Origin of the sequence: Nocardia sp. BMG111209 (genome assembly GCF_000381925.1) — a bacterium.
GTDB lineage: Bacteria > Actinomycetota > Actinomycetes > Mycobacteriales > Mycobacteriaceae > Nocardia.
In genome coordinates this window covers 1,254,176-1,484,861 of the sequence record NZ_KB907308.1, presented here as the reverse complement: position 1 = coordinate 1,484,861, position 230,686 = coordinate 1,254,176, and the positions used below count along the sequence as shown (strand labels likewise).

194 protein-coding genes, 1 tRNA gene and 2 pseudogenes (2 of these 197 cut by a window edge) are annotated in these 230,686 nt (G+C 69.2%); 102 read left to right on the top strand and 95 right to left on the bottom strand.

Annotated features, from left to right (window positions below):
• Nucleotides 1-15,707, top strand: partial view of a GntR family transcriptional regulator gene (locus G361_RS45455; protein ID WP_019930921.1) — the 3' portion only. Its footprint begins 43,912 nt before the window's first position; the window shows 15,707 of its 59,619 coding nt (coding positions 43,913-59,619); the start codon falls outside the window, past its left edge; the stop codon is at nt 15,705-15,707.
• Nucleotides 15,708-15,793: 86 nt separating this feature from the next.
• The gene (locus tag G361_RS0130410) at nt 15,794-17,443 is read left to right on the top strand and encodes a hypothetical protein (protein ID WP_026343692.1); all 1,650 of its coding nucleotides are present in this window, start codon (nt 15,794-15,796) and stop codon (nt 17,441-17,443) included.
• Between the two features lie 7 nt (nt 17,444-17,450).
• Here the strand turns inward: G361_RS0130410 and rsgA are convergent, their stop codons facing one another.
• The 3 genes from rsgA to G361_RS0130395 are packed head-to-tail and all read right to left on the bottom strand — an operon-like array spanning nt 17,451 to nt 21,451.
• A complete protein-coding gene (gene rsgA / locus G361_RS0130405; protein ID WP_026343691.1) occupies nt 17,451-18,614 on the bottom strand; it encodes a ribosome small subunit-dependent GTPase A in 1,164 nt (387 codons plus the stop codon).
• Nucleotides 18,611-19,903: a 3-phosphoshikimate 1-carboxyvinyltransferase gene (aroA, locus tag G361_RS0130400; RefSeq protein ID WP_036495606.1), complete on the bottom strand. Its 1,293-nt coding sequence runs from the start codon at nt 19,901-19,903 to the stop codon at nt 18,611-18,613. The genes rsgA and aroA overlap by 4 nt, the downstream gene beginning before the upstream one ends.
• 39 nt (nt 19,904-19,942) lie before the next feature.
• On the bottom strand, nt 19,943-21,451 hold the full coding sequence (locus G361_RS0130395) for an aldehyde dehydrogenase family protein (RefSeq protein WP_019930918.1): 1,509 nt from the start codon (nt 21,449-21,451) through the stop codon (nt 19,943-19,945).
• A gap of 179 nt (nt 21,452-21,630) precedes the next feature.
• Here G361_RS0130395 and G361_RS0130390 point away from each other — a divergent pair, with 179 nt between their 5' ends.
• Nucleotides 21,631-22,422: an SOS response-associated peptidase gene (locus tag G361_RS0130390; RefSeq protein WP_036496070.1), complete on the top strand. Its 792-nt coding sequence runs from the start codon at nt 21,631-21,633 to the stop codon at nt 22,420-22,422.
• A gap of 88 nt (nt 22,423-22,510) precedes the next feature.
• Here the strand turns inward: G361_RS0130390 and G361_RS0130385 are convergent, their stop codons facing one another.
• The 4 genes from G361_RS0130385 to G361_RS0130370 all read right to left on the bottom strand — a co-directional run bounded on the left by G361_RS0130385 (nt 22,511) and on the right by G361_RS0130370 (nt 25,809).
• The gene (locus G361_RS0130385) at nt 22,511-22,804 is read right to left on the bottom strand and encodes a hypothetical protein (protein WP_019930916.1); all 294 of its coding nucleotides are present in this window, start codon (nt 22,802-22,804) and stop codon (nt 22,511-22,513) included.
• A 159-nt stretch (nt 22,805-22,963) separates the two neighbouring features.
• Complete coding sequence (locus G361_RS0130380) at nt 22,964-24,583, bottom strand: MDR family MFS transporter (RefSeq protein WP_081635696.1); 1,620 nt, start codon at nt 24,581-24,583, stop codon at nt 22,964-22,966.
• Between the two features lie 65 nt (nt 24,584-24,648).
• On the bottom strand, nt 24,649-25,176 hold the full coding sequence (locus G361_RS0130375; protein ID WP_019930914.1) for a MarR family winged helix-turn-helix transcriptional regulator: 528 nt from the start codon (nt 25,174-25,176) through the stop codon (nt 24,649-24,651).
• Between the two features lie 123 nt (nt 25,177-25,299).
• Entirely contained in the window at nt 25,300-25,809 is a 510-nt protein-coding gene (locus G361_RS0130370; protein WP_026343690.1) for an aminoacyl-tRNA deacylase, read from the bottom strand.
• A 285-nt stretch (nt 25,810-26,094) separates the two neighbouring features.
• On the opposite strand from G361_RS0130370, the gene G361_RS45450 reads away from it, so the two are divergent.
• Together G361_RS45450 and rsrA are read left to right on the top strand one after the other, a co-directional pair.
• Complete coding sequence (locus tag G361_RS45450; RefSeq protein ID WP_019930912.1) at nt 26,095-26,805, top strand: sigma-70 family RNA polymerase sigma factor; 711 nt, start codon at nt 26,095-26,097, stop codon at nt 26,803-26,805.
• A 101-nt stretch (nt 26,806-26,906) separates the two neighbouring features.
• Nucleotides 26,907-27,164 (top strand): mycothiol system anti-sigma-R factor, encoded by a 258-nt coding sequence (rsrA, locus tag G361_RS0130360; protein WP_026343689.1) that lies wholly within the window; start codon nt 26,907-26,909, stop codon nt 27,162-27,164.
• Between the two features lie 63 nt (nt 27,165-27,227).
• Here rsrA and G361_RS51950 read toward each other — a convergent pair whose 3' ends face one another.
• A complete protein-coding gene (locus G361_RS51950; RefSeq protein WP_115061593.1) occupies nt 27,228-27,302 on the bottom strand; it encodes a 50S ribosomal protein bL37 in 75 nt (24 codons plus the stop codon).
• A 245-nt stretch (nt 27,303-27,547) separates the two neighbouring features.
• Here G361_RS51950 and G361_RS0130355 point away from each other — a divergent pair, with 245 nt between their 5' ends.
• Together G361_RS0130355 and G361_RS0130350 are read left to right on the top strand one after the other, a co-directional pair.
• Complete coding sequence (locus G361_RS0130355) at nt 27,548-27,763, top strand: biotin/lipoyl-binding carrier protein (protein ID WP_019930910.1); 216 nt, start codon at nt 27,548-27,550, stop codon at nt 27,761-27,763.
• A 74-nt stretch (nt 27,764-27,837) separates the two neighbouring features.
• On the top strand, nt 27,838-29,352 hold the full coding sequence (locus G361_RS0130350) for a sensor histidine kinase (protein ID WP_019930909.1): 1,515 nt from the start codon (nt 27,838-27,840) through the stop codon (nt 29,350-29,352).
• Nucleotides 29,353-29,475: 123 nt separating this feature from the next.
• Here the strand turns inward: G361_RS0130350 and G361_RS48700 are convergent, their stop codons facing one another.
• Nucleotides 29,476-29,730 carry a WhiB family transcriptional regulator gene (locus tag G361_RS48700; RefSeq protein ID WP_019930908.1) on the bottom strand — a complete coding sequence of 85 codons (255 nt, stop codon included), beginning with the start codon at nt 29,728-29,730 and terminating at the stop codon, nt 29,476-29,478.
• A gap of 236 nt (nt 29,731-29,966) precedes the next feature.
• Nucleotides 29,967-30,977, bottom strand: coding sequence for a diacylglycerol kinase family protein (locus G361_RS0130345; protein WP_019930907.1), 1,011 nt, complete (start codon nt 30,975-30,977; stop codon nt 29,967-29,969).
• Between the two features lie 96 nt (nt 30,978-31,073).
• Here G361_RS0130345 and G361_RS0130340 point away from each other — a divergent pair, with 96 nt between their 5' ends.
• Nucleotides 31,074-31,493 (top strand): hypothetical protein, encoded by a 420-nt coding sequence (locus G361_RS0130340; protein ID WP_019930906.1) that lies wholly within the window; start codon nt 31,074-31,076, stop codon nt 31,491-31,493.
• Nucleotides 31,494-31,692: 199 nt separating this feature from the next.
• On the opposite strand, the gene G361_RS0130335 is transcribed toward G361_RS0130340, so the two are convergent.
• From G361_RS0130335 to G361_RS0130320, 4 genes are all read right to left on the bottom strand, one after another.
• On the bottom strand, nt 31,693-33,258 hold the full coding sequence (locus G361_RS0130335) for a glycosyltransferase family 39 protein (protein WP_019930905.1): 1,566 nt from the start codon (nt 33,256-33,258) through the stop codon (nt 31,693-31,695).
• Between the two features lie 160 nt (nt 33,259-33,418).
• On the bottom strand, nt 33,419-33,895 hold the full coding sequence (locus G361_RS0130330) for a GNAT family N-acetyltransferase (protein ID WP_019930904.1): 477 nt from the start codon (nt 33,893-33,895) through the stop codon (nt 33,419-33,421).
• Nucleotides 33,892-34,497 carry an acid phosphatase gene (locus G361_RS0130325; protein ID WP_026343687.1) on the bottom strand — a complete coding sequence of 202 codons (606 nt, stop codon included), beginning with the start codon at nt 34,495-34,497 and terminating at the stop codon, nt 33,892-33,894. Before G361_RS0130325 ends, G361_RS0130330 begins: the two co-directional genes overlap by 4 nt.
• A 39-nt stretch (nt 34,498-34,536) precedes the next feature.
• A complete protein-coding gene (locus tag G361_RS0130320; protein ID WP_019930902.1) occupies nt 34,537-35,070 on the bottom strand; it encodes a helix-turn-helix domain-containing protein in 534 nt (177 codons plus the stop codon).
• A gap of 54 nt (nt 35,071-35,124) precedes the next feature.
• Between G361_RS0130320 and G361_RS0130315 the strand changes: the two genes are divergently transcribed.
• From G361_RS0130315 to G361_RS0130305, 3 genes are read left to right on the top strand one after another with little or no spacing between them, the layout of a single operon-like run.
• The gene (locus G361_RS0130315; protein WP_019930901.1) at nt 35,125-36,426 is read left to right on the top strand and encodes a hypothetical protein; all 1,302 of its coding nucleotides are present in this window, start codon (nt 35,125-35,127) and stop codon (nt 36,424-36,426) included.
• Nucleotides 36,427-36,456: 30 nt separating this feature from the next.
• Complete coding sequence (locus tag G361_RS0130310) at nt 36,457-37,566, top strand: LLM class flavin-dependent oxidoreductase (RefSeq protein ID WP_231387127.1); 1,110 nt, start codon at nt 36,457-36,459, stop codon at nt 37,564-37,566.
• On the top strand, nt 37,563-38,942 hold the full coding sequence (locus G361_RS0130305; RefSeq protein WP_019930899.1) for an NtaA/DmoA family FMN-dependent monooxygenase: 1,380 nt from the start codon (nt 37,563-37,565) through the stop codon (nt 38,940-38,942). Before G361_RS0130310 ends, G361_RS0130305 begins: the two co-directional genes overlap by 4 nt.
• A gap of 5 nt (nt 38,943-38,947) precedes the next feature.
• On the opposite strand, the gene G361_RS0130300 is transcribed toward G361_RS0130305, so the two are convergent.
• Both G361_RS0130300 and G361_RS0130295 read right to left on the bottom strand, forming a co-directional pair.
• Nucleotides 38,948-40,171, bottom strand: coding sequence for a PQQ-binding-like beta-propeller repeat protein (locus G361_RS0130300; protein ID WP_019930898.1), 1,224 nt, complete (start codon nt 40,169-40,171; stop codon nt 38,948-38,950).
• A gap of 176 nt (nt 40,172-40,347) precedes the next feature.
• On the bottom strand, nt 40,348-42,015 hold the full coding sequence (locus G361_RS0130295; protein ID WP_019930897.1) for a DEAD/DEAH box helicase: 1,668 nt from the start codon (nt 42,013-42,015) through the stop codon (nt 40,348-40,350).
• Nucleotides 42,016-42,618: 603 nt separating this feature from the next.
• Here G361_RS0130295 and G361_RS0130290 point away from each other — a divergent pair.
• Both G361_RS0130290 and G361_RS0130285 read left to right on the top strand, forming a co-directional pair.
• A complete protein-coding gene (locus G361_RS0130290; RefSeq protein WP_019930896.1) occupies nt 42,619-43,317 on the top strand; it encodes a ferritin-like fold-containing protein in 699 nt (232 codons plus the stop codon).
• A gap of 121 nt (nt 43,318-43,438) precedes the next feature.
• Nucleotides 43,439-43,666 carry a DUF3107 domain-containing protein gene (locus tag G361_RS0130285; RefSeq protein WP_019930895.1) on the top strand — a complete coding sequence of 76 codons (228 nt, stop codon included), beginning with the start codon at nt 43,439-43,441 and terminating at the stop codon, nt 43,664-43,666.
• Here G361_RS0130285 and G361_RS0130280 read toward each other — a convergent pair.
• Nucleotides 43,663-44,337: a TetR/AcrR family transcriptional regulator gene (locus G361_RS0130280; protein ID WP_019930894.1), complete on the bottom strand. Its 675-nt coding sequence runs from the start codon at nt 44,335-44,337 to the stop codon at nt 43,663-43,665. The genes G361_RS0130285 and G361_RS0130280 overlap by 4 nt on opposite strands.
• 299 nt (nt 44,338-44,636) lie before the next feature.
• Between G361_RS0130280 and G361_RS0130275 the strand changes: the two genes are divergently transcribed.
• From G361_RS0130275 to G361_RS0130265, 3 genes are all read left to right on the top strand, one after another.
• On the top strand, nt 44,637-45,608 hold the full coding sequence (locus G361_RS0130275) for a DUF3152 domain-containing protein (RefSeq protein WP_019930893.1): 972 nt from the start codon (nt 44,637-44,639) through the stop codon (nt 45,606-45,608).
• 160 nt (nt 45,609-45,768) lie between these two features.
• The gene (gene moeZ / locus G361_RS0130270) at nt 45,769-46,950 is read left to right on the top strand and encodes an adenylyltransferase/sulfurtransferase MoeZ (protein ID WP_026343684.1); all 1,182 of its coding nucleotides are present in this window, start codon (nt 45,769-45,771) and stop codon (nt 46,948-46,950) included.
• 54 nt (nt 46,951-47,004) lie between these two features.
• A complete protein-coding gene (locus G361_RS0130265; protein ID WP_026343683.1) occupies nt 47,005-47,856 on the top strand; it encodes a TIGR02569 family protein in 852 nt (283 codons plus the stop codon).
• A 7-nt stretch (nt 47,857-47,863) separates the two neighbouring features.
• Here G361_RS0130265 and G361_RS0130260 read toward each other — a convergent pair whose 3' ends face one another.
• Nucleotides 47,864-48,532 (bottom strand): FadR/GntR family transcriptional regulator, encoded by a 669-nt coding sequence (locus tag G361_RS0130260; RefSeq protein ID WP_019930890.1) that lies wholly within the window; start codon nt 48,530-48,532, stop codon nt 47,864-47,866.
• 65 nt (nt 48,533-48,597) lie between these two features.
• On the opposite strand from G361_RS0130260, the gene G361_RS0130255 reads away from it, so the two are divergent.
• From G361_RS0130255 to G361_RS0130230, 6 genes are all read left to right on the top strand, one after another.
• Nucleotides 48,598-49,932 carry an MFS transporter gene (locus G361_RS0130255; protein ID WP_231387125.1) on the top strand — a complete coding sequence of 445 codons (1,335 nt, stop codon included), beginning with the start codon at nt 48,598-48,600 and terminating at the stop codon, nt 49,930-49,932.
• 253 nt (nt 49,933-50,185) lie between these two features.
• On the top strand, nt 50,186-51,676 hold the full coding sequence (locus G361_RS0130250; protein WP_019930888.1) for a NarK/NasA family nitrate transporter: 1,491 nt from the start codon (nt 50,186-50,188) through the stop codon (nt 51,674-51,676).
• Nucleotides 51,677-51,711: 35 nt separating this feature from the next.
• On the top strand, nt 51,712-54,252 hold the full coding sequence (gene nirB, locus G361_RS0130245; protein WP_019930887.1) for a nitrite reductase large subunit NirB: 2,541 nt from the start codon (nt 51,712-51,714) through the stop codon (nt 54,250-54,252).
• Between the two features lie 112 nt (nt 54,253-54,364).
• Complete coding sequence (nirD, locus tag G361_RS0130240) at nt 54,365-54,766, top strand: nitrite reductase small subunit NirD (RefSeq protein ID WP_019930886.1); 402 nt, start codon at nt 54,365-54,367, stop codon at nt 54,764-54,766.
• Nucleotides 54,763-55,968, top strand: a complete 1,206-nt coding sequence (locus tag G361_RS0130235; RefSeq protein WP_019930885.1) for a uroporphyrinogen-III synthase — start codon at nt 54,763-54,765, stop codon at nt 55,966-55,968. Before nirD ends, G361_RS0130235 begins: the two co-directional genes overlap by 4 nt.
• Nucleotides 55,965-56,690: a sirohydrochlorin chelatase gene (locus G361_RS0130230; RefSeq protein WP_019930884.1), complete on the top strand. Its 726-nt coding sequence runs from the start codon at nt 55,965-55,967 to the stop codon at nt 56,688-56,690. The genes G361_RS0130235 and G361_RS0130230 overlap by 4 nt, the downstream gene beginning before the upstream one ends.
• Before the next feature lie 52 nt (nt 56,691-56,742).
• Here the strand turns inward: G361_RS0130230 and G361_RS0130225 are convergent, their stop codons facing one another.
• Complete coding sequence (locus G361_RS0130225) at nt 56,743-57,807, bottom strand: aldo/keto reductase (protein WP_019930883.1); 1,065 nt, start codon at nt 57,805-57,807, stop codon at nt 56,743-56,745.
• Nucleotides 57,808-57,925: 118 nt separating this feature from the next.
• On the opposite strand from G361_RS0130225, the gene G361_RS0130220 reads away from it, so the two are divergent.
• From G361_RS0130220 to G361_RS0130205, 4 genes are all read left to right on the top strand, one after another.
• On the top strand, nt 57,926-58,768 hold the full coding sequence (locus G361_RS0130220) for a helix-turn-helix transcriptional regulator (protein ID WP_019930882.1): 843 nt from the start codon (nt 57,926-57,928) through the stop codon (nt 58,766-58,768).
• Between the two features lie 62 nt (nt 58,769-58,830).
• Nucleotides 58,831-59,280 (top strand): VOC family protein, encoded by a 450-nt coding sequence (locus tag G361_RS0130215; RefSeq protein WP_019930881.1) that lies wholly within the window; start codon nt 58,831-58,833, stop codon nt 59,278-59,280.
• A gap of 486 nt (nt 59,281-59,766) precedes the next feature.
• Nucleotides 59,767-63,888: a non-ribosomal peptide synthetase gene (locus tag G361_RS0130210; RefSeq protein WP_231387124.1), complete on the top strand. Its 4,122-nt coding sequence runs from the start codon at nt 59,767-59,769 to the stop codon at nt 63,886-63,888.
• Nucleotides 63,889-63,957: 69 nt separating this feature from the next.
• A complete protein-coding gene (locus G361_RS0130205; protein ID WP_026343682.1) occupies nt 63,958-65,010 on the top strand; it encodes an alpha/beta hydrolase family protein in 1,053 nt (350 codons plus the stop codon).
• A gap of 79 nt (nt 65,011-65,089) precedes the next feature.
• Here G361_RS0130205 and G361_RS0130200 read toward each other — a convergent pair whose 3' ends face one another.
• A complete protein-coding gene (locus G361_RS0130200; protein WP_026343681.1) occupies nt 65,090-66,790 on the bottom strand; it encodes a metallophosphoesterase in 1,701 nt (566 codons plus the stop codon).
• A gap of 134 nt (nt 66,791-66,924) precedes the next feature.
• Between G361_RS0130200 and G361_RS0130195 the strand changes: the two genes are divergently transcribed.
• The 3 genes from G361_RS0130195 to G361_RS0130185 all read left to right on the top strand — a co-directional run bounded on the left by G361_RS0130195 (nt 66,925) and on the right by G361_RS0130185 (nt 70,854).
• A complete protein-coding gene (locus G361_RS0130195; protein ID WP_019930877.1) occupies nt 66,925-67,260 on the top strand; it encodes a TfoX/Sxy family protein in 336 nt (111 codons plus the stop codon).
• A 162-nt stretch (nt 67,261-67,422) separates the two neighbouring features.
• Entirely contained in the window at nt 67,423-69,072 is a 1,650-nt protein-coding gene (locus G361_RS0130190) for a class I adenylate-forming enzyme family protein (protein WP_019930876.1), read from the top strand.
• Nucleotides 69,073-69,117: 45 nt separating this feature from the next.
• Nucleotides 69,118-70,854 (top strand): amidohydrolase family protein, encoded by a 1,737-nt coding sequence (locus G361_RS0130185; protein WP_019930875.1) that lies wholly within the window; start codon nt 69,118-69,120, stop codon nt 70,852-70,854.
• A gap of 16 nt (nt 70,855-70,870) precedes the next feature.
• On the opposite strand, the gene narI is transcribed toward G361_RS0130185, so the two are convergent.
• From narI to G361_RS45440, 5 genes and pseudogenes are all read right to left on the bottom strand, one after another.
• Complete coding sequence (gene narI / locus G361_RS0130180; protein ID WP_019930874.1) at nt 70,871-71,611, bottom strand: respiratory nitrate reductase subunit gamma; 741 nt, start codon at nt 71,609-71,611, stop codon at nt 70,871-70,873.
• Nucleotides 71,608-72,288 carry a nitrate reductase molybdenum cofactor assembly chaperone gene (gene narJ, locus G361_RS0130175; protein ID WP_019930873.1) on the bottom strand — a complete coding sequence of 227 codons (681 nt, stop codon included), beginning with the start codon at nt 72,286-72,288 and terminating at the stop codon, nt 71,608-71,610. The genes narI and narJ overlap by 4 nt, the downstream gene beginning before the upstream one ends.
• Nucleotides 72,289-72,439: 151 nt before the next feature.
• Nucleotides 72,440-74,227: a nitrate reductase subunit beta gene (gene narH, locus G361_RS0130170; protein ID WP_081635695.1), complete on the bottom strand. Its 1,788-nt coding sequence runs from the start codon at nt 74,225-74,227 to the stop codon at nt 72,440-72,442.
• A 10-nt stretch (nt 74,228-74,237) separates the two neighbouring features.
• Nucleotides 74,238-77,993, bottom strand: coding sequence for a nitrate reductase subunit alpha (locus tag G361_RS0130165; protein WP_036495602.1), 3,756 nt, complete (start codon nt 77,991-77,993; stop codon nt 74,238-74,240).
• Nucleotides 77,994-78,400: 407 nt separating this feature from the next.
• A pseudogene (locus G361_RS45440) lies at nt 78,401-80,697 on the bottom strand (arylsulfatase).
• A gap of 342 nt (nt 80,698-81,039) precedes the next feature.
• Between G361_RS45440 and G361_RS0130155 the strand changes: the two are divergent.
• Genes G361_RS0130155 through G361_RS0130140 form a run of 4 tightly spaced genes read left to right on the top strand, consistent with a single transcriptional unit; the run spans nt 81,040 to nt 86,145 of the window.
• Nucleotides 81,040-82,629: an ABC transporter substrate-binding protein gene (locus G361_RS0130155; protein ID WP_019930870.1), complete on the top strand. Its 1,590-nt coding sequence runs from the start codon at nt 81,040-81,042 to the stop codon at nt 82,627-82,629.
• Nucleotides 82,626-83,585: an ABC transporter permease gene (locus tag G361_RS0130150; RefSeq protein WP_019930869.1), complete on the top strand. Its 960-nt coding sequence runs from the start codon at nt 82,626-82,628 to the stop codon at nt 83,583-83,585. The genes G361_RS0130155 and G361_RS0130150 overlap by 4 nt, the downstream gene beginning before the upstream one ends.
• Entirely contained in the window at nt 83,582-84,439 is an 858-nt protein-coding gene (locus G361_RS0130145) for an ABC transporter permease (RefSeq protein WP_019930868.1), read from the top strand. Before G361_RS0130150 ends, G361_RS0130145 begins: the two co-directional genes overlap by 4 nt.
• 53 nt (nt 84,440-84,492) lie before the next feature.
• Nucleotides 84,493-86,145: an ABC transporter ATP-binding protein gene (locus G361_RS0130140; protein ID WP_231387123.1), complete on the top strand. Its 1,653-nt coding sequence runs from the start codon at nt 84,493-84,495 to the stop codon at nt 86,143-86,145.
• On the opposite strand, the gene G361_RS0130135 is transcribed toward G361_RS0130140, so the two are convergent.
• The 5 genes from G361_RS0130135 to G361_RS0130115 form a co-directional block, all read right to left on the bottom strand.
• Nucleotides 86,142-86,513 (bottom strand): limonene-1,2-epoxide hydrolase family protein, encoded by a 372-nt coding sequence (locus tag G361_RS0130135; RefSeq protein ID WP_019930866.1) that lies wholly within the window; start codon nt 86,511-86,513, stop codon nt 86,142-86,144. The two genes, G361_RS0130140 and G361_RS0130135, sit on opposite strands and share 4 nt — an antisense overlap.
• Nucleotides 86,514-86,580: 67 nt before the next feature.
• Nucleotides 86,581-88,302, bottom strand: coding sequence for an NTP transferase domain-containing protein (locus G361_RS0130130; protein WP_019930865.1), 1,722 nt, complete (start codon nt 88,300-88,302; stop codon nt 86,581-86,583).
• Nucleotides 88,303-88,377: 75 nt separating this feature from the next.
• Complete coding sequence (locus G361_RS0130125) at nt 88,378-89,094, bottom strand: VOC family protein (RefSeq protein WP_019930864.1); 717 nt, start codon at nt 89,092-89,094, stop codon at nt 88,378-88,380.
• Nucleotides 89,095-89,159: 65 nt separating this feature from the next.
• Nucleotides 89,160-89,474, bottom strand: coding sequence for an MGMT family protein (locus G361_RS0130120; protein ID WP_019930863.1), 315 nt, complete (start codon nt 89,472-89,474; stop codon nt 89,160-89,162).
• Nucleotides 89,475-89,476: 2 nt separating this feature from the next.
• On the bottom strand, nt 89,477-90,238 hold the full coding sequence (locus G361_RS0130115; RefSeq protein WP_019930862.1) for an alpha/beta fold hydrolase: 762 nt from the start codon (nt 90,236-90,238) through the stop codon (nt 89,477-89,479).
• A gap of 417 nt (nt 90,239-90,655) precedes the next feature.
• Here G361_RS0130115 and G361_RS0130110 point away from each other — a divergent pair, with 417 nt between their 5' ends.
• Both G361_RS0130110 and G361_RS0130105 read left to right on the top strand, forming a co-directional pair.
• The gene (locus tag G361_RS0130110) at nt 90,656-94,429 is read left to right on the top strand and encodes an ATP-dependent DNA helicase (protein WP_155981910.1); all 3,774 of its coding nucleotides are present in this window, start codon (nt 90,656-90,658) and stop codon (nt 94,427-94,429) included.
• The gene (locus G361_RS0130105; protein ID WP_019930860.1) at nt 94,426-98,259 is read left to right on the top strand and encodes an ATP-dependent DNA helicase; all 3,834 of its coding nucleotides are present in this window, start codon (nt 94,426-94,428) and stop codon (nt 98,257-98,259) included. Before G361_RS0130110 ends, G361_RS0130105 begins: the two co-directional genes overlap by 4 nt.
• A 25-nt stretch (nt 98,260-98,284) precedes the next feature.
• Here G361_RS0130105 and G361_RS45435 read toward each other — a convergent pair whose 3' ends face one another.
• On the bottom strand, nt 98,285-98,698 hold the full coding sequence (locus tag G361_RS45435) for a DUF6924 domain-containing protein (RefSeq protein ID WP_019930859.1): 414 nt from the start codon (nt 98,696-98,698) through the stop codon (nt 98,285-98,287).
• A 71-nt stretch (nt 98,699-98,769) separates the two neighbouring features.
• Nucleotides 98,770-99,141, bottom strand: coding sequence for a membrane protein (locus G361_RS0130095; RefSeq protein WP_026343679.1), 372 nt, complete (start codon nt 99,139-99,141; stop codon nt 98,770-98,772).
• Nucleotides 99,142-99,317: 176 nt separating this feature from the next.
• Here G361_RS0130095 and G361_RS0130090 point away from each other — a divergent pair, with 176 nt between their 5' ends.
• Nucleotides 99,318-100,292, top strand: coding sequence for a TrkA family potassium uptake protein (locus G361_RS0130090; RefSeq protein WP_081635694.1), 975 nt, complete (start codon nt 99,318-99,320; stop codon nt 100,290-100,292).
• Nucleotides 100,293-100,368: 76 nt separating this feature from the next.
• Nucleotides 100,369-101,295, top strand: a complete 927-nt coding sequence (gene nudC, locus G361_RS0130085; RefSeq protein ID WP_026343677.1) for an NAD(+) diphosphatase — start codon at nt 100,369-100,371, stop codon at nt 101,293-101,295.
• Between the two features lie 66 nt (nt 101,296-101,361).
• Here the strand turns inward: nudC and G361_RS0130080 are convergent, their stop codons facing one another.
• Nucleotides 101,362-101,613, bottom strand: coding sequence for a mycoredoxin (locus tag G361_RS0130080; RefSeq protein ID WP_026343676.1), 252 nt, complete (start codon nt 101,611-101,613; stop codon nt 101,362-101,364).
• A 49-nt stretch (nt 101,614-101,662) separates the two neighbouring features.
• Complete coding sequence (locus G361_RS45430) at nt 101,663-102,121, bottom strand: YbjN domain-containing protein (protein WP_196814660.1); 459 nt, start codon at nt 102,119-102,121, stop codon at nt 101,663-101,665.
• Nucleotides 102,122-102,256: 135 nt separating this feature from the next.
• Between G361_RS45430 and G361_RS0130070 the strand changes: the two genes are divergently transcribed.
• The 3 genes from G361_RS0130070 (at nt 102,257) to G361_RS45425 (ending at nt 105,327) form a co-directional block, all read left to right on the top strand.
• Nucleotides 102,257-104,455, top strand: a complete 2,199-nt coding sequence (locus G361_RS0130070; protein WP_019930853.1) for an ATP-dependent DNA helicase UvrD2 — start codon at nt 102,257-102,259, stop codon at nt 104,453-104,455.
• 105 nt (nt 104,456-104,560) lie between these two features.
• Complete coding sequence (locus G361_RS49825; RefSeq protein ID WP_155981854.1) at nt 104,561-104,881, top strand: hypothetical protein; 321 nt, start codon at nt 104,561-104,563, stop codon at nt 104,879-104,881.
• 179 nt (nt 104,882-105,060) lie between these two features.
• Nucleotides 105,061-105,327, top strand: a complete 267-nt coding sequence (locus G361_RS45425; protein ID WP_019930852.1) for a WhiB family transcriptional regulator — start codon at nt 105,061-105,063, stop codon at nt 105,325-105,327.
• Nucleotides 105,328-105,458: 131 nt separating this feature from the next.
• Here the strand turns inward: G361_RS45425 and G361_RS0130060 are convergent, their stop codons facing one another.
• The 5 genes from G361_RS0130060 to G361_RS0130040 form a co-directional block, all read right to left on the bottom strand.
• The gene (locus G361_RS0130060; protein ID WP_019930851.1) at nt 105,459-106,199 is read right to left on the bottom strand and encodes a cupin domain-containing protein; all 741 of its coding nucleotides are present in this window, start codon (nt 106,197-106,199) and stop codon (nt 105,459-105,461) included.
• Between the two features lie 33 nt (nt 106,200-106,232).
• Entirely contained in the window at nt 106,233-106,823 is a 591-nt protein-coding gene (locus G361_RS0130055; protein WP_026343674.1) for a TetR/AcrR family transcriptional regulator, read from the bottom strand.
• Between the two features lie 146 nt (nt 106,824-106,969).
• Complete coding sequence (locus G361_RS0130050) at nt 106,970-108,313, bottom strand: AarF/ABC1/UbiB kinase family protein (RefSeq protein WP_019930849.1); 1,344 nt, start codon at nt 108,311-108,313, stop codon at nt 106,970-106,972.
• A gap of 73 nt (nt 108,314-108,386) precedes the next feature.
• The gene (locus G361_RS0130045) at nt 108,387-109,244 is read right to left on the bottom strand and encodes a hypothetical protein (RefSeq protein WP_019930848.1); all 858 of its coding nucleotides are present in this window, start codon (nt 109,242-109,244) and stop codon (nt 108,387-108,389) included.
• A 101-nt stretch (nt 109,245-109,345) separates the two neighbouring features.
• Nucleotides 109,346-110,761: a zinc-dependent metalloprotease gene (locus G361_RS0130040; protein WP_019930847.1), complete on the bottom strand. Its 1,416-nt coding sequence runs from the start codon at nt 110,759-110,761 to the stop codon at nt 109,346-109,348.
• A 50-nt stretch (nt 110,762-110,811) separates the two neighbouring features.
• Between G361_RS0130040 and G361_RS0130035 the strand changes: the two genes are divergently transcribed.
• The gene (locus G361_RS0130035; RefSeq protein WP_155981851.1) at nt 110,812-111,837 is read left to right on the top strand and encodes a PDZ domain-containing protein; all 1,026 of its coding nucleotides are present in this window, start codon (nt 110,812-110,814) and stop codon (nt 111,835-111,837) included.
• Between the two features lie 2 nt (nt 111,838-111,839).
• Here the strand turns inward: G361_RS0130035 and G361_RS0130030 are convergent, their stop codons facing one another.
• Nucleotides 111,840-112,433: a PPA1309 family protein gene (locus tag G361_RS0130030; RefSeq protein ID WP_231387122.1), complete on the bottom strand. Its 594-nt coding sequence runs from the start codon at nt 112,431-112,433 to the stop codon at nt 111,840-111,842.
• A 181-nt stretch (nt 112,434-112,614) separates the two neighbouring features.
• Here G361_RS0130030 and G361_RS0130025 point away from each other — a divergent pair, with 181 nt between their 5' ends.
• Nucleotides 112,615-115,620, top strand: coding sequence for a UPF0182 family protein (locus G361_RS0130025; protein ID WP_026343672.1), 3,006 nt, complete (start codon nt 112,615-112,617; stop codon nt 115,618-115,620).
• A gap of 79 nt (nt 115,621-115,699) precedes the next feature.
• On the opposite strand, the gene G361_RS0130020 is transcribed toward G361_RS0130025, so the two are convergent.
• The 4 genes from G361_RS0130020 to G361_RS0130005 all read right to left on the bottom strand — a co-directional run bounded on the left by G361_RS0130020 (nt 115,700) and on the right by G361_RS0130005 (nt 119,522).
• Nucleotides 115,700-116,599, bottom strand: coding sequence for a hypothetical protein (locus G361_RS0130020; protein ID WP_019930843.1), 900 nt, complete (start codon nt 116,597-116,599; stop codon nt 115,700-115,702).
• Nucleotides 116,600-116,796: 197 nt separating this feature from the next.
• Nucleotides 116,797-117,336, bottom strand: a complete 540-nt coding sequence (locus tag G361_RS0130015) for a transglycosylase family protein (protein ID WP_019930842.1) — start codon at nt 117,334-117,336, stop codon at nt 116,797-116,799.
• Nucleotides 117,337-117,951: 615 nt separating this feature from the next.
• Entirely contained in the window at nt 117,952-119,094 is a 1,143-nt protein-coding gene (locus G361_RS0130010; RefSeq protein WP_019930841.1) for a thiolase family protein, read from the bottom strand.
• Between the two features lie 11 nt (nt 119,095-119,105).
• The gene (locus G361_RS0130005; RefSeq protein WP_026343671.1) at nt 119,106-119,522 is read right to left on the bottom strand and encodes a Zn-ribbon domain-containing OB-fold protein; all 417 of its coding nucleotides are present in this window, start codon (nt 119,520-119,522) and stop codon (nt 119,106-119,108) included.
• A 232-nt stretch (nt 119,523-119,754) separates the two neighbouring features.
• On the opposite strand from G361_RS0130005, the gene G361_RS0130000 reads away from it, so the two are divergent.
• The 8 genes from G361_RS0130000 to G361_RS47405 all read left to right on the top strand — a co-directional run bounded on the left by G361_RS0130000 (nt 119,755) and on the right by G361_RS47405 (nt 124,797).
• Nucleotides 119,755-119,828 (top strand) — tRNA-Met (locus G361_RS0130000).
• 128 nt (nt 119,829-119,956) lie between these two features.
• Entirely contained in the window at nt 119,957-120,613 is a 657-nt protein-coding gene (locus G361_RS0129995) for an SRPBCC family protein (protein WP_026343670.1), read from the top strand.
• On the top strand, nt 120,613-120,996 hold the full coding sequence (locus G361_RS0129990) for a helix-turn-helix transcriptional regulator (protein WP_019930838.1): 384 nt from the start codon (nt 120,613-120,615) through the stop codon (nt 120,994-120,996). The genes G361_RS0129995 and G361_RS0129990 overlap by 1 nt, the downstream gene beginning before the upstream one ends.
• A gap of 186 nt (nt 120,997-121,182) precedes the next feature.
• Nucleotides 121,183-121,995 (top strand): SigB/SigF/SigG family RNA polymerase sigma factor, encoded by an 813-nt coding sequence (locus G361_RS0129985; protein WP_026343669.1) that lies wholly within the window; start codon nt 121,183-121,185, stop codon nt 121,993-121,995.
• Between the two features lie 97 nt (nt 121,996-122,092).
• Entirely contained in the window at nt 122,093-122,503 is a 411-nt protein-coding gene (locus G361_RS0129980; protein ID WP_019930836.1) for a VOC family protein, read from the top strand.
• Between the two features lie 57 nt (nt 122,504-122,560).
• On the top strand, nt 122,561-123,115 hold the full coding sequence (locus G361_RS0129975; RefSeq protein ID WP_026343668.1) for a hypothetical protein: 555 nt from the start codon (nt 122,561-122,563) through the stop codon (nt 123,113-123,115).
• Nucleotides 123,112-124,023: a hypothetical protein gene (locus G361_RS47410; RefSeq protein ID WP_019930834.1), complete on the top strand. Its 912-nt coding sequence runs from the start codon at nt 123,112-123,114 to the stop codon at nt 124,021-124,023. The genes G361_RS0129975 and G361_RS47410 overlap by 4 nt, the downstream gene beginning before the upstream one ends.
• A gap of 132 nt (nt 124,024-124,155) precedes the next feature.
• Nucleotides 124,156-124,797 carry a hypothetical protein gene (locus G361_RS47405; protein WP_019930833.1) on the top strand — a complete coding sequence of 214 codons (642 nt, stop codon included), beginning with the start codon at nt 124,156-124,158 and terminating at the stop codon, nt 124,795-124,797.
• Nucleotides 124,798-124,985: 188 nt separating this feature from the next.
• Here the strand turns inward: G361_RS47405 and G361_RS0129960 are convergent, their stop codons facing one another.
• The 4 genes from G361_RS0129960 to G361_RS0129945 all read right to left on the bottom strand — a co-directional run bounded on the left by G361_RS0129960 (nt 124,986) and on the right by G361_RS0129945 (nt 129,972).
• A complete protein-coding gene (locus G361_RS0129960) occupies nt 124,986-125,198 on the bottom strand; it encodes a helix-turn-helix transcriptional regulator (protein WP_019930832.1) in 213 nt (70 codons plus the stop codon).
• Complete coding sequence (locus G361_RS0129955) at nt 125,198-125,698, bottom strand: DUF2975 domain-containing protein (protein ID WP_019930831.1); 501 nt, start codon at nt 125,696-125,698, stop codon at nt 125,198-125,200. Before G361_RS0129955 ends, G361_RS0129960 begins: the two co-directional genes overlap by 1 nt.
• Nucleotides 125,699-125,761: 63 nt before the next feature.
• Nucleotides 125,762-129,067, bottom strand: a complete 3,306-nt coding sequence (locus tag G361_RS0129950; protein ID WP_019930830.1) for a serine/threonine-protein kinase — start codon at nt 129,065-129,067, stop codon at nt 125,762-125,764.
• 134 nt (nt 129,068-129,201) lie between these two features.
• Nucleotides 129,202-129,972 carry an SDR family NAD(P)-dependent oxidoreductase gene (locus G361_RS0129945; protein ID WP_019930829.1) on the bottom strand — a complete coding sequence of 257 codons (771 nt, stop codon included), beginning with the start codon at nt 129,970-129,972 and terminating at the stop codon, nt 129,202-129,204.
• Nucleotides 129,973-130,274: 302 nt separating this feature from the next.
• On the opposite strand from G361_RS0129945, the gene G361_RS0129940 reads away from it, so the two are divergent.
• Nucleotides 130,275-130,928: an NERD domain-containing protein gene (locus G361_RS0129940; RefSeq protein WP_196814659.1), complete on the top strand. Its 654-nt coding sequence runs from the start codon at nt 130,275-130,277 to the stop codon at nt 130,926-130,928.
• Nucleotides 130,929-131,072: 144 nt separating this feature from the next.
• A complete protein-coding gene (locus G361_RS0129935; protein WP_019930827.1) occupies nt 131,073-131,303 on the top strand; it encodes a hypothetical protein in 231 nt (76 codons plus the stop codon).
• A 50-nt stretch (nt 131,304-131,353) separates the two neighbouring features.
• Here G361_RS0129935 and G361_RS47400 read toward each other — a convergent pair whose 3' ends face one another.
• Nucleotides 131,354-132,187 (bottom strand): hypothetical protein, encoded by an 834-nt coding sequence (locus G361_RS47400; protein WP_155981848.1) that lies wholly within the window; start codon nt 132,185-132,187, stop codon nt 131,354-131,356.
• A 207-nt stretch (nt 132,188-132,394) separates the two neighbouring features.
• Between G361_RS47400 and G361_RS0129925 the strand changes: the two genes are divergently transcribed.
• From G361_RS0129925 to G361_RS0129910, 4 genes are all read left to right on the top strand, one after another.
• The gene (locus G361_RS0129925; RefSeq protein WP_019930825.1) at nt 132,395-133,234 is read left to right on the top strand and encodes an AraC family transcriptional regulator; all 840 of its coding nucleotides are present in this window, start codon (nt 132,395-132,397) and stop codon (nt 133,232-133,234) included.
• Between the two features lie 51 nt (nt 133,235-133,285).
• The gene (locus G361_RS0129920) at nt 133,286-134,119 is read left to right on the top strand and encodes a dienelactone hydrolase family protein (protein ID WP_019930824.1); all 834 of its coding nucleotides are present in this window, start codon (nt 133,286-133,288) and stop codon (nt 134,117-134,119) included.
• A gap of 49 nt (nt 134,120-134,168) precedes the next feature.
• On the top strand, nt 134,169-134,813 hold the full coding sequence (locus G361_RS0129915) for a LysE family translocator (RefSeq protein WP_019930823.1): 645 nt from the start codon (nt 134,169-134,171) through the stop codon (nt 134,811-134,813).
• A gap of 166 nt (nt 134,814-134,979) precedes the next feature.
• Entirely contained in the window at nt 134,980-136,566 is a 1,587-nt protein-coding gene (locus G361_RS0129910) for an ABC-F family ATP-binding cassette domain-containing protein (RefSeq protein WP_026343666.1), read from the top strand.
• A gap of 9 nt (nt 136,567-136,575) precedes the next feature.
• Here the strand turns inward: G361_RS0129910 and G361_RS0129905 are convergent, their stop codons facing one another.
• The 5 genes from G361_RS0129905 to G361_RS51945 all read right to left on the bottom strand — a co-directional run bounded on the left by G361_RS0129905 (nt 136,576) and on the right by G361_RS51945 (nt 140,799).
• Nucleotides 136,576-137,745 carry a S9 family peptidase gene (locus tag G361_RS0129905; RefSeq protein WP_019930821.1) on the bottom strand — a complete coding sequence of 390 codons (1,170 nt, stop codon included), beginning with the start codon at nt 137,743-137,745 and terminating at the stop codon, nt 136,576-136,578.
• Nucleotides 137,746-137,794: 49 nt separating this feature from the next.
• A complete protein-coding gene (locus tag G361_RS0129900; RefSeq protein WP_019930820.1) occupies nt 137,795-138,577 on the bottom strand; it encodes an SDR family NAD(P)-dependent oxidoreductase in 783 nt (260 codons plus the stop codon).
• Nucleotides 138,574-139,371 carry an SDR family NAD(P)-dependent oxidoreductase gene (locus G361_RS51235; RefSeq protein ID WP_019930819.1) on the bottom strand — a complete coding sequence of 266 codons (798 nt, stop codon included), beginning with the start codon at nt 139,369-139,371 and terminating at the stop codon, nt 138,574-138,576. The genes G361_RS0129900 and G361_RS51235 overlap by 4 nt, the downstream gene beginning before the upstream one ends.
• 62 nt (nt 139,372-139,433) lie before the next feature.
• Nucleotides 139,434-140,372: a VOC family protein gene (locus G361_RS0129890; protein WP_019930818.1), complete on the bottom strand. Its 939-nt coding sequence runs from the start codon at nt 140,370-140,372 to the stop codon at nt 139,434-139,436.
• A 19-nt stretch (nt 140,373-140,391) separates the two neighbouring features.
• Nucleotides 140,392-140,799: an FAD-dependent monooxygenase gene (locus G361_RS51945; RefSeq protein ID WP_019930817.1), complete on the bottom strand. Its 408-nt coding sequence runs from the start codon at nt 140,797-140,799 to the stop codon at nt 140,392-140,394.
• Between the two features lie 131 nt (nt 140,800-140,930).
• Between G361_RS51945 and G361_RS51940 the strand changes: the two genes are divergently transcribed.
• On the top strand, nt 140,931-141,065 hold the full coding sequence (locus tag G361_RS51940) for a hypothetical protein (protein WP_019930815.1): 135 nt from the start codon (nt 140,931-140,933) through the stop codon (nt 141,063-141,065).
• On the opposite strand, the pseudogene G361_RS51935 reads toward G361_RS51940, so the two are convergent.
• Nucleotides 141,014-141,616, bottom strand: a pseudogene (locus tag G361_RS51935) (FAD-dependent monooxygenase); the annotation flags it as partial. The gene G361_RS51940 and the pseudogene G361_RS51935 sit on opposite strands and share 52 nt — an antisense overlap.
• Nucleotides 141,617-141,641: 25 nt before the next feature.
• Here G361_RS51935 and G361_RS0129880 point away from each other — a divergent pair.
• On the top strand, nt 141,642-142,568 hold the full coding sequence (locus G361_RS0129880) for a LysR family transcriptional regulator (protein WP_026343664.1): 927 nt from the start codon (nt 141,642-141,644) through the stop codon (nt 142,566-142,568).
• A gap of 18 nt (nt 142,569-142,586) precedes the next feature.
• Here G361_RS0129880 and G361_RS0129875 read toward each other — a convergent pair whose 3' ends face one another.
• Complete coding sequence (locus G361_RS0129875; RefSeq protein WP_019930812.1) at nt 142,587-143,555, bottom strand: cyclase family protein; 969 nt, start codon at nt 143,553-143,555, stop codon at nt 142,587-142,589.
• 34 nt (nt 143,556-143,589) lie between these two features.
• Nucleotides 143,590-144,534, bottom strand: a complete 945-nt coding sequence (locus tag G361_RS45400) for a fumarylacetoacetate hydrolase family protein (protein ID WP_036495598.1) — start codon at nt 144,532-144,534, stop codon at nt 143,590-143,592.
• 163 nt (nt 144,535-144,697) lie between these two features.
• Here G361_RS45400 and G361_RS0129865 point away from each other — a divergent pair, with 163 nt between their 5' ends.
• From G361_RS0129865 to G361_RS45390, 9 genes are all read left to right on the top strand, one after another.
• Nucleotides 144,698-145,132 (top strand): ester cyclase, encoded by a 435-nt coding sequence (locus G361_RS0129865; RefSeq protein WP_019930810.1) that lies wholly within the window; start codon nt 144,698-144,700, stop codon nt 145,130-145,132.
• Nucleotides 145,133-145,203: 71 nt separating this feature from the next.
• Nucleotides 145,204-145,644 (top strand): SRPBCC family protein, encoded by a 441-nt coding sequence (locus tag G361_RS0129860; protein WP_019930809.1) that lies wholly within the window; start codon nt 145,204-145,206, stop codon nt 145,642-145,644.
• A gap of 31 nt (nt 145,645-145,675) precedes the next feature.
• Nucleotides 145,676-146,098, top strand: coding sequence for an EVE domain-containing protein (locus tag G361_RS0129855; protein ID WP_019930808.1), 423 nt, complete (start codon nt 145,676-145,678; stop codon nt 146,096-146,098).
• Nucleotides 146,095-146,589 (top strand): MarR family winged helix-turn-helix transcriptional regulator, encoded by a 495-nt coding sequence (locus G361_RS0129850; protein WP_019930807.1) that lies wholly within the window; start codon nt 146,095-146,097, stop codon nt 146,587-146,589. The genes G361_RS0129855 and G361_RS0129850 overlap by 4 nt, the downstream gene beginning before the upstream one ends.
• Nucleotides 146,590-146,784: 195 nt before the next feature.
• Nucleotides 146,785-147,798, top strand: coding sequence for an ABC transporter ATP-binding protein (locus tag G361_RS0129845; RefSeq protein WP_155981847.1), 1,014 nt, complete (start codon nt 146,785-146,787; stop codon nt 147,796-147,798).
• 35 nt (nt 147,799-147,833) lie between these two features.
• Nucleotides 147,834-148,886 carry an extracellular solute-binding protein gene (locus G361_RS0129840; RefSeq protein WP_019930805.1) on the top strand — a complete coding sequence of 351 codons (1,053 nt, stop codon included), beginning with the start codon at nt 147,834-147,836 and terminating at the stop codon, nt 148,884-148,886.
• Entirely contained in the window at nt 148,883-150,583 is a 1,701-nt protein-coding gene (locus G361_RS0129835) for an iron ABC transporter permease (RefSeq protein ID WP_019930804.1), read from the top strand. Before G361_RS0129840 ends, G361_RS0129835 begins: the two co-directional genes overlap by 4 nt.
• On the top strand, nt 150,580-151,518 hold the full coding sequence (locus tag G361_RS45395) for a DNA repair exonuclease (protein WP_019930803.1): 939 nt from the start codon (nt 150,580-150,582) through the stop codon (nt 151,516-151,518). Before G361_RS0129835 ends, G361_RS45395 begins: the two co-directional genes overlap by 4 nt.
• Before the next feature lie 150 nt (nt 151,519-151,668).
• On the top strand, nt 151,669-153,228 hold the full coding sequence (locus G361_RS45390) for an L-lactate permease (RefSeq protein WP_019930802.1): 1,560 nt from the start codon (nt 151,669-151,671) through the stop codon (nt 153,226-153,228).
• 188 nt (nt 153,229-153,416) lie between these two features.
• Here the strand turns inward: G361_RS45390 and G361_RS0129820 are convergent, their stop codons facing one another.
• The 4 genes from G361_RS0129820 to G361_RS0129805 are packed head-to-tail and all read right to left on the bottom strand — an operon-like array spanning nt 153,417 to nt 158,552.
• The gene (locus G361_RS0129820) at nt 153,417-155,069 is read right to left on the bottom strand and encodes an ABC transporter substrate-binding protein (protein WP_231387121.1); all 1,653 of its coding nucleotides are present in this window, start codon (nt 155,067-155,069) and stop codon (nt 153,417-153,419) included.
• A complete protein-coding gene (locus G361_RS0129815) occupies nt 155,053-155,448 on the bottom strand; it encodes a DUF742 domain-containing protein (RefSeq protein ID WP_019930800.1) in 396 nt (131 codons plus the stop codon). The genes G361_RS0129820 and G361_RS0129815 overlap by 17 nt, the downstream gene beginning before the upstream one ends.
• A 19-nt stretch (nt 155,449-155,467) precedes the next feature.
• Nucleotides 155,468-157,951, bottom strand: coding sequence for a nitrate- and nitrite sensing domain-containing protein (locus G361_RS0129810; protein ID WP_019930799.1), 2,484 nt, complete (start codon nt 157,949-157,951; stop codon nt 155,468-155,470).
• A gap of 52 nt (nt 157,952-158,003) precedes the next feature.
• A complete protein-coding gene (locus G361_RS0129805) occupies nt 158,004-158,552 on the bottom strand; it encodes a peroxiredoxin-like family protein (protein WP_019930798.1) in 549 nt (182 codons plus the stop codon).
• Nucleotides 158,553-158,629: 77 nt separating this feature from the next.
• Between G361_RS0129805 and G361_RS0129800 the strand changes: the two genes are divergently transcribed.
• A complete protein-coding gene (locus tag G361_RS0129800; protein WP_019930797.1) occupies nt 158,630-159,250 on the top strand; it encodes a TetR/AcrR family transcriptional regulator C-terminal domain-containing protein in 621 nt (206 codons plus the stop codon).
• Nucleotides 159,251-159,265: 15 nt separating this feature from the next.
• Here the strand turns inward: G361_RS0129800 and G361_RS0129795 are convergent, their stop codons facing one another.
• From G361_RS0129795 to G361_RS45380, 4 genes are all read right to left on the bottom strand, one after another.
• Entirely contained in the window at nt 159,266-159,652 is a 387-nt protein-coding gene (locus tag G361_RS0129795) for a nuclear transport factor 2 family protein (protein WP_019930796.1), read from the bottom strand.
• Nucleotides 159,653-159,895: 243 nt separating this feature from the next.
• Nucleotides 159,896-160,870: an ARPP-1 family domain-containing protein gene (locus tag G361_RS0129790; RefSeq protein WP_019930795.1), complete on the bottom strand. Its 975-nt coding sequence runs from the start codon at nt 160,868-160,870 to the stop codon at nt 159,896-159,898.
• Nucleotides 160,867-162,159, bottom strand: coding sequence for a vWA domain-containing protein (locus tag G361_RS45385; RefSeq protein WP_019930794.1), 1,293 nt, complete (start codon nt 162,157-162,159; stop codon nt 160,867-160,869). Before G361_RS45385 ends, G361_RS0129790 begins: the two co-directional genes overlap by 4 nt.
• Before the next feature lie 128 nt (nt 162,160-162,287).
• Nucleotides 162,288-162,908, bottom strand: a complete 621-nt coding sequence (locus tag G361_RS45380) for an alpha/beta fold hydrolase (RefSeq protein ID WP_019930793.1) — start codon at nt 162,906-162,908, stop codon at nt 162,288-162,290.
• 132 nt (nt 162,909-163,040) lie between these two features.
• Here G361_RS45380 and G361_RS0129775 point away from each other — a divergent pair, with 132 nt between their 5' ends.
• The gene (locus G361_RS0129775) at nt 163,041-163,820 is read left to right on the top strand and encodes a helix-turn-helix transcriptional regulator (protein ID WP_019930792.1); all 780 of its coding nucleotides are present in this window, start codon (nt 163,041-163,043) and stop codon (nt 163,818-163,820) included.
• Nucleotides 163,821-163,933: 113 nt separating this feature from the next.
• On the top strand, nt 163,934-164,698 hold the full coding sequence (locus G361_RS0129770; RefSeq protein WP_019930791.1) for a glucose 1-dehydrogenase: 765 nt from the start codon (nt 163,934-163,936) through the stop codon (nt 164,696-164,698).
• A 39-nt stretch (nt 164,699-164,737) separates the two neighbouring features.
• Here G361_RS0129770 and G361_RS0129765 read toward each other — a convergent pair whose 3' ends face one another.
• Entirely contained in the window at nt 164,738-165,523 is a 786-nt protein-coding gene (locus tag G361_RS0129765; RefSeq protein WP_155981846.1) for a hypothetical protein, read from the bottom strand.
• An 84-nt stretch (nt 165,524-165,607) separates the two neighbouring features.
• On the opposite strand from G361_RS0129765, the gene G361_RS51930 reads away from it, so the two are divergent.
• From G361_RS51930 to G361_RS0129730, 7 genes are all read left to right on the top strand, one after another.
• Nucleotides 165,608-166,474 (top strand): helix-turn-helix domain-containing protein, encoded by an 867-nt coding sequence (locus tag G361_RS51930; protein WP_036495597.1) that lies wholly within the window; start codon nt 165,608-165,610, stop codon nt 166,472-166,474.
• A 110-nt stretch (nt 166,475-166,584) separates the two neighbouring features.
• A complete protein-coding gene (locus G361_RS47850; protein WP_063711891.1) occupies nt 166,585-167,286 on the top strand; it encodes a DUF3558 domain-containing protein in 702 nt (233 codons plus the stop codon).
• 47 nt (nt 167,287-167,333) lie between these two features.
• Nucleotides 167,334-167,846: a hypothetical protein gene (locus tag G361_RS0129750; protein WP_019930787.1), complete on the top strand. Its 513-nt coding sequence runs from the start codon at nt 167,334-167,336 to the stop codon at nt 167,844-167,846.
• A 70-nt stretch (nt 167,847-167,916) separates the two neighbouring features.
• Complete coding sequence (locus G361_RS0129745; RefSeq protein ID WP_155981845.1) at nt 167,917-169,011, top strand: DUF3089 domain-containing protein; 1,095 nt, start codon at nt 167,917-167,919, stop codon at nt 169,009-169,011.
• A gap of 183 nt (nt 169,012-169,194) precedes the next feature.
• Complete coding sequence (locus G361_RS0129740; protein ID WP_081635639.1) at nt 169,195-170,118, top strand: oxygenase MpaB family protein; 924 nt, start codon at nt 169,195-169,197, stop codon at nt 170,116-170,118.
• 28 nt (nt 170,119-170,146) lie between these two features.
• Entirely contained in the window at nt 170,147-171,142 is a 996-nt protein-coding gene (locus tag G361_RS0129735; RefSeq protein ID WP_019930784.1) for an oxygenase MpaB family protein, read from the top strand.
• An 89-nt stretch (nt 171,143-171,231) separates the two neighbouring features.
• On the top strand, nt 171,232-171,879 hold the full coding sequence (locus tag G361_RS0129730; RefSeq protein WP_019930783.1) for a TetR/AcrR family transcriptional regulator: 648 nt from the start codon (nt 171,232-171,234) through the stop codon (nt 171,877-171,879).
• Nucleotides 171,880-171,900: 21 nt separating this feature from the next.
• On the opposite strand, the gene G361_RS0129725 is transcribed toward G361_RS0129730, so the two are convergent.
• The 6 genes from G361_RS0129725 to G361_RS0129700 form a co-directional block, all read right to left on the bottom strand.
• Nucleotides 171,901-172,707 (bottom strand): FadR/GntR family transcriptional regulator, encoded by an 807-nt coding sequence (locus G361_RS0129725; RefSeq protein ID WP_019930782.1) that lies wholly within the window; start codon nt 172,705-172,707, stop codon nt 171,901-171,903.
• A gap of 133 nt (nt 172,708-172,840) precedes the next feature.
• Entirely contained in the window at nt 172,841-174,379 is a 1,539-nt protein-coding gene (locus G361_RS0129720) for a hypothetical protein (RefSeq protein WP_155981844.1), read from the bottom strand.
• A gap of 320 nt (nt 174,380-174,699) precedes the next feature.
• Nucleotides 174,700-175,449 (bottom strand): haloacid dehalogenase-like hydrolase, encoded by a 750-nt coding sequence (locus tag G361_RS0129715; protein ID WP_019930780.1) that lies wholly within the window; start codon nt 175,447-175,449, stop codon nt 174,700-174,702.
• Between the two features lie 21 nt (nt 175,450-175,470).
• The gene (locus G361_RS0129710; protein WP_019930779.1) at nt 175,471-176,169 is read right to left on the bottom strand and encodes a hypothetical protein; all 699 of its coding nucleotides are present in this window, start codon (nt 176,167-176,169) and stop codon (nt 175,471-175,473) included.
• Between the two features lie 80 nt (nt 176,170-176,249).
• Complete coding sequence (locus G361_RS0129705; protein WP_155981843.1) at nt 176,250-177,488, bottom strand: ARMT1-like domain-containing protein; 1,239 nt, start codon at nt 177,486-177,488, stop codon at nt 176,250-176,252.
• A gap of 430 nt (nt 177,489-177,918) precedes the next feature.
• Nucleotides 177,919-178,254, bottom strand: a complete 336-nt coding sequence (locus tag G361_RS0129700; protein ID WP_019930777.1) for a hypothetical protein — start codon at nt 178,252-178,254, stop codon at nt 177,919-177,921.
• Nucleotides 178,255-178,446: 192 nt separating this feature from the next.
• On the opposite strand from G361_RS0129700, the gene G361_RS0129695 reads away from it, so the two are divergent.
• Nucleotides 178,447-180,225, top strand: a complete 1,779-nt coding sequence (locus G361_RS0129695; RefSeq protein WP_019930776.1) for an MOSC and FAD-binding oxidoreductase domain-containing protein — start codon at nt 178,447-178,449, stop codon at nt 180,223-180,225.
• Between the two features lie 46 nt (nt 180,226-180,271).
• Here the strand turns inward: G361_RS0129695 and G361_RS0129690 are convergent, their stop codons facing one another.
• The 12 genes from G361_RS0129690 to G361_RS0129635 form a co-directional block, all read right to left on the bottom strand.
• Nucleotides 180,272-180,457 (bottom strand): hypothetical protein, encoded by a 186-nt coding sequence (locus G361_RS0129690; protein WP_019930775.1) that lies wholly within the window; start codon nt 180,455-180,457, stop codon nt 180,272-180,274.
• 11 nt (nt 180,458-180,468) lie between these two features.
• Nucleotides 180,469-181,845 (bottom strand): amidase, encoded by a 1,377-nt coding sequence (locus G361_RS0129685; RefSeq protein WP_019930774.1) that lies wholly within the window; start codon nt 181,843-181,845, stop codon nt 180,469-180,471.
• Between the two features lie 11 nt (nt 181,846-181,856).
• A complete protein-coding gene (locus G361_RS0129680) occupies nt 181,857-183,266 on the bottom strand; it encodes an amidase (RefSeq protein WP_019930773.1) in 1,410 nt (469 codons plus the stop codon).
• On the bottom strand, nt 183,263-184,711 hold the full coding sequence (locus tag G361_RS0129675; protein WP_019930772.1) for an MFS transporter: 1,449 nt from the start codon (nt 184,709-184,711) through the stop codon (nt 183,263-183,265). Before G361_RS0129675 ends, G361_RS0129680 begins: the two co-directional genes overlap by 4 nt.
• On the bottom strand, nt 184,708-186,291 hold the full coding sequence (locus G361_RS0129670; protein WP_019930771.1) for an amidase family protein: 1,584 nt from the start codon (nt 186,289-186,291) through the stop codon (nt 184,708-184,710). The genes G361_RS0129675 and G361_RS0129670 overlap by 4 nt, the downstream gene beginning before the upstream one ends.
• Nucleotides 186,292-186,328: 37 nt before the next feature.
• The gene (locus tag G361_RS0129665) at nt 186,329-187,942 is read right to left on the bottom strand and encodes an ABC transporter substrate-binding protein (RefSeq protein WP_036495594.1); all 1,614 of its coding nucleotides are present in this window, start codon (nt 187,940-187,942) and stop codon (nt 186,329-186,331) included.
• A gap of 119 nt (nt 187,943-188,061) precedes the next feature.
• Entirely contained in the window at nt 188,062-189,003 is a 942-nt protein-coding gene (locus tag G361_RS0129660; RefSeq protein WP_019930769.1) for an ABC transporter ATP-binding protein, read from the bottom strand.
• A complete protein-coding gene (locus G361_RS45370; protein WP_036495592.1) occupies nt 189,000-189,992 on the bottom strand; it encodes an ABC transporter ATP-binding protein in 993 nt (330 codons plus the stop codon). The genes G361_RS0129660 and G361_RS45370 overlap by 4 nt, the downstream gene beginning before the upstream one ends.
• Before the next feature lie 71 nt (nt 189,993-190,063).
• On the bottom strand, nt 190,064-190,942 hold the full coding sequence (locus G361_RS0129650) for an ABC transporter permease (protein WP_019930767.1): 879 nt from the start codon (nt 190,940-190,942) through the stop codon (nt 190,064-190,066).
• Nucleotides 190,943-191,017: 75 nt separating this feature from the next.
• Entirely contained in the window at nt 191,018-191,962 is a 945-nt protein-coding gene (locus tag G361_RS0129645; protein WP_019930766.1) for an ABC transporter permease, read from the bottom strand.
• A complete protein-coding gene (locus G361_RS0129640) occupies nt 191,962-192,726 on the bottom strand; it encodes a GntR family transcriptional regulator (protein ID WP_019930765.1) in 765 nt (254 codons plus the stop codon). Before G361_RS0129640 ends, G361_RS0129645 begins: the two co-directional genes overlap by 1 nt.
• A 268-nt stretch (nt 192,727-192,994) precedes the next feature.
• A complete protein-coding gene (locus G361_RS0129635) occupies nt 192,995-194,485 on the bottom strand; it encodes an aldehyde dehydrogenase family protein (RefSeq protein WP_019930764.1) in 1,491 nt (496 codons plus the stop codon).
• A gap of 401 nt (nt 194,486-194,886) precedes the next feature.
• Here G361_RS0129635 and G361_RS0129630 point away from each other — a divergent pair, with 401 nt between their 5' ends.
• Together G361_RS0129630 and G361_RS0129625 are read left to right on the top strand one after the other, a co-directional pair.
• A complete protein-coding gene (locus G361_RS0129630) occupies nt 194,887-195,714 on the top strand; it encodes a thioesterase family protein (protein ID WP_019930763.1) in 828 nt (275 codons plus the stop codon).
• Between the two features lie 166 nt (nt 195,715-195,880).
• The gene (locus G361_RS0129625) at nt 195,881-197,371 is read left to right on the top strand and encodes an amidase (protein WP_036496042.1); all 1,491 of its coding nucleotides are present in this window, start codon (nt 195,881-195,883) and stop codon (nt 197,369-197,371) included.
• A 9-nt stretch (nt 197,372-197,380) separates the two neighbouring features.
• Here G361_RS0129625 and G361_RS50545 read toward each other — a convergent pair whose 3' ends face one another.
• Complete coding sequence (locus tag G361_RS50545; RefSeq protein ID WP_081635638.1) at nt 197,381-197,962, bottom strand: TetR family transcriptional regulator; 582 nt, start codon at nt 197,960-197,962, stop codon at nt 197,381-197,383.
• An 82-nt stretch (nt 197,963-198,044) separates the two neighbouring features.
• On the opposite strand from G361_RS50545, the gene G361_RS0129615 reads away from it, so the two are divergent.
• A complete protein-coding gene (locus G361_RS0129615) occupies nt 198,045-199,205 on the top strand; it encodes an NAD(P)/FAD-dependent oxidoreductase (RefSeq protein ID WP_155981841.1) in 1,161 nt (386 codons plus the stop codon).
• A gap of 37 nt (nt 199,206-199,242) precedes the next feature.
• Here the strand turns inward: G361_RS0129615 and G361_RS45360 are convergent, their stop codons facing one another.
• A complete protein-coding gene (locus G361_RS45360; RefSeq protein WP_019930759.1) occupies nt 199,243-199,710 on the bottom strand; it encodes a Fur family transcriptional regulator in 468 nt (155 codons plus the stop codon).
• Between the two features lie 120 nt (nt 199,711-199,830).
• On the opposite strand from G361_RS45360, the gene G361_RS0129605 reads away from it, so the two are divergent.
• The gene (locus G361_RS0129605; protein ID WP_019930758.1) at nt 199,831-200,967 is read left to right on the top strand and encodes a HoxN/HupN/NixA family nickel/cobalt transporter; all 1,137 of its coding nucleotides are present in this window, start codon (nt 199,831-199,833) and stop codon (nt 200,965-200,967) included.
• On the opposite strand, the gene G361_RS0129600 is transcribed toward G361_RS0129605, so the two are convergent.
• Entirely contained in the window at nt 200,952-202,115 is a 1,164-nt protein-coding gene (locus G361_RS0129600; protein WP_019930757.1) for a hypothetical protein, read from the bottom strand. The genes G361_RS0129605 and G361_RS0129600 overlap by 16 nt on opposite strands.
• Entirely contained in the window at nt 202,112-207,508 is a 5,397-nt protein-coding gene (locus tag G361_RS0129595; protein WP_026343659.1) for a hypothetical protein, read from the bottom strand. Before G361_RS0129595 ends, G361_RS0129600 begins: the two co-directional genes overlap by 4 nt.
• Before the next feature lie 307 nt (nt 207,509-207,815).
• Here G361_RS0129595 and G361_RS0129590 point away from each other — a divergent pair, with 307 nt between their 5' ends.
• On the top strand, nt 207,816-208,508 hold the full coding sequence (locus G361_RS0129590) for a type 1 glutamine amidotransferase domain-containing protein (protein WP_019930756.1): 693 nt from the start codon (nt 207,816-207,818) through the stop codon (nt 208,506-208,508).
• A 101-nt stretch (nt 208,509-208,609) separates the two neighbouring features.
• On the opposite strand, the gene G361_RS0129585 is transcribed toward G361_RS0129590, so the two are convergent.
• Entirely contained in the window at nt 208,610-212,116 is a 3,507-nt protein-coding gene (locus G361_RS0129585) for a tetratricopeptide repeat protein (protein ID WP_019930755.1), read from the bottom strand.
• A 127-nt stretch (nt 212,117-212,243) separates the two neighbouring features.
• The gene (locus G361_RS0129580) at nt 212,244-212,819 is read right to left on the bottom strand and encodes a TetR/AcrR family transcriptional regulator (RefSeq protein WP_019930754.1); all 576 of its coding nucleotides are present in this window, start codon (nt 212,817-212,819) and stop codon (nt 212,244-212,246) included.
• A 112-nt stretch (nt 212,820-212,931) separates the two neighbouring features.
• On the opposite strand from G361_RS0129580, the gene G361_RS0129575 reads away from it, so the two are divergent.
• A complete protein-coding gene (locus G361_RS0129575) occupies nt 212,932-213,825 on the top strand; it encodes a ketopantoate reductase family protein (protein WP_019930753.1) in 894 nt (297 codons plus the stop codon).
• A gap of 145 nt (nt 213,826-213,970) precedes the next feature.
• Complete coding sequence (locus tag G361_RS0129570) at nt 213,971-214,468, top strand: GAF domain-containing protein (protein ID WP_155981840.1); 498 nt, start codon at nt 213,971-213,973, stop codon at nt 214,466-214,468.
• Between the two features lie 52 nt (nt 214,469-214,520).
• Here G361_RS0129570 and G361_RS0129565 read toward each other — a convergent pair whose 3' ends face one another.
• Nucleotides 214,521-215,396 (bottom strand): acyl-CoA thioesterase II, encoded by an 876-nt coding sequence (locus tag G361_RS0129565; RefSeq protein WP_019930751.1) that lies wholly within the window; start codon nt 215,394-215,396, stop codon nt 214,521-214,523.
• A gap of 179 nt (nt 215,397-215,575) precedes the next feature.
• Between G361_RS0129565 and G361_RS0129560 the strand changes: the two genes are divergently transcribed.
• Nucleotides 215,576-216,652: an alpha/beta hydrolase family protein gene (locus tag G361_RS0129560; RefSeq protein ID WP_019930750.1), complete on the top strand. Its 1,077-nt coding sequence runs from the start codon at nt 215,576-215,578 to the stop codon at nt 216,650-216,652.
• Between the two features lie 7 nt (nt 216,653-216,659).
• Here the strand turns inward: G361_RS0129560 and G361_RS0129555 are convergent, their stop codons facing one another.
• A complete protein-coding gene (locus G361_RS0129555; protein ID WP_019930749.1) occupies nt 216,660-217,109 on the bottom strand; it encodes a peroxiredoxin in 450 nt (149 codons plus the stop codon).
• A gap of 218 nt (nt 217,110-217,327) precedes the next feature.
• Between G361_RS0129555 and G361_RS0129550 the strand changes: the two genes are divergently transcribed.
• Both G361_RS0129550 and G361_RS0129545 read left to right on the top strand, forming a co-directional pair.
• Complete coding sequence (locus tag G361_RS0129550) at nt 217,328-217,924, top strand: TetR/AcrR family transcriptional regulator (RefSeq protein WP_036495590.1); 597 nt, start codon at nt 217,328-217,330, stop codon at nt 217,922-217,924.
• A gap of 34 nt (nt 217,925-217,958) precedes the next feature.
• Entirely contained in the window at nt 217,959-218,714 is a 756-nt protein-coding gene (locus G361_RS0129545) for an HD domain-containing protein (RefSeq protein WP_026343657.1), read from the top strand.
• Nucleotides 218,715-218,954: 240 nt separating this feature from the next.
• Here G361_RS0129545 and G361_RS0129540 read toward each other — a convergent pair whose 3' ends face one another.
• Together G361_RS0129540 and G361_RS0129535 are read right to left on the bottom strand one after the other, a co-directional pair.
• Nucleotides 218,955-219,791, bottom strand: a complete 837-nt coding sequence (locus tag G361_RS0129540) for an SDR family oxidoreductase (protein ID WP_026343656.1) — start codon at nt 219,789-219,791, stop codon at nt 218,955-218,957.
• Between the two features lie 236 nt (nt 219,792-220,027).
• Nucleotides 220,028-220,513 (bottom strand): DUF3592 domain-containing protein, encoded by a 486-nt coding sequence (locus G361_RS0129535; protein WP_019930745.1) that lies wholly within the window; start codon nt 220,511-220,513, stop codon nt 220,028-220,030.
• Nucleotides 220,514-220,716: 203 nt separating this feature from the next.
• Here G361_RS0129535 and G361_RS0129530 point away from each other — a divergent pair, with 203 nt between their 5' ends.
• The 9 genes from G361_RS0129530 (at nt 220,717) to G361_RS0129490 (ending at nt 226,893) form a co-directional block, all read left to right on the top strand.
• Nucleotides 220,717-221,877: a molybdopterin-dependent oxidoreductase gene (locus G361_RS0129530; RefSeq protein WP_019930744.1), complete on the top strand. Its 1,161-nt coding sequence runs from the start codon at nt 220,717-220,719 to the stop codon at nt 221,875-221,877.
• Complete coding sequence (locus tag G361_RS0129525) at nt 221,874-222,326, top strand: hypothetical protein (RefSeq protein WP_019930743.1); 453 nt, start codon at nt 221,874-221,876, stop codon at nt 222,324-222,326. The genes G361_RS0129530 and G361_RS0129525 overlap by 4 nt, the downstream gene beginning before the upstream one ends.
• Nucleotides 222,327-222,335: 9 nt before the next feature.
• Complete coding sequence (locus G361_RS0129520) at nt 222,336-222,689, top strand: VOC family protein (RefSeq protein ID WP_019930742.1); 354 nt, start codon at nt 222,336-222,338, stop codon at nt 222,687-222,689.
• A gap of 79 nt (nt 222,690-222,768) precedes the next feature.
• Nucleotides 222,769-223,323: a TetR/AcrR family transcriptional regulator gene (locus G361_RS0129515; RefSeq protein ID WP_019930741.1), complete on the top strand. Its 555-nt coding sequence runs from the start codon at nt 222,769-222,771 to the stop codon at nt 223,321-223,323.
• A gap of 74 nt (nt 223,324-223,397) precedes the next feature.
• Nucleotides 223,398-224,264 carry an MBL fold metallo-hydrolase gene (locus tag G361_RS0129510; protein WP_036495587.1) on the top strand — a complete coding sequence of 289 codons (867 nt, stop codon included), beginning with the start codon at nt 223,398-223,400 and terminating at the stop codon, nt 224,262-224,264.
• Nucleotides 224,265-224,287: 23 nt separating this feature from the next.
• Nucleotides 224,288-224,692 (top strand): tautomerase family protein, encoded by a 405-nt coding sequence (locus G361_RS0129505; RefSeq protein ID WP_026343655.1) that lies wholly within the window; start codon nt 224,288-224,290, stop codon nt 224,690-224,692.
• A complete protein-coding gene (locus G361_RS0129500; RefSeq protein WP_019930738.1) occupies nt 224,689-225,573 on the top strand; it encodes a fumarylacetoacetate hydrolase family protein in 885 nt (294 codons plus the stop codon). The genes G361_RS0129505 and G361_RS0129500 overlap by 4 nt, the downstream gene beginning before the upstream one ends.
• Nucleotides 225,566-226,045, top strand: a complete 480-nt coding sequence (locus G361_RS0129495) for a RidA family protein (RefSeq protein WP_019930737.1) — start codon at nt 225,566-225,568, stop codon at nt 226,043-226,045. The genes G361_RS0129500 and G361_RS0129495 overlap by 8 nt, the downstream gene beginning before the upstream one ends.
• The gene (locus G361_RS0129490; protein ID WP_019930736.1) at nt 226,042-226,893 is read left to right on the top strand and encodes an alpha/beta hydrolase; all 852 of its coding nucleotides are present in this window, start codon (nt 226,042-226,044) and stop codon (nt 226,891-226,893) included. The genes G361_RS0129495 and G361_RS0129490 overlap by 4 nt, the downstream gene beginning before the upstream one ends.
• Before the next feature lie 17 nt (nt 226,894-226,910).
• Here the strand turns inward: G361_RS0129490 and G361_RS0129485 are convergent, their stop codons facing one another.
• Nucleotides 226,911-227,789 carry a sugar phosphate isomerase/epimerase gene (locus G361_RS0129485; protein ID WP_019930735.1) on the bottom strand — a complete coding sequence of 293 codons (879 nt, stop codon included), beginning with the start codon at nt 227,787-227,789 and terminating at the stop codon, nt 226,911-226,913.
• 554 nt (nt 227,790-228,343) lie between these two features.
• On the opposite strand from G361_RS0129485, the gene G361_RS0129480 reads away from it, so the two are divergent.
• The 5 genes in view from G361_RS0129480 to G361_RS0129460 are tightly spaced (at most 21 nt apart) and all read left to right on the top strand, a layout consistent with a single transcriptional unit that may run on beyond the window.
• Complete coding sequence (locus G361_RS0129480) at nt 228,344-228,892, top strand: PadR family transcriptional regulator (protein WP_026343653.1); 549 nt, start codon at nt 228,344-228,346, stop codon at nt 228,890-228,892.
• A 1-nt stretch (nt 228,893) separates the two neighbouring features.
• A complete protein-coding gene (locus G361_RS0129475; RefSeq protein ID WP_019930733.1) occupies nt 228,894-229,760 on the top strand; it encodes an NAD(P)H-binding protein in 867 nt (288 codons plus the stop codon).
• Between the two features lie 21 nt (nt 229,761-229,781).
• Entirely contained in the window at nt 229,782-230,186 is a 405-nt protein-coding gene (locus G361_RS0129470; RefSeq protein ID WP_019930732.1) for an SgcJ/EcaC family oxidoreductase, read from the top strand.
• Nucleotides 230,176-230,676 carry an SgcJ/EcaC family oxidoreductase gene (locus G361_RS47390; RefSeq protein WP_155981839.1) on the top strand — a complete coding sequence of 167 codons (501 nt, stop codon included), beginning with the start codon at nt 230,176-230,178 and terminating at the stop codon, nt 230,674-230,676. Before G361_RS0129470 ends, G361_RS47390 begins: the two co-directional genes overlap by 11 nt.
• A 2-nt stretch (nt 230,677-230,678) precedes the next feature.
• Nucleotides 230,679-230,686, top strand: the 5' portion of a protein-coding gene (locus tag G361_RS0129460; RefSeq protein ID WP_026343651.1) for an SDR family oxidoreductase. 856 nt of this gene lie beyond the right edge of the window; 8 of the gene's 864 nt are visible here — the first part of the coding sequence; it begins with the start codon at nt 230,679-230,681; its stop codon lies off the right edge, out of view.

The following is a 230,686-nucleotide window of genomic DNA, read 5'->3' as shown; positions in this document are numbered from 1 at the left end:
ACGAGATCGACGGCCACGTCCTCACCGTCACGACCGGCGACGACGGCGGGCTGCACCTGCACGAAACCATCGCGGGTGCGGATGGCGAGCTGGAACACCACAACCACACCGGAGTTCGGGCCCGCCGCCGGCTGGCGCAACTCGCCGCCGTCGAATCCGCCGGGGGCTCCGCCTCGGCGATCATCTTCCACCGCAACGGAATTCCCGAGATCCCGCTGGGTCCCGATCAGGTCGTCGACTGGACCCGGACCGCCGGCCCCACCACCAGGATCGGCCGGGAGCAGGGCAGTGGCGGTTCGGCGACGACCTACCCCGCACATCCGGCCTACACCGCGGCGCCGCCGAAGCCCGTGGTCTCCGGCAATCCGTATCGCACACAGGAGGATTCGAGCACCGGCCCGGCGGGCCGGCCGAGCTCGACAACGGTCCGGCTGGCCGAACTCCGAGCTGCCCGGCGTGGCCGAGCCCAGCGGATCTCCGCGGAACGCCTGCGAGGTCTGACCGAGTTCGCCGCGACCGTCGACGAAATATCCTCGGCTACCGCGGAACTCGCGCGTCACGCGGCCGACGCCGTGCGGGCGGCCGACATCCAGGCCGCGCTTCTCACGGTCGGTCGCCTCGCCGCGATACTGGCCGCTGCCCACCGAGATCCCGGCGCACGACCCGCGGCAGTCGGTGCGCTGGCCGAACTGAGCAGCGCGGACATCGCGCAGGTGGACCTCGTCAACGACCTGATTTTCACCGACACGACCGTCGCCGCGCAGCGCGTCGACGACGACGACCCGCTCGACGGGAGCGCGTCGGATCCTTCGGTGGCGGATTACCATGCGCTGCAGGGCCTCACCAGTTGGCTCGAGACCGTCTCGATGCTGCCGCACACCACATCGGACAACATCGCGCAGCAATACGACAGGGCGATCCGGCGACTCGGCCCCCTGCGGGAACGACTCGACGCATGGCTGATGGGCGCCATGGTGCGCAGCATCGAGGAGGCCGACACCTCGGAACGAGCGAGAGAGGATGCCGCGCAGCGGCTGCGCGCCGCCACGGCTCGCGCTCACGAACTCGATGAACGCCTGGGTTCGGGCCTTTCCCCGCGCGAGTACGTCGAAGCCGAGCTCAGCCAGGAGGACCTGGGTTCGGTTGCGGCAGCGAGTGTTCGAAGTCCGGACCACCCGGACAACGAGGATGCCTTCCTGCTGCTGACGGCGACCGTCGGCGGCGAGGAGGTCACGGCGATGCTCGTCTTCGACGGGCTGTCCAGGCCGCGCGGCGGTCACCGCGCCTCCGCCGCCGGCCAGGAGGCCGCGCGCGAATACGTTGCCGCGGCGCTGGATCGGGCCGCCCGCACCGGCCGGATCGACCCCGTCGCCACGGTCCGGGGTGCGGTGGCGGCCGCCCAGGAGGCAGTGCTCGCCCTGGACCCCGAAGCCGGCGCCGACAGTTCCCCCGCCACCACGATCGCCGTCGCGTTGCTGGAATCCGGCCGGCTCACCGTCGACTGGGTCGGCGACAGCCGGGTGTACTGGATACCGCTGGACGGGCAACCCGCGCAGCAGCTGACCGTCGACGACTCGAACGTCCAGAGGGTCATGGACGGATTGGGTTTCTCCCGCGAGCAGGCCGAGCATTCGCCGTTCGGCGGCGGCCTCACCCATTGCCTCGGCCGTTCCCTGGACGGGCTGCAATCGCATGCGACGACGGTCGAGGGCGTCTCCGGCCCCGGCATCGTCGTGGTGACCTCGGACGGAATGTGGGAGCCGATCAGCCCGGACGACCCCACGCCCCTCGCGGACATTCTCCGTGAGGCGCTCGCGGAGTCCGACGGCGATATCAGCGCCGTCCCCCGCGCTCTCGTGCGAGCCGCCATCGAGGCGGGCGGCCGCGACGATGTCACCGTCGCGGCGGCGGCGCTGGCCGGACCCGCAGACACGACCGAAAAGACCACTGCCGCAACGAATTCCGCCGAGCCACCGGCCGCCGCGGGAACCCCGTGGAGCGCCGCGGCAGGCCGTGTTCCCACACGCGCCGAGACTCGTGCCCCGAGCACCGGCTCCGGATCCGCACGCCCGCTGCGGGGTTCGATGAGGGTGCCCGACGCCGACGACCCCCTCGGCCTCGACGGCAATCCGCTCGATCACGGCCGCCGGTTCGAGCGAGGGAAGAGTCGCCCGGAGCAACTCGCCGTGACCTACGCGACCGGCGGTGGCTTCGCCCCCGGCAACCGGCGGGACCCGGACGGCGCCTCGAATACGGTCGCGCAATACCTGGCCGGACGGCGGGCCGAATTGCAGCGCCTCAGAGCCGAATTGATCGAACTCGGCGGCGACAGCTGGGCCCGCCACGACGCCGGGAAGCCGTTCCGGCAACGGGTGCAGGAACTCGCCGTCGGATTGCGGGCACGCGAGCGCACCGGAACCCTCACCTCGAAACAGCGACGTGGCCTGGAATCGGCCGAGAAATATCTCGAGGTCGAGCGCGACTTCACCGAGGCCGGAGGGGTTTCCGGCAGTCGGCCGACGTCGGAGGTGCGGTCCGCGGTGGACGACCCCGCAGCCGGTGCAGCCCCCGCACCGTCGCCGTGGGTGCGGAAGCCCGACGCCACGGAGCCGGTCGATCAGTTCGCATTCCGGCGTTGGGGCGAATTGTCGGTGCGCAATTCCCCGGATGCGGTCACCGAGGACGATCCGCTCGACACGTGGCTCCACGACCTGCGGGACGCGGGAGTCGACACCGCCCGATTCATGGCCGCGCTCGAACAGGTCTACGACTATCTACGTTTCGACTCCGCCTGGGTGCTGACCCCCGAACGCATTCCGGAGCTCGAACAGGACGGAAAGATCTTCCTGCTGTCCTACGGTAATCCCGAGGACGGCAGCGCGGTATTCCTCGCCCTCGACGCGTATCTGCGTTTCGGACATCGCTCGGCCCTGGATCCGGTGCGGTCCCCGTTCGACATCTCCGTCGCCATCCTGTCGGAATTGAAGGGCCTGCTGGAGTATTCGCTCGCCGGCAAACTGTCCCCGGAAGACGTACCGCTGCACATTCTCGAGGCCTACCGCGACGCGGTCGCAGCGCTGGACGGAGTCGCCCCCGCAGCGAATCTGGACCAGGTGATCGCCGACCGGACGGCCCGGGACCTCGCCGCTCCGAACGCCCTCCTGCCGGCTCCGGCGGAACATATCGTTCCGGGGCCGATGCGACTGGCGGTCAACATGATTCAACGCCATCTGTCGGTGATGCCGGAGCGGGCCTTGCGGGAGGTGCGGCTCGAGGACCTCACCGGGTGGATGAGTCGGTGGCTCGCCCATCACCACCGGATCGAGCTCGTCACCCGGGCGGCCGCGGGCGAGGACGCGGCCACGGTCGGGCAGCAGGCGAAGCTCGAAGCGCACCGCAAGCGGTCGGCCGAGCACAACGAAGTGTTGATGCGGGAACTGGACGGGATACTCGGACGGTCCGATCAGGCACCGCACCGGCACCCCCCGGCCGCCGACCGGCTCGCGGAATTCCGGCGACTGGCCCACAGCGCACCGTCCTGCGCGCCCCTGCTCGAGGCGCTCGAAAAGTACTTCGCGGCAGTAGCTTTCGAACACGCGGCGGGTGGCGCACCGGAATCCCTGCCCGATGCCGCCATGTCCGTCGCCGGGTTCCCGCTGCTGCGCATGCGCTATCTCGATTTCCTGGCCACCGGATTCACCGGCAGACCGACACAGCGTCACATCGCACACCTCGCGGGAGTGCCGCAGTCGACGGTCAGCGTGGCGCTCCGCCGGGCGGCGCCCGACCACTCCGATGCCGAGCAACTCATCCTGCTGGCCGCCGAGTGGCTCGGTTACCCGATTCCGGCCGCCCTGCGATCCGCCCTCGATCCCGTTCTGGCCGGGCTCCGGCCGGATCGCCCCGCCGGGGACCGGCCCGCACCGACGCAGGACACATCGCCGAAGCCTTCGCCGTGGGCACCGGGTGCCGCCCGGACAAGCCGGATCGCCGACGCGTCCCCGGCCCCCGTCGCGAATACCGCGACGGCCGAGCAGCCGGTCGACGAGGATCCCCGACTGCGAGCGCCGGACCGCGAAGAGGTACGCCGCCTCGGCGAAACTCGTGCCGACGGCGGTGGCTGGGTCCGTGGCCGTCCCGGCAACCAGGACGGATCCGGAGACTCGATCCGGCAGCGGTTCGACGAACTCCTCGCGCGGGGGCACGCGGAGGAAGCCGTCGCCCTGCTCCGGCAACACTTCGCGCACAACGTGTTTCCGTGGGTCCGGGCCAATGTGCGGTCACCGGGGACGGCCCGGGAGATCTACGATGCGGCGTGCGCGAACGCGGTGCGGCGGATCGATCAGATCGGTACCCGGGATCTCGAGGGCTGGGTCGTCCTCAACGTCCGGAACCTCGTGGCCGAGGCTCGCACTCGGACCGGAATCGCGACCCGGGAGCCGGGCACGGCCGAATCTGCCGTACCCACGGAATCGCACCCCGAGGTGCCGACCGCGGAATTGGTGGCAGCGCTGCGCCGCAGCAGTATCGTGGCGCGGCTACCCCGGGTGGTGCGGGACGCGATGGACAACGATGCGGACGCTGTGATCGAGTGCCTCGAGCAACTCGCGCCGGAGCCGCAACGACTGCTGGGACTTCGGTTCGCGCACGAGCTGCCGGTCCAGCGAACCGCAGAGCTGTTGGGTCGCTCGGCGGGTGCGGTGCGGACGGCACAGCGCACCGCTTTTCTGCGACTCGCCCGCCTGCTGGAGGAGCGGGCAGGCAAAGAACCGTTGGCGGTGGTTCAGGATGCTCGCGACAACGATGTCGAGGCATTCGACCGCTGCCTCGCCCAACTGGGGGACAATCAGCGCGCCGCCATCGAGGGAAGACTGCTGCGGAATCTGCCGGCCGGGGAACTGACCGCAACGCTCGGACCGAACCACGGACGAACCTATTATCGTGCGGTCGCGCGGCTTTCGGCGCTGCTGCTCGACGATGCCCAGGCCCGGCCCGGAGGAGACGCGGACCGGGAACTGGTCCGGTCGACTCCGGCTCGGGTTCTGGCACGCGCCGTCGCGGAGCATCTGCGTGACCGCGACGGACTCGACGACACCGAGCCGGATACCGCGAACCACGCTGTGGTGCAGGCACTCTGTGGAGTGGCGGAACTGGGCTTCGCCCGCGAGCGCTACGGCGAAACCTGCCCGATCACGCTCCCGGATCCGGCCGCCGGTGCGATCATGCGGCAGATCGGGATTCACCCACGCGAACTCGCCCAGTACGCCCACGGTCGATGGACGAGCGGATCGATCGGCGCATTCGTCCGCCGTATCGCGGACGTCGGCGACCCGGCCGACTTGGCACTACTGACCATCCAATACCGGGACGACCGACCCGACGACATCGACGCCCACACCCTCAGCCTCACAACCGATGCCACCGGCGCGTTGCATGTGCATCACGTGACCCCGCGGACGGACGGCGAGCCGGAACACCACAACTTCACCGGATTACCGGCCTACCGCTACCTCGACCGACTGGCGGAACTCGAGGCCGCCGGAGCGGCCGTCTCGGCGATCGTCTTCCACCGCAACGGAACTCCCGAATCTCCGATCGGTCCGGACAGTGCCGTCGACTGGACACGATCCCCGGGTCCCCGGACCCGGATCGGCCGCGAATCGACCGAGCGCACCGAGCCTGCCCGCGAACCGATCTCGGGGCCGAATCGGGTTGCGACACCGGACGAACCTGAATATCCGTTCCGGATCGTCGACGACCCCGGAATGTCCGGCGACCGTGAAGTCGAGCCCGGGTACTGGGGTCATTACGGTGCGGCGGGTGTTCTGGTGCGGCACGTGGACCGGTTCGGCGCGGAGCGGTTCTTGGTCTGCCGGTCGAACTCCGGTTATTCCCAGCACAATTGGCAACTCCCCGGTGGCGCACTGTGTTCGGCGGAGACCCCGGCCCAGGGGGCGGCCCGGGAGATGAGCGAGGAGCTCGGCGCGAACGCCGAGTACCTCGCCGGTTTGGCGCATACGGGGACGCACGTGATCCACGGACCCCGCGGTTGGAAATACCATGTCCTCGTCGCCGAGACGAGGGAACGGTTCGATCCGATCGTGGACGACACGGAAGTCGCGGAGGCCCGGTGGGTGAGCCGCGACGAGCTGATCGCGATGGCCGGCCGCGGTGAGGTGCATTCGGCACTGGCCAGGAACCTGCCCGCAGTGCTGGACCTGTTCGAGCCGGGTGCCGCCGACGCGGACGAATCGGCGGTACCGCAGGTCCCCGATGCGGCACCCGTCGCGGTGGGGCCCGAGCGAGCCCGGCCGCGGCCGATCATCCGCGCCCTGGACCGCGCGATGCTCGACGACTACATCCGGCTGTACGAATTCGGACAGGCGGCTTTCGGTGATCCGGACCGCACACCCGAGGTCGCGCGGCGCAACGAGGATTTCTTCGCCCGCTACCCACAAGCACGCGATCCCGCCGTACGAGGCCAACTCGTGCAGCGGCACGCCGTGATGCAGCAGGCCGGACGTCTGGCCGCTGACCTCGGTCTGAGTGTCGCCGAGGTCGAGGCGCGGATGACGCGCGAACTCAGCGATCTGGTCGAGGGCAAGCCGCTGGCGGTCCGGATCAGACCCGAGGCGTTGTTCGGTCTGCTCGCCGCCGGTCGCTTCACCACGCAGTTCGAGGGGACGCTGGGAGGTGGTTTCCGCGCGGACGTGGCGCGGCTGGAGGACCGGTGGTTCGGCAACCCCGAGGACATGGATCCGCGTTCTCGGCCGGTCTACGGGTATGTGCTCATCGCCGGTGAACACCCGGCCGGGCTGTCGGACGCCGGCATCTCAGCCGGTTCGCCCGGCGGCCGGGTCGGATTGCAGACGGAAAGTCTGGCGATGTACGGCCGGATCGAGCTGGTGCTGAAGCAGGATGTCCGCGAGCGCGCCACTTTCTGTGTCGGCGATTCACTCGTCTACTCCGGTTCCAGGATCGGCGGTAAACCGGCCCGGACCATACCCTCGCCGCTGCTCGACCCGCAGCCGGAATCGTTCTGTGTCGGAACATTGTCCGCGAATACCCCGGAGGAGGATCGCCCGCTGGCCGGAATGAACCGGGACTACCTCGGTGGAGCCTTCCGGCAGCATCAGTTCGTCGAAAGCCAGATCCACGGTGGGATCACGCTCGCCGATATCGACCACATCAACCTTCCCGAAGCACCCGATCCGGAACTGCGCGCCGCACTCGATCGCGCGGGGGTACCCTGGCGTGTCCTCGACAGTCATGCCCTCGTGCGCGGTAACGACGCCGAAGCCGTTGCACGAGAACGGCTACGACTCGAGGAAGACCTCGCGATGGTCGAAGCCCGGCTCACGGACGGCCGCCGTACGCTCGAGCACTTCGAAGGAAGTACCGCCCCGGGCGATCGGAAGTTGTTCGAACACACCCGTGTCCAGCTGCGCAATATCGAAGCGATGCGGGACCGGATCGTCGAAATGCTCGAGCCCCTCACGACCGTGCCCCCGGATGCGCGTGGTGCGGCCGGCCCTGCGAACAGCTCTGTGGTGCAGGCACTGTGCGGTGTCGGCGAACTGGAGTTCGCCCGCGGACGCTACGGCGAGACCTGTCCGATCACGCTCCCCGACACGGACTCTCGCGCGATCATGCGGCAGATCGGTATCCATGCACGTGAACTCGCCCAATATGCGCACGGTCGATGGACCGGCGGGTCGATCGCCGAATTCGTGGCCCGGATCGAGGATTCCGGCGACCTCGCCGATCTGGCGATACTGACGATCCAGTACCGGGACGATCGGCCCGACTATGTCGACGCTCACGCTTTCAGCATCACCACCGACGACACGGGTGGGTTACAGCTGCACGAGACGATCCCGAGACCGGACGGCGAACCGGCACAGCACAACTTCACCGGACCGCAGGCACGCGACCGCCTCGCGCAACTGGCGGAGCTCGAGGTGGGCGGCGCGACCGTCTCGGCGATCATCTTCCACCGCAACGGAACTCCCGAGTCCCCGATCGGTCCGGACACCGTCGTCGACTGGACGCGATCCGCGGGACCCACGACTCGGATCGGCCGCGAGCGGAAGGTGCCCCAGCTCCGCGCCCCCGCCGGCCCGGCCGCCGACCCGGTTCCCGCCCCGGCCGGGGACGCGGTGACGGCCGATGAATTGCGGGACTGGACAGCCGGTCTCACCACCGCGGCGGCGTGGCGAGCCATGGTGGATCTGCGCGATCGGGTCGCCGAACGATCGGCGGCGGTCGAGCGCGGCGAGACGCCGCCGATGACGTACCTGACCGATCCGGGACGGGCGTTGAACGCCGTGCTGGCCGAGCTGCGAGCCAGATCCGGTGCCGCGATGGCCGCACTCGTCGCATCGGGAGATCCGGATTGGACGGATGAACAGGATCTGGTCGACACGGCGCGTGCCGTCACCGGCTGGGCGGACCTCGAGTTCGACATGCACCGCAGTGCGGAGGCGGTCACGAATGTCCTCGGAACGGTCCGGGCCCTGCAATACGCGCCCAATCCGCTGCACGACTTGCCGATCGGTTTCGCCGAGATCTACGACCACCTGACCGATCTCGCCACGGCGCTGCGGGGGCCATCCGTCGAAAAGGTACGGGCACAACTCATTGCGACCGCGATGGCGATCCGGTCCGACGGCAACGGCCGCGAGACGCTGTTTCGGGTGGATCTCGCCGACAGCTACCTGGACACGCGATCCCGTCGGCAACCCGATCCGGTGCTCGCCACCGCCTTCGCTCGATTGCCCGATCGCGCAACAGCTTTCGCGCAAGCGCAGGATGCCGGAGGAGATCGCCGCGCCGAGACCGGCGCCGATTACGTGCGCGATCTGCTGACGATCGCGATGCATCAACTGGTCGACACCACCGATCATGTGTCCGGACTTCGTAACCTGCGGCGCGCCATCGATGTCCTGACCGAGCTGAACCAACTCGGTGACCACCCGTCCCTGCGTGCCGTAGCCGCGGCGCTCGACCGCCTGCACACGCGAATGCAGAACGCCGCCTGGACACAGCGTCATGTGCACATCAGCACACCGCGGATCGCGGAGATCGCGCACGAATATTTCGTCGTCGGTAGCCGGCTGCGGGACGAACTGGCACAGGGGCTGGCAGAACTACAGGCGACCCCCGGGGATGCCCGATCGGATCGGCCCACCCTGCCCTGGAGTGTGGAACCGGTGTTCTCGGCGATCCCGGTGCCGGGCGAACCGGTCGCGAGGGCACCCGGACGACCGCTGACCCCGGATGCGCTGTTCGAGGAGATTCTGCGCGTCGTGGGCAGCGAAATCGTCACCCAGAACATCATCGCGGAGGCCACCGCTGCGGTCGGCGACGACAGCGCCGCGCTCGCCTCGACAGCCCACACCCTCGCGGTCCGGCAATTGCGCTTCGCGCTGCACCGGCAGCAGGTACTCATCCGATTGACGAAGAGTATGGAAGCCGATTCGTCGAACCCGTTGATTCGAGCGATCGCCCTGGCGACTCGGCAACAATGGGACCGGCACCTCGCCGAATTCGACAGCGACCAGCTCGCCGCCTTTCTGGAAGTGTTCTGGCACGGCCGCTCGGATCGAGCGGCCGCGGATATCGCGGACCGTGTCGCGTATCGCCTCGCGACCCGGCTCGCGGCGGAGAGCCCGCAACACCCGGACCCGGCGCGGCACGACGCGGGCCCGGCCGAGCCGGATCGGATCCCGGGGTTGCTGACGATCGCCGAATACCTTCCCCGCGGTGCGTCTCCCGGCCCGGCGGACCACCGTGTGCCCATGCCCGAGGACGTCGCGCGGCGATTGGTCGAAGCCGCACTCCGAAAACTGCCGCAGGCCATGGCCGGAAACTACAATCTCAACATCCCCGTCGGTGATCCGGAAACCGGTCGATTCCTGGTACGTATCCGGCTGTCGGGTGGCGACGGACTGGACGCCAGGCCCGAACTCGAATGGCGAATCTACGAGATACTCGCCAAATACCGCGTCCGCCGGGGTCTCCGGCTGTTCGGGCTGCTCGACCGCGTCGTACTGCCGGACGGCCGGCGGGTGCACGGCGTCCAGATCCTCGGATTCGTCGAGGACGCCCAGCGTGTCGCCGATATGGACTCGCCGCCGGTGGAGCTCTTGGTGAGCGAACTCGACGAGCTCTATCGGGAGCTCGCCGCCGTGCCGGTGCCACACATCGATACGGGCGAATTCATCCGGCAGGTGGCGGCCGAACAGACGGAGCGGTATCGAGCTGCGTACGACGAATTCGGCGCGTATTTCGCGGCCCTCCGTATCCCTCGGCACGACCCCTTCGCGCCGGTGGTGAGGTGGTCTTGGCTGATGGATCCGGTGCGCAGCCAGATCGTCCACGGTGACCCGCATTTCGGCAATCTGCTCCTCGTCGCTGTGGACGGCCGGATCGAGGTGGTGGTGCTGGACTGGGAGCTGTGGCGGGTAGCGCCGCGCGACTACGACGCGGGACGCCTGCACCTGCTGACCGGTATCGGCCGGGCAAAGCCGCCCTACGGCATCCTGGGGGCGATCGAGCGGCTCATCCACGACACCATCCGGCTGACTCGGGCCGCGTCGTACGGGCTGCTGACACCGGAACAGATCGGATTCGTGCACAACGAGTACGTCGTCGCCTGGACGACGGCCAGCCTGGAGTGGGCTTCGGCGCGGGATACCGGTGCGAGTGTGGTCTCGGCACTGGACAACGGTCTCATGCCGAATCTTCTGAGCGCGATCGGTGCCCGGATACCCCCCGCAGCGGCAGGGATCCCGCCGGTGCTCCCCATGCTGCCGCGCTATGCGCGGTCGTTCCCCGTCGACACCCGCTATTCGATGACTTCGGGGCGGCCGTGGAACCCGAGTGTGGCCGACGGACCCCAGGAGTCCGCGCCGCTGTCGGCAATGGCTCCGGACGCGAGCGTGCCGCCGCCGGAATTGAACATGTCCGATCTCCCGAATGCCACTTTCGAAGAACTCTCCGATCGGATGGCGGAGTTGACCGACAGTGACGCCCATACCGCGCTCAGGCATCTGCACTGGGCCCTGGCCGGTCATCTCGACATGCTGCGTCGCGGTGAGACACCTCCCGCCGCGGAATTCGTCGGCGCCGCACGCGCACTCAACATCCTGTTGCTCGAACTGCGATATCGAATCGGCGAAGACACTCCGCCTGCCGACGACGTCCCGGACTACGAAACCCTGTTCGGCGCGGTGGGCCACCTGCAAGGCTGGATCCCGGTCGTCCGCGATATGCGAGCGGCGGCCGAAACGCTGTTCGACAGCGTGGCGGCGTGTATCGACACGGCCGCGGTGCTGCGACAGACCGGTTTCATCGCCGAGGGCCTGGGTCGCCTGGAATTTCAGCTGGAACACAATCTGCGTCTGATCCCCTCGGCGAGTCGGCGTCTGCTGTCACCCGGGGACGAGCCGGAGGAGCAGTACCGCAGCATTTTCGGCGCCATCGCCATGGTGATCGCGGCTCCGTTCGCGCACGGCGAGGTTCCGGCCCCGGTCACCGAGATAGACCGAATGTTGCTGTCCCGCAGAGAATCCGGCGTCGATCGTGCCGTCGTCGAGCTGTTCGCCACCCCACCCGGCGCCGCCGCGGTAACGAGCACCGCCGACCCGCCGTTGCGGGCGGCCGAGCTCACGCGCCTGCTCGATACCGCCGTGTACCACCTCACCCGCACCCGCGACACCGCCACCGGACTCGGCCTGCTGAAGCGCGCCGCCGACCTCCTGGCCGCCGCCACGACCCGCTACCCGCAGGAGCGGACCTTCCGCGACGCCCACCGCGAAATCGCCCGGCTGCTGGTCGAATTGACCGACCTGCGCGACACCGTGGCCGACTTCATGAGCCCCGCCGCAATGGCCACGATCGTCCGCGCACTGTCCGCGAAATCCGATGTGATCGTGGCGACGAGGCAAGCGGCAGCAGCACTCGAGCGGCCGGCCGTCCCGGCCCTGACCGCCCCGGCCCCGGCATCCACTCCGGACATCGATCTGGATCTGCCTCCGGCGAAGGCGCGCGAATCGAGAGATCCGGCAGTGGCCCGGCCGTCGCGGGACGTACCGCCGTGGGCACTGGGGCACGCCGCGAGCGAAGGACGCTCGGACTCCGGAACTTTCGGCGGTGCGGGTGCGGCGGCGGCCGATGTCCCGATGATGGCGCGGCTGCTGCCGGAACTGCACACGGCCGAGATCGTCGGGCGCGAGGCGGCCGGTGAATTGCTGCCGGAAGAGGCGGAAGCCCTGGTCACCGGCCGCGAGGCGAACAAGCGACTGGTGGAGTTGATCAACGGCCGCGCGGCCGCGCGGCGCGCGCTGGCCGGACTAGGTCACGGAGCTTTCGCGGTGTTGCGCGGGCACAAGGGGGTTCCGCTGTGGCCGGACGGTGTCGTGGGCAGTATCACGCACAAAGATGGCTATTATGCTGCGGCGGTTGCGGATTCGCGGTCGGTGCGGTCGGTCGGTATCGATGCCGAGGACCACGCACCGCTGCCGGACGGAGTGCTCGACACGGTGGCGGTCGCCGAGGAGCGCCGGTGGCTCACCGAGTTCGGCCGGCACGGCGGTGTTCATTGGGATCGCGTGCTGTTCTCCGCGAAAGAGGCTGTCTACAAGGCATGGTTCACGCAGACCGCGCACCGGATCGTCTGGTCGGACATCCGGCTGGTCTTCGCGCCGGAGGAGTGGACGTTCCGCGCGTACATCGATGTCGACGACGACGCGAATATCGATCCGGCGTTGCTCGAGATGTCCGGCCGGGTCGCCGTGACCGCGGATCGGATCCTCACCGCGGTCGTCGTGCCGCAGATCGACGACGATCGCGATCTCGTAGCCGTTACCGACAACGAGCACACGGCGTACCCGACCGGCGGGCAGTCGGGTGACCGGAACGGCGTACCCGATCCGGCACGGTACGACTCGATGAATCTGTGGCTGGAGGCGGTACGCCACCATTACGGATCCCAGCCCGGCGAGTTTGCGAAGCGGATCGGAGTGCGGGTATCCACGGTCCGCTCGGCCGAACGGCATCTGCGTCCGCGCCTCGAGTACCTGCGAAAATTCCGGGATGCGTTGAATGTGCCGAACGAGGTCTTGGTTGCGGCGCTGCGCCGCTTCTACTCGCGATCGGACATCCGCGTGCGAGACCACGACGAGGAGGAGTTGTTCTGGAAATTGATCGCGACGAGCCCCGGGTCGTCGGAGGAGAAGCGGATCCGTAACATCGTCTACGATCGCTACGCGTGGATGCCGGAAATCTCGACGAGAGGCTGGAGAATTCGTGGTCTGGAGGATGACGATCTCGCCTCGATCGTTGCGCTGAAAATATTCGCTGCCACCAAGCATTTCGTCCCGCCGGGGCATTTCGGGCCGATGGCATGGTCGCATGCCCGCTGGGCTGTCAGCCGTGCGTACTACCAGAGTAGATATCCGCTGGCGAAGCCGCAGGAGCTGAATCATATTATTCGTATCCGCGGGTTGCAGCGGAGAGCGACGGAGAACGGCGAAAAGCTGCCGGGCGACGACGAGATCGCTGCCGCACTGAGAATCGATGTATCGACGGTACAGTACATTCTGGGTTTGATGGAGTCTCGCGAAATCGAGTTTTCGAAGCTGGTCGAGAATCGGGTCGAGTCTCCGCAGATGTCGCCCGAGGAATCGGATCTGACCGATCCTGCCGTGGTGGATGCGCTGCGGACGGCGTTGGCGGATTTTCCGTCCCCGCGCCTGGCCGTACGAGTAATGGCGCTGCACTTCATCGAGGGGTACACACCCGAAGAGGTGAGCGAGGAGCTGAGGATCACCCTCGATATGTCCACGGACCTCATCGAACGGATTCGGGAGATACTGCGACGCGTGTCGCCGAATCCGGTTGTTCGACGACTGGTCAGCGAAGGCCTCGTCGAGGATGCCGCGCGCATCGGCTGGTTCGCGGCGGTGACGGACGCGATACGCCGAGCGATTCGTTCCGGCCTCCTCGCTTCCGGCACCGAACTGCCGTCGGCGCGGGAATTCGCGGAGGCCATGAATCTCTCGGAGGAGTCGCAGATCGGGCGCGCCTACCGTCAGTTGGCGACGGAAGGGTACGTCGTCGGCAAGCGGGGAGTCGGCACGACCGTGACCGACCGAGAGCAATGGGACCGAACGGATGTCTCGAACGTCGGCCGACCGATCACGGCGGAACAGTTGCTGGAAGTTCTCGCAAGCGCGTCGTCGCGCGATGCGTTGGCGCTGCGAGCTACCCGACACGGCTGGCGAGAGACGGTGTACACCGAATTGTGCCGGGCGATCGAAACCGGCGGTGTGACCGAGAGCCGACTGTTGCCTCCGGCGCAGGAACTTGCGAAGTTGCTGGGGATGTCCTCGGGCACCTCGATCGGCCGCGTCTACCGGCAGCTCGCCGACGAAGGGTATGTGGAGATCCGGCACGGCAAGGGCGCGATGGTGGCGAATCGCCACCGGCCCGCGCCGCCCGCCGGTGGGGCACAACCGCCGGCCGGCCCGAAACCGGCCCCGGCGGGGTCGGCCCCGGCCGAGCACGATGGGCCGAACCCGCCCGGATCTCCGGATCCGTCTGCGGTGCGAGATCCGGCGGTGGCCCGGCCGTCGCGGGATGTGCCGCCGTGGGCGCTGGGACATGCTGCGGGCGAAGGGCGTTCGGATTCCGGAACGTTCGGCACTCGTGGTGGATCGGGTCGTCCGGCGGGCGAGGCCCGCGATTTCGGGGACATGCCGGATCACGACGGCAGGCCGCCGGAGGAATGGACCGTCGCGGAGTTGAAGGCGGCGCTGGTGCGATATCCCGGCTTCGAATACTTCGCGGATCTGCCGGAGCCCGTTCCCGGCGAATTGCAGGGCGAGGAATGGCTGGAGACCCGGCGGCACGAAGCCGGGGAGCAGCATGTCCGCGGGCTGATCCGGATGGCCCGGCGTGGCGAGCTGACCGAACGGGATGTCTTCGAACTCGGCCGGTTGGTGCGGCGTGCCCCGCTGCACGCGACCGTTGCCCTGATGACGGTCGCGGCCCTGAAGGCCGACATGCTGATCCACCCCGAGAACCGCGGACCGCTGATGTTCGAACAGGAACGAAGCAAAGGTCCCGGCGGGGATTCCTTCATGATGCGGAAGTTCCGGACGTATCGAGTCGGAGCGGTGGCGACGACAGGTCCGCGCGATACGAGTGAACTGACTCTCGTGCAACGGCTCGTTCGCGCGTTTTCCCTCGACGAACTTCCGCAATTGCCGGCCATCTGGCACGGCGAAATGTCGCACAACGGTGGCCGGCCACTGCCCGATCAGCATTTCACATACATGGCGACAGTGTTGTCGGACGACGAGATGGTGTATCTGGCCGAACACGTCTTCGACGGGCTGTGGTCGGCGGGACATTATCCGGGATGTCGTTCACTCCCCGATCAGTCGCCCGAATACCTCTACACGCGTTACCTGGCGAACATACTGATGAAGAAAGTGGCCTGCAGGCGCTCGGAGCAGTATCTGCTCAGGGTCGTCTTCCGCTATCTGCGACATGCCGCCGGTGCGGAGATGCAGATATTGCTGAACGAACTCCGCGCCACATTCACGCGGCAGTTCGGACACCGGCTCCCGAGTGCCGATGCACCCGGGGCAGCGCCTGCGGGAACGGAATCCGACCGCGTCACCGTCGGTGAACCGTAGGCCTCCCATCGGCGGGAATGCCGGACAATCGTTCCCATCGGCACAGGTGACCGCACGGTAGCGAGCCGATCGAGGAGAGTGCGACGTTGGCGGACCTGCTGTGGATGGACGAGGGCGAGATGCAGGCGGCGATCGCTCGCCTGCGGCAGGTGGCCGAAGACGGCTCCCGGACGGTCTCGGCGCTGCAGCAGCAGCTGGATACCGAGGGTGCCCCCTGGGGTGACGACGAAACCGGGAAGAAGTTCGCGGAAACCTATGTGCCGGATGCCGAAAAGGGCATCGAGAACATGCAGAATCTGATGTCCGGTCTACGGTCGCTGAGCTCCCAGGCGGAGCAGGCCATGGAAGCTCTTGCCCGGCAGGATGTCTCGTCGGCGCCGACGATCGCCGGCGTGAATTATCCGGGAGCCGTGCCGATTTCGCCGGGAACGAGCCCGGCTCGAGCCGCGGGGTCCACGGTTCCGGGAGCGGTCGGCGGCTCGAACTCCGCCGGCACGACCGCGCCGCCGGCGACCGCGCCGGGATACGGATCCACGACGCCGGCACCGGGAACGGCCTCGGCGTCACCGTCGGCGGCGGCCGGGGGACAGCCGGCGGCCGCGCAGTCGCCGGACACCCGGCAGCCGAATGCCGAACAACCGGGAGCGCGGCAACCCGGATCCGGGCAACCGGGATCCGGGCAACCGTCCGACGGCGGCCCGGGAGCATCGCCGGGCGCCGAACCCGGGACGCCCGGATCCTCTTCCGCGCCTTGGACTCCCAGTGCCGCCAAGGCCGCGCCGACGGCCTCCTCGACGCCGACCGCCGGGGCCGGTTCCACCCCGGGAAAAGACTCGGCGGCGCAGCCCGGCGCGCAGTCGTCCGGCGGGCCGGCCGGCCGGAATTCCACCGGCACTCCGTGGTCGAAAGCGGGTGGCGGTCCGATCGAAGGCGAGCAGCCGCCACGGGTGTCGCCACCGAACCGGAAGGATCGCCCGCCCCGGCCCGGGAAATCCGACACCCCGGAGCGGGACACCCGGCGGAAACGGCCGGTCGACGCCGGGCCCGCGAAGCAGAAAGCACCCGATCCCGAAGTGCTGGAACTGATCCGGGAGATGGCCGCCCGGCATCGACTGCTGATCGAAGGCTTCGAGTCGTGGTGGATCGGGATCGACGCGGCCGAAAACCTGGTGGCCGTGATCGATCACATGGTGCCCCGGTTCCCGGACATCCTGCGGGGCATCGCGATCGCGCAACGGCCGGGTGCGCGGTCGAGGATCGACTCGGCCGACCGGCCCGGGAACCGTCCCGCGCTGTGGCTGGTTCTGGATCCCGACGGCATGGCCGACCCGCGGCGGTTGCTGCACGGTGCCCCCGTGGTGGCCGAATTGAGCGACAAGCACGAGGCCGATCCGATCCGGGTGACGGTGGTCCGGGAATTCGGCCGTGCGCTCGACCTGATCGCCGGACCACCGGCGCGGCGCGCGGCACAGCGAACCCTGTTGCTCGAATTCCTGCGGATCAGCGGAGCGCGGCGGGATTCGGTGCAGCGCATGATCACCGAATACCGTGGCTGGCGAAGCGAACTCGGCGATCATTGCTTCGCCGACGGCGTACTCGATCCCGCGGCCGCCCTGGTGAATGCCTTCGCGGAGGTCGAACTCGGCGAGCCGCGGCAGGCCCATCCGGCGGCCCGCGCGCTGCACCGCCTGCTCACCTCCGTGGCGGAGCAGCGCGCTGCCACCGCGTCCGACTGAGGGTTGCTCAGCCCCCGGTCATCCAGGGGTCGTTGGACTTCAACGCGGCCAGCAGCAGCCGGACTGCCGCGACTCGCCGTTGTTTCCCGGGCAATTCGTCCAGCGCGCATTCCGGATCGGCCGGCGGGCCCAGATGGGTACAGCCGCGCGGGCAGTCCTCGATGGCGTCGGACAGATCCGCGAAGGCGTGGATGACATCGTCGGCGGTGATGTGCGCCAGGCCGAAGGACCGGATCCCCGGCGTGTCGATCACCCAGCCGCCCCCGGGCAGCGGCAGCGCCACCGACTGCGTCGAGGTGTGCCGCCCCTTGCCCACCCCGGACACCTCGCCGACCGCTCGTTCCGCGTCCGGCACCAGGCGATTCACCAGCGTCGACTTACCCACCCCGGAATGGCCGAGCAGCGCGGTGAGCTTGTCGTGCAACAACTCCCGGATCGGCTGCAGCGGATCCTCGCGTCCGCCGTGCACGATGGTGAGGTCGAGATCGGTGAATTCCGCGGCGAATTCGGATTCGCCCGCCAGATCGTGTTTGGTCAGGCACAGAATCGGTTGCAGCCCACCGGCATACGCGGCCGCCATGGCGCGCTCCACGAATCCGGTGCGTGGCGGCGGATCCGCCAGCGCCACCACGATGAACAGCTGCTCGGCATTGCCGACCACCACCCGCTCGAACGGATCGGTGTCATCGGCGGTGCGGCGCAACACCGTTCGCCGCTCGGCCACCCGCACGATCCGGGCCAGGGCATCCGGCTTGCCCGACAGGTCGCCCACCAGATCCACCTGGTCACCGACCACGATCGGCGTGCGCCCCAACTCCCGTGCGCGCATCGCCACCACCCGCCGATAGCCGTCGGGTACGCCCGGAATCGAGACGGTCGCCGAATCCGCATCGTCGGCCGCGAGCGTGTGAGCCGACGTCTCGGCGCCGGGCGCATCTGCCGGGTCGGTGTCGCCCGCGTGTGCCGAGTCGGCCTCGGCCACAGGCTCATCGGCGATGTCCGAGGTGCCGCCGAGCGAGTCCGTGAGCACACAGCTCCACCGCCCCCGGTCGACGGCGACGACCATGCCCGGCACCGCGTCCCGGTGTTCGGGCCGGGTCTTGGTGCGGGGCCGCGAGCCTCGGCCCGGGCGGACCCGGGCGTCGGACTCGTCGTACTCGCGCCGCTTCAGGAGGTGGATCCCGTCAGCATGCCCTCCCAGAGCTCCACGAAATTCGGCAGCGTCTTGCCCGTGGTACCGATGTCCTCGATCCGCACGTTCGGCACCACCAGCCCGAGAATCGCTCCGGCGGTGGCCATCCGGTGATCGGCGTAGGAGTGCCAGTCACCGCCGGACAGCGCCTTCGGCTCGATGTAGAGCCCGTCGTCGGTCTCGTCGACCTTGCCGCCGAGCCGGTTGATCTCGGTGGCCAGCGCGGCCAGCCGATCGGTCTCGTGCCCGCGCAGGTGCGCGATACCGCGCAGCCGCGACGGCGAATCCGCCAGGGCCGCAAGGGCCGCCACCGTCGGCGTCAGCTCGCCCACGTCGTGCAGGTCGATGTCGATGCCCGCCAGCCGTTCCGGGCCGCGCACCACCAGCTTGCCGTCGCCGCGGCGCGCCTCCGCACCCATCCGCACCAGGATCTCCCGGATCACGTCGCCGGGCTGGGTGGTCAGCTGCGGCCAGTGCGGCACGGTGACCTCGCCGCCGGTCACCGCGGCCGCCGCCAGGAACGGCGTCGCATTCGACAGATCCGGCTCGACCTCCCAGTCGACGCCGTGGATCGGGCCCGGCGTCACCGTCCAGATCTGCGATTCGCGCGGGTCGGTCGGCGCCTCGACCCGCACATCGGCCTGGCGCAGCATCTGCACGGTCATCTCGATATGCGGCATCGAGGGCAGCGGCGCGCCCTGGTGATGGATGGTCAGGCCCTGCTCGAACCGCGCCGCCGACAGCAGCAGGCCCGAGACGAACTGCGACGATCCGGACGCGTCGATCTGCACCTGCCCGCCGGTCACCGCGCCCGTCCCGTGCACCACGAACGGCAGCGAATCCCCGTCGATGTCGACCCCGAGCCCGCGCAGCGCCTGCAGGATGGTGCCGAGCGGGCGCAGCTTGGCCTGTTCGTCGCCGAAGAACGCCACATCCCCGTGCGCCAGCGCCGCCACCGGCGGCACGAAGCGCATCACGGTACCCGCCAGCCCGCAGTCGACGGTGGCGCTGCCGAGCGTCGCCGGGGTCACGGTGAGTTCGTCACCCTCGCCCTCGATCCCGGCTCCCATGGATCGCAGCGCGGCGAGCATGAGGTTGGTGTCGCGACTGCGCAGGGCGCCGCGGATGGTCGAGGGGCGATCGGCAAGTGCGGCCAGGATCAGCGCCCGATTGGTGATCGACTTCGACCCGGGCAGGGTGACGGTCGCACGAACGGGACTGCCGGCATGGGGGGCGGGCCAGAAACTCACCCCACCATCTTTACCCATCAACCGGTCATCCAACCCATACGGTCCCGAACCAGCGCGTCACTTGTGCCGTCCGTGGATCAGCGGGATCACCCGGCGCAGCAGCTTCATGGTCGACGCGGTCCGGGTGTAGCTCATCAGGGCCATACCCGGAATCGTGAACCGCTGCACCGCGATCGAGTGCGCGCGGCTGAATTCCAGCAGGCCCGGCGCGCCGTGGATGCGGCCGATGCCCGAGTCGCCGACCCCACCGAAGGGCAGCGCGGAGATGGCGGCGAAGCCGAGCACCGAATTCACCGAGGTCGCGCCGACCCGCAGGCGGCGGGCGATCTCCAACCCGTGCTTACGGGACCAGACCGCCGAGCCCAGGCCGTAATTCGAGCTGTTGGCCAGTTGTACGGCCTCGTCGACGCCGCTGACCGTGCGGATGGTCACGGTCGGGCCGAAGGTCTCCTCGGCGACCGCGGCGGAATTCTCGTCGACGTCGACCAGTACGACCGGGTCGATATAGGGGGGATGTACCGATTCGGGGCCGCCGAGGACGGCCTTGCCGCCGTCCTTCAGCGCGTCCTCGATGTGCTTGCGGACGATGTCGATCTGGCTGGGCATCGTCATCGGGCCGTACGAGGCCCCCGCGTCCGAACCGGGCCGCACATTCGACAGGATGCGCGTGACCTCCGCGACGAATGTGTCGCTGATCGACCGGTCGACGTAGACGCGCTCGACACCGGCGCAGGTCTGGCCGCTGTTCATGGTGGCGCCGTACGCGACCGAATCGGCGGCCGCGGTGATGTCGGCGTCGGCCGCGACGATGACCGCGTCCTTCCCGCCGCATTCGAGCAGTACCGGGGTCAGATCGGCGGCCGCGGCGGCCATGATCTTCTTACCGGTGGCGGTGGAACCGGTGAAGGCGATCTTGTCGACCCCGGCGTGCACCAGCGCGGCGCCGGTCGCGCCGTACCCGTTGATCGTGACGAAGACGCCGTCGGGCAGTTCCGGATTGGCCTCGGCGAACAGCGCGGCCAGAAAGTTTCCGATGGTGGTGGAATATTCGCTCGGCTTGAACACCACGGTATTGCCCGCGGCGAGCGCGTACGCGATCGAACCGTTCGGGGTGTAGACCGGATAGTTCCACGGGCCGATGATTCCGACGACACCCAGCGGGCGATAGTCCAGATGGGCCGCGAAATTGGACATCAGCGGGCCGGTCGGGACCCGCTTCGACTTCAGCACCTGTTCGGCGTTCTTGGCCGCCCACGAGATGTGCTCGAGCGCCAGCATCAACTCCAGGAAGGCGTCGTCGCGCGGCTTGCCGTTCTCCCGGTGGATCAGATCGGAGAATTCCTCGGCCCGCGCCGTGATCCGGCTCGCCCAGCGCAGCAGATATTTCTTGCGCTGGTCGAAGCTCAGTTCGCCCCAGGTGGCCGCGGCGGCGCGGGCCTTGGCCACGGCCGCGTGGACCGCCTGTTCGTCGGCGACGGGATGGGTGGCGACGGTGTCACCGGTGGCCGGATCCACCGACGTCAGAATCGAGGTATCCGGCGCGGTGACAGATTCGGTGGTGGACATGCGGCATCCCCTTTTTGCGACGACGTCGGCTACGACGATGTTGGCTCGAAACTCCCACACCATAGAAGTGATGTCAACCGCCCGCAGATGCATTTCCGGCCATTCTCGCGGACCGCTTTCCGGCACCGCGCGGATGCGGTCGGCCGACTCGTCCGGCATCCGGTGGCAGCATGGAACTCATGTGCGGCAGATACGCGACCACCACCAACCCGGCCCGGCTGGCCGCCGAACTCGACGCCCTGGACGAGACCGGCGACCGGCCCGACTCGAAATACGCGGGTCCCAATTACAACGTGGCGCCCACCAATCAGGTGCTCACCGTGGTCGAACGCCACGATCGTGACCACGCCGACGACGATCCGCGGCTGCGCGTCCGGCGGATGCGCTGGGGCCTGATCCCGGTCTGGGCCAAGGCGGGGGAGCCGGGCGTGCCCGCCAAGGGGAAGCCGTTGTTCAACGCGCGCGCCGATACCGCCGCGACGACCGCGTCCTTCCGGGACGCGGTGAAGAAGCGGCGCTGTCTCGTGCCGATGGACGGCTGGTACGAATGGGTGGTCGAGGGCGATTCCGACGCCAAGGGCAAGGCCGTCAAGCAGCCTTACTACATGGCCCACGCCGACGGCTCCCCGCTGTTCATGGCCGGTCTGTGGTCGGTCTGGCGCGATCGCGACCATCCGGATCTCGCGCCGATCATGTCCTGCACGATCCTGACCACCGACGCGGTCGGCGAGCTGACCCACATCCACGACCGCATGCCGCTGCCGATGCCGCGCGAGCACTGGTCGGCCTGGCTGGACCCGGATCACCCGGCCCCGCACGAACTGCTGGAAACCCCTGCGCCACAAGCGGTTTCGGATATCCTCGCCCGTCCGGTATCGCCGTTGGTGAACAGCGTCCGCAACAACGGCCCGGAACTGCTGACCCCGCCGGCCGGCGGTGGTCCGGCGAGCGAGCAGCTCAGTATCCTCTAGATCCGCCGGCGCCACGAACACGGATGCCCGGCGCGATACGCGCCGGGCATCGCCGGATCGGGTGTGCGGCCGATCGTGGTTCAGCCGTTCACAATTCGCATTTCATACTCGGCGTCACGATGTTGAGGGCGCACTTGAACAGGCTCGCGCCCAGATCCATCGTCTTGCTGAGCGCGTTGTTGCCGAGCTTCTCGGCCTTCTCCGGCGCCTTCTCGAGCCGCTTGTCCTGCGGCGGCTGCTGTTGTTGCGGCTGGCCGGGCGGGGCCTGGCCGTCGCCGAGCGGGAACTGATTGTCGGCCAGGGCGGCGCCGGATCCCAGCGCGAGGATCACACCGCCGGCAACGGCGACGACCATGGTGCGGAAACGCGGTCGGCCGGACATTCTCGCATCACATCCTCACATTCGAGACGAATCTGGCCCGCCAAGTAACGCACCCCGGCTGTGCGTTCGCGGTGATTTGCCTGTGTACCCGGCGTGTCCGAGGTACGCACGGCAGCGCCCCGCCGTTGCGGGAACGGCGGGGCGCGGCGGTACGAGGGCTCAGGCCGTGGCGACCGGCTCGGGCTTCGTCTCCGCGCTGGCCTGGATCCCGCCCGAGGTCCGCAGCGGGACCTCCTTCCAGAACAGCACCAGGACCAGGGCGATCAGCCCCATCCCCGACACCGACAGGAACACCGGCGACAGCGATTCCGCGAAGCCCACCTTGAACGGCCGGGCCAGCGTCGGATTCAGTTGCTGGATCACCGAACTGTCGCTGAGCACGCCGGCCGCGGCCGAGGTGTCGTGCGAGGCCAGGCCCTTCGACAGCGCGGCATCCGCCGGATTGTCCGAGTGCAGCCCCGCGGCGATGGCCTGCTGATAGGCGGGCTGGGCCGCCGAGGCGCGCAGCTCGTCACCGATGTTCGGCGACAGCTGGGCGAACAGGATGGACAGGAACACCGCGACGCCCAGGGTGCCGCCGATCTGCCGGAAGAAGGTGGCCGAGGCGGTCGACACACCCATATCCTTCGGCGGCAGCGCGTTCTGCAGCGCCATCACCAGCGGCTGCATCAGGTTGCCGAGGCCGAAGCCGGTGATCGCCATGAAGATCATCACCAGCCACAGGTGGCTGTCGGCGTCGATGTAGTGCATGAGGAACAGGCCGACGGTGATCAGCACCGCGCCGATACGCGGGAAGATCATGTACCGGCCGGTCCGGGCGATGGTCTGACCGGCGACGATCGAGGCCGACATCATGCCGAGCACCATCGGCAGCATCTCCAGGCCCGCCATGGTCGGGCTGGCCCCGCGCACCACCTGCAGGTACTGCGGCAGCAGGCTGATGCCGCCGAACATGCCCGCGCCGACGACGAAGGAGATGACCACGCCGAGCGCGAAGGTCTTGTTCTGGAACATCCGCAGCGGGATCAGCGCGGCGTCACCGAGCCGCGACTCCACCCACACGAAGGCCGCCACACCGATCACGCCGATCACGTAGCAGGCGATGGAACTCGCACTGCCCCAACCCCATTCGCGGCCCTGTTCGGCCACGACGAGCAGCGGGACGATGCCGACGATCAGGATCAGCGTGCCCCACCAGTCGATGCGCACGCCCGGCTTCGACCGCTTCGGCAGGTGCAGCACCCGGGTGACCACGGCGAACGCGATCAGGCCCAGCGGCACGTTGACCAGGAACACCCAGCGCCAGCCGGAGATCCCGAGGATCTCGGCCTGTCCGGAGAACAGGCCGCCGAGCACCGGCCCGATGACGCTCGAGGTACCGAACACGGCGAGGAAGTAGCCCTGGTAGCGGGCGCGTTCCCGCGCGCTCACGATATCGCCCATGATGGTCAGCGCCAACGAGAACAGGCCACCGGCGCCGAGGCCCTGGAACGCGCGGAACGCGGCCAGCTCGTACATCGAGGTGGAGACCGTGCACAACACCGATCCGGCCACGAAGATCGTGATCGCCGCGAGGAAGAACGGTTTGCGCCCGAACATGTCCGACAACTTGCCGTACAGCGGGGTGCTCAGCGTCGAGGTGATGAGGTAGGCGGTGGTGACCCACGCCTGCGCCGAATACCCGTGCAGGTCGTCGGCGATGGTGCGGATCGAGGTGGACACGATGGTCTGGTCGAGGGCGGCCAGCAGCATGCCGAGGATCAGGCCGCTCATGATCATGAGCACCTGTCTGTGGGTGAAACCGGCGCTGTTGACGCCGGGTTCGTTGACGGTGGTTGCCGTAGTCACGAAACCTTCTCCGGTGCGGTCGTTTTCGAGTCGGGATTCTGCGGAGCGAATTTGAGAGCGAGCAGGTCGGTCCGGGCGGCCTCGAAGTCGTCGACGAAACGACGCAGCAGGCGGGCGAGCTGTTCGCGGTCGTCCCCGGTCCAGGTGCCGAGGATCCGGTCGATCGCCTCGTTGCGCAGGGCGCGGATCCGGCCGGCCTTCTCCCGACCGGCGGCGGTCACGGCCAGGACGCTGACCCGGCCGTCGGCGGGATCGGCCCGCCGTTCGATCAGGCCCTTCTTGACCAGGCCGGCGACCTGGCGGCTGATCGTGGAGGCATCCGAGTGCAGTGCGTCGGCCAGTGCGCCGGAGCGCATCGGACCCTCGTGCAGCAGCCGGAACAGGATGCCGTAGGCCGAGGTCTCGATCTCACCGTGCGAGGCCGCGGCGATCTGTGAGCTGGTGTGGTCGCGGATGCGGCCCAGCCGGATGAGCTGCTGGGCGATGACGTCGATCGCGTCGCTGCCGTCCATGGGGACCGTCACCTCCTTGCATTGATCAACTTGTTAGCGTCGGTCAATCAATTGTGTACACCAACTAGTTGTATTGAGCACATATGTGCGCGCTGTTATTCCCGACACATCCGGCCTGGTCGGGGCCGTCCGGGCTCAGTCGGTGGCGACCGGCGCGGTCACCGCGGCGGCCAGCCGGACCAGATCCGCGGGTGCGAGCTCGATCTCCAGCCCGCGCCGGCCGGCGCTGCACAGCACCCGATCCCATTGCAGCGCCGAGACATCCACGACCGTCGGCAGCGCGCGTTTCTGTCCCAGCGGGGAGATGCCGCCGAGGACGTATCCGGTGCTGCGCTCGGCCGCCGCCCGGTCCGCCATCGCGGCCTTCGCCGCGCCGAGGGCCGCCGCGGCCGCCTTCAGCGACAGCGAACACGGCACCGGCACCACCGCCACGGCCAGCTGCCCGGCCCGTCTCGTACCGCCGGACAGCTCGATCACCAGCGTCTTGAAGATCTGCCCCGCCGCCAGCCGCAACTGTTCGGCGAGCGCGGCCACCGCCTCGGCCCCGAACGAGTCGCTGCGCGGATCGTGTGCGTAGGAATGGACGCGATGCGCCACCCCCGCCTGGGTCAGCGCGCGGATCGCCGGGGTCGGAGCACCTGCCATGCCGGACACCCTAGAGGGCCGGGCAGTCGGCGGGCCAACCGATTACGGCCGCGGCCCGCGCGTTCGGATACCCCGCGGCATCCCGGGAACACACCGGCCGCCCGCCCTGTTGCACGCGGTACGCCTCCCACCCAGTAGCACCGAAGGAGATAGCCGGTGACCGTTCTCGTCCAGGATCGTCCGGCCCGAGCCGGACGGCCGAGGCCCGGCCCGGGGACGGTGGTCACCGGGTTCCCGTCACTTCACATGCTCACGGTAGATTCGGTAGCTACGGCGACCGAAGGGATGGGCGTGACGAGCGACGAGGAACCAGCGGCCGACCGCCGGTACGGCGACGAGGGAGACCTCGGTGATCCGGCCGGCCTCGCGGACGGCGACGCGGCCGTGGCGCCCGCCGACGATCTGGATCTGGGGCAGCGATTCGAGCGCGACGCGCTCCCGCTGCTGGATCAGCTGTACGGCGCCGCCCTGCGGATGACCCGCAACCCGGCCGACGCCGAGGATCTGGTGCAGGAGACCTACGCCAAGGCGTTCCAGGGCTTCCGGTCGTTCCGGGAGGGCACCAACCTGCGGGCCTGGCTCTACCGGATCCTGACCAACACCTACATCAACTCCTATCGGAAGAAGCAGCGGCAGCCCGCCCAGTACCCGACCGACGAGATCACCGACTGGCAGCTGGCCTCCACGGCCGAGCACACCTCGACGGGTCTGCGTTCGGCGGAGATGGAGGCGCTGGAGGCGCTGCCGGACGACGACATCAAGGCCGCGCTGCAATCGTTGCCCGAGGAATTCCGCATGGCGGTCTACTACGCCGACGTGGAGGGGTTCCCGTACAAGGAAATCGCCGACATCATGGGTACTCCGATCGGTACCGTGATGTCCCGGCTGCACCGCGGCCGCAAGCAGTTGAAGGGGCTGCTGGCCGACGTGGCACACGAGCGGGGGTTCGACCGGAACCGCACGGGCAACGGCGCGCGTCAGGAGGTAACCCAGTGACCGAGCACGAGTACGCGACCGGCGCGCCGGAGCGCGGCGATGCGGGCGAGTCGCAGCAGCCCGCCGACACCGGCGCCGCCCCGGAGGGCAACGAGCTGGATCTGCAACTGGACTGTTCGGCCGTGCTCGCCGACGTCTGGATGATGCTCGACGGCGAATGCGACGAATCGACCCGGGCCCGGTTGCAGCATCACATCGAGAACTGCTCGCCGTGTATCGAGGCGTACGGCCTGGAGGAGAAGCTGAAGCGGCTGCTCAGCCGCAAGTGCGGCGGCGAGCGCGCCCCCGAATCCCTGCGGCAACGCCTGAAGCTGGAGTACCGCCGGGTCACGATCATCGAGACCCGCAGCGAGTCCTGAGGCCCGCAACGCCGAACGGCACGTCATCGAAACGATGACGTGCCGTTCGCGTTCCGACCCGGCTCAGGCGTTGGGACGCTTGCCGTGGTTGGCGCCGTTCTTCCGGCGACTGCGCTTCTTCCGGCCACGCTTACCCATAGATCTCTCCCTTCTGACCGCAAACCTGTGGTGAACCCGCCGCTGGAGCGGGTTCATAGCGATACACGCTACAACCAGCGTGCCGGGGCCCGATCGAGGGGCCACTCCGGTCGCGGTGGGGAGGTGGGTCATGCGGCCGTGGGGGTTACGGGCCGGTATCCTACTGCCGATCCGACATCGTTGTTTCTGGTGTGATTACCTCTGTACCGTCAGCGGAGAGTGGCTGTTCGACCGGGAAGGGTGTCATGGCTGAGGAAGTGCACGCGGAGATGGTTTCGACGGTGTTCCAGATCGTCGCCACCGAGGGCGCCGCGATCGCCGAGGGCGACACGCTCGTGCTGCTGGAATCGATGAAGATGGAGATCCCGGTCGTCGCCGAGATCGCCGGCACCGTGGCCTCGATCAATGTCAAGCCCGGTGACGTGCTGAAGAAGGGCGATCTGATCGCAGTAATCTCCTGACGCCGGGATGCTCAGGGGTGACGAACTCGGGGCGCGGCCCCGGCACCCCGGGCCGCCGGGCGGAAGGAACGTAGATGTCGACACTCAGTGACCTGCTGGCCGAGCACACCGATCTGCCGGGTGCCGCGGTCGACCACCTGCAACGGGTGGTCGGCGACTGGCAGTTGCTGTCGGACCTGTCGTTCGCCGACCTGCAGTTGTGGGTGGGTGCGGGCCCGGTGACCGACGGCGCGGACGTGGTCTGCGTGGCGCAGTGCCGGCCGACCACCGCCACCACCGTGCACTCGGAGGATCTGGTCGGCTCGACCGCCTCCCAGGCCGACCACCCGCAGGTGTTCGAGGCGCTGACCACCGGTGTGGTCGTGCGCGTCGACACCGAGGCCGAGTCGACCGGCGTGTACCACCCGCGTCCGGTTCATGCGGTGCGAGAAGCGATTCCGGTCCGGGTCGGCACGGATGTGATCGCGGTTCTCGGCCGCGACACCGACATCCAGCGCTCCAAGATCCGCAGCGATCTGGAGCAGGCGTACATGTCCTGCGCGGACGATCTGTGTCAGATGATCGCCGACGGCACCTTCCCCGTCCTGGAGGACCGCACCGGTTCGCATTCCAGCCCGCGCGCCGGCGACGGATTCATCCGGCTCGACACCGGCGGCAGCGTCGTCTACGCCAGTCCGAACGCGGTCTCGGCCTATCACCGGATGGGATTGCAGAGCGAACTGGCCGGTCAGGATCTGGCGCTGACGACCCGCTCGCTGATCACCGATCCCTTCGACGCTCAGGAAGTGGTCAGCGACATCCAGGCCGCGCTGGCCGGTAAATCGGGCCGCCGGATGGAGGTCGAGGCCCGCGGCGCGACCGTCCTGCTGCGTACCCTGGTACTGCGCCCGCACGGCGAACTGGCCGGTGCGGCGGTGCTGGTGCGCGATGTCACGGAAGTGAAACGCCGTGATCGCGCGCTGCTGTCCAAGGACGCCACCATCCGCGAGATCCACCACCGGGTGAAGAACAATCTGCAGACCGTCGCCGCGCTGCTGCGACTACAGGCGCGCCGCACCGAGAATCCGGAAGCGTTGACCGCCTTGACCGAATCGGTGCGCCGGGTCACCTCGATCGCCTCGGTGCACGAGATGTTGTCGATGTCGGTGGACGAGGAGGTCGATCTCGACGAGGTGGTGGATCGGCTGCTGCCGATCATGGCCGACGTCGCGACCGTGCACACCGCGCGGATCAAGGTACGCCGCGCCGGATCGCTCGGCGTGTTCTCCGCGGAGCGGGCCACGCCGCTGGTCATGGTCTTGACCGAATTGGTACAGAACGCGATCGAGCACGCCTTCGACGCGGGTGAGAACGGTACGGTCACAATCCGTTCGGAGCGGTCGGCGCGCTGGCTCGATGTCATCATCAGTGACGACGGCCGCGGCCTGCCCGAGGGATTCAGCCTGGACGGCTCGGATCGGTTGGGGCTGCAGATCGTTCGCACACTGGTCACCGCCGAGCTCGGCGGTTCGATCGGCCTGCACCCCGGTACCGATGTCGGTACCGATGCGGTGCTGCGGGTTCCGCTGGGCCGCCGAGCCGGTCGGTGAAACCGGATAAAGCGGAACGATTTCCACGAAAACAATGAAGCCCGGCACCTGAGGTGCCGGGCCGAAAAACGTTCCGCCGGATCGTGCAGTTGTAGCGGTGGCGGTAACGCGTGGGTGCCGTGGCTACACGGCACTGCGGGTTCGGGTGCGCGCGTTGCGACGCTTCAGCGCCCGACGCTCGTCCTCGCTCATTCCGCCCCACACGCCGGCATCCTGCCCGGACTTCAGGGCCCAGGAGAGGCATTCGGCGGTGACGGGGCAGCGAGCGCAGACCAGCTTGGCATCGGCAATCTGCGCGAGTGCGGGACCGCTGTTACCCACAGGGAAGAACAGTTCAGGGTCCTCGTCGCGACAGATGGCCTTGTGGCGCCAGTCCATTGTTCCTCTGCTCCTTTGCTGGGCGCCGCAAGGCGCCACCGGTTTGTGGTCCGTTCACTTGTGCGACTCGAATGTTTCCGCACGGTTGCTTGTGAATGCTTTCACGAACACCGTAGATGTCAATAGCTTTGCGGTGCACCGTGGGGAAGCTCACGCTGTAAGACCCCTACATGGGGGTCTACCGCTGTCCTTTGTACCCCCTGCCGATGGTTTTTGCAGCGCAACGACGATGTTTCTCATCTGTGTCGGGGTACCCGAGGCTGCGGCGCGATCACGGAGAGCCGCTTCGGCACGGAAGTGAAATCCACCACGTTGCGACGCCCGATGAAGTCACCGTCAATTTGCAGCCCGATCGGCTCACTTGCCTCGATTCGGACGGACGGTACATCGTCCAGGCGAAACAGATTGCGAGACTTCGGATCCGCGCTGGTCGAGAGCAGTTGCCGAGTCACGACCAGCGTCGACACCACCGACATGCTGCGCATGGCGAACACGCCGAGATCGGTTTCGAACGTGGTGCCGGGGTTGGTGCGTACGGGCCTTCCGTCCAGATATGTCCAGGGGTTGGTGTTCGTCACGAATGCGTAATGCACATCCGTGACCGGTTCGCGATCGGGAATGTGCAACGTCACAGTCGGCGGTGTGCGTTTCGCCCGGAAGAACTGCCGCACCGTGGTTCGCACATAACGGGCGGGCGTGGCGGTGTGACCTTTGGCACGACTGCGATCGATCGCCGCGCACACGTCCGCGTCGAGTCCGACGCCGGCGGCGAAGAGGCACCAGCGATCGTCCGTGAGGGCCAGTCCGATGCGGCGGTCGCGCGTGTCGGTCGCCGGGTCGCCGCTGTCCGAGGTGTCCGAGTCGCCGCGCGTGTCCAGTGACAGCAGGTCGATCAGCTGGTTGGTGGCGGCCACCGGATCGGCCTGGATGCCCAGGCCACGGGCGAACACGTTCGCCGACCCGCCCGGAATCACGCCCAGCCGCGGCGTCCACGCCTGTCCGTCGTCGACCTGTGGCAGTGGCAGGAAACCGTTGATCGTCTCGTTGACCGTGCCGTCGCCGCCGTGCACCACGATGAGATCCATCTCCTGGGTGGCCGCCCACTGTGCCAGTTCCGCGGCGTGGCCGCGGTGTTGCGTGTGCGCGACCGTCAACTGGGTGCGGCTCTCCAGCGCGTGGGCGAGTAGATCGCGGGTCGCCGGCGTGGTCGAGGTGGCATTCGGGTTGACGATCAGGAGCGTCCGCACGCCGGACAGCGTAATGGGAGACCCGGATTCCGGTTTCGCGCGTACACCCGCGCACACCGTCGACCGGGCGGACATCCCGACCCGTAGGCTGACGGGGTGGGCGAGCAGAAGGCGGACGAGCAGGTTCCGGAGCAGACGCCGGGCACCGTGCGGGCGGCCGGGGCACTGGCCGCGCTGGAGGGCCTGATCGGTGTGATCATCGCGATCGTGCTGGTGGTCCAGGGTTCCGGCGGGGGTCACTCGCCCGGACAGGTCTACGGCACCGCCGCCTGGTTCGTGATCCTGGCCGGTGCGGTACTCGCGGCCGGCATCGGCCTGTACCGCGGTCGCCGCTGGGGCCGGGCCATCGCGGTCATCGCGCAGATTCTGCTGCTGCCCGTCGCCTGGTACATGCTCAGTTCGCACCGCTACGACCTGGGCGTCCCGGTCGGCCTCGGCGCACTGATCACCCTCGGCCTGCTGTTCGCCCCGGCCTCCACGCAGTGGATGGCCCGCGGGTACGACGCCACCGCCTGAGGGTCCCCGCGGCCGCCGAAGGCCGTGTAAAGCGCTCTGTACGCCCTGTGCGCGCGATTTCGGTCAGCTGCCCAGCAAAGTATCGGCAGCGTCCGGTCGAGCGCGCTGCGCGGCTGTCACGGGCCGTATCGCCGATATCGGCACGACCGCCGGTCCTGACCACCGGCGGCCGCGAATCCGCAGCGATCCGCAGCGACGATCAGATTCCGGTGGGGAAGGTGAGCGTCATCAGGTCCGGCCAGGTCCGGTCCCAGGGCTGCAACGGGTTACGGCAGACCCACACGGTCACCAGCCGCTCCAGGCCGGGGAGACCCAGCGGGGCGTCCAGCCGGGCCACCGGCGTGCTGGTGGCGAAACGGTCCAGGAAGGCCCGGTCGCCGACCCCGTCCACGGCCACGTAGACGATCGTCCGCGCCGAATCCGGCGGCGGCCCGAAATAGCCGTAGCCGCGGTCGGGGCTGTACACCGCGGGCAGGCCGTAGGCGCGGCCGTACTCCTCCAGCGCGCTCGCCTCCACATAGGAACCCGCCGCCACCACCGCGTCGCGGCGCTCCGCCGGCGACAGCGCCGCCAGCGCGTCGCGGACCGCGACGGTACTGCGCTCGAATCCGGCGCCCTGCCCGTACAGCGACACCCGCTGCCCGTACTCCCACTGATTCGTGACCGGTGTCGCGATCCGGCTCTGCGGCAACGGAAGTACGATCACCGCCACCGCCGGCGCCGCCGCGGACACCACCGCGAATCCGGCGAAAAGCCCACGCACCCAACGGCGTGCGTCGATCCGGCCGAGTACGTACGCACCGGCGCCCAGCAGCGCCGGGACGAAACCCGCGATGTAGTAGGACCGTCCGTTCTCGACGAGCACCGTCACGAGCAGCAGCAATCCGGCGACGAGTGCGAAACGGTACGGGCGCAACGCTTCCGACCGCACCAGGCCCCAGAGCCCGAGCAGGCTCAGCACGCCGCCGAGCAGCCCGCCCTGCAGGGCGATCTCCAGTGCGCACTGCGCCGGACCGGTATGCGCGGCATATTGTTCCGCGGCGATCACCGCGGTCATCCGCGATTCCACCCAGCCGTGCCGCGACTGCCACAGCAGGCCGGGCGCCATGGCGGCCGGCAGGATCAGCGAGGCCACCCACAGCGCCGGGCGGCGCAGCATCGCGCGTGGCCCGAGCGCCAGCACCCCGATACCCAGGAACGCCCATACCGCCGGAATCATCCATTTCACCTGAAAGTCCAGTGCCGCAGCCACTCCCGCGCACAGCAGCAGCGGATCCTGCCGGGTGCGCACCCAGCGGATCAGCAGCCAGACGATCGCCGCCTGCAACGGGATGTCGAAGGTGAGCGTCGCCAGCTGGCCGTGGTTGAAGGCCAGCGGCGAGGTGGAATAGGCTGCGGCGGCGAGGATCTGGCCCCACGGCCGGACCCCGAACTCCCGTGCGGTGGCGGCGGCCAGGACCGCGGCGGCCGCCATCATGAGCAGTGACGGGATCCGGATCGCCAGGGGCGATCCGGGATCCAGCACATCGCACAGATGCGCGATCAGCGGGGCCAGCGGCCCCTGATCGGGATAGGCGAGCGCGGGCCGCCGCCCGGCCGCCAGGAAATACAGCTCGTCCCCGAAGAATTCGTACTTCGCCGCGGCCACACCCAGCAACACCGCGAATCCGGCCGCGACGGCGAGTACGCCCCGCCAGGCGAACGGCGGCGGATCCGTGCGCGGCTCGACCGGGCCGAGCCGGGACAAGGTATGGGCGATCGACATCGATTTCCTCCCCGAAATCACCGAAACGCCCGGCCCACCGCCGAATGTCGGCGGGACCGGGCGTCGCTCGAGAAGTACGATACCGCCGCGATGGCCCCGGAGTTTGCCCAGCCTTCCTCGGGCTTGCCATGCGGCGGCACACCCGCGCGTGCGCGCCTGATCAGGCCCCGGCGAGCCGGCTCAGCGCAGTGCCGGACAACCGGTAGCCGAGCCATTCCTCCTGCGGCTGCGCCCCGATCGCCCGGTAGAAGTCGATCGAGGGGGCGTTCCAGTCCAGCACCGACCAGGCGACCCGGCTGTAGCCGCGCTCGACCGCCACCCGGGCCAGTTCGGCCAGCAGCGCCTTGCCCAGCCCGCGCCCGCGCGCCTCCGGCATGACGTACAGGTCCTCCAGATAGATGCCGTGCACCCCGTCCCAGGTGGAGAAGTTCAGGAACCAGATGGCGCAGCCGAGCACCGTACCGCTCGAATCATCCACGGCCACATGGGCGAACAGCGCCGGGGCGGGACCGAACAGCGCGGTGTGCAACCGCTCCTCGGTCAGCGTGCACTGGTCGCGGGCCTTCTCGTAGTCGGCGAGGTCGTACACCAGTCGCACCATCGCGGGGACGTCGGCGGCGGTGGCCGGGCGGATCATCGAACTTCCTCCAGGGTCGGAACGAGGTTGTGCGCCAGCGTGCTCCGGGCATGGTGATCGTGCCCCAGCACCGAAACGCCCGCGGTGGACAGGAAGAACCGGCGACCCTCCCGTGCGTCGAACTCGTTCCAGCGGGCGATCAGCACCCGGGAGAAGTGCCCGTGCCCCACCAGGATCACATCGCGCTCGGCCAGCGCGGGTATCACCGAATCCAGTACCCGATCGGCGCGGGCCGACACCTCGGCGAGCGTCTCGCCGCCGGGTACCTCGCCGGTGAAGACGGTCCACCCGGGCGCCGTGCGCTGGATCTCCGGCGTGGTCAGGCCCTCGTACTCGCCGTAATCCCATTCGACCAGGTCGTCGTCCGGCCGCGCCCCGGCCAGGCCGGCCAGTTCGGCGGTCCGGAGCGCCCGGTGCCGCGGGCTGGTCAGGGTGAGCGGGTCGCGCAGGCGCAGCCCGTCCAGCAGCGGCCGGGCCGCGCGCGCCTGCCGCTCCCCGAGTTCGGTGAGCGGCACATCCGTGCGGCCGGTGTGTTTGTGCGCTGCCGACCACGCCGTTTCCCCGTGCCGCAGCAACACCAGTCGGTACTCGGTCTCGGCCATGACTCCGATCATGCCGCACGGGCGGGCCGCCGCGGCCGATCACGCCTCCGGTAGCTCGACGGGGAACAGGATGGGGCTGAGCAGATATCGGCCCCGCCCGGCCGGCGGATGCGACAGATGGGGGACGATCGCCGCTCGCATTCCGGTGATCAGCTGTGCCAGCTCGGCCCGGTCGAGCCAGATCGCGTGCTGCCGATAGCCGACGAGATCGGTTGCGGGATCGGCATTCTCGTGGTCCAGATAGGCGTTGAACTCCGCGAGCAGCACACCCAGCGCGGTGGCGAAAACCTGGCGATGGTCGTCGCGGGAAAGGGCCGCGGCGGTTTCGGCGTCGACGGCGGCCCGCTCGCGCCGCAGCCGATAGTGGCGTTCCACCGCCCCGCGCACCCGGCGCTCCTCGGCGACCTCGAGTACGCCGGCGCCGGCGAGCAGATCGACGTGCCGGTACACCGTCGCCTTCGAGATGTCCGGCAGCCGGGCGCACAGCTCGGACGTGGTCAGCGTCCGGTCACCGCCGAGTGCGTGCACGATGCGCAGCCGCGCCGGATGCGCCAGCAGTTCGAAGACGTCCACTGTTGAACGTTCTCATATCGTGCTACCTTTCTCAAAAATGAGAAAGGTAGCGTGATGGCGACAGATCCGGTGGCGGCGGCCGAATCCGCGATGGCGTTGCTGCGAGCGCAGCGATTCGACGAGCTCGAGGCGATGTTCGCACCCCGCCTGCGAGCGGCGGTCTCCGCGCAGACCGTCGCCGTCGCCTGGACCACCGAGCTCGCCAGGGTCGGCGCGGTCGGCGAGACGGGGGCCGGCCTCGGCGAGCCGGGACCGGAAGGTCTTGTGCGCGTGCGGATCCCGGTGATCTGTGCCCGCGGCGGCCTGACGGTCGTATTCGCCGTCGATGCCGCGGGCGCGCTCCACGGCTTCCGCCTGGCCGCCGCCGGCGGCGACTGGACACCCCCGCCGTACGCCCGGGGCCGGCACACCGAGCACGAGGTGACCGTGGGTGAGGCCCCGCGCGCGGTCCCCGGCACCCTCACCCTGCCCGGCGGTCGCGGCCCGCACCCGGCCGTGGTGCTGCTCGCCTCCGGCCCCACCGACCGCGACGCGACCACCGGCCCCAACAAACCGTTCAAGGATCTCGCCCACGGCCTGGCCACCCGCGGCATCGCCGTCCTGCGCTTCGACAAGCTCACCCTGGTGCACGGCGAGGCGGCCGCCGATTCCGGCTTCACGATGGCCGAAGAGTATCTGCCACACGCCATTTCGGCGGTTCGGCAGCTGCAGCGGCACCCCCGCGTCGACCCGGCGCGGGTATTCGTCGCCGGGCACAGCGGCGGCGGCAAGGCGGCCCCGCGCGTCGCGGCGGCGGAACCCTCGATCGCCGGCGTGGCGATCCTGTCCGGCGATACGATCCCGTTGCCCCGCGCGGTGATCCGGGTGGCCCGCTACCTGGCGGACCTCGATCCCGGCGAAAATGCCACGGCCACAGTCGAATCGCTGTCGGCGCAGGCCGCCGCGACCGAAAGTCCGGACCTCGCACCGGATACCCCCGCCACCGGCCTGCTGTTCGGCTGGCCCGCCTCCTACTGGCTGGACCTGCGCGGCTACGACCAGGTGGCCACCGCCGCCGCGCTGGACCGGCCGATCCTGATCGTCCAGGGCGGTCGCGACTACCAGGTGACGGCCGCCGAGGACCTGCCGCGATGGCAGGCCGGACTGGAACACCACCCGCACACCACGTTCCGCCTCCACGCATCGATCGACCACATGCTCTTCCCCGGAACCGGTCCCTCCACCCCTGCCGACTATCAGCGTCCCCAGCACGTGGACGAATCCGTGATCACCGATATCGCCGACTGGATCGGCCCCACCCCGCGCACCCGGGGCGGGAAATGGTCCGGGTGGGGTAAGGGTTTCGGATCACGGTGAGGGAAAGCGTGGTGCCGGGGGAGTGGTTCGATGACAATCGAACCCATGGCGAGCGACAGCGGTGCGCGGACATATCCGTTCGTGGTCGGTATCGAGCTTGACGGGGAGGGGTATCACCCTGCCGCGTGGCGGCGGGCCGCGCACGAGCCGGACGGACTGCTCACCGGGCGGACGTTGCGGGATCGGGTGACGGCCGCCGAGAACGCCGGATTCACGTTCGCGACCTTCGAGGATTCGATCCTGCCGCCGAGCACCGGACCGGCCGGGCGGATCGACGCGCTCACCCGGGCGACCTTCGTCGCGGCCACCACCAGCACCCTCGGCCTGGTGCCGGTGGCCGCGGCCACCTACGCCGAACCGTTCCACCTGTCCTCGCAACTGGCCACGCTGGACTACGCGTCGCGCGGCCGGGCGGGCTGGCTGGTCGCCGACGAGCCCGTCGCGGCGGCGGTCGCCTGGGGTGCCGCACCGCGGCCGGCCGAGGCCGAGATCCGCCGCGAGCGAACGGATTCCGTCGAGGTCGCCCGGCGGCTGTGGGATTCGTGGGACGACGACGCGGTGGTCCGCGACTACGCCACCAGCCGGTTCCTGGACCGGGATCGGTTGCACTACATCGACTTCGAGGGCGAATCCTTCGCGGTGAAGGGGCCCGCCATCGTGCCGCGGCCGCCGCAGGGACAGGTCGTGGTGTTCGGATACGAGCCCGGCGGCGTGGACGTCGTGGTCGTGCGCGGCGCGACCACCGCGGCCACCGTCGCGGCCGCCGACGAGGCCCGGAATGCCGGCGCCACACTGATTTTCGCCGATCTCGAGGTGGCACTCGACACGCCGTCGGCCACCGCCGCGGATCGGCTCGCGGACCTCGATCGGCACGAGAACACCACGGCGACCGGACGTTCGGCGTTCGCCGGCACCGGCGCGGAACTGGTCACGTTGCTCACCGAGCTGTCCGGCCGGGTCGACGGGGTGCGGCTGCATCCGGCGGTCGTCGACGAGGATCTGCCCGAGCTGTTCCGGCTGGTCCTGCCCCCTCTGCTGCGCTCGGGGCTGATCCGGCGGCCCGTCCCGGGGTCGACGCTGCGCGCGAATCTCGGCCTGTCCCGGCCCGCCAACCGTTACGCGAAGGAGCTCAGCCGATGACCGACGACCGCGCCGCGGCCGGCGAGGTGCCGTTCCCGGATGCCCACGTGCATTTCGGGGTCTTCTTCCAGGGCGTCAACCACACCACGATCTGGTCGGACCTCACCAGCGGCTCGCAGATCGACTTCGAGACCTTCCGCCGCGTCGCCACCACCGCCGAGCGCGGACTGTTCGACGCGTTCTTCCTCGGTGAGGGCCTGCGGCTGCGCGAGCAGGACGGCAAACTGCTCGACACCGATATCGCCGGTCGCCCCGACGCCGTCACCGAACTGGCGGCGCTGGCCGGGATCACCGAGCGGATCGGCCTGGTCGCCACCCAGAACACCACCTACAACGAGCCCGCGGATCTGGCCCGCCGCCTGGCCGGGCTCGACGTGCTCTCCGGCGGTCGCGCCGGCTGGAACGCCGTCACCACCGACAACGCCTGGACCGGCGCCAATTTCCGCCGCGGCGGCTATCTCGATCATGCCCAGCGCTACGAGCGCGCCGCCGAATTCCTGCGGGTGGCCCGCGAGATCTGGGATTCCTGGCCGGACGACGCGATCGCGCCCTCCCGGCACAGCGCCACCTGGCTGCGCGGCGACGTGCGCCGGGTCGAGCGCGACAACGAGCACTTCCGGGTATCGATCACCCCGACGCTGCCGCGCAGCCCGCAGGGGCATCCGGTGATCTTCCAGGCCGGGGTCTCCCCGGCGGGCCGCGATTTCGCCGCCGCGCACGCCGAGGTCATCTTCTCGCCGCACGGTACGCATTTCGACGACGCCCTCGCCTTCGCCCGCGACATCCGCCGCCGCCTGGTCGCCGCCGGCCGGCCCGCCGACGACATCCGGATCCTGCCCGGCACCCAGATCGTGCTGGCGGAGAAGCAGTCCGAGGTGGAGGAGAAGGCCCGCTGGGTGCGGGAGAACCAGATCACCGGCGCCACCGCGCTGTCGCTGGTCGGTCAGGTCTGGGGCCGCGATCTGTCCGGCTACGACCCCGACGGCCCACTGCCGCAGGAGGATCCGGACGATTCCGCGATCGGCGTGACCCGCGGCGCGCAACGCGACGGGCAGAACCGGCTCGAGATCGCGCAACGGTGGCGCGCGCTCGCCGCGGAGCAGAAGCTCAGCCTCCGGCAGGTGGCCGTCGCCACCTCCTTCCGCTCGGGTTTCCAGGGCACGCCCGGTCAGGTCGCCGACGAACTGACCCGCTGGGTCCGCCACGGCGCCACCGACGGTTTCAACATCTCCCCGTATCTGGTGCCCACCGGGCTCGACGAGATCGTCGACTGGCTGATTCCCGAACTACAGGAACGGGGTTCGTACCGCACCGCCTACGCCGGGACCACCCTGCGCGAACATCTGGGCCTGCGCCCGCCGCTGACCCGCCGCTGACCGGATCAGGACTGCCCGACGCCGTACAGCTCGGTGCCCCGGCGCTCCAGAACGGTCGACCCGGTACCCGCCAGCGTGATCAGCTCGCCGTGATAGTCCGTGCGCTGCAACGGGATTCGTGAGGTAGCGGCGCCGGTGGCCGGATCGAGCACCGCGATGCCGTCGGGCACCGGCAGCAACAGTTGCCCCGCCAGCTGGGCGGGGGTGCCGAGCGCGTCGGCCGCCGTCCACATCGGATCGAAAGTCGTGGTGTTCAAGGCGATCACACTGTTGCCGGTGAATACTGCGAAGGCGGAGCCGACCCGGGCCACGGTGGTGCGATCCGACAGCGGGGCGGTCAGCCGATGGGTGACGACCAGATTGGCGGATGCGTCGTAGACCGCGAATTCCGGTGCGGTACTGCCGATTCCGGGCAGGTAGAGCGCGACCCGGTTGTCGGACACCGCGATCACCCGCGCGCCCTCCGCGGCGGCCCCCGCCTCGGTCAGCACGTGCGAGCCGTACTCCTCGGGGACCGTGCTGTCCTTGGGGGCCGGATTCTGCACGGTCAGCCGGTCGGTCGGATCGTCGGGACACCGCTCGAGCACCGCCAGCCGGGTGGAACTCGAAGCGGCGGAGAGCAACCGGCAACCCTTGCGCGGCTGGGTCCGCGGGTTCACCGGCGCGTCGACCTTCCCGTACTCCAGGGTGCGCACCAGATCCGAGCGCCACACCTCCAGCCGGTCGGGCCCCTGCGCGACGGTGTAGGTGCCGTCCATCCCGAAGGTCACCTGCTGGTCCATGTAGCTGCTGCGCGCGGTGCGCCGGGCTCCCGTATCGGCGCCCAGCAGCGTGGTCTGGCTGCAGCCGCGGCGGTCCCGGTAGGTGGCGATGACCGCGCCGTACTGACTCTCCGCGCCGCACAACGGCATGTTCCGCTGGTACTTCCACAGCTGCTTTCCGGTCACCGGATCGTGGCCGGTGACCGTGCCGTCGTCGGCCGTGATCGCGACCCCACTGACCGCCAGTGCCCGGTCGGTCGCGCCGTCGGGAGCGTGCCACAGCTCGTGCAACGACTGCGGCAACCGCTCGATCGGTGCGGCCGGCGCGGCGGCATGTCCCGCCGGCTCGGAGATCGTCCCGCGCGCATCGCTCTTCGCCCACACGACGACCACCAGGATCACCACCACGACGGCGATCACGGCTGCGGCAACGAGGTCGGCGCGCGTCCGCCGTTCGGGTACGAGCACGTCGGCGAGCCTATCCGATCCCGGTCCGGTCTTCGAACGGCGACATTTCCACCCCCACCCCCGCGACCGCGGCACCGACCCGAGCCGCGATGCCCGCTTCCGGCGTATCGGGACCGAACCGAGCGATCGGACGACACTGCCCCGGACGTGAAGGTCCGGGGCAGTATGCGCGTGGATCAGGCGGACGCGGCCACCTCGGCCTCGGTGTCGGCCGCGGCGTCGTGCGCACCGGCCGGCTTGCGGCGGCGGCGCCGGCGACGTGCGGGCCGGTCTCCGCCCTCACCGTCGGCGGACTCCTCGGCGACCGCGGCGCTCTCGCCCTCCTCGGTGTCCTCCGCGGTCGTCACGGCCGTGGTGTCGTCGGCCCCGTCCGCACCCGCCCGGCGGCGGCGACGGGGCTTGTCGGCCCCCTCCGCGTCGGCGGCGGAGTCCGGCTCGGCCGCGGTGACCTCGTCGGTGGTCTCCAGGGCGCCCTCGGCCTGGTCGATCGGCTGGCCACCGCGGGTGCGCCGGCGCGAGCGGGTCCGGGTGGCGCGAGGCTCACGCTCCACCACCACGGCGTCCTCGTCGCGCTCCGGCTTGTGCCGCAGCACACCGGTCACGCCCTCGGGGATGCCGAGTTCGGCGAACAGGTGCGGTGAGCGCGAGTAGGTCTCCACCGGTTCGGGGATGCCGAGGCTCAGCGCGGCGTCGATCGCCGCCCAGCGGTTCAGCTCGTCCCAGTCGACCAGGGTGACCGCGACACCAGTGCGCCCGGCCCGGCCGGTGCGGCCGATGCGGTGCACATAGGTCTTCTCGTCCTCGGGGCACTGGTAGTTCAGGACGTGCGTGACATCGTCGATATCGATGCCGCGCGCGGCGACGTCGGTGGCGACCAGCACGTCGATCTTGCCTTTGCGGAACTTGTCCAGCGCCTTCTCCCGCTGGACCTGGCCCAGGTCGCCGTGTACCGCGCCGACGGCGAAGCCGCGGTCGGCGAGGTCGTCGGCCACCTTCTGGGCCGTGCGCTTGGTGCGGGTGAAGATCATCGTGGCGCCGCGGGTCTCCGCCTGCAGGATGCGCGCGACCAGTTCGCTCTTGTCCAGGGCGTGCGCCCGGTAGACGAACTGCGCGGTGCGGTCGTGCACGGCCGAATCGCTGGCCTCCTCGGCCCGGATGTGCGTCGGCTTGTGCAGGAAGGTGCGGGCCAGCGTGATGATCGGGCCGGGCATGGTGGCCGAGAACAGCATGGTCTGCCGGCGGTCCGGCACCATGGTCAGGATGCGCTCGATATCGGGCAGGAAGCCCAGGTCGAGCATCTCGTCGGCCTCGTCGAGCACCAGGACGCCGACCTTGCCGAGGATCAGGTGCTGCTGTTCGGCCAGGTCGAGCAGGCGGCCGGGGGTGCCGACGACCACGTCGACACCGGAGCGCAGCGCCGAGATCTGCGACTCGTAGGGCCGGCCGCCGTAGATGGAGGTCACCCGCAGCGGGCCGTGACCGCCGGTGAGGTGTTTGGCGGCCTTCTCCAGATCGTCGGTGACCTGGACGCACAGCTCGCGGGTGGGGACGATGACCAGCGCGCGCGGCGTGCCGTCCAGCGGCGTGGTGCCGGAGCCGGCCGTGGCCACCCGGTGCAGCAGCGGCACGCCGAAGCCGTAGGTCTTGCCCATGCCGGTGCGGGCCTGGCCGATGAGATCCTCGCCGGCCAGCGCCAGCGGCAGGGTGAGTTCCTGGATCGCGAAGGTGCGTTCGATGCCGATCTCGCCCAGTGCGCGGACGATCTCCGGGCGTACGCCCAGTTCGGCGAAGGTGGGTGCGGTATGAGCCGGGTCGAGCTCCGCTGTGAGTAGCGTGTCGGTCAAACCGGGCTCCGGTTCGATGGTGATCTTGCTCAGGTTCGTGCCTTCCTCGTGTTATCGCATCTCGCGCGCACGAGGTGTGGGAAGCACCGACGGCGGCCGGTCCGATGCGGACGGCTTGCCACCAGGGCGGACCACGGATCCGGCGGTTTCCTCCCGCCCGTGCCGTTTCCGGCGCTGCGACCGCTGCCGGCGCTCGCTGCGACCGATGCGTCGGCTGAAGCAACCGCGGCGGGCCGGCGGGCGCCGCATCCGGCGCAACGGGCCCGAGGGGACGGGCAGCTACCCGGCGCGGCGGTGTCGCGGATCTGGTGCGCGCACATTTTCACGGGCGACGATCAACCCCTGCTCGGCTGCTCCGGCTCGATTGTGAGCCGGCGTCTGTGAGCCGAAATTTTCGTTGCCCAAGGAGATTGTAGCGTGATAGCTTTCTGCGCCCGATTTCCGCCACCCGAAAATGTGGGCCGGATTTCCGAACCGCCGCGGCGCGGGTCCGGGATGCGATCGGTATTCGTGCTGTGGCGCACGGGAATTCGCTGCATTTCGGCATTTCCGGCGGCCCCGTCGAGGTGCCGGGGCGCCGGACCGGCGGCTAGGGTGGACGGTATGGGAGTGAACCCGCCGGCCGCGCCGCCCCAGTCCGACGATCTCGAGGTCCGTATCCCCGCCGACCATCCCGGCGTCACCGACCTGTTCGCCGTCCTCGCCTACGGCGAGATCTCGGCGTTCTACCGGCTGGCCGAGGAGGCCGAGCTGTCGCCCACCCTGCGCGGGAAGGTGGCGGCGGCGAAGATGGCCGCCGCCGAGATGGGCCACTTCCGCACGCTCGAGCAGGCGCTGGCCGAGCGCGGCGTCGACGCGTTCGACGCGATGGCGCCCTTCGTGGCCGCCCTCGACGACTATCACGTGTCCACCGACCCGTCGACCTGGCTGGAGTCGATGGTCAAGTTCTACGTCGGCGACGGCATCGCCGCCGACTTCTACACCGTGCTCGCCGTCTCGCTGGCCCCCGAGGTCTCGAGTGTCGTGCGCGACGTGCTGGCCGAGACCGGGCACTCCGAATTCGTGGTCGAGGAGGTGCGCAGCGCGGTCGCGGTGAGCCGTTCCGAGCGCGACCGCCTCACCCTGTGGGGCCGCCGGCTGCTCGGCGAGGCGATCACCCAGGCCCAGTTCGTGATGGCCCAGCGCGACGAGCTGACCGAACTGGTCCTCGGCGCCACCGGCGACCTGAACGGCATCGGCGCGCTGTTCGACCACATGCAGACCCGGCACACCGAGCGCATGCGGATCCTGGGACTGGCCTGATCACGCCGTCCGCCCGGCGCGGGATCCGTTCGCTGACAGCGCACCTGCACCGATAACGGCGTGGCCCGCCGCTGCACTAGCCTTGGACCAACCAGTCACTGGACAAGTAGGAGGTTCGGCCGTGGAGGTCAAGATCGGTATTGCGGACAGCCCGCGCGAACTCGTCATCGCGAGCTCGCAGACCCAGGAAGAGGTCGAGACGCTGGTATCCGGTGCACTGGGTGGCGGCGATAGCGTGCTCACCCTCGTCGACGAGAAGGGCCGCAAGTACCTGATCCAGGCCGCCAAGGTCGCCTACGTGGAGATCGGCAGCACCACCAGCGGCCGGGTCGGGTTCGCCGCGGTCTAGTCGCGCTGGCCCGGTCCGCGGGTGGGCACGTGCGAGAGTCCACCCCAGCACAGGGCGACAGTGGTGTCGACCGCCTCCTCCTTCGGGATGGGGCGGTCGGCCTCCAGCCAGTAGCGGGCGGTGATCTGGCTCGCGCCCACCAGCCCCACGGCCAGGATGCGGGCCCGGTACGGGTCCAGTCCGGAATCGTGCGAGACCAGGTCGTACACCGCGTCCACGCAGGCCTCGGTGGCCTGCTCGACCCGGCGCTGCACCTGCGGCTCGCTGGTCAGATCGGATTCGAAGACCAGCCGGAAGCCCTGCGTCTCGTGATCCACGAAATCGAAGTACGCCTGCACCGCCGCGCGCACCCGCTGCCGGTTGTCGGTGGTGGAGCGCAGGGCCTGCCGCACGCTGGAGACCAGCACGTCGATGTAGTTCTGCAGGACCGCCAGATAGAGTTCCAGCTTGCTGGAGAAGTGTTGGTAGAGAACGGGTTTGGAGACTCCCGCGCACTGCGAGATCTCGTCCATGCCGGCCGCGTGGTACCCGCGTAGCACGAAGACCTCGCTGGCCGCCGCTAGCAGCTGCGCCCGCCGCGCGTCGCGGGGCAGGCGGGTACCGCGCTTGCTCGGAGCCATGGCCTCGGACGACGCTCGATGCGATGTCGCCCGGTCCACGAGGTCGGTCATTTCGCTTCTCCCAAATCTTTCCCGTTGACGATTGCCGGTCCGGCAGAGCTCTCCAGGGGGTATCCCACGAACGATACCCGCATCGGGTGGCGAAGCGCCGGTGCTCGAGGCCACCGCGCCCGGAGCTTACGGCATCCAGGCAACCACCGCTGGCGGTTGTGGCGGCACCCGTAATTGCTGTTGGCAATCGGTCAGTAATTGGATGCAGTGGGAAATGTCGCATTTCCGCGAGGAAACCCGCAACCGTAACGCATCGAGTACCGGGTGCCGGAATGCGACGCCGCTGGTTGTGAGACTCTGTGGTGGTGACCGACCAACGGGCCAGACCGGCCGGGTACTCCCCGCCCGGAGAGCCGCTGCGGGCGCAATGGGACCCGGTGCCGGAGGACGCGCCGGAACCCGTGATCGCGAAGCCGGGCCGGCTACGCCGCTTCGTCACCACCTACGGCTGGCGGGCCTACGCGCTGCCGATCCTCACCGTCATCACGGTGCTGGTCGCCGTCGACGCGGTCCGCGGGGTCGGTGCGCCCGTGCTGAGCCCCGCGCCGGTGGTGGGCAATCTGAGCCGGCACTCCGACAAGGCCGGTGTGATCGGCGCCCCGCCGAAGGGGGACGGCAGTTTCGTCGGCCGGTTGGCCGGTTCGCTGCCCGACGGCGGCCAGTACGCCGAGGTCGGCGCCGGAGCCTGGCACCAGGTGCCCGGCGGCTCGCCGCGGGTGGGTACCGCCGAGCAGCACCTGTTCACCTACACCGTCGAGGTGGAGAACGGCGTGAACACCGCCGAACTCGGCGGTGACGAGGCGATCGCGGCCATGGTCGAGGCCACGCTGGCCAATCCGAAGAGCTGGATCCACGACACCCGCTTCGGCTTCCAGCGCATCGCGACCGGCACCCCGGACTTCCGGATCGCGCTCGCCTCGCGCCAGACCACCCGGACGCTCTGCGGCTTCGAGATTCCGATCGACTCGTCCTGTTACGACTCCGACGAGGGCCGCGTGGTGCTGTCCGAGGTGCGCTGGGTGCGCGGCGCGGTCGCGTTCGACGGCGATATCGGCTCGTATCGCCAGTACCAGATCAACCACGAGGTCGGACACGCGATCGGCTACCGCGAGCACCAGCCCTGCGGCACCGACGGCGGGCTGGCCCCGGTGATGATGCAGCAGACCTTCGGTACCGCCAACGACGACATCGCGGCCCTCGATCCGCAGGGTGTGGTGCCGATGGACGGGAAGAAGTGCCGGTTCAACCCCTGGCCGTATCCGCGCCTCTGAAACGCGGGGCCGGTGCGCCTCGGGTGAGCCGGGTCGGCCGCCGCGCCGGGCCGGGGGTGCGGCACCATGGTGGGGAAGAACGATCCGATTCGTGGCGTTGCACGTGTGGCGTTCACAGCCACGTGCGCCGAGCGAAGTCGATTCGAGGAGTCCGAGAAACGTGTCACCAGCCACCCTGCCGCCTCTGGTGGAGCCTGCCGCGGAGCTGACCAAGGACGAGGTCGCCCGCTACAGCCGGCATCTGATCATTCCCGACGTCGGCGTCGACGGGCAGAAGCGCCTGAAGAACGCCAAGGTTCTGGTGATCGGCGCGGGTGGGCTCGGCTCGCCGGCCCTGTTGTATCTGGCCGCGGCCGGCGTCGGTACCCTCGGCATCGTGGAATTCGACGAGGTCGACTCGTCGAATCTGCAACGGCAGATCATTCACGGTGAATCCGATATCGGCCGCAGCAAGGCCGACAGCGCGCGCGATTCCATCGTGGAGATCAATTCCCATGTGACCGTGCAGCTGCACAAGATCCGGCTGGAACCGGACAATGCGGTCGACCTGTTCCGGCAGTACGACCTGATCGTCGACGGCACCGACAATTTCGCGACCCGCTATCTGGTGAACGACGCCGCGGTGCTGGCCGGCAAACCGTACGTGTGGGGTTCGATCTACCGGTTCGAGGGCCAGGTCTCGGTGTTCTGGGAGGACGCCCCGGACGGCCGCGGCATCAACTACCGCGATCTGTACCCGGAGGCGCCGCCGCCGGGCATGGTCCCGTCCTGCGCCGAGGGCGGCGTGCTCGGCGTGCTGTGCGCGTCGATCGGCTCGGTCATGGTCACCGAGGCGATCAAGCTGATCACCGGTATCGGCGATTCGCTGCTCGGCCGGTTGATGGTCTACGACGCACTGGACATGAACTACCGGACCATCAAGCTGCGCCGCGACCCGGCCCGCGAGCCGATCACCGAACTGATCGACTACGACGCCTTCTGCGGTGTGGTGTCCGAGGAGGGTCAGGCCGCCGCGATCGGTTCCACGATCACCGCGCGCGAGCTGAAGGACATGCTCGACGCGGGCAAGGATGTGGCGATCATCGACGTGCGCGAGCCCGTCGAATGGGACATCGTCCGCATCGAGGGCGCCACGCTGATCCCCAAGGACCGCATCCTGTCCGGTGAGGCGCTGGCCGAACTGCCGCAGAACCGCCCGATCGTGCTGCACTGCAAGTCCGGTGTCCGCTCGGCCGAGGCCCTGGCCGCCCTCAAACAGGCAGGCTTCTCCGACGCCACCCACCTGCAGGGCGGAATCCTCGCCTGGGCCAACCAGATCGACCCGTCCCTGCCGGTGTACTGAGGGTTCCGGCGCGGCGCCTGTCGATGCCGACCGGTCCGGGATACGGTACGGTCCGTGACTTCTGTGGAACCTCCCGAGCACGTGCGCGGCACGTTCGGGCTTCGCGAGGTGACGCCGGTCGCGCTCGGCGACTGGGAGGGCGGATGGCGCTGCGGTGACGTGGTGCTCAGCCCGGTGGCCGATCACGCCCGCGCGGCGTGGTCGGCAAAGGTTCGCGAGAACCTCAAGGTCGACGGGCTGCGACTGGCCCGCCCGGTGCGAGCGACCGACGGCCGCTACGTGGTGTCGGGCTGGCGGGCCGACACGTACCTCGAAGGCACCCCCGACGCCCGGCACGACGAGGTCGTCTCGGTCTCGCTGCGGCTGCACCGGTCCACCGGCGCGCTGGAGCGTCCCCGGTTCCTGTCGCAGCAGCCGGTCGCACCCTACGGGGATGTGGACGTGTTCGCCGCCGCCGACCGGGCGGCATGGGAGCCGGTACCGCTGCGCGCCCTGAAACTCGGCGGAATGCAGCCGGCCACCTCCCCGGACGGCCAGCGCAGCCTGCAGATGCTCACCCAGCTGTCCACGCTGCGCAAACAGGTCCGCACCGCACCGCAACTGGTGCACGGCGACCTGTTCGGGACCGTGCTGTTCGCCGCCGAGGGCGGACCGGGCCTCACCGACATCACCCCGTACTGGCGGCCCGCCGCCTGGGCCGCGGGTGTGATCGTCGTCGACGCGCTGTCCTGGGGCGGCGCCGACGACGGATTGCTGCGGCGCTGGACCGATCTGCCGGAATGGCCGCAGATGTTGTTGCGCGCGGTCATGTTCCGGCTCGCGGTGCACGCGCTGCATCCGAGGTCCACCCCGGAGGCCTTCGCGGGACTGGCCCGCACCGCCGATATGGTCCGCCTGATGGTGTGAAAGTCGTTCAGCGATCCGAATATTCGGAGATGAGCAGGCCGAGGAAGCAGTTGGCGACGCGGGCCGCGCGATCAGGGTCGCCGTCGACGACGGCCTGCACCAGTTCGGTGTGCTCCTGGTGGTAGGGGCCGAGGGCCCGCGCGATGTTGACCCGGATGCCCTGTTCGATCACCGGCAGCAGCGAATCGTAGAACTCCAGGTACACCGCGTTGTGGCTGGCCACCACGATCGCGCGGTGCAACTGCACGTCGGTTTCGAGGGCCTCGGCGCCGGTCTCGTCCCAGGCCCGCTTGCGTTCCTCCAGCAACCGCTGCAACGAGGCGATGTCGGCGTCGTCGCGGCGCTGCGCGGCCAGTCGCGCGGCGGTGGTGTCGAGGGCCTGCCGTAGCTCCAGCACATCCCGGGCCTGCGCGTCGGCGAAGTATTTGGTCAGCGTGCCGCCCAGGTCGGAGGTCGCGATGACGTAGGTGCCCGAGCCCTGCCGGCGCTCCAGCATGCCGGCGTGCACGAGGGCCTGTACGGCCTCGCGGACGGTGTTGCGGCCGGTGCCGGTGAGCTCGGTCAGCTCCGGTTCGGTCGGGATACGGGAGCCGACCGGCCAGCTGCCGGAACGGATCTCGGCACGCAGCTGTTCGGTGACCTGCGCGATGAGGCTGGTGCGGCGGACGGGTTGCACGCGTCACAGCCTACCGCGCGGGTATTCCGTTGCCTCGTATCGTCCAATCATCCTATGATTTTTACGTGACTGTAACCGCCGATCGCCGGACCATCGCCGCCCCGTCCCGCCCCTCCCTTCGCGAGGGGCGGTTGCTCGTGCTGGCGGCGATCGTATTGTCGGCGCTCAACCTGCGGACCGCGGTCACCGCATTCACCCCGCTGGCCGAGCGGATCGGGCACGACGTCGGCTATTCGACGGCCGTCGTGGGCGTGTTCGGCATGATCCCGACCGCGATGTTCGCGCTGGCCGGGCTGCTCACCCCGGTGCTGGTGCGGCGGCTGGGGCTGGAGCGCACCGTGCTGGTCGCGATGCTGGCCGCCGGGGTCGGGCAGGTCGTGCGGGCCGTCGTCCCGCAGACCTGGGAGCTGCTGGTGTGCTCGGCGCTGGCGCTGAGCGGGATGGGCATCGGCAATGTGGTGATCCCGCCGCTGGTCAAGCGCTACTTCGCCGATCGGCTGGCCGTGCTGAGCTCGGTCTACATCACCATGGTTCAGCTCGGCACGGTGGTGCCGGCGCTGGTCGCCGTGCCGGTGGCGCAGGCGCACGGCTGGCGGATCTCGCTCGGGATGTGGGCGCTGCTCGCATTCGTGGCGGTGCTGCCGTGGGCCGGTGTGCTCCGGAGTCGCCGCGGCCGGGATCTCGCCGACCACACGGCGCTGGACGCGGTGCCGGGCCACGAATCGGCTGAACGTCTCGTGACCGGCCCGGCGGCGGTCCGGCCGGTGGACGGTTCCGCCGCGGCGCGGGCCGGCGGCGTCGGCCCGGTGTGGCGCTCGCCGGTGGCGTGGGGCATGGCGGGCATGTTCGGCATGACCTCGCTGACCACCTACGCCATGTTCACCTGGTTGCCGAAGATCTTCACCGATGCCGGCGCGAGTGCGGCGTTCGGCGGCAGTATGGTCGGCGTCTTCGCGCTGATCGGACTGGTGTCCGCGCTGACCGCGCCGCCGCTGGCCGCGCGCATGCGCAATCCGTTCGTGGTCGTGATCGGTTGTGTCGCTTGCTATCTCGCCGCATTCGCGGGTCTCCTGCTGGCGCCGATGGCCGCGCCGTTGCTGTGGGTGCTGCTGCTGGGCCTGGGCCCGAGCACGTTCCCGATGGCGCTGACCCTGATCAACCTGCGCAGCCGCACCCAGGCCGGTTCGGCGGCGCTGTCCGGGTTCACCCAGGGCGTGGGGTACACCGTCGCGTGCGTCGGGCCGCTGTTGTTCGGTGTGCTGCACGGTGTTTCGGGCGGCTGGGCCGTGCCGTTCGCGCTGCTGGCGGCCGTCCAGGTCGTCCTGCTGATCGCCGGGTGGCAGGCGTGCAAGCCGCGGTTGCTGGAGGACACCCTCATCGCCCGGCTTGCCGGGCGGTGAGGGCCGGAGCATCATGTCCCTCGGGGGCAATCGTTTGTGGGCGAGAACACACGCTCTCAATGCTCCGACGTGCGATTGTCGGCGCTTCTTGACCCACGGCAACGCTGGTGTCACACGCACGAAACAATGGCTTCCTTCTCACCGGAGCCCCCGAAACCACGTGAGCAACCGTTGATGCACCGGTGATTTCGCGCAGCATCGCCGCAATACCCGTTTCCTACGGTTGGGCCACCCAGATTTCAGGAGGCCCGAGTTGACCACGTTGCCACGCAATCACGACATCGACCATTGGGATGCCGAGGACGTCGAGGCCTGGGAGGCCGGCGGTGAGGGTATCGCGCGCCGCAACCTGATCTGGTCGGTGTTCGCCGAGCACGTCGGCTTCTCGGTGTGGTCGATCTGGTCGGTGATGGTGCTGTTCATGCCGACCGATGTGTTCCACATCGACCCGGCCGGAAAATTCTTCCTCGGCGCGATCCCGACGCTGGTCGGCGGCATACTGCGCGTTCCCTACACCGTGGCCACCGCGAAGTTCGGCGGTCGCAACTGGACCATCTTCAGCGCACTCGCACTGTTGGTCCCGACGTTGCTGACGCTGTATTTCATCAATCACCCGGGCACCTCGTACACGACATTTCTGATCATCGCGGCATTCGCCGGTCTGGGCGGCGGCAATTTCGCGTCGTCGATGGCGAATATCAACGTGTTCTACCCGCAGCGGCGCAAGGGCTGGGCGCTGGGCATGAACGCCGGTGGCGGCAATATCGGCGTACCGGCGATCCAGCTGATCGGCCTGGCCGTCATCGCGACGCTGGGCAGCGCCTACGGGCACGCCTCGGTGGTCTGCCTGGTGTACCTGGTGCTGATCGTGCTCGCGGCGGTCGGCGCGGCGCTGAACATGAACAACGTCCGCAATCAGAAGGCGGATTACGGCTACATGCTGACCGCGCTGAAGGTGCCGCAGTCCTGGGCCATCGCGTTCCTGTACATCGGCACCTTCGGTTCGTTCATCGGTTACGGCTTCGCCTTCGGCCAGGTGCTGCAGATCGGTTTCATCGCCGGTGGCGCGAAGGTCGCCGCGGCCGCCCTGCACGCCGCGCAGATCGCCTTCATCGGACCGCTGCTGGGCTCGCTGTCGCGGCCGTACGGTGGCAAGTGGGCCGACAAGATCGGCGGCAGCAAGGTGACGCTGTACACCTTCCTCGCGATGACGGCCGGCGCGATCGTGGTGGCCTTGGCCAGCCACGTCGCCGACGGGCACAAGCACGCCCCCAAGGGCGGCGTGATGGTCGCGCTGGTGATCGGATTCATCATCCTGTTCCTGGTGTCGGGCATCGGCAACGGCGCGGTCACCAAGATCATCCCGTCCGTGTTCGACGCGAAATCCCGTAGCCTGCAACTGGATCCGGCCGCTCGTGCGGCGTGGTCGCAGAACACCTCCGGCGCTCTGATCGGTGTCGTCGGCGCGATCGGCGCCCTCGGCGGCGTGGGTATCAACCTGGTGCTGCGCTCCTCGTACTCCGCCACCAAGTCGGCCACCACGGCGTTCTGGGTGTTCACGGTCTTCTACCTGGTCTGCGCGCTGGTCTGCTGGGCGGTGTTCCTGCGGCGCCCGAGCGGCCGCGGCGTGACCCGCCCGGAGGAGGCGCCCACCGCGGCCGCGGTGGTGACCGAGGCCGAGGCGCTGGTCCTGGAAGCCGAATCGCACGACGGTGGCGCCGTCGTGCGCGACACCGCCCGCTGAACCGACATCCGACCCGATACCGCAAAGGACAGAGCATGAACGCCGCACTGGAACCCGGTGACCGCAAGACCGTGGTCGTGGCCGGACACGGGATGGTCGGCCACCGCTTCGTGGAGGCGCTGCGGGCCCGGGACCTCGACGGCCGCTGGCAGGTCGTGATCCTCGGTGAGGAGTCGCTGCCCGCCTACGATCGGGTCGGATTGTCGTCCTATGTCGGCAGCTGGGATGCCGCGCAGCTGGCGCTGCCCGGTAACGAGTACGCCGGCGACGATCTGGTGGACCTGCGGCTCGGCGCGCGCGCCGACACGATCGACCGCGCCGCCCGCAAGGTCACCACCTCGACCGGTGACGTCGTCGGCTACGACGCGCTGGTGCTGGCCACCGGCTCGTACCCGTTCGTGCCCCCGGTCCCCGGGCACGACCTGCCGGCCTGCTTCGTCTACCGGACGCTCGAGGATCTCGACGGCATCCGGGCCACCGCGCAGGCGGCCGGTCCCGGCGCGGTCGGTGTGGTCGTCGGTGGCGGTCTGCTGGGCCTGGAGGCCGCCAACGCGCTGCGGCTGCTGGGCATGACCCCGCACGTCGTCGAGTACAACACCCGGCTGATGCCGGCCCAGGTCGACGAGGGCGGCGGCGCGATCCTCGAGCGCCTGGTCACCGATCTGGGCCTGCAGGTGCACACCGGCGTCGGCACCTCGGCCATCGAACCCGCGGAAGACGGTGCGGGACTTCGGATCACGCTGTCGGACGAATCGGTGATCGACGCCGCGCTGGTGGTCTTCTCCGCCGGTGTCCGGCCGCGCGACCAGCTCGCCCGCGACGCCGGCCTCGAGGTCGGCCCGCGCGGCGGCGTGATCACCGACCTCGGGATGCGGACCTCCGATCCGCACATCCTGGCCGTCGGCGAGGTCGCGGCGGTCGAGGGTAGCTGCTACGGCCTGGTGGCCCCGGGCTACACGACCGCGGAGGTCGCCGTCGACCGATTGCTCGGCGGCAGTGGCGAATTCCCGGGCGCCGACATGTCCACCAAGCTGAAACTGCTCGGCGTCGACGTGGCCAGCTTCGGCGACGCGCACGGCGTCACCGAGGGTGCGCTGTCGGTGGTGCTGCACGACGCGGCGCGCGGCACCTACGCCAAGCTGGTGGTCTCCGACGACGCGAAGACCCTGCTCGGCGGCATCCTGGTCGGCGACGCCTCGGCGTACGCGGCGCTGCGGCCGCTGGTGGGCAGCGAACTGCCCGCCGAACCGGCGGCGCTGATCTCCCCGGCCGGCGCCGAACTCGGCGCCGACGCGCTGCCCGACGAGGCCCAGATCTGCTCCTGCAACAACGTGAGCAAGGGCGCCATCGTCGGCGCGATCCACGAGGGCGCCTGCGACGTACCGGCGATCAAGAGCTGCACCAAGGCCGGAACCTCGTGCGGCGGTTGCGTTCCCATGCTGAAGAAGCTGCTGGAGCAGTCCGGTGTGGCGATGTCGAAGGCGCTGTGCGAGCACTTCGACCAGTCCCGGCAGGAGCTGTTCCACATCGTGCAGACCACCGGCATCCGGACGTTCTCCCAGCTGATCGGCCGGCACGGCCGCGGTATGGGCTGCGACATCTGCAAGCCCACGGTGGCGTCGATCCTGGCCTCCACCTCGAGCGATCACATCCTCGACGGCGAGCAGGCGGCGCTGCAGGACACCAACGACCACTTCCTGGCGAACATGCAGAAGAACGGCACCTATTCGGTGGTGCCGCGGATGCCCGGCGGCGAGGTGACCGCCGATCAGCTCATCGAGATCGGCAGCATCGCAAAGGATTTCGGCCTCTACGTGAAGGTGACCGGCGGCCAGCGCATCGACCTGTTCGGCGCGCGGGTGGAGCAGCTGCCGAAGATCTGGCAGCGGCTGGTCGACGCCGGCATGGAGTCCGGGCACGCCTACGGCAAGTCGCTGCGCACGGTGAAGAGCTGCGTCGGCTCGACCTGGTGCCGCTACGGCCAGCAGGATTCGGTCGGCATGGCCGTACTGCTGGAGAAGCGGTACCGCGGCCTGCGCTCGCCGCACAAGCTGAAGCTGGCGGTGTCCGGCTGTGCCCGCGAATGCGCGGAGGCGCGCGGCAAGGATGTCGGCGTCATCGCCACCGAGCACGGCTGGAACCTGTACGTCGGCGGCAACGGCGGTCTCAGCCCGAAGCACGCGGTGCTGCTGGCCGGCGATCTCGACGACGAGACGCTGATCAGGTACATCGACCGCTACCTGATGTTCTACATCCGCACCGCGGACCGGCTGCAGCGCACCGCGCCGTGGCAGGAGGCGCTCGAGGGCGGCCTCGACTATCTGAAGTCGGTCGTATGCGACGATGCGCTGGGTATCGCGGCCGAGTTGGAGGCGGCGATGGCGCAGCATGTTGCCGGCTACCGCGACGAGTGGGCCGCGGTGCTCGACGATCCGGCGAAACTGTCGCGCTTCGTCTCCTTCGTGAACGCGCCCGACGAGCCCGATCCGACGATCACGTTCGACGACAGCGGCGAGCGCAAGACGCCCGTTCTGCTCGGTATGCCCGGTTTCGCGGAAGGCCCCGCGGCCCGGTGAGATTCGGGTCACAACCGGCCCGGCCGGTGCCATGCGGGAGAAATGGGCGCGTAATCGCCCGGAAACAGCGTGCCGGTACCAACTAGGTAAGGCGTTCGGAGGAGAGCTACCGATGACCGTTATCGATACGACCGTGCCCACGCAGGTCACCACCACCGGCTGGACCCAGGCCTGCCGGCTCGACTATCTGATCTCCGGCCGCGGCGTGGCGGTGTTGCTGAAAGGTGGCCGGCAGGCCGCGCTGTTCCTGTTGCCGGACGGTTCGCTGTACGCCGTCGGCAATATCGATCCGTTCGGCCGGGCCGCGGTGATGTCGCGCGGTATCGTCGGCGACCGCGGCGGCGTGCCGATCGTGGCGTCGCCGCTGCTGAAGCAGGCCTTCTCGCTGCTGGACGGCCGCTGCCTGGACGACGGGGCCGTCACGCTTCCGGTGTACGCCGTCCGATTGTCGGACGGGGTCGTCTCCGTCTCGAACGAGCCGGTCGCGCCGGGCGAACCGGCGGAGCTACCGTGACGGGAGAGCTGGACGGTTTCACCGTCGGTGTGACCGCCGCGCGGCGCGCCGACGAACTCGGCACGCTGCTGTCCCGCCGGGGCGCGATCGTGGTCGCCGCCCCGGCGATCCGGATCATCCCCCTGGCCGACGACACCGAACTGGAGCGGGTCACCCGGCAGTTGGTCACCGACCCGCCGCAGGTGGCGGTCGCCACCACCGGGATCGGCTTCCGCGGCTGGATGGAGGCCGCGGAGGGCTGGGGCTTGGCCGAGGATCTGCGCACCACACTGGCCGGCACCCGCTTGCTCGCCCGCGGCCCGAAGGCCAAGGGCGCCATCCGCGCCGCGGAGCTGCGCGAGGAATGGTCCCCGGCCTCGGAATCCTCGGCCGAGGTGCTCGACCACCTGCTCGGCGAGGGCGTCGAAGGCGTCCGCATCGCGGTCCAATTGCACGGCGCCACCACCGAATGGGAGCCGGTACCGGACTTCTGCGAGGTATTGCGTTGCGCCGGAGCGGATGTCGTACCGGTGCCGGTGTATCGCTGGATACCGCCGGAGGATCGGCAGCCGATGGACCGCCTGATCGAGGCGATCGTCACCTTCGGCCTGGACTGCGTGACCTTCACCAGCGCCCCCGCGGTGGCCTCACTGCTGATGCGCGCCAAGGAAACCGGCCTGCTCGACGCCGTCGTGCACGCCTTCCGCACCCGCGTCCTGCCCGCCTGCGTCGGCCCGATCACCGCGGCCCCGCTGGAGGAACTCGGCGTGGCCACCACCTCGCCCGGCCGTGCCCGCCTGGGCGCGCTGGCCCGCCACGTCGCCGAGGAACTTCCCCGGCGCGCCAACAAGATCCACGCCGGCGGCCACATCCTGAGCGTGCGCGGCGGCTGCGTCGTGGTGGACGGCACCGTCCGGCAGCTCGCCCCCGCCCCGATGGCCCTGATGCGCGCACTGGCCCGGCAACCCGGCCGAGTGGTGTCCCGCGAGGATCTGCTCGCCGCCCTGCCCGGCGGCGGTGACGACACGCATGCGGTGGAGACCGGCATCGCCCGCCTGCGCGCCGGTCTCGGCTCCCCGAAAGCCATTCAGACCGTGGTGAAACGGGGCTACCGGCTGGCCCTGGATCCGGCCGAGTGCATCGACAACAACCCACGCCCGCCGGTGGGCTACGCTCCGTCGCTGCGCCCGCGCCGGCTCGCCCCCGTGACGGGAGATTGGTGAACACACCCGCCCTGCTGCTGGTCGCCCACGGCACCCGCAGCGCCCGGGGCGTACAGATGGTGAGCGACCTGGCAGCCGCAGTCGGCCACGAATTGAGCTGCGGCGCATCACATTCCGATGCACCCATGGTGCGAACCGCATTCGTCGACGTCCTCGGCCCGACCCCGGCGGAGGTCCTGCGCGACCTGAATCCGATTCCGGCCGTGGTGGTCCCGGCCTTCCTCGCCTCCGGCTACCACGTGTACCGGGACGTACCCCGCGAGGTGACCGAGAGCGGCCACCCGGCCGTGACGGTCACCCCGGCCATGGGCCCCGACCCTGCCCTGGCCCGGGTACTCCGGGCCCGATTGCGCACGGCCGGTTGGCAACCCGGTGACGCGGTGGTCCTCGCCGCCGCCGGCTCCTCGGATGCCCGTGCGCGCCACGACGTCCGGCGCGCGGGAGCCCTGCTGGGCGACCTCCTGCACGCCACGGTGCGGGTCGCAACCATCGCGACCGGTGCCCCGCGTGTCCCCGAAGTGGTTGCCGCACTGCGTGCATCGGGTGCGAAACGAGTCTTCGTCAGCTCGTATCTGCTCGCCGAGGGACTCTTCCAGCAGCGCCTGCACACCGTCGGCGCCGACGGTGTGGCCGAACCCATCGGCGTACACCCGTCGGTCGTCCGCCTGCTCGCGGACCGCTACCGCACCGCCGCGGACACCCTCCTCGACGCGGTCGCCTGACGCTGCGGCCGGGGCGGCCCATCGGCGAGTTGCCACGGACTCGGCGCGATCCTCAGCGCCGCGCCTCGATCTTCAGATCGCCGAAGGTGACCGCCCGGGTCATCGCGCGGTCCAGGAATTCGTGCGGGAAGCCGAGTTCGATCGCACTGGCGGCGTCCAATCGGGCCAGATGATCGGCCTCGAATTCGACCTCCAGCGCACCGAGGTTGTCCTCGAGCTGCGCAGCCGTGCGAGCCCCGATGATCGGCGCCGTCACCGCCGGATTGCGCAGCGTCCAGGCCAGCGCCACCTGAGCCGGGCTGTGGCCCAGCTCGGCGGCCACCTCCCGCACCACATCCGCGATGGCGAGTCCCCGTTCCGTCAGTGACCCTTGGGCTTTCGCGAGATTCTTCCGAGTGCCCTCCGGCGCGGCAACCGCTTCGCCACCGAGATCGTCACGACCGTACTTCCCGGTCAGCACGCCACTGGCCAACGGCGACCAGGGGATCACACCCAGCCCCAATTCGCGGGCCATCGGAATGAGCTCGCGCTCCACGGTCCGCTCGAGCAGGCTGTACTCGATCTGCAACCCCACCAGCGGCGACCAGCCGCGCAGATCCGCGATCGTCTGCATCCGCGCCACCTGCCAGGCCGGCGCGTCCGAGATCGCCACGTACAACACCTTGCCCTGCCGCACCAGATCATCCATCCCCCGCAGGATCTCCTCGACCGGGGTCAGTGCGTCCCAGGCATGCAGGTACAACAGATCGAGGTAATCGGTGTTCAGTTGCCGCAGACTGTTCTCCACCGAGGCGAACATGCTCTTGCGCTGATTCCCACCCGAATTCGGATCACCGGGCCGCCGCAACATCGTGTATTTCGTTGCCAGCACCAGACTTTCGCGATTGTCCCGAGTGAACTCCCCGAGCAGCCGCTCCGAGGTGCCGTCGGTGTACATGCTGGCGGTATCGATGAAATTGCCACCGCGCCCGACATAGGTGTCGAAGAGTTTGCGCGCGTCATCGGTATCGGCGCCCCAGCCCCAGTCCGCCCCGAAGGTCATGGCGCCCAGCGCCAACGGTGAGACCCGCAGGCCGGAACGGCCGAGCAGCCGGTAGGTGTCGAGCGTGAGGGACATCGAGTCTCCTTGTTCGATTACGTGATTCGAGATCCAGTCTGCGAACCGCCGGGATATTCGATAAGGGAGAGCTTTTCCTGGTAAGGCCGGTACCACCCGTGCGCCGTAGGATCGAGGGATGACGACCGGTGCGGTGGATACGACCCGGGAGCTGGCGGCGTTTCTGCGGGCCCGGCGTGAGCGTCTGGATCCGGACGATTTCGGGCTGCCTGCGCGGCGGCGGGCGCGGCGGACGCCGGGGTTGCGGCGGGAAGAGGTTGCCGAGCTTGCCGGGGTGAGCACCGAATACGTGGTGCGGCTGGAGCAGGCGCGGGGGTTGCGGCCCTCGGTCGAGGTGCTGGAGGCGTTGTCGCGGGCGTTGCGGCTGGCTCCGGACGAGCGGGCTTATCTGTTCGATCTCGCTCAGCAGCGGCCGGCTCATGGCAGCCGGCCGGTTGCCGTGGCGCCGCCGGAGCTGGTTCGGTTGCTCGCCGATCTGTCGCCGTTGCCGGCGATGGTTCGCAACCACCGCAACGACATTCTGGCCTGGAATCCGGAGATGGCCCGGGTGATCGTGGACTACGGCGAGGTGCCGGTGCGGCAGCGCAACGGGATCTGGTTGTTCCTGTTCCATCCGGAGGTGCGTGAGCGCTATGCGGATCGCGACGAGCGGTTGCGGGAGTGCATCGCCGATCTCCGCGCCACCTGGGCCGCACATCCGGACGACGAGGAGCTGGCCGAGCGGATCGACGAATTCGTCTCCGGCAGTGCGGAATTCGCGGCGATGTGGGCCGATCGTGACGTGCGGGTGCACGGCAGTGGGGCGAAGACCATCCTGCATCCCGAGGTCGGGCGGTTCACCGTCGATTTCGAGGCGCTCGTGCCGGTACAGCATCCGGACCACTACGTTGTCATCTATCGGGCCGCCGACCCCGTGAGCCGGGCGGCCCTGCATCAGCTGTGCGGCGGCGCGGGCCGATGAATCAGGACGGCCGGTGCCGTCGGTAGTGACGACCGACTTCCATCACCTCGAGGAGTATCCGTATGACCATCGTCACCACCTTCCTCTGGTTCGACCACGGCGCCGAGGAGGCCGCCGAGTTCTACACCGGGCTCATTCCCGGTTCGGAGATCACCGAGATCGCCCGCAACCCGGACGGGTCGGCGTTCGTCGTCTCGCTGGTGCTGGCCGGGCACACGATCAGCCTGCTCAACGGCGGGCCCGATCACCCGCTCTCCGAGGCGGCCTCGTTGCAGGTACTCGTCGACACCCAGGCCGAGGTGGACCGGCTGTGGGATGCCCTGACCGCCGACGGCGGCAAGCCCGGTCCCTGCGGCTGGCTCGTGGACCGGTACGGACTGTCCTGGCAGATCGTCCCGACCGAGCTGCCGGAACTGATGAGCGGGGAGCGGGCCGCGGCGGTCGGTGATGCGTTGCGCGCCATGTCCAAGATCGATATCCAGGTGTTGCGCGACGCGCACGATCAGCCCTGAACCGGCGGTCCGGGTGACCGCACCGGTCCGGCCCCGCGATCGGGTACGGCGACGACCCGGCACGCCCGGCGGTGCGGAGGTCCGGCCGGATCGCCGGCGCTGTGCGGGTGGCGGGTGGTACGGCGACGACCGTTTTGCGCGCGGGAACTGGCGTCGCGCGGAAATCGTTGGCGCCCTGCGGTTTCCGGATATCTCCGGGTGGTGCATCCGTGGCGCGGCCGGGTACCGGCAGCAGTGCCCGGCACGGCATCGCCGGACATACGGTGACCTCCGCGACGGGCGATTTGTGACGCGGATCCGGACTTTGGCAATGTTGCAGCTATAGAATCATCCGCGCTTGCTCGCCGACGCACACCGGTGTTCGGCGGGAAAGCGGGGTCTCGGTGCCGGTTTCGTCGGCGCGTCACCGAAAGCCCGCCGCTACATCGTGTATGCCGTTCATTTGCTAGGTACGTACATGTAGGTGTTCGCCGCATGCGAGGAGGCATGGTGACGGGAGCTGTCGACGGGCCGCAGGGCGCACCGGGTGCAACGGCTGTCGCCACGGGACTCGATATCGGCGCTGGGATGCGGAACGGCGGGAAAGGGGTGAACGCCCTGTGCACCGATCGCGCGGTGCATCTGGGTAGTTTGCCGCAGCCGCCCGTGGAGATGCCGGAGGCCGGTACCGAATATCCCCTGTCGATAGCGCAATTGCGCTGGTGGGTGGCGCAGCAGCTGTATCCGGACGTGCCGAATACGGTTGCCCTGCACCTCGATATGGCCGGTCGCATCGATGTGGATCTGCTGCGGCACTGCGCCGCGCAGTCGGCGTGGGAGTTGCAGTCGCCGCATCTGCGGTTCCGGCTGGTCGACGGGCAACCGCGGCAGTACCTGGATCCGAACGCGTTCGACGTGCCGCGCATCGAGGACGTCAGCCGCCGCGCGGATCCGATCGCGGCCGCCACCGAGATCATGGAGCGCGACTACCGGCTGCCGATGGATCTGCTGCGCGACCGGCTGTCGCTGGCCACCCTGTTCCGGGTCGGCCCGGACCGGCATCTGCTGTACCTGCGCAGCCATCACATCGTGCTCGACGGCGTCGGGACCGTCGCGGTGCTGCGCCGCACCACCGAGTTGTACGCCCTGACAGTCGATCCGGAGTCGTTCGGCGACGACGAGGCGGCGGATGCGCTGCGGCGGATGCGCGCCAGTACGCAACGGCCCAAGTGGCACACCGGAATCACGGCGACGCAGCGTCCGATGTCGATGCTCGAGATCCTCGAGGACGAACGCGCCTACCGGGAATCGCCACGCGCCAAGGCCGACAGCGAATATTGGCATCAGCAGTTGTCCGGCGGCGGTGAGGTGGTCGGGCTCGCGGGCCGCCGCGCCGCGCCGATGCCGAGCCCGCACCGGGTCGAGGCGACCCTGCCGGAGGCCACGGCGCTGCTGCTCGAGGCGGCCCAGCAGCACAGCGGCGCCAGCTTCCCGGAACTGACCGTCGCCGCCTTCGCCTGCTATCTGAGTGCCATGAGCGGTAACGAGGACGTGGTGCTGTCGCTGCCGGTGGCGGCCCGCGCGACCGCGGCGCTGCGCCGGTCGGCCGGTTCGGTGTCCAATGTGGTTCCGTTGCGGCTGAGAGCGATTCGCAGTGGCACCGTCGCCGAGGCGGTCGAGCAGGTGCGGACCCGGGTGATCGGCGCGCTGCGGCACCAGCGCTACCGCTACGAGGACATGATGCACGACCGCGGCGACTATCAGGTCGTGCGTGGCGGATTCGGGCCGGTGCTCAACGCGCTCGGCATGATCGAGCCGCTGCAACTGGGCGCGATGACCGCGCAGGCCCGGCTGATGTCGCTGGGCATGGTGGAGGATCTGCTGGTCAACGGATTCCAGCTGGGCCCCGACGCGCGCGCCGCCAGCATCGATATGCAGGCCAATCCGGCGTTGTACGCGGCGGATACGGTGGCGTGGCACCATCGCGCCTTCCTGGCCTACTTCCATCGCTTCCTGGGTGCCGGCCCCGATCAGGTGGTGCGCACCCTCGATCCCGCACCGGCGCCGTTGCCGGTGGCCCGGCCGCGCGCGACGCAACGGCGGCTGCTGCCGGATCTGTTGTGCGCCGGCGCGAATTCGGCCGGGGTCGCGCTGTCCGACGGCACCCGCAGCTGGACCTACCGGGAGCTGGACGAACTGTCCGCGCAATGGGCGCGGGAGCTGATCGAGCGCGGCGCGGGCCCGGGAACCGTGGTGACGCTGGCGATTCCGCGCTCGGCGGAGTCGGTGCTGGCGTTGCTGGCGGTGGCGCGCACCGGCGCGGCCTTCGCCCCGGTGGATCCCGCCGACCCGGCCCGGTTCCTCGCCGCCCTCGTGACGGATTCCGGTGCGCGCCTGGGCCTCACGACCCGCGCGGCGCTGACCGCGCTGCCGCCGGAGGTGACCTGGCTGGCCGTGGACGATCCGGAGCTCGCGGCGCGGGTGGCGCGGCGGTCCGGCGCCGCGATCACCGACCGCGACCGGATCGCGGACCTGCACCCCGATCACACCGCGTACGTGATCTACACCTCCGGTACCACCGGCCGGCCGAAGGGCGTGCTCACCGGGCATCGCGGTCTCGGCTTGCTGACCGATTTCATCGTCGACCGCTACCGGGTCGACGCGAATTCCCGGGTGCTGCACGCGAATGCGACCTCCTTCGACGCGCATCTGCTGGAGTTGTTGTCCGCCTTCGCATCCGGGGCCAGGCTGGTGGTGGTGCCACCGGCGGTGGTGGCCGGCGCGGAGCTGCGGCGGCTGATCGAGTCCGAGCGGATCACCCACTTCCTCACCACCCCCGCGGTATTGGCGACGCTGTCGCCGGAGGATGTGCCCGGCCTGGAGGTCGTGGTGGTGGGCGGCGAGAGCTGCCCGGCCGATGTGATCCGGAAATGGGCGCCCGCGCTGCGGATGTTCAACGGCTACGGGCCCACCGAGACCACGGTCATGGTGACCCAATCCGACCCGCTGGTGGCCGACGAGCCGGCCCCGATCGGTGCGGCCCTGCCGGGAGTGCGTGCGGTGGTGCTGAATTCGCGGCTGCGGCAGGCGCCGCCCGGCGGTCGCGGCGAACTGTATCTGGGCGGTCCGGGTGTCGCGCACGGCTACCTCGGCCGTCCGGGTACCACCGCCGAGCGTTTCGTGGCCGACCCGTTCGGCAGCGGTGAACGGCTCTACCGCACCGGCGATCTCGTGCTCGCACCCGCGGCCACCGGATTCACCTTCCTCGGCCGCGCCGACGACCAGCTGACCCTGCGCGGCCGCCGGGTGGAGCCCGGTGAGGTCGAGACCGCGCTGAACGGGCTGCCGGAGGTCGACCGCGCGGTGGTGACCGTCGACACCACCCACGGCAACGCCCGGCTGATCGGTTACGTGATCCCGGCGGTGCCCGGAACCGCCTTGGACACAGCGGATCTCATCCAGCGGCTGCGCGATCTGCTGCCGGCCGCACTGGTGCCGACCCAGCTGGTCCAGCTGGACCGGCTGCCGGTCACCGCGCACGGCAAGGTCGATCGCGCCGCCCTGCCCGCACCCGCCATGGTGCGGCGGCCCTACCGCGCGCCGGAGACCGAGTTGCAGATCCTGGTGGCCGAGCAGTTCGCCGCGACCACCGGGGCGGCGCGGGTCGGGCTGGACGACGACTTCTTCGATCTGGGCGGCGATTCGCTTCTGGGCGTGGAACTTTCGGCCGAACTGGTGGCCGCCACCGGTAAGGCGGTCACGGTCCGCTGGCTCTACACCGCGCCGACTGTGGCGGCGCTGGCGGAGCGGATCGCGACCGACGACGGCACGGTCGACGACGACGCCCTGGGCGTCGTGCTGACCCTGCGTCCCGGCGGCGCCAAGCCACCGCTGTTCTGTGTACATTCCGCGGTGCCGCTGGCCTGGTGCTACACCGGTCTGGCGCGCTACATCAGCGATCGCCCGGTCTACGGTCTGCAGGCGCTCACCCTGTCGGGTGAGCCGCGCAGCGACGCCTCCATCGACGATCTCGCCGAGGGTTACGTGACGGAGATCCTCCGGGTGCAGCCGCACGGACCGTACAACCTGCTGGGCTGGTCGCTCGGCGGTCAGATCGCGCACGCCGTCGCGGTCCGGCTGCGGCAGCGCGGCCTGCCGGTGCGGGTACTGGCGATGCTGGACAGCGTCGTATTCCCCGACGACATGCCGCCGCCGCCCGTGCCGCGGATGCGTGATCTGCTCACCCACCTGCTCGGCGACGAACCGGAGGACGCCGACGAACTCGCGGATCTCACCGCCGAGGAGGCGGCCGAGGTGCTGGCCACCGGTGCGTCCCTCGGTTCCGGGCTCACCGCCGACCAGCTGACCCGCCTGCATCGCGGATACGTGGACGGCATCCGGCTCTCGCACGGCTACCGGCCCGGGATGTTCGACGGCGATCTGCTGTACTTCTCGGCCACCCGCGGCCAGACCGAACTGTTCGACTCCGGACTGTGGCGGCCGTACGTCACGGGCCGGCTGATCGAACATCCCGTCGACGCGACCCACGCCCAGCTCACCAACTCCGATGTGGTCACCGTTATCGGCCCGCTACTGGCAGCACATCTGGAGGCCGACGGCGCACGCTGACCGGGACGACGGGGGAACACGCCCGGCGCGTGTCCGAATATTCCGTCTAGCAGGTGAAATACTTCCGGCATGCAACCGCTACTACGCTATCTGGTCGCAGCGTCCGCGGCATTTGCTTGTATTTTGCCCGCGGTCGCTCACGCCGAGCCCGATGCCCCGGAGGCGTCGGAGTCGCATGTCGCTTCCGACGCACCGGACGCGCCGAAGGGGCGGATCGCCGCCGATCCGGGCGGGTCGGCCATCGTCTCGGTCCGGCCGATCACCGGCCGCCAGTTCGACGTGGTCGTGCATTCGGCGGCCATGAATCGCGACATCTCGCTGTGGATGTCGCATCCGGACGGCCCCGCGCCGGCGTTGTATCTGCTGAACGCGGTCGACGGCGGCGAGGACGGCGGCCCGTGGACCAAGCGCACCGATGTGGCGCAGTTCTTCGCCGACAAGCCGGTCAACGTCATCGTGCCGATGGGCGGCCGGGCCAGCTACTACACCGACTGGGTGGCCGACGATCCGGTGCTCGGCCGCAACAAGTGGGCGACCTTCCTCAGCCGTGAGCTGCCGCCGCTGCTGAACGAGCGGTTCCAGATGACCGGCCGCAATGCCGTTGCGGGAGTGTCGATGTCGGCGACCTCGGCACTGGATCTGGCGATCGACTCGCCGGGGCTGTATCAGGCGGTCGGCTCCTACAGCGGCTGTCCGCGCGCCGGTGATCCGTTGGCGCGCATGTACGTTCACGCGCAGCTGGCTCCCTACGGCGCCAACGCGGACAACATGTGGGGCGGGTGGACCGATCAGAACTGGGCCGCACACGATCCCGCGGTGAACGCGGAGCGGTTGCGCGGCACCGCCCTCTACATCTCCACCGGCAACGGGATGCTCGGTGCGCACGAGCGGCTGGAGGATCCGTCGCTGAACGGCAACGTCGGTGCGCTGGCCGACCGGATCGCGGTCGGCGGCGGGATGGAGACCTTCGTCGACAACTGCAACGCCACCCTGCTGGGCCGGCTCGGGCAGCTGGGAATTCCGGCTACGGTGGTGCACCGCAACGGAACTCACGCCTGGCCGTACTGGCAGGACGATCTGCACAACTCCTGGAACGTCTTCGCCCCGGCCCTCGGGGTCTGAGCGACAGCCGGGAACGCCTGTCCGGCAAGGCCGGTCCGCGACGAACGCGGACCGGCCTCGCCGTGTCCGGGGACCGGGCTCAGCTCTGGACCTGGCGGCGGTAGGTGACCTTGTCGAATTCGTGGCCGTACTCGTCGACCGCGACGACGTCCATCTCGCTGGAGAAGAATCCGGGGCGGACGTCCACCCGGATGAACGAGTAGTTGCGGAACCGCACCCGCGACCAGGCGATCGCCTCGTCCTGCTTCTTGCCGTCCGAACCCCAGACGTAGCTGTTCGGCACGCTGGTGTCGGCGACCTCGTGCCCGCGGTAGGTCTCCTGCGAGCCCGGCTGGAAGCCGTAGCGCGGCCGGCCGCCGGCGCCGACGGTGTAGTACACCGTGCCGTCGGTGGCGCCGTAGACGACCGAGTTGTCGCCCGCGGCCCGGGTCGGCTGCCCGGCCCGGATGGGATCGGTCCGCTCGTAGATGTGGTTGTGGCCCTGGAGAACCAGATCCACCTGGTACTTGTCGAACAGCCCGGTCCAGGCCGCGCGCACGCCGCCGTCGCTGGCGTGCGAGTCGGTGGTGGAGTAGGCGCAGTGGTGGAAGAAGCAGACGATGAAGTCGATGTTCGGATTCGACCGGTACGCGGCGAGAGTCCGCTCCACCCAACCGGTCTGGGCGCCACCGGAGTATCCGGTGTTGGCCTTGATCTCATAGGACACGTCGTTGGCGTCCAGCGACAGCACCGCCACGTTGCCGTAGGTGAACGAGTACACCGAGGGGCAGCCCGCCGGGCCCGAGTTCGGAAGATCAAGGCGCGCAGCGTGTCCGCCGTAGCCGTGATCGCCGTAGGCGGCCTCCATGTCGTGGTTGCCGGTGGCGAACATCCACGGCGTGACCGAGCTGCTGAGCTCGATCGAGTTCAGGTACACGTCCCAGACGAACGGGTTGTACTTGTCGAAGCCGTCGGCCGGGTTGCCGTGCGCCACGAACTGCGGCTTCTTCCCCGCACCCGACGGGTCGGCGTAGGCGATGTCACCGGCGAGGATGTGGAAATCGCCCTTGCTGGCGGCGATCTGGCGCAGCACGTTGAGCGTGTGCGGCACCGCCGGATCGTTGTCGTCCTTGTAGTAGACGTCGTCGTAGTCGCCGCGGGTCAGACCGCCGGGCTGGGTCGGAGTGTCGTCGGTGCCCTGATCGCCGAGCATGGTGAACCGGAAGGGCAGCACCGCATCCCGCGCGGTCGCCATCGCCGGTGCGGCCGAACGGATGTCGCCGACGAAGCCGTCGGCGGTCCGCCACCGGTAGAAGTGCGGCGCGCGACCGGGCAGGCCGTCCACCGGCGCGTGCACGTAGAACTGCTCGGCGCCGAGTACGCCGCCGTCGCTGGTCGGGATCTGGGTCACCAGGTTGCGCACCTCGGCCTCGACCGAACCACCGAGCGCCGGGGTCGGCCCGTGCTCGAGGAACACCTTGGTACCACCGGGATTACGCGACAGCTGACCGGCGAACCGCAGCTGGCTGGCGGCGTCGGCGCCGTAGCCGACGTGCCGGCCGCCGACGAGCAGCTGCGCGTCGTCGGCGTAGGCGCGCTTGCCGAACGGGGTGACGCCGAGGGCGGTGACGGCCGCGGCGGCCGCGGAGCCACGCAGGAAGTTGCGGCGCGACACCGACCGGCGGCGCAGGTACGCCTGATGCCAGTCGTGCTGTTCGGCCATGGTCATTCGGGCGGCGAGGGGAGCGGGGATCCCGGTGTCGGGGATCTCACCGGCGGGGGTCAAGCGATCTGACGGCATGTGTCTGGATGCTGGTCGACCGGAAACCGCGAGGCAAATCGGAAACCGAGAACTTTTGGTGAATAGTCGGAACGACGGCGACTTCCCGGGTCGTACGCGGCGAATCTGTCGGTGCCCGCCGCGACAATACCGGCATGGCATACGACGAGGAGCTGGCCGAACGGATTCGGGATCTGCTGGGTCCCGCACTGCCGGATGTGGTTCAGAAGAAGATGTTCGGCGGGCTGGCGTTCCTGGTCGGCGGCCATCTGGCGGTGGCCGCCAGCGGGCGCGGCGGCCTGCTGTCCCGGGTCGACCCGAAGGATTCCGACCGGCTCATCGACGGCGAGCTGGTGGTGCCCATGGTCATGGGCGGGCGGGAGCGGTCCGGCTGGCTGCACGTGGCCACCGAACTGGTCGCCACCGACGAGGTACTGGAGCAGTGGATACAGCGCAGCCTGCGCTTCGTGCGCACACTGCCACCCAAGTGACGAGGGCGCCCGCCGCGGGCGGGCGAGTGTAGCGGGTGCGCCGGATCACGTCCGATTTTTCCGGACCGCGCTCACTCTGCGGAATTGCGGTCCTGCGGACCCTGCCGAAGCGCGATGATCGAGCGGACACCGGCGACCTTCGACACGAGTGAGGGGTGAGGCATGACGAATGCCGTCGATCCGCGAGAGTTCGCGGCGCAGATCCGGGCTCGGCTGTCCGAGCCCGGCGCGCCCTTCGAGACCGCCGTGGAGGACGTTCTGGGGGTGCCCACGGCGGTGCTGGTGCGCCGCCGCCGCTCGTTGCAGGAGCTGCTCGATCAGGCCGTCGAATGGGGCGATCGGGACTATCTGGTGACCGCCGGCAGCCGCATGTCCTTCGCCGGGTACGAGGCCGCGGTCGCCGCGCTGGCGCGGGCCCTGGCCCAGCGGTACGGGGTCGGCAAGGGCGACCGCGTCGGCATTCTCGCGGCCAACAGCCCGGAGTGGCTCGTGACCTTCGGCGCGGCCCAGGCGCTCGGCGCGATCGCCGTCGGCTACAACGCCTGGTGGGCGCAGCCGGAGATCGCCTACGGATTGGCCCACACCACGCCGAAAGTGGTTGTCGCCGACGAGAAACGGGCGGAGGCGCTGGCGCGGGCCGGTACCGCGGTGCCGGTGCTCACGACGGCGGCGGATCTGCCGCGGCTGATCGCCGACCATCCGGGCCCGCGACCGCGCACCCCGGTCGCCGAGGACGATCCGGCGGTGATCCTCTACACCAGCGGCACCACCGGCCGGCCCAAGGGCGTGGTGGCCACCCAGCGCAACCTGTTGGCGATCGTGGACTATCACCGCTACACGGACGCCCTGCTCGCGCACTTCACCGGCGCGCCGTTCACCGAACCCAGCGACAAGCGCTATCTGCTCACCTCACCGTTGTTCCACATCGCGAGCCTGCACAACCTCGCCCTGCCGCGGCTGGCGACCGGCGCGGCGGTCGTGATCCATTCCGGCGGTTTCGATGTCGACCGGGTGCTGCGGCTGGTGGAACGCGAGCGGGTCACCCATTGGGGCGCGGTGCCGACGATGGCGCATCGGATGTTGCAACACGACCTGTCCGGATACGACCTGTCCTCGCTGGCCGGATTCTCGCTGAACACCGCGCCCTCCTCGGCGGCGTTCCATCGGCGGCTGCGCGAGCGGCTGCCGGTGGCGGAGGTGGCGCTGGCGGTGAGTTACGGCCTCACCGAGGCGGGTTCGGCGGCCACCGTGGCCACCACCGCCGATCTCGCGCTGCATCCGGATACGGTGGGGCGGGCGGTGTTCGGCGCCGAGGTCGAGATCCGCGACGACGAGGGCCGCCCGGTGCCGGACGGCGAGGACGGCGAGATCTGCATCCGCAGTCCCTACGTCATGCTGGGCTACTGGCAGGACGAGGCCGCCACCGCCGCGGCGATCGACGGCGAACGGTGGCTGCGCAGCGGCGATTTCGGCCACCTCCGGGACGAATGCCTGTTCATGTCCGGCCGGCGCAGCGATCTGATCCTGCGCGGCGGGGAGAACGTCTACCCGGCCGAGATCGAGAGCGTGCTCGACGAACATCCGGCGGTCGTGGAATCGGCCGTGATCGGCGTGCCCGACGAGGATCTGGGCCAGATCGTCGCCGCCGTCGCGGTGGTGGACGATCCGGCCGCCGTCGAGGAGGCGAGCCTGCGGGAATTCGCCGCGTCGCGGCTGGCGTATTTCAAGGTGCCGGTGCGCTGGCTGATCACCGCGGAACCGTTGCCGCGCAATGCGACCGGCAAGGTCCTCCGGCGTGAGATAACGATCTGACGACAGCCAGGCCCTCGGATCGGGGCAATCGAAGGGTTGCGGGACATGTTCGACAGCATCATCGAGAACGGCCGGTGGTTCGACGGGACCGGCGCCGCCGCGGCGGTCCGGCACCTCGGCATCCGGGACGGCCGGGTCGCGGCGGTCTCACCGGATCCGCTCGACCGAAGTGGTTGCGGCACAATCATCGACGCCGCGGGCAAGTGGGTGATCCCCGGCATCCTCGACATCCACACCCACTACGACGTCGAGGTCCTGCTCGAACCGTCACTGGCCGAATCGGTCCGGCACGGGGTGACCACCGTCCTGCTCGGCTCCTGCTCGCTGTCCACCGTGCACGTGGACGCCGAGGGCGCCGGTGACCTGTTCGGCCGTGTCGAGGCGATTCCGCGGCAGTTCGTCATCGACGCGGTCGGTGACCGGAAGACCTGGCACAGCGCGGGCGAATACGCGGCGGCACTGGAACGACTACCGCTCGGCCCCAATGTGGCCGCGTTCCTGGGACATTCGGACATCCGCACGGCGGCGATGGGGCTGGACCGGGCCACCCGCAAGGAGGTGAAGCCCACCGCCGGCGAGCTGGATGCCATGCAGCGCAACCTGATCGAGGCGCTGGACGCCGGATTCGTCGGGATGTCCTCGCAGCAGCTGCTTTTCGACAAGATCGACGGCGAGCTGTGCCGGTCGCGCACCCTGCCCTCGACCTACGCCACCACCCGGGAACGCCACCGGCTCAACGCGATTCTGCGGCAACGGGATCGCGCGCTGCAGGGCGGCCCGGACGTCACCCACCCGCAGAGCGTGGTCTCGATGGCGATGAGCACCCTCGGCATCGGACGCGATCCGCTGAAGGTGAGCCTGTTGTCGGCCGCGGACCTCAAGGCCGATCCGCGGATCGCGAAGGTCTTCCCGATCACCGCCCGGCTGCTGAACCGGTTCGGCGGCAATCTGCGCTGGCAGCAACTCCCGGTACCGTTCCAGGTGTACGCCGACGGTATCGACTTCGTCATCTTCGAGGAATTCGGTTCCGGCGCAGCGGCTCTGCACCTGTCGAACCGGATCGAGGAGCGCCGGCAACTGCTCCGGGACGAGGCGTACCGGCGGCGGTTCCGCAAGGACTACGAGCGGAAGTTCGGCACCCGGGTGTGGCACCGCGACTTCTTCGACGCCGAGATCGTGGACTGCCCCGACGAATCGGTGATCGGCCGCACCTTCGGGCAGGTCGGCGCCGACCGCGGCGTACATCCGGTGGACGCGTTCCTGGACCTGGTGGTCGAGCACGGCGCGAAGGTGCGCTGGCGCACCACCATCTCCAACCACCGCGAGGAGGTGCTGAACCGCTTCGCCGCCGATCCCGGTATGCAACTGGGCTTCTCGGACGCCGGCGCGCACCTGCGCAACATGGCCTTCTACAACTTCGGGCTGCGCCTGCTGCGCCGCGTGTACCGGGCCGAGCAGGCGGGACGGCCGTTCATGACGGTCGAGCACGCCGTGCACCGGCTCACCGGTGAACTGGCCGACTGGTACGGGCTCGACGCCGGTCACCTGCGCGTGGGCGACCGCGCCGATCTGGCCGTGATCGATCCGGCGAAGCTCGACGACAGCCTCGACGCGTACGCGGAGAGCGCGGTGCCGTGCTACGGCGGCCTGTCCCGCATGGTCAACCGCAACGACGACACGGTGAATGCGGTATTCGTCGGCGGCACCTACGTTTTCGGTGACGGAGCGGCCGCACCCGAGTTCGGGTCCCGGCGGACCGGGCAGTTCCTGCGGACCGCCTGAATCGCCGGATTCCCGCTCAGCGGCGCACCGGCGGGACGACCGGCGCCCGCCAGGCGCGCGCGTAGCGACGCTGATCGGCCGCGTCGATCTCCTTGCTGCGGTAGACGACATAGGGCCGGACCAGATAGCCGACCGGCGCGCTGAACATGTGCACCAGCCGGGTGTAGGGCCAGAAACCGATGAGCGCCAGCACGATCAGGCCGTGCACCTGAAACGTCCACGGCGTGCCGATCATCAACTCCGGCTGCGGATGCGGCGTGAACAGGCTGCGGAACCACGGCGACACCGTCTCGCGGTAGTTGTAGGTGCCCCAGAGCAGGTTGCTGCCCACGGTGTTGAGCAGGCCGGTGATCAGCGCGCCCGCCAGCAGCACGTACATCACCTTGTCGTTGGTGGTGGTCGCCACCCGCACCGCGGGCACGGTGATCCGGCGGTACAACAGGATCGCGATCCCCGCGATCACCGCCACCCCCGCGACCGACCCGGCCGAGACCGCCACCACGTGATACAGGTGTTCGGAGACGCCGACCGCATCCGTCCACGACTGCGGAATCAGCACGCCCAGCACATGTCCGCCGATCACCCCGAGCATCCCGAAGTGGAACAGCGGGCTGCCCAGCCGCAGCAGCCGCGACTCGTAGATCTGCGACGACCGGGTCGTCCAGCCGAATTGGTCGGTGCGGTAACGCCACAGATGGCCCAGCACGAACGAGGTGAAGGCGACGTAGGGCAACGTCAGCCAGACGATCGAGGTCATCGGCGGCTCTCTCCAGCGGGAAACATCGAGGGGTCCATGGCGAACGGCTCCAGGCCGACCTCCTCCTCGGGCGGTCCGGCGGCGGCCAGTTCGGCGATCCGCCTGCGGTCGGCGGTGGTCAGCGGCGGCAGCGTCGCCACCACCGCGGACAGCACGGCGGCATACGGAGAACCGCTGTCGGACAACGACAGTCGCAACAGCTCGACGACGGGCAGGTGTTCGCCGAGCAGCCGCTCCCCGCCGACCGGGTCGACGGTGGCCGCGAATTCCAGCAGTACCGGCAGGTGGTCGGGCAGTTCGCTGTCGTCGAGTTCGGCGCCGGCGTGGCGGTAGGCGTGCTTGAACCGCAGCAGGGCCAGGCCGCGCTTGCGGGTATCGCCGTAGGCGTAGAAGGTGAGGTGCAGACTGGCCCGGCGGCGCAGGTCGAAGGTCTCGACGTACTGCTGTGCCAGCGTGATCGGATCGGTCTCGCGCAGATGGGTGATCAGCGTGATCAGATGTCCGCGTACCGGCTCCGGGAGTTCGGTTGCGGCAGAAGCCACTTGGTCCAGCATGGCGAGCAGCTCGGCGGCCGGATAGTCCAGCAGCAGCGCCGAGAGCCGCCACACCAGGTGCCGGTCGCGCTCGGACATGGAAACCGCCGGGCCGGGGCGGCGGCGCAGGTTCAGCAGGGCCACGGCCGTGACTCCCTTCGCGCGGACCGGGGATGCGCACCGAGGCTGTGGTCTCGGGGGCCGACGACGGATGCCGGGCTCGCGATCTCGGTGGCGCGGTGGTGTCGGGCGACGACGGTGGTCCCGAGTCGGCCGGGGATGGCCGTGGTGCCCGTCATCGGGCCGCCCCGGTCGGTTCGGGCGCGCTCTCGTCCGCGCTCGGGGAGGTAGTGCCATCGGTATGCGCGGCGGGTGTGCCGTTGGTGGCGCCGTGGTGACCGGGTACGGCCGCACCGTTGCCGTTGCCGTTGCCGTTGCCGTTGCCGTTGCCGTTGTGGGCGGAATCCTGTGCGCCGTTCGCGGTGACGGAACCGCCGTTGCGGGTGGGCAGCAGCCCCTCGGTCCGCGACCCGTCCCAGTCGAGCAGGTTGATCCGCTGCGACTTCTGTTCGGGGGCAGCGCCGTTGGCGTCGGTGAGGTGGAACTTCTCCGCCATCACGTCGAACGCGGTCATACCCGGTCCGCCGTCGCCGTCCAGACTGCATCCGGTGGCCAGCGAATCCAGTTCGTGCGCACGGGAAGTGGCGCCGCTGGGAATGACGTAGCGATGCTCGTACTTGGCGATCGCCAGCAGCCGGTACATCGCCTCGATCTCCTCCGGCGCCAGTCGCACCGCGTCCGGAATCGCCAGGTCGGGCTCCTGGCCCAGGTTGATCGAGCGCATGAACGACCGCATCGCCGCCAGCCGTTGCAGTGCCGCGCGGACCGGGCCGACGTCACCGGCGGTGAACAGCTCCGCCAGATACTCGACCGGAATGCGCAGGGCGTCGATGGCGCCGAACAGATTTCCGGCCCGCTCGCCGTCGTGCCCCGTCTGCGACAGCACATCCACGACCGGCGACAGCGGCGGGACGTACCAGACCATCGGCATGGTCCGGTACTCCGGATGCAGCGGCAGTGCGATCTGGTAGTCCACGATCAGCTTGTACACCGGCGAATCCTGCGCCGCCGCAATCCATTCCGGGGAGATCCCAGCCGCCTCGGCGGCCGCGACCACCCGGGGATCGTGCGGGTTGAGGAAGACGCCGAGCTGCGACGGATACAGTTCCTTCGGATCGGTCACCGAGGCGGCCGCGAGCACCGCGTCCGCGTCGTAGAGCATGACCCCGATGTAGCGCAGCCGCCCGACGCAGGTCTCCGAGCACACGGTCGGGATGCCGACCTCCACCCGGGGATAGCAGAAGGTGCACTTCTCCGCCTTGCCCGTCTTGTGGTTGAAATACACCTTCTTGTACGGACATCCGGTGACGCACTGCCGCCAGCCGCGGCAGCGGTCCTGGTCCACCAGCACGATGCCGTCCTCGGCGCGCTTGTAGATCGCACCCGACGGGCAGGCGGCCGCGCAGGCCGGATTCAGGCAGTGCTCGCAGATCCGCGGCAGATAGAACATGAAGGTCTGCTCGAACTCGAGCCGCACCTGATCGGACAGCTTGGCGAGCAACGGATCCCGGCCCACCTGCTCCGGTCCGGAGCCCAGATCGTCGTCCCAGTTGGCGCCCCACGTGACCTTCGTATCCTGGCCCGTGATCAGCGATTTCGGCCGCGCGACCGGTGTGGTGTCCATCGCCGGCGCGTTGAGCAGATTGTCGTAGTCGTAGCTCCACGGGTCGTAGTAGTCCGACACCGTGGGCAGATCCGGATTGGCGAAGATGTTCAGCAAACGCTTCAGCCGCGAACCGGATTTCAGCGTGAGCCGCCCGCGCCGGTCCAGCGTCCAGCCGCCCTTCCACCGGTCCTGGTCCTGATACTGCCGCGGATACCCTTGTCCGGGACGAGTTTCCACGTTGTTGAACCAGACGTACTCGGTGCCGCCGCGGTTGGTCCACGCCTGCTTGCAGGTGACGCTGCAGGTATGGCAGCCGATGCACTTGTCCAGGTTCATCACCATGGACAGCTGGGCCATCACACGCATGTCAGTACTCCACTTCCTGGTCGCGCCGGCGGATCGTCGTGACCTCGTCACGCTGATTCCCGGTGGGGCCGTGATAGTTCAGCGCGAAGGACTGTTGCGCGTAGCCGCCGACCAGATGGGTCGGCTTGATCATGATGCGGGTCAGCGCGTTGTGGATACCGCCGCGCTTGCCGCGCGCGGCGCCGGCCGCGGCCGTGTCCTCGATCCGCGGCACGTCCACCGCCCGGTCCTGCGCGTGGTACATGAACACGGTGCCCTCGGGCATCCGGTGACTGACGATCGCGCGGGCCACCACGATGCCGTTGCGGTTGCGCGCCTCGATCCAATCATTGTCCGCCACACCGATCTTGGCGGCATCGCGTTCCGACATCCAGATCGCCTGCCCGCCCCGCGACAGCGTGAGCATGTGCAGGTTGTCCTGATACGCGGAGTGGATCGACCACTTCGAATGCGGTGTCAGATAGCGGACGGTGACCCCGTCCGCGCCGACCGCGCCCACACCCGGCTCCCGGAACAGCGCCGTCATGTCCAGCGGCGGCCGGAAGATCGGCAGTTGCTCACCGAGTTCGATCATCCAGTCGTGGTCGAGATAGAAGTGCTGACGTCCGGTGAGGGTATGCCACGGCTTGAGCCGTTCGGTGTTGATGGTGAACGGCGAATACCGCCGGCCGCCGGTCTCCGAACCGGACCATTCCGGTGAGGTGATCACCGGCACGGGCCGGGCCTGGGTGTCGGCGAACGTGATCCGCTTACCGGCGTGCTCCTCGGCCAGATCGGCGAGTTCGGTGCCGGTGCGCCGTTCCAGCGCGTGGAAGCCCTCGACCGCGAGCCGGCCGTTGGTGGTGCCGGACAGCGCCAGGATCGTCTCCGCCGCGTGCACATCCTTGGCCAGCGACGGACGGCCCTGCGCCACACCGGAGATCACCGCGCCGTTGACGCCCTTCAGATATTCGACCTCGGCCTCCGGCCGGGTGGTGACACCCTTGGTGGTGAGTCCCAGCGTCTCCACCAGCGGCCCGAGCGCGGCCATCCGCTCCGCCACCCGGGGGTAGTCCCGTTCCACCACCACCAGTTTCGGCATGGTGACGCCCGGAATCGGTTCGCACTCACCGGCTTTCCAGTCCCGGACCCGGCCGCCGGCCTGGGCCAGGGCGTCCGGGGTGTCGTGTTGCAGCGGCACCGCGACCAGATCCCGGCGCACCCCGAGATGTTTCTCGGCCAGCCAGGAGAATCCGCGCGCGATCCGGTGGAACGCCTCGAAATCGGTCTTGGCCTCCCACGGCGGCGAGATGGCGGGGGAGAAGGCGTGCACGAACGGATGCATATCGGTCGAGGACAGGTCGTGCTTCTCGTACCAGGTGGCCGCCGGGAGCACGATATCGGAGAACAGCGTGGTCGAGGTCATCCGGAAGTCCAGCGACAGCAGCAGATCCAGCTTCCCGGTGGCCGCCTGTTCCCGCCACACCAGTTCCTGCGGCCGCACGCCGGCCGCGTCGGTGGTCTGCAGGTTGGAATCCGCGCCGAGCAGATGCCGATGGAAGTACTCGTTACCCTTGCCGGAGGAGCCGAGCAGGTTGGCCCGCCAGACCGTCAGGCAGCGCGGAAAGTTCTCCGGCGCATCGGGATCCTCGCAGGCGAACCGCAGCGAACCGGACTTCAGCCCCGCGACGACATGGTCCTGCGGCGAACTGCCGGCCGCCTCCGCCTCGTCCACCAGATCCAGCGGATTGCGGTCGAAGGTGGGATAACTCGGCATCCAGCCCAGCCGCGAGGCCAGCGCGATGTTGTCGGCGGCCGTGCGCCCGGCGAACCGGCCCGAACCCAGCGGAGAGGCGAAGGCGTCGGCGGTGAACGGATCGTAGCGCCACTGATCGTTGGCCAGATACCAGAACACCGTGCCCTGCATCTGGCGCGGCGGCCGCTGCCAGTCCAGCCCGAAAGCCAGTGTCGCCCAGCCGGTCACCGGACGGCACTTCTCCTGGCCGACGTAATGCGCCCAGCCGCCGCCGTTCACGCCCTGACAGCCGGTCAGCAGCGTCAGTGTGAAGAAGGAGCGGTAGATCTGGTCGGAGTGGAACCAGTGGTTGGTGCCCGCACCCATCAGGATCATCGACCGGCCGCCGGAACGTTCGGCGTTGTCGGCGAATTCGCGCGCGATGCGGGCGGCCTGGATCGCCGGTACCCCGGTGATGCCCTCCTGCCAGGCGGGGGTGTTCGGTTCGGTCGCGTCGTCGTATCCGGTGGGCCAGTGCCCCGGCAGCCCCGGCCGCGCCACCCCGTACTGGGCCAGCAGCAGATCGAAGACGGTCGTCACCCGCCGGCCCGCCACGACGGTGGTCGGCACGCCGCGGGTGCAGATCCGCGCGCCGTCCCCCTCGAAGCGGGGGAACTGCACGGCCACAGCGTCGTCGGTGCGGCCGTGCAGCGTCAGCAGGGGAGAGACGTCGCCCAGATCCAGGTTCCAGCGGCCCGTGCCCGATCCGGTGAAGCGATCGCCGAGGGATCCGTTGGGCACGAAGGGATTTCCGTCGTCGTCGAGCAGCACGGTGCGGAACTCGTCGCCCTCGCCGGTGCGGCCGAGATCGGCGGCGGTCACGAACTTCCCGGGCCGCCAGGTGCGGCCCTGATATTCGCCGTCGGCGGTCCAGCCACCCTCGGCCTCGTCGAGCGCGACGAGGAACGGCAGATCGGTGTAGCGCGTGACGTAGTCGGTGAACCGCGGGGTGTCCCGATCGACGAAGAACTCCTTCAGGATCACGTGCCCCATCGACATCGCCAGTGCCGCATCGGTTCCCGGCCGAGCCGGCACCCATTCGTCGGCGAACTTGGTGTTGTCGGCGTAGTCGGGGGAGACGACGACCACCTTCTGCCCGCGATAGCGCGCCTCGGTCATGTAGTGCGCGTCCGGCGTCCGGGTGACCGGCACGTTGGAACCCCACATGATCAGATATCCGGCGTCGAACCAGTCGGCCGACTCCGGTACGTCGGTCTGGTCGCCGAACACCTGCGGGGAGGCCACCGGCAGGTCGGCGTACCAGTCGTAGAACGACAGCATCGAGCCGCCCAGCAGCGAGATGAACCGCGCGCCGACGGCGTGCGAGACCATCGACATCGCCGGGATCGGCGAGAATCCGGCGATCCGGTCCGGTCCGTACCGTTTGATCGTGTGGACGTGCGCGGCCGCCGCGATCTCGGCGGCCTCCCACCACTCCGCCCGCACGAATCCGCCCCGGCCGCGGGCCGACTTGTACCTGCGCGCCCGCTCCGGATCCTCGACGATCGCCGCCCAGGCGTCCACCGGATCCTTGTGCCGCGCCTTCGCCTCCCGATACATCTCCAGCAGCACCCCGCGCACATACGGATACCGAACGCGCGCAGGCGAATACGTGTACCAGGAGAACGAGGCGCCACGCGGGCAGCCGCGCGGCTCGTACTCCGGCTTGTCGGCCCCCACCGACGGATAGTCGGTCTGCTGCGACTCCCAGGTGATCACGCCGTCCTTGACGTAGATCTTCCAGGAACACGACCCGGTGCAGTTCACCCCGTGGGTCGAGCGCACCACCTTGTCGTGCGCCCACCGGTGCCGATAGAACTCGTCGGCCTCGCGCCCGCCCACCTTGTGCACGGTCCGCAGATCCGCCGACACCTCGCCGCGCTGGAAGTACCGGCCCAGGCGCAACAGCGCGTCGCCGGCATTTCCGGCGGGCCGATCCGCTGCGGAATCGGGTGCCGAACCCCACGTATCCGAAATAACCACGACACCCCCAACGGGCGAGAGACAGGCTGCTGATCCCGACTGTAGGGAGCCGTCCACGCGCCGCAAAACATTCGCCTCACACCCCCGAAACCGGAGAAGTGCGTTGTGAGTTCGGGGAAACCTCCCGGTCACTGCGCGATTGCCGCGTAATATCACCGACCTGGGTCCGACCTGGGCGGATACTCTCCGGACCCCGAAATTCCGAGGACCGGAGAGCCCGCCGACCGCATATCGGTGAAGCTTTGGAAACCGCCGCTTCTCGGCTGATTAACAAATGTTTACATTCGGCGAGTGACCGAGGCCGGTCCGCACGGACTCGATCGGACCGATGATCGCCGAGCCCGAAGCACCCGCGGAAAGCGTTCGCCGATCGATTGCCGGTGTCGCGGCGTAGCTCAGCGACGCGCCTACTCGCCGACGAGTTCGGCCTCGGTCTCGAGCGCGCGTACGGTCGCGGCCGGAACCCCCTGCGGCCCCGGCGTGTACACCACCGCGCGCAGATCACCGGTGTAGCGGAACGGCCCACGCTGCTCCCGCAGCTCCCAGGCCACCGGCCCGCGTGCGTCGACGCCGACGGAGATGCCGGTCCACGGCGACATGCCGACCAACTGCACCCGATCCGGCAGCTCGGCCACCACCGCGCTGTCGATCGCGACGGTGAAATCCCAGCGCAGCTTCGGCCGCACGGCCGCCGCGAGCGCGATCCGTGCGGCGCCGGCCGGAATCGGCGCGGAAGCCTCGGTGTAGCGACCATAGCCGTTGTAGCCGAACACGATTCGCCCGTCCGCTACATACAGCAGATATCCGCCCTGCGGATCGCCGTGGGCCACGAGTACCCCCTCGTCACCGGCGGCGTACCCACCCAACTCCACCGTGACCGTGAAATCCCGGTACGCGATCAACTGCTGCGACCGGTAGCGCTCCAGTGTCGGCGTGCCCGCCAGGATGCGCAGCGGCCGCGACCAGCGTGCCTCCTCCGGCCGCCGCCGGGCCAGGTCCCGCCGGGTGATCAGCGGGAATACGGTGTTGCGCCAGCCCGCCTCGTCCCACGCGGCGGCCAGTTCCGTCACCCGCTCCGGGAATTGCGCCGCGAGGTCGTGCAGTTCGGTCGGATCGCTGCGCACATCGAACAGCTGCCACTGCGGATCGTCGACATCGCGCCGCGGATCCTGTAGTGCCAGCAGCTTCCACCCGTCCCGGTAGAACCCGCGATGCCCGGTGATCTCCGAGTACTGCTCGACATGTCGCGAGCGGGCCGCCGCATCGCGCAGTACGCCGGTCGCGGGCACCCCGTCGAATTCCTTGGCGGGCAACCCGTTCCGCACGCCGGGCCGCTCCAGCCCGGCCAGCTCCAGCAGGGTCGGTGCGAGATCGGTGACGTACACGTACTGGTCGCGAAGCGTGTTCTCCGGCAACCCCTTCGGCCAGGAGATCACGAACGGCACCCGGACACCCCCGGCGAAGGTCTGCCCCTTGTAGAACCGGAACGGCGTGTTCGACGCCTGACCCCAGCCGCGCGGATAGTGCACACCGAGGCGCGCGGTGCCGATCAGATCCACGTCGTGCGGCACGTCACCGACCCAGTCCGGATCGTCGACGTGCGCGAATTCCGCCAGGTAGCTACGGGTTCCGACCGGCCCGCCCTCCGCGGTGCCGCCGTTGTCGGAGGTGAACACCACGATCGTGTTCTCCAGCTCGCCGAGCTGTTCGACGGTGTCCAGCAACCGGCCGAGACTCTGATCGATGTTGTCGACGATCGCCGCGTACACCTCCATGTAGCGCGCGAACCGCTGCTGCTCCTCGGCGCTGAGCGAATCCCATTCCTGCGCTTCGTATCCCGGCTCGGTGTTGCGCGGCTTCTGCTCGGTGCCGGGCGGGAACAGGCCCGCGGCCAGCTGCGCGGCGAATCGGCTGCGCCGCAACTCGTCCCAGCCCGCCGCGTACCGGCCGCGATACTTGGCCAGGTCCACGTCCTTGGCCTGCAACGGCCCGTGGATCGCCACGTGCGCGAAGTACAGGAAGAACGGCTTGTCCGCGTCGTGCGCGCGCAGATCCTTCAGATACGAGATCGCCGTATCGGTGAGATCGTCGGTGACGTAATACCCTTCGGGATACTCGTCGACATCGACCGCGGAACTGTCGGAGATCAGCTGGTTCGGGTGGAAATACGAGTTGAACCCCTCCAACGACCCGTAGTACCGGTCGAATCCGCGCTGCGTCGGCCACGAGTCCCGGTGCGCCCCCGGATGCAGGTGGCGTCGCGCACCAGATGCCACTTGCCGACGGCATAGGTGGCATATCCGTTGTGCCGCAAGATCTCCGGCAGGGTCAGCACATCGTCGGCCAGCTCCAGCCGCAGCCCCGGATAGCCCGGATCGGCATTGGCGACGAAGCCGAAACCCGCTCGATGCGAATTGATCCCGGTCAGCAGCGCCGCGCGCGAGGGCGAGCACAGCGGGGTGGTGTGATAGTTCGTGAGCCGAATCCCGTTCGCCGCCAAGCGATTCAACGTCGGCGTCTCGATCTCGGAGCCGAACGGGCCGATATCGCTGTATCCCAGGTCGTCGACCAGGACGACGATGATGTTGGGAGCGCCGGCGGGTGCGGCCGGCGGATAGGTCCATTCCGGGGTGGAGTCGGCCGTGGTCCGGCCGATCGCTCCGGTGAACTGTTCGTAGCCGCGGGCGTGGTCAGGTAGGGGCATGGGGGCAGCCAAGCATCGCGGGCCACCGGTGAACCAGTGTTCCGCTCACCGTGTACACAATTGACTACACACTTTCGCAAGGGTTTCGTGCACGCTGCGATTAACCAGTGACCTGCGACCTCGCGCGTCGCTACCGTTCCCGATCATGCACACGAGTCGACCCAGCGCGCGCACCGCCGGTTCCGCGCCGGAACCGGAGTGCTGCTGTTGCACCGCATGCGAGTGATCCGCACCGTCGGGGTGCGCACTCGCTCGTCAGTGCCGTAATCCACGGCCGGCCACCGCAACCGCGAGCATCCCGGTTGACGACGTGAAACCGGCCCGTATCGCGAGGAATCCAGGATGAATTCGACCCCCGGCGCGCTCGGCCGCCGTTCCTTTCTGCGCACCGCGAGCATCGTCGCGCTCGCGACCGCGGGCGGCGGTCTGCTGGCGGCCTGCAGTTCGGCCGTCGGCGAGCAGAAATCGCAGGGGGGTGACAATGCCGCGCCGGTCAAGGGCGGGACGCTCAGCATCGCCACCATCAGTGATGTGGTCCCGGGCAACTTCTTCACCAACACCTCCGGCGCGGTTCTGATCATCGGCCTGGTGTACGAATCGCTGATCCGCTACCCGCACGACAAGGTGCAACCGGGTCCGCTGCTGGCCGAGTCGTGGACCGCCGGCGCCGACGGCAGATCGCTGACGCTGCAACTGCGCGACGACGTCACCTTCCACAGCGGCCGGCCGTTCACCGCCGCCGACGCCGAATTCTCGTTGCGCACCTACGCGGATCCGAAATGGTCCGGTCAGCTGAAGAGCACCGCCGCCGCGATCACGAGTTACGACTCCAGCGATCCGCATCGGCTGGTGCTCCGGTTCGACCATGCGCTCGGCAACATCTTCGATCTGCTCGACACCGTGCCGATCATCGACAAGGAGAGCATCGACGCCTTCGCCACCGGCGACAAATACATCGGCACCGGCCCGTTCCGGCTCACCGAGCGCACGCCGAACACCCGGATCGTGTTCGAGAAGAACAGCAGATACTGGGTGCCGGACCGGCCCTATCTGGACCGGGTCGAGGCGCAGATCGTCGGCGATTCCCAGGCGCAGCTGAACGCGCTGAAGTCCGGCCGGGTGCTGCTCGCCGACGCGGTCAGCTATCGCGACAACGAGAACATCGGCAAGACAACGGGTTTCAAATCCGTCAACTACGAGGGCGCGGAACTGCAACTGTACGTGGGCGCCAACGTCACCAATCCGGCGCTCGCCGACGTGCGGCTGCGCCAGGCCGTCGCCTACGCGCTGGACCGGGACCGGATCGTCTCGGAGGTGTTGCGCGGCGGTGGATATCCGCTGAACCTGCCGTGGCCGAAGACCTCGCCGGCCTTCGACCCGGCCCGCAACAGCAGGTACACCCGCGATGTCGCGAAGGCGAAAGCGCTACTGGCACAACTCGGTCCGATCCCGAAACTGCCGCTGACCTACAACACCCTGTCGCCGTTCTACCAGTCGACCGCGCAGATCGTGCAGGCGAACCTGGCCGAGGTGGGCATCGAGACCACCCTGGACCCGCAGGAGAACGCCACCTTCGTGAAGAACCTGATCGGCGCGAACTTCCCCGGCCTGTGGGTCACCGACCACTCCTGGGCGCAGTTCGTCCCGTCCACGCTCACCGTCAGCGCCTATCCGTTCAACGCCCGGAAGAACGCCTCGCACTACGACTCTCCGGCGTACGTGGCCGCCGCCGACGCGGCCTGGCAGACCACCGACGGCACGAACAGCCGAGCGGTGCAGGCGTATCAGGCGCTGTCCGACCAGTTGCTCGAGGGCCTGTTCCTGATCGAGATCGGCGTCCGCTACCAGCAGGCGGCCACCGCGGCGAAGGTGCACGGCCTGGACTGGACCAAGCGGCGCGAGACCCTCTACACCGGGGTGTATCTGTCGTGATCCGATATCTGTTGCGCCGCTTGCCATCTCTGCTGATCGTGCTGTTCGCGGCCTCGGTGCTGATCTTCCTGGTGCTGCGGCTGGTGCCCGGCGATCCGGCGCACATCCTGGCCGGTGGCGACGCCACGCCCGACACCGTCGCCGCCATCCGGCATCAGCTGGGCCTGGACCGGTCGATCCCGGCGCAGTACGTCACCTGGCTGGGCGACATCTTCACCTGGCAGCTCGGCCGCTCCTACATCATCGGCGGACAGATCACCGATCTGGTCGGCGCGGCCTTCGGCAACACCCTGGTCCTGGCGCTGGCGGCGCTGCTGCTGGCGATCGTGGCCGCGGTGCTGCTGGCGACGGCCACGGTGCTGTGGCCCAGTCGCTGGCTGACCGCGTTCGCGACGGCGCTGAACACGGTGGCGATCGCGGTGCCGACCTTCGTCACCAGCGTGCTGCTGGTGCTGGTGTTCGCGGTGGTGATTCCGGTCCTGCCCGCGGGCGGCGTGCCGCCGGACGGCTTCATCGCGCGTCCCGATATCGCGGTGCAGTATCTGATCCTGCCCGCGGTGTGCCTGTCGCTGCCGGTGTTCGCGGCGCTCACCCGCTTCCTCACCGAGGCGCTGCGCACCGAACTGGGCAGACAGTATGTGCTCACCGCGCGGTCGCTGGGAATTCCGCACCGGCAGATCGTGATTCGCGGCGCGCTGCGCAATGCCGCGCCGGCCGCGCTGACCGCGCTCGGCGTGCAGACCGGCCAACTGCTCGGCGGCGCGGTGCTGGTCGAGGCCACCTTCGCCTGGCCGGGCATCGGCCAGCTGATCCAGCAGGGCATCAGCCGCCGCGACTATCCGGTGGTGCAGGTGCTGTTGCTGCTGTCGGTCGTGATCTTCGTGGTGATCCAGCTGATCACCGACCTGGTGCACGCCTGGCTGGATCCGCGCATCCGGATCGGCGGACCGGCATGAGTACGTCGCCGGCGGTCACCGAAACCGAAGCGCGGCGCCCGCATCCGCTGCTGCGAGCGTTCCGCGGCGGGCAGGGCCTGGCCGGGCTGCTGCTGGTGCTGATCATCGCCGCCGCGGGCCTGTTCGCCGATCTGCTCACCGGTTACGCTCCGCTGGTTCAGATTCCGGGTGCGAATCTGCTCGGCCCGAGCGCCTCGCACTGGTTCGGCACCGACCATCTCAACCGGGACGTGTTCTCCCGTGCGCTGCACGGCATGCGGGTCGATCTGCTCATCGTGTTCGTCGCGGTGCCGATCGGAGCGGTGATCGGGTCCCTGGTGGGGCTGCTGGCCACCACGAACGCCGCCGCGGATGTGGTGGCGCAGCGCGTCTTCGACGTGATCCTGGCCTTCCCCACGCTGATCTTCGCGATCGCGCTGGCCGCGGTCATCGGGCCCGGCACCGAGGCGGTCGTGATCGTGATCATCGCCGCGGAGATCCCGGGCTTCGGTCGGCAGATCCGCACGGCGGTCCTGCGGGTCCGCGAGCAGCCGTATGTCGAGGCCGCCGCTGTGATCGGCGCCGGAACCTGGTGGACGCTGCGAAAACATGTGCTGCCCAACGTGTTCGAGCCGCTGATCGTGCAGTTCGCGTTGTCGCTGTCGCTGGGTGTGTTCGTCGAGAGTGCGATGAGCTTCATCGGTATCGGGGTGCGGCCGCCGCAGCCCTCGCTGGGATCGATCATCGCCGAGTCGATTCCGAATCTGGACGCCAATCCCGCGTTCGCCGTCGGCCCGCTGGTGCTGGTGGCCGGACTGACGCTCGGCTTCCTGTTGATCGCCCAGGCCCTGGGCCGGGCCCGGCGGACGGGGTGACCACCGTGACCGTCCCCAGTACCGTCCTTTCGCCGACCGGAACGGAGCCCGTCGTGACCAGTGTGCCCGCCCCCACCCAGGATGCGCCGGTCCTCGACATCCGGGAGCTGTCGGTGCGTTTCGGCGCGCGGACCGTCGTGGACCGGGTGGCGCTACAGGTGCGTCGCGGCGAGGTCGTGGCCCTGGTGGGGGAGTCGGGCTCCGGCAAGTCACTGACCGCCCGGTCGGTGGTCGGCCTGCTGCCCGACGGAGCGCGCGCCGAGGGCTCGATCCGGCTGGCCGGCGTCGAAACCGTCGGCGCCGCCGAGGAACACCTGCGCGAGTTGCGCGGCACCCGGGCGGCCATGGTGTTCCAGGAACCGCAGACCGCGCTGAATCCGGTGCAGAAGATCGGCACCCAGCTGGCGCAGGCGCTGCGCGCGCACGGCCGGATCGGCCGGGCCGCGGCCCGCGTCCGCGCGATCGAATTGCTGCGGCAGGTGGACATTCCGGAGCCGGAGCGCCGGGTGGACTGGTATCCGCATCAGCTGTCCGGCGGCCAGCGGCAGCGGGTCGTGATCGCACTGGCGCTGTCCGGTGCACCCGATCTGCTGATCGCCGACGAGCCGACCACCGCACTCGACGTCACCGTCCAGGCCGAGATCCTGGATCTGCTGCGTAACCTGCAGCGCCGCAACGGGACCGCGATCCTGTTCATCACCCACAACCTGGGTGTGGTGGCCGAGATCGCGGATCGGGTGGTGGTGCTGCGCGACGGCCGGGTGATCGAAACCCAGCCGGTCCGCGAACTTTTCGCCACACCGCGCGAGGACTACACCCGCGGGCTGCTGGCCGCCGTACCGCGCCTGCCGGACTCCGCCGAGATCGCCGCCGCCCCGGCCGAATCGGCCGCCACGCCACCGCCGGTGCTGGAGATCGACTCGCTGAGCGTCGTCTACCGCGGCCGGGGCCGCGCGTTCCGGGCCCTGCACGAGGTGTCGCTGACGGTGGCGCCGCGCGAGGTGCTCGGCCTGGTCGGCGAATCCGGTTCGGGCAAGAGCACACTCGGCCGGGTGGCGCTGGGCCTGGTGCGGGCGGCGGCGGGCCGGGTGGTGTTGCAGGGCACCGAACTCACCGGCCTGCCGGGCCGGGAGCTGCGCGGCCTGCGCCGCAATGTGGCTCTGGTGCACCAGGATCCGGCCGCCTCGCTGGATCCGCGGCGCACCGTGGCGGAGTCGATCGGCGAACCGCTACAGGTCCATCGGGTCGCGAGCGGCTCGCTGCTGCGCGCCAAGGTGGGCGACCTGCTCGAGTCGGTACGGCTGCCGCGCGACTACGCCGGGCGGCTGCCCGCCGAACTGTCCGGCGGGCAGCGTCAGCGCGTCGCCCTGGCCCGCGCGCTGGCGCTCACCCCACGATTGCTGGTCGCCGACGAGCCCACCAGCGCGCTGGACGTCTCGATCCAGGCGCAGGTGCTGGACCTGTTCGCCGACCTGCGCGCCGAATACGGCTTCTCGTGCCTGTTCATCAGTCACGACCTGGCCGTGGTGCATCGCGTCGCCGACCGGGTGGTCGTCCTGCAGGGCGGCTCGGTGGTCGAAACCGGTACGGCCACCCAGGTTTTCGTCGCGCCACGGGCGGAGTACACGCGCCGGCTGGTCGCGGCGGTCCCGATCCCGGATCCCGCCGCACGGGATTGCGCCGCACCGCTGGCCGCCGGCGCCTAGCCCTGCCCGAGCTTGGTCAGCGGAGTCATGTCGAAGTAGTCCCGCCACGCCGCGATCCGGCCGTCGCGCACCTCGAAACTGCCCATGACCGGCAGTTCGATCGTGGAACCGTTGATGGTGAACTTGTCGGTGCGCTCGTTGAGCACGGCATCACCGATCTCGGCCTGCCGGTGCACATCGAAGTGGATGTTGCCGAACGCGCCGATGAAGCCCCGCAGGAACTCCAGGATGGCCGGCTTGCCGACCAGCGGTTCCATCGGGATGTTGTGGTAGACGGCGTCCTCGGTGAAGTATTCGGCGATGGATTCCGGTGTGCCGGTACGCCATTCGGCGCAAAAGGTGGTGACGAGCTCGCCCGCGGTGGTCATGACAGCCTCCAATTCTGAAACGTGTTACACAATGCCGGGTGGGTGACCGGACCGCAAGGGCCCGCGGTCAGGAGGGCAGCGGGAGGAATTCCACCAGTGCGTCGTCGGTGGCCCCCGGCGGCACGACGACCAGGCCGTCGCGGTCCAGCAGCCCGGCCAGATGGTTGGTCCGGACCCCGGGGTCGGCGATCCAGCCGCCCTCGGGAACGGCCCGCGCGGTGGTGATGCGGGTGGCCGAGTCCGCGACGGCTCCGGCGTTGCGCAGCGGCCCGACGATCGGCCGGGTCGAGGCGGCGCCGGTCAGGCCCGCGACCACCGCGGGCGCCAGGACCAGCAGGGTCGCCACCGCCGCGAACGGATTGCCCGGCAGGCCGAGAATCGCCGCGCCGGAAGGTATTTCGGCGACCACGCTGGAGCCGCCGGGGCGCAGTCGCACCCGGTGCACCAGCGTCCGCGCGGCGGCCCGGTCCAGGGCGTCGCGCAGCTGATCGGCCGCGCCGCCGCCGGTCGCGCCGACCACCACCAGCAGATCGCAGTCGTCACCGGCGGTCAGCACCTCGTCGAAGCCGGTGGCGGTGTCGCGCAGATGTACCCGATCCACCACGGTGATCCCGCAGCGCGCCAGCAGCTCCGGCAGCACGGGCCCGATCGAGTCGCGCGTCTGGCCCGCCCGCAGCGGCCCGTCGCTGCGAATCTCGTCGCCGGTCATCACGATTCGCGCGCGTACCGGGCCGCGGACCAGCGCCGTCGCGACCTCGGCGCTCGCGGCCACGGAGATCAGCGCCGCCGACACCACCGTGCCCGCGGGGGCGACCACGTCACCGGCGTCCCAGTCCTCGCCGCGACGGCGGCGGTCGTCGCGAATCGGCATGTCCGGCAAGCGATTCAGCTCGGACGCGGCGACGCGGACGAATTCGTCGCGCAGGACCGCGGTCGCGCCGTCGGGCACGTGCGCGCCGGTGGCGATCCGCACCGCCTCACCGGCGCGCAGCCCGGCCGGGCGGGCCCCACCGGCGAAGCCGATATCGTGACGCACCTGCCAGGGCCCGTCGCCGGACACCGCGTAGCCGTCCATCGCGGAGACGTCGAAGCGGGGCAGCGCGTCCGCGGCCACCAGCGAGCGGGCCAGCGCCGCGCCCGCGGCGGTACGTAATCCGGATTCACGCACGGGTAATCGGGTGAGCTTGCGGCGCAGCATGTTCCGCGCCTCGTCCAGTGACAGCGGGGCGCTGCGCGCGCGGGCCCGGCGCACATCGTCGGCGGTATCGCAGTCGGCGACCCCGGCCAGCGGCAGCAGCGCCGTACGCGGCGGCACCAGCGCCTTCATCGGCTGGTTCATCAGCGACGGCAGCGCGGCCACCGCGGCCGTGAGGACCGTCCGCCGCCACACGCCGACGAGGTATTGCGGGCGGCCGGTCTCGTCGGCGGCGAACACCGCGTCGGCGCCGGACCGGTCCAGATGTTCGATCAGCTCGCCGACGGCCGCGCCGGTCAGGAAGGGCATATCGGCCGCCAGCGCCACCACCACCTCGGCATCGCCGGGCGCCGCGAGACCCGCGGCGATCGCCGCCACCGGACCCGCCCCGGCCGGCACCTCCTGTACCTGCCGGATCTCCGCCGGCAGATCCGGCCGGTACGGGCCCACCACCACCGTGTGCCGGCAGCCCGCCGTCGCGGCGACGGCGGCCTCCAGCATGGATCGTCCCCCGACCACGATGCCGGGCTTGTCCACCCCGCCCATGCGGGTGGCGCGGCCGCCGGCCAGAACGATCGCGTCGGCGGTCGTCACGAACTCTCCCCCGGCAGCGTGATCATGTCTATCGATGGTAGTTCGGGGCCGGTGCCACGGCGCGGCCCGCGCCGATCAGGGCCGCAACAGGCAGAACTCGTTGGTGTCGGGATCGGCCAGTACCAGCGGCGGGCCGGTCTCCGGGCGCGGCACCGCGCCGGCCGCGCGCAACCGGGCCACCTCCGCGGCCGGATCGTCGTGTGCGAAGTGCATCAGATCCAGATGCAACCGGCCGGGTGCGGCGGCGGTGTCGGCGCTGTGGAGGAATTCCAGCCACGGTCCCATCCCGGTGGCCGACCGGATACCGGTGTACCGGGCCTCGTCCAGCGCGACCGGCCAGCCGGCGGCCTGCGACCAGAACCGCGCCAGGCGGCCCGGATCGGGGGAGCCGACGACGATCGCGGCGATGGCGCCGGTGTCCACATACTGTTCCCGCGGTTCCAGGACACAGAATTCGTTGCCCTCGGGGTCGGCAAGGACCTCCCACGGCACGTCGCGCTGGCCGATATCGATCCGCCGCGCGCCCAGTGCCAGCGCCCGATCCACTTGCAGCCGTTGATGATCCAGGGAACGGCTGGCGATATCGAGATGCAGCCGGTTGCGCCCGGACTTCGGCGCCGGCGCGGGCAGGAAACTCAGCGCCACGTCGGGGCCGTCCGGATCGGGGGCAGCCACGTCGACCGCGCCGGCCCGGTCGGCCGTCACGAGCCAGCCCAGCAGGTCGGCCCAGAATCGGGCCGCGATCCTGGGCCTCGTCACCTCGAACACCACGCATGCCAGACGGGTGGACATACCCCCACGGTAGTCAACCGGCGCCACCCGTGGGGCGGGTTCGGTGATCCGGCGCGTGTCGCGGGTCAGCTTGCGCCGGGACCGGTTTCGAAGCGGTGCCGGGCCGCGGCCAGATCCACCCGGTCGTCGGTGATCGGGCAGCCCTCCTCGGCCAGCCGGCGCAGTTGCCGATGCGCCAGATGCGGCGCCGGCCGGCCATCGGCCCGCAGCACCCGATGCCAGGGCAGATCGGCGGAATCGGTGCGCATGATCCAGCCGACCGTGCGCGGCGTCGACAGTCCCGCCATCGCCGCGATATCGCCGTAGGTGGCGACCCGGCCCGGTGGGATCGCCGCGACCAGTTCCCGGACCCGCTCGATCTCGGCGTCGGAGGTCGCCACGGCTACAGCGCCGACCGCAGCACCGCGGCCGTCTCCGCCGGACGGGCCTGCGCCACCATGTGATCGCAGTCGAATTCGTGCACCGTGAGCCGGTCGCCGAGGTGCGCGCCGAGCGCGGCGCGGAACTGCGGCGTCACGATCTGCGCCTTCATCGCCTGCACCAGCACCGTCGGCACCTCCGCGGGCGGCAGCACGATCCCGCGGGCCAGCTGACCCCAGTACGAGACGATCGCGGGCAGATGTACCCGCCACTGCACCCGGCCGTCGGCCGCGGGCACCAGATGTTCGGCCAGTTCGGCCGTGAGCAGGGCGGTGTCGACGTCGGCCCAGGCGGTCTCCAGTTTGTCCAGCCGGGCCTCTTCGACATCTGCGTAGTCCGGCCGGGCCAGGGTCGCCCGCGCGATGTGATCGATCAGGTCCGCGGGCATCCCGACCGCCGGATCCAGCAGCACCAGCCCCCGCACCAGATCCGGATATCGCGCGGCCAGCCGGATGGCCACCGTACCGCCGAAGGAATGCCCCACCACCAGCGCGGGCCGACCGTCCAGCACCGCGGCCACATCAGCCACCACGGTCTCGAAGGTCCACGGCGGCAACGAGATCGAGCGGCCGTGCCCCCGCAGATCCGGCGCGAGCATCCGCACCTCGGGCAGATATTCGGTGGCCAGCGGCTGCCAGCGCCGGCCGTGCCCGGTCAGCCCGTGCAGAGCGAGGACGAGGGGGCCGCCGACGGGCCCGTACCGATACACGTGGAGATCGCTCACCGCCTCATTGTGCCGGTAGGCCCGTTGCCGTGCCCTCCGGCCTCGGCCACGGCCCGCCGTCCCCGGGGCCGCGCCGGCCGATCGCTGCGGACGATGCCGCGACACGCTGAGGCGTCCGCCGGAGCGGGACAGCGGGCCGTCCCGGCGCCGACTTCGTCCCGCGGCGATTCGCGGAGAAAGCGCGCAGATCACACCCTGGCCGAAATACTGTGCGGGCGGCCACTTTCCGATACTCCGGGTCCGTACCCGCGCGCCGCCGATATCCAGGAGTTTTTCCGGATCCGGCCCCGGTGACGCCGATCACGGAACGGATATATCGCGGGTCACGATCACAGTTTGCTGCGGTACCGGCAATTTCTGTCGGGGCGACATGTTGAAATCGTGCGCGTGGTGCGATCGGATTACTCGGTGCGTTTGGTGCGGCGCAGCGAAACGGCACCCCACTCCCGGGAGTGGGGCGCTGATGTCCGTCCGCTGTTCGACCACAGTGCCGCCGAACCGGGCTGGCGGCCCTGGCAGGTGCTCGGCGCACCCGGCACCGGCAAGACATCGCTGCTGGTCGACCTGGCCGCCCAGCGCATCGCCGGCGGCGCCGATCCGGAATCGGTGCTGGTGCTCACCCATGCCAAACAGGCCGCGCTGCGCGTCCGCACCGCACTCACCCGGCAGCTGGGTGAGGTGCCGGGCGCGGTGCGCGAACCACTGGTCCGCACCGTGCACTCCTACGCCTTCGCGATCCTGCGCGGGCACGCCGCCACCCACGGCAATCCACCGCCACGCCTGCTGACCGGCACCGAACAGGATGTGGTGCTGCGCGAGATGCTGCGCGGCGAACTGCTGGACATCGCCGCCGGCGCCGAGGACCTCTGGCCGCAACGACTGCATCCGGCGCTGGGCACCACCGGTTTCGCCGAACAGCTGCGCGATCTGATGCTGCGCGCCACCGAACGCGGCCTCGGCCCGGAGGATCTGATCGATCTCGGCCACCGCCACGACCGCCCCGAATGGTCCGCGGCCGGCCGCTTCGCCGAGCGCTACGAACAGGCGATGCTGCTGCGCTGGTCGGTCGGCCTGGACGCCCCCGAGGCGAGCGCCCCGGCCCTGGACGCCGCCGAACTGGTCGGCGCCGCCCTCGACGCCCTGATCCAGGACCCGGACCTGCTCGCCGCCGAACGCGGCCGCATCCACTGCCTGCTCGTCGACGACGCCCAGCATCTGGACCCGCTCGCCGCTCAGCTGGTGCGCGCGATCGGTGCCGGGCCCGCCACCACCGTCGTCGCGGGCGATCCAGACCAATCGGTGTTCACCTTCCGCGGCTCCGATGTCCGCTTCCTCCTCGACCCGGACGCCCCCACCGACCGCCGCCTCGTACTTCCCGACACCCGGCGCAGCGCCCCCGACGTCCGGGCCGCCGTCGCCCGGATCACCGCCCGGCTCCCCGGCGCCGGCCCCCATCGCCTGGACCTGCGCCGGGTACCGCCGGACCGGGACCCGTCGCGACGCGAAACACGTTCGGAGACAACCGGCGACAGCGTGTGGCCCGGCGATTCGTCGGCGGGGGAACAGCTACCGCCACGCGACGCCCTCGACGCGTCCCCCGGAGAGGTACGGGTGCAGGTGCTCACCACGCCCGCGAAGGAGGCGGCCCTCATTGCCGATCATCTTCGCCGGGCGCACCTCACCGACGGTGTGCCGTGGTCGGAGATGGCCGTCCTGGTGCGCTCGGTCCCGCTGTCGCTGGCCCCGCTGCGCCGGGCCCTGCTCGCCGCCGGAGTGCCGGTGCTGCAACCGAAACCGGATGTCCCCCTGGCCCGTCGGCGCGGCGCGGGCTGGCTGCTGCTCACCCTCCGTGCCCTGCTGGCCGCCGAAGAGGCCGAGCGCCACCCCGGCCGAACCCCGAAGTTCACCGAGGAGGACGCCCTCGATCTCCTGTCCGGTCCGCTCGGTGGCGCCGATCAGATCAGCCTCCGTCGGCTCCGCCGCGGCATCCGCCGCACCCTGGTCGAACGTGGCAATCGCCGTGGCGGAGAACAGGATCCGCGAACCGCCGACCACACCGGTGATTGGGACGGTACCGAGTCGACCGCACCGAATGTGCCCGGCCGCCAGGACGATACGGGCTCGATCGCCGATATCACCGGGCCGGATGCCGCCGGGGAGCAGGCCGGAGCGGCGGATCCGGATACCGCCGCGGTTGTGCCGGAAACCGTTGTGATCCGGTCGGATACGGCGGGTGCCGGGCAATCTCACGCTGGCGAATTCGACGCGCGTGATCCGGACGGCCGATCCGCCGATCCGGAGACCGAAGATGCTGTCCCGCAGCGCATCCGGCGCGGTGACCCGGCCTCGGGCAGCCGGATCGACGACGACTTCGATCCGCTGGCAGGCGATTTCGACGCACCGCCGGATGTGGACCGTTCGTCGGCGGAAGTGTTGCGGGATCTGATGATCGGGGTGGGGGACACCACGGTGCTGGACCGGCTCACCGAGGTGGAGGCGGCGCCGCTGCGGCGGGTGCTGAAGGCGGTGCGGCGCGGGCAACGGGCCCGGGAGCGCGGCGCCGGACTCGAGGATGTGCTGTGGGCCGTGTGGACGGCCTCGCAGTTGGAACAGCGCTGGGTCCGGCAGTCCGCGCGCGGCGGCGCGGCCGGTATGCAGGCCGACCGGGATCTCGATGCCGTCGTCGGGCTGTTCGACGCGGCGGCCGCCCATGTCGATCGGCTGCCGCACGCCACCATCGAAGGTTTCGTGGATTATCTGCAACAGCAGGAGATTCCGCAGGATTCGGCGCCGCTGACCGATCCCGGTGCGGCCGTCGCGGTGCTGAGCGCGCACGCCGCCGTCGGCCGCGAATGGGAGGTGGTGGTCGTCGCCGGTGTGCAGGAAGGGATCTGGCCGAATCTGCGTCCGCGCGGCACCCTGCTCGGCGTCGAGGATCTGGTGGATCTGCTTGCGGGAGTGGTGGATTCCGGCGAGCGGGTGAGCCGGGCCGCGCCGATCCTGGCCGAGGAGCGGCGGCTGCTGCTGGTCGCCTGCAGCCGCGCGCGCCGGTCGCTGCTGGTGACGGCCGTCGAATCCGTCACCGGTGAAAGGGATCTCGTGCCGTCCCGGTTCCTCGCCGAACTCGATCCCGATGCCGCCCCGGGTGAGCCGGGCCGGGTGCCACCACCGGTCGATCCGGGCCGCGCACTGGTGTTGCAGGCACTGATCGCCGAATTACGTGGCGTGGCTTGCGATTCCGACGAGGTGTCGCAGCGCCGGGAGCGTGCCGCGCGGCAACTGGCCCGACTCGCCCGCGCGGGGGTGCGGGGCGCGCATCCGGATCATTGGTACGGCACCGCGGAACTCAGTTCGCAACTGCCGCTGTGGGGTGACGACGAGGGCCCGGTCTCGCTGTCCCCGTCCACCGTGGAGTTGTTGCAGACCTGCCCGCTGCGCTGGGCGCTGGAACGCCACGGCGGCGGCGACGCGGACAATCCGCACGCGGTCAAGGGCAATCTGGTGCACACCCTGGTGCAGGCGCTGGCCGGCCAGGTCACCGAGGCGCAGGTGAAGGCGGCGCTGGTGCGCGCCTGGAAGGCCGTCGACCCGACCTCCGGCGATACCGGTCCGCACAGCTGGCACTCCCGGCTGGAGCTGCGCCGCACCGAATCCATGCTGGACACCTTCCTGGACTGGCTGCGCAACACCCGCCACGAACTCACCCTGATGGGCGTCGAGGTGCCGGTGGACCTGGTGCTGCCCGCGCTCGATCCGGACCACCACCCGGTGCGGATCCGCGGCCGGGTCGACCGGGTCGAACGGGATACGCTGGGCCGCTTCGTGATCGTGGACGTCAAGACCGCCAAGACCCCGATCTCCAAACAGGCCGCCGAGGACCACGCCCAGCTGGCGACCTACCAGGTCGCCGCCGCGGCGGGCGGCCTCGACGAGGGCCCCGCCGAGGCCGAGCCCGGCGGCGCGCGCCTGCTCTACGTCGCGAAGCCCAGCACCCGCGAGGGCGCCACCCAGCGCATGCAACCGCCGCTGGACCCCGAGGCGCTCGATCGCTGGCGCACCACCATCCACGAGGCCGCGGAGGCCACCCGCGGCCCCAGCTATCTGGCCATGCGCAACGACGGCTGCCGGCACTGCACCGTGGCCGGCAGCTGTCCGGTGCAGGACGCCGGGCGGCAGGTGACCGATTCGTGAGTGACCACGGCGAACGATCCGGTCGGCGCCGCATCACCCCTCGTCAGCTGGCCGATGCCCTCGGCCTGCCGCCGCCGACCGATGAACAGGCCGCCGTGATCGCCGCGCCACCCGGTCCGACCCTCGTGGTCGCGGGCGCCGGCGCGGGCAAGACCGAGACGATGGCCGCCCGGGTGGTGTGGATGGTGGCCAACGGCATCGTCGTGCCGGATCAGGTGCTCGGCCTCACCTTCACCCGGAAAGCCGCGCAGCAGTTGACCACTCGCATCCGCACCCGGCTGTCGAGGCTGGCCGGCGCGCCCCTGCTGCGCGACATCGATCCCGACGGCAGGCTCCGCTCCCTGCTGACCGGCTCCGAACCGGAGATCAGCACCTACCACTCCTACGCCGGCCGCCTGCTGTCCGAACACGGCCTGCTGATGCCGGTGGAACCGTCCTCGACGCTGCTCACCGAAACCCAGCTGTGGCAACTCGCGCATCGGGTCGTCACCACCTGGGACGGCGACCTCGACACCGACCGCACCCCGGTCTCGGTCACCGAGGCGGTGCTCGCGTTGTCGGGTCAGCTGGCCGAACATCTGGTGGAACCGCAGCAACTCGTCGAGGCGCACGCCGAACTCGAGAAACTCGTCCTCACCCTGCCGAGGGGCCCCCGCCAGCGCGGCGGCCCCAGCAAGGAACTGATGAACATCCTCGAGGCGCAACACGAGCGAGTGGCCCTGCTGCCCTTGGTACAACGCCTCACCGAGGAGTTACGCCGCCGTGGCGCACTGGATTTCGGCTCCCAGATGTCACTGGCCGCCCGCCTGGCCGCCGAACACCAGGAGGTCGGCCACGCCGAACGCACCCGCTTCCGCCTGGTCCTGCTCGACGAATACCAGGACACCGGCCACGCCCAGCGCATCCTGCTCGCCGCCCTGTTCGGCGACCTCGACGCCGCCCGCGGCCCCGACCCCGCCACCCCACCACCCCTCGATGCCCCCGCTCCAGCCGACGATGCGACACCCGGAACCACCCCACCCGCCGACACCACGGCCACCACCGGCCCGGCCGGTGACCCGGCGGCCGTCACAGCTTCGGCTGGTGGTGCCTCGCCCATCATTGGCGCCACCGATGCTGCGGGGGCCGACACCGCCTCGGCCGGAGATCCGGGTGGGATCGTCGTCCGGGTCGGCGATACCGTCACTGCCCCAGCCGGATTCGCCGAAGCCGATGAGGCACGACACCGGCTGGCGGTGACCGCGGTCGGCGATCCGATGCAGTCGATCTACGGCTGGCGCGGTGCGTCGGCGGCCAACCTGCCACGCTTCACCACCGATTTCCCCACCGCGCCGGGGGTTCCCGCGCCGATCCTGCCGCTGCTGACCAGCTGGCGCAATCCGCCGGAGGCGCTGGACCTGGCGAATCTGGTGGCGGATCCGCTGCGCGACAGCGGGGTCGCGGTGGACGCGCTGCGGCCCAGGCCCGATGCGACACCGGGTATCGTCGCTCTAGCGCTGACCGAAACCGTTGCGGAGGAACGGGATTGGGTGGCCGAACGGATCGCCGCCGAATGGGAGTCGCACGCCGACGCCGGACTGCCGCCCCCGACCTCGGCAGTGCTGGTGCGCCGCAACGCCGATGCCACCTCCTTGGCAGAGGCCCTGCGCGAGCGCGGCCTGCCGGTGGAGATCGTCGGCCTCGGCGGCCTGCTCGCCACCCCGGAGGTGGCCGACGTGGTCGCCACCCTGCGCCTGATCGCCGATCCCGGCGCCGGTGGCGCGGCGATGCGCGTACTCACCGGCGCTCGCTGGCGGATCGGCGTCACCGATCTGGCCGCGCTCGCCGGGCGTGCCCGGGAACTGTCCATCCGCAGGCCCGCGGAACAGGCCGCCACCATCGCCGACCCCACCGCCCTCGCCGAGGCGCTGCGCGCGGTCGCCCCGGAGCCGGCCGAACAGGCGGGCCTCGCCGACGCGATCGCCGATCCCGGTCCGCCGGAACACTATTCGGAATCCGGCCACGAGCGGATCGCCGCCCTCGGCCGGGAACTGGCGGCCCTGCGGGAGCGCAGCGGCCAGTCCCTGCCGGAACTGGTCGCCGATGTCGAGCGCACCATCGGCGTCGGGGTGGAGACCCAGGCCCGCCGCGCGGCGGCCGGTGGCGGCGCGGGCCGCGAACATCTGGACGCCTTCGCCGAGGTGGTCGCCGGATACGCCGGTGACCATCGCGCCAACCTGCCCGGCCTGCTGGCCTTCCTCACCGCCGCCGAGGAGGTCGAGAACGGTTTGGAGCCCGGCGAGGTCGAGGTCGCCCGCGACCGTGTGCAGGTGCTCACCGTGCACGCCGCCAAGGGCCTGGAATGGGAGGTGGTGGCGGTGCCGCACGTGGCGCGCGGCGTCTTCCCGTCCGGCAACGCGGCCGCCACCTGGCTCGGCGCGCTGGCCGAACTGCCGACCGCACTGCGCGGCGACCGGCAACGCGATCCGGACGGCCCCGACGCCGCGGCGCGCGAGGGTGTCCCCGTCCTCGACCTGGAGAATCTGTACGACCGTACCGATCTGCAACGCGCGCTCGACCAGCACAAGGACGCCCTGCATCGGCGTCGCGTCGACGAGGAACGCCGCCTGTTCTACGTCGCCCTCACCAGAACCGAACGCGCCCTGTTCGTTTCCGCGCACCACTGGGCCGAGACCGGCGCCACGCCGAAGGGCCCCTCGGACTTCCTGCTGGAGCTGAAGCACGCCACCGAGGTCCCCGGTTCCCCGTCCGCGGCCGCCGTCCGCGTCGACCTCTGGTCCGACCCGCCCGCCGCCGACGCGGTCAACCCCTTCACCGACAATCCGGCCAGCGCCGCCTGGCCCCGCGACCCGCTCGGAAAGCGCCGCGCCGCAGTCGAATCCGGCGCGGCCCTGGTCCGCGCGGCCCTGACCGGATCCGTCGCCCCCGAGCCCGCCGCGGCGTCACCACCGGCCCCCACCGCGCCGCCGACGGATCGGCCCCGGCAACTCGACCTGTTCGCCGACCTGGAACCCGACACCCCCGCCGCCGCGAATCCCGTTCCGCCGGAACCGGATCCCGCGGGGCACCGCTTCCTGGACGACATCGCGGACGTCGACGACGACCCCGACGGCTGGGCCACCGACGTCGACGCGCTGCTGGCCGAACATCTCGCCGCCGCGTCGGGGGAGACGGAAGTGGAACTGCCCGCCCAACTTCCGGCGACCGCCCTGGTGGAGATGCGGGACGATCCGGCGAAACTGGCCGCGCGCCTGCGCCGTCCGCTGCCGTATCCGCCGAGTCCGTTCGCGCGCCGCGGCACCGCGTTCCACGCCTGGTTGCAACAGTGGTTCGGCGCGACCCAGCTGATGGATCTCGACGCGCTGCCCGGCGCCGCCGACGGCGACGGCGCCGACGCGGAACTGGTACGCCTGCAGGAGGCGTTCCTGTCCTCCGACTGGGCCGACCGCAATCCGGTGGAGGTCGAGATCGCGTTCGAGACCTCGATCGCCGGAACCCTGTTGCGCGGCCGGATGGACGCGGTGTTCGCCGAATCCGGCGGCCGCTGGCTGGTGGTGGACTGGAAGACCGGCAGCGAGCCCACCCGCGCCGAGGAAGCCGCGGTCGCGATGCAGCTCGCGGTCTATCGCCTGGCGTGGGCACGGCTGATGTCCGCCCGCACCGGCGCCCCCGAAGCCGAACTGCTCACCCGCATCGGCGCGGCCTTCCACTACGTCCGGACCGGTCGCACCATCGCCCCGCGCCACCTGCCCGGACCGGAGGAACTGGCCCGCCTCATCGAGAGCTCCGCCCCGAGCTGGGCCGCCGCGCCGGACGACGAATCGGATTGAGCCGCGGCACAATCGCCGCGATCGCTCAGAACCCCCGGAAGACGCCCTCGTCGTCGGCCGCGTCGGCGATCTCGTCCCATTCCCGCACGGAACCGGTGAGCGCGTTCTCCACCGCGCCCAGTTGCGCCGCCACCACGCGCAGCCCCTCGTGATCCGGGGTGCCCGGCCGGTAGATCACCAGCAGCGGCATATCCGGCGCGGTGACGGCCGTCTTGTCGGCGACGATCAGCAGCTCGCCCAGCGGCCCGGCGGGCGCTTGCTCGACGACCTGGGCCGCGGTGAGATCGGTGTACGCCGCGTCGTCCACGATGTGGGTGTTCGCGCGCGCACCGGTCACCGACGCGGTGGCGACCACCGCCAGCAGCGCCTGCCACGCCGTCTCGTCGGAGAAATCAGTGCGAACCAACAGCGGGGAATCCACCTGCGGCAGAACCTTCATCGACCAGCCTCCCTGATATCCAGGCCGAGACACTACGGTGTTGCCCGCTCCGTCGCAACGAAAGTCGAGCGCTACGCCGCGGCGCGTATCCGCAACGCGGTCCGGATCATCGGTATCTGCAGCGGCAGCCGTGCGATCGATGCGATCCGAACCAGCTTGGAAGTCTTGGGATTTCGCAGGGAATCGACGGTGAACTGGATATTCGCCGGAAAGACCGCGACGAACAACAATGCCGCCAGCGTGCCGCCGAGCCGGCGAGTGCGCGGCACCGCGAGCGCGGTCGCGACGCCGAGTTCGGCGACGCCGGAGGCGTATGTGTAGGTGCGTGCGCGACCGGGCAATTGCGGCGGCACGATGGAATCGAACGGCTTCGGCGCGGCGAAATGCAGCACGCCCATGCCGAACAGCATGCTGCTGAGAAGTCGTACTCGGCGATCGGCCATGAGGGCAGCATTCCACGCGTGTGCCCCGGCGTCGAGTGCGGCGGACGCCGGTACCATCTGCTTCGTGCCGCAGACGATCGGTGGATCCGGTGTTCGGTGAGAAGCCGTCGCGCGGGCTGCCGCGACTGACCGACCGGCCCGACTACGCCCTGGTGGGGGTGTTGCGGATCCCCGAGATGGAGGCCAGTCCCTGGGCCGCCCTGACCCGGCGGGTCGCGGCGGCGGTGCTCATGCTGGTCGCGTCCACGCTGGTCGTCTATTTCGGACGTGGCGGGTATCACGATGTGAAGGGCACCGAACTGTCGCTGCTGGATTCGGCCTACTACGCGACGGTCTCGCTGTCGACCACCGGCTACGGCGACATCACCCCGATCACCCCGGTGGCGCGGCTTATCAACATCGTGATCATCACGCCGCTGCGCGTGCTGTTCCTGATCGTGCTGGTCGGTACCACCCTGCAGGTGCTCACCGAACGGTCCCGGCAGGCGTTCAAGATTCAGCGTTGGAGGCGCAAGGTGCGAAACCACACCGTGGTCGTGGGATACGGGACGAAGGGGCGCACCGCCGTCGACGCGATGCTCGGCGATCGGGTGCAGCCCGCGCAGATCGTCGTCGTCGACACCGATCCGATCATGTTGAAGGCCGCGGCGAATGCCGGGCTGGTCACCGTGCACGGCTCGGCCACCCAGGCCGATGTGCTGCGGCTGGCCGGCGTGCAGCGCGCGGCGGCGGTGGTGGTGGCGGTGAACCGCGACGACAGCGCGGTGATGGTGACCCTGACCGCACGCGAGCTCAATCCGACCGCCAAGATCGTCGCCTCGATCCGGGAGTCCGAGAACACCCACCTGCTGAAGCAGTCGGGCGCCGACTCGGTGGTGGTCTCCTCCGAGACCGCGGGCCGGTTGCTCGGCATCGCCACCAACGCACCCAACGTGGTCGACATGATCGAGAACCTGCTGACGCCGGAGGAGGGTCTGACCGTGACCGAGCGCGATATCGAGCCCGGCGAGGTGGGGGTGTCACCGCGGCACCTCGGCGACATCGTGCTGGGGGTGGACCGCGCGGGCACCCTCATCGAGGTCGGCGATTCGCGGGTCGACGCGCTCGAGGCCGGCGACAAGTTGCTCTATCTCCGGCGGGCCCATGGCTGAGCCCGGAATGTCCGTGACCGCCGAACCTCCGCTCACCGCCGCCGGTCCGGTGGCCGATGCGCAGTACGCTCGACGGGTGTCTGGATTTCAGCTGAAGGATGTGCCCCTGCTGTCGCGTTCCGCACTCGACCGGGCCGAGACCCTGCGTGACGACGAACAGGCGTTGAAGGAGGGCTGGGCCCAGGCGCGGCTGTTGCGGATGAATCGCCGCGGCCAGATCCGCCTCACCGACGGCGCTCTGGTGCTGGACGAGGCGATCACGCTGGCGGCCGAACCGGTTCCGGAGGCGGTGTTCCTCGGCGTCGACGGCGGCAGCCACATCTGGGCGGTGCGCGACAACGACATCGACGGCCAGCTGGTGGATCTGCGCGCGGTCGGCGAATCCCTGCCCACCGACGACATCAGCCTGGGCCTGCTGACCACCGCCATCGCACTGCTGAACTGGCACGATCGCGCTCGCTTCAGCGCGGGCGACGGTACCGTCACCACGGCGGTGAAGGGCGGCTGGTCCCGGGTCAGCGAGTCCGGGCACGAGGAGTTCCCGCGTATCGATCCCGCGGTCATCTGCCTGGTGCACGACGGTGACGAGCGGGTGCTCCTGGCCCGTCAGCACACCTGGCCGCCGACGATGTTCTCGCTGCTGGCCGGATTCGTGGAGGCCGGGGAATCGCTCGAACGCTGCGTGGCCCGGGAGATCCTCGAAGAGGTCGGCGTGGATGTCCGCGACATCCGCTACCTGGGCAGCCAGCCGTGGCCGCTGCCGCGCTCGCTGATGCTCGGCTTCACCGCCGTCGCCGATCCGCAACAGCCACTTGCCTTCTCCGACGGCGAGATCGCCGAGGCGCACTGGTTCACCCGCGACGAGGTCCGGCACGCGCTGACCCTCGGCGCCTGGGGTTCGGTGACCGGCCGCAGCAGCGCCGGCGCCGAGGAACACAAACTGGTACTGCCCGGCTCGATCTCGATCGCCCGCAGCATCATCGAGGCGTGGGCCGCGCAGTAGCCGGGCACACGAACGGAGGCGGGGCCGAAAGCCCCGCCTCGGATGGTGAACGTGGTGCGTACGCGATCAGCTGATGCCGGCCAGGGCCTGCTTCACCTGCGCGAGGCTGGGATTGGTCGCGGTCGAGCCGTCGCGGTACTTGATGGTCGGTACCACGTGGTTGCCGTTGTTGACGCTGCCGACGAACTCGGCGGCCGCGGGATCTTCCTCGATGTCGACCACGTTGTAGGTGATGCCGGCCTCGTCGAGCTGGGTCTTGAGGCGGCGGCAGTAGCCACACCAGGTGGTCGAGTACATGGTCAGGTCGGTAGCAGTCACGCATCCTGCAACAACCCGGCCGTCGATCGTGTTCCCCCGGCGAGCCGATTCAGTCGTCCGGGTCGTCCAGGTCACCGTCCCAGCCCAGCTGGTCGGCGATCCAGCCGTCGAACTGGATGGACGCCTCCATCCAGCTGGTCATATTGCTGACGAAGAAGTTGAGGTCGACCCGGTTGGGCACGATCAGCTGGTACTCGGTGACCATCCGGACCGTTCCGTCCTCCTGGGTGAGGGTGTAGGCCTTGGGCCACAACGTCTCCCGGTTCCAGGCGTCCAGCGCGCCGAGCAGCACCGGCTTGGCTTCCAGCGGGAAGACCCGGTCGTAATAGGTGCGCATGGCGAACAGCTCGTGCTGGGTGCCACGGAAGATGAAATAGATCCGGAACCCCTCGTAGGGCGCGACGAGATCACCCTCGTCGTCGACCCCGTAGGTCAGGTCCATCCGGTCGAGCAACTCGGCGACGAGGTCCCGGTTCGGTCGCACCAACTGCTTCGCATCGTCGGGCATCGACTGATTCTCCCCCGACACGTCCGCGGCCACCGGTTGTCCCTTCCACTCGGGCTTCGATGACCATCCTGCCGGATCCGCGGCAATCGCCGGTCGCGCCGCCGGTGGGCCGCCGTCGTGTCGGGGGTCGCTGTCATGATGGAGGCCGTGCCCGCCCCGGTCCCCGCCACCCCAGCGCCCCGCCCGCTACCCGCCGGACTCGATCCGGAGCAGGCCGCCGCGGTCCTGGCGCCACGCGGGCCGGTATGCGTTCTCGCAGGTGCGGGCACCGGAAAGACCAGAACCATCACCCATCGCATCGCGAATCTGGTGTCCTCGGGCCATGTCCGGGCCGACCAGGTGCTGGCGGTCACCTTCACCGCGCGGGCCGCCGGCGAGTTGCGCAACCGGCTGCGCGCACTGGGTCTCGGTGGTGAGGCCGCCGCGGTCCAAGCGCGCACTTTCCATGCGGCAGCGTTACGTCAACTGAAGTATTTCTGGCCGCAGATCGTCGGCGATGTGCCGTGGCGATTGCTGGACAGCAAGTTCCAGATCGTGGCGCAGGCCGCCCAGCGCACCGGCCTGCTGCGCTCCGGCGGCGGGGCCGCCGAGAGCGTCCGCGACCTGTCCGGCGAGATCGAGTGGGCCAAGGCGTCGCTGGTGGCGCCGGAGGACTACGCGGCCACGGTGGCCCGGCTGCGCCGCGAGACCCCGTACGACGCGCAGAAGGTGGCCGATGTCTACGCCGGCTACGAGACGCTGAAGAACACCGCCGACGGCCTGCTGCTGGATTTCGACGATCTGCTGCTGCACACCGCCGCCGCGCTGGAGGACTATCCCTCGGTCGCGGAGGAGTTCCGCGGTCGCTACCGATGTTTCGTCGTCGACGAATATCAGGACGTCACCCCGCTGCAACAGCGGGTGCTCGACGCCTGGCTCGGCGATCGCGACGATCTGACCGTCGTCGGCGACGCGAACCAGACCATCTACTCCTTCACCGGCGCGACCCCGGGCTATCTGCTCGACTTCTCCCGGCGCTTCCCGGAGGCGACGGTGATCCGCCTCGAACGCGACTATCGCTCCACGCCGCAGGTGGTCTCGCTGGCCAACCGCGTCATCGGCGCCGCGCGCGGCCGCATCGCGGGCACCCGGCTGCAACTGATCGGGCAGCGCGCCGAGGGGCCCGAGCCCACCTTCGCCGAATTCGACGACGAGCCCGCCGAGGCCGCCGCCGCCGCCCGATCGATCGCCCGCCTGATCGAGCAGGGCGTGCCGGCGGCCGAGATCGCGGTGCTCTACCGCATCAATGCCCAGTCGGAGGCGTACGAGCAGGCGCTCACCGAGGCGGGTATCGCCTATCAGGTGCGCGGGGGAGAGGGCTTCTTCCAGCGGCCCGAGGTGCGGCAGGCGGTGCTGGCGCTGCGTCAGGCCGCGGCCCGCGACGATCTGCCCGATGCCCGCGGCCCGCAGCTGGTCACGCTGGTCCGGGCCGTACTGGCCCGGCTCGGCCTCACCACCGAGGAGCCGGCCGGTCAGCAGGCCCGGGAACGCTGGGCGTTGCTGGTGGCGCTGGTGCAGTTGACCGAGGAGCTGACCGTCGCGGATCCCGAGCTGGATCTGCCCGGCCTGTTGCGCGAATTGGCCACCCGCGCCGAATCCCGGCATCCACCCACCGTGCAGGGCGTCACCCTCGCCTCGCTGCACGCCGCCAAGGGCCTGGAATGGGATGCGGTGTTCCTGGTCGGCCTGGCCGACGGCACCCTGCCCATCGCGCACGTCTTCGGTGAGGGCGGTGCGGTCGCCGACGAGGCCGCGCTGGAGGAGGAGCGCCGCCTGCTGTACGTCGGCGTCACCCGCGCTCGCGAACATCTGCAACTGTCCTGGGCGCTCGCGCGCGCCGAGGGCAGCCGCCGGGTCCGGCGGCGCAGCCGCTTCCTCACCGGTCTGGTCCCGGAGGATTCCCCGGCGTCGCTGGTGGCCCGCCCCGGGGGCGATCGCCGCGGCGAGCAGCGGCGGCTGCCCGGTTGCCGGGTGTGCGGCCGTTCCCTGCTCAACACCACCGATACCTTGCTGGGACGTTGCTCGACCTGTCCGGGTGAGGTGGACACCACGCTGCTGAGCGCATTGCAGGATTGGCGGCGCGACAAGGCGGCGGAGCTGTCGGTGAAGACCTTCGCCGTGCTCAGCGCCAACACGCTCACCGCGATCGCCGAGCAGCAGCCGCTCGACGAGCGGGCCCTGACCGCCATCCCCGGGCTGGGCGCTGCCAAATTGCGGCAGTACGGTCCCGAAATCCTGCGCATCGTGCGATCCAGATATCAGGCGCAAGACCCCAAAACCGCAGGTCAAAAATAAGTTGTGCGATTGTGTAAGCCCGTCTTAGGGTGGGATCACGGACCGGGAACGATTCCCGGTGCGCACAGAGACCATCACGACGAGTTCATGGAGGGAGGCAGACCAATGAACGGCATCACGAACTTCGCACGTGCCGGTGTCTACACCGGCACGCCCGAGATGGCGTTCGTGTCCGTCTCCCGGGGGGTCCTCGCCTTGCAGGGGACCGGTCTGTCGATTGCAAGCGTTATCGGTGCCGAAATGCAAGCGCCGAAGCATGTGATCGAGACGGACAAGCACGCGTGGGGTTGGCACCCGGTAGCCGCGAAAGCGGCCGTCGAGGCCTATGGCGCCGATCAGCCGTTCGGCCCGCAGACCGCCCGCCTCCGCAACGCAAGCCCACCAGTGACCGTGATCAGCAGACGTCGACGAAGTCGACAACGGTAGGGAACACCACCCAGCCTCCTGGCCACGGATCGCTCGAAGCGAAACCGTGGCCATAGTTTTCAAGGCTCTCAGCCACCCGGCACCGGTTTCGCGGAAGACAACGAAACCACCGCTGCAACGAGCTGAAGGAGCAAGACGTGTCCACCGCGACCACTCCTCGCGTGACATGCCGAAACACCGTGACCTCCACTCCCCGTACCCGGGGAGTCGCGCTCACCCTGCCCTGCCGTGTCGGTAACCCCGATCTGTGGTTCGCCGAGACTCCGGCCGAGCTGGAAGAGGCGAAGGCGCTGTGCGCGACCTGCCCGATCCGTTCGGGTTGCCTCCGGGCGGCCCTGGATCGCGCTGAGCCCTGGGGGGTCTGGGGCGGCGAGATCTTCGAACAGGGTGTCGTGATCGCCCGCAAGCGGCCGCGCGGCCGCCCGCGCAAGGTCGCCCTGGTGTGAGCGCCGGGTTCCTGCCCAGGTCACATCACGAGCGTGGCACCCACGCCGGCTATCGTCCCGACTACCGACGAGCCCCGCATCTCTGTCCCGAGATGCGGGGCTCGTTCCGTGTTGCGGGCCGGTCCCGCCGATCAGGCTGCGGGAAAGGCGATCTCGGGCGCCTGCCCGGAATCCAGCAGGAAATATCCGAGGAAGGTCACCCCCTCGTCCAGCGCGTCGAAGCGCGCGATCCGCACGTCACCCGGCTCGTGGAAGACGTCGCCGGGTCCGAGGATCGAGGCCGGCTCGCCGTCGATCTGATAGATCACGGACCCGCTCTCGATACTGCCGAACACCGGCCCGTTGTGGACGTGCAGCCCGGCCGGGACGCCCGGCGCGATCGTGATACGCCGGATCTCGACCCGATGTGCGGTCTGCACCGGCGCCACCGGCTGATCCAGCACGATCACGCGCGAGATCGGCGGAAAGTCCTCGGCGGCACGGCCTTCGAGATATTCGGCGTCGGTCACGGGCTCTCCGGCCTCGGTTTCCCGGCCGTCGTCCGCGATCTCCTCGATCGCGAGGTGGGTCATCGGCTCGGTGGGAGTTGCTCCGTGCCAATGCCATTCGCCGGCCTCGATACGCACGGTATCGCCGACCCGGACCGATTCGACCGCCCCGCCGCGTCGTTGCACCAGACCACTGCCCGCGGTGACGATCAGGGTCTGCCCTGTCGGATGGCGATGCCATACGGTCCGTGCCCCCGGGGCGAACCGGACGCTGTCGATCTGCGTCCGGGACGGCCCTTCCGCCACGGAGATCGAGTCGATCCAAGCCCTGCCGGTGAACCATTCGCCGGGAGCGGCCACCGCGGCCGCGGGGGAGATGCGCATGATGTCGTGATCCTCTTCGCGTGTGGCATCGAATTAGGTTGTCGCAGTGTTGATGTCGTGACCGACTGCATGTGCGGCGAGCAGTGCGAGAATTCCCGCGATCGCCTGATCGAAGACCTCGGCGCTGCCGGCCGCGCGCGCGAGTACATAACCACCCTGGAGCGCGGCGACCAGTGCGGCCGCGGTGGCGGCCGGATCCAGTGGCGGCCGTAGTTCGCCGCACGCGAGCCCCCGGTGGATCTCGTCGGCGAGCCGGTCACGCAGCCAGCCGAGGGTCTCCTCGACCGGTGCGCGCAGTGCGGGGGTGGCCATGACCTCGGGGTCCTGGGTCAGCCCGCCGATCGGACAGCCGCGCAACACCGCACGCTCACGTCGCAGATATCCGGCGAGGCGCTCGACGGCGGTGCCCGGCGCGGACAGTTGCGTCTCGACCGAGGCTCGCATTTCCGCGGCGGTCTTCCGGATGGCCTCCACCGCGAGGTCCTCCTTGCCCGCGAAGTGGTGGTACATGCTGCCCTGGCCCGCACCCGCGCGCTGCTGAATGGTTTTCGGGCTGGTACCGACATAGCCGCGCTCCCACAGCAATTCACGCGTGCTGTCGACCAGTCGATCTCGTGTGCTCACCTCTCGAGTGTACATACTGATAGGTACAGAGACGGGAAAAGGCTACTTCCGCCGCGGATCGGAGTGCCGTGTGGACGAGCCCGGCGAAATCCGGCGGCGGCGCAGGCGCGCGTCGACGCCGACCGGGCCGGGAGGAGCGCGAAAGTTCAGCCGGCCGTGCGGTATTCGGCGTAGCCCGGAACCCAGTCGTACATGAGGCGCATGAAGGGGACCTCGGCGTCGAGCTGGGCGGAGATGCCGATCGAACCCATCAGGACGCGGAAGATCATGGCGTGCTGCGGGGGAAGCTGCAGCGACCACGAGGTGCGGATGTCCGGATCGGAGATGTCGGTGGCCCGGCCCGCCACCCGCCGCATCCAGCTGCGGGTGAAGTGGAAGGTCTCGGTGCGGATCGGGTCGGCGAACGGACGCATGAGATCGGCGATCTCGCGGTGGGTGACCGCGCGGCCGGGCAGCACCCAGCCGTCCTCCTGCATCAGCTCGGTCAGCTCCTCGTAGCGGTCCTCCGCAGCGAGGGCCACCATCCGGCCCAGGATCGGCGGGAAGCCGTCGGGCAGCGCCGCGCAGGCGCCGTAGTCGATGACCGCCAGGCGGCCGTCGGCCAGCATCATGAAATTGCCGGGATGTGGGTCGCCGTGCAGTAGGCCCACGATCGACGGCGAGCTGAAGTCGAATTCGGCCATCAGGGTCGCCACTCGATTACGCAGGTCGCGGGTGCCCTCGGGGTCCTCGATGCCCTGCGCGATGATCGCCGACACCGGGGTGGCGTCGAGCCATTCGGACACCACCACCTTCGGCGCGCTGGCCACCACCTTCGGCACCACGAACTTCGGATGCCCGTCGTAGCCCTTGGCGAAGGCGCGCTGGTTGTTCGCCTCCAGGCGGTAGTCGAGCTCCTCCTCCATACGCTCGGTGAGCTCGGCGATCACCGGTTTCACATCGGAGGCCTGGAGCAGCGAACTGATCATGCCGGTCATCCGGGTGAGGGTCTTCAGGTCCGCGCGCAGCGCCTCGTCGGCGCCGGGGTACTGCACCTTCACCGCGACCTCGCGGCCGTCGGACCACACCGCGCGATGCACCTGGCCGATACTCGCCGAGGCCGCGGGTGTGTCGTCGAATTCCCGGAAGCGTTTCCGCCACGCGGTGCCCAGCTGCTGGTCCAGCACCCGGTGCACGGTGGCCGCGGGCATCGGCGGCGCGGCGGCCTGCAACTTCGTCAGGGCCTCGCGGTAGTGCTCGCCGAACTGCTCGGGTACTGCGGCCTCCATCACCGACAGCGCCTGCCCGAACTTCATCGCGCCGCCCTTGAGCTCACCGAGCACGGTGAACAGCTGCTCGGCGGCCTGCTGGTTGAGCTGGGCGTTTATCTCGTGCCGGTCGCCACCCGCGAGACGACGGCCGAAGCCGACCGCAGCGCGACCAGCGATCCCCAACGGGATCTTGGCCAGCTTCGCATTGCGGGACGATCGGCGGCTCACGATCTCTGACACCCTCCCATCATGGCTGAATAATCACCGAATGTGCCATGCGAAATCGGCCACCCCGAGTATTCGGCCTGCCGATTCACCGCGTGGCCCCGGTCAGCGTGCGGCATCCGCAGGCGCGATGCGGGCGCCAGCGGCGGCTGTGGATCCGATGCGAGTCGGGGTCGAGTTCCAGCGTGGCGTCGAGGGTTTCCGGTGGACGGGCCACTCGGCCCGCGAGGATCACCTCGAGTTCGCGCAGTGCCAGCGCGGCGGTCGCGGTCACCGTCGCGGGTGTGGCGTAACCCACTCTTCCCAGCAACTGCGCGGCCAGATGCGGCCACTGCGCGTCGAGATCGTTCCTGATCAGGTCCGCGCACCGCAGGCAGCTGGTGCCACCGGGCAATACCAGCGGCCCGACGATGCCCCGGCCGTCGCGCACCCGCACCTGCAGATGCGGTATCCGGCGCAGAACCAGATCGCTGACCAGTTGCGGCTCGGGCACCAGCAGATCGGTGAGCACCACCAGGTCCGCACCCCGGATCGCCGCTGCGGCCCCCTCGAGGTCCCGCGTGCGGGTCGGCCGCAGGCCCAGCCGCCGCACCCCGCCGACCACCGCCTCCGACAGTGGCCCGCGCCCGTGCACATGGACCGTCCGCACCCGGGCCTGCCCGGACGCCGGTAGCAACAGCAGCCCGGCCGCGTCGATCTCCGCGAGCAGTTGCAGTGTGACCTCGGGACCGACCCCGAGCCGATCGGCCTGCCACACCACCTCGGGATGACTGCGCAGCCCGTCGAGCAGCCGCAGGAATTCGACCACGACCTCGGGGCGGACCCCCGGCGGTTCGAGTACGACCGCCCCCTCCGGATCCCACCCCAGTTGCACCGCCCCGCCGGGCCGCCGCAACACGGCCACCCGCGGATGCAGCATGGGCCCCTTGGGCCGGAACATCGTCATAACCCGAGTATCCGACCCTCGGGTCCCGCAGGGAAGCTACAGGTCACAGCCGCACACCGTGCTGAGATTCGCACCCGATGCACGACCCGGAGGCCCGTGGATCAGGCCGGTTCGTCGCCGGGCTGCTCGTCCGCGGCGGCACCGGACCCACCGTCTTCACGGTTCTTGCGGTCCCGCTCGGCCTGCTCCCGGGCCTCGGTCTCGGCGAGCTGGGCCAGCGGATCGTCGAACATCCCCGTGCCGCCGCCGACCACGCCGTCGATGAACCCGGCCGGAGTGTCCAGATCATCGGAGGTGGGCAGCAGGTCCGGGTGGGCCCAGATCGCGTCGCGGGCCTCGAGCCCGGCGTCGGTGGTCAGCCGCCGCCACAACGCGGCCGCTTCCCGCAGTTTGCGGGGACGCAACTCCAGGCCGACCAGTGTCGCGAAGGTCTGCTCGGCGGGTCCGCCGGAGGCGCGCCGCCGGCGCAGCGTCTCGGCGAAGGCGCCGGACCCGGGCAGCCGATCGCCGACGGCATCGCCGACCACGACCTCCACCCAGCCCTCGATCAGGGCCAGCAGCGTCTCCAGCCGCTCCAGCGCGGCCTTCTGCTCCGGGGTGGTCTGCGGCTCGAAAGTGCCCTGCGACAACAACTCCTCCAGTTTGGCGGGGTCGGCCAGCGACATCGGATCGAGGTTCTGCGCGGCCTCCTCGATCGCGGAGAAGTCCATCCGGATACCGCGCGCGTAGTCCTCGACCGCGCCGAGCACCTGCTGCCGCAGCCACGGCACGTGCCCGAACAGCCGCTGATGCGCGGCCTCCCGCGCGGCGAGGTAGACCAGCACCTCGCTCTCGGGGCGTTCGAGGCCCTTCGCGAACTCCGAGATCGCGGCCGGCAGCAGCGCGGCGGTACCCGCGGGACCGAGCGGCAGGCCGATATCGGTGGAGGTCAGTACCTCCTTGGCCAGCTGGCCGAGGGCATTGCCCAGCTGCGAGCCGAACGCCATGCCACCCATCTGGCCCAGCATGCCGATCATCGGCGCCGCGAACTCCTTGGCCTCCTCGGGCAGGGTCGAGGTCCACATGCCGGAGACCTGCTCGGCGACCGGATCACACAACCGCTTCCAGGTGGGGACCGTCTCCTCGATCCAGTCGTTCGGCGTCCACGCCACGGTCTTCGATGCGCCGGCGGGCAGGGTGGTGGCCGCGTCGAGCCACAGCTCGGCGAGGTGGGCGGCATCGGCGACGGCACTGCGCGATCCGGCCGAAACCGGTGCGACGGTGGCGCCGAGCTGCTGGCGGGCCAGCCGCTTGGCGAGCTCGTAGTTGACCGGGCCCGATTGGCTGCCCGGCTGGCCCATCGTGGAGAACATCTGGCCCAATGAGGTCAGCATCTGGCCGAGCGCCGACGGATCGAATCCCGCTCCGGAACCACCCATCGGAAATCCGAACGGATTGTTCGCGCCGGAACCGGACCGATCGTCCCGCTTGTCGGGGTCGTCGTCGCGGTTCGAGAAGCCGAAGGGCACGTCGCTCATAGTGCCAACGTTACGCTGGTGCCGTCGGGCCAGCCGCTACTGTGGGCCGGGTGAACCGTCGGATCCTCACCCTGATCGCGGCCTTGTTGCCCATCCTCGTGCTCGGTGTCGTCGGCAGTGCCGTGGAGGTACCTTTCGTCGCGTTGGGGCCTGGTCCCACCTTCAATACGCTCGGCGATGTCGAGGGCAGACAGGTGGTCGACGTACAGGGCGCGCCCGTGGATCCGACGTCCGGAAACCTCAACATGACCACGGTCTCCGTTCGCGACGGGCTGAATATCTTCGAGGCGTTCGGGTTGTGGGCCGACGGCCGGTACGGCCTGGTACCGCGCGCGGAGGTGTACCCGCCCGGAGTGCCGCGCGATCAGGTCGACAAGTCCAATCAGCAGGATTTCAAGGACTCCGAGGACAACGCCGAACTGGCGGCCCTGCACTACCTGAAGTATCCGACCAGGGTGCGGCTGCGGGTGGTCGCCGACGACGGCCCGGCCAAGGGCGTACTCCAGGTCGGCGACGAATTGGTCAGTGTCGCAGGCAAACCCGTCGCGACGTCGCAGGACGTGGTGGACGCGGTCCGGGGCGGGCAGCCCGGCACCTCGGTGCCGATCGTGCTGCGCCGCGACGGCGCCGAACAGACCGTCACCGTGAAACTGGGTGCGCGCCCGGACGATTCGGGCAAGGGCTACCTCGGCGTCACCCCGGAGGAGGCCGCGCAGGGCCCGCTGCGGGTGACCTTCAACCTCGCCGACATCGGTGGCCCGTCCGCGGGCCTGATGTTCAGCCTCGCCCTGATCGACAAGCTCAGCAGCGGAACCCTCAACGGCGGCAAGTTCGTCGCGGGTACCGGCACCATCGACCCGCAGGGCAAGGTCGGCCCGATCGGCGGCATCCAGTACAAGATGATCGCCGCCCACGAGGCCGGCGCGGAGACCTTCCTGGTTCCCGCCGACAACTGCAACGAGGCCAAGCAGCGCGCCCCCGAGGGGCTGCGGCTGGTCAAGGTCGACACCCTGACCACCGCGGTGCAGTCCCTGGAGTCGATCACCGCGGGCCGGGCCACCCCGACCTGCGGATAGCGCTATTCGGGATCCTGCTCGAGGGTGTTGCGCAGCGCGGCGACGATATCGTTCGCCAGATTCGGATAGGTGCGCAGGTCCAGGTCGCCGAACGGATCCTCGTCCTCGTCCGCGGCGGGCCGGACCTGCAGCAGCGCCAGTGAGGTGCCGTCGCGCAGCACACCGGCGAACAGCCGGGCGTCGCGGCGATCGGGGTGGGTGGCGGCGGTGTCGCGGGCCGCGCGCCCGGCCGCGTCGCGATCGGCGAGCACCGGGAACATCGCGTCGTCCAGCGCCTGTTCGGCGTCCGGCGGCAGCACCAGAATCTGCTGTACGAGAACACATCCCGTCACCGACTCGGGCCAGCTGGTGGTGGACAGGAATTCGTCGATCGCCAGTTCGCTGCTGACATCGTCGGGAAACGGCTCCTGCGCGATCGGGGTGAGTTCGGCGCCGTCGTCGAGTTCGTCCTGCAGTGACGGTTCGGCCGCCACCAGATCCAGCGTCGGCACCAGTGCGAACATCTGCGGCGGCCGGTCCCAGCCCTCGGCGTCGGCATATTCCGCGACCTCGCGGATACAGCGGTACAGAGCGGAAGCCGGGTTAGCAAGAGTCACGGGCAGCAACTGTAAGGCCTCCGCCGGAGGGCCGGACACCTACCGCGCCCGGGTTGGTGAGGCATTCGATCGAACGCAAGCCGTTTTACGTAGAGTGGGGCGCGATGGTCCCCTGGGACCACCCCGACATCGGACTGCGGCGTGCAAGTACGGGCGCCGCCGGACCTGGGAGAGTGGCATCGTGGGCATGCGCCCCCCGACAGGCTTACCAACGCTGTCTCGACGCAGCCGGGTGCTGCTTGTGACGGCCCTCGTGCTGGCGGCGTTGCTGCTGGTCGGGCCGCGATTGACCGACGCTTACACCAATTGGCTGTGGTTCGGCGAGGTGGGGTTCCGGCGGGTGTACGGCACGGTCCTGCTGACCCGGATCCTGCTGTTCCTGGTGATCGCCGTCGCCGTGGGCGCGGTGATCTGGCTGGCGATGCTGTTCGCCTACCGGGCCCGGCCGGTGTTCGTGCCGACGGCCGGGCCGAACGATCCGATCGCGCGGTACCGCACCACGGTGATGGGCCGGCTGCGACTGTTCGGTATCGGCATCCCGGGTCTGGTGGGCCTGCTGTGCGGACTGGTCGCGCAGTCGAGCTGGGTGACGGTGCAGTTGTTCCTGCACGGTGGCTCGTTCCACATCAAGGATCCGCAGTTCGGGCTGGACGTCGGTTTCTACGCCTTCGATCTGCCGTTCTACAAGATGGTGCTGAACTGGCTGTTCGTCGCCATCGTGATCGCGTTCTTCGCGAATCTGATCACGCACTACGTCTTCGGCGGTCTGCGGCTGTCCGGCCGGGAGGGCACGCTGACCCGGCCCGCCCGCGTCCAGCTGGCGGTGATCGCCGGGCTGTTCGTGTTGTTCAAGGCGATCGCGTACTGGTTCGACCGGTATTCACTGCTGTCGAGCACCCGCAAGGAGTCCACCTTCACCGGCGGCTCCTACACCGATATCAACGCGGTACTGCCGGCGAAGCTGATCCTGTTGTCGATCGCGGTGATCTGCGCGCTGGCGTTCTTCGCCGGTGTGGTGCTGCGCGACCTGCGGGTGCCGGCCATGGCGGCGGCGCTGCTGGTGCTGTCGTCCATCCTGGTCGGCGCGGTGTGGCCGCTCATCGTGGAGCAGTTCGAGGTGCGGCCGAACGCGGCCACCAAGGAATCCGCCTACATCCAGCGCAACATCACCGCCACCCGGCAGGCGTACGGACTCACCGACGACAAGGTCTCCTACGTCGACTACAAGGGTGTCGAGACGAAGGATCCGTCCACCATCCCGGCGGATCAGCAGACCATCAAGAACATCCGGCTGCTGGATCCGAACCTGTTGACGCAGACCTTCATCCAGCGGCAGCAGTTGCAGAACTTCTACGGATTCCCGGATCCGCTGGACATCGACCGCTACACCATCAACGGCGAGGTCCAGGACTACATCGTGGCCGCGCGAGAACTGGTGCCGCAGAACCTGTCCGGTAACCAGACCGACTGGATCAACAAGCACACCGTCTACACCCACGGCGACGGTTTCGTTGCCGCGCCGGCCAATCGGGTGAACGTCGCGCCGCCGAAGGAGACCCAGCAGGCGGCGACCGGCTCCGGCAGCAGCAATCCGTCGACCGGCGGCTACGGCTATCCGGTGTTCAACCTGGGTGACCAGTCCACGGTCAGTGACCTGTTCACGCCGAAGGACAAGCAGGCCATCAAGGTCGATCAGCCGCGCATCTACTTCGGCGAGATGATCTCCAAGTCGGATGCGGACTATGCGATCGTCGGCGGCAATGCCCAGCCGCCGCGCGAATACGACACCGGCACAGACCAATACACCTACTCCGGCCGCGGCGGCGTGCCGATCGGCAACTGGCTCAACCGATTCGCCTTTGCCGCCAAGTACGCCGAACGCAACATCCTGTTCTCCGGGGCCATCGGATCCGATTCGAAGATCATCTTCAATCGTGATCCGCGGGACCGGGTGGCGCAGGTGGCGCCGTGGCTGACCGCCGACGGCGCCGTCTATCCGGCCGTGGTCGGTGGGCGCATCCTGTGGATCGTCGACGCGTACACCACGCTCGACAACTTCCCCTACGCGCAGCGCACCTCGCTGGACGGCGCCGCGGAGGATTCGATCGACCAGAACACCGGCCGCGTGCTGCCCCGCAAGGAGGTCAGCTACATCCGCAACTCGGTGAAGGCCACCGTCGACGCCTACGACGGCACGGTGACCCTGTACGAGACGGATCCGAGCGATCCGGTCCTGCAGGCGTGGCGCGGGGTGTTCCCCAACACCGTGAAGCCGTCGAGCGCGATCACGCCGGAACTGCGGGCCCACTTCCGCTATCCGGAGGATCTGTTCAAGGTGCAGCGGGAGATGCTGGCCCGCTACCACGTGAACGATCCGCGCGAGTTCTTCACCAACAACGCCTTCTGGTCGGTGCCGAGCGATCCGACCTCGGACGCACCCACGACGGCCCATCAACCGCCGTACTACGTGCTGATGGGCGATCCGAAAACCGGTAAGGCCGCGTTCAAACTGACCAGTGCGATGGTCGGTTTCCGCCGGAACTTCCTGGCGGCCTATATATCCGTGGATTCCGACCCGGACAACTACGGCAAATTCACCGTGCTGAAATTACCTACGGACTCGCAAACCCCTGGCCCCCAACAGGTTCAGACGTCGATGACCACCGACGCCCGGGTGTCGAGTGACCGCACGGTCCTCACCGGCGGCAATACCAACAAGATCAAATATGGCAACCTCCTGACCCTCCCGGTGGGCGACGGCGGCGTCCTGTACGTCGAACCCTGGTATCTGGAACGCAACAGCGGCCCCAACGCCGCCTCCTTCCCCCAGTTGGTGAAGGTGCTGGCCAGCTACGCCGACAAGGTCGGCTACCAGGCCACCCTGGGTGACGCCCTCAACGACGTGAAGGACGGCCTGGGCGGCGGCGCCACCCAGCAACCCGGCCAGCAGTCGGTCCTCCCGCCGAGCGTCCCCGGCGGCGGCACCCAGCCGACCCCGAGCACCCCGACAACCCCACCGATCCTGCCCCCCACCGGCTCCGCCGGCCGCGACGCCGCGGTCAAGGAGATGAACGACGCCCTCAAGTCCGTCCAGGACGCCCAGCACTCCGGCGACCTGGGCCAACTCGGCCGCTCGCTGGAGGTCCTGCAGAAGGCGATCGACGACTACAACAAGACGGGGGGCTAGCGCTCGTCCACCAGGGCGGCTCCGCCGATTCCGGCGGAGCCGCCCTGCTGTGTGGGCAGCGGCACGGTCCCCGGCCTGCTCAGTCGACGAACAGATCGGCGGCCGACGTCGCGGTGAGTGCTCTGTCGACCCAGGCCGCGAGCAGGTCCGCGTCGTGCGTATCGGTGATACGGGCACGGATGTCGTCCGGGACCTCGATGTCGCGACGGTCCAGAATGAGCAGCAGGGTGTGGGCCACGCCCTCGGCAAGGCCCTCGGCGTGGCCTTCGGTCCGCCCCTCATCCCGTGCCGCAGCCCACAGTTGGTTCGCGGTCTTCGAGCGATAGAACATCTCCACGGACACGATCTTCCTCCACAGGTCACCGGCCGGCGAGTCACCGAGGCCGAATTCGGTCAGGTCGGCGAAGTTGTCACCATCTCCGCTGTCGATCTGTTTCATGGCTTTGGCCAGGACTGTCAATATCTCATCGATGCGTGGATCGTCGGCATGGGCGATCGCCGACAGCACCGCCAGCGGGATGTCGTCCGCGGCCGTCTCCGCGTCGGTGATGACGGGTAACTCCGCAGGGCCCAGCACAATCGGGTGTATCACCAGGGTGGCGTGGAACGGGTGGCCGATGGGCGGCAGGGTACGGATCCTGCGAGCGGTCGCCGCGTCGTCGGTGACGACCAGCAGCACCACCGGTAGTTCGTATTTGGTGTGGACGTAGGTCACGTAGTAGGGCCACGTCGCGCTCTTGTCCGGATCATACGAGCGCTGTGCCTCCACCGCGAGAATGAATGTGCCTGCGGCAGTGAGGATTCGCAGCAGCGTGTCCACGCGTCGTTCGATGGGTTCGATGGTCGTGAGGTCGACGGACAGTAGCTCGACCTCGAGCGGATCGGGGAACGGCAGATCCAGTGCGCGCGTGGCGCGGGCGAACATACCGGGGTCGGTCTGGAAGATCCGGTGCATCGCTTCGTGTTGGGAACTGACCATGCCGCCCAAGGTAGCGGCGAAATCTCGAAGATACGTTCGAGTGATTCGACCCAAATGTGCCATCGGAGCGTCGTTTCCGACACTCCGTACGGATTGGTTGCGAAGCCGTTCGTTGTGCTATGCGGATCGGCTATTGCGGGAACGGCAGCGGCGCTGGGGGTCCCGGTGGGGCCCGCAGCGCCGCTGTGGTCGTGGGCTCAGTGGCCGAGGGACTGGATGAGTCCGTCGTTGTCCTGCAGGAAGTGCTGGTACTCGCCGGCGACGCCGAACTGGTTCGCGAGTTGGTCGCCGGTGGTGCGCGCCTGCTCGATGAGTGCTTGACGCTCGTTCGGGGCTTGCGGGGCAACGGGTTCCGGTGCGGGGGCCGTCTCGACGATCGGCTCCTGGGAGGTGGGGCCCCAGCGCAGGTACTTGCCGCAGACGGGCCAGGCGCCGGCGCCCTGGGAGGCGAGGACGTTCTCGGCGACGCGGACCTGCTCGTCCTTGCTGGCCTCGCTGGCCACGCCGCTGCCGCCGTTGGCGCGCCAGGTGCTCTGCGTGAACTGCAGGCCGCCGTAGAAGCCGTTGCCGGTGTTGATGTGCCAGTTACCGCCGCTCTCGCACTGCGCGACACCGTCCCAGTCGTGGGCCGGTGCGGCGGAGGCCAGTGCGGATACTCCGAACGGTACGGCGGCGAGCGCGCCGGTGAGGGCGACGGCGCCGAGGACGCGATTCGAGAACTTCCGGTTCATGGTCATGTGGTGTGTCCCTCCCCGTGCACGCCGCGCCGGCGCCGTGGCGCCGCGTCCCTGCCCCCAGGAGGTCGGGGTTCCCGGGCCGCGGGGCAGGGTTGCGGTGTGCAGCGGTCCGGGTCGGACCCGTCACGGATGTTCCGGGCCGAGAACGAGATTAACTAACGAATTCGATCAGATCACGTCTTGATAACACGGGTAATGGTATGTAATGCATAACTGCGTAAAGCGTTTCGTCGCAGCTCGGCAATGCCATGACGGAAAATCCGGACGGTCTGTTATTCGGCCGTGATGTGTCGTGAATCACTCCCGAAAAGTGACTTGCGTCACGTTTGCCCGCTCTCGAATCCGGTGACGCGCGCGGATGCAGATTGAAATCGCATGATTTTTCGTCTCGGCCGGGACCGATAATTGCGGTCCATACGGGATTCGGGCCTTTCCGACCGGAAAACTCCGGCGGCACAACGATATCGAACCGGCGCGGCGCTGAAACTTAACCGGCGTACCGGTTCCGCGTCACGGTCAATTGGCCGTGCCGACGGAACCGGTACGCCGGAATACGACGAAACGACAGTGGGACCGAGGCGAAACCTCGGTCCCACTGCGATGTTCGGGCGAAAGTCAGAGCGACAGCACGGTGGCCGCCGCGGTGCCCGGGGCACCGTAGACCTGGGCGTAACCCACCCGCGGGTTGTTCGGTACCTGCCGCTCGCCGGCCTGTCCGCGCAGCTGGAGCACCAGCTCGTAGACCTGCCGGATGCCGGAGGCGCCGATCGGCTCACCGTTGGCGATCAGGCCGCCGTCGGTGTTCACCGGCAGCCGGCCGCCGATCTCGGTGGCGCCCTCGGACAGCAGCTTCTCCTGGTCGCCGTCGGCGCAGAAACCGTTCTCCGCCATGTGGATCAGCTCGGCGCCGGCGTCGGTGTCCTGCAACTGGATGACGTCGACGTCCTCCGGGCCGATGCCCGCGGCCTCGTAGGCGGCCCGCGAGGCGTAGACCGTCGGCGAGACGTCCTCGTCCACGGCGGCCCAGGTGCTGTGCACCTCGTACGCGCCGTAGCGGCGGGTGCGAATCGCGGTGGAGCGCAGGTACACCGGCTGCGAGGTGTACCGGTGGGCGATATCGCCGCGGCACATGATCACCGCCGCCGCACCCTCGTCCGGCGAGCAGAACATGTACTGCGTCAACGGGTAGTTGAGCATCGCCGAGTTCAGGATGTCGTCTTCCGCGATCGGCTTGCGCCGGAACGCGTTCGGGTTCAGCACGCCGTTGCGGATGTTCTTCGCGGCGATCTTGGCGAGGGTGCGCTGCGAGATGCCGTGATCCTGGATGTAGCGATTGGCCTTGATGCCGAAGAACTTCGTGGTGACGAACTGACCGTTCTCCGCGTACCAGGCGGGCAGGCCGAGCTTCGCCGGATCGTCGGTGAACGCACCGCGCGGATGCTTGTCCATGCCGACCGCGATGCCGATGTCGTACCGGCCCGAGCGGATCGCCTCGGCGGTCTGCTCGATCGAACTCGCCGCTGTCGCACAGGCATTGAACACGTTGGTGAACGGGATACCGGTGAGGCCGACCAGCCGGGTGACCGCGTCCGGGTTGCTGACCTCGTAGCTGCCGCCGAAGCCGAACTGGATGTCCTTCCATTCGACCCCGCCGTCGGCGAGCGCGAGATGGATTGCGTCGGCGCCCATTTCGATGGCCGACTTGGGGAACCGGCCGAACGGATGCAGGCCGATGCCGATGATGGCAACGTCGTTCATGTCTGTCTCCTTCAGGCCGGCTGGAATGCGACGGTCACGACCTCGTCGCCCGCCTCGTCGACGTACAGCGGCACGAAGGTCAGCTCGAGCTCCATACCGATCTTCAGATCGTCCGGGTTCGCGGTGGTCAGCCGCGACTCCACCCGCACCTCGTCACCGAGCTGGACCAGGCCGATGCCGAACGGCTCGAACGTGTCGGCGGTCTCCTTGCCCGCGTACGGCAACTTCGGGACGAAGCCCTGAGTCGTCCAGGCCACCAGGGTGCCGCGGCGCGGCAGCAGCCGCTCCGCCATGTCCGGCTTGCTGCATCGCGGGCAGTGATCCTGCTTGGGCCACGTCACCGCGCTGCACGAACCGCACCGGCTGCCGATGAGCTGCGGGTCCTCTGCAGGCCACGTGGATGCTTCGGGCGCGAGCGCCTTCGCCATGTCCCGTCCTCCGTAATTCGTTTGCCCAGGTCACCGGGCCGATCGCGATCAGCGCCGACCCGCCTATGTCGATATTGGAAATGTGATTCTCAGAATTGTACACACGGTTTTCGTACGGAGTAAGTGATTGCGGGCACCCGTATTGCCGTCGACTCGGCCGATCGCCGGAAACTGCCTCTCATCAGGCGATTGGGAGTTCCGGCAGTGCGTACGGTAGCGTTGTCCACAGCGACGCGGGGTGGAGCAGCTCGGTAGCTCGCTGGGCTCATAACCCAGAGGCCGCAGGTTCAAATCCTGTCCCCGCTACTCACGGAAGGCCCCGGAACTCCTTGGTTCCGGGGCCTTTTCGCTTCTCCGCGTCATGATCGCCGAATCCCGCCGGGATTCCGCTCCGTCGTCTAATATAACTTCAAACTTATATAAGGAGGATGGTCATGAGCCTGCTGGAAGATCCGATCGCCACCGCCGGCCTGGTGGCCCGCGAGGTCCGGACCGGGTCCCGCGACGGCGCCACCACACGGATCGCCGTCGCGCGGCGGACCTACCCGACCGACCGGGCCGACCTGTGGGACGCGCTCACGAGCGCGGACCGGCTGCCGCGCTGGTTCCTGCCGGTGGAGGGGGAGTTGAAGCCGGGTGGCCGCTATCAGCTCGTCGGCAATGCCGGCGGCGTGATCGAGGAGTGCGACGAGCCGCGCCGCCTGGCCGTGACCTGGGAGATGGGGCCGCTGGTGTCCTGGCTCGAGGTGAACCTGACCGATGCGGGCGCGGGCACCGTCCTCGAACTCGTGCACGAGGCGCCGGTCGATCCGCAGTTCTGGACCGAGTACGGACCGGGGGCGGTCGGCGTGGGCTGGGATCTCACGCTGATGGGCCTGGGACTGCACATCGAGTCGGGCGCGGCCGTGGATCCCGAGGTGGGAGCGGCATTCCCGACCACCCCCGAGGGCCGGGAGTTCGCGCGCGCCGCCGCGACCGCGTGGGCCCGCGCCGCGACCGCCGACGGCGACGACCCCGCCGCCGCACAGGCCGCCGGCGAGCGCACCTTCGCCTTCTACACCGGCGTGCCCGAGGACGGTACGGAGTCCTGATGGAGCGGGCGCCGGCCCGGATCTTCGACGCCCTCGGAGATCCGGTACGCCGGTTCATCCTCGAACTGGTGCGCACGGGAGAACAGCCCGCAGGCGCGATAGTGACTGCGGTACAGGCGATTACGCCGATCTCACAGCCCGCGGTCTCCCAGCATCTCAAAGTGCTGCGCGAGGCCGGACTGCTCTCCGTGCGGGCGGAGGGTACCCGCCGGATCTACGCGCTGGACAGCGCCGGAAACCGATCGGCCCAGCAATGGCTCGCCTGGCTGCTGGATCCCCTCGCGGCATTCGCGCAGCCGCTGGACGCACTGGCCACCGAGGTCGCCCGCGGCAAGCGGGAACACCGCGCCGAGCGGACCGGCCGGGACGCGCGGCCCGCCTGAGCGCCGCTGAACAGCGGCTGCGGCGGTCACCCGTTCGTTTTCTGGCCTGGCTGTGATCGGATCCGTCGTTTTCCGCACAGACAGGCCGGCAGGTTGGAGGCGAGACTGGAGAGTGCGGTCTCGCCGGACGCGGTCACGTTCAGTCCCGAGCGCCCGACCCGCCGAGACGGGCCGCCGGAGGCACTGATGTTCGATCACTCCGCACCATCGTCCACCGCCAACCGGTCTCGCCGTGGCAGCGATCCGTACGACGACATCGAGCCCTGGCTGGAGAAACTGGCCGCACTGCCACCCGGTGACCGGGAACACACCAGGCTACGGGAACGTATCGTGCGTCGCTGCCTGCCGCTGGCCGAGCACATCGCCCGCCGCTACACCGGCCGCGGCGAAACCTACGACGATCTCTACCAGGTCGCTTCGATGGCACTGCTGCTGTCCATCGATCGGTTCGATCCCCTCAAGGGCGCCTCGTTCGTATCCTTCGCCGTGCCGACCATGATGGGTGAGGTCCGTCGCCACTTCCGCGATCGCACCTGGGCCCTGCGGGTCCCGCGCAGCACCAAGCAGTTACAGGCCTCCCTCGGCCCCGCCATCGAACGGCTGTCCCAGCAGCTGCATCGCCAGCCCAAACCCTCGGAACTCGCCGCGGAGCTCGGCGTGGACCGCGAGGAGATCACCCACGCGCTGCTGGCCGCCAATGCCTACAGCAACGACACCATCGATGCCGCCGGCAGTGACGACGGCCCCCGGACGGTCACGCCGCCCGCGCTGATCGACGACGACAGCGACAGCGGCTATCAACTCACCGAGGACGCGATGGCCATCGCACCGCTGCTGCTGGACCTGCAAGGGCGCGAGCGCGACGTGCTGCGGCTACGCTTCTACGAACACCGCACCCAGCTGCAGATCGCCGAACAGCTCGGTGTCTCGCAGATGCAGATCTCCCGCATCCTCACCAAAACCCTTGCCACACTGAGGCAACGGGCACTACAGGACTGACCGATCGCCGGACACCACCCCGGGCGGACCCCGACACACCCGCGCCGATGACGCCGCGGCCGCTGTCCGCCGCCCGGCGATATGGTGCAGTGGTTGCATGCGATTGGATCAGGTGACGGTCGGATCGACCGATATTCCCCGGGCGGAACGCTTCTACACGCTGCTCGGACTGCGGGTGATCGTGCGGACCCCCGACTATCTGCGGTTCGAATGTCCCAGCGGCGACAGCACTTTCTCGGTCGACCGCGTCGACACCGTACCGGCCGGCGAACAGGTCACGATCTATTTCGAGACCGACGACCTCGACGCCGAATGTCGCCGATTACGCAGCGCCGGTATCGAATTCGACCAACTGCCCGCCGATATGTCCTGGCTGTGGCGGGAGGCCAGACTGCGCGACCCCGACGGCCACCGGCTGTGCCTGTTCCACGGTGGCGCCAACCGGCGGAATCCGCCCTGGCGCATCGACTCCGACACGCCGAACAACGATGGCGGGGTGAGTGTTTGAAAAGGGTCCGGTGAGGAATAGCGGTTGCGACACCTCTGGGTGGACAAGGAGGTTCATATGTCATCCGTGGTGATAGTCGTTCTAGTAGTAGTAGTTGTGGCCGCCTTAGCGGCGGTGGCGGCGCGGCCCATGCTGCGCCGGCGGCGACTACGCAATCGATTCGGGCCCGAATACGACCGGACGGTGACCGAGACCGGGGATCGGCGTTCCGCGGAACGCGAACTGGCCGACCGTGAACGCCGGCATTCCGAGCTGGACCTGCACGAACTGTCGGAGGACCAGCGTCAGCGGTACACCACACAGTGGACCGAGGCGCAGGAGCGGTTCGTCGACGATCCGGAAGCGGCATTGCAGGACGCCGATCGGCTGATCGTGACGGTGATGGCCGAACGTGGTTATCCCACCGACGATTTCGATCAGCAGGTCGCCGATCTGTCGGTCGAGCACGCCGAGCCGGTGGGCCGCTACCGCGTCGCCCACGAGATCGCGACGCGCTCCGACGGGAGCGGAGTGTCCACCGAGGACATGCGCACCGCGATCGTGCACTACCGAGACCTGTTCCAGGACTTGCTCAATGGTGATACCAGCAACGAGAAAGCCGCACGATCATGACCGTAGAACACGACCGGCCGCACGCTGACCATGCGGACACGAAGTTTCCGCACGACAACACCGAGCACGAGATCATCGATGCCGAGGTGGATCCGGAAACCGAACGCGCACAGCATCTCCGCGACGACGAGGCCGACGGAACCGAATCCGCCGCGGCGTACGGGGAACCCGCCGACGACCTCGGCGAGCGGTCACCCGCGGCGGCGGCCGAGCCGGGCGAGTACGACGCCGAATCGGCCGGCGAGCACGGTGTCGAATCCGAGTCGGCGGACGAGGAACGTGGCCTCGGGTCCCGGCCGGAAACGGCCGACGACCTCGGCGCCGATCGGGACGCGGACAGTGCGCACCTCGAAAACGACTCCCGCGAAGGCGAATTCGAGCAGGAGTCCGGCTCCCGCACAGGCGAATACGAGCCCGAGTCCGGCGAGCCGGTGCTCGAGCCCGAAACCGGTCTGCCCGCGGCGGAAGCCGGCGACCGGGTGGCGGAGGCCGACGGCCAGGCGTCCGACGTGGAGGGCGAGCAGGCCCTCGGCTCGGATCCCGGAGTGGTCGCGGAACGCCTGGAGGCCAACGGCTTCGGCACATCCGAGCAGACCGCGCCGGCGCCCGCCGGAGCGGGATCGGATCCCGGCCCGCTGTTCGCGACGTCCGATATCGACGGGCTGCGCACCCGGTTCCGGGAGGCGCAGGGCAACTTCGTCGACGATCCGCGCGATGCGGTCGTGAAGGCGGACGAGCTCGTCACCGAGACCATCCAGCAGCTGACAACCGTTCTCGCCGAACGGAAGCAAGCGCTCGAGGGCCGTTGGTCGCGTGACTCGGATGGCGGCGACGTCACCGAGGATCTGCGACAGGCGCTGCGGAGCTACCGCACCTTCCTCGACCAACTGCTGGCCGTCGGTCACTAGGAACCATTCCGCACATACCGTCACGGTGCCCGGTCGCGATCGCGACCGGGCACCGTGCGTCCGGGTGGACAGCCGTATCGGCGCCGGGCAGAATCGTCGGATGGATACGCGGTTTCCTTGTTCGAAACGCCGATGAGCGCACCCCTGAACTACCCGGTCCCGCTGGCCGTCGAGGACTTCGTGCCGGTGCTGCTCACCACCTGCGGCGTGCTGTTGTTGCACCGCCGCGGCCCGGGGTACCGGATCGTGGTGGCGGCGGCGCTGATCGGCGCCGGCGGATTCGCCAAGGCCACGGCCAAATTGATCGCGGCGGCCGGCGGGCCCGACCTACCGTGGTTGCGGGGCATGCTCTTTCCGCTGCTGACCTGTGGATTCGCGCTGCTGTACCTGACCTTGACCCGCGACTCCGCGCGCATCGCGCACCGAGTGGCCGCGGCCGCCGTCATCGCGGCGAGTGCGCTCGTGGCGATCCTGGCCCGCAGTCCACTGCCGATGCTGGTGAGCGCCACCGTCTTCGCGACGCTGACCGGGTTCCGGCTCATCGGGCTCGCTCGCCGGGCGGGCGATACGACCACAGCCGTGCTGTTCGGCATCCAGCTCGTGAGCTTCTTCGTCCTCGGCCCGTTGGGCTCGCGCCCCGACCAGACCGTCGCGCTGCAATGGACGGAGCAGCTCTGCAACACCGCGGCCCAGGCCGCGTTCCTGGTGGCGGCCCGGCGATCGGCTCAGCCGGCGAGGAGGTACAGCGGCTCGTCGTCGACCGCGCTGCAATAGCATTCGCCGTCGCAGATCGTGCAGGCGTCGCAGCCGGCGCAGCAGTCGGCGGCGCGGTGGCCGCAGACCGGGCTGATGTCCCAGCCGAACGTGTCGTCGACCGGTCGCAAGGGGTGTCGCCGAACGGGGGGAATGTTCATAGCGGCATCATTGCGCGGGGTACCGACAAGTTTCGCGATCCGAAATGTCTACTCCGGATCCGGGACCCACCGCAGGATGTCGCCGGGCTGGCAGCCGAGGACCCGGCAGATCGCGTCGAGGGTGCTGAACCGCACGGCTTTCGCGCGGCCGTTCTTCAGGACGGCGACATTGGCCGGGGTGATGCCCACCGCGGTGGCGAACTCCCCGACCGACATCTTCCGCGCGGCGAGCAGCACATCGATGTCGACGACCACCGCCATCAGACGACCTCGGCCATCTCGGTCTGCAACGCGGTGGCCTTGCGCAGCAGGGTGCGCACGATGACCAGGAACATCACCAGCGCGATCCCGGCGGCGGTGCCCAGGACCGCGTTGCCGAACAGGCCCGTGATCTCGGTGCAGCCGTCGTCGGGGGAGGGCACGCTGCCGAAGAACAGGTGGACCACCACGCCGGCGGCGAGCAGCGTGCCGCCGACCGCGCTGCCGATCACGACGTTCAGCCACCGGGTCGCGTCCGGGCTGAAGATCGAGTTGCGGCGGACCAGGGCCAGCAGCATCCACGTCGCGATCAGAGCGATTTGGACACAGGCGATTCCGACGATCGCCACCGACTCGTACGGGACCGCGTAGGGCGCGTACGGGGGATACTGGTCGACCTCGTCGGCGCCGGTGGTGGGGACGACGACGATCTGACCGAACAGTCCGGCGGCGAAGGCCGCGACGATACCGAGTTGGAGCAGGACCACCAGGAAGCGATGCACGTATCGATAATCGTTCGTAATCGATCGAAAATCAATAGATTCTGGCGCGAGTAGGCCGAAGTCTCACTCGTCCAGCGCCGCGAGCACGGCCTCGATGCCGGGGCCGCCGTCCCGGACGAGTCGCGGCACGCCCAGTTCGGCGCACAACGACAGTGCCGGGCGCACAATCTCTTTCGCCTCCTCGCAGGCGCCCGCGGCCCAGCGGCAGCAGGCGTACCGCAGACGCGCCTCCAGCAGAGCGCGCGGCCGGTACTGGGTCGCGATCTCCCGGACCACGGATTCCGCACGGCGGGCGGCGGTCTCGATATCGGCCGGGGTGCCCGCGGCCAGCAACAGCCGGATCGCCGAATCCTCGTCGAGTTCCGCGGTGGCGGCGCGAATCCTGTTGTCGTGCCGCCGATACGGTGGTCGATTCAGCAACTCGGCGCGCGTCTCGTCCGGGATCGGCAGGCCCGCGCGCACCCGCTCGTTGACGATCGCGGCGGCCATGCGGGGCACGGATTTCTCCTGCGCGATCCGGCCACCGGTGGTGAGCAGCCGTTCGGCGCGGTCGCGGTCGCCGCGGACCGTGGCCAGCCGGGCGGCCACGGCGTAGGTGGCGATCAGGAAGTCCACCGCGCCCGCGTGCCGGTCGAGCGTCCCGGCGGCGCGCAGCAATCGGTCGGCCTCGTCGAGCCGGCCCTGTAGATAGCGCAGCGCGCCGAGCAGCGCACCGACCTCCATCGCGATCCGGACGCCCAGATCCGCGCTGCGGGGCACTCGCACGGGGGCGGTGTAGTGCCCCTCGGCGGCGGCGATGTCCAGGCGTTCGGTCGCGGCCAGCCCGGCCAGACAGTGGCTGTGCTGCAACAACACCGGGCCCACCACCGCGCCGTAGCGGACCGCGGACCGGAACCACTGGTCCACCTCGGTGAAGTCGTAGCGGTTCAGGGCGGCGAAGCCCGCGAGGTCGGAGGAGGCCACGCCGACGATCGGCGGGGTCGAGTCGTCGAGGTGCTCGGCCAATATCGCGGGCAGGCCGTCGAACCGGTCGACCAGATATCGGTCCAGGCCCTCGATCGCGGCCACTTCCATTCGCACGCCGAGGGTTTCGTGGTCCGGGAGGTCACCACCGGCCACCGCCGCCAGCACCCGGTCCAGCGCGAGCCGCACCTGGGTGCTGCGCTCCATGCCGAGATAGGCCCAGGCCGCGCTCAATTGCAGGCGCGGCCGCGATTCCGTCAGGGGGCTGGGCAGTTTCGCCATCAGGCCGAGGAACGTCGCCATCCGGAACGACTGGATCAGGCCCGCGCAGTGCAGCTCCACCAACTCCACCGCGCGCTCGGACTCGTCGGCGGCCAGCGCGTGATCGACGGCCTCGACCAGCATGTCGTGTTCGGCGAACCATTCCGCGGCTCGGCCGTGCAGCGCCGTCACCCGATCCGGATCCTGCTGGGCGAGCTTGCGCTGCAGGTGATCCGCGAACAAACGGTGGTAGCGGAACCATTCGTCGGTGTCGTCCAGGCGCTGGAGGAACAGATTGCGATCGGCGATCTGCTGCAACAGATCCTGGCTGTCGGCCCGGCCGGACAGTGCCACGGCCAGATCGGCGCGGATCTTGCCGGTGGTCGTGGTCGCCATCAGGAAGTCCAGCAGCGACGGTTCCAGCGAGTCGAGCACGTTCTCGGTCAGGTATTCGCCGATCATGTGGTACCGGCCGGTGAGGTTGTCGATGAAGCCGGCCGGATCGTCGCGGCCGTTCAGCGACAGCTGGGCCAGTTGCAGTCCGGCGGCCCAGCCCTCGGTGGACTGCTGCACCTTGTCCACCTCGTCGGCGTTCAACACCAGGCCGTTGCGGTCGACCAGGAAGGTCCTCGCCTCGCCGGAGTCGAAACGCAATGCGGCGGCGTCGATTTCGACCAGCTCGTCCTGTACGAGCAAGGTGGACAACGGTAGTCCGGATCGGTTCCGCCCGGTCACCAGGATCCGCAGATGATGACAACCGTTGCGCAGCAGGTAATCCATCGCCTGGAGGGTGTGCCGGCCGCGGACCCGCTGCCAGTCGTCCACGACGAGCAGGATCTCCCGGCCGCTGTCGTGGATCTCGTCGATCAGCGCCGACAGCACCGAGCGGGTGGCGTCGGAGGTCCGGCCCTCCAGCAGGGCGCCCATCTCCCGGGCCAGTTCCGGCCGCACGCCGCGGATCGCCTCGATGAGGTGGGTGAGGAACCACACCACGTTGTCGTCGTCGGGATCGGCGCTGAGCCAGGCCACCGGTGTTCCGGCGGATTCCACCTCGTGGGCCCACTGCGCGGCCAGCGTGGTCTTGCCGAAGCCCGCGGGCCCGTGCACGAGAATCAATCGGCGCCGGCTGCTGTGGCGCAGGGTCTCCAGCAGCCGGGTCCGCTCGACCGCGGTCCGCGGCGCGTTCGGCGGCCGGAACTTGGTCGCCGCGATGGGCGGCGGCGGATCGGACACCGACCCGGCCGCGTAGGCGGGCAGCGCGCCGGTCGGTTCGGCGGCGGACAGGTCCGCGGGCACCGCCATGACGTCGATCGGCTGCCCGGAGCGGCGCTGCACATCGCGCAGCCGCTCCCCGAACGCGGTCGCCGCCGCCGGTCGTTCCGGGGGATCCATTGCCATCGCCGATTCGAGTACCGCGCAGACCGCGTCCGGAATGCCGTAGTCGCGCAGATCGACCAGTCGCGACGCGGTGATGCGGGCCAACTGGACCTCGATCGGTTCCCCGGTCCGGCGCTCGAACGGCGAATGCCCCGTGAGCAGGCAGTACAGCGTCGCGGCCAGCGCGTACACATCGGCGGCGGGCGTCGGGGCCCGGCCGCGCAGGACCTCGGGCGCGGTGAAGGCCGGCGTGCCGTCGATCATCGTCGGCAGCGCGGCCGCCCCGAACGCGGCGATCCCGAAATCCGACAGCTGGGGTTCGCCGTAGTCGGTGAGCAGGATGTTGTCCGGTTTGACGTCGCGATGCACGATGCCGAGCGCATGCGCCGACGCCAGCGCCCCCGCCATCTTGACCCCGATCGACAGCACCTCGGGCCAGCGCAGCGGCCCCGATTCGCGCAGTACGTGGTCCAGCGAGCCGCGCGCGAAGTAGGGCATCACCAGATACGGACGGCCGCTCGCGGCGACGTCGACGGTGAAGACCGGCACGATGTGCGGATGCCCGGACAATCGGCCCAGGGCCTGCTGTTCCCGGACGAACCGTTCGCGCTCGGCGCCGGCCACCTCGGATCGGAGCACCTTGACCGCGACGTAGCGTTCCAGGCCGTATTCCAGGCACCGGTACACCACTCCGGAACCGCCGCGTCCGATCTCCTCGGGAACGTCGAAACCGGCCGCCGCCAGCTCGGCGACGATGCCCGTCGACATGTCTCGTTGGGTCGGAACACCATCCGATCGGTCCATGGTCGCTCGTCAGTCGCCGTTCGATTCGGAGCCGAGGTCGCTCCGATCAGCCTCGGATCCTCGGGAGTCAAGGGTAGTCGGATTCACCGTTGCCCGCCTCACCCGAGACTGATCAGGGTGGTGCCGCCACCGTCGATGGTGTATTCCGAGCCGGTCAGATAGCTCGCCTCGTCGGAGGCGAGGAAGACCAGGAAGTTCACCACGTCGGCCGGCTCGGCGATGCGGCCCAGCGGTGACAGTTTCGGGCCGAGCGCCTCGAGCGTGCTGCCGGCCGCGGCGGCGCCGTATTCGGCCATCGCGGTCTTGACGTAGGTGGGATGTATCGAATTCACCCGCACGTTGGCGGCGGCGTATTCGGCGGCCACATCCTTGGACATCGTGCGGACCGCCCCCTTGCTGGCCCCGTACAGGGTGTGCCCGGCCACGCCGACCAGGCCAGCGATCGAGGACAGGTTCAGAATCGCGCCGCCGCCGTTCTCGGCCATCTTCGGCGCGGTGTGCTTCATCCCGAGGAACACCCCCGTGACGTTGACCGCCATCAGCCGGTTCCAGTCCTCGAGCGTGGTCTCCGCGAGCGGGCTGATGATGTAGATCCCGGCATTGTTGACCAGCACGTCGATCCGCCCGTGCGCGGTGAGGGCGTGCGCGGTGACCCGGATCCAGCCCTCCTCGTCGCTGACGTCCTGGGTGCGGAATTCGGCCCGGCCCCCGCCTGCCGCGACCTCCGCCACCACCGCCCGGCCCGCGGCCTCGTCGATGTCGGTGGCGACCACCACGGCGCCCTCGGCGGCGAACCGGGCGACGGTCGCGGCGCCGATCCCGTTTGCGGCGCCGGTGACGAGGACGACCTTGTTCTGGAGACGAGCCATGCTGCCGTTCCTTCCGGTCGGATGTCGTGGGCCGGGCGCGGGTGCCGACCCGCTCTACGATCCACGCGCCCGGCCGGATTCCGGCCCATTTCCCGGCCGCCTCGACCAGATCGAGACCGGACCGAGCACGCACCGCCGGCTCGGCCCGAACCCCCGCCGAAGCGCCCGAGCGCCACCCCGGCAGCACGGATATCGAAACATCAACGCGCCGGCCCACCTTCGCGAGCTAAGCTCGAACCACGCACGTGCCCAGACCTTTTCGTCCGCACGTGCACACCGGCGGTACCAGTGGGGAGGTAGTCGTGTTGCTCCTGATCGATGATGCGTCGGCGCTGTCGACGGCGGAAGAGCGCTTCGCCGAATGGATTCGGTGGAGTCCCGAACAACCGGGCGTGGTCCTGATGAACCTCCGAATCCCCGACCGCGACCGCAACACTCGCCGACTCGACGCACTGATCTGGACCCCGCAGCGCTGTATTGCCGTGGCAATCAAGGGTTTTCATACCAGCCAGGACGGTGTGCTGGTGGTGCCGCCGGACGGCCCCTGGCACATGGCCGACGGACAACCCGCCGCCCTCCCCGGCAACGAGGACGGCGACGATCCGATGGACCGGATGCACGCCGACATCACGGCCACCGAGAACTGGCTCGAACAGACCACCGGCGCCCCCGCCGCCGTCCACGGCCTGATCCTCGTCCTGCTCCTGCCCGGCCAGGACGTCCCCGGCCTGGACGCCCCCCGGCCCGCACCCATGACCGACATCATCGTCGAGGACTTCGACGTCTTCCGCTACTACCTCGACCGAGTCTCCGACCAACCGGTCGAATGGACCTCCGACCACATCGCCCCCCTGCTCGACTCCCTGGACCTGCACCACCTCTACGCCGCCGACCCCACCGCCCTCGCCGAAGCAATGGCCGAATACGTCGCACCCCCGCCGATCCGCGAACGCTGACCGCCCCCGGATGCAACCGACCGGGACATCCGGATCGCACCGATGCGACGATGCTGGTCGCACAGTGGCCGAGTTGCATCGAACCCCGACCTGGATCCGCAGGACAAGCCTGGCGGGGAGCTCGGGCTGCACGAGCGGACCACTATGGCGTTGTTCTCCGCCGCGGAGGGGAATCTGCGGCGGGTCACCTATGCGGCGGACGAGGGGCTCACCCGGGATCAGGCGCTACGGGATCTGAATCTGTTGCAGCGCATGGGGTTGATCGAGCCCGCCGGTGGGGGTGTGCGACGTCACTATCTGGCGGGTGGGCGGTGGCGGGAATCGGTCCGGCAGGTGTTCGGCACGAACGAATATCTGCGGGAACCGTACGAATAGGTGGGGCGGTAGGTGTTTCCGGCCCGGCGCGGGCCGGGCCGGAAACGGGTTCAGGACAGGCCGGCGGCTTCGGCGCCCGCGCCGAGGCCCGCACCCACGATGCCGCCCACCGCGGCGGCGGGGAGGCCGAGGGCCGCGGCGCCGACTGCGGCTCCGACGCCCGCGCCGACCACACCGCCGACGACCATCGCGCCACCCGCGACCGGGAGCGCGGCGACGACCTCGGCGGCCACGGCCGGGACGATCGCCGCGGCGCCGACGCCGGTACCGGCCAGGGCCACATCGGCGGCGATGGCGGTCAGCGCGGCGCCACCGGTGCCGGCCACGAGTCCGGCGGCGGCGCCGACACCGGCGCCGACCACACCGCCGGCCAGGCCGCCCACGACGGCGGCGGGTACGCCGACGACCGCGGCGCCGACACCGGCGCCCTGCAGTGCGTGCCGGCCGATGCGCTCGGTGTCCGGCACGGGCGGCGGGGGCGGGGTGGCGGGTGCGGGTGCGGCGGCCGAAGGTGCGGTGGGGGTGGCGTCGAGTGCGGGGGTGGCTGCTTCCGGCTGCTGATTCTGGTGCGGCGCAGCGGTTTTCATGTCGTTCGTGTCGTTCTGGTCGTCCGCCGCGGTCACGCCCTGGGTCGGCAGGGTGTCGAAGGGAGCGACTTCCGGTACGGCGGTGGCCGGTTGGGGCGCCACGTGCCGGTTGGACTCGGGACTGGGCCTCGAAAGATCGTGGATGCCCGGCATATCCGTGTCGTCGGTGATCGGCGCGGCGGTGGCGGCCGCATGCGCGGATCCCGCGTCGCTGATGCAGGCGACGGCCAGGGCGAACGGTACGGCACCGGCTACGGCCGCCCGCCCGGTGGGCACAGCGCGATGGCGACCGGCCATGGGCCCCACTCTCCTTCACTTCGTGCAGTGAACACAGTCAACGTCGATCACAACTAGTACAGCCGTTCCGCCCGGATCGCAAGCCCACGATCATTGTGACGAAACACTATGCGGCACAGTGGCGCAACCACGCCGAACGGCCGTCGCGGGCAGGCGCGGCGAGGCCGTCGCGGCGGAGTGCGCGAGCGGGCGGACTAGCCTGGACGAGTGGGCGCCACCAGGGCCGATAGCGGCGAGCAGTGGGAATTCGCGGCCCCGGCCGAGCGTGGGCCGGTCCGCGAGGTCGCGATGATCGGTTTTCGCCATCGGAGCGGCGCCGGGCTGGACGTCCGGGTCGTCGGACGGCCCGCGGTGACCCTGCTCATCGGATTCGGGTCCGGTGATCTGGTCGTCGACGGTGACGCCGGCCGGCAGGTCGTCGGCGGCTTCGTCTCGGGAATCACGAACGGCGCCATGCGTGTTCGCGGTGATCGGGCCGAATGTATCGAGGTGCGGCTGTCACCGCTGACCGCCGGTGCGCTGCTGGGCCCCGTCGCGACGGGCCTCGGGGTCGTCGGGCTGGAGGAGATCTGGGGCGTGCGCGCCCGGCGGTTGCGGGAACGGCTGGCCGAGGCCGCCGACTGGGACGAGCGGTTCGCGCTGACCGGTGCGTTTCTGCGCGAAGGTGCCGAGGCCGGCCGGGCCCCGCGCCCGGAGATCGTCACCGGCTGGCGGCGCATCGTCGCGACGAGAGGTCAGGTCACGGTCCGGGAGTTGGCGCAGCTGTGCGGGTGGAGCCGCAAACGCCTGTGGGCCGGCTTCGAGTCGGAGATCGGTCTCACCCCGAAACGCGCGGCGATGCTGGTCCGATTCCGGCACGCGGTCGATGCGCTGGTGGCGGGCGGGCGTGCCGCCGCGGTGGCCGCGGACTGCGGCTACAGCGATCAGTCCCATCTCGGCCGCGATCTCGCCGGCTTCGCCGACCTCACGCCGGGGATGCTGGCCGGGCAACCGCTCGCGGGCTTCCCGGAACATCGCCATCGGACCTGGGGAACATTCGTTCTATAGAACGCTCGCCGCTCGGCCGAAGGTGAGGTGGACATCTCCCGAGGAGGACCCATGGCCGACGACGCGCTCACCGATTTCCAGCCCGGCACCTTCACCCACGACGGCAAATCCCGCACCGTGTTCCGGCAGGGCAGCGGACCGGCGGTGATCGTGATGGCGGAATTTCCCGGCATCTCACCGCAGGTGTTCGATTTCGCGCGGCGGGTCGCGCGGGCCGGGTGCACCGCGGTGGTGCCGCATCTGTACGGCAAGCCCGGCCGCGATCCCAGCCCGGCGGCACACGGCCTGCTCACCGCGCTCGCCGATGTCGCGAGCCAGTTCGGGCCGATCTGTGTCAGCCGGGAGTTCGTGGTGCTCGCCACCGGCCGTACCTCACCGGTGGTGCACTGGCTGCGGGCGCTGGCCGAACACGAGCACCGGCGCTGCGGCGGGCCCGGAGTGGGCGCGGTCGGAATGTGTTTCACCGGTGGGTTCGCGCTGGCGATGGCCGTCGACGATCGGCTGGTCGCGCCGGTGCTGTCCCAGCCGGGCCTGCCGCTGGCGTTCACCGCCGGGCAGCGATATGCGATCGACCTCGCCCCGGCGGATCTGGAACGGGTGAAACAACGCTGCGCGGAAGGACTTTCGGTGATGGGACTGCGGTTCCGCGGCGATCGGCGGTCACCCGCAGAACGTTTCGACTTCCTGCGCGACCAACTCGGTGACGCGTTCGTCGCGATCGAACTCGACGACGCCGCGGCCAATCCGGAGGGCGTGCTGAGTCCACATTCGGTGCTGACCGAACATCTCATCGATGAGCCGGGCCAGCCGACCCAGGACGCGCTGCATCGCGTGCTGGACTTCCTGCGTGACCGGCTCGAGGTGGGTCCACCGACCGCGCGGTGATCCGCGCCCCGCCGTCGACCTGCGGTTTTGCCATTCCTAGGATGGACCCATGCTCGTCGCCCTGCTGTCGTTCACGCTCGCCGCCGTGTTGTTGATCCTGTTGCCCGGTCCGGACACCCTGGTCGTCGTCCGCAGTCTGGTGCGGGGCGGCCGCAGCGGTGGGTTGCGGACGACGGCGGGTGTGCTGTGCGGGCTGGTGGTCTGGGTGGCCGCCGCGTCGCTGGGACTGTCGGCGTTGTTGCGCGCCAGCGAGATCGGCTACGACGTGCTGAAGATCGCCGGCGCCTGCTATCTGGTCTGGATGGGTGTGCAGTCGCTGCGCTCGGTGCTGCGCCCGGTCGCCGGCGACCGCCCGCAGACCACGGCCGCCGGCGACCGCTCGCAGGCCGCACTGCCCGGCCGGTCCGGCGGATTCGTGGCCGGGCTGCTCACCGATCTGCTGAATCCGAAGATCGGTGTCCTGTTCGTCACGTTCCTGCCCGGATTCGTGCCCGACGGCTATTCGGTCGCCTGGACGACGCTGGGCCTCGGCGGCCTGTACATCGTCCTGTCGGCGCTGTACTGCGTGGGCCTGGTGGCCGCGGCGGGCACGGTGACCGGCTGGATGCAGGCGCCGCGCATCCGCCGCCGGCTGGACGCCGTCGCCGGGCTGGTGCTGGTCGGATTCGGTGTGCGCCTGGCCACGGAAGCCTGATCGCGGCGGCTCTATCCGGGGCCCTTGTTCCGGTTGGTAGCGCCTGATAAGGTGTTCGGCGTCCTGTTGTCGTCGATCGGAGTCGGGACGTTGCTCTCCTGAGGTAACCGCCGCGTGGCCCGCATTCGCGCGCCATATTCCTGCGCTTACCCTCCGGGAGCTCCCCATGTCATCTCCGACCGTCACCATGTCCGCACTCGGTTTCGCCTGGCCGGACGGTACCCCCGTATTCGACGGTCTCGACGTCGTCCTCGGCCCCGGGCACCTCGGTCTGGTCGGCGCGAACGGCGCGGGCAAGTCGACCCTGCTACGCCTGATCGCCGGTGCGCTGCGTCCGCTGCGCGGTTCGATCACGGTGCCCGGCCGGATCGGATATCTGCGCCAGGACCTCGGACTGGCCACCGGGCTGCGGGTCGATCGGGTCCTCGGCATCGCCGGGATCCGAGCGGCGTTGCACCGCATCGAAACCGGCGCGGGCACCGAGGCCGACTTCGAGAGCGTCGGTACCGCCTGGGATATCGAGGAGCGGGCCGTCGCCCTGCTCGGCAGGCTCGGATTGCACTATCTCGCAAGCGATGTCACCCAGCTCGACCGCCGCCTGGACACCCTGTCCGGCGGTGAGACGGTACTGCTGGGCCTGGTGGCCGAGCTGTTGCGCGAACCCGATGTGCTGCTGCTCGACGAGCCCACCAACAATCTGGATCACCATGCGCGCGAACGGCTCTACGAGGTGGTCGGCCAGTTCACCGGCACCGTCCTCACCGTCAGCCACGACCGGGAACTGCTGGACCGGGTCTCCGCCGTCGCCGAACTGCGCGACGGGGCGATCCGGTTGTTCGGCGGCAATCTCACCGAATATCAGCGGATCGTCGAGGCCGAGCAGGAGGCCGCCCGCGCGGCGGTCCGCGACGCTCGCGGCGATGTGCGCAGGCAGGCCCGGGAACTGGTCGAGGCGCGCATCAAGATCGACCGCCGGCAGCGCTACGGCCGCAGGATGGCCGAGCAGAAGCGGGAGCCGAAAATCGTGATGGGCGCACGCAAACGGGCCGCGCAGGTGTCGGCGGGCAAGCTGCGCAACAACCATCTCGGCAAGCTGGAGGACGCCCGCGACGGCCTCACCGAGGCGCAGGAGAAGGTCCGCGACGACCGGGAGATCCGGATCGACCTGCCCGGCACCCGATTGCATCCGGGCCAGGACGTGATCGAACTGGAGCAGGTACGGCTGGCCAACGGGCCCGTGGTGACCCTGAGGATCTCCGGTCCGGAGCGCATCGCCCTCACCGGCCGCAACGGTGTCGGCAAAACCACACTGCTGCAACAGATCTGCGCAACCGGGCCGAAGGTGCCGTGGCGGATGTTGCCCCAGCGCCTGGACATCTTCGACGAGCGGCGCTCGGTGTTCGAGAACGTCGCGGCCGCCGCGCCGCACGCCTCGGCGGAGCGGATCCGGGCGCAATTGGCCCGATTCCTGTTCCGCGGCAACGATGCCGACGTACCGGCGGGTGTCCTGTCCGGCGGCGAACGGCTACGGGCGGCGCTGGCCGTACTGCTGCTCGCGGAACCGGCGCCGAAGCTGCTGTTGCTCGACGAGCCCACCAACAACCTGGACCTGCCCAGCCTGGACCACCTGACCGAGGCGCTCGCCGGTTTCGAGGGTGCACTGATGGTGGTGAGCCACGACCCGCGCTTCCTCGACGATATCGGCGTCACCCGCCGCCTGGCGCTGACCGCCGACGGGATCGTCGAAACCTGATGTCCGGGTTCAGCTTCCGGCCGACCCGGTGCCGGCGAAGACGTCGGCGACCCAATCGGCGACGAAATCGCGGACGTAGGGCAGGTGGTCCAGCCCGATGTGCTCCGCGCCGCCCTCCGCCGCGGTGAAGATCCGCAGCTCCCGCCTCGGGCTGTGCACCGCCTGCTCGTAGGAGCGGTGTGCGTACTCGAGCGGGATCTGACGGTCGTTCTCGCCGTGGCAGATCAGGAACGGGACGGTGATCCGCTCGACCACGCCGTCGAGGTGGACGCCGTCGGCATAGGCGATGAACTCGTCGAGATCGTCGTAACCCCACACCCACAGCACATGTTCCCAGTAGTGCGGCACCGGCCGCTCACCCTCCCGTTCGAGGCGGCGGCGCTGCACCGCCCCCCAGTTGTGGTTCGCACCCCAGGCCACGACCAGTGCGAGCCGCTTCTCGAAGGCCGCCGCGCGCGGGGCGTAGTAGCCGCCGAGCGACCATCCGGCCAGGCCGATCCGCGCGGTGTCGACGTCCGCGCGGGTTTCCAGATGGTCGACGCAGGCGGCGGCGAACACCTCGGTCTCGATGCGGGCGGTCAGCCCGCCGAGTCGCAGCGCCTCCCCGGTGCCGGGCGTGTCGACCATCAGGGTGGAGATGCCGCGCGCGGCCAGTTCGGTATGGGCGTGCGAGGCGTAGATGTGCTCCTTGGTGGAGTCCAGGCCGTTCCAGATGATCAGCACCGGCGCCGGGCCGTGGTCGGCGGCGGGCGCGCGGTGGAAGTAGGCCGGCAGCGTGGTGCCCTCGAACGGGATCTCGACCCGGGTGGTGCGCGGATCGACGAGGTCGAAGGCCTTCTGCTGCAACTCCAGGACCCGGCGATAGGTGTCGAGCCGATCCGGCGACGACGCGCTCTGCATCCGCTCGGCCTGGCACAGGTAGTTGGTGGCGCGGGCGTACAGCGTGCCGGCGGTGCGCCGATGGCCCGCCTTCTCCGCGGTCTCGGCCTCCGCGACCAGGGTGTCGGTCAGCGCGGTCCAGGCCGCGAGGAAGTCCGCGGTGCCCGCGTCCTCGCCGCGGGTGGCGGCGTCGCGGATGGGCCGGCAGGCGCGATCGACCTCGTCGATCAGACCGCCGGAGTTGAGGGTGGCGACCACGCTGAGGTTCCAGACGTAATTTCCGGGAAAGTATTCGAACATCGGTACTCCTGATTCGGGGACAGGGAAAATGCCGGGGGGAGTGGCCTGCTCACCACGCCCCGGGCAGCACGGCCGACCAGCCGCCGTCGGCGACCAGGTTGGCTCCGGTCACATACGACGAGTCGTCGCCGAGCAGGAACAGTGCGCAACGGGCGATCTCCTCGGGACCGCCGACGCGGCCCAGCGGAATGTGCGTGGCGATATCGCGCATCGGATGGTCGGCGCCGAGCAGATCGTGTTCGGTGGCCGGGGTGCGGATCATGCCGGGACTGACGCAGTTGACCCGGATCCCGTGCGGGGCGCCTTCGGCCGCAAGCTGTTTCGTCATCGCGACGACACCGCCCTTGGCCGCGGTGTGCGCGATGCGGGCATTGGTCATGGATCCGGTGATACCGGCGGTGGAGCCGACCAGCAGCACCGCGCCACCGCCACGCGAGATCAGGTGCGGCCAAGCGTATTTCGTGACCAGGAAGACGATGTCCAGCTCGTTGCGCAGCGTGAAGGACCAGTCGTCGTAGCCGGTCTCGGTCAGCGGGGCGAACCGGGTCGCGCCCGCGTTGTTGTAGAGGATGTCGATACCGCCGTGCGCCGTCGCCGCCTCGTCGACCCAGCGCCGCACGCCGGCCTCGTCGGCGAGATCCAGGGGATGTGCGCTGGTCATCCGGCCGCCGGCGGCCCGCACCAGATCCACCGTCTCGGCCGCGCCGGTGGCGTTCACATCGGTGCCGACGACGGTGGCGCCCTCGGCCGCGAACAGCAGCGCGGCCGCGCGGCCCTGGCCGCCGGCGGTCCCGGTGATCAGGGCGACCTTGCCGGTCAGCCGCCCGGTCACGACGCCACCCGCAGCGCGTCGCCGATGGATTTCACGCCGCCGTGCGCGGTCAGGCCGCCGTCGACGGCGATCTCGGCGCCGGTGACGAACGCGGCGTCGGCGCTGAGCAGGAACACCACCAGCGGCGCCACCTCGTCGACGGATCCGGTTCGGCCCAAGGGTGTTTCGGCGATGTTCGCGGCCCGGAACGCCGGTGGCGCGGCGGCGGTCATCGGGGTCTCGATGTAGCCGGGATGGACGGTGTTGATCCGGATGCCGCGGGGGCCGAGGTCGACGCACGCGGCCTTGGCCAGTCCGCGCAGCGCCCACTTGCTCGCGGTGTAGGCGACCGGATAATGACCGGTCAGCGCCGCGGAGGAGCCGACCACCACGATCGAACCACCGGCGGGCATCAGCGGCAGCACGGCCTGGATCGCCAGCAGCGTGCCGCCGACGTTGACCCGGTGGACCCGGTCGAGATCGGCCGGATCCAGCTCGGCCACCCGGGCCCGGTGGGTGATGCCGGCATTGGCGACCAGCCCGTCCACCCGGCCGTAGCGGTCGGCCAGGTCGGCGGCCAGCGCGGCCCAGCCCGCGGCGTCGGTGATGTCGAGTGGCCGATAGTCGATGTGCGGCAACGGTTCCGGCGGCTCGGTGGCGAGATCGACGGCCACGACCGTGGCGCCCTCGCGCCGGGCGAGCCGCGCCTCGGCGGCGCCCTGACCGCGGCCCGCGCCGGTCACCACGACCACGCGGCCGGCCAGCCGCCCGGCCGGAAGCCCCACCGGCGGTGCGGTTCTCGCATTGTCGATCATGTGTCGCTCCTTCGCGCGATGGCGTCGATGGCCGGAAGTCACCGGCGCACAGGGGGTTCCGGCTACACCGGCGGGGCGATGAACAGCCCCTTGTCCGGGTCGTTGAACGATCTGGCGGCCACGAATTCGTTCATCTCGTTCGCGGTGCCCCACTGGTCGGACACCTCCGGCCGGGAGAAGTCGTACAGGTGCGGGTGCCAGCTGTCCTCGTCGATCAGTTCCAGCTCGGTGGTGTATTCGACGGTGTTGCCGTGCGGATCGAGGAAATAGCTGAAGGTGTTGTTACCGGCCAGATGTCGTCCCGGGCCCCAGATCTTCTCCACCCCGGCGCGCAGCATCCGGCCGGTGCCGCGCAGGTATTCGTCGATCCCGCGCAGCTCGAACGAGGCGTGGTGCAGCGAGGCGTGCGGGCCGCGCGCGATCGCGAGGCTGTGGTGCCAGCGGTTGATCCGCAGGAAATACATCATCTCGCCCATGCGGGGATGCATGAGGATGTCCGACAGCCGGAAGCCGAGATGCCGCTCGTAGAACGCCCGGGTCTGTTCCGGCACAGCCGAATTGATCACCACGTGCGACAGCCGCACCGGAACGGATTCGCCCGCTTCGATTCTGCGATGGGCGCGGACGGCCACGTCGGCGCTGACCTCGACGGTGCGGCCCTCGTTGTCGAAGAAGCGGAAACCGTAACCGCCGCCGGGGGTGTCGAGCGTGCCGGGCTCGGTGACCAGCCGGACGTCGTCGGCCGCCAGCCGGGCGGCCAGCGCGTCCACGTCGGCGGGGGTGGCCGCGCCGAAGGCGATCAGGTCGATGCGCTTGTCGGCGGCCTGCCGCAGCCGGATCACGTACTGCTCCGGTGAGCCCTCGGCCGCCAGGAAGGCCAGCCCGCTGTCGGTGTGCTCGGTGGTCAGACCCCAAGTGCCGGTGAAGAATTCCTGCTGCCGGGCCAGGTCGGGTACGGCCAGGTCCAGGTGGCGCAGGTGGGTGATCGGACGTTCGGTCATGATGTTGTTCCTTCCGGAATCAGGACGGTCGGGCGACCAGGGCGGCGACGCCACCGATCAGGCCGGGCACATCGCCGGGTTCGTGGTCGAGCAGCCAGTCGCCGAGCTGATTGGAGGCGTCGACCACCGCCTTGGCCCGCACGTAGCGGCGGGCGGTATACGCGGACCACAACCGGTCGTCGAGAACATCGGCGGCGCATAGCAGTTCGGCGAGAACAGTGGCGTCCTCCAGCGCCTGCGCCGCGCCCTGGGCGAGGGTCGGCGGGCAGGAGTGGGCGGCGTCGCCGACCAGCGCGACCCGGCCGCGATGCCACGGCGGCGCGAGCACATGGGTCTCGAATCTGGTGTAGTGCACCCGATCCGGATCGTCGAGCGTCTCGCGGATCTCGTCCCACGGACCGTGGTAGGCGGCGGCCAGCTCGCGCATGGTCGCCAGCCGCTGCTCGGGGCTCAGCCCGCTGCGGTCGCGGACGGGCTCGACGATGTACGCGTACAGCGAGTTCGCGCCGGTCGGGCAGTAGCCCGGCGATGTAGGAGGGTCCGCCGTAGAACAGGTCGGTGCGGGTCACCGACGCCGGTCGCGGGCCGAAGGCGCGCCAGATGGCCATCCCGGTCTCCCGGATCGCCAGTTCGATGCCGACCTGGCGCCGGGTCGCCGAGCGGATGCCGTCGGCGCCGATCACCAGGTCGTAGCGTCCGGTCGCGCCGCCGCCGAAGGTGACATCGACGCCGTCGCCGTCCTGGCCGAGCTCGGTCGTGGTGGTACCGAAACGCACGGTGACCCCGGCCCGGACGGCGCGCTCGTGCAGGATCGCGGCCAGCGCGGGCCGCGGCATACCCAGGCCGGCGGGCAGATCCGGTCCGCCGGTCCGCAGGTCGGGCAGTTCCACGAGCAGGGTGCCCGCCGGATCCGGGGCGCGCAGGCCGAGGCTGTCGAACGAATAACCCTCGGCGGCAACCCGATCCCACACACCGAGGCGATGCAGTTCGCGCAAGGCATTGCCCTGCAGGGTGATTCCGGAGCCGATGGTCGAGATGTCGGGCTTGGCCTCGATCAGGTCGACCGCGACGCCACCGTCGGCGAGCGCGATCGCGGCCGCTGTCCCGGCGATGCCGCCGCCGACGACCAGGACGTTGTGCACGGCTGTCACAGGGGACTCCCTTGTCCGATGAAGCGATGAGATGTGGACCACTCTCCCGGAGGCAGGACCATCAGGGAAGCTGAAAATGGTTATGCACTGCATAGATCTCATGGATATGCTGTGCCTCGTGAACCTGACCCGTTTGGACCTGAATCTGCTGGTCGCGCTGGACGCGCTGCTGGAGCAGCGCAGCGTCACCCGCGCCGCCGATCAGATGGGCCTGAGTCAGCCCGCGGTGTCGGCGCAGCTGGCCCGGCTGCGCCGACACTTCCGCGACGATCTGCTCACCCGGGTGGGCAATCAGTACCGGCTCACGCCGCTGGCGGTGCAGCTCAAGGACCGGGTGCGGGTGGTGCTGTCCGGGGTGGAGCGGGTGTTCGCCGCCGAGCCGGATTTCGATCCGGCGTCGGCCACGCGCGAATTCTCCTTGGTGGTCAGCGATTACAGCATCGCGGTGCTGGGCGCCGCGATCAGCGAGCTGTTCGCCGCGGAGGCGCCGGGGTGCCGGTTGCGGCTGTCGGCGAACACCCCGCAGAAGATCGACAGCATCGATCAGGTGCTGGTCACGACCGATCTGCTGCTGATGCCGCACGGCTTCCTCGACAACCTGTCCTACCGGGACCTGTACCGCGACGAATGGGTCTGCCTGGTCGCGGCCGGCAACGACGAGGTCGGCGCCGAGCTGACCATCCGGCAACTGGAGACCATGCCGTGGGTCGCCACGTACTACAGCCCCACGGCCTCCACACCCGCGGCCCGGCAGCTGCGGATGCTCGGCATCCAGCCGCACGTGCAGGTGGTCACCGAGAACTTCCTCACCGTGCCGGGTCTGGTGGCCGGTTCGAAACGGGTGGCCCTGTATCAGCGCCTGCTGGCCGACCGCCTCCCCGCGGAACTGGGTGTCCGCGCGCTGCCGTGCCCGTTCGCCGCCGGTCCGCTGCTCGAGGCCATGTGGTGGCATCCGATCCACGACGACGATCCGGAACACCGATACCTGCGCGATCTGGTGACCCGTGCGGTGACGAGCCTCGGCCTGCCGGCCGGCGGAGCGTGAGAAGGCTTCGCCCGCAGCCTATTTCACCGCGACCGGATTGACCGGGGAGCCGACGGCGCCGGTGATCGGCAACGGCGCCGCGGTGAGCCAGAATTCGTAGCGTCCGTCGGCGGCGCAGTCGGCCGCCAGCGCGTCCAGATCCCACATCTCGCCGATGAGCAGGCCGATGTGCGGGATCGCCACCTGGTGCAGGGGCTGGAAGGCATCGTCGAATTCGTTGGGCCGTACCTCGAATCCCCACGTGTCGGTGGCAATCGCGGCGATCTCGCTGTCACGCAACCACTGTGCGGTGGTGAACGACAATCCCGGCGCCGCGCCGCCGGCGTATTCGCCCCAGCCCGCGTGCCGGACCCGGGACAGCTGACCGGTGCGCACGGTGACGATGTCGCCGCGTCCCACCGCCACCCCGTGCGCCGCCGCGGTGGCGAGCAGATGGTCGGTGGTCACGGCGAAACCGTCGGGCAGTTCCCCGTTCTCGCCGATCACCGTGCCGACGTCGAGCAGGACGCCGCGACCGGCCACATGCGGGGCCATATGCTCGATACCGGTCACCAGATCGCCGTCGGAGGTGACGGTCTTCGCGGCGTCGCGGCCGTTGTAGGCGCGGCCGTGGTCGAAGATGTGGCCCAGTCCGTCCCATTGCGTCGAGCACTGCAACGGCATCGCGATCACGTCGTCGGCGCCGCCGATGCCGTGCGGGAAGCCCTGATTGCCCGCGGCCGCATCGGTTCCGGTGTCGAGCATGGTGTGCACCGGATTGGTGCGCCGCCGCCAGCCCCGCTGCGGGCCGTTCATGTCGAACGACTGCGACAGTGAGAAACTCACCCCGCGCCGGATGAGAGCCGCTGCGGCACGGCGGGTTTCGGGGGTCAGGTGATTGAGGGTGCCGAGTACGTCGTCGGCGCCCCAGCGGTACCAGTTGGAACACAGCCGCGCGGCGCGGGCGATGCTGCCCTCGGGATCGGTGCGGTCGATCGAAACGGTCATGACGGACTTCCGGGAGAAGGGAAGCGGTCGGCGCTCACGGCCGCCGCCACGGGCTGATCTCGTGCGCCGGCGGGCCCGCGACGATCCGGTTGCGGGTCTCGCCGAGGACGTCCACCGTGGTGACGACCTCGTCCCCGGGCTGCAGCGGCGGGTGGAAGCCGTCGCCGTGCCGGCCCCACATCTCCGCCAGGCAGCCGCTCCCGCACGTGCCCGAGCCGAGCAGGTCACCGGGACGGATCCAGGTGGCGCGGGCGGCGTAGGCGGCCAGCGCCTCGAAGCTCCACGCCATGTTGTGCAGCGAATCCTCGCCCAGCACAACACCGTTCACCGACACTCGCATGGTCAGGTCGTAGGACGGCCCGGACCGGCGGGACGCGAGTTCGTCCGCGGTGACGAACAGCGTGCCGAGCGCGGTGGCGGTGTCCTTGCCCTTGGCCGGGCCCAGCCGCAGCCGCATCTCGTGGAACTGCACGTCACGGGCCGAATAGTCGTTGAGGATCACGAATCCCGCGATATGCCCGGCGGCCTCCTCGACGCTCAGATCCCGGCCCGCGCGGCCGACGACCGCGGCGACCTCCAGTTCGTAGTCGAACCGGTGGCAGTGCGGCGGGATCGGCACGTCGTCGTACGGACCGGTCACTGCGTACGGATTGGAGAAGTAGAAGGTGGGGATCTCCCAGAACTCCGGCGGGATGCCCGCCCCCGGATCGGTGGTGCGCACGATGCCCGCGGTGTGTTCCGGGAAGGTCGAGAAATCCCGGATCGTGGGCGGTTGCAGCGGCGCCAGCAACCGTGCGGCGTCCGGTTCGGTCACCGTGCGCCGGGTCCGCAGCGCCTGATCGGCCAGCGCGTGGAGCCGGCCGTCGTGGGCCAGTAGTTCGGGCAGTTCCGCGGTGGTGGGCAGATCCACCAGCGCGCCGGCGTCGTCCAGCACGGCGAGCCGGGGTCCCTCGGCGGTCGAACGCCGGGCAAACCTCATGGCGACCTCCTCGTCGGTTCTCGGCTCGATGCTAGGGAGGCGCGGGTCACAGCGGAAGGCGATATCCGTGCTAGTGGGTATAAGCCGCGTCGATACCTGTCACATATCCGGCCCGGCGCGCGTCTCATGAGCGATCTGCCGATCCGACAACGAGGAGAAGACCATGCCGTCCACCCCCGAGACGACGAACAAGGAACTTTTCGCCCGCTTCCACCGGGCCGTCAACACCGGCGACGCGGCCGTGATCGCCGCGACGATCGACGAACTCGTCCATCCCGACGTGGAACTGCACACCTCGCTGCCGGTGCCCGAACCGGGGGTGCGGGCCTTCCACTACGTCTGGACCCTGTTGTTGCGCGCGTACCCCGACGTACAGGTCCACGTCGAGGATCTGATCGCCGAGGGGGACAAGGTGGTCGCCCGGTCGGTGGTCACCGGCACCCATCGCGGCGAATACCTCGGCATGGCGCCGACCGGCCGGTCGGTGACCTACAACGAGATCTTCATCGTCCGCATCGCCGACGGCCGCATCATCGAGACCTGGGGCGTGGTCGACGTCCTCGCCCAGCTGCGGCAACTCGGCGCGATCACGCTGTAGCCGCACGGGGGCATCCGGAGAAATCCGGGCGCCCCCTTGCGCCGAAGATAGTAAGCGCGCATACTATTCCTATGACACAGATCGCCACCGCCTCCGCCGTCTCGACCGCCGCCCCCGCTGCCTTCTTCGCCACCTGGGCCGATATGGCCGCCTGGCCGGAATGGAACGCCGACACCGAATGGGTCCGCCTGGTCGGCCCGTTCGAACAGGGCGCCACCGGCACCCTCAAACCGAAAGGCGGCCCGAAGGTTTCGTTCGTCGTCGCCACGCTGACCGATTCCGAATTCGTCGACGTGTCCAAGCTGCCGGGCGCGCGGCTCACCTTCGCGCACCGCGTCGAGGTCACCGCCGCGGGCACCGAGGTGTCGGTGACGATCTCGATGTCCGGTCCGCTGCACCGGCTCTGGGCGAAGGTGATGGGCGCCGGTCTGGCCGCGAGCGTCGGCCGCGACCTCGAGGCGCTGGTCCGCACCGCCGAAAACCGTACCGCCACCGACTCGATGCCGGCCTGAGCGGCCGCGTCACAGACGAGGAGAACACACCATGACCCGATACTGGCTCGCCGTCGTATCCCGCGACCACGTCCACCGCGCGAGGGAACTCGGTATCGCACAGGCGAATCACGGCAAGCGCACCGCCGTCGAGCGGATGGGCCCCGGCGACGGCCTGGTGTACTACTCGCCCCGCACCGGAATCCGTGCGGGAGAGCAGATCCGGGCGTTCACCGCGTTGGGCTCGGTCGACGCGGCCGAGCCCTGGCAGGCCGACGACCAGGGCGGCGGCTTCCGGCCGTGGCGCCGCGCGGTGACGTATCGCGATGCCGCACAGGAGGTCCCGATCGACACGGTGCGCGGCGAACTGGAGCTGACCGCCGTGCCGAACTGGGGAATCGTGTTGCGGCGCGGCCTGATCGAACTGGGCGAGCACGACTTCGCCGTCATCGAGCGGGCCATGGTGGGCGAATGAGGGATCCGGACGGCGGCCTGCACACCGAATACGACACCGCGGACGACAGTCCGGGCCTGCTGCTGTGGCAGGTGACGAATCGCTGGCAGGCGGCGCAGCGCGCGGCGCTCGCGCCGTTCGGGCTCACCCACGTGCAGTTCGTGCTGCTCGCCTCCCTCACCTATCTGACCGCGGCCGCCGGCGACGATCACGTCCAGCAGCGCGACCTGGCCGCCTACGCCGCCACCGACCCCATGATGACCTCGCAGGTGCTGCGCGCCCTGGAGCAGAAGGGGCTGATCGAGCGCCGCGACCATCCCGTCGACCGCCGCGCCAAATCGCTGGTCCCGACCGAAGACGGTGTGGCCCTGGCGAATCGGGCGATCGTCGCGGTGGAGTCGTGTGATCGCGAATTCTTCGCCCCGCTCGGCGAGCGCACCGGCGAATTCGCCGCCGCCCTGCTCCGGTTGCGCGACCGGACCCGGGCGGCGGGCACGCAGCCCGGCGAATAGTTCGCACCGTCGCGTACCGGCCGGCTCGCCGACACCCACCGGACCGATCGTCGTGGCACGATACGGCGGCGACTCGCGAATATCGGCCGTCGCGCGCGGCCCGGTTCGGATCGCGATACTCGGTGAGTGAGATGTCATTTATCGTTCACCGGCCGCGTCCCGGCGCGTCAGAAACGCCGCCTACGTTCCCGGCTCATGTGTGCTGTTGCGATCGACCGGCTCGGCGCCCGGGTTGTGGTCGAGGGTCTGCGGCGCACGTACGCTGACGGCAGCGGGTTGCTGCCCACCGACCTGGTGATCGAGCCGGGGGAGTTCCTCTCCGTCCTGGGTCCGTCCGGTTGCGGCAAATCGACGCTGCTGCGGCTGCTGGCCGGGCTGGACCGGCCGCAACAGGGCCGCATCCGGTTCGGGGACGCGGTGGTGTGCGATGTCGAGCGGGGTATCTTCACGCCGCCGCGGGAGCGCGGACTCGGCATGGTGTTCCAGGATCTGGCGCTCTGGCCGCATCTGAGTGTGGCCGCCAACGTCGGCTTCCCGTTGCGGGTCGCGGGGGTGCCGCGGGCGGAACTGGCGGCCCGGGTCGCCGAGGTGCTGCGGCGCGTGGAACTCGATGCCGCCGCGGGGAAGATGCCGCATCAGCTCTCCGGCGGTCAGCAGCAGCGCGTCGCGATCGCCCGCGCGCTCGTGGCGCGGCCGGGCCTGCTGTTGCTCGACGAGCCGCTGTCCGCGCTGGATGCCGCACTGCGTGAGCAGTTGCTCGGTGAAATACGATCGCTGGCAACCGAATTCGGTGTCACCACGGTGTTCGTGACGCACGACCGCGCCGAGGCGCTGAGCGTATCGGACCGGATCGTGGTGCTGCGGGCCGGCCACATCCTGCAACACGGCAGCCCGGAACAGCTCTACCGCGAACCCGCGGACGCGTTCGTCGCCGAATTCGTCGGCACCTTCAATCCGCTGCCCGGCGGCGGTGGCGTACGCGCCGAACAGGTTCGGCTGCTCGACGACGAAACATCCACTGCCGCCGATGAATTGACCTTCGGTGCGATCGTCCGCGCCGCGGTGTTCACCGGCGGGACCTATCGGTTGCGATGCGAGGTCGACGGCGTGCCGCGGCACTGGGTGGTTCCGCATCCACGCGCACAGGATCCCGGCACCGCGGTGCGGCTCGCCCTCCGCACCGCCGACGTCATCACCCCGGCCTCCTGAGCTGCCGTCGCGCGGCCCTTCGAAAGGAAATCCCGATGTCCCTGTCCCGCCGTGCTTTCGCCGCGGCCGTGCTCACCTCGGCGCTCGTCGTCGCGGGCTGTGGCTCGGCCCAGGACGCCGCCCCGGCCGTGCAGCCCGCCGCCACCTGGACCGCCCCCGCCGGACTGACCGGTGCGCTGACCCTCTATTCGGCCAACCCGCAGGAACTCACCGACGACCTGGTGGCGGCGTTCACCAAGGCCACCGGCGTGAAGGTCGACGTGTTCGCGGGCGAGACCGGCAAGGTCACCGCGAAACTCGATGCGGAGTGGGCGAATCCGAAGGCCGACGTGGTGTACCTGGCGTCCTGGTCGCCGGCCGCCAAGTACGCCGCCGACGGCCGCACCCTCGCCTACCGTCCGCAGGACGCGGCGCAGGTGCGCGCCGGCTGGGCCGGTAGGGACGACGCGTTCACCGGCCGGGACGGCTCGGCGCTGACCATCGTGGTGAACACGAAAGTCGCACCGGGACAACCGAAGGACTGGTCGGACCTCACCGCCCCCGAATACCAGGGCAAGGTGATCATGCCGGATCCGCGCGAGTCCGGGACCGCGCGCGACCTGATCGCCGCGATGACCGCCGCCTGGGGCAAGGACAAGACCTGGGACCTGTTCGACCGGCTGTTCGCCGACGGCATGGTGGTGCACGGCGCCAACGGCCCCGCGCTCGACGACGTCACCGCGGGCTCGCACGCGGTCGTGCTCGGTGGTGTCGACTACTCCGCCTACGCCGCGATCGACAAGGGTGAACCGCTGCAGGTGATCACCCCCGCCTCGGGTACCACGATCACCCCGCGACCGGCCTTCATCGTCAAGAGCACCAAGAACCCGGCGGCGGCGAAAGCGCTGATGGACTTCATGTTCTCGGCGCAGGGCCAGCAGATCTCCGCGGGCCGCAAGATGATTCCCGGCCGCACCGACGTCCCCGGCGCCGCCGGGACCCGCGCCTACGGCGACATCAAACAGCTGAACTTCACCTGGGATCAGGTGCAGGCCACCGGCTCGGCCGTACTCGACGAATTCACCAAGCGGTACCTGGCCAAGGCGTGACACCCGGTCCCGGCCGCGCCGGAACGGGTTCGCGAACCCGTTCCGGCGCCGCGGTTCTCACACTGCTGGCCGTGCTGGTGGTGGCCGTCGCCGTACCGCTGGCGGCCGTACTGGTCCGGGCGGTCACCGGATTCGACGGCAGCCCTTCGGCACTGGGCGAGTTGACCCGGCCGGCGAATCTGCGGATCGTCGGCAATACGGTGCTGCTGGGTGTGCTGGTCGTGGTCGTCGCCACCGCGATGGCCGCGCCGCTGGCCTTCTGCATGTCGTGGACGTCGATGCGGCGGCACCGCTGGATCGATATCGCCGTGATGGTGCCGTTTCTCACCCCGCCGTACGTGGCGGCCATGGCCTGGCTGGATTTCACCCGGGTCAACGGTCTCGCCGAGCAGTGGTTCGGCCCGGCCGGACGCGCGGCGCGCGCGGTGGTGGAGACGCCGTTCGGCATGGCGGTGATCATGGCGTGCGAGGTCTTCACCTTCCTGTATCTGTTGCTGCGCAACCGGCTCGACGCCGTACCGGCCTCCGCCGACGAGATGGCCGCGGTCGCCGGGGCCTCGGCGTGGCAGCGGTTCCGGCTGGTGCTCGCCCCGCTGCTCACCCCCACCTACGCGCTCGGCGCGCTGATCGTGTTCATTCGCGCCGCAGGCGAATTCGGCACACCGGTGACCCTCGGCAACCGGATCGGCTTCCCGGTACTGGTGTCGCAGATCTACGCGAACGTCACCATCGATCCACTGAATTTCCCTCGGGCGGCGGCCTTTTCGACGGTCCTGCTGGCGCTCGGCACGACGGTCTGGGGCCTGCAGCAGTGGGTGGGCCGCCGCGAGGTGTCCTTCGGCGGCCGGGTGGCCCGCCGCGCGAGCGTCGCCGCGGGCCGGTGGGCCGCCGCGGGCCGGTGCTGGGTCGCGGTGGTGCTGCTGGTCTCCGTGGTGGTGCCGTGCCTGTCGGTCGTGCTGGGCGCGATGACGATACTGCGCTCGAAACCGCCTGCGCCGGACAACCTCACCTTCGACTACTTCGCCCGGGTACTGCGCGGCCGCGGCCTCGAGGCCCTGCAGAACAGTGTCGTGCTGGCCCTGATCGCGGCCACGCTGGCCACGGCGCTGGCGGTCGCGTGCACGATCGCGGTCGCGCGGCGCGGCGGCACCCGCTCCCGGCTGGGATCCACGGCCCGGCGCGGGATAGATCTGCTCGGTGTCGCCCCCGACACCGTGCCCGCCATCGTGCTGGTGATCGGCTTCATCTTCTTCTGGAACGCGCCGTGGCTGCCGGTCACCCTGTACGGCACCCGGGCCATGGTGGTGCTCGCCTACGTGGTGATCACGCTGCCGATGGTCCTGCAGAACGTGAAGGCGGCCCGCGCGGGCCTCGACGACCGGCTGCTGGAGGCCGCCGCGGCCGCCGGTGCGACCGCCTGGCAGACGTTGTGGCGCATCACTATTCCGCTGTTGCTGCCCGGTCTGGTGGCGGGCTGGCTGCTGGCTTTCCTGCTCGGTGTGCGCGAGGTGGTCGCCTCCTCGATGGTGCGGCCCGCCGCGTTGCCCCTGTTGTCGCCGTGGATCCTCGGTCAGTTCGACTCCGGTCATCGGGCCGAGGCGATGGCCATGACCGTGATCGGGATCCTCGGCTCCACCCTCATCCTCGTCGTTCTGGAATGGTGGCGAAACCGTATGAGCGAGAAGCGGATCCGATGATCAGGCTGGCACACGTCGCGGACGTGCACCTCGGGGCCCGGCTGCGGGCGACCCCCGACTACCCCGGTTGCCCGCCGATCGATCCGGTGGGAGATGCCTACGCCGCCTTCGAGATACTGCGGCAGCGCCTGCTCACCGGCGACTACGACGGCGTGCTGATCGCCGGCGACCTGTTCGATCGCCACGAACCCACCCCGCGTGCCCTGGCGGCCGCGTCCGCGGCGCTGGGCGACCTGCACGACGCGGGCATCCCGGTGGCGCTCGCCTGGGGCAACCACGACGCCGAATCGCCACTGCCCCGGCAACTCCGGCTGCCGCCGACCTGCTGGGTGGCGCCTACCGGCGCGGCCGGCACCCGGTACTGGCCCGATCAGGGCATCGCCCTGCACGCCCGCTCCGTCGACATGCCGGACGAGGTACGTGATCTCGCCGCCGACTACCCGAAGCCGGTGACGGGCTGGACCAATATCGGAATGCTGCACACCAGCCTCGGCGGTGAGCGCAGCCGCCGCGTATGCGCACCCACCACCGTGCCCACCCTCGCGGACCGCCGCTACGACTACTGGGCACTGGGACATGTGCACGAGCGCCTGGTGATCAACCCGGACCCGATGGTGGCCTTCGCCGGAAACCCGCACCCGGCCCGAAAATTCGAACGCGGCCCACGCGGCTTCCTCGAACTGCACTGCGCGGACGAGACCGTCACCGCACACGCCGTGGACACCTCCCCGATCGTCCGCGAAACCCTCACCGCCGAAACGGAATCCGATATCCGCGCACTGTTCGACGAATACCCGGCCGTAGGCCGGACGATCCTGTGGACCCTGTCCGGCCCCCCGGACCTCCTCCCGGCCGCGCGCGAAGCCGCCCGCGAGCACCCCGGATTCGCGGTCACGGGCAAGGGGAACGCGGCGGCGCACGGCGAATCCGACTGACGCCAGAGCGGCGCCTGCGGTTTTCGTCGTTCCGGTCCGAGATGTGAAGGCGCAGAAGCGTTGTCCTTGATCCCAGGGGTGGGCGGTGGATAAAGTCGGCGGCGGGGTTCGCTCGTGCCGGTCGACATTCCGGGGAGGACGGGGGAAGGCGTGGATGCATTGGCGGCCGGTCTGCCGATCGCGGTCGCGGTCGTCCTGCTGCTCACTCGGCGGGTCGGCGGGCAGGTGATCGCCGCGGTCACGCTGGTCGTGAGCGTCGTGGTCGCGGTCTGGTACTTCGACTTTCCGTGGTCCCGCCTGGCCGTGGGCTACCGGCATGCGCTGGGTACCGCGGTGGAGATCGCGATCATCCTCGCCGGTGGCTGCTTGCTGAATCGCGTGCTCGCCGCCGCCGGAACCTATGCGGCCGTGGCGGATTGGCTGCGAGGCACTCGGCGGGAGATCGACCGGACCGATGTCGTCCTGTTGATCGTGCTGGGTATCACGCCGTTCGCCGAATCGGTGACCGGTTTCAGGGTGGGCATCGTGATGGCGATCCCGTTGCTGCGCAGCGTCGGATTCTCGCCGTCGCGCGCGGCCGCGCTGGGACTGCTGGGCCTGGTCATCGTGCCGTGGGGTGCGCTGGCGCCGGGCACGCTGATCGCCGCCACGGTCACCGGCATCCCGGTCGACCGGATCGGCCAGGCGTCGGCGTGGCTGTCGTTGCCGGTGTTCCTGTGCTGCGGTGCGGCCGCACTGTGGGTCGGCTACGGGCGGGCCGCGTTGTCGCGGCTGCCCGACCTGCTCTGGTCGGCCGGTGCGCTGTGGCTCGGCGTTCTGGCGGCTCAATACGCGCTGGGCACACCGCCGGCCGGCGCGGTGGGCAGCGTGGCCGGGATCGCCGCGGGCACCGTGCTGTTGCGGCTGCGCCACGGCAGCCTCGCCCGTCCCGGCCCCCGGCTCGCCTTCCTGCTGTCCCCCTACGCGGTGCTGCTCGCCGGAATCCTGTTGGGCCGAATGATCTTTCGGCTCGCGAGCGGGCACGGCGCCGCGGTGGCGGTGCTGACGAGCCCGGCGTTGTGGTTGGCCGTCGCCGCCGGGTACGCGGTGGGGGTCGTTCTCGATCGGGAGCGGGTGTCGGTGACCCGGGCCGCGCTGGCGCAGTGGTGGCCCGTCGCGTCGACGACGCTACTGTTCCTGTTCGTCGGCACGACCCTCGCCGCGTCCGGCATGAGCGGTGCGGTGGCGGCCGCCGCCGGACACCTCGGCCCGGCCTATCCGCTGGCCGCGCCGTGGATCGGTGGCGTGGGTGGATTTCTCACCGGATCCAACTCCGGCGCCAACGCGATGTTCGCCGCGGGGCAGGCCGCCGCCGCGGCGAGCGTCCACCGCTCGGCGCTCGTGACGGTCGCGATCCAGAACGTGTCCGGATCCCTGCTCACCATGGCCTCGCTGCCCCGCTTGACACTGGCCCGCCAATTGGCAAGCGCCGCACCCGCCACCACGTCGGCGTCCCCCGCTTCCCCGGCCGCGAATCGAAACCACGATGCCGTGGACCGGAACCACGATGCAGCAGACCGGGATCGCGGTGCAGTGGACGCGGACCACGATGCTGTGGACCCGGATCGCGATGCTGTGGACCCGGATCGCGATTCGGTGTCGCGCGCGGTCCTCGGCGCCGATGCGGTTGTGCTGGTGCTACTGTCCGTAGTCGGCGTAGTGGCGAGCTGAGCAACTGTCGCGCAAGCGATTTCGCGGTGGGACCGCGGTCCCGGTTCGGTGCCGCCGGATTCACCGGCGGCGAGGCAGGCAGGTCACCGGCAGCCGGGGTCGACGCGCCCGGTTGATTCGCGGGCGGTTGCACGACCGAGGCGCCGGTGTCCCGACTCCAGAATACGCTGCCACCAGCAGAAACCGATTCAGCTGTTCCGATCCGCGACGAAAGCCGCCTTGCCGAGCCGCACGGTGCCGTCGGCGTACACCTCGATTCCGGTCACGCCGGTGGAGTGCACGGTGAGGTTGCGCAGCCGATAGGTGTAGATGTACGGGTTCGCTCGTTGCACCAATCGGACCGCCTGCTCGTACAGCGCGCCGCGCCGGGCGGGGCTGGTGCTGTGGGCCGCCCAGGCCAGCACCTCGTCCAGGTCGGGGGAGCTGTATCCGGCGTAGTTGCCGCTGGATCCGGTGGTGAGGAAGCGGGAGATGTTGCCGTCCGGGTCGAGTCGTCCCGACCAGCCCAGCAGCAGCGACTCGTAGGTGCCGCGTTTCTGTGCCTCGAGCATCGCCGGATACTCCGAGGGCACGATGCGCAGATCGAAACCGCCACGGGCGAGTTGGGCCTGCAGCGCCTGCGCGTACTGCAACTGGTCGGATACGTTCATCACCTGCATCGTGACCGGATAGGGCGTCTGCACACCCGCGTCGGCCAGCAGCCGGCGCGCGCGATCCGGATCGAACTCCGGGCAATCGGTATCGGCCGCGGTCGCGTACGAGGTGCGCGGCGCGATCGGGGTGCAGGTCGGCTCGTACCAGCCCTTGAACACCTGGTCCACCAGCGCCTGCCGGTCGACGCTCAGCGAGAGCGCCTGCCGGACACGGGCATCGATGGCCAGTGGGGTCTCGATCGGCTTCGCCGGTTTACCGGCGCCGTCCACGTTGCCGATGTTGAGGTAGAAGCCCTGGAAGCCGAACGAGCCCGAGACCAGCAGGTGCAGACGGGGATCGGTGCTCAGTGCGTCGACGTCCTGCGGGGACATGGTGTCGGCGACCTGGACGTCACCGGCCCGCAGCGCCGCCGCGCGGGCCTTCGGATCGGTCATGATCCGGTACACGATCCGATCGAAATGCACGTTCTGCGCGTCGTAGTACAGCGGATCGCGTTCCACCACGATCGTCTGCTGCGGGATCCGCTCGACGAATTTGAACGGGCCCACGCAGACGGGGTGGTCGCCGAAGTCCTTGCCCTCCTCGCGGAGTGCGCTCGGGGACATGATCATTCCGGCCCGGTCGGCGAGCGCGGCCGTGATCGGCGCGAACGGCGTACCGAACTTCAGGACGATCTGGGACTGACCGTCCGTGTCGATCTCGGTGATCGGGCCCATCTCGCCGGTGCGCTGGGATCCGTCCAGCGTGAGATGTCGTTGCAGACTGGTCCGGACGGCACTGGAATTGAAGGTCGTGCCGTCGGCGAACTGGACCCCGGTGCGCAGCGGGATGGTGACCGTGAGTCCGTCGTCGGAGAAGTGCGGCAGCTCGGTGGCCAACTGCGGCACCAGATTTCCGGACGAGTCGTTGTCGTAGAGCTTCTCGCAGACCGTGCTCATCACATAGCGCATGTACAGCGAACTCGAGGTGGTCGGATCGAGCCGGTCCGGTTCGTTGGACAGGCCCATCACCAGATCGCCGCCCTGGCGCACCTTCTGCTCACCGACCGGGGTGCCGTAATCGTCGGCGTGCGCGGTGCTGTGCACCGGCGGCTGCGCCGACGAGCAGGAGGCCAGCCCCAGGGCCACGGCCGCGGCGGCGATCGCGCGCAACGGCCGCGACCCGCGAATATCAGAGCGCCCGAACAAGATCCCGGATCCTCTCGATGGCGGAGACGGACAGGTCCGCCGACTCGCGCACGGCCAGATAACCGCCGACGGCGAGATCGCTCACGATCACCTTCGCGAGGCCGAGCGGAATATGCAGTGCGGCACCGATTTCGGCGATGGACGTCGGTTCCTGGCAGAGCTGGACGACGGTGCGTTGTTCCAATTGCAGTGGTGCGGACAGGGCCGCCGGCGGCGCCTGCACGATCGTCTCGATCCGCAGGCCGTCGATCACCGGGGTGGTGCGGCCGCCGGTGACGACGAAGGGCCGGACGAAATCGTCGTCGCTGTCACCGTCCGCGTCGGGGGAGGCTCCCGGGCGATCGGGATCGAACCATCCGAATCTCTCGTTGGTGGTCACCGGTACTCCTCTGCGGTGGTCACGAACGCGGCGGCCGGGCCGGATCGTCTGCGAACGTGGGTGCGCCGTAGGGATCCGGCAGTGGCGGCGTGCCCGCGGCGGCGCCGCGCTGATGGCCGGCGCGGAAGGAGGACAGCAGATCTCGCGTCTCCTCCGGTGCCCAGCGTTGCGTGACCGGACCGGGATCCGGGCGCGGGGCGAGCCCGGCGGCCGGCCGCGCCTGCGGTGCCGTCGCCGTGGCGTTGTCGCCGATTCGCTTGGTGCGCTTGACCAATCCGTTGCGAGTGGTGGTCGGGCCGGCACCCGCCACCTGCGGCTCCGGGATCCGGCGCGGGGCCGTGTCGGCGACCGCGGGGGCCGTGGCGACACTGCGGCCCGCCGACAGCGCGCCCCGGACCTCGGTGTCCGAGCCCCAGGTCGGCTGGACAACCGTGCCCGGCGCCAGCGCCTGAACCGTCGCGTGCTCCTGATCCTGATGCGAGACCAGCACGGCCGGTGGCAGCGTGAGCCGCGCGACCACACCGCTGACCGGTGAGGTGGTGAGTTCGACGTCGATGCCGAGGCGCTGCGCCAGCCGGCCGACCACGTAGTGCCCGAGGTAGCGGGTGGGCGCGACGATGAAGTCCTGCTCGCCACGGAGTTTGGCGTTCGACTGCGCGAGTTGTTCGGTGGTCATGCCGATTCCGTGATCGACGACCGCGACCAGATAGCCACCCTGCGGCGCCGGCCGGGCGTAGATCTCGACCTCGAGATCCGGCGGCGAGAAGGCGAGCCCGTTCTCGATCAATTCGGCGAGCATGTGCGACAGTTCGCTGGCGACCGCGCCCGCGATCAGCACATCCTCCACCCGGCGCAGCACCACCCGCCGGTAGTCGTCCACCTCCGACATGCCCGCGCGGATCACGTCGATCAGGCTGATCGGCCGGGTGAGCCGGCGCGGGCTGCTCTCGCCGACGAGCACCAGCAGGCTCTCGGCGTTGCGGCGCATGCGGGTGGCGAGGTGATCGAGTTCGAACAGATTGGACAGCGCCTTGGGATCGAGTTCCTCGCGCTCGAATTCGCTGATCAGCGCGAGCTGGCGGCGGACCAGGTTCTGGTTGCGGCGGGCCAGGTTGCCCATCGACTCGATCGTGTTGCGCCGCAACAGCGCCTGCTGCGAGGCGAGTTCGAAGGCGGTGCCCTGCACCCGATCCAGCGCGCCGGCGACCGCGGCGATCTCGGCGCTGGATCCGGTCGGGGTCCGCACCGGCTCGGGCGGTTCCGGCGCGGTGTCCACGGCCCGGTTCCATTCCTCGATGACGTTCGGCAACCGCCGCGACGCCACCTCGTCGGCCACCGCGGCCAGTTTCGCCAGCGGCCGGACCAGGGCACGCACGGAGGCGATCACCAGCGCGATCATGGCGATGATCGCGATCACCGCGCCCACCGAGAAGAGGATCAGGTTGGTCTCCGCGGCCGCGCGCAATTCGTCGGCGCGGCTGCGGATGTCGGCGCCGACCGCCTTCTGCACGGCGCGCTGCCCGTCGATCACGGCGGTCGTGTGCGTCCACCAGGCCGCCGGGTCGACCAGCCGCACCAGCGGGCCGTCGCCCGAGGCCAGCGCGGCGCTCTCGGACTGATCGCTCGCGGCGGCGTCGTCACCGCGCATCACCGCGTCCAGATCGGCCTGCCGGTCCTTACCGGCGTAGCGCGAGAATGCTTGCAGCGCTTCCTGTTTGGCGGCACGGATCTCCATGAACTGGCCGTATTCGCCGCCGGAGAAGTGCCCGACCACGAAAACGCCGTTGAGGAAGCCGCGTTCCCGGTCGAACTGATCCTTGATCGCGCCGAGCGCGTAGAACGCCTGCAGTCCGCGTTGCAGCCGAGGGTCGTTCGCCTGGTCGAGACCCAGTGTGAGGTGGTTCAGCGCGCCGACTGCGTCGTTGTAGAACTGCAGCGCAACGGGTCTGCTGATCCGTCGGGTATCGATCTGGGTGCGGGTGCTGCCCAGCATGTTCAGCTGGCCGAGCGCGGACCGGACCTGATCGGCGCCGGGTGCGTCCGAGTCGACCCCGCCCTCGACGGCGGTGAGGGTGCTGTCGACGTTGCGGCGCTGGACCGTCAGCGGTTGCTGCAGGCCGGTGTCGCCACCGAGCAGTCCGTTGCTGAGGCCGAGTTCGCGCTGGATCTGGTCGGTCAGATCCTGGACGTTCAGTGCCAGCGACACCGCTCGGCGGGTGGCGTCGGCCTCCCGATAGTCCGAGTACGCGCGATGCACGGTGATACCCACCAATATCAGCACCAGGGCCAGCGCGAACACCAGGATGCGGGTCAGCTGGCCGCCGATGGTGCGGGGACGCAAAACGAGGCTCGCCGCGACGCGGGGCAATTTCCGCCGGATGGGTTTCGGTGCTGACTCCGAATCGAATTCGACCGCGGGCTGTTCCTGCCGTAGGCGCACTACCTGCCACTCCTCCGAACGGCCCGTGGCCAGCAGCAGCGCACGGAAGTCTGCGAGAAACATCCCATACGCCCTCATCTGCGTCAACCCGGGAACGACCACAGCACAAGGGGTGTCAACCCGCCCGGACCTCGGCGAGCAACTCGTCGACCGACCACTGGTCATCGGCGTGAACGCCGTGTTTCGAGGCCAGTACCCGGCCGTCCGGCGCGATCAGGAAATCGGCCGGCAGCCCGAATCGGCCACCCTCCGGCCGCAGCGGCGGCACGGCGGCCCCGCTGCGCCGCGCCTCGCGCAGCGTACGTGCGACACCTCGGACGATCGCCGGCCAGCTGCGTGGATCCAGCAGCGCGCGCGGGCCGGATTCGACGCCGAATTCCCGATACAGCCGCCGCTGCGGATCGGCGACGAGGTCCAATGGGACCTCGGTGGCGTGTTTGCGCAATTCCGCTGCGCTGGAGTGGAATACGACGACCTCGCGGATGCCTGCCGCCTCGATCTCGCTGCGCCGGTTGACGATCGACCGCAGATGCAGATGGCAGACCGGGCAGCCGGCGAAGCGGCGGAACTGGAGATGGATCAGGCGCTCGGCGTCGGGGACGGGCACCTCGGCGCCGGTGACGGTGGTCAGCGTCCGGGTGGGCACGGTGGACAGCAGTGGCATGTCGACTCCTCGGCTCGTTGTAGGCGTACAAGGTACGCCTACAACGAGTATGCGCGTATCTTGTACGCTGTCAATCCGTGCCCCGCCCCCGGTCGCTGACCACCGCAGATCTGGCCGCGGCCGCCCTCGCGGTGATCGACCGCGACGGGCTGCCGGCGCTGACGATGCGGGCCGTCGCGGGCGAACTACGGATGGCGACGATGGCGCTGTACCGCTATGTCCCGGACCGGGAACAACTGGAACGACTGGTCGTCGACCGGATCGTGACCCCGGTGGACGTCACGCCGCCGCCGGTCGCGGACTGGCGGGAGCGGGCCTGGGTGCTGCTCGACCGCGTGCGGGCGGAGGTGTCGGCGCATCCCGAGGCGGTGCCGCTGGTGCTGCGCTACCGGCAGTCGTCGCCGGCGGTGCTGCGCTGGATGGAGGCGATGCTGACGGTGCTGACCGAGGCCGGCTTCACCGGCCGGGAACGGGTGATCGCCCAGCGCACGATCGTCGGATACCTGCTCGGCTTCCTGCAGAACGCGCACTACGCCTCGATCGCCGGCGCCGGAACCGCCGTGCTGGCACAGCTTCCGGCGGACGAGTTCCCGCTGCTGTCGCAGACCGCGGCGACGGCCCGGACGTTGTCGGCCGACGAGGAGTTCCGCGGCGGCGCCGAGGTCGTCCTGCGCGGGCTCGGCGATCCGGGCCGGTGAGATCGGCGGTGCGGCCTACAGCTCCGGCTCGCGGAAGTAGTGGCACCGCCATTCGGCCACCGTCCCGTCGGCGTGCACCCGCATGAAGTCGGATCCGTTGCGGGTACTGCCGTCCGGGTTGTGGCAGGTGTAGACGATCACGAGAGTGTCGGTGCCGGAATAGGATCCGTCGATCGTGTAGCGGATGCCGGGTGCGTGCTCGAGCGCGTAGCGCACGTAGTCGCGCAGCGCCCCGGCCCCTTCGAGGGCCAGCCGGGCGGGATCGCCGGTGAGTTTCGGCACGAACGGGGAGCTGAACAGCACATCCGTGGCGAAGGGCGACATGATCGTGTCGAGATCGCCGGAGTTCCAGCCCTCGTCCCAGTGCCACAACAACTTCTGTACGGTCTGTTCATCCAGCATCCGTCGACGGTAGGCCCGGCGGTGCGTGGCGGCAAGACCCGAACGGCCGGCCCGCCCCGGAAAGGGCGGGCCGGCCGCTGGAACAGATACGGGACAGGTCCCCGACGCCGGTGGAATCAATGTGGTGTCGCCTATGGTGGCAACTTCGCTTCATCTGGTACGAAGGTGACGAACCACCGTGCTCGGGCGGAGTTCCCGTAGTGCTCCCTATTCAATATCCGATCCGGTTGGCGCGCAACCGATTTATCCGGCGGCCACCGGCTCGCGCGCGGCGAACAGCGACGCGTACACCAGCCGGTCGTGCTCGGCGACGAACTGCCCCGCCAGGCCGCCGCCGGTCACCGTGTGCAGGCGCAGGTCGAGATAGCGCTCCTCCTCGGCCGTCTGCGCACCGGTCGCGCTCGGCAGCGCCGCCAGCAGCTTTTCGCGATGGTCGGTCCGCTCCCGCTCGAGCTCCGCGCGCAGGCCCGCGAGATCGGTGACCTCGAAGGGCTCGGGCTTGCCCGGTCGGGGCTCGGCCCGCCAGGCCGCGACACCGTAGGCGAAGCACACCAGCGGCATCCACACCTCGGCGAAATAGGCCGGATCCGGGGCGATTTCGAGGCCGGCGAACTCGTCGCCGACGAAGAACAGCGCCCCGAGCTGCCCCGGCAGCAGCTCGAGCCGGCTGCGGAACTGGGTCAGCACCGCCCGCCGGCGGCTGATGATCTGCTCCAGATGCCCACGGGCGGCGAGCCCGTACTCGCGGTTGAGCGCGCTGATATCCGACCACAGCTTCGAGTAGCCCTCCTGCCCGCGCAGCCGCAGCGCCGCGGCGCGCAACTCCCAGGGCAGTACGAAGAACCACTGGTCGCGGCCCTCCAGATAGCCGCCCTGGGCCGCCTGCACGCAGCAGGCGTCCGGGAAGCGGCGGGTCTGCCCGGCGGCCAGCAGCGCCGCCGAGCACAGCGCGTGATTCTGCGCGCCCTCCTGGATGTAGCCGATGTGCAGCGGGACGATCGCCACCCCGGCGGCTGCGCCGTTGTGCAGTTCGACCGAGCCGTAGCCGACGACCTGGTGCAACTTCAGTCCGGACCGCGGCGGCACGATGCCGGGCCGCTGCGGTCCGTGGATCGGCAGCACGGTCAGCGCACCGGCCCGCTGGGGCTCGCCGATCCGATAGCCGGTGAGGTCGGGGCCGGTGGGTACCAGCGCGGTCAGTGTGGTCGTGACGGTCACGGCCGAACTCCTTCCAGCCGATGGTCGAGGCGGTGCCGCACGGCGGCGTGGATCCAGTCCCGGCCGTCCGCGCAGTGGGCGAACAGCCGGGGCAGCAGTCCGGCGAAATCGTCCTGGTGCCAGAAGTCCAGGCACGGCAGCGCCGGAGCCGGATTGCGCAGGGTCAGATCGTCGCGGCCGGTGAACATGCTGCGGCACAACACGATCGGGGTATCGATCCCGAGGCGCGGCAGGGTCGCCACCACCCGCGCCAGGTCACCGGACAGCCGATTCTCGTACCCGTCGGTGACGAGCACGACCAGTTCCGGCCCGGTCGCCAGAGCGTCGAGCAGCCCACCGGCCAGATCGGTCGGCTCCGGCCCGGCGCCGATCTCGACGACGGACAGCCGCGGGCAGACCTCGGCGAGTACCAGCCGCAGCGCCACCGCCTGCGACAGCAGCGCCCACTCGCGATCGCCGTAACCGCGCATCGACTCGGACGTATCGGCAACCAGCGCAATACTTCCCGGCATCGGCGGCAGCCCACGGGTGACCTCGGCGAGGTATCGGCCCAGGGCCGGCCGCAACTCCGCCTCCGGTCCGCCGCGATACAGATGCACCAGCGTCGCCGCGACATCACCGCGATTGGTCGAGGTGATCACCGGCTCCCGCTCGCGCTCCGGATCCAGCGGCGCGACACCCGTGCGCGGCACGGGTACGCCGGGCACACCCGGCCCGTACAGTGCGGTGACCCGCGCCCGCGTCTGCTCGGGATCGGCCCCGAACCGCAACAGGTTTCGCCGCAGATACTCGGAATCGGTGTCGCCCTCGGCGATTCGCCGCGCACAGCCGCGCGCGGTGGCCTTACCCAGTGCATGCTCGAAGCAGTCGACCAGGGTCGGCCGCCGGGCGTCGATCAGCGTCGGCGCCTGCGGATGGTCGAGCACGAACGTGAGCACGGCCCGCGTGGTGTGCTTGTGGTTGGCCCGCAGCCGGCGCAGCGCCAGCAGGACGGTGAGCACCGTCGCTGGTGGGAGATCGAAAAGTATTGCGCGGGTGGCCTTCTCGAGCGTGACCCGGCTCCCGTCGGCGACCCCCGCCCACGAGGCCGCCAGCGCCTGCAACAGCGCTCGGGCACGCTGCTGCGGCCGGGCACCCGGCACGAGCGCGGTCAGCAGATACCCCTCGGGGTCCGCGGCCCAGGCCGCGCGATGGAACTCCGCGTCGTCCCACGACACCTCGCCGCCCCGCGGCAGACCCAGGGGCGTCGCGTGGGTGCTGAAGTGGTGCAGCAACTCGACGGTACGCATTCCGGAAGTGTAGGAATCGGACCTGGATCGGTCCACTGATTTTGCTGCCGCCCAGCCGCTTTCACCGGAGTTCGGTATCGCAGTCGCGCCAGGTGGGTTCCGGTATCCGGGGACGGGCGCCGATATGCCTAGCAACGCTCGGTATACGGTGCTTCGCCCTCACCCCGGCACAGCTCGGTGACCAGATCCACCCAGACCTCGGAATCGGCCAGCCGCCGGAACAGGTCCGGCTCGTGAATCCATGCCACGAACGACGCATTCAGCGCGGCGTGAACATCCGGCTCCCACACGATCCCGGGATCGGCCTCCAGATGCTGCCGGGAGTGATAGATCTCGGACCACTCGCGATCCTTGTGCAGACCGTGCCCGGCGATACCTACGACCGATCGCACCCGGTCCGGATGGTCGAGCGCATAACGCACCGCGAGATCCGACCCCCACGAGTGCCCGAGCACCACCCATCGCTCGACCCCCACAGCGCGTCGAACCGCCTCGAGATCGGTGATCGCGAGCTCGAGATCGTGCGGCCCGCCCCCGGACCGCCCGACACCCCGGGGCTCGGGGAACCAGCTCCGCATTCCCGTCGGCCCGAGCCGCTCGTCCTCGAGATAGTGCACACACCCGGGCCCACCGGACAACACCACGACATCCGGGCCGAATCCGGCGACCCCGACATGCAGCAGAACCCCGTCGTCGGCCGAAACAGTCAGCGACCGCAACGCTTCCGGCCGCTCGGGCGAGGGAGACATCACGGCTGATCGTATACACCCGCCGCCGGCCGGTACCGGAACCGACAGCGGTCACGGTGCCCGGTGGCGGGCAATCAGGGACCGGCCTCGGGCACCCGAAATACGTGAGGCATTGCGGCAGTTGCCCTTCGCATGAGCGGTGGAACCGAGCAACGTCGTGCCGCGCTGCGAGACTTCCTGCGCAGCCGCCGGGCACGGCTCACGCCGGACGTCGTCGGTATCGCCTCCGCCGGGCAGCGGCGGACACCCGGACTGCGCCGGGAGGAGGTGGCGCAGCTCGCCGGGGTCGGAGTGTCCTGGTACACGTGGCTCGAGCAGGGCCGCGACATCACGGTGTCCGCCGAGGTTCTCGATGCCGTCGCGGCCGCCCTGCGGTTGAACCCGGCGGAACGCGCACACCTGTACCTGCTGGCCGGGCTGAATCCGCCCGCTCCGAATCTGCTCGGCGCGGGCGAGGTGACGGACGAGGTTCGGCGGATGCTGGACGCGTGGAGTCCGCGGCCCGCGGTGCTGCGCGACCGGTATTGGAATGTGCTGGGCTACAACGACTCTGCGCGAGAAGTGTTCGGGTTCGGCGGCGCCGGACACAACTGCCTGGTCACCTTCTTCACCGATCCTCGATACCGGGCGATGCCGGTGGTGTGGGCCGAGGCGGCTGCGGGTGTGGTGGCTGCCTATCGGGCCGATGCCGCGCAGGCACCCGGCGATCCCGAATTCCGGCGCGTGGTGGACGATCTCGTCGCATCGAGCCCCGAGTTCGCCGAACTGTGGCAGCACCACGACGTCGGAACTCCGGTGCAAGCGGTGAATGCGTTGCGTCATCCCGAGTTCGGCGAGCTGTTCTTCGACACGACCACACTGATCGTCGCGGATCATCCGGAGTGGTCCGTCGTGCTCTACAACCCGCGATAGTCGTGACGCCCTTGTTCACGAAGCCGAGTCGGTCATCTCGCATATTCGGGTGGTGCCACACCCACGATAACTGCGCACTGTTTGCCGCCGACCAGCATCGGCACGCTGATCCTATGACGCACAACGGGTTACGGTTCGACGGCAAGGTGGCGCTGATCACCGGGGGTAGCAGCGGGATGGGGGAGGCCACCGCGCGGCGGCTGCGGGACGAAGGGGCGCGGGTGGTCGTCACCGGCCGGGACGAGTCCAGGCTCGCCGCGGCCCTCGGACGGCTCGGCCCCACCGTGGATGGAATACGCGGTGACGCAGTCGATCTCGCTGACCTCGACGCGCTGGCCGCAGCTGTGCGTGAGCGGTACGGGCGGCTGGATGTGTTGTTCGCCAACGCGGGTGTCGGCGCGTTCCAGCCGATCGGGGAGGTCACCGAGGAGGAATTCCACCGGGTCGTCGACACCAATTTCAAGGCCGCGTTCTTCACCGTCCAGAAGCTGTTGCCGCTGCTACCGGACGGCGCGGCGATCGTGATCAACGCATCCTTCGCGCTGCATCGCGGCGTGCCCGCCGCTGCCCTGTATTCGGCATCCAAAGCGGCGGTACACAATCTGACCCGCACCCTCGCGGCCGAATTGGCGCCCAGGCGAATTCGGGTCAACTCGGTGAGCCCCGGCTACATCGACACTCCGGCTTTTCGTGCCGAGACCTCCGCCGCGGCGCGGGCCGCCATCGCGGATACGGTCGCCGCGGGTCGTGTCGGTACCGCCGACGAGGTGGCGGCGCTGGTCGCCTTCCTCGCCTCTGCCGAGGCGTCGTACGTGAACGGACAGGACTTCGTCGTCGACGGCGGACTGACCGCGGCCGTCCCGGGTGCGACGATGTGACGGGATCGGGACACGGGCCGGCCGATGTTCAGCGCCGGACTAACCGTTTCCCGACATCCGCTGCCAGTCCGAGTCCATCGGCGTACGCGGATCGAAGCTCGGGTCGTCCGACGAGACGATGCGACCGTGGCGGTTGGTCCAGTACACGGCTGGTGTGTTCGACAGCCGCACGGGCGGGTTCTGCCCGTAGGGATCGGCGTACCAGGATTCGCCGGTCAATATCTGTCCCATGCCTTCTCGGCGGCGTTCGTCGGACGCGTTGCGCTGGTCCGTCACCTGCTGTTGAAGCTCCTCGGACCACGTGCGCTGCAACTCCAGCTGCTGTCCGAACTGGATCGAGTTCTGAAGATTCTGCTGGGCGATTCCCTGTGCGCCCCAGGCCGCCCCATGGATCACGTTGAACTGCTTCGGGAGGCCCGGGAGCCAGGTGGCGAACGACGGCCAATATTGCTCCTGTGCCGCACCGGCCGTCAGCACGAAGTCCACCTGCCCGTAGCCCTGCCGGTAACTGACGGTGGCGATTCCGACGCAGGGGACACCGTTGACCACATACCGGTAGTCGACGTCGACGGCCGCCTCGAAGTTCGCTACCGGCTGCCCGGGACGCGGCCGGCCGAACTGCACGGGACCATTGCTGGACAGCTTCTCGAAGGCGTATTGCAGTGGCGGGTAGCCGGGCATGAAGCCGCAGTTGCCGGTCATCATCGCGACGGCCTGGTTGTTCGCGTCGGCCTGCACGACGGCGAACTGACCCTGTTCCAGCACCCGCCAGCCGGGGGGCACCAGGAACTGGAAACACTGGCCTTGAACGACTTGGGGTTCCACGCCGAAACGGTATCGTGCCGAGTGCTGCGCGGCATGGTAACCGAGCGGCTTACCATCGCCGGTGGTCGCTCGTAGCATGGCGGTATGCGATCGGTGGTGGCGATTCCCGGGGTTGCGGCCGAGGTTCAGGTTGCGGTGCCCGCGTGGGGGAGTCGGCCGGCCGGTATCGGCATGGCGGGGTTTCGCGGTCGGGCGGATCATGCGGTGGAGATGCGGATGGTGCCCTATCCGGCGCTCACCATCTTCATCGACTTCGGTTCCGCCGGACTGATTCTCGATGCCGGGGGTGAAAGTCGGCGGGGGAGTGCCGTGGTCGGGCTGGCTCCGGGCACGCTGCGTGCGGAGTGCGGGCGGGAGGCCGACTGTTTGCAGATTCGGCTGTCGCCGGTGGTGGCGCACACGATGTTGGGGGACGGTGCGGATTCCTCGGGGGCGGTGCTGTCGCTCGAGGATCTGTGGGGGCGTGAGGCCGGGCGCATTCAGGAGCGGTTGCACGCTACGAGGTCGTGGGACGAGCGGTTCGCGCTTGCGGCGGAGGCGCTTGCGCGGCGGTCCGCGACGGGGCGGGCGGTGGATCCGGAGATCGGATTCGTATGGCAGCGGATGGTGGCGAATCGGGGGCGGGTCCGGGTCGAGCGGTTGGCGGACGAGGTGGGTTGGAGCCGGAAACGGTTGTGGGCCAGGTTCGGTGCGCAGATCGGGCTCAGCCCGAAGCGCGCGGCGAAGCTGATCAGATTCGATCATGTGGCGCATCGGCTCGCCGCTGGGCACAGTGTTGCCTCGGTGGCTGTGGAAAGTGGTTTCGCCGATCAGTCCCATTTGCATCGGGATGCGATGTCCTTTGCCGGGTTGACACCGGCGGGGGTCGCGGGGGCGCCGTGGTTGGCGGTCGACGGTGTTGCTTGGTCTCCTGCGATGCCGCGTTCTGCTCGGCGGCGTGTGGAGTCGTGAGGGGCCGACTCGTCCGATTCGCGGTGTTGTCGGATATGCGTTTTTCGGTTCCGATCTGGTGGGACGTGTGCGTGCACCCGCTGATGTGGTGCGGAATGTGCGCGTAGTGAATGTTCGTTCGGGCAGGTTGCAAGCGTCGCGCGCGGACGAGTAGGGTCGGCCGCAGCCGATCTGGGGCGCGAAGCCGGTCGATTCCGGTGATCGGGCCTGTCGACTCAGTGCCGATGCCGAGGGGGATTCGTGTGAACGGTTGGAGGCGGGTTCTCGGGAGTGCTTGTGCGCTCGGTGTTTTGGGGTTCTCGGTGATCGGGTGTGGGAACGGTGGAGGGACCGATCCCCAGACCGGTACGGCTGTTTCGTCCACGGCGTTGCCGCCTGCACCGACAGGGTTCGATCCGTGTTCCGGTGTGATGAGGCCGGTACTCGATTCCGAGCAACTCCACAACCAGGAGAATGCCGACTCGAACGGTAGCGGTGGAACTCAGTGGCGGGGATGTCAGTGGGTCCAGTCCGACGGGTACTCGGTGTCCATTCGCACCACCAATATCACCTTGCCGATGATTCGTCAGAATTCTGGATTCAAGGTGGCCGATCAGCAGGTGATCGGTGGCCGCTCGGCTCTCACATATCACGAGAGCGATGCTGCTGATCTGCGGCATGGCTGCTTGCTCAACGTCGAGTTGAAGCAAGGCAGTCTGCAGTTCTCTCTGGACAATCCGGCGTCCAACCGTCGGACCGGAAATATGGACACCTGCGACATCGCGAAAACACTTGCGGCGAAAGTGGTTCCGTTGATACCGACTTCGGCCTGAGCGCAGGTGTAGTGGGGATGTCGGTACTGTCGCTGGGAGGTTGATCGATGACCGGTGAAGATGCTTCTCCGCAACGGCCGCTGGCGGATCTCATCGCCGAGGCGAAAGACGGTCGGCTGACGGTGAACTTCAACAGCGATATGCGGGTCAACGCCGAAGAGTTCGCTTATATCGACCGCGACTGTCAGGCGTTCAAGGACTCGATTCGATCTCTTCAGCAGATCGCGATGGATATCCACCGGCAACAGTACTGGGGCTTGGGAGAGGATCAAGCCGTCCTCACCTCTGCGCAGACCATCGTTCACCGATTCCGGGCCAAAGCTGCGATCGTCGATCCGAGTAAGGACACGTCCAACAACGCCCACGACATCCTCGAACAGCACTACCAGATCATCGATGCACTACAGGAACTGCACCGCACGATCGCGCAGCGGTACATGGCGACCGATCAGGTGTTCGCCGCTCGGTACAACGAGTTGATGGCCGATATGCCGCCGAGTTCGATCGGGAGTTCCGCGATCCAGGGGCCGATGCAATCGGGCGACGGGAAGTGGCGTTAGCGGCGTCCGTGTCGGTCGGTCGGAACATTTCTCCAAGACGATGGTCGCCGGGCCCGGCATGCTGAGCACCATGTTTGTGCAGAGAACAACGAAACCCTCGCGTGCGGGTGGGACCGCTCGCGGTGTCCGCGCACTGACGAGACTTGCCGGCCTCGCCGCGGCACTGGTGCTCACCGGTGGGCTGGTGGCCGCGGGTCCGGCGTCCGCCGACGATTCCGGGACGGTCTGGTTGTGCCGGCCCGGCCTCTCCGCTGATCCGTGCGGCGGCGGCACCGGCGCGCCGATCGACTGCTTCTACGTCTATCCCACGGTGTCGGCGCAGCCCTCGGCGAATGCGAATCTGGACATCGATCCCGAGCAGCGGGCCGCGGCCACGGATCAGGCGGCACCCTTCGGCGGCCGGTGCAATATCTGGGCCCCGATCTATCGGCAGAGCACCGCCGCCGGGTTGCTGAACTCGCCCGGCTCCCGGCGCGCGCCCGCGCTGGATGTCGCCTACGACAGTCTCGAAACCGCCTGGGACGACTACCTGGCCAACCACAATCACGGTCGCGGCGTGGTGCTGATCGGGCATTCGCAGGGTTCGATGATGTTGCGCGCGTTGATCCGCAATCGCATCGACGGCACGCCACAGCAGCGACTGCTGGTGTCGGCGATCATCCCCGGCGCCGATGTGCTTGTCGCGGAGGGTAAGACGACCGGTGGTGATTTCGCGTCGGTGCCCGCGTGCACCGACGGTCACCAGATCGGTTGTGTGCTGGCCTGGTCGACGTTCGCGGGGACTCCGCCGGCGGACGCGAAATTCGGGACGTCGCCTGCCGAGCCGGATGTCTACGGCACTCGCGGACATCTTCCGTACGGACCCGGATACGAGGTGCTGTGCACCGATCCTGCCGCTCCGGGCTCCACCGCCGAGACGCCGTTGCGCGCGATCGTCAACGGGCGCACCGTCTCCGGATACCACGGCCGGTGCACCACCGGCGCTTCGCATGTGCTGGTCATCGACGGCGCCGCGGAGGGAGTACCGGCGACCGCGCTGCCGGCCGTCCCCGCGCCGAGCTGGGGGTTGCACGCGTACGACCTGAACATCGCGCAGCAGGATCTGGTGGATCTCGTTGCCGTGCAGAGCGGGGTCTGGCTCGATCGGCATGCCGGGGATCACTGAGTGGGCAGTCGATAGCACAAGAGAATCACTGTTCACTTGCAACGGAGTATCGCGGTCGTGAGGATGTGAGAAGGTTTCGTGCGATCTCTGTCAAAGAGTCGCAATTTGTGCCACACTGGGTGATAGTTCAACGGCGATCTTTCTATCACCTCGGGCGGCGGCATCGAGGGGGAGGTGTCGGCAATGTCGGCGACGGACCGGGAACGGTCATCAACTTATGGGTTGCGGCCGATCGGCCCCGGATCGGCCACCTCGCGCGGGGACGCGGACCCGGTCACCCGTCGCGAGACCGATGCGGTGGACACGCTGTTCCTCGCCGACGAGATATCGGCATGGCTCGGGCCCGCCTACGGCGCCGCGAATGTGGTGATGCAACTGGCGAATGCCGCGGTCGCGTACGGCGTGATGGAAAGTCCGGTGGACAGCGGCAATCTGCACAAGCATCCGGTCAAGCGCGGCCGCACCACCATGACCTACATCGCGGTGGCCGTCGCGGGCAACGCGCAGGATCGCCGCATCTATCGGGAGGCGGTGAACGCGGCGCATGTCCGGGTGCGGTCGACGCCGCGTAGTCCCGTGCGGTACAACGCTTTCGACCCGACCTTGCAACTGTGGGTCGCGGCGTGCATGGCGGCGGTGTTCGCCGACACCCGCCGACTGCGCGGTGGGCGTACCCATCACGATCCCGAGCTGATCCACCGTGCCGCTTCGGTTTTCGCGACCACGCTGCAGGTGCCGCGGGAGCTGTGGCCCGCGGATTCGGTTGCCTTCGAACGGTATCGGGACGAGCAGTTCGAGCAGCTCGAATTCGACGATCGCATGCGGGAATTCCTGATCGGGATCGCGCGGCTGGATTTCCTGCCCGCGCCGGTGTCGCGCCTGCTCGGTGACTCGAATCTGTTCCTGGTCCTCGGTCACCTGCCGCCGGTCCTGCGCGAGAAGCTCGGATGTGCTTGGACCGCAACGGATCAGCGCCGTTTCGACCGCTGGCAGCGGGTCCTCGGCCGATTGGATCGGCTCACCCCGCCGGCCGTCGTGCGTATGGGTATGCGCGCGACGGTCTGGGATATGCGTCTGCGCTACATCATCGGCGCCACCGTCGTCTGATCACACCATCTACGGAGGACATCCAACCGTGACTCTCGCTCGGCACGAAAACCAGAACACGCTCGGCCCCGAACCGGAGATCGTCGTCGACGGCGAGCCCGTGGAGCTGATCTCGCCGGATTCGCTGACCGCCGAAATGGTCGGGCACTGGACCTATCTGGTGCTGGAGGCCGCGGCCTTCCTGATGCAGGGTATGCATCCGGTCATCGCCGACGTGACCGACCGCTACTCCATCGCCCGCACCGACCCGGGTGGCCGCGCCGTCCGGTCGGTGGATTCGGTGCTGCGCTGGACCTACGGCGGGCTGGAAGCGGTGGAGGAGGGCCGGCGGCTGCGCTCCCTGCATCAGCCGCTGACCATGCGCAACGCCGAGGGCAAGCACGTCAGCGCGCTGGATCCCGGTGCCTACCAATGGGTTATCGCCACCGCCTACATCACCACCGTCAACGCGGGCCCGCTGCTGATGGGCCGGGAGTTCACCGTCGCCGAGCAGGAGGAACTGCTGCGCGACAACCGCCGGATCGCCAGGATCGTGCGGGTGCCGATGAAGGGTTATCCGGAGACCCGCGAGGAGTTCGACCGCTACTTCGACCGGATGATCGAGACCACGCTCGTGGCCGGGCCCGCGACCCTGGCCAGCGTCGACCAATTGCGCCACGGGCGACCGGAACCCGAGTCGATGACGAAGTATTCGCCACTGCAGCGCGCGCTGCTCACCCGCGCGATGGCGCCGGGGCTGCGGATGGTCTACCTCGCCATGGTGGCCGCCATGGACCCGCGTATCCGGACGATGCTCGGCATCGAGTTCACCGCGCGGGAGCAGGCGCGCACGCGGCGGATCTTCGCCGCGATCCGGGTGGCCTACCGGGTGCTGCCCGACCGGCTCACCTACTTCCCGCTGGCGTATCACGCGCGCAAGCACCACGAGTGCATCCAGGCCATGCAGCGCCGGGAACTGAAGTCCGCCGCCTATCGGGTACGCCCGAAACAGCCGCTGCGCCCGGCTCGTACGGAATCGCACTAGCGGCTCGAGCCCCGATCCGGTGAGATCGCCCGGCCGGTGGCGCAACCGGTGATACAAAGGAGGCGAACCACCGATCACACGGAGCCCAGGTGCCGGATACCACGAGCGAGCTCGGCTCGATCTTCGACTGGCGCGACGCCTTGGATCCGACGGCGCGCAGGATCGTCACCGCCGCTCGAATCTGCTTCACCGAGAACGGTTTCGCCGACACCACGATGCAGCGCGTCGCCGACAACGCCGGTGTGGGTGTGGCCACGGTCTATCGCCGGTTCGGGCACAAACAGCAGTTGGTGCGGCTGGCGATCATGGACGAATCCTTGCGGGTCGCAACCCTTCTCGCGGAGGTCGCCGAGCACGCCACCAGTCCGCAGGACAGTATCGTGGAGGTGTTCGCGGCCTTCGTGCACGAGGCCTCGGCCCCGAAACTGCTGACCCGCAGCATCCGTGAGTCACCGGCCGCCGGTGAACTCACCGACTTCCTCACCGACGAGACCGCCATCGAGGTCTCGCGCACCCTGGTCGTGGGGCATCTGCACCGCTGGCGGGTCGCGGGCCGGCTCCCCGCCGAGCTGGACCTCGCCATCGTGGGGGAGATGATCGCGCGCCTGATCATGTCGCTCATCGAGACGCCGAAATCGGTGATCCCGCTGCAGGATCCGGATCTGGCGCGTGAGTTCGCGCGTACCTACCTGGTCCCGTTGCTGCAACTCGATCGCGTCGAACCCCGTTCGCCCTGAACGGTTTCCGCGCGTGGCGGATCAGATGTGCGTGCCCCGGCTCTGCTGGATGGCCTGACTGACCTGGGTCGACGAGACGTCCACCGGTCCGGTGTCGAAATGGTCCAGGACCAGCGACTGGGTGGCGGTGAGGTGCGCGCGGTAGTGCCGCTCCGCCGCCTCGGCGTCGCCCGCGGTGATCGCGGTGATGATGTGCCGATGGCAGTCCAGCGATTCCGCGGAATCGACCGGCGACGGGTATTCGCCACTGCGGGTGAGGATTTCGGCCCAGGTCTCCTCGTGCGCCGACCACAGCGCCACCAGCGTGCTGACCACGTAGCGGACCGTGACATTGGGATTGAAGGAGACCACCAGATCGTGGAAGGCGCGCGCCGCCAACGTGAACGACAGCCCCTCGCCCATCAGCTCCGCGCAGGTGTTCAGATTCGCCTCGAGCGCCGGGATGACGACCGTCCCGCGGTCCTCGCGCTGCGCGCAGGCGGCGGCGCAGGTGGGTTCGAGCATCTGCAGACCGACCGCGAGGTCGCCGAGGGTGACGTGCGCGGCCTGCAGACCCAGCCCGAGGTGATACGCGGCCGACGACGGATCCGGCCGATGTACCTCGGCCCCACCGACATTGCCCCGCCGGACGGTGATGAGCCCCTCGGTCTCCAGGATGCGCAACGCCTCCCGGACCGACGGATAGCTGACCCCGAACTCCTGCACCAGCTGATCCTGCGGCGGCAACCGCTCGGCGCTGTCGTCGGACAGGATGCGAGCACGTAACTCCGCGGCCACCACCTCGGCGATCCGCCGCTGCGTGATCCGGGTGTGCCGCGGCCCTGTCACCGGCCCACCCTTCCCGCGCACCGCGCTCGCCCGGCGGCCGCCCGGCCCGCTCTGAAGTCCATCTCCGGAAGGTACGCCGATCTTCGCAAGTATTGCAATCTTTGCGGCTCGGGTCGGTGTCCTCGCTGCCAGGCTAGGGCAACGTGGCCGGGATGTGCGGATACCTGCGGTGGGTGATGGTGTGCGGCCGATGCGCCGACCCGTGCCGGAGGTACGCCAACAGCTGCGTCAGATGATCGAAACCGTCCAAGCGGTCGGCTGCCCAGGCCGCGAGTTCGACGAAGGTATCCGTACTTTCCATCGCATACCGCCGCAGATATGTCTGCGGCAGTTTGTGGGCGTACCACAGACGCCGGCACGCCTCACGGGTACTCCGCAGCAGTACGGTCCCCAGCAACCCGTCACGATCCTCGACCGGACCCCACCACTTCTCGTATTCGCGCAGCACATCGCACTCGGCGGCGACCGGGTCGAATCCGCTCATCTCGAAGAAGAGGATGTGTGCGACGTCGTCCCACGGTGTCACATCGCGACCGGCCGATTCGAAGTCCACATCCCGCACCGACCCGCTGATCTCGGCCCGGCGATCGTCCGCGCTCGCCGTGCAGAGCCGAGCCGCCAACTCGTGCGTCGTCTCGTTCGTGACCCAGATACGATTTTTCAGGTGGGCATCCCGGAACGCCTCCGTCGAGCGGGCCTCCAGCCGGCTGCCCAGCCTTCGGATATCTTCGATCGCGCCTCCCAGCCGCGCGTCCGAATCGACGATATCGGTCAGCGCGTACAACGCTGAAATGCCTTGATCCGCATAGGGGTAGCAAGTTCTCGGCAGATCGGTCACACTCGAATTCGCGATCATCCGGAATTCCGCCAGGCTCGCCAGCGAGTCGTGCACGATCTCGCCGAGGATACGGCCGGCGGTCGCCCGAACCTCCGTGCGCTGCCCGAATTTGTTGAGTGCGCAGGCCAGTTCGAACAGCGAGACCCCCTGCACACCTTCCATGGTCACCGGCGCTCGATGCGACACCCCGGCGGCGAATGCCGATCCGTCGGCCGGACGAAGGCCCACCGGTCTGAAATGCCCGGCCTTCGGCCGAATCCGCTCCGCCGCGGCGACCCATGCCGATTCCGCGCGGTCGCCATCGGTGCTCGTGCACCATTTCCGGAAGGTCGGCGGCTCGATCTGCCGCACCGTGGCATTTCCCTTGTACAAGGTCGGCCACTGCGGTAAGGAATCGGGCTCTATTGCCGAGGACCAGGTGGTCCGATTGTCGGCGACCATGATCTGCCACCACGCGGCCGGCGTCTCCGGTCCGGACCCCGGGAATGTCGGGCAAACGGTACGGAACCGGCCGGATTCGACCGGGAATGCGGTCAGCAGCGACGCTTCGGTCCCGGCCAGGACGAAATCCGGAACGGCCGTGTGCCGGTGCAATCCGACCACGCAACGCCCGCCGTGACGGGCGGATGTGTCGCGCAGTTCGCGCAGCTGCGCGAGAATCCGGCGGCGGGCCGCCCACGCATTCCAGGGCTCACCGCCGCCGGCATCGATCCGCTGCAGGAACGGAAGCGCATCCGGATCCGGGCAGAGAACGCAGACAGCCGGAATGCGAGTGTCGGTCGCACATGCCGTCACCAGATACGAGGCGAACGGGATCAACTCGCCCGCGCACACGATACGTACGGTGTCACCCGATCGGGACGCCGCCCACCGGATTTCGTCGGCCCGCTGCCGGAGGCTGCGATCATCGAACAGGTTCAGTCGGATGCGCGGTCGCTGTTGTGTTTCTTCGACACGCTGCTCGGTAGGTTGCAATGGAGGCCACCCCCGGTCTCGATGCGCCACAACCGCCGTGCCGTCGATTCGAAAGCGGGAATCGGTCGGCCGGGCAATCCCCACGATGGGGTGGGCGGATTTATTCTATCCAGCCACCCGACGACCGGCGCGGATTTCGAGCGGGCTTGACGCCGGACCTCCGCTCGATGACATTTCATTCATCGGCGACGCAGTTCCGCGAGCGTACGGAGAAATCGGTCGGTATCGTCGAGACTTTCGAGGGTACAGTCAGCGCCTGCCGCCGACAGTGTGTCGGCAGAGCTGGACCCCGTCGCCACCGCGATGACCTTCGCCCCGCCGATCCGGCCCGCCTCGACATCTCTCGGGGTATCACCCACCAGAATCGTCGAACTACGGTCGTATGCGATTCCGTACTTGTGTACGGCGCGTTCTCGTGCCAGGCCGACGAGTTCCCAGCGTGGCCGCTCGTCGTCGCCGTATGCCCCCACGCCGAGATCCAGCCATTCTTCCAGTCCGAAGGCTCCGAGTTTGGTCGCCGCATTGCGACGGATATTCCCGGTCAACACGGATTGAACGATCGCCGGCGCATCGGCCGTGGCCTGGAGCGCGGACCTGGCTCCGGGGAGTGCTCGGCCGCGCTGCGCGAGTTCCGACTTCTCCCGTTCCAGGGTTGTCACCAGGACCTCTTCCAGGCGGGATCGCTCGCCCAGAGCGCGCCGATCGAGCGAATTCTGGTCCGCGAGCTCGCGCATGATGTCGAATTCGGCGCGGCCGTCGGTGACTGCGGCAACGGCCGATGTGCGTCCGGTCAAGGTTGTGAACGCTTTCAGATACACCTCCTTACTGACCCCGGAGGTCGTCAGGAGCGTCTTGTCGATATCCCACAGCAGAAGCGTCTCGGGGAAATCGGAGAGCGTGACCGAATACGGCTTCAGGGATTTTTTCACGAAAGAACTCCTGACGGCTCGTCAAATCGTCGGATCCGGAAACTGCTGGATGTCCTTCCACAACAGATCACCGTGCTCGAAGAAGAAGTCCAGCCACTGCTTGTCCGATTCGGCATAGAGCGCAATGGCCGGCCGGTCACCGGGATCCGTCATGTACGGATAGAAGTAGACGAGTGCGGATCGCGCACTGGCGCGCCTGACGAATACGCCCGCCATCGTCGGTATGCAGCCGTAGCACCGGACCTCCAGGTGCTGGTTCTCCTTGGCCGACAGCTGCTGCCGGACGGCTCGAACCGTCGATACGAACACATCGAAGTCGGCGACCAGGCGTTCGGCGGTGTGTGTGGTCGCCGCGGCTGTCACCTGTGCGAGGCTCGGCTCGCGGAGATCCAGTACCGCGATCCGAACCCGGCAGCCCGATTTGACGAGATTTGCCAGCCGTCCCGGTCCCTCGGTCAAGGAACCCGCCTTCGTCAGGCCGATGACCAGGACCTCGGACGCATTTCGGACGAAGTTGTCGAACGGTTCGGACTCCTGCCATCGGCGCAGAACCGCGGGATTCTGGATGTGTCCCCGGACCTGTTCGATCTCTCGCCGAATATCCAGCAGTACCAGCAAGCGGTCGGAGACGTAGGTCAGCGCCAATACGGCCAGCAGGCCGAGTGCCGCGCTCAGTTGATCCTTGACGCTCAGCGATCCGATGACCGAGAGGACGGTCATGGCGCCACCGGCCGCTACCGTGCAGAGTGCCAGGGAGAGAACAATTATCGACGAGATCCGACGTACCACATTCTACCTTGTTATTCAATGAAATGAGCCACTGCATAGCGACCGGAGAACCGCCAATCTGGAGTGGTTCGTTCCAGTTCGGACACGACCCGTTCCGGCAAACCGGCGCATATATCCGATTTCATGGTTCGCAGGATCAGTAGGCTGGTTCCCAGTCGCGGCAACAATTCTTCCAGCGGGTGATCGGCGGGTGTCACCCGGTCGGCCAGCAACCGCCGATAGTTGAGGTCTCCTTTGATGACGGTGATGTGCTGGCCGTTGATATCGGCCGCCAGGTCATCGGGAATCATCTCGTAATGCAGCGGGGACTGGAAGAACCAGTGTGTGACCACCCGCAGCCTGCCGACACGTATCTCGTCCCGGAGCACGGACAATGCCGGATCCACGCTGATCATCGCCGACAGGGTCATCTCGAAATCATTGGCGGTCGCATCGGAGATGAAGAAAGGTCGTTGCTTCAGGTATATCGTGACCCGGACGTGCGGCGCGCTCCCGAGAAGATGCGCCGCCAGGATCACGTCGGCCAGCAGTTCCGATCCTGCATTGTCGGCGATGATTCCCACCGTATCCGCGAGGGCCAGTGACCGGCCTGCTCGATCCAGATCGTCGACCAGCAACAGTCCGGAGGCGGCTTCGTATCCATGGTCGGAGCGGAATTGTGCGTGCGCCGCATCGCTGAGATTTCCCCACAGCGACGACAACAGGCAATCTCGCAGCGAGAGCGTGTGCGTATTCTCGATTCTCGCATTGTGCAGCGCGGTGAGGAGATCGCGTGTCTTGCCGGGGAGGAAGGGGTCCCGTTCGTAGTTGTGGGACGAATAGTCGAAATATCCGAAGGCGTCCAGCAGCAGATGATAGAACAGCGATTCGCCCACATAACTGGGCAGCTCGAACCAGGAGCGGCCGATCAATTTCGATGCTTCCCGCCACGCGGATTCCGGAACCATGGCATCGGGAAACGAGGGTTTCGGTATCGGATCGTTCGACAGGAAGCTGTCCCGCAGAGCCGCCAGGCTCTCGCCCACCGGGCCGTCCTGGTGCAACGACACCAGAATCTGGTCGACGACCTGTGGGAACACTCTTTTCATCATCTTGTTGGCGAAAACGTGTTCCGGTGCCGTGGACAATGTCTCGAACCCGGCGAGCACGGCGGCCCGACCGTCGACGGATCGGGATCCCACGGAGCTACTCAATCGTCGTCCTCCCCTGAAATTCGCCGGTTCGATGCCGGCATTGCCGAAGCGTTGCACGAGGCTCGATGGTACAGCCGATACTGCCTTCCGGTGTGCGGTCGAACGTCCATTTTGTTAACGCCGCTCACCGAGTGGAGTGAGCCGAGTCATGTTCCAAGCGTGGGGCTTTCGGTCGGCATGCGCAAGCCCGAGTTCGGTACCTGCCGGTTGGTTGATCGTGCTCGTCGGGACGCTCCGAAGACTTTTCGCGGTACCGGCGGTGGATTCGGATCGAGGACATTCCGAACGGTCCGATTCGGGTCCGCGCGTACCACTCCGAATATGGCCACGGCAGCGAAATCGGAAGATCGCCCGGACTTTCCCGGTCGAGTCGCGGTACTTCCGCCGTCGACGCGGTCCGCATATTTTCCGGGGTAAGCAAGGTTGACGCGGCGGGGATCCGCGCGCGCGTTTTCCGCGAGCCGGAGCGGTCGGAATCGAGCGGCGCCTACATGGCTTTCCAGGTCGCGTCGGCGGGGTCGCCGACGCAGACCATCTTCTGGCCCTGGGGGCCGAGTGCGACGTCGGAGTTGGGGCCGGGGCAGGCTTCGCCGGGCTGGACGATGCGCTTGCTCTCGGCGCCGGCGTCCTGCCAGCGGTTGTGGCCGTCGGAAGACGGTTCGCAGGCCAGGCCGTGGCCGGACTTGTAGGGCTGATAGCCGTCCTTCGCCGGGTCGCAGTCGTCGCCGGCGGCCGGCGCGGCGGACGACGGCGCGGGTGCGAGGCTCAGGGCCAGTACGGCGAGGGCCGGAAGTACGGTGGCGATCAGGCGCGAGCGGCTCATGCCGGCCTCCGATCGGTCGAAATCCTGGACTTTCGCTACGGGTGCGAATCGTGTCGGGGCGACCTCTGGATCGTGATCAGGGTACCGGTGAGCGGCCGGGGCTTCGAGGGGTCGCGGCTCGATCGTCATCGGGTCGTGCCACGGCCTCGCGCGGACCGTGCACGGGTGGGGCAGCGGTTCTAGCATTGCGGGATGGCCCATCCTTCGATCGCCGGTCGGCTGGTGTCGGTCAATGTGGGGATGCCCGCGGACGTGCAGTGGCGCGGGCAGCGGGTGCACACGGGGATCTGGAAGTCGCCGGTGCCGGGCCCGGTCATGGTGCGGCGGCTCAACATCGACGGCGACGGGCAGGGTGATCTCGCCGGGCACGGCGGGGAGATGCGGGCGGTCATGGTCTACCAGCTGGCGTCCTATCGGCACTGGGCGGCGGAGCTGGGGCGTGATGATCTCGTACACGGCAATTTCGGGGAGAATCTGACGGTCGACGGGCTCGCCGATGCCGAGGTCTGTATCGGCGATCGGTTCCGGATCGGGGACGCGGTCTTCGAGGTGACCCAGCCGCGCGTGACCTGTTACCGGGTCGGGATCCGGATGAACGAGCCGCGGATGGCGGCGCTGCTGGTCGCGCACGGCCGGCCCGGCTTCTATTTCCGGGTGATCGAGGAGGGCGAGATCGCGGCCGGGCAGGAGATCGTCAAGGTCGCCGACGGGCCGGAGTCGATGCCGGTCACCGTGGTCGACCGGCTGCTCTACACCGGTGACCGTCCCGCGGACCAGCTGGCCCGCGCGCTGCGGATCGAGGCGCTGAGCCCGGGGTGGAAGGAGTCCTTCCGCGCGCTGCTCGGGGGGTCGGCGGGTACCGGCAATGTGGGCCTCACCGCCGCGGCGGCCGCGCCACCGCCGGCCTGGGCCGGTTTCCGGCCGTTGGCGGTCGCCGGGATCCGGCGGGAGAGCGCCGACGTGATCTCCATCCGGCTGGCGGATCCGGCCGGTCACCCGCTGCCCGCGGCCCTGCCGGGCCAGTACCTGACGGTGCGCGTCCCACCGGAGCACCCCGGCGAGCCAGCGCTGATCCGCGACTACTCACTGTCCGGCGCTCCCGGCGCGCCGGAGTACCGGATCGGCGTGAAGGCCGAACCGCACGGCGGGGCCAGTAACCGGTTGCATCGCTCGTTGCGGGCCGGGGATCGGCTGGAAGCGGCCGCGCCGCGCGGCACCTTCCTGCTCGCCGACGACACCGCGCCGGTACTGCTGATCTCCGCCGGGATCGGGGTGACGCCGATGCTGGCGATGTTGCGCTCACTCGCGGACCGGAACTCCACCCGGGAGATCTGGTGGCTGCACGGCGCGCGCAACGGCGCCGAGCAGCCCTTCGCGGACGAGGCGCGCGAACAACTGAAACGCTTGCCCGGCAGCCACTTCCGCATCTGCTACAGCCGTCCGGCCGCGGGCGACCGCCCCGGTGCCGACTACACCGACACCGGGCACATCGATGCGGCGCTGCTGGACCGGCTCGGGTTGCCGCGGGATGCCTACGCGTATCTGTGCGGCCCGAATCCGTTCATGGCGAGCGTCATCGACGCGCTCGCGGCGCTGGGCCTGGACCGCCGCCGGATCCGCACCGAGATCTTCGGCGCCGAACCCGGCAGCACTCCCGGTATCGCCGCGACGCCGGCCCGGCCGCCGCATCAGCCGCCGGGTGCGCCGGCCGACGGCTTCGCGGTGACCTTCGCCCGCAGCGGCCTCACCACCGGTTACGACACCGGCCGCTACGCGAGCATCCTCGAACTCGCGGAGGCCTGCGATGTGCCCGTGCGCTGGTCCTGCCGGACCGGCGTCTGCCACACCTGCGAAACCCCTTTGGGCAGTGGACATGTCGCCTACGACCCGGATCCGCTCGATCCGCCCGCGAACGGCGACGTGCTGCTGTGCTGTTCGGTTCCGGCGGAGGACATCGTCCTCGACCTCTGAGGCCGCGGGTCGACGACTCCGCCGGTCCCCGAACGGATTCGACGGTTCACAGCAGTGCGTGGAAGACGAGGCACGGTTCCTCGTATCGGGCTTCCGTCACGGCGTAGAGCTTCTCGATCGCGTCGGCGCGGGCCGGGAACTCCGCGATCATGAGGGCGATCTCTTCCCCGAGCGGGGTCACGCCGGCCGCGGCCAGCATGGCCGGGACGACGACGGCGGGATCGGCGGACATGGCAATTCCTTTCACAGTGGGGGCAATCGACGGTGCCAGGTCGTGCGTTGCTGGTACGCGTACCCGGCGGCGAGGACGGTGGCCTCCTCGAAGGGCCTGCCGATGATCTGCAGTCCGAGGGGCAGGCCGTCGGAGGTGAAACCCATCGGCACCGACATCGCCGGATTTCCCAGGGCATTCCAGTACGGCGTGTGCAGGGCGTCGACGATGCTGTCCAGCGTCAGCTTCTCCACTTCCGGTGCGCCACAGGCACTCGTGGGCGTGACGATGAGGTCCACGGTGGCGAAGATCTCCGCGATCCGGCGCTGGCCCACCCGCCGCACGCGCTGCGCCTGCACGTAGTCACCGGAATTCACCAGCGCGCCCGCGACCACGGCCTGCCGGGTGCCGGCGCCGTAATCGAGCCAGCGGCTGCGCAGATCGGGTCGATGGTAGGCATACGCCTCGGCGGTCATCCCGACCATCGTGGTGGTGGTGAGTTCGTCGTACAGCGGCAGCCGCACGTCGACCACCTCGGCCCCGGCCGCGACCAGTTCGGCGATCGCCGCGCGCAGGGCCGGTTCGAGTTCCGGCACGGTCATCGGCGAATCGTCCAGCAGCGGATCGAATCCGATCCGCACACCGGCCAGCGATCCGGTCAGGCCGCCGGTGTAATCGTCGACCGGCCGGTCGACCGAGGTCGCGTCCCGGCCGTCGTGCCCGGCGAGCACCGCGAGCATGACCGCGCAGTCCTCGGCGCTGCGCGCCATCGGGCCGATGTGGTCGTAGCTGTAACCCAGTGGGACACAACCGGCCTTGGGCACGCGGCCGAAGGTCTGCTTCAAACCCGTTATCCCGCAACTGGTTGCCGGATAACGGATGCTGCCGCCGGTATCGGTGCCCAGTCCGCCGAGGAACAGGCCCGCGGCCACCCCGTTGCCGGTGCCCGAACTGGAGCCGCCCGGATAGTGCCGAGTGTTCCAGGGATTGCGCGGAATCGGGAACGGCTTGTCCGGATCGGGTGTGCCGATGGCGTATTCCATGGTGGTGGTCTTGCCGGTGATCACCGCGCCGGCGGCGCGCAGCCGGGCCACTACGGGTGCGTCGGTGTTCGCGCCCCAGGACCGGTCGAGCACCAGGCTCTGGGCCGTGGTCTCGCCCTCCTCGGTGGTGATGATGTCCTTGATACCCAAGGGAATTCCGTGCAGCGGGCCGTGATCGACGCCGGCCGCCAGTTCGGCGTCCGCCTTGGCCGCGGCGGCGAGCGCGGTCTCGTCGAAGCGCCGCAGGTAGACCCCGAGGGCCTCGTCGTGCGCGTCGGCGGCGGCGAAGGCGGTCTCGGTGAGCGCCACCGACGTGGTCTCGCCCGCCCGTAGTGCGGCGGCGGCTTCGGTGATGGTGAGATACATCGAAGTACTCCTCAGACCGCCCCGGAGAGGGCGGGACGGCGTAGATGGTGGGTGGTGGCGGCCTGATAGGCGCCGCCGAGGGCGAACAGCGTGGCCTCGTCCCGGGGATGGCCGACGAATTGCAGGCTCGTCGGCAGGCCGCCGACCTCACCGGACGGCACGACCAGCGCGGGACTTCCGGTGAGGTTGAACGGCACCGAAACCCGGCAGGCCGCGTCCAGCCACGGCACCTCCCGATCGCCGAGATCCGAGGTCATCTCCGGGGCGATGAACGGCGGCAACGCGGTCATCCCGGGGGTGACCAGCGCCGCGCAGCCGGCCATGGCCTGCGCCAGTTCCCGCTGGAACACCGGACGCAGCCGCAGTGCCCGCAGATAGTCCGCGGCGCTGACGAACGGCGCCGCGCCGAGCAGCGAAGCGCCCATCTCGTCGCGGTCCTCGATACCGGTCACATGCCCTTCGTGCAGTGACAGCATCTCCGCGTAGATGATCCACCAGCCGGCCACCGCCGCGAGGTCGAAGGTCGGCAGTTCGACATCCACGATCTCGACGCCGAGCCCGGCCAGTTCCCGCAGGGACGCTTCGTAACTCGCGGCGATGTCCGGATGCATGTCGGCCTCGAGGAAGCCACGGTCGCGCGCGACCCGCAGCCCGGCGACATCGCCGCCCACGGCGGCGGCGAACGGGGACTCCGGAGCGGGCAGCGTGGTCGGGTCGAGCGGATCCGGCCCGGCGATCACATCGAGCATGAGCGCCGCGTCGGCCACGCTGCGGGTCATCGGCCCGGCGTGATCCATGGTCCAGGACAACCCCATGACACCGTGCCGGGGCACCCGGCCGTAGGTGGCCTTGATACCGGTGATGCCGCAGAAGGCGCTCGGGATGCGGATCGAGCCGCCGGTGTCGGTGCCGATGGCCAGCGGCACCTGGCCCAGCGCGACCGCGGCGCCGGAACCCGACGACGATCCACCGGTGGTGCGGCGGTGGTCCCAGGGGTTGCGGGTCGGCCCGAAGGTCTTGTTCACCGCACCGCCGCAAGCGAATTCGAAGGTCGCGAGTTTGGCCACCAACACCCCTCCGGCGGTGGACAATCGGGACGCGAGCACCGCGTCGGCCTGCGGCACCCAGTCCCGGTAGAGCGCGGAGCCGCCGGTGGTGCGGATTCCCTCGGTGGCCACGATGTCCTTGAGGCCGAAGGGAATTCCCTCCAGCGGACGCGCGGTACCGGCCCGCCAGCGGGCGTCGGAGTCGGCGGCCTGCGCGCGGGATCGGTCGGCCAGCAGGGTGATCACCGCGTTCACGGCCGAATCGGTGGCCTCGATGCGGGCCAGGCAGGCGTCCACGGCCTCGCTGGGTGTCGCGGTGCCCGCGGCGTACGCGTCGAGCAGTTCGGTGGCGGTCAGGTCGGCGAGATCGCTCACGATCGGCCCTCTTTCGCGATCCAGGCGAGCGCGGTGGCGGGCTCGCTGACGGTTTCGACGAACGGCAGTGCGATCCCGCGCAGCCGTTCCAGTTCCGGGCGGTACCGCGCATGGGTGGCATAGGCCTGCGCGAGCCGCTCCGGGGTGAGCGAAATATCGGAATTCGTTGCCAGGACGGCGAATTCCTCGGGTGGGGGTAGGGGCATGATCTTCTCCTTCAACAGGAACGGACGCGGCGGGCGGGGCAGCGTCTCGCGAACGGTGAGAGTCAGCAGCAGGCCGCCGGACAGCAGTACGGCGGTAGCCACGAGGGCGGTGCGCACCCCGCCGGCGGCGATACCGGCGGCGGCGAACAGGCCGCCGGCCAGCATCCCGATGTCACAGGCGATCCGGTAGGCCGCGAGCGCACCCTCCGAGCTCTCGGCGAGATCCATCGTCATCGCGGCCGGGACCACCCAGGTGGCGCCGACGGTGACCCCGGCCGCCAGTGCGCCGACGACGAAACCCACCGGGCTGTGCACGAATACGGCGAGGACGGCGACCACGACCGTCCCCCACGCCAGGCTCGCCGCCAGCGGCCACTGCCGGCCGAACCGGTCACTGAGCCCGCCGCCGACGTGCATCGTGCCGATATCGGTGAGCGCCAGCGCGAACAGGCCGAGACCCAGTGTGATCCAGTTCATTCCGAGCCGGGCGCCGAGCAGCGGTACCAGGGTCAGCGCCAGCCCGGACCGCACGGCCTGGCCGAGACCGGTCAGCGCCAGGGCCGACCACATGCGCCGGCCCCGGACGCCGAGTCCGGCGGGCAGACCGAGCCGGGGCGGGACGGGGGAGACCCAGCGCGGGGTGAGATACCAGGCGGCCACCGCGCCGACCAGATTGATCACCCCGCACACCGCGAACAGCCGCCGTAGCCCGTCCGGTCCCGGCGCCGTGGCGGCGATCAGGCCGCCGCCGAGCGGGCCGGTGGCGATGCCCAGGAACCAGAACGCGTTGAACGTCCCGATCGCGCGGCCCCGGGTCTGCGCACCGGCCAGCCGGATCGCCAGCGCCACCCCGCCGCCGAGGAACAACGCCGAGCCGAAACCCTGGAGTACCCGCGCTATTCCGACGATCTCCCAGCTGGTCGTCGCCGCCGACAGCAGGCAGCCGGCGCCGAAGACGAGCAGCGACACGGTCAGCGCGGTGCGGGACGGCACCCGCGGCACGAAGCGCGTGCCGACGAAATCGACCAGCAGCAGCGACAGTCCCATCGACGAGACCACCGCGGCCGCCCATTCCGGTGAGCCACCGAGCCCCACCACCAGCAGTGCGGTGAACGGCGCGGTCAGCCCGAATCCGACCCCGGCGATGAGGACGACCAGGTGGAACCGGCGGCGGTCCCCCGGTTCCACCCGATCCGGAACCGGGTCCCCGGTGTGCCGCGCGGCCGCGGCGCCGATCATCGTGACCCGGCCGGTTCCGTGACCGCTCCGCCCGGCATGACCCCCACCGCCGCCTCGATGACCGCGCCGGCGCGGAAGGTCAGCGCGTCCTGCCACAGCGGCGCGATGATCTGGATCGAGGTGGGCATCGAGGTGTCCGGGTCGGTACCGCTGGGCACCGCCAGCGCCGGATGTCCGGACAGGTTCAGCACGCAGGTGTTGGCCACCATCGTGGTACCGCGGGCCAGCAGTTCCGGATCGCTGGCCGGCCGGTCCAGCAGGACCGGCGCCACCTGCGGCGTGGTCGGGGTGACCAGCAGATCGCAGTCGCCGAACACCGCGTCGATCTGCGCGATCAACGCGCGGCGCAGATTCGCGGCCTTGGCGAAGTAGGTGGAGAAGTACTTGTCGTGCAGGTACCGTCCGCCCAGCAGCCACACCTTGAAGAACGGCGGGAACGAGTCGGCCTCCAGCCGGCGGACCATCCCGAAGGCGTGCGTCCGCTCGACGTCGACCTCACCCAGATGGCTGTAACCGGCGCCGTCGGCCTGCGTGTTCAGCCAGGCCAGGTGCAGCAGCAGCGTGGTCTCCACCGCCCAGGCGTCCGACCACAGCGGCACCGATACCGGGACCACCGTGGCGCCTGCTGCTTCCAATGTCGCACAACAGGTTTCGAAGGCGGCGAGGACGCCGGGCTCGCACAGCGCGGGATCCGCGCTCTGGGTGACCACGCCGATCCGCAGGCCCGCCACGCCGCCGCCGAGGGCCTCCGCGGCGGCCGTCGGCTCGGGCATCGCCCGCACCCATTGCGGATCGCGATCGGAGTGCCCGCTCATCACGTCGAGCATCCGCGCGGTGAGTTCGACCGTGGCGGCCATCGGGCACACCGCGTCGACGGTGTGGTCCATATAGGTCAGCCCGTGCGAGGGGACCAGTCCCTGACTGGGTTTGATACTCACGATTCCGTTGAAGGAGGCCGGAATTCGGGCCGAACCACCCTCGTCGACGCCGATCGCGAGATCGACGGCGCCGGATCGCACCGCCGAACCCGAACCACCCGAGGAACCACCGGCGGACCGGGCCGGGTCCACGGCATTGCGCGCGGGCCCGTACCAGCTGGATTCGCCGGTGCCGGAGGTGGAGAAGTCGTCGAGGTTGGTCTTGCCCACGACATCCGCCCCGGCGGCCAGCAGCCGGGACACCACGACCGCGTCGGTGGTCGGCGTATAGCTCAGTGTCCGAGAGGAATTCGTGATCGGCACGCCGGCGACGGCGAGGTTGTCCTTCACGCCGACGGTGAGCCCGTGCAACGGGCCGTCCGCGGCGCCCGCGACGTGACAGCGCCGGATGAAGGCGTGGAACGGATCCTCCGCATCGCTGACCGGGCCGCCCGGATCGCGGTCGGTGAAGCGCAGCGGCGGCAGCGGCGCGTGCAGTTCGTCGAGCCGGTCCACATTGGTGAGGATCTGATCGAGGATCTCGGCGTAGTGCTCGGCCTCCGCCGGAGTGAGCGAGAGATGTTCGGCCGCACCGAGTTCGGTGACCTCCGCCGGGGTGGGGCGGCGCACGAAGCCACGGATGCGTCCACGGGGGATCGCCATGACGGTCTTCCTTTCGTGAGGGACTTGTCGAGCGGGGTCAGCCGACCGAGATCTGGGTCAGATCGGCGAACCACGATTGGGGCTGCACGAAGCCGTGCACGGTGCCGGCGAGTACGCGCGGATTGCGGTCGTCGACGACGACCAGCCAGGGTGAATCCTTGGTGAGCAGTTGCCCGGCCTGCGAATACAGGTCGGAGCGTGCGCTGTCGTCGAGTACCGTCCGCGCCTTGGCGAACAGCGCGTCCACCTGCGGATTCGAGTACTTGCCGGCGTTGATGGCCGAATCGGTGCCGAACCAGCTGCGCCAGAAGCCTTCCTGCTGATAGCTCAGCGAGATGTTCAGCGCGTCGGCGTTGTCCGGGATCTTGCCGGCGAAGTAGTCGTTGAGCATCGCGGCCCATTCGATGGGCTTCAGCTCCACCTTCACCCCCACCGCGGCCAGATCGGTCTGCAGCGCGGTGTTCATCGGGGTGGGCACCATGTTGCCCGAACCGCTGGTCGGATACGACAGCGTCATCGAGAATCCGCTGGGGAAACCGGCTTCGGCGAGCAGCTGTTTGGCCTTCGCAGGGTCGTAACCGTAGGCGTCGTCGGTGGGCCGGTAGGCGGCGTTGGCGTGCGGCACGAAGCCGAGCGCGGGTTCCGCGGTGCCCTTGAGGATGTTGTCCACCAGGGCCTGCCGGTTGATCGCCCAGTTCAGGGCCTCGCGCACCTTCGGATTGTCGAACGGCGCCTTGGTCATGTTGTAGACCCACGGCCAGATGTGGTCGTAGGAGTTCGTGAGTACCTGGAAGCCTTGGGTTTTCAGGTTCGGCACGTCGTCCGGCGGCGGGACCTCGATCCAGTTGACCTCACCGGAACGCAACGCGGCGACCCGCGCGGTGGGATCTGGGATCGGCCGCAGGATCACCTTCGAGACCTTCGGTGCGCCGGCCCAGTACTTGTCGTTGGCCACCATCACCAGGCGCTGGCCGCGGGTCAGCGAATCGAACCGGAACGGCCCGGTGCCGACCGGCTTCTCGGCGAAACCCTTGTTGCCCTCGGCCTTCACCGCGGTCGGGCTGGCGAAGTAGACGGTCGCCAGATCGCTGGGTAGATAGGCCCACGGACCGTTGGTGTCGATCTGCAGGGTCAGATCGTCCACCTTGTGGAAGCTCTTGATACCCGCGATGGACAGCCCGCCCTGCGCGTTCAGTTCCTGGTAGAAGTCCGGACTGGTCTTGTCGGCGTACCGATCGAGATTGAACACCGCGGCGTCGGCGTTCCACGGCGTGCCGTCGTGGAAGGTCACGCCGGGCCGCAACTTGAACGTCCAGCTCGTGAGATCGGCGTTGGGAGTCCACGATTCGGCGAGATCGGGAATGATCTTCGGAATCTGGTCGCCCTTGGTCAGATCGAATTTCGTCAGGCCGTCGTAGAGCTGGTTGCCGACGAAGCGCAGGCCCTCGTACCCCTGCCCCTGCGCGAGGCCGGTGTCCAGCACCGGAATGTCGGAGGCGGTCATGCCGATGATCAGGGTGTTCCCGCCGGCGCCACCCCCGCCGGTGGCGCTGCCGCCGCAGGCGGACAACAGGAGTGCGAGCGCGGCGACGGGGGCGCCGAGCAACAGGGATCGCCTTCGGCGACGGGCGGAGCGGTGGGACGAGAACACGGGACTTTTCCTCTCGGGAACAGCGGGATCCGGTGGGGTCGACCGGATTTCGGGCGTAGGGGATCGTCCGAGGACCGGGTGCGGTCATCGGCTGGACAGATGGATGGACGGGTGGCGGATCAGCCCGGGACGGTCACCGGGCTGACGTGGATACAGGCGGCCCGGTGGTCCGGCGCCGCCTCGGTCAGGGGCGGCCAGGCGTCGGCGCAGACGGTCTCGGCGACCGGGCAGCGGGTCCGGAATCCGCAGCCGGAGGGCGGATTCGCGGGATTGGGCAGATCTCCGGAGAGCACGATGCGCTCGTGTCCCCGGCCCGGGGTGGCGGACAACAGGGCCTGGGTGTAGGGATGCTGCGGATTGGACCAGAGTTCCTGCGCCGGTGCGATTTCCACGACCCGGCCGAGGTACATCACCGCGACGCGGTCCGAGATGTGTTCCACCACAGCCAGATCGTGCGAGATGAACAGGAAGGCGACGCCGGTCTCGGCCTGCAGATCGGCGAGCAGATTCAGCACCTGGGCCTGCACACTCTTGTCGAGGGCCGACACCGCCTCGTCGCAGACCACCAGATCCGGCGAGGTGGCCAGCGCTCGCGCGATCGCCACCCGCTGCAACTGGCCGCCGGACAACTCGTGTGGGAAGCGCTCGGCGTGCGCGGCGGTGAGCCCCACCCGTTCGAGCAGTTCCAGCACCCGCGGCCGGCGCGCGGCGCGGTCGACTCCGTGTGCGCGCAAATTGAATTCGATCGACTGCGCCACCCGCAGCCGCGGATTCAGCGAGGTCTGCGGATTCTGCGGCACCACCTGCAATCGGGCCCGCAGCGCGCGCATCCGGGCCTGGCCGAGGCCGGCGAGCGGTTCGCCGTCGAAGGTCACCGACCCGCTGTCCGGAGTGAGCAGGCCGAGCAGCATCTTGCCGGTGGTGGACTTGCCGCAGCCGGATTCGCCCACCACGCCGACGGTTTCGCCGCGATGCACGGTGAGCGACACGTCGGAGACCGCGCGCACCCCGTTGCCGAAGGTCTTGGTGAGGCCCTCGGCCCGCAACAGTTCGGCGGTCATCGCGCCATCACCGCCTCGGCGTTGACCACGGGACATGCGGCCACCCGGTCCTCGGCGACGGCCAGCAACGGCGGATCCTCCTCGGTGCACGACGGCCGCGCCTGCGGGCAGCGCGGCGCGAAGGCACAACCCGGCGGGAAGGCGCCGACCGAGGGCGGCGCGCCCACGATCGAGCGCAGCGATCCGCGGGCCACCCCCGGCGTCGGCAGCGAATCGAGCAGGCCCGCGGTGTAGGGATGCCGCGGCGCCGACAGCACCTGCGCGGCGGGGCCCTGTTCGACCAGCCGGCCCGCGTACATGACGCCGACCCGATCGCCGAATTCCGCTGCCACGCCGACGTCGTGGGTGACCATCAGCACGGCCATGCCGAGCCGCTGCTGCAATTCCGCGATCAGTTCCAGGATCTGGGCCTGCACGGTCACGTCGAGCGCGGTGGTCGGTTCGTCGGCGATCAGCACCTGCGGATCGCAGCTCACCGCGATCGCGATGACCGCGCGCTGCCGCATACCGCCGGACAGTTCGTGCGGGAAGCTGTTGGCCACCCGCTTCGGATCGGGTATGCCGACCAGTGCCAGCAGTTCCTCGGCGCGGCGGCGCGCGGCGCCCCGCACCCGCTCCACCCCGTGTGCGGCGAGCACCTCGGCGAGCTGGGATCCGATGCGCCGCAACGGATCCAGCGCGCCGGTCGGATCCTGCGGCACCAGCGCGATCTGCGCGCCGCGCACCGCCTGCAGTTGCGGTTCGGCCAGTTCCAGCAGTTCGCGGCCGAGCAGCCGGACGCTGCCACCGATTTCGGCGACGGAGCCGTAGAGCCGCATGATCGACCGTGCCGTCACGGATTTCCCGCTGCCGCTCTCGCCGAGCAGCATCATGGTCTCGCCGCGGCGGACGGTGAACGATACGCCGCGCACCACCTCGGTGCGGCGGTTGCGGGAGACGAAAGTGGTTGTCAGATCGCTGATTTCCAGCGGTGGTGGCGCCATGCTCATGCTGTGTCCTCGGGGCATGCTCGGGGGGCCTGCGTGGTGACGCTCCGCTGCCGCCTCCGGCCCCTGACCGCTCATGCCCGGACCTCCCCGCGGACGTCGAGCAGATCGCGCAGGCCGTCACCGAGGACGTTGAACGCGACCGAGGTGATCAGGATGGCCAGCGCCGGCATCGCGGCCAGCAGTGGCGCCGAATAGATGTACTGGGTGTGCTCGCTGACCATCAGCCCCCATTCGGCGGTCGGCGGCGAGATCCCCAGCCCGAGGAAGCTCAGTCCGGCCGCGTACACGATGGACAGTCCGATCAGCGCCGTGCAGTAGACCACCACGGGCGGAGCGACATTCGGCAGCACCTGCCACAGCGCGATCGCGGATCGGCGGGCCCCGCTGGCCCGCGCGGCCTCCATGTAGTCCAGGTCCACCAGCTTGCGGGTCTCGGTCTCGGCGACCCGAGCCACCGGCGGCACCAGGATCACCGCGAGCGCGATCACGGCGTTGGACAGGCCCGATCCCAGCGCGGCGGCGATCGCCACGGCCAGCAGTACCGCCGGGAAGGCGTAGAACACGTCCAGCGTCCGCATGATCAGCCGCTGCCCCCACTTACCCGACAATCCGGCGACCACCCCCAGCGTGGTACCCACGATCGCCGCGAAGGCGACCGGGATCAATCCGGCGAGCAGGGACAGTCGCGTGCCGTTCACCAAGCGCGCCAGCACATCTCGGCCCTGCCCGTCGGTACCCAGCAGATGTCCGGGCGATCCGGTGGGCAGCAGCCGGTGCGCGGTGTCGCCGGCGATCGGATCGCCGACCCACAGCGGCCCGATCAGGGCGGTGAGCACGATCAGCAGGATCACGACGGCGGCGATGTCGGCGCTCACCGGCATGCGGCGCCGGCGCGCCCGGGGGCGTGCGGGGGCTTCCGGCAAGGCGACAGCCTCGGCCAATACGGTCATCGAACACTCCTGAGGCAGTTCGGTCGGTGGGGGAGAAGGCCGGCGACGCTGCCGTACGGAGGTGGACGGGGCGGACTAGGTGCGGATACGCGGGTCGACGAGGCCGTGCAGCGCGTCCACCACCACGTTGACGAGTACGAAGGCGAAGGCGGACACCAGCACTCCGGCCTGGATCACCGGCAGATCCCGCTGGGTGATCGACTGGTAGACCAGCAATCCGATTCCGGGCCAGGCGAATACGGCCTCGACGAAGACCACGCCGCCGAGCAGGTAGCCGATCTGCAATCCGGCCACCGTCAGCAGCGACGGCACGGTGTTGTGGAAGGCGTGCAGCATCACCCGATTCCGGGACAGGCCGCGGGCCCGCAGCGCCTCGACGAAGTCCATGCTCATCACGTCGAGCACCGACGAGCGGAACATGCGCGCGATGATCCCGGCCGGTACCAGCGCCGCGGTGATCGCGGGCAGCACCAGATGGTCGAACAGATCGCCGAAACCGCCGTTGCCGTTGGGATTGTGCATACCGCTGACCGGGAACAGTCCCGCTTGGGAGGCCAGGTAGATGATCAGCAGCAGTCCGATCGAGTACTGCGGCACCGAGATCGAGAACAGCGCCAGCGCATTGCCGATCCGGGCCGCGATTCCGTTGCGGCGCAACCCGGTCAGCGCTCCGACGGCCAGCCCCAGCACGATCGCGAGGACACCGGCGGCGAAGGTGAGTATCAGGGTGTTCTTCAATGCGTCGATCACGATCGGCGCGACCGCGGTGTGCCGGGTCATGCTGGTGCCGAAATCGCCGGTGAGACTGTGCCAGAACCAGGACAGGTACTGCACCGGCACCGGATCGTCGAGTCCGAGCCGCGCGTGCAGTGCGGCACGGGCCTCGGGACTGCCGGTGGGACCGAGCATCGAGGCCACCGGATCGCCGGGAATGATCTTGATGGTGATGAAGATGACGAGGGAGACGCCGATGAGGATCGGGATCGTCATCAGCAGTCGTCGTCCGAGATATCCGAGCATCACGCCTCCAGGTGTGACGGGTGCGGGCGACGCTGCCGGCTGTGACGGGGGAGTTGGGCGAGTAGTGCGATGCGGTCGCCGCGCACGCGGGCGAACGCGTATTCCAGGGGGCGTCCCGATCGGTCGCGGACCAGCCGCTCGAACAGCATCAGCGGGGCGCCGGGCAGGACGTCGAGCAGACCGGCCACCTCGTCGTCGGCGAGGATCGCCTCGACCGCCTGATCGGTGACCCCGAGTTCGAAGCCCGCGGTCTCGTAGATCTGGTACCACTCGGCCACCGACTTGCCGCGCTCGACCACCCGGATCAACGGCAGCGGCACGTAGGCGGTGCACACGTAGTACGGCTCGTCACCGAAGACGGCGAGATATTCGACGACGCCGCATTCGGATCCGCGCGGCAGGCCGAGCCGATCCGCGACCCGCGGCGCCGCGATCTCCCGGGTATTGGTGAGGATCCGATGCGATACCTGCTCGAGCCGGGGTTCGGGACCGTGCAGATGGCTGAACGAGTGCCGTACCTTCGACGCGACCGAGAAGGTGCCCGTTCCTTGGACGCGTTTGATCAATCCCTCTTCCCGCAACAGACTCAGCGCGTCGCGGATCACCTGACGGCTCGCGCAGAACGACAGCATGAGTTCCGCCTCGCCCGGCAGCGCACCCGCGGGAAACTCCTCGTGAACGATGGCCGCCCGGAGCAGATCCCGGACCCGCCGGGCAGAGTTCAGGCGGCGTCTCGTGCGGGGATCCATCCTGACCTGCTTCATGACAAGTAAGGGTGCGCTGGCGAATAACCGATCGAAAGCCCGTACCGGTAACGCCGTAGTTAAGCCGGAAGTGCGGGCCCGGCAGGGCCTCTGGACTGCGTGAATCCCCGACCGAACGGTCCGAAACGCCGGATGTCGAGATCATCCGGCCGGAAGTTGGCCACCGGATCGGGCCCGGGGCCGGATCGACCGGCCCCGACCACAATAGAACCCACCCCCGCCGGATGTTCCGGCGGGGGTGGATCCTTCGCGTACCGAGGCGAGGCGGCTAGGGCAGAATCGACGCGAGCGTCTTGCTCTCCAGGAACTCCTCCAGCCCGGCCACACCCATCTCCCGGCCGATGCCCGACTGCTTGTAACCGCCGAACGGCGCGTCGGGGTGGAAGTAGTTGCCGCCGTTGATGCTGAAGGTGCCGGTCCGGACCCGCCGCGCGACGGCCAGCGCGCGCTGCTCGTCCGCGCCGAACACCGCGCCGGACAGGCCGTAGGCGGAATTGTTGGCGATGCGGACCGCGTCGTCGTCACCGTCGTACGGGGTCACGGCCAGCACCGGGCCGAAGACCTCCTCCTGGGCGATCTCGCTGTCCGGGTCGACGCCGGCCAGCAGGGTCGGCGTGTAGAAGTATCCGGGTCCGACCTTCTCGCCGCCGGTCACCAGGCGGGCGCCGGCGGCGACCGCGCGCCGGACCAGGCCGTCGACCTTGTCGCGCTGCCGTTCGCTGATCAGCGGTCCCATATAGGTTTTCCGGTCGTGCGGATCGCCGTGCCGCACGCGGGCCATATTCGCGGCGACGAGGTCCACGATCGCGTCGTGATCGGCGCGCGGCACCAGCAGCCGGGTGGTCAGCGCGCACGCCTGCCCGGCATTGAGGGTGGCGGCGAAGGCGGCGTACTGGGCCACCGCCGCGTAATCGGCGTCGTCGAGGGCGATCGCGGCCGATTTGCCGCCGAGCTCCAGGAACACTCGCTTGAGACCCGGACCGGCGGCGGACATGATCCGCCGGCCGACCGGTGTCGAACCGGTGAAGGTGATCAGATCGACCTCCGGATGCGTGGTCATCACCTCACCGACCTCGACCCGCGACGACGAGAGGATGTTGACCACGCCGGCGGGAATGTCGGTGTGCCGCGCGATGATCTCGCCGAGCGCCAAGGTGATCAGCGGGGTGTCGGGCGCGGCCTTCAGCACCACCGTGCACCCGGCCGCCAGTGCGGGCGCGAGTTTCGCCAGCGCCAGCTGGTTCGGATAGTTGTAGGCGATGATGGCCGACACCACACCGGCCGCTTCCTTCTCCACCCAGCGCCGGTGCTGTTGCCTCAGATATTCGACGGCGCCCAGATCCTCGGTGAACGAATAGGTTCCGAGCAGATCCGCGTAGTATTTGACGATCTTGATCGGATCTTCCAGTTGCGCAGCGCGAGTCAGCGACAGGGTGGCGCCCACTTCGGCAATGGTCAACTCCCGCAACTCTTCCAGATGCTCGAGCAGTGCCCGGTGCAACTGCTCGAGGCAGTGGATACGCAACTGCACATCGGTGGCCCAGGCGCCGGTGTCGAAGGCCCGGCGGGCGGCGGCGATGGCGGCGCGGGCATCCTCGACGGTCGCGTCGGGGGCGTATCCGACGAGGGCCTCGGTCGCCGGATTGTAGGACGGGTAGGTGCCGGCGGCGCCGACCAGCGCGCCGTCGATGAGGAGTCTGCGGTCGGGTCCGGCCGCCGCACTGCTGGTATCGGGGATATCCGAGCGATCTGTGGTCATGTCCTGTCTTCCGTGTGCGGTTGTGCAGGGTCGACGGCCGGTACCGAGCGGCGGTGTTAGTCAAGTGTTTAACATCGGGGTTTCGGGGATGTCAAGGTTGTGCGGCTCGTAATGGGCGAAGAATGCGTGCTCCGGTGTTTCGAGTGGTAGTGCGTAGGCGTCTGAATGTTGGTCGATCGGTCAGCGGTCGGTGGGATGGCCGCCGACTACGTGGCCGGCCGGCGGTTGCGCCGCGGATGCCGGTGGTCTCTCCCGATGGGCCGAACGCGGGATCGCGGTCGTCATCCTGCGGCCGACCCGGTCGCCGGATCCTCGAACAAGCTGTGCCGTAACGGGTTTCGGATATAGTCGGTGCGGGGTCCGCCGGACCGCCTCGGTCCGTGCGATCCGGAAGCGTCACGATGTCGTCCTCGTTCACCAGTGAGACCACGCCGGTCGCCGATCCGGCCGTGTCCGGTCGGTTCACCACCGTTCTGAGCGGCGACTGGAACGCGCCGGTGTATCCGCACGGCGGGGTCACCACCGCGCTCGCCGTCCGCGCGATGCAACAGGAGTTCGAGCAGCCGTTGCGGTCGGTGCACACCCTGTTCGTCAGCGCGGTCGCGCCGGGACCGGTCACCGTCGACGTCACCGTGTTGCGGCGCGGGCGCACCATGAGCCAGGCCGTCGCCACGCTCACCACCGAGACCGGGACCGGACTCATCGCGACCGCGGCGTTCGGCGACGACCGGCCCGGATTCGAGTTCACCGAACTCGACCTGCCCGACGTGGCGCCGCCGGATCGGTGCCGTTCCTTCGACGAGATCTCCCACGCCGCGGGCCTCGAGATCTCGCCGCTGTGGCGACGGCTGGACGGCCGGCGAGCCGGCGAGGACGCATCGCGGGAATCGACACCGCCCTCGGAACAGGTCTTCTGGTACCGGTTCCGGCAGCCGCCGCGCGACGAGCAGGACATGCTCGACCCGGCGGCGTTGCTGGTCTTGGCCGACACCATGGCCGCCGCGGTCGGCGAGCGGCTGCGCGGCGAGACGCGGCGCTGGCTGTCGCCGAGCGTGGAGATGACCGTGCGGCTGTTCGAACCGGTCCACGGGGAATGGATCCTGTCCCGCGTCCGCGCGCACCGGTCCGGCCACGGCTACGTGAGCCTGGAGAACGAGCTCTGGGATCCGGAGACCGGCGCCCTGGTCGCCCACGGGACCCAGCTCGCGTTCTATTCCTTCCCCTCGTGACGGTCGCGCGCGGGGGCGGCCGCATCGATACGTTCGGGGGCGGGCATCCCGGTATCACCTCGGTACCTGTCCGGACCGCGTGCCTGCGGGGCACTCCCGGGCTGTGGACGAGAATCGGTACGGCCCGTCGAAGGGCGGATCGGTACCGGTGGACGAGGAGGCGACGGTGAGGTTCGACGAATATCGCGGATACGACGCGGTCGGCTTGGCCGACCTGGTCACCCGGGGTGAGGTGCATCCCGCCGAGCTGTTCCGGCTCGCCGCGGACCGCTGCGCGGAGGTCGACCCGGCGATCAACGCGACGAGTCTGCTGATGGAGCAGAACGGTAAGGAACTCGCCGAGCGCGAGCCCGCCGGGCCCTTCGGTGGCGTGCCGTTCCTCATCAAGGATCTGAATCAGGACTACGCGGGCTATCCGACCTCCGCCGGCACCGGGCCGCTGCGCTCGATCCGGGCCGCGGCGAACAGCACCGTGGTGCAGCGCTGGCTGGACGCCGGTCTGGTGATCTTCGGCAAGACCACCACACCCGAATTCGGCAGCAAGGCGATCACCGAGACCCGGACGTTCGGCGCCACCCGCAATCCGTGGGATCCGACCCGGACGCCCGGCGGTTCCTCCGGCGGATCGGCGGCGGCCGTGGCCGCGGGCATCGTGCCGATGGCGGGCGCCAGCGACGGCGGCGGATCCATCCGGATCCCGGCCGCGTGCACCGGTTTGTTCGGCCTGAAGCCGGGGCGCGGGCTGGTCACCAGCGGCCCGCTCGTCGGCGATCCGCTGTTCGGCGCGGCGTCGGAGGGTGTGCTGTCGCGCAGCGTGCGCGATACCGCCGCCATGCTCGACATCCTGAGCGTGCCGGATCCCGGTGCGCCGTACCGGGTTTCGCGACCGGACCGGCCGTACCGCGATGCCGTCACCGAGCCGCCGCGCCGGCTGCGCATCGGCTTCACCGCGCGATCACCGTTGGGCACCGAGGTTTCCGCCGACGCGGTGCGGGCCGTGACCGATGCCGCCACCCTGCTCGAATCACTGGGCCACACCGTGGAATCCGCCGACCCGGGCATCGACGGCCGCCGGATGGCCGTGGATTTCATGACCGTGTGGACCGCCCAGTCGGCCGCGCGGCTCGCGCAGGCCTGTCGCGTGACACATTCGTCGCCAACGGATTTCGATGTCGACACCCAGGTCCTGGCGGCGGTGGGCCGCGCGGTCGCGGCGCCCGCGCTGATGCAGGCGCACGCGCGCTGGAACGACTACACCCGCGCGCTGGCCGACTTCCACAACACCCACGATCTGCTGCTGACCCCGACACTGGCCGAACCGCCGCTGCACATCGGCCGCAACCGCACCCCGGCGCCCGCGCGCACCGTGCTGCCCCCGCTGCTGCGGGCCGGGGCGGGCCGGATCATCGCGCGCACCGCCTATTACCGCGGTCTGGTCACCGCCAACCTCGCGGCGGTGCCCTTCACCCAGCTGGCCAACATCACCGGCCGCCCCGCCATGAACGTCCCCACCTACTGGACACCCGGCGGCCTCCCGCTGGGCGTCCAATTCGTCGGCCCGCTCGGCAGCGAATATCTGTTGCTGCAACTCGCCGCCGAAATCGAAACCGCCCGACCGTGGTTCGACCGTCACCCGCCGGAACCGGCCCGGAACTGATCTCGGGGATCAGTCGCGCGGCCGCTGACCGGCCGCGCGCAACGTGGTCTCGATGCCGGCGATGATCAGATCCAGCCCGGCGCGGAATCTCTCGTCCCGCCAGGCCCGTCGCGCGGGTGGCTGCGGGAATCCGTCCCGCGCTTGCTCTTCCATGGTGAATCCGTTGACGTAGGCGAACAGGGTGTCCACCACGATCATCGCGGTATCCGCCGAGGTGCCGGCCGGCAGCACGGTCAAGATGTTCGCCCAACTCTGTTGCGCCGGGCCGTTTCCGGTCCCGGCCTCCGGGATCAGGTGCGTGATCAGCAACCGGGCGCCGTCGCGGTGGGTCAGCATCGCGGCCCGGGTGCGGACGGCCGTCCGATGCAGCACCCGATCCCAGTCCGCGTCCACCGGCGCCGGCTCGGGTCCGGCGGTGAGCACACTGGCCACCATCGCGTCGAGCAACGCCTGCTTGCTGTGGAAATGGCGGTACAGGGCACTGGGCTGCACGGCCAGTCGCTCGGCCAGCCGGCGGACGGTCAGCGCGTCCAGCCCCACCTCGTCCAGGAGGTCGAGGGCGGCTTGCAGCACTTCGTCGCGACGGGACACCCGGCACAGCTTGCCAGACCGCCACCGCGGCCCTATGGTGAACTTAGTTCACGTGAACTAAGTTCACATTGCGGAGGTAGTCGTGAAAGTAGTGGTGATCGGTGCCGGACTCGGCGGTCTTTCCCTGGCCCGCCGGTTGATTCGCGCCGGGATCGAGGTCGGCGTGCGCGAGCGCGACTCCGCGATGGAGTCGCGATTCCAGGGCTATCGGGTCGGGATCGGCGGTCATGCCATGCCGGCGGTGCGCGGCTGCCTGCCCGACCGGCTGCTGCCGCTGCTGGCGGCGATCGGCGGCGACGTGACCGGTATGGGCCGGATGGTCGACACCCGGCTGCGGCTGCTGGGGGAGGTGCCGCCGCAGGACGAGGGCACCATGTTCGATCGCCATGTCCTGCGTCATCTGCTGCTGGCCGGTCTCGCCGACCGGGTGCGGTTCGGCAAGCAGTTCGAGGAATACCGGGAGCTACCGGACGGCCGCGTGCGGGTGCGCTACACCGACGGCACCGAGGAGACCGCGGACGTGGTGGTCGGCGCCGACGGGATGGGTTCCGCGGTGCGCCGCCGGCTCGTCCCGTCGATCCGGATCCGGACGATGGATCGGGTCGGCGCGATCGGCCGCACACCGCTGACCGAACGGTTCGCCGCGCTGGTCCCCGGCTGGAGCACCATGGTCAATGCCCCGGATCGGCAACTGTTCCTGGGCACGATGAAATTCCGGCGGCCACCGGCCGAGGCCGCCGCCGACCTGGCCCCGGACGTGGCGCTGCCGGACACCGGTAGTTATCTGCGCTGGGTGATGCTGATCCCGGCCGAATTCGCCACGGCCGCCGCCGGTTCGGAGCAGGATCCGGTGGCGGCGCTGGCGGTGCTGCGCGATCTGGCCGGCGACTGGCATCCGGATCTGCGCGCGGTGTTCGAGGAGGCCGATCCGCACAACAGCGGAATCGCCCCGCTGCGCATCGGCGATCCGGTCCACCCCTGGCCCACCCGGCCGATCACCCTGCTCGGCGATGCGGCCCATCCGACCCCGCCCGGCGGCCTGGGTGCGAATCTCGCCTTCCTGGACAGTGAACTCCTCTGCCGCGCACTGACTTCGGTGCGCGACGGGACCAGCGAACTGCTCCCCGCACTCGCCGGCTACGAACGCCGCATCTGCGCGGCCGCCGCGAAGGCCTTCGGTCACGCCGAACAGGTCTACGAATCCTTCGACGAGATGCGCCGGGACGCGGCCCGCCGGGACTGAGTCCGCCGCCCCTGTGCCGCAACGTATTCGGGGAAGCTCAGTGGTGCTGGCAGGCGGGGCACAGGCCGTGCAGGGTCAGTCCGGCGCTGTCGGGCAGGGCGAATCGGCTGCCCGCGCGGGCGGCGTCCAGTGCGGTGCTCAGCTTCGCCGCCGGAACCTCGTCGATGGCGCCGCAGCGGGTGCACACGGCGTGGTGGTGCGGGGTGTCGGTGAGTCCGTAACTGGTGACGCGCTCGTCGACCACCAGGGCGTGCAGCACGCTCGCGCCGACGAGGGTGGAGACCGTGCGGTACACGGTGGTCAGGTCCACGTCGTGGCCGGCCGCGGTCACCTCGTCCCGGATCTGGGCCACGGTGAGGTGCCCGCGGTCGCGGGCCGACGCGAGCGCCGACAACACCGCCAGACGTGGTGCGGTACAGCGCAACCCGTGTCCGCGCAGCAGTAGCTGCGCGAACTGGTGCTCGGCCGCCGATGCGGCGTACCCGTCGTGGTGGGCCCGTGCCATGGCCCTCAGTCTGCCGTCGCGGACCACACGCCCGCCACCTTTCTTCTTGCCAATGAGTTGCAACAACACCGCGTGGGGCCTTACCGTCGAAGCACCCGGATCCGTGCAGAGGGGCTCGCCATGCCGTCACTCGCGCAGCAGCGCAATCCTTTTCGACCGTCCCTCACCCGGGCCGAATGGCTGCGGCTGGCCCTGCTCGGCGCGCTGATCGCGGCCCTGCACATCGTGGGCTGGGTCACCCTGGTCGCGTTCGTGGCGCCGCGGCACTTCGACCTCGGCGGCCGCACCCTCGGCATCGGGGTCGGGCTCACCGCCTACACCCTCGGGCTGCGGCACGCCTTCGACGCCGACCACATCGCGGCGATCGACAACACCACCCGCAAACTCATGAACGACGGGCAGCGACCGCTGTCGGTCGGATTCTTCTTCTCCCTCGGGCATTCCAGCGTCGTGTTCGGGCTGGCGCTGCTGTTGTCGCTCGGGGTCCGCGCGCTGGCCGGCCCGGTCGAGGACGACGGTTCGGCCCTGCACCGCTACGCCGGCCTGATCGGCACCACCGTTTCCGGCACGTTCCTGTACGTGATCGCGATCCTCAATCTCGTTGTCCTCGTGGGTGTGATCCGCGTGTTCCGGCGGATGCGCACCGGCGTCTACGACGAGGCCGAACTGGAACGCCAACTGGCACAACGAGGTCTGTTCAACCGCCTGCTCGCACCGGTGCTGCGCGCGATCACCAGGCCCTGGCAGATGTACCCGGTCGGGCTGTTGTTCGGGCTCGGCTTCGACACCGCCACCGAGGTCGCGCTGCTGGTACTGGCCGGGACCAGCGCCGCCGCCGGACTGCCCTGGTACGCGATCCTGTGCCTGCCGATCCTGTTCGCCGCCGGTATGAGCCTGCTGGACACCATCGATGGCAGCTTCATGAACTTCGCCTACGGCTGGGCCTTCGCGAAACCCGTCCGGAAGGTCTACTACAACATCACCGTCACCGCGTTGTCGGTGGTCGTCGCCCTGGTCATCGGCACGATCGAACTGCTCGGCCTGCTGGCCGGCCGACTGGGCTGGACCGGGGGAGCCTGGGGCTGGATCGCCGGCCTGAACCTGAACGCCGTCGGTTTCCTGATCGCCGGCCTGTTCGTCCTCACCTGGGTCGTCGCGCTGACCGCCTGGCGCTACGGCCGATTCGAGCAGCGCTGGACCACCGCGCTGCCGCCGGGCACCGCCCCGGTGACCGAGCCCGGTCAATCCTCGAGGTAGTCCAGAACTCGCCGCAGCAGGTCGTCCGTGATCGGCTTGTGGTGGGCCAGATCGTTGCGCAGGTCCCGAAACGTCTGCAGCCGTTGCCGATCCCTGGAACCGATGTCGACCCGCCGGGTTTCGACCAGCCAGGCCAGCGAACCGATCTCGATGATGTCGTCGTTGCGCCGGGCCAGACCGTGCAAGGCCTGCGGCGACGCCTTTTTCAGGATCGTCCGCTCGAATCGGGTACGTTCCTCGTCCACATGCGGGATGAGGACACGGTTGTGCGCCATCCACATTCGCCTCGTCACCTCGGCATCGTCGAGGGCGTGTGGCGCCGATCGAATGGTGCGGCCCCAGCGATCGACGAGTCCTTCCCGCCAGTGCCGTTCGAGCTCGACCGGTGGGGCGGTGAGCCCCCGGCGCGACGGTGGCCGTTGCGCCACTACCGATTTGGGGTCCTGATGCCGTGCGCGGGCGCGATAGTCGCGCACCGCGTCCGGCAGCCCGGCGCTGGTCCGGTCCCAGTTGCCGAAAAGATGGTCCACACAGGGCAGATCCCAGCCGGCGAGTTCCGCGATGACTGCGGCGTCGACCGGATCGACGGCCTGTTCGGAGATCGTGCTCAGCCGGATCTCGGTGTCGAGGCGATCGAGCACACCCCACCACCAGTGCACCGCGACACCGGCCGGGTCCAGATGGGTGATGGTCGACCGCGGCAGATCCGCCAACCGGACCGCGATGACGAGTTTCGGGCGGTCCTCGATCGACAATCCGCACGCGTTCAGTTGGGCCGGCCAGCGGCGCACGATCTCGCCGACATCCTGGTGATGCCAGCCGGGAATCAGTACCCACGACCCGTGCCAGGGCGTCCACCCGATGATCGTGTCCCACTCCTCGTAGGCGCGGGCATGTAGCGGGTCGACGCCGAATGTGGTCAGGATGCGGGTGGGGAACGGTTCCGCGGACGGGTCGCAGTATTCGGCCCGCCCGTTCTCGACGGCGATCTCACCGAGTATCGCGTCCGCGACGCCCGCCTCGACCATCGCCTCGGGGAAGACGACGACCACCGACTTGCCCAGCCGCAGTCCCGCGACGATCTCGCCGATGAAGCGCGCGGGACCGGGCAGTCTCGGGTAGAACTCGGTGACGGGTGCGTGCCTCATGCCAGTTTGCTCAGTGCCCGCGCGACCACGGGGTCGATTCGGTATTGCGCGTGTTGTTCGTCGAGAACTCCGAGCGTGGTGAGATCGTCTGCGAGAGACTGCATCTCGTCGGCGCGGCAGCCGAGGAGCTCGGCGAGGTCCACGATCGGCTCGTAACTGGCCGAGCCGCCGAGATCTGCCCATTGGCCGAGCAGTTCCCCGGCATCGTGGTCGACACCGACGCTGCGCAGGAATTCCGTGGCAGCCGCCCGGTCCTGTGGGAAACCGGACAGCCGCTCCCACTCTTCCGCATGGCTGCGGCCGCCGTCGGATACATCCGAGACGGCCCGCTCGACGAGTTCGGGCCATCCGCCCGAGTGGCTCAGCAACTCCTTGCGATCGCCCGGAGTGTTGAACGGATTGTCGTGCCAGGACCGGACACCGTCACCCGACCATTTGGTCAAATTTATCAACCGCGTCTCGGATTCCGGCCGCGTGGCGACGATCTCCCTCGCCACGCTGATCGCATCGGCGCCGAATACGACCGCCAGATGCCCTTGGGCGCGCTTGCGCATGGTTTTCACGGCGTCACCGAGTGCCTCCGCGTGCTGCCAGAGCGCGCGCGACGCATCGATCACAAGCAGTCTCGGCGCACTGCTTCCGCCACCGGCGAACCTGAACTCGGACAACACCGCCGGGGTATCGGCGCCCACGTCGTCGAGCACGGTGACATCCACGGCCCGTTCGTGGCCCACCGAATTCAGCACCTGCGCGACATCGGCGATTCCGAGTGCCGCGCTGCCGGTGAGCACGAAATTGCGGGCCGGCTCGTACTTGTTCTTGACCGGAATGATCTGGCTGAGATCGTGTTCGCTGATCGGACTTCGCACCGCCGTTCTCCCGCCCGTCACCTCGCGCCGGGTGGAACGCGGGTTGTATTCGTGCGGTAGTTCGAACTGTTCCTTGTTCTCGTCCAGTTCGGTCTCCAGCTGCTCCTTCGTGCCCAGCATGGTGACGATGTTCGGTGACCGCACCGAGAACCGGTCGCCGTCCTTGATCAGCACACCCAGTCCGACGAGTTCGTCCATATAGACTTCGAATTCGGCGCTGTTGAGGTCCTCGAAACCCTGGGTCCAATAGATCTCGCAGTGCTCGCGGATGTCGTCGGCGGTGTATTTGTCCCGGAATGCGTCGTTCATGCACATGATCGCGACGGCGAGCGCGATCACGCGGTACCGGTCCTCCAGCGTGATCGTCAGACGCAACTTCTCGGCGATCTTCGCCCGCGTGCGCGGATCCTGCGTCACCGTATCGATATCGGAGTCACGGATGGTGATCAGCGGTTCGTCCTTGTGCAGCGGCCTCGACTGCAGATGCGCGATCAGATCGTTGCACACGACCTGGATCAGTCCCGGCTGCAGATTGGTGAAGGCGAGCAGGCGCCAGATCGCCTCGGCGTTCTCGAACCGATAGCCGAGCGCCTCCAGCGGTTTGACGACCAGGTCGCGCGCAGGCGTCGCTGCCAGCGGACCGATCAGAACATCACGACCGCCGTGGGCCAGAGGCGTATTGGCCACATTCTGCAGCCGTTGTACCTTGTGCAGACCGGCGAATACGGGCTTGAACCGGCCCGCCGTATTGTCGAACATGCCCTTGAGCGGGCCGATGTTCTGGAAGGCGTGCGTGGCGGGGCCGCCGGATTCCTTCTCCAGGAAGGCGTCGGCCTCGTCCAGCAGCAACAGTAATCGTCGGGATTCCTTGTCCTGCAGCCATTGCCGCACAGCGCGCACAACCGGATCCGGATTGCGGACGGCGTGGTTCTCCTTCAAACCCATGCCGTCGATCTGGGCGAGCTCGTTGTACAGGACCGGCCAGAGCCGCTGGGAATCCGCCCAGGTGCCGATGCCGTGCGAGTTCAGGTCGATGAAGATGGCGGCGTGATCCGGCTGCGCATTGAAATCGCGCTGGATCTTGCGCAGCAGGGCCGATTTCCCCAGTTGCCGTCCTCCGTAGACGAACAGGCTGCCGCCCCGGTCGGTGAGCGTCACCAACTCTTCCGCGCGTCCGACGAAAACCTCGTCGGGAACGTTCCCGGCGACGACGGTGTAATGGATGAAGCATGTGAAGGGCAGCGTGATCTGCTGGACCGCCCGGAACGATCGCGGATACCGGGCCGCGACGAATGCCGCGGCCGCGTGATCGACCACGATGGCGCTGATCTTCTGGTCCCGGCACACTTTCAGGCACTGTTGCCGCTGGTCCAGTGTCAGTACCCCGTCGAACAGGATGATATTGGGCCCGTTCCTGGTCGGAAAGGCATTCGACAGGGTCTCCCGCAGCAGTTTGTGATCCGCGGTGGCGACCACCACGTAATGTGTTGCGCGACTGCCCAATCCGGGCACGAGCGAGCCGTCCACCGGAGTGGCGTTCACCCGGAAGCGATCGAAGTGGCGGGCTCCCGGGCTGGGCTCTCGCGGGATGTCACCACGCGTGTCGAGACCCAGGCCGCGGAGGATCGGCGCCAGGGTCTGCCGATTGGCCCGCCTATCGTTCTGGAAGAGGTTGTCCCAGTGCGCCAGACGGGACAGATCGCCGTTTTCGATCGCCGCCCCGTCCAGTACCCGGTCATCGCCGAACTGCGCCACCACATCGTGGATCGACGAGTTCGCGGGCAGCTTCAACCGGGACAGCGCGGTGGTGAAAGCGTCGAAGACCCGAGCGCCGAACGGGCTGTCGTCGGTATCGGATGCCGGGAGCAGACCGCTTCGTGCCAGCGCCAGCAGTTCGTTGGCGCCGATGAAATCCTCTCTGTCGATCAGAGCGGTGATCCGGTCACGACTGACCGGATCATCGATTTCTTCCACCCAGGTGCGCAGGTCCGCCGCGGTCCGGCTGCGGTATTTCGCCAATTCGTCACGGAGTGCGCGCAGATCGCGCATCTGCACATCGAAACGGTCGCCGTCATATTTTTCCGGCGTCACCAATCTGGCTTCGGCCTCGGCGTACGCATTCTTGGTGAAGTCGTCGGCGTAGGTGTGGCCCAGTTCGGCGCGAACCGTGTCGACCTCACGGCGTAGGCGGCGGGCCCACGCGGACCGTTCCGCACCCAGCCGCGCCTGGAGTTCCGCCGTGTGCCGCGCGACCAGGCTCGCCTCCCGCAGATCACCGCACGACACGAACGCGTCGAACAGGACGTGCGCCGACCGCGGTGTGCGGAGTTCGGCGACGATCCGGTCACGCCTGTCGCTGTCGATGATCGGCAAGCCCTCGTCGTCGCGGTCGGCGCAGGTGATCTGCAGCGATTCATCGCGCAGCACCTGGATCACGCTCGTCGCGCGCGTCTTCTCCTCCGGTGAGATGATCCATTCCGCAAGGCAGTACAACGCCGCGTCACCGGGACCGGCCACATCGGCGGTGAGGTCGACGGCTCTGGCGGCGTCGATCAGATTGTGCCGAGCCACCTGTGTTGCCGCTGCTCGCGAATCGCCGACCGCCGTCATCGCGGTGTGCAGGGCCTCGCTCACACATACGGCTACCGACTCCACCGCCTTGCGCAATTTCGTTCGCGCGTTCGACACGATGGGATGGCGGCGCTGCTGTGCGGTGCTGACGGTATCGTCGGCGAATTCGATGACATCGTCCGGTGATTCCAGCCGGGCGAGCGCCTCGGCCAGGGCCGTCTTTCGCTCGTCGCCGACCGTCGGGGCCAGAATGGCTTCGAACGCCGCGCCGAAGGGCTCCTGCTTTCGCAGCAGGTACTTGAGGACCTTGTCCGCGCGAGTGAACGTGATCCGCTGCCGGTCCAGATCTTCACGCAGGGTGCGCGCGTTCTCGTGGATCTCGTTGATCGACTTCTCGGGGCGGCCGCCGAAATTGTGCACGTGCTGGTAGTTGCGATCACAGGCGACGATCGTGGCATCGACCACATTTCGCCAGACGACCTCCGGATTGATCTGGCGGGCAATGGTTTCCAGCTCCGACCGGGGAACCCAGCCGGCGGTGAGCGCGGCCCGCAAGGTCGCCGCGAGTGCCACTTCGGCCGATTGCGGCGTCGCGAATTCCTGGCCCTCCAGCATCGTGGTGAGGCCGATCAGGACCTCCGCCGGGTCGATACCGCCGGGCCCGGAATGGAATGCCGAGGCGGCGAGCCGGTAGGCGAGCACATCGGCCTCCGACAGGCCGGCGGCCTGCGCCACCAGCCAGGCCGCCCCGAACTTGCCGTCGCGGACATGCGCGGTCAGATCCGCGGTGAAGTCGGGGGTAGCCGCCGCCGGGACGTCCTCGTACGCATCGTCCGCCGCGCCCACCGTGACCGTGTCGCCCATGGATTCGTCGGTGGTGGTGACGAGAACTTCGTTCGCGGGTGGTGCGATAACCGTGGCGGGCCGGTCGGCCTCCGGTTCCGGATCTGCCTGGATCTCGGCCCTCGGCGGGAGTTCCCACGCTGTGCTCGCCGCCGCGGACCCGGCATCCGCGGAGCCGGGTGCGGCTGTGACCGGCGCGGGGAACGCCTCGACGTCGACGGGATCGCCGGTCTGCTCGGTGCCGCCGTCCGGTTCCGAAAGCCCCAGGACGGCTTCCAGTTCCGCGATCTCGGCCAGCACGTTCGCATAGGTGTCCGCGAATCCGCTGCCGGGGGACTCGTCCGCGATCAGCGGGCGCAGGTGCTCGGCGGCCTTGCGCAGCTTGTCGAGCCGCTCCTCGTTCGCGCGCAGTTCCTGTTCGGCGAGGGCGGCGACCCGCTCCTGTTCGGCGAGCCGGTCGCGCAATGTCTCCAACAATTCGAAGGACGCTCCCGGCGGTATCTCCGGCAACCCGAGTTCTGTCCATCCGTTGTGCAACAACGAGTTCCAGGACGACACCGGGTCCGGCCCCGCCGGGACGGGCCGGCCCGCCCGGATGTCGGCGGCGGCGGCCGCCAATTCCTCGGCGATCCGCAGCGACCGGTCGCGCAGGCTCGCGACCACCCCGGCGAGCCGGTCGGAGTCGAGATCGGTTGTCCGGCCGAGGATGTCGGCCACGGTGGTGGTATCCGGCGGGTACTCGGCGTCCGGCCCGATCCGGGCGGCGGTTCTGAACTCGTCCAGCATATTCGTGAACTCCTCCAGAGTGAGGTCGTCCGAATCCAGTGCGAGAAAAGCCTTCACGCCGGCCGTGCGGGATATCAGATCTCCGCTGTCGCCGCGCTGCCGGATTTCCCGTGCGTAGATTTTCGGCAGATGCTGCAACATCGGATCCGACGCCACCGGCATGCGCACCCAGTGGCGGAACATCCGTGCATCCAGCCGTGCGGTTTTCGGCCTTTTCGCTGCCGCCCGCACCGCCTCGCGCAGCGCCGGACTCGAGGCCAGCAACTCCTCGATTTCCGCGTCGCTGAACTTCTGCAAACACTGCCGGACCAACGAGCTGTGCACGTGTCGAGCATGCCACAGGTGACGTCGGTGGCGATTCACTGTCGCCGAATAGACCTGCGGCACAGGGTTTCAGCGCTCTGCTTGCCGCAAATTCGATGCCGACCAGTCGTTTTCGAAGCGGCTTCACCGGCAGACGATCCGTGGGCACCGCACCATTCGCCCCCGCTCGCCCCCGCCGAGGTTTCCTTCGGGTCTCGGTCGTGTCGCACGGGCCGCGGCGCTGTTTATAGTGAGCGGAACTCGGAGTGCGCGGGCAGTGGTTACTGCTCCGCTCACGGCTCGGCAACCTGCGAGGGAGTGAGCTGTTGTGGCCAGAATTCTGTTCGTGGTGACCGGCGCGAGTTATTGGACATTGAAGGACGGCACCCGGCATGCGACCGGGTATTGGGCCGAGGAGTTCGCTGCCCCGTATCGGGCGCTCAGTGGCGCGGGTCACGAGATTGTCGTGGCGACCCCGGGCGCGGTGGTACCGCATGTGGATGTCATGAGCCTGCGGCCCTCGATCGCCGGCAGTGAGCAGATCGCGCTCGAGCAGGAGGAGATACTGCGCTCGGCCGAGGAATTGCGGCGGCCGATCGCGGTGGCCGGGGCGCGTCCGGACGATTACGACGCCGTGTACTACCCCGGTGGTCACGGGCCCATGGAGGATCTGTGGCGGGACGCGGACTCCGGTCGGCTGCTCTGCGCGGCGCTCGCGTCGGGTAAGCCGTTGGCGATCGTCTGTCACGCGCCGGTGGCCGTTCTGGCGACCAGGCGGAACGGGACGTCGCCGTTCGCCGGGTATCGGATGACGGCTTACACCAACGACGAGGAGGATGCCGTCGGCCTGCGCGAGAAGGCGTACTGGACGGTCGAGGACGAGTTGGTTCGGATGGGCGTGAATTTCACCCGCGGGGAGGTCTGGAAGCCCTATACCGTGGTCGATCGCAATCTGTACACCGGGCAGAATCCCGCCTCGGCGGCACCGCTCGCCCGGAAGATTCTCGAGGTCCTCTCGTAGCCGGGCCGTCGGGAATCCGCGGCCGGCGGGCCGTGGGCGATCTCATGGAAGACGGTGCGCAGTAGTGCGCCGGGCCGCCGGGTGGGGACGGTCGGCCGGGGTCATCGCCGCGGTGAATTGCGCACCCCGGCGAGGGCGTCCCGGGTTCTGATGGTGTCGGGGTGGTATTCCCCGAGCACTCGTGCGCGACCGGCCAGGGTGTGGCCGAGCGCGTCGGCGGCCTCGTCGTACCGACCGGCCGCGCGATAGGCGAGGCCGAGATTGTGCCGGGTGACGAGGGTGTGCTGGTGATCGGCTCCCAGTACGCGTTCGCGGTCGCGGAAGGTGCGCTCGTACCACGCGATACCCTCGCTCAGTCGTCCCGCGGCGGCACAGGTGTGCGCCAGGTCGTGGCGTGAGGACAGGGTCTCCGGGTGTTCGGCCCCCAGAGTGCGTTCCCGGTCGGCGACCGTCCGCTCGCACAGGCCGATCGCCTCGTCGTACCGCCGGGCCGCGAGATAGGTGGTCGCGAGGTTCTTCCGGCTGATCATCACGCCGGGGTCGTCGCGGCCGTACCGGAGTTCCCTGCGGGCGAGGACCTTTTCGAACAGCGGGATCGCCAGATCGGTCCGGCCCGCCGATCGGTACGCGCCGGCCAGGTTGTTGCCCGCGGTCAGGGTGCTCGCATCGTCCGGTCCCGCCGTCGCCGCGATGGCGGCCAGCGCGCGTTCCAGCAGCGGAAGTGCCGCTGCGACACCGTTACTGCTCTGGTAGGAGTGGGCGAGGTTGATACAGGCCGTGATGGTGTCCGGATGATCGGGGCCCAGCGTGCGTTCGCGGTGCGCGAGGATATGTTCCTGCTGCACTGCGGCTTCGGCGTGCCGCCCGCCTTGTGCATGGATCATGGCGAGGGCGAGACGGGGGTGCACGGCCTGCTCGTGATCGGGACCGTGCAGACGTGCGCAAGTCGCGGCGACGCGCTCGTAGTACGGCACGGCCTCGTCCGGCCGGTCGGCGAGGTGGTACAGGCGGGCCAGGTTGGTACAGGTGACGAGCGTGTCCGGGTGGTCGGGGCCCAGTGTCCGTTCCCGGTGGGCGAGGATACGTTGTTGCTGCACTGCGGCTTCGGCGTGCCGATCCGCCTCGCTGTACAGGTAGGCCAGGAGCTTCGTGGCCTCGACGACCTCCGGGTGATCGGGGCCCAGCACCCGTGCACGGTCGGCGAGGATGCGCACCGACAACGCGATCGCCTCGTCCTGCCGTCCGCCGGCCCAGTACGTGGTCCGCAGATTCTCCCGGGCGGCGAAGGTCTCGGTGTGATCGGGACCGTGGATCCGCTCGGCGGATTCGACGGTTCGCCGCAGGAGCACGACGGCGTCGTCCCGCCGTTTCGGATCGGCCGCGAGGTATGCGTCCACGAGTTTGCGGCGATCGACCACCGTCTTGGGATCGTCTGCGCCGCAGAGGCGTTCGCGATCGGCCAATGCGCGCTCCAGGAGTGGGATCAGCTCGTCGTCCCGGCCCTCGCAGTGGAACAGGGTGTAGGCGAGCCGTTCGCGAGCCTCCAGGGTCACCCGATCGTCGGCCCCGCGGCGGGCCTCGTGTTCGGCGAGGGCGCGTTCGAACAGCGGCACCGCCTCGTCGCGGCGTTCCAGCTCGGCGAGACCGATTCCGAGCAGCGTGCTGATCCACGCCGTGTCGAGCTGATCCGGGGCCTGCACCCGTTCGCGATCGGCGAGAGTGCGCTCCAGCAGCGGGATCGCGTCCTGGTATCGCCCGAGGACGAAGTAGCACTGCCCGAGCAGCTGGCGATAGCCGACGAGGGCGTCGTGATCGGGATCCGCGAGCTCGGCACAGCCGGCGAGCACATCCTCGAGCAGCGCCGCCGCCTCGTCGTTGCGGTCGACCGAGTGGTACAGCCCGGCCAACCGGCCGCGGGTGGCCAGCGTCTGCCGATGCCCGGTTCCGAGCAGCCGCCGATGTTCGGCGGCGATCCGTTCCAGCACCGTGACGGCCCGTTCGTGCCGGCCCGCGCTCCGGCAGGCGATGATCAGGTCGTCCCGGGCCGCGGCCGTCTCCGGATGATCCAGGCCCAGGATTTCCTCGCAGCGCGGGACGATGCGCTCGAACAGTTCGATCGCGTCGTCGAACCGCCGGGCGTGGCACAGGGTACGGCCGAGTTGCCGCTGGACGGCGAGCGTGTCCGGATGGTTCGCGCCGGCCTCGCGCTCGGCGGTGTCCCGCGCCTGCTCCAGTAGCGTGACGCACGAATCCGCTTGCCCGGCATCGATATACGCGACGACGAGGGTATCGCGTGACCCGATCGTGTCGGGATGCAGCGCACCGAGGGTGTTCGCGCGGTCGGCGTACGTCTGCTCCCGCAGCGTGATCGCGTGCTCCGGCCGCCCGGCGGCACGATAGGCGTCGGCCAGCCGGTCGCGGGCCTCGATCGTCTCCGCATGCGTTACGCCGCACCGGTTTTCGAGGTCTCGTAGCACGAGCTCGAGTGTATGGACCGCGGCGTTCGCGTCCGCCGTGTCCGCGGAACTCGGGCCCGCCGCCCGATCGGCGTCGCTTTCGCCACTCGCGGGTTCGGGTGGCGTCAGCAGTGCCCGGGACGCCGCGACGGCGGAGTGCAATCCGCCGGCGGCGCCGAGTCGTTCGCGGACGGCGCGAGCGACCTCGCGGTGCATCATGATCGACTGCCCGTCGATCGAATGATCCAGCAGGGCAGCGCGTCTGCACTCGGTGATGGCCGACTCGACGGCTGCGGCGCCCGCGGCGTCGTCGGCCACGAGCCGATACAGCGACCGGGTCTCGACGCCGTCCGACGGAAGTACGGCCACGGTGGCCAGCAGGCGCTGGATCAGCCCGTCCGCGTCGTCGAGCAGGACGGCCTCGATCGCCAGGTCCAGCGCGGCGTCGATACCGCCGGAGCCCACCCGGTCCAGGTAGTCGAGGTGACCGAGCGCCGGTGCCGGCCGGTGCGCGTGCTTCCGGAGCGTGGCGGCGGCGAGCGCGAGGCCGAGAGGGAGACCGCCCAGCGCCGCGGCGAGCGCGTCGGCGGTGTCGGGGGCATCGAGTCCGTGCCCGCGCAGCCACGCCGCCGATTCCGCGCGGGTGAACGGCTCGACGAGTACTGTCTCACCGAGACCGCCACGGACACAACCGTTTTCGGTGATGATCACCCTGGCGCCGCCGTGCCGGGGCAGATACGGGTAGGCGACGCTCAGATCACACACGTTGTCGAACACCAGCAGTGCGGGTTCCGTCCGGTCCGCGAGATGTTCGAGGAGGCGGCCGGCGGACTGCTCGACGTCACCACCGGGGTCGGCGAGACCGAGCCGATCCGCCACCAGGGTGAGCCCGGTGAGCACTTCCAGTTCGGTTTCCGCGTTCACCCAGCCGACCAGGCCCGCGCCGGTCGACGCCACGGCCCGTGCCCGCGCGGCCGCGGCCTGCGTCTTGCCGACCCCCGCCAGGCCGTCCGCCGACGACACCAGCACGATCGGGCTCCGTTCCAGGGCCGACGCGAGCCGGACCGGAACATCGCGTTCGACGAACCCCACCGGCTCGGCCGGTATCGCGCCGGCCACGATCACGCCGGACGCCGGCCCCGCAACGGACATCGCTACCCCCGGAGTCTTTCCGCTCGATGAATATTCGTTCCGTTATACATTTCGCCGCCGATACCGCTCTTCCATCCGGTGGAAAGTCCGCGAGATCGCCTCGGGCCGTGCTCTTTTCGCGGTCCGATCAGGATTCCGCGGCCGGTGTGCCGTGGGCGATCTCGTGGAAGGCGGTGCGCAGCAGCGCGCTGATCCGCTCGGGTTCGGCGTCGGCGAGGCCGTCCAGGCGCAGCAGATACCGGCCGATCACCGCGCCGATCGTGAGCGCGCCGATCAGACCGGCGCGCAGATCCGCGTCGTCGGTCGCCAGATGCTGCGCGGCCTGTTGCTGGCGGGCGACCATCGCCGACCGGACATCGGCGGCCGCGTCGGGGTGGCCGAACATCGAGCGGAGCGCGGCCAGCGCGTCGATCGGCGTCGCGGCGAGTTTGTGCTCGAGCGCGGTCAGCAACTGCTCGGCCGCCTGCTCGGGTGTGCCGGTGACGAGCTCGTCGGCCTCGAATCCCACCGCGCGGGCGAACAATTCGTCCTTGGAGCCGAAATAGCGCATGACCAGCCCGGGATCGGTCTCCGCCGCGGTCGCGATCGCGCGGACGGTGGCGCGGTCGTAACCGACCTCGGCGAACAACCGCTGTGCTGCCGCCAGGATCCGGGATTCGGTGTTTCGGCGCTGCTCGGCGCGGCTGGTGGGTCGGGAGCTCATCCGCTCAGTCTACGACGGTTGACCGAATCCCGATCGCACTGCTAGTCTCGGTCTACGGTCGTTGACCGAATTGTGTGCCGCTGAATCCCGTTGCAGATCAGGAGAATTCGTCATGTCCGGACCCGTTTCCGCCCCCCGCCTGCGCATCGCCGTCATCGGTCCCGGCGGCATCGGCAGTACCTTCGCCTTCCGGCTCGCCGGTGCGGGGCACGACGTCACCGTCGTGGCGCGCGGCGCCCGGTTGGAAACCCTGCGCGGCGACCGGGCCGTCGTCACCACCACCGGCGAGCGCGCCGCGGTGCGGGTCGCCGATCGGCTGGACACCGGCACGCCCTGGGATCTGGTGCTGGTCACGGTGCTCGCCGCCGAGGCCGATATCCTGCTGCCGGATCTGGCCGAGTCCGCCGCGCACGCGATCATGTTCATGTTCAACACCTTTCGACCCCTCGACCACTTCCGCGACGCGGTCGGCGCGCAGCGCACGGTCTTCGGGTTCCCGTCCGTCGTGGCGGGTATCCGGGACGGCCGGCTGTCGTCGGAGATCCTGCACCGGCTGCCCACGACCGTGTCGGATCAGGGGTGGGCGGACGTCTTCTCCGACGCCGGGATTCCCGCGGCCACCCACCCCGATATGCAGAGTTGGTTGCGTACCCACGCGGCGTTCATCGTGCCGGTGCTGCTGGCCGGACTGCGCGCGCACCGCGCCGGCCGGGGGATCGACCGGCGCGAGGCGGTGGCCCTGGCCCGAGCGCTGCGTGAGGGATTGCGCCTGGTTCGGCAGCTGGGAGACCACATCACGCCCCGGCCGATCGGGACCGCCGGTCGGCTGCCCGTGCCGGTGGTCGCCGCCCTGCTCTGGTCGGCCACCCGGATCCCGGCGTTCGTCCGGACGAGTTCGGTGGCGCCGCAGGACGAACCGGCGACACTGATCGACGAGATGAATTCCGTTGCGCCGCAGGGTACTCCGGCGCTGCTGGCCGTCCGGCCCGAGTGGGCCGCGGCATGACCACGGCCACGTGCGGCCCCGGCCGGACCACGGCCGCCGGCGAAGCTTCGGTACGCCGGATTCGGGCGAAAAGGTTTACCGGCCGTCGCTGTCAGGTAACTCCGACTGGGAAGGCAATCAGTATGTGAAAGCCGAGGTGTCCGTCATGTCCGGTCCTACCACCTCAAATTCGGCCGCGTTGGCGGCGCCGGACATCGCTGCCGTATTCCGGGAACTCCCGGGAGCTCCGCTGGTCGGACTGTCCGCCCACGACGGTGTCGTACTCGATATCGTCGCCGCCAGCACGCCCGAGGCCCGGATGGCCGAGGAAACCCAGCTCCTGCACCTGCACAGCCCCGCCCGCGACGCCGCCGACGACCACACCCCCGTGGTGGTCACCGACCTCGAGCGAACCTCCTGCTGGCGGGACTGCTGCGAGGAACTGCACGGCTGGGGGGTCGGCGCGCTGCTGTGCCAGCCGCTGGCCCGCCCCGACGGCACGATCGCGGGCGTCCTCACCGTCTACGGCCGCGACCGCAGCATCTTCACCCGGGCACTCGCGGCCGCGCTGCGCGACCTGTATCCCCGCGCCCTGGCCACCCTCGCCGCCCACCGGCCGCAGGCCCGCGTCGCATCCCGCCGGGACAACGCCGCCCCGACGTGAACTGCTCCCGGGACCGCGAGCGTGCGCACCCGGTCCGATGGGCTGCCGCAGATCAGCGGGTGCGGACCAGACCCTCCTGTGCGACGGTCGCGCACAGCCGGCCGGAACGGTCGAGCATCTCGCCCTGGCACAGCGCTCGCGCGGCGCCGGACCAGCGGCTGCTCTGGTTGTACAGGAACCACTCGTCCACCCGCAGCGGGGCATGGAACCACACGGAGTGGGTGAGGGTGGCGAACTGGATCCCGGCGTCCTGGAAGGTGCGGGCGTGCGGGCCGAGCGCGGTCGACAGCAGCAGCACGTCACTGAGATACAGCAGCCCGGCGGCCTGCGCGGAGTCGTCGCCGGCGACCGGATTCACGGTGCGCAGCCACACGCTCTGATGCGGCGGGGTCGGGTCGCCGCGCATCGCGTGCACCCGGACCGGGAGCCGCGGGAAGCGCAGATCGGCGCCGATCGTGTCGCGCAGGGTGTGGGCCCAGCGCAGGTTCACCTCGTCGTCGGCGAAGGTCTCGGTGAGCTCGGGGAGTTCGTCCGGGCCGGGCCCGTCCAGGCGTGCGATCTGATGGCTGAGTCCGGTCTCGCGGCGGTGGAACGACGCGGCCATCGTGAAGATCACCCGGCCTGCCTGCACCGCCTCGACGCTGCGGGTCGAGAAGGATTCACCGTCGCGGACCAGGCCGACGGCGAAGTCGATCGGCAGCGTGGTGTCACCCGGCAACAGGAAACAGGTCTGTGCCGAGTGGACGGGCCGGTCGGCCGCCACGGTCGACCCGGCGGCCAGCAGCGCCTGCGCCGCGATCCGGCCCCCGTAGGTCCGGCGCTGCGGACCCGGCTGCGCCGGCCCGCGGAACTCGTTCTCCCCGATCCGGTCGAGCGCGATCGACTCCAGGAACGTCGCGGTGCGCCCGCTCTCGTCGAGAACCGTCATGATCGCCTCCGGACTTCGACTCGGCACCTCGAGTTAATCATCAGCGCCGGGGGCCCGCCCGGCCGGGCCGCGCGGAGATCGGTCACCACACGGGATCCTCGCCGCGGGGTGGGTACTACCCGGATGACCGTCGTCGGGATCGGACACGCTGGGTGGCAGTGCTCAGAGGAAGGCTGGACATGGCTTCACGACTCGGAGTACGTCGTCGGATCGCCGCGGCGCTGATCGCGGGGGCGGCCGTCGCCGCCGCCACCGGGACGGCGAGCGCGGATTCCCCGAATGCTGCCGAGGTCGCGTTCCCGCAGGCCCGGCCCGCGCCGGACGGATCGCGCCTCACCGGGGTCACCTCGGTGGACGACCGTCGGTTCGTCGTCGAGGTCCGGTCCGCGGCGATGGACCGGACCGTCCGGTTGCAGGTGATCCGTCCCGCCGATACGGACATTCCCGCGCCGACGTTGTATCTGCTCGACGGCGCCGAGGACGGCGACACCCCGCACGACGGCGTCAAGACCTGGGAGTCCACCACCGACCTGATCCCGTTCACCGCCGACAAACACGTCAATGTCGTCACCGTGATCGACGGGGCCTACAGCTACTACACCGATTGGCGCGACGACGATCCGGTGCTCGGCCGCAACCGCTGGCAGACGTTCCTCACCGAGGAGTTGCCGCCCGTCCTGGACAGCGCCTTCGGCGCGACCGGGCGCAACGCGATCGCCGGGCTGTCGATGTCGGCGACATCCGTTCTGCAACTGGCGGAATCGGCGCCGGACCTGTACCGCAGCGTCGGATCCTTCAGCGGCTGCAACGATCTGGACGATCAGGTCTGCGCCGCCGCCGTCCGAGGCGTGCTGATGCTGGGCAAGGCCGACCCCGACAACATGTGGGGTCCCGTCGGCGGCCCGGAGTGGACGGCCCACAATCCCGCCACCCCGGCCAATCTGGAGAAGTTGCGCGGCGTGAACGTCGTCTTCGCCACCGGCAACGGCGCTCTCGGCAAACACGACACCGCCGCCGCCGGTGCCGATCCGCTGCGCCTCGGCCACCAGATCATCGTGGGCGGCGGCCCCGAGGAGACCCTGGTCGGCGAATCCAATCATCGTGTGCAGCAGCGAATGTCGCAGCTGAACATCCCCGCGACCTTCCTGTTCGCCCCCGCGGGCACCCACTCGTGGCCGTACTGGCAGGACGACCTCCATGCCGCGTGGCCGAGTTTCGCTGCCTCCCTGGACATCCCGGCCACCGGCACGCCCTGAGCGGATATCAGCCGGCGAGCGCCCCGAGGGCCTGGTCGGCGTGGATGTTCATGTTCAGCTCGCTGTGGACGGCCGCGAGGATCTTCCGGTCGCCGCCGATCACGAAGGTCGCGCGCTTGGCCGGAACCCCCGGGATGCGACGCTTGAGTCCGTAAGCGCGAGCGACGTTTCCGTCCGTATCGGCCAGCAGCGGATAGCCCAGCCCGTGCGTGTCGTCGAACTTCTTCTGCTTGGCCACATCGTCGGCGCTGATGCCGAGGATGGTGGCGCCCCGCGCGGCGAATTCGCCGACGATGTCGCGGAAGTGGCAGGCCTCCCGGGTACATCCGGGGCTGAGGGCCGCGGGGTAGAAGAACAGCACGACCGGGCCCTTGTCCAGCAGCGCGCTCAATTTCACGGACTCGCCGTGCTGGTCCTGCAGATCGAAATCGGGTGCGTCGTCGCCCACTTGCAGCATCGGGTTCTCCTCGTGATCATCGGTTCGGACGGCGCCTGCGCCGCCCGGAGAGTCGGCGCCCGCGGGTCGGCGCTGCCCCGAAGGCGCGCATCGCGGCGCTGTTCGAGGCGGAACGAACCCTGGGTGGCATAGTTGAACTCCTCGCCGGTGCCGGACAGGGCATCGGCCACGGCACAATTAATGCACTGCTATGGTGCATCAATTACTCGGAGTTGGCAATGGGACCATCGACACCACGGCGTGGCCGCCGCCGTGATCCCTCGATCGATGCCCGGGTGCTGCAGGCCGCTGTCGAGGAGCTGGCCGAACGCGGTATCGGCGGGTTCGCCACCAACAGTGTCGCCGCGCGTGCGGGTGTCGACAAGCGCGGCATCTACACCCGCTGGCCCGATCGTGACCAGCTCGTCGTCGAGGCCCTCGGCACCCTCGCCGCCGGCCTGATCGTCCCCGGCACCGGCGCCCTGCGCACCGATCTGCTGGCGCTGATCCCCGCGGTGGCCGCCGTATTCACCAGTCCCCGAATCGAAATCCTGCAACGCTGCATCCAGGAGGCCCAGGACTACCCGGCGATCTACACCGCGTTCCGGCGCGACTCGATCGACCGCTGCATGGCCGTCGTGGAGGAGGTCTTCCGCTCCGCCCAGCGCCGCGGCGAGATGAGTACCGGCCTCGATCCCGCCATGGCCGCCGAGGCCTTCACCGGCATGATCCTCACCCGAGCGGGATTCACCGGCCCGGCCGCCGTGGTCGATCCCGAATCACAAAGAGCCATCATCGAATTCGTGGTCGGGGCGTTCGGCTCCGCCGACCGGTGAGAGCAGCTGCCCACCTGACGAAAGTGTGGACCCGATGAACCGGAAATCACCGTCCCCCCGGGCCCGGCTCGATCTGACCAGGGCCGAGAAGTTCGCCTTCGCTCGACACGCCGTGGCGGGCCAGCTCCGCGAGATACCCGGCGGCCTCACGGCCGCACTGGGATTCGGCAGCCGGGACAGCGCGCTCGAACTGCACGCCGACCCTCCGGACGGTCACTGTGCGCGCCGCGCCGAAGAACTCGCCCGGGAGGCCTACGGGCCCGAACTTCTCGAGCACTGTCTGCGCTGCTGGTACTTCGGCGACCTGTTCGCCCAGCGCGACCGGGTCGACTACGACCCCGAATTGCTCTATGTGGCATGCCTGTTGCACGACATCGCACTCACCGATCGGTACCGTCCGCTGCCCGCCGACGCGCCGTGCTTCGCCGTTCACGGCGCCACCGTCGCCCGCCGGAGTCTGCAAGCCTGGGGTGCGGACACAGCGTTCAGCGACACCGTGGAAGAGGCCATCGCCGCGCATCTCGACGTCACCGCACCTGTCGAAAACGGTGCCGAGGGCTACCTACTGCACGCCGCGGCACGACTGGACGTCGTCGGCGCGCGAGCAGCCGAAATCCCCGAACACGTACTCCACCAAGTGAACACCCGCCATCCCCGAACCCGGTTCACCTCGGAACTCTCCCGCACACTCCGCCGGGAGGCCCGCGAACGCCCCGATTCACGCATCGCGGTGCTCTGGAAGATCGGCATGAGATTCCCGATCATCCTCAACCCGGTCGCAATGTCGTGACCGGGACGCTCCGGTTCACCGGGGCGTGGTGTGTTCGAGAATCGCGGCGGCGAGTCGGTGGTGTACGGGGGTGGGGAGTGAATGGCCCATTCCGGGGATCTCGACGAGTCGCGCGCCGGGGATGCGGCCGGCCGGTCGAGGACATCGTGTCGCCGGACAGCAGTAGCAGGGCCGGATCGGTTGGGGCGCCCAGGCTTTCGGACCACAGGTCGATGTCCCCGACCCGGATCGTGCGCGCTGTCATCGGGATTCACCGCCGAAGTGCCGGCGGTGATCGCGGGCCCATTCGGTGAGCGTCCGGCCGGGCCGGCCGGTCACCTCTTCGACCGTGGGCAGGACCGGTTCTGGGAATTCCGTGCTGCGAGACCAGATCTCGAGCAGGAGGTCCTGCACGAACCCCGGCACGGAATCGGCGCGCGCCCGGCGCCAGGCCTCCGGCTCGATCTCCTCGAAGTCGAGCCGCCGTCCCAGCGCGGCGCCGATCGCCGCCACCTGTTCGGGTTTGGTGAGGCTCTGCGGCCCCGACAGTCGATGGATCCGGCCCGCGTGCCCGTCGTGCAGGAGTGCGGCCACCGCCACCGCGGCGACGTCCGCTTCGTGGATCGGGGTCTGGGCCGCGTCCGAATACGGTTCGCGGACAACACCTTCGCGACGGATGTCCGCGGCCCACCCGAGCAGATTCGAGGCGAACATCCCCGGCCTGACATGGGTCCACGCCACGCCTGCCGACTCCACCGCATGCTCGACCAGCAGATGATGCGGCGCACCGGGTGGTTCGCGGTCGGCCAGGACGGAGGTGAGGGTGACTATCCGGCCGATTCCGCAGCGCCGCGCCAGCCGGGTCACCTCGACAGCGGTTGCCGGGTGCGACAACAGGAACAGGCTCTCCGCGCCGGTGAACGCCGAGGCCAGCGAGTCGGGCTCGTCCAGATCGGCTCCGAAGACCTCGACCGGTGCGGGCTGCCCGGCCCCCGCCGGGTTTCGGGTGACCGCCCGCACCGGCCGGCCGGCGTCGATCAACTGCTGGACGACATGGCGGCCGACCGTTCCGGTCGCACCCGTCACCACAACTGTCATGCGATTACATCCTCTGATTCGAAAGCCGGAAAAAGGCAGCACGAAACACCGCTCGGATAGGGGATCGGGCTGCGGGATCGACGGTACACCCGAGTCGGCCGGGTATCCAATATCTGCGAAACCTTGACAATCGGGTCGAACTTTGTTCCCTCGGCGGAATGGGATTCGATTCTTATTACGGAAGAATAGCTCGTGAAATTTCGATCGCGTGCTCGCTGCTGCTGTCGACCGGAAAATCAATTCGTATGGATATCCCGAGTCGAAAGAATGTGGTTCCAGAGCGTGAAACCCTCGAAGCCGAGGAGATGTTCGACGGCCAGGCTCACGGATATCAGCCCCGACACCATCAGAATCGGGAAGAAGAGCACGCTCAGGAACCTTGCTCCGAGGTCCAGGGCGACGACATGGGTGCGGTCGTCGGGCCGGTACAGCACCGTCAGCCGTTGACCGATCCGGCGGCGGCTGCGTACCGGATCGGGCAGCGCGGCCCGGCGGCGTTCGCCGGTCGCGGTGACGAATTCCACGGTCAGGCGGTACTGGGGCTTACTGTCGGAATCCGACTCCTCGTCGACCGATACGAGAACACCGTCGGCCCGGTGTCCCCGCCTCCACAGCGATAAACGTTCCAGCGTCTCCCGGACACTCCGGAATCCGATGTAAATCAGCACGATGCCGAACCCGGCCAGGAACGCGCAGCTCAGGAATTTCCACACCAGTTGCACGCCAACAGGGTACGGATTCGGTACGACGCACCGGCCGCCCGGAGCCGTCGGGCCGTCCGGCATCGTCAGGGTTTCGTCATCTGTTTCGCGGCCGCACGGCCTCGACCGGCACATACCGTGACAACCGTGACAGCGCGGCGATTCCGGGTCCGCGCTACCGGTGAGCGTCGGGTCATCCGGCCGAGGAGAGGAGACAGGGTCGAATGAATGCGACCGACCCGATTCGCGAGGCCGATCGACCGGGACATCCCTCCGGCCAACGGGTTTCGAGCGCGCGTGGGCCGGAGGTCGCGGCCCGGGTGGGTATCGCGCTCGGGGTCGCGATCCTGATCTGTTTCGTGACGGGATTGCTCAGTCACTGGATTCAGCATCCGCCGCAGTGGTTCCGGTGGCCCACTCATCCGGTCTGGTTGTATCGGCTGACCCAGGGTGTGCACGTCGTGACCGGTGTCGCCGCGGTGCCGTTGGTGCTGGTGAAGCTGTGGGCGGTGTACCCGAGGCTGTTCCAGCGGCTGAAACCGTCGCCACTGTGGCTCGCCGAACGCGGCTCGATCGCACTGCTGGTCGGATCGACCCTCTTCGAACTGTCGACCGGTCTGGCCAACATCGCCCAGTACTACCCGTGGAAATTCTTCTTCCCGGCCGCGCACTACGCGATGGCCTATGTGGCGTTCGGGGCGCTGGCGGTGCACCTGTCGGTGAAACTTCCGATCGTCCGCGAGGCGCTGGCCCGTCCGATCGACGCCACACCCGAACCCGATGCGAAGCCGGTCCGCGTGTCGCGGCGCGCGGTCCTCGGCACCGCGTGGGCCGCCGCGACCGTGGCGGCCTTGTCGGTGGCCGGGCAGTCCGTCCTGTTCCTGCGCTGGGCCGCGGTGCTCGCACCACGTTCCGGCCATGGCCCGCAAGGAGTTCCGGTCAACCGGACCGCCGCCGACGCGGCGGTCGCCACCGCGGCCGGTGATCCGGGCTACCGCCTCGTCGTCACCGCCGGCGACCGCCGGCGCGAATTCACCCGCGCCGAACTGGCCGCCATGCCGCAGGCACAGGCGAACCTGCCGATCGCCTGCGTCGAGGGATGGTCGGCGGCGGCGACCTGGTCCGGGGTGCGGCTACGCGACCTGCTCGATGCGGTCGGGTATCGAGGGGGAGATGTCAGCGTGCTCTCGCTGGAGCAGGCCGGCCTCTACCGGGGTTCGGTGCTGCCGGCGGATTTCGCCCGCGATCGCGACACCCTGATCGCGTTGGAACTCAACGGCCAGACCCTGAACCTCGACCACGGCTACCCCTGCCGCCTCATCGCCCCGAACCGTCCCGGCGTCCTGCAAACGAAATGGTTGTCCCGGATCGAGGTGATGTCATGACCATCGTCGTTCGAGTCGCGCTGTTCGCGATCGGCCTGGGAACCGGCTGGTACGGCGTGAACACACTGCTCGGATTCCCGACCGCCGACCTGATCTCGGTCGCGGAATGGTTCAGTGGCGCAATCCTGTTGCACGACGCGGTTTTCGCGCCGCTGGCCGCGGCGGTCGGACTCGGTGCGCGGCGGATACTGCCGACCGGCTGGTGGGCCCCGGCGGCCTGCGGAGCGGTATGCACCGTAGCCCTGCTGGCGGTCTCCGTCCCGGTGCTGACCAGGCACGGCGCCAGGCCACTGAACCCGACCGTCCTCGATCGCCCCTACCCGGCCGGGCTGGCCGCCGCGATCCTGGTGGTGTGGGCACTGGTCGTGCTGTCCGTGGTGGTGCGGCGGCTCCGGGGGCACGGCGAGCGCTACCGCTACCGCGGCTGCTCCGACCCGGGCCGCGGCTAGTATTTCCCCGTGACGGTCAACCGAATCGTGCCCGACCTGCAAGCAGCCGATCTGCACGCATCTGCCACGTTCTACCGGCAGATGCTGGGCATGGAGATCGTGATGGACCACGGCTGGATCGTCACGCTCGCCGACCCCGACCGGCCGGAGAATCAGCTGAGCCTGATGACGCACGACGAGTCGGCGAGCGTGGTCCCGGTGGCGTCCCTCGAGGTCGACGATGTGGACGCGGCATACCAGGCCGCGCGCGCCGCCGGTGCGGAGATCGTGCACGAGCTGACCGAAGAGCCGTGGGGCGTGCGCCGATTCTTCGTCCGTGATCCGGCGGGACATGTGGTGAACATCCTCTCCCACAACCGATAACGCCGCGCGATCGTCCCCGCCGGACACGGTCGTACTCGCACCCGTTGAATAAATATGTAGACCGGTCTACTATCGCCGTATGGGCAAGAAGGGTGAGGCGACCAAGGACGCGCTGATCGAGACCACGCAGGGTTTGATCGAGGCGCGTGGATACTTCGGGACCGGGCTCAACCAGGTCATCGCCGACAGCGGCGCACCGCGGGGATCGCTGTACTTCCACTTTCCGGGCGGCAAGGATCAGCTGGTCGGCGAGACCGTCGCGCGGGCGAGTGCGGGTATCGACGCGCTGATCGGGAGCATCGAGGCCACCGACGCGAAGCAGTTGATGGCCGTGCTGTTGTCCGCGGTGGGGCAGCGCCTCGAGGCATCGAACTGGAATCAGGGTTGCCCGGTCGCGACCGTCGCGCTGGAGACGGCGGCCACCAACGACGCGATCCAGCAGGTCTGTTCGACCGCATACGCCGGCTGGCATCGAACTCTTCGCGCCAAGCTCGTCGCCGACGGCCGCGCCGACGCCGACGACCTGGCCACCTTCCTGCTGTCGCTGCTGGAGGGGGCCATGCTGCTGGCCAGGGCGCACCGGAGCACGGAACCGTTCGCGGCGGTCACCCGTGTGATCGACAGCCTGCTCTGAAATCCCCCTGCGGGCTCCGGCCCGTCGGTCTGTTCAAAAAATATGTAGACCTGTCTATAGAAAAGAGTGCGATCATGCGGATACACCATCTGAACTGCGGTAGCACCGAACCGCTCGGCGGAAAGTTGATGGGCGGTGCGGGGCACCCGCTGCGGAAAGCGCACGGCATCTGCCATTGCCTGCTCCTCGAGACCGAGAACGCCCTCGTGCTGGTCGATACGGGACTCGGCATGAAGGACATCGAGAATCCGGTCGAGCGCCTGGGTAAGTCCTTCGTCCGGTTGGCGCGGCCGGTGCTGGATCCGGAACAGACCGCGCTGCAACAGATTCGGGGTCTGGGGTACGACCCTCGCGACCTGACCCATATCGTGCTGACCCACCTGGACCCCGATCACGCGGGTGGCCTGTCGGATTTCCCGCAGGCGCGGGTGCATCTCCTCGCGGAGGAGCATCGCGCGGCGACCTCGGGCGGCGGGCCGAAGAACTCCTCGCGAGTGAATCACCGGCAGTGGGCCCACGGTCCGCGCTGGGAGACCTATTCGGCATCGGCGGGTGATCGGTGGTTCGGATTCGACGCGGTACGCGAATTGCGCGGCCTACCACCGGAAATACTGCTGATTCCGCTCCCCGGACACACCTACGGCCACAGCGGCGTCGCGGTCCGGCTGGATTCGCTCTCGGGCACGGCGGAGAAATGGCTGCTGCACGCCGGGGACGCCTACTTCGTCCATACCGAACTCGATCGCGACCATCCCCGCGCGCCGATGGGCGTGGCGGCGTTCGAGCGGAAACAGGCGGTCGACGCCGCCGCGCGGGAAACCAATCAGGCCCGCCTGCGCGCGCTGGTCAATTCCCACTCCGATCGGGTCGAGCTCATCTCCGCGCACGATCCCGCGGAGCTCGCCCGCTACGGAGCGGTCACGGCGACATCGCCGCGATAGATCCATCCACGAAAGGAAAGCTCATGCCGCTTGTTCATGTGACTCTGGCCGAGGGAACCACCTCACCGGAGCAGCGCGCCCGGATCGGTGACGGGATCTATCGCGCCCTCGTCGACGTCGCGAATGTGCCGGAGAACGACCGGTTCCAGGTCTTCGACGAAGTTCGCTCCACCAACCTGATCTACGACCCCGCGTATATTGGATTCGACCGCAGCCCGTCCGTGTTGTTCGTTCAGATCTTCTTCAACGCCGGTCGGAGCCCGGAAATCAAACGCGCGCTCTACCAGCGGATCGCCGAGAATCTCGCCGAGGCGGGAGTGCGCGGTGACGATATTCTCGTCAACCTCGTCGACGTGCCGAAGGAGAACTGGTCGTTCGGGCGCGGCGAGCTCAGCTATCCGCCCACGGCCGGGGAAAGTTCGCGATGAAGCTCGCCAATCTGGCGGGCAGGCTCGCGATCATCACCGCCGGCGGTGCCGTCGATGTCGAGCGAACCAGCGGCGGCGAATTCGATGCCGACCCGCAGGGCGTCTTCGAACAATGGGACTCGTTCGTCGAATGGGTCACGAGTATCGGCGATCTCGCAGCGATGGGATGCGCGTACGACCCGCTGGACCTGCGGGCACCGGCACCGTGGCCGCGCCAGATCTTCGCGATGGGTTTCAACTATCGCGCGCATGCCGAGGAATTCGGCACCACGGTGCATACCGGACTGCCGCCGGTATTCACCAAGTTCGCCGGTAGCATCACCGGCCCGTACGGATCCGTGGTGTTACCGGCGGACACGGTCGACTGGGAAGTGGAACTCGTCGCCGTCCTCGGCAGACGCGCGTGGCAGGTCGGCGAGGACCGGGCGTGGCAGTGCGTCGCCGGTCTCACGGTCGGGCAGGACCTGTCCGAGCGTGAGACCCAATTACGGGGTGACACACCACAATTCAGCCTGGGCAAGTCGTATCCCGGCTTCTCCCCGATGGGGCCGTGGCTGGTCACGCCCGAGGAGTTCGACAACCCGCACGACCTGCGGATCACCACCGAACTCAACGGCGTCCTCGTCCAGGATGCCCGCACCTCCCACATGATCACCGCCGTGCCGGCCCTGATCTCCCGGCTGTCCCGGATCGTGCCGCTGCTGCCGGGAGATGTCGTCTACACCGGGACACCGTCCGGGGTCGGCTCCCGGCAGCACCCGCCGCGCTTCCTGCGTCCGGGCGACGAACTCGTCAGCACCATCGCCGGCATCGGCGCCCTGCGCCACCACATGATCGCCGGACCCACATCCGAACTCACGGAAGGCAATTGCCATGACTGACACCATCGCCGCTCGACTCGAAGAACGAGGCATCACCCTCGGGCCGCCGCCCGCGGCCGCCGGCGTCTACACCGCGACGGTCACGGTCGGTGACCTGCTCTTCACCTCCGGGCAGGTCGCCGCCGACGCCGAGCACGGCCTGCTCGCCCGCGGACTGCTGGGACGGGAGGTCGACGTCCCGACCGGGGTCGCCTGCGCCCGGCAGTGCGCGATCAATGTCGTCGCACAGGTGGCGGCGGCGCTCGGCAGTCTGGATCGCGTCCGGCGCGTCGTCAAACTGACCGTATTCGTCGCGGGCACACCCGAATTCACCGAGCAGCCGATCGTCGCGAACGGCGCGTCGGAATTGATCGTCGACATCTTCGGCGAGATCGGCGTCCATGCCCGCTCGGCGGTCGGCGTCGCCGCGCTGCCCGCCGGTAGCCCGGTCGAGGTCGAAGCCGTCTTCCGGATCGAAGCGGCCGTGGCATGAACGCGATCGCGACGACGCGGGACAACGGCTGGTTGCTCGGCGTGGGGAATGTGCCGCTGTACTACCGGATCTGGCGGCCCGCCGGCGCCGCGGCCACCGCGGTCCTCGTCACGCACGGCCTGGGCGACCACGGCGGTCGCTACGACCGATTCGCCGAATTCCTCGCGAACGCCGGATTCGCGGTCTATGCCCTGGACCAGCGCGGGCACGGTCGCTCGGCCGGCCCGCGGACCGCGGGCGACATCGACGACTCCGTGGCCGACCTGGCCACGATGGTGACCCATCTCAAACGAGACCTGTTGCACGAGAAGGTATTTCTGGTCGGCCACAGCTGGGGCGGTCTCGTCACGCTGGCCTGCGCGGTGGACCACCCCGGCGACATCGACGGTCTCATCCTCTCCGCCCCGGCGGCGCGGCCTAAGAATGTGTCGGCGATCCAGATCCTGATCGGCAAGGCGCTCGCCGGTATCGCGCCCGGTATCGGGGTCGCGACGGTCCCCTACGACAAGGCGAGCCGGGACCCCGAAGTCGTTGCGGCGCAACGCATCGACCCGTTGACCTATCAGGGTCCGATCCGCGCGAGGATGGCGAGCCGGACCCTCGTCACCATGAAACGCGTCGCCGCGGCCCTGCCCGCGGTATCGATCCCGGTCCTGTTGCTACACGGCACCGCGGACGTGATCGCGGACCCGGCCACCAGCCGCTACGTCCACGACACGATCGGATCGGCCGATCGGACACTGCGGCTCTACGACGGTCTGTGGCATCAGCTGTTCAACGAGCCCGAGCACGACACCGTCTACACCGATGTCGAGAACTGGCTCGCCGAACGCGTCGGCGGGAGGTGAGCAGCCGGTGAGAGCTTTCACCGGGGGTGGTGTGCGGGCCGGTCCGCCGCCGGGGGTTCGTGGCGGAGCAGTGCGCGGGCGGCCGTCACGCAGCGGTGGGTGCGGTCGTGGACGCTCTCTCCGGCTCGGGCTCTGGTGAGCATGGGGATTTCGAGGCCGATGACGGTGTCGGTGGGGACGGCGTCGAGGATTTCGCGGAGGGGGAGTTCGCCGTCGCCGGGGGCCGCGCGGTCGAGGGTGTCCGCCCGGTAGGTGGCGGCTTGCTGGTGGACGGTGTGGTCGCTGAGTTGTACGTAGGCGATGAGCGCGGGGTCGACGGCGGCGAGGTCGGCGGCCCGATGCCCGGCGCGAACGAGGTGCAGCGTGTCGATCAGCAGCCGGCACTGCGGTCGCGCGACGGCGGTGACGATTGCCAGCGCTGCCGGTAGGTCCGGGATGGTCAGCGAGGGAGCGAATTCCACGACCACCTGCATGCCGCGGGCCGCGGCCAGGTCGGTGAGGTGTCCGATCTGGTCGGCGGTGCGATGGTGGTCGGTGTCCAGGCTGGTGGTCGCGATCCGCGCACATCCGAGTTCGGCGAACACGTCGAGATCCGGTGCGCTGTCGCGGATGTCGCGGCCGGCCCGGATCACGAACCCTTCGCCCAGGGAGACGCTGACCTCACCGGCGGTGAGCGCGGCGCGGGTGCGGCGGCGCAGGCCGGGATCGTCGCGCAGGGAGTAGGGCGGGTAGCCGTGGGGATTGTCGGGTGTGCCGGTGAGCGCGAGGCCGAGGTACCGGCAACCGAGTTCTGCGGTGAGGTGGACGAATTCGACCGGTGGCAGTCCGAAGACCGTCTGGAATTCGATCCCCAGGAGGTCGCCGGGACCGGGCTGCGGTGAATGAGACTTCGACACAGTGCTTTCCGTCGGTCGGTGGGGTCGGCCAGATCCCGATCGCCGGGATCCATCGTCCGGTGCAGCAAGGGGTGTCGGTGGCGCCGGCATCTCGCACCCGCGCCTCGACCCGGCCGCCACACAGACCGCCGCACGCATGATCGTCTCCTTCCCACCGGACCACCTGTCCCGCCGGAAGCGAAGATAACCACACACGAACCTGATATGGAATATGGTCTCCTATAATTTATAGGAGAGACCGTCCCGTTGAATGCAGACTGACCTGCGAATTGTCCGACATTTTCGGACGAGCTGTGTAGACGTCATGCCGTATCGGCAACAGGCCGGGAGACCGCGCGATACCACTGTCGACGTCGCGCCGCACGATTGGTCATCCCCGGCATCGCATCGTGCGGCAGTGGCGCGCTGATCACCGGGTGGCACGCGGGGGTCAGGCGGGTCCCTTCCCGGGCCCCGTGACCTCGCCTGCTCGGTCGATCCACCATGTCAACCGGTACGGCCTGCTCAAATTCCTCCACCTTGACATACGAGACTACTAACGCGAGAGTAGTCTCATGAGTGTGAGTAGGTTGTTCGTCTTGAGCACACTGGCCGAGCGCGGACCGATGCACGGGCATCAGATGCGCTTACAGGTCGCCGAGGACCGGGCCGAGAGCTGGACCGATATCAAGCCCGGTGCGATATATGGGGTGCTGACCCGCCTGGTGCGTGAGGGTCTGGTCGAGGAGGTGCGTACCGAACGGCAGGGCAACTACCCCGAGCGCACGATCTACCGGATCACCTCCGATGGTCGGCGCGCACTGGAGACCCTGCACGACCAGATGCTCCGGACGGTGGTGGTGGCCACCGATCCGTTCGACCTCGCGTTGGCGCACAGCGGCTCGGTGTCCGAGGACATCCTCCACGAAATCACCCGTGCGCGGCTGCTCGAACTCGGTGCTTCGCTGGCCACTGCCGAAAGCCGGCTGACCGGTGCGCTGCCGTGGTTGAGCACCGCCGAGAAATTGGTGGCCGAGCATCAGATCGCGCGGCTGCGCACCGAAATCGCCTGGCACGAGCAATTGCGCGACAACATCGCGAAGATCGCACACGAAGGAGCCTGACATGTCCGTATTGGTAACCGGTGCGACCGGCACCGTCGGCCGATCGGTCGTCGCGCGGCTGGCCCGGTCCGGGCTCGCGGTCAAGGCCATGGCCCGCCGTCCCGGCCGGGTCGAATTCCCGAGCGGTGTCATCCCGGTCGCGGCCGATCTCGACGACCGGGGTGCGGTGCGTGCCGCGCTCGCCGAGGTGGATCGGGTGTTCCTGCTGACCACCGGGCCGCAGGGGCCGAGGCAGGATCGCATCGTCGCCGAGGCGGCCGCACTGGCCGGTGTCGATCATGTGGTGAAGCTGTCGGTGCTGGGCATCAGCGAAGGGGCGGACGATCCGATCACCCGCTGGCATCGGGAGGGCGAGGAGGCCGTACAGCAATCGGGACTCGCGCACTCGTTCCTGCGCGCCGGGGGCTTCATGAGCAACACCCTCGCCTGGGCATCGGCGATCGCCGAATACGGAACGGTGGAAACACCTTTCGCCGATCTGCCGTTCGCGGCGATCGCGCCGGAGGACATCGCGGACGTCGCCGCGGCCCTGCTGACCGGACGGCCGAGCGGTGGCACGAACTACGCGCTGGCCGGGCCGGAAACGATCACCCCGCGCGAGCAGGCTGCCGTGCTGGCCGACCTGCTCGACACCGCTGTTCGCGTCGTCGACCTGGACCCGGACCGGGCTCGGGAGCGGATGGTCGGCTACGGCATGCCACCGGAAACTGCTACCGCCGTCCTGGCCACCCTCGCAGGTCCCGCGCACGGGTACGGCCGGACCCCGACGAAGGACGTGGAATCGGTGACCGGAAAGCCGGCCACTACGTTCCGTGAATGGGCAGCGGCGCACATCGCCGAATTTCACGACCCCGCCCCGGCCTGGTAGCCGCGATCAAGGAGTAATTCGATGACCACCCTCGCACCATCCGACGACGAAACCCGAATCCGCGCCCTGTATCAGCGCATGCTCGACGGCTGGCAGGATGCCGACGCCTACGCCGAATGCTTCGCTCCCGACGCCGAGTACATCATCGCCAACGGCATGCTCGAACGCGGCCGGCAGGAAATCATCGACGGACACCGGCTCATCTTCTCCGCATGGGCTCGCAACAGCCGGCTCGAAGGACGGATCGACCGAATCCGATTCCTGACACCGACGGTCGCGATTGTCACCGCATATGGCCACATCGCCTTTCCCGACCACCGTTCGAGCGAGGAGAACGAGCGCACCATCTACACCCTGACCGCGCAGAAGGCGGAGGACGGCTGGATCTTCGTCGCTTACCAGAACACTCCGATCGGTGGCCATTGATGCGCCGGACCTTGTTCGCATTCGCATTTCTCGTCCCGTTCGGCCTGACCGGATGCGCCGAGCACGCGACATCCGCCCCGAGCGATCCGGGCACCCGCGCCGCTATGACAGTCGGAGACGAGTCGGCGATAAGGACCCTCTACCGGAGTCTGCTCGACAGTTGGCCCGATCCCGACGCCTACGCCGCCCACTTCGCGGCGGAGTCGATTACATCATCGCCGACGGCACCGTCGAACACGGACGCGGTGACATCATCCATTGTCATCACACGATTTTCGGCACCTGGGCGCGCAACAGCACGCTGGCCGGCGACATCGACAACATTCGTTTCCTGACACCGGACGTGGCGGTCATCACGGCCCACGGTCACATCGTGCTACCCGATAATCCCCATCCGCCCCGCAATACGGTCTACACCCTCACCACCCACAAAACGGACCGGGCCTGGTCCATCGTCGCTTACCAGAACACCCCCGTCGAAGGCTCGTAGTGATGACCAT

Coding starts and splice junctions, on each gene's coding strand:
- aroA (WP_036495606.1), bottom strand. CDS start 19,903: ATGGGTAAAGATGGTGGGGTGAGTTTCTGGCCCGCCCCCCATGCCGGC.
- G361_RS0130395 (WP_019930918.1), bottom strand. CDS start 21,451: ATGTCCACCACCGAATCTGTCACCGCGCCGGATACCTCGATTCTGACG.
- G361_RS0130390 (WP_036496070.1), top strand. CDS start 21,631: ATGTGCGGCAGATACGCGACCACCACCAACCCGGCCCGGCTGGCCGCC.
- G361_RS0130385 (WP_019930916.1), bottom strand. CDS start 22,804: ATGTCCGGCCGACCGCGTTTCCGCACCATGGTCGTCGCCGTTGCCGGC.
- G361_RS0130380 (WP_081635696.1), bottom strand. CDS start 24,583: ATGATCATGAGCGGCCTGATCCTCGGCATGCTGCTGGCCGCCCTCGAC.
- G361_RS0130370 (WP_026343690.1), bottom strand. CDS start 25,809: ATGGCAGGTGCTCCGACCCCGGCGATCCGCGCGCTGACCCAGGCGGGG.
- G361_RS45450 (WP_019930912.1), top strand. CDS start 26,095: ATGGGCGTGACGAGCGACGAGGAACCAGCGGCCGACCGCCGGTACGGC.
- G361_RS0130355 (WP_019930910.1), top strand. CDS start 27,548: ATGGCTGAGGAAGTGCACGCGGAGATGGTTTCGACGGTGTTCCAGATC.
- G361_RS0130350 (WP_019930909.1), top strand. CDS start 27,838: ATGTCGACACTCAGTGACCTGCTGGCCGAGCACACCGATCTGCCGGGT.
- G361_RS48700 (WP_019930908.1), bottom strand. CDS start 29,730: ATGGACTGGCGCCACAAGGCCATCTGTCGCGACGAGGACCCTGAACTG.
- G361_RS0130335 (WP_019930905.1), bottom strand. CDS start 33,258: ATGTCGATCGCCCATACCTTGTCCCGGCTCGGCCCGGTCGAGCCGCGC.
- G361_RS0130330 (WP_019930904.1), bottom strand. CDS start 33,895: ATGATCCGCCCGGCCACCGCCGCCGACGTCCCCGCGATGGTGCGACTG.
- G361_RS0130325 (WP_026343687.1), bottom strand. CDS start 34,497: ATGGCCGAGACCGAGTACCGACTGGTGTTGCTGCGGCACGGGGAAACG.
- G361_RS0130315 (WP_019930901.1), top strand. CDS start 35,125: ATGGCGACAGATCCGGTGGCGGCGGCCGAATCCGCGATGGCGTTGCTG.
- G361_RS0130310 (WP_231387127.1), top strand. CDS start 36,457: ATGACAATCGAACCCATGGCGAGCGACAGCGGTGCGCGGACATATCCG.
- G361_RS0130305 (WP_019930899.1), top strand. CDS start 37,563: ATGACCGACGACCGCGCCGCGGCCGGCGAGGTGCCGTTCCCGGATGCC.
- G361_RS0130290 (WP_019930896.1), top strand. CDS start 42,619: ATGGGAGTGAACCCGCCGGCCGCGCCGCCCCAGTCCGACGATCTCGAG.
- G361_RS0130280 (WP_019930894.1), bottom strand. CDS start 44,337: ATGACCGACCTCGTGGACCGGGCGACATCGCATCGAGCGTCGTCCGAG.
- nirB (WP_019930887.1), top strand. CDS start 51,712: ATGAACGCCGCACTGGAACCCGGTGACCGCAAGACCGTGGTCGTGGCC.
- nirD (WP_019930886.1), top strand. CDS start 54,365: ATGACCGTTATCGATACGACCGTGCCCACGCAGGTCACCACCACCGGC.
- G361_RS0130225 (WP_019930883.1), bottom strand. CDS start 57,807: ATGTCCCTCACGCTCGACACCTACCGGCTGCTCGGCCGTTCCGGCCTG.
- G361_RS0130220 (WP_019930882.1), top strand. CDS start 57,926: ATGACGACCGGTGCGGTGGATACGACCCGGGAGCTGGCGGCGTTTCTG.
- G361_RS0130215 (WP_019930881.1), top strand. CDS start 58,831: ATGACCATCGTCACCACCTTCCTCTGGTTCGACCACGGCGCCGAGGAG.
- G361_RS0130210 (WP_231387124.1), top strand. CDS start 59,767: ATGGTGACGGGAGCTGTCGACGGGCCGCAGGGCGCACCGGGTGCAACG.
- G361_RS0130205 (WP_026343682.1), top strand. CDS start 63,958: ATGCAACCGCTACTACGCTATCTGGTCGCAGCGTCCGCGGCATTTGCT.
- G361_RS0130200 (WP_026343681.1), bottom strand. CDS start 66,790: ATGCCGTCAGATCGCTTGACCCCCGCCGGTGAGATCCCCGACACCGGG.
- G361_RS0130195 (WP_019930877.1), top strand. CDS start 66,925: ATGGCATACGACGAGGAGCTGGCCGAACGGATTCGGGATCTGCTGGGT.
- G361_RS0130190 (WP_019930876.1), top strand. CDS start 67,423: ATGACGAATGCCGTCGATCCGCGAGAGTTCGCGGCGCAGATCCGGGCT.
- G361_RS0130185 (WP_019930875.1), top strand. CDS start 69,118: ATGTTCGACAGCATCATCGAGAACGGCCGGTGGTTCGACGGGACCGGC.
- narI (WP_019930874.1), bottom strand. CDS start 71,611: ATGACCTCGATCGTCTGGCTGACGTTGCCCTACGTCGCCTTCACCTCG.
- narH (WP_081635695.1), bottom strand. CDS start 74,227: ATGGCCCAGCTGTCCATGGTGATGAACCTGGACAAGTGCATCGGCTGC.
- G361_RS0130155 (WP_019930870.1), top strand. CDS start 81,040: ATGAATTCGACCCCCGGCGCGCTCGGCCGCCGTTCCTTTCTGCGCACC.
- G361_RS0130145 (WP_019930868.1), top strand. CDS start 83,582: ATGAGTACGTCGCCGGCGGTCACCGAAACCGAAGCGCGGCGCCCGCAT.
- G361_RS0130135 (WP_019930866.1), bottom strand. CDS start 86,513: ATGACCACCGCGGGCGAGCTCGTCACCACCTTTTGCGCCGAATGGCGT.
- G361_RS0130125 (WP_019930864.1), bottom strand. CDS start 89,094: ATGTCCACCCGTCTGGCATGCGTGGTGTTCGAGGTGACGAGGCCCAGG.
- G361_RS45435 (WP_019930859.1), bottom strand. CDS start 98,698: ATGAAGGTTCTGCCGCAGGTGGATTCCCCGCTGTTGGTTCGCACTGAT.
- G361_RS0130095 (WP_026343679.1), bottom strand. CDS start 99,141: ATGGCCGATCGCCGAGTACGACTTCTCAGCAGCATGCTGTTCGGCATG.
- G361_RS0130090 (WP_081635694.1), top strand. CDS start 99,318: ATGGAGGCCAGTCCCTGGGCCGCCCTGACCCGGCGGGTCGCGGCGGCG.
- G361_RS45430 (WP_196814660.1), bottom strand. CDS start 102,121: ATGCCCGACGATGCGAAGCAGTTGGTGCGACCGAACCGGGACCTCGTC.
- G361_RS0130070 (WP_019930853.1), top strand. CDS start 102,257: ATGATGGAGGCCGTGCCCGCCCCGGTCCCCGCCACCCCAGCGCCCCGC.
- G361_RS49825 (WP_155981854.1), top strand. CDS start 104,561: ATGAACGGCATCACGAACTTCGCACGTGCCGGTGTCTACACCGGCACG.
- G361_RS0130060 (WP_019930851.1), bottom strand. CDS start 106,199: ATGCGCATCTCCCCCGCGGCCGCGGTGGCCGCTCCCGGCGAATGGTTC.
- G361_RS0130045 (WP_019930848.1), bottom strand. CDS start 109,244: ATGACGATGTTCCGGCCCAAGGGGCCCATGCTGCATCCGCGGGTGGCC.
- G361_RS0130040 (WP_019930847.1), bottom strand. CDS start 110,761: ATGAGCGACGTGCCCTTCGGCTTCTCGAACCGCGACGACGACCCCGAC.
- G361_RS0130020 (WP_019930843.1), bottom strand. CDS start 116,599: ATGGTCAGTTCCCAACACGAAGCGATGCACCGGATCTTCCAGACCGAC.
- G361_RS0130015 (WP_019930842.1), bottom strand. CDS start 117,336: ATGACCATGAACCGGAAGTTCTCGAATCGCGTCCTCGGCGCCGTCGCC.
- G361_RS0130010 (WP_019930841.1), bottom strand. CDS start 119,094: ATGAACGACGTTGCCATCATCGGCATCGGCCTGCATCCGTTCGGCCGG.
- G361_RS0130005 (WP_026343671.1), bottom strand. CDS start 119,522: ATGGCGAAGGCGCTCGCGCCCGAAGCATCCACGTGGCCTGCAGAGGAC.
- G361_RS0129995 (WP_026343670.1), top strand. CDS start 119,957: ATGAGCCTGCTGGAAGATCCGATCGCCACCGCCGGCCTGGTGGCCCGC.
- G361_RS0129990 (WP_019930838.1), top strand. CDS start 120,613: ATGGAGCGGGCGCCGGCCCGGATCTTCGACGCCCTCGGAGATCCGGTA.
- G361_RS0129985 (WP_026343669.1), top strand. CDS start 121,183: ATGTTCGATCACTCCGCACCATCGTCCACCGCCAACCGGTCTCGCCGT.
- G361_RS0129980 (WP_019930836.1), top strand. CDS start 122,093: ATGCGATTGGATCAGGTGACGGTCGGATCGACCGATATTCCCCGGGCG.
- G361_RS0129975 (WP_026343668.1), top strand. CDS start 122,561: ATGTCATCCGTGGTGATAGTCGTTCTAGTAGTAGTAGTTGTGGCCGCC.
- G361_RS47410 (WP_019930834.1), top strand. CDS start 123,112: ATGACCGTAGAACACGACCGGCCGCACGCTGACCATGCGGACACGAAG.
- G361_RS47405 (WP_019930833.1), top strand. CDS start 124,156: ATGAGCGCACCCCTGAACTACCCGGTCCCGCTGGCCGTCGAGGACTTC.
- G361_RS0129960 (WP_019930832.1), bottom strand. CDS start 125,198: ATGGCGGTGGTCGTCGACATCGATGTGCTGCTCGCCGCGCGGAAGATG.
- G361_RS0129950 (WP_019930830.1), bottom strand. CDS start 129,067: ATGTCGACGGGCATCGTCGCCGAGCTGGCGGCGGCCGGTTTCGACGTT.
- G361_RS0129945 (WP_019930829.1), bottom strand. CDS start 129,972: ATGGCTCGTCTCCAGAACAAGGTCGTCCTCGTCACCGGCGCCGCAAAC.
- G361_RS0129935 (WP_019930827.1), top strand. CDS start 131,073: ATGGCGTTGTTCTCCGCCGCGGAGGGGAATCTGCGGCGGGTCACCTAT.
- G361_RS47400 (WP_155981848.1), bottom strand. CDS start 132,187: ATGGCCGGTCGCCATCGCGCTGTGCCCACCGGGCGGGCGGCCGTAGCC.
- G361_RS0129920 (WP_019930824.1), top strand. CDS start 133,286: ATGGCCGACGACGCGCTCACCGATTTCCAGCCCGGCACCTTCACCCAC.
- G361_RS0129915 (WP_019930823.1), top strand. CDS start 134,169: ATGCTCGTCGCCCTGCTGTCGTTCACGCTCGCCGCCGTGTTGTTGATC.
- G361_RS0129910 (WP_026343666.1), top strand. CDS start 134,980: ATGTCATCTCCGACCGTCACCATGTCCGCACTCGGTTTCGCCTGGCCG.
- G361_RS0129905 (WP_019930821.1), bottom strand. CDS start 137,745: ATGTTCGAATACTTTCCCGGAAATTACGTCTGGAACCTCAGCGTGGTC.
- G361_RS51235 (WP_019930819.1), bottom strand. CDS start 139,371: ATGATCGACAATGCGAGAACCGCACCGCCGGTGGGGCTTCCGGCCGGG.
- G361_RS0129890 (WP_019930818.1), bottom strand. CDS start 140,372: ATGACCGAACGTCCGATCACCCACCTGCGCCACCTGGACCTGGCCGTA.
- G361_RS51945 (WP_019930817.1), bottom strand. CDS start 140,799: ATGCGCGAGCTGGCCGCCGCCTACCACGGTCCGTGGGACGAGATCCGC.
- G361_RS0129875 (WP_019930812.1), bottom strand. CDS start 143,555: ATGACCGTTTCGATCGACCGCACCGATCCCGAGGGCAGCATCGCCCGC.
- G361_RS45400 (WP_036495598.1), bottom strand. CDS start 144,534: ATGAGGTTTGCCCGGCGTTCGACCGCCGAGGGACCCCGGCTCGCCGTG.
- G361_RS0129865 (WP_019930810.1), top strand. CDS start 144,698: ATGCCGTCCACCCCCGAGACGACGAACAAGGAACTTTTCGCCCGCTTC.
- G361_RS0129860 (WP_019930809.1), top strand. CDS start 145,204: ATGACACAGATCGCCACCGCCTCCGCCGTCTCGACCGCCGCCCCCGCT.
- G361_RS0129855 (WP_019930808.1), top strand. CDS start 145,676: ATGACCCGATACTGGCTCGCCGTCGTATCCCGCGACCACGTCCACCGC.
- G361_RS0129850 (WP_019930807.1), top strand. CDS start 146,095: ATGAGGGATCCGGACGGCGGCCTGCACACCGAATACGACACCGCGGAC.
- G361_RS0129845 (WP_155981847.1), top strand. CDS start 146,785: ATGTGTGCTGTTGCGATCGACCGGCTCGGCGCCCGGGTTGTGGTCGAG.
- G361_RS0129840 (WP_019930805.1), top strand. CDS start 147,834: ATGTCCCTGTCCCGCCGTGCTTTCGCCGCGGCCGTGCTCACCTCGGCG.
- G361_RS45395 (WP_019930803.1), top strand. CDS start 150,580: ATGATCAGGCTGGCACACGTCGCGGACGTGCACCTCGGGGCCCGGCTG.
- G361_RS0129810 (WP_019930799.1), bottom strand. CDS start 157,951: ATGTTTCTCGCAGACTTCCGTGCGCTGCTGCTGGCCACGGGCCGTTCG.
- G361_RS0129805 (WP_019930798.1), bottom strand. CDS start 158,552: ATGCCACTGCTGTCCACCGTGCCCACCCGGACGCTGACCACCGTCACC.
- G361_RS0129795 (WP_019930796.1), bottom strand. CDS start 159,652: ATGCTGGATGAACAGACCGTACAGAAGTTGTTGTGGCACTGGGACGAG.
- G361_RS45385 (WP_019930794.1), bottom strand. CDS start 162,159: ATGCGTACCGTCGAGTTGCTGCACCACTTCAGCACCCACGCGACGCCC.
- G361_RS45380 (WP_019930793.1), bottom strand. CDS start 162,908: ATGTCTCCCTCGCCCGAGCGGCCGGAAGCGTTGCGGTCGCTGACTGTT.
- G361_RS0129775 (WP_019930792.1), top strand. CDS start 163,041: ATGAGCGGTGGAACCGAGCAACGTCGTGCCGCGCTGCGAGACTTCCTG.
- G361_RS0129770 (WP_019930791.1), top strand. CDS start 163,934: ATGACGCACAACGGGTTACGGTTCGACGGCAAGGTGGCGCTGATCACC.
- G361_RS51930 (WP_036495597.1), top strand. CDS start 165,608: ATGCGATCGGTGGTGGCGATTCCCGGGGTTGCGGCCGAGGTTCAGGTT.
- G361_RS47850 (WP_063711891.1), top strand. CDS start 166,585: ATGTTCGTTCGGGCAGGTTGCAAGCGTCGCGCGCGGACGAGTAGGGTC.
- G361_RS0129750 (WP_019930787.1), top strand. CDS start 167,334: ATGACCGGTGAAGATGCTTCTCCGCAACGGCCGCTGGCGGATCTCATC.
- G361_RS0129745 (WP_155981845.1), top strand. CDS start 167,917: ATGTTTGTGCAGAGAACAACGAAACCCTCGCGTGCGGGTGGGACCGCT.
- G361_RS0129740 (WP_081635639.1), top strand. CDS start 169,195: ATGTCGGCGACGGACCGGGAACGGTCATCAACTTATGGGTTGCGGCCG.
- G361_RS0129710 (WP_019930779.1), bottom strand. CDS start 176,169: ATGACCGTCCTCTCGGTCATCGGATCGCTGAGCGTCAAGGATCAACTG.
- G361_RS0129700 (WP_019930777.1), bottom strand. CDS start 178,254: ATGAGCCGCTCGCGCCTGATCGCCACCGTACTTCCGGCCCTCGCCGTA.
- G361_RS0129695 (WP_019930776.1), top strand. CDS start 178,447: ATGGCCCATCCTTCGATCGCCGGTCGGCTGGTGTCGGTCAATGTGGGG.
- G361_RS0129690 (WP_019930775.1), bottom strand. CDS start 180,457: ATGTCCGCCGATCCCGCCGTCGTCGTCCCGGCCATGCTGGCCGCGGCC.
- G361_RS0129685 (WP_019930774.1), bottom strand. CDS start 181,845: ATGTATCTCACCATCACCGAAGCCGCCGCCGCACTACGGGCGGGCGAG.
- G361_RS0129675 (WP_019930772.1), bottom strand. CDS start 184,711: ATGATCGGCGCCGCGGCCGCGCGGCACACCGGGGACCCGGTTCCGGAT.
- G361_RS0129670 (WP_019930771.1), bottom strand. CDS start 186,291: ATGGCGATCCCCCGTGGACGCATCCGTGGCTTCGTGCGCCGCCCCACC.
- G361_RS0129660 (WP_019930769.1), bottom strand. CDS start 189,003: ATGACCGCCGAACTGTTGCGGGCCGAGGGCCTCACCAAGACCTTCGGC.
- G361_RS45370 (WP_036495592.1), bottom strand. CDS start 189,992: ATGAGCATGGCGCCACCACCGCTGGAAATCAGCGATCTGACAACCACT.
- G361_RS0129650 (WP_019930767.1), bottom strand. CDS start 190,942: ATGACCGTATTGGCCGAGGCTGTCGCCTTGCCGGAAGCCCCCGCACGC.
- G361_RS0129645 (WP_019930766.1), bottom strand. CDS start 191,962: ATGCTCGGATATCTCGGACGACGACTGCTGATGACGATCCCGATCCTC.
- G361_RS0129640 (WP_019930765.1), bottom strand. CDS start 192,726: ATGAAGCAGGTCAGGATGGATCCCCGCACGAGACGCCGCCTGAACTCT.
- G361_RS0129635 (WP_019930764.1), bottom strand. CDS start 194,485: ATGACCACAGATCGCTCGGATATCCCCGATACCAGCAGTGCGGCGGCC.
- G361_RS0129630 (WP_019930763.1), top strand. CDS start 194,887: ATGTCGTCCTCGTTCACCAGTGAGACCACGCCGGTCGCCGATCCGGCC.
- G361_RS45360 (WP_019930759.1), bottom strand. CDS start 199,710: ATGGCACGGGCCCACCACGACGGGTACGCCGCATCGGCGGCCGAGCAC.
- G361_RS0129605 (WP_019930758.1), top strand. CDS start 199,831: ATGCCGTCACTCGCGCAGCAGCGCAATCCTTTTCGACCGTCCCTCACC.
- G361_RS0129600 (WP_019930757.1), bottom strand. CDS start 202,115: ATGAGGCACGCACCCGTCACCGAGTTCTACCCGAGACTGCCCGGTCCC.
- G361_RS0129585 (WP_019930755.1), bottom strand. CDS start 212,116: ATGTCCGTTGCGGGGCCGGCGTCCGGCGTGATCGTGGCCGGCGCGATA.
- G361_RS0129580 (WP_019930754.1), bottom strand. CDS start 212,819: ATGAGCTCCCGACCCACCAGCCGCGCCGAGCAGCGCCGAAACACCGAA.
- G361_RS0129575 (WP_019930753.1), top strand. CDS start 212,932: ATGTCCGGACCCGTTTCCGCCCCCCGCCTGCGCATCGCCGTCATCGGT.
- G361_RS0129570 (WP_155981840.1), top strand. CDS start 213,971: ATGTCCGGTCCTACCACCTCAAATTCGGCCGCGTTGGCGGCGCCGGAC.
- G361_RS0129565 (WP_019930751.1), bottom strand. CDS start 215,396: ATGACGGTTCTCGACGAGAGCGGGCGCACCGCGACGTTCCTGGAGTCG.
- G361_RS0129560 (WP_019930750.1), top strand. CDS start 215,576: ATGGCTTCACGACTCGGAGTACGTCGTCGGATCGCCGCGGCGCTGATC.
- G361_RS0129555 (WP_019930749.1), bottom strand. CDS start 217,109: ATGCTGCAAGTGGGCGACGACGCACCCGATTTCGATCTGCAGGACCAG.
- G361_RS0129550 (WP_036495590.1), top strand. CDS start 217,328: ATGGGACCATCGACACCACGGCGTGGCCGCCGCCGTGATCCCTCGATC.
- G361_RS0129545 (WP_026343657.1), top strand. CDS start 217,959: ATGAACCGGAAATCACCGTCCCCCCGGGCCCGGCTCGATCTGACCAGG.
- G361_RS0129540 (WP_026343656.1), bottom strand. CDS start 219,791: ATGACAGTTGTGGTGACGGGTGCGACCGGAACGGTCGGCCGCCATGTC.
- G361_RS0129530 (WP_019930744.1), top strand. CDS start 220,717: ATGAATGCGACCGACCCGATTCGCGAGGCCGATCGACCGGGACATCCC.
- G361_RS0129525 (WP_019930743.1), top strand. CDS start 221,874: ATGACCATCGTCGTTCGAGTCGCGCTGTTCGCGATCGGCCTGGGAACC.
- G361_RS0129515 (WP_019930741.1), top strand. CDS start 222,769: ATGGGCAAGAAGGGTGAGGCGACCAAGGACGCGCTGATCGAGACCACG.
- G361_RS0129510 (WP_036495587.1), top strand. CDS start 223,398: ATGCGGATACACCATCTGAACTGCGGTAGCACCGAACCGCTCGGCGGA.
- G361_RS0129505 (WP_026343655.1), top strand. CDS start 224,288: ATGCCGCTTGTTCATGTGACTCTGGCCGAGGGAACCACCTCACCGGAG.
- G361_RS0129500 (WP_019930738.1), top strand. CDS start 224,689: ATGAAGCTCGCCAATCTGGCGGGCAGGCTCGCGATCATCACCGCCGGC.
- G361_RS0129495 (WP_019930737.1), top strand. CDS start 225,566: ATGACTGACACCATCGCCGCTCGACTCGAAGAACGAGGCATCACCCTC.
- G361_RS0129490 (WP_019930736.1), top strand. CDS start 226,042: ATGAACGCGATCGCGACGACGCGGGACAACGGCTGGTTGCTCGGCGTG.
- G361_RS0129480 (WP_026343653.1), top strand. CDS start 228,344: ATGAGTGTGAGTAGGTTGTTCGTCTTGAGCACACTGGCCGAGCGCGGA.
- G361_RS0129475 (WP_019930733.1), top strand. CDS start 228,894: ATGTCCGTATTGGTAACCGGTGCGACCGGCACCGTCGGCCGATCGGTC.
- G361_RS0129470 (WP_019930732.1), top strand. CDS start 229,782: ATGACCACCCTCGCACCATCCGACGACGAAACCCGAATCCGCGCCCTG.